213 protein-coding genes, 4 tRNA genes, 1 other RNA gene, 1 pseudogene, 1 riboswitch and 3 other annotated features (2 of these 223 only partly in view) are annotated in these 230,686 nt (G+C 38.1%); of the genes and pseudogenes, 36 read left to right on the forward strand and 183 right to left on the reverse strand.

Translation table 11 applies throughout. The annotated features are described in order from the left end of the window. The 18 genes from IGI58_RS01920 to IGI58_RS02005 all read right to left on the reverse strand — a co-directional run. Positions 1–161, reverse strand: the 5' end (the start) of a protein-coding gene (locus IGI58_RS01920; protein WP_429954742.1) for a dihydrolipoyllysine-residue acetyltransferase. The gene continues 1,480 nt to the left of window position 1, outside the view; 161 of the gene's 1,641 nt are visible here — the first part of the coding sequence; its start codon is at positions 159–161; the stop codon falls past the left edge of the window. A gap of 123 nt (positions 162–284) precedes the next feature. Further along, complete coding sequence (locus IGI58_RS01925; protein WP_069661883.1) at positions 285–1,262, reverse strand: alpha-ketoacid dehydrogenase subunit beta; 978 nt, start codon at positions 1,260–1,262, stop codon at positions 285–287. A gap of 2 nt (positions 1,263–1,264) precedes the next feature. Then, complete coding sequence (gene pdhA / locus IGI58_RS01930) at positions 1,265–2,380, reverse strand: pyruvate dehydrogenase (acetyl-transferring) E1 component subunit alpha (protein ID WP_087641323.1); 1,116 nt, start codon at positions 2,378–2,380, stop codon at positions 1,265–1,267. Positions 2,381–2,941: 561 nt separating this feature from the next. After that, the gene (mgtA, locus tag IGI58_RS01935; protein WP_429954740.1) at positions 2,942–5,554 is read right to left on the reverse strand and encodes a magnesium-translocating P-type ATPase; all 2,613 of its coding nucleotides are present in this window, start codon (positions 5,552–5,554) and stop codon (positions 2,942–2,944) included. Between the two features lie 477 nt (positions 5,555–6,031). After that, positions 6,032–6,199, reverse strand: a riboswitch (M-box (ykoK) riboswitch). Between the two features lie 77 nt (positions 6,200–6,276). After that, complete coding sequence (locus IGI58_RS01940) at positions 6,277–6,531, reverse strand: SemiSWEET family sugar transporter (RefSeq protein WP_225534346.1); 255 nt, start codon at positions 6,529–6,531, stop codon at positions 6,277–6,279. Then, positions 6,528–6,872 carry a PTS lactose/cellobiose transporter subunit IIA gene (locus IGI58_RS01945; RefSeq protein WP_429954738.1) on the reverse strand — a complete coding sequence of 115 codons (345 nt, stop codon included), beginning with the start codon at positions 6,870–6,872 and terminating at the stop codon, positions 6,528–6,530. The genes IGI58_RS01940 and IGI58_RS01945 overlap by 4 nt, the downstream gene beginning before the upstream one ends. Positions 6,873–6,887: 15 nt before the next feature. Beyond that, a complete protein-coding gene (locus IGI58_RS01950) occupies positions 6,888–8,900 on the reverse strand; it encodes an alpha-amylase family protein (RefSeq protein ID WP_429954736.1) in 2,013 nt (670 codons plus the stop codon). After that, complete coding sequence (locus tag IGI58_RS01955) at positions 8,893–9,993, reverse strand: DUF871 domain-containing protein (protein WP_429954734.1); 1,101 nt, start codon at positions 9,991–9,993, stop codon at positions 8,893–8,895. The genes IGI58_RS01950 and IGI58_RS01955 overlap by 8 nt, the downstream gene beginning before the upstream one ends. 20 nt (positions 9,994–10,013) lie before the next feature. Further along, complete coding sequence (locus IGI58_RS01960) at positions 10,014–11,354, reverse strand: PTS sugar transporter subunit IIC (protein WP_429954732.1); 1,341 nt, start codon at positions 11,352–11,354, stop codon at positions 10,014–10,016. 66 nt (positions 11,355–11,420) lie between these two features. Next, positions 11,421–11,735: a PTS sugar transporter subunit IIB gene (locus IGI58_RS01965; RefSeq protein WP_087641317.1), complete on the reverse strand. Its 315-nt coding sequence runs from the start codon at positions 11,733–11,735 to the stop codon at positions 11,421–11,423. 65 nt (positions 11,736–11,800) lie between these two features. Next, positions 11,801–12,811, reverse strand: coding sequence for a LacI family DNA-binding transcriptional regulator (locus IGI58_RS01970; RefSeq protein WP_429954729.1), 1,011 nt, complete (start codon positions 12,809–12,811; stop codon positions 11,801–11,803). Between the two features lie 273 nt (positions 12,812–13,084). Next, positions 13,085–14,017, reverse strand: coding sequence for a thioredoxin-disulfide reductase (gene trxB, locus IGI58_RS01975; RefSeq protein WP_087641315.1), 933 nt, complete (start codon positions 14,015–14,017; stop codon positions 13,085–13,087). A gap of 218 nt (positions 14,018–14,235) precedes the next feature. After that, positions 14,236–16,020: an ABC transporter ATP-binding protein gene (locus IGI58_RS01980; RefSeq protein WP_429954727.1), complete on the reverse strand. Its 1,785-nt coding sequence runs from the start codon at positions 16,018–16,020 to the stop codon at positions 14,236–14,238. Beyond that, positions 16,020–17,771 (reverse strand): ABC transporter ATP-binding protein, encoded by a 1,752-nt coding sequence (locus tag IGI58_RS01985; RefSeq protein ID WP_429954725.1) that lies wholly within the window; start codon positions 17,769–17,771, stop codon positions 16,020–16,022. Before IGI58_RS01985 ends, IGI58_RS01980 begins: the two co-directional genes overlap by 1 nt. Positions 17,772–17,934: 163 nt before the next feature. Beyond that, on the reverse strand, positions 17,935–18,156 hold the full coding sequence (locus tag IGI58_RS01990) for a YneF family protein (protein WP_010764461.1): 222 nt from the start codon (positions 18,154–18,156) through the stop codon (positions 17,935–17,937). Between the two features lie 256 nt (positions 18,157–18,412). Further along, positions 18,413–19,306 (reverse strand): deoxyribonuclease IV, encoded by an 894-nt coding sequence (locus IGI58_RS01995; protein WP_429954723.1) that lies wholly within the window; start codon positions 19,304–19,306, stop codon positions 18,413–18,415. A gap of 771 nt (positions 19,307–20,077) precedes the next feature. Next, positions 20,078–20,533 (reverse strand): DUF1801 domain-containing protein, encoded by a 456-nt coding sequence (locus IGI58_RS02000; protein WP_429954721.1) that lies wholly within the window; start codon positions 20,531–20,533, stop codon positions 20,078–20,080. Between the two features lie 16 nt (positions 20,534–20,549). After that, entirely contained in the window at positions 20,550–21,221 is a 672-nt protein-coding gene (locus tag IGI58_RS02005; protein ID WP_429954719.1) for a YdeI/OmpD-associated family protein, read from the reverse strand. A gap of 137 nt (positions 21,222–21,358) precedes the next feature. Between IGI58_RS02005 and IGI58_RS02010 the strand changes: the two genes are divergently transcribed. Together IGI58_RS02010 and IGI58_RS02015 are read left to right on the forward strand one after the other, a co-directional pair. Continuing rightward, positions 21,359–21,700, forward strand: coding sequence for an iron chaperone (locus IGI58_RS02010; protein ID WP_225534334.1), 342 nt, complete (start codon positions 21,359–21,361; stop codon positions 21,698–21,700). 182 nt (positions 21,701–21,882) lie between these two features. Next, on the forward strand, positions 21,883–24,327 hold the full coding sequence (locus tag IGI58_RS02015) for a transglycosylase domain-containing protein (protein ID WP_429954716.1): 2,445 nt from the start codon (positions 21,883–21,885) through the stop codon (positions 24,325–24,327). 79 nt (positions 24,328–24,406) lie between these two features. Here the strand turns inward: IGI58_RS02015 and IGI58_RS02020 are convergent, their stop codons facing one another. Both IGI58_RS02020 and ccpA read right to left on the reverse strand, forming a co-directional pair. Next, a complete protein-coding gene (locus IGI58_RS02020; protein WP_429954714.1) occupies positions 24,407–26,029 on the reverse strand; it encodes an NlpC/P60 family protein in 1,623 nt (540 codons plus the stop codon). A gap of 492 nt (positions 26,030–26,521) precedes the next feature. Beyond that, complete coding sequence (ccpA, locus tag IGI58_RS02025) at positions 26,522–27,523, reverse strand: catabolite control protein A (protein WP_087641307.1); 1,002 nt, start codon at positions 27,521–27,523, stop codon at positions 26,522–26,524. A gap of 213 nt (positions 27,524–27,736) precedes the next feature. Here ccpA and IGI58_RS02030 point away from each other — a divergent pair, with 213 nt between their 5' ends. Further along, a complete protein-coding gene (locus IGI58_RS02030) occupies positions 27,737–28,837 on the forward strand; it encodes an aminopeptidase P family protein (RefSeq protein WP_429954711.1) in 1,101 nt (366 codons plus the stop codon). Between the two features lie 107 nt (positions 28,838–28,944). Here IGI58_RS02030 and IGI58_RS02035 read toward each other — a convergent pair whose 3' ends face one another. The 6 genes from IGI58_RS02035 to hprK form a co-directional block, all read right to left on the reverse strand. Next, positions 28,945–29,532, reverse strand: coding sequence for a YtxH domain-containing protein (locus tag IGI58_RS02035; RefSeq protein ID WP_225534332.1), 588 nt, complete (start codon positions 29,530–29,532; stop codon positions 28,945–28,947). Between the two features lie 21 nt (positions 29,533–29,553). After that, on the reverse strand, positions 29,554–29,994 hold the full coding sequence (locus tag IGI58_RS02040; RefSeq protein WP_087641304.1) for a DUF948 domain-containing protein: 441 nt from the start codon (positions 29,992–29,994) through the stop codon (positions 29,554–29,556). A gap of 196 nt (positions 29,995–30,190) precedes the next feature. Further along, positions 30,191–31,087 (reverse strand): UTP--glucose-1-phosphate uridylyltransferase GalU, encoded by an 897-nt coding sequence (gene galU / locus IGI58_RS02045; protein ID WP_225534331.1) that lies wholly within the window; start codon positions 31,085–31,087, stop codon positions 30,191–30,193. 17 nt (positions 31,088–31,104) lie between these two features. Further along, the gene (locus tag IGI58_RS02050; protein WP_429954708.1) at positions 31,105–32,121 is read right to left on the reverse strand and encodes an NAD(P)H-dependent glycerol-3-phosphate dehydrogenase; all 1,017 of its coding nucleotides are present in this window, start codon (positions 32,119–32,121) and stop codon (positions 31,105–31,107) included. A 136-nt stretch (positions 32,122–32,257) separates the two neighbouring features. Further along, complete coding sequence (gene lgt, locus IGI58_RS02055; protein WP_429954706.1) at positions 32,258–33,088, reverse strand: prolipoprotein diacylglyceryl transferase; 831 nt, start codon at positions 33,086–33,088, stop codon at positions 32,258–32,260. 285 nt (positions 33,089–33,373) lie between these two features. Further along, positions 33,374–34,312, reverse strand: a complete 939-nt coding sequence (hprK, locus tag IGI58_RS02060; RefSeq protein WP_087641300.1) for an HPr(Ser) kinase/phosphatase — start codon at positions 34,310–34,312, stop codon at positions 33,374–33,376. A gap of 197 nt (positions 34,313–34,509) precedes the next feature. Between hprK and IGI58_RS02065 the strand changes: the two genes are divergently transcribed. Next, positions 34,510–35,478: a GIY-YIG nuclease family protein gene (locus IGI58_RS02065; RefSeq protein WP_429954703.1), complete on the forward strand. Its 969-nt coding sequence runs from the start codon at positions 34,510–34,512 to the stop codon at positions 35,476–35,478. A gap of 34 nt (positions 35,479–35,512) precedes the next feature. On the opposite strand, the gene IGI58_RS02070 is transcribed toward IGI58_RS02065, so the two are convergent. The 24 genes from IGI58_RS02070 to IGI58_RS02185 form a co-directional block, all read right to left on the reverse strand. After that, on the reverse strand, positions 35,513–35,878 hold the full coding sequence (locus IGI58_RS02070) for a phage holin family protein (protein WP_087641298.1): 366 nt from the start codon (positions 35,876–35,878) through the stop codon (positions 35,513–35,515). After that, entirely contained in the window at positions 35,878–36,201 is a 324-nt protein-coding gene (locus tag IGI58_RS02075; RefSeq protein WP_429954701.1) for a PspC domain-containing protein, read from the reverse strand. Before IGI58_RS02075 ends, IGI58_RS02070 begins: the two co-directional genes overlap by 1 nt. A 167-nt stretch (positions 36,202–36,368) precedes the next feature. Further along, on the reverse strand, positions 36,369–37,967 hold the full coding sequence (liaX, locus tag IGI58_RS02080) for a daptomycin-sensing surface protein LiaX (RefSeq protein WP_087641296.1): 1,599 nt from the start codon (positions 37,965–37,967) through the stop codon (positions 36,369–36,371). Positions 37,968–38,240: 273 nt separating this feature from the next. Next, positions 38,241–39,542: a pyrimidine-nucleoside phosphorylase gene (locus tag IGI58_RS02085; RefSeq protein WP_429954699.1), complete on the reverse strand. Its 1,302-nt coding sequence runs from the start codon at positions 39,540–39,542 to the stop codon at positions 38,241–38,243. Positions 39,543–39,578: 36 nt separating this feature from the next. After that, positions 39,579–40,250, reverse strand: a complete 672-nt coding sequence (gene deoC / locus IGI58_RS02090; RefSeq protein WP_429954697.1) for a deoxyribose-phosphate aldolase — start codon at positions 40,248–40,250, stop codon at positions 39,579–39,581. Positions 40,251–40,352: 102 nt separating this feature from the next. Further along, positions 40,353–41,297, reverse strand: a complete 945-nt coding sequence (locus IGI58_RS02095; RefSeq protein ID WP_429956309.1) for a sugar-binding transcriptional regulator — start codon at positions 41,295–41,297, stop codon at positions 40,353–40,355. A 61-nt stretch (positions 41,298–41,358) separates the two neighbouring features. Then, entirely contained in the window at positions 41,359–42,120 is a 762-nt protein-coding gene (locus tag IGI58_RS02100; RefSeq protein ID WP_429954693.1) for a tyrosine-protein phosphatase, read from the reverse strand. A 15-nt stretch (positions 42,121–42,135) separates the two neighbouring features. Further along, entirely contained in the window at positions 42,136–43,515 is a 1,380-nt protein-coding gene (gene uhpT, locus IGI58_RS02105) for a hexose-6-phosphate:phosphate antiporter (RefSeq protein ID WP_429954691.1), read from the reverse strand. A 204-nt stretch (positions 43,516–43,719) separates the two neighbouring features. Continuing rightward, a complete protein-coding gene (phoU, locus tag IGI58_RS02110) occupies positions 43,720–44,391 on the reverse strand; it encodes a phosphate signaling complex protein PhoU (RefSeq protein WP_087641291.1) in 672 nt (223 codons plus the stop codon). Positions 44,392–44,407: 16 nt separating this feature from the next. After that, positions 44,408–45,166, reverse strand: a complete 759-nt coding sequence (gene pstB, locus IGI58_RS02115) for a phosphate ABC transporter ATP-binding protein PstB (RefSeq protein WP_069661845.1) — start codon at positions 45,164–45,166, stop codon at positions 44,408–44,410. 10 nt (positions 45,167–45,176) lie between these two features. Beyond that, a complete protein-coding gene (gene pstB, locus IGI58_RS02120) occupies positions 45,177–45,977 on the reverse strand; it encodes a phosphate ABC transporter ATP-binding protein PstB (protein ID WP_087641290.1) in 801 nt (266 codons plus the stop codon). Positions 45,978–45,993: 16 nt separating this feature from the next. After that, positions 45,994–46,878, reverse strand: a complete 885-nt coding sequence (pstA, locus tag IGI58_RS02125; RefSeq protein ID WP_087641289.1) for a phosphate ABC transporter permease PstA — start codon at positions 46,876–46,878, stop codon at positions 45,994–45,996. After that, complete coding sequence (pstC, locus tag IGI58_RS02130; RefSeq protein WP_087641288.1) at positions 46,878–47,798, reverse strand: phosphate ABC transporter permease subunit PstC; 921 nt, start codon at positions 47,796–47,798, stop codon at positions 46,878–46,880. The genes pstA and pstC overlap by 1 nt, the downstream gene beginning before the upstream one ends. 324 nt (positions 47,799–48,122) lie before the next feature. Continuing rightward, entirely contained in the window at positions 48,123–48,977 is an 855-nt protein-coding gene (locus IGI58_RS02135; RefSeq protein ID WP_429954688.1) for a phosphate ABC transporter substrate-binding protein PstS, read from the reverse strand. 171 nt (positions 48,978–49,148) lie between these two features. Beyond that, positions 49,149–50,597 carry a cardiolipin synthase gene (gene cls / locus IGI58_RS02140; RefSeq protein ID WP_429954686.1) on the reverse strand — a complete coding sequence of 483 codons (1,449 nt, stop codon included), beginning with the start codon at positions 50,595–50,597 and terminating at the stop codon, positions 49,149–49,151. Positions 50,598–50,701: 104 nt separating this feature from the next. Beyond that, entirely contained in the window at positions 50,702–51,586 is an 885-nt protein-coding gene (gene ftsX / locus IGI58_RS02145; RefSeq protein WP_087641285.1) for a permease-like cell division protein FtsX, read from the reverse strand. Then, on the reverse strand, positions 51,579–52,265 hold the full coding sequence (gene ftsE, locus IGI58_RS02150; RefSeq protein WP_087641284.1) for a cell division ATP-binding protein FtsE: 687 nt from the start codon (positions 52,263–52,265) through the stop codon (positions 51,579–51,581). The genes ftsX and ftsE overlap by 8 nt, the downstream gene beginning before the upstream one ends. Before the next feature lie 107 nt (positions 52,266–52,372). Beyond that, positions 52,373–53,474, reverse strand: a protein-coding gene (gene prfB, locus IGI58_RS02155; protein ID WP_140405338.1) for a peptide chain release factor 2 whose coding sequence is annotated in 2 segments (ribosomal slippage) — positions 52,373–53,401 and positions 53,403–53,474 — 1,101 coding nt in all. Because the reading frame shifts where the segments join, the coding sequence is not laid out codon by codon here. 75 nt (positions 53,475–53,549) lie between these two features. Continuing rightward, positions 53,550–56,081 (reverse strand): preprotein translocase subunit SecA, encoded by a 2,532-nt coding sequence (secA, locus tag IGI58_RS02160; RefSeq protein ID WP_429954683.1) that lies wholly within the window; start codon positions 56,079–56,081, stop codon positions 53,550–53,552. A 245-nt stretch (positions 56,082–56,326) separates the two neighbouring features. Continuing rightward, entirely contained in the window at positions 56,327–56,878 is a 552-nt protein-coding gene (gene hpf, locus IGI58_RS02165) for a ribosome hibernation-promoting factor, HPF/YfiA family (protein WP_087641281.1), read from the reverse strand. Positions 56,879–57,015: 137 nt separating this feature from the next. Further along, a complete protein-coding gene (locus tag IGI58_RS02170) occupies positions 57,016–57,702 on the reverse strand; it encodes a ComF family protein (protein WP_429954681.1) in 687 nt (228 codons plus the stop codon). Continuing rightward, positions 57,692–59,011, reverse strand: coding sequence for a DEAD/DEAH box helicase (locus IGI58_RS02175; protein WP_429954679.1), 1,320 nt, complete (start codon positions 59,009–59,011; stop codon positions 57,692–57,694). The genes IGI58_RS02170 and IGI58_RS02175 overlap by 11 nt, the downstream gene beginning before the upstream one ends. 149 nt (positions 59,012–59,160) lie before the next feature. After that, positions 59,161–59,484, reverse strand: coding sequence for a PTS sugar transporter subunit IIB (locus tag IGI58_RS02180; RefSeq protein ID WP_429954677.1), 324 nt, complete (start codon positions 59,482–59,484; stop codon positions 59,161–59,163). Between the two features lie 118 nt (positions 59,485–59,602). After that, a complete protein-coding gene (locus IGI58_RS02185; RefSeq protein WP_087641555.1) occupies positions 59,603–59,893 on the reverse strand; it encodes a DUF7662 domain-containing protein in 291 nt (96 codons plus the stop codon). 162 nt (positions 59,894–60,055) lie between these two features. Between IGI58_RS02185 and IGI58_RS02190 the strand changes: the two genes are divergently transcribed. The 4 genes from IGI58_RS02190 to IGI58_RS02205 all read left to right on the forward strand — a co-directional run bounded on the left by IGI58_RS02190 (position 60,056) and on the right by IGI58_RS02205 (position 62,460). Beyond that, a complete protein-coding gene (locus IGI58_RS02190) occupies positions 60,056–60,715 on the forward strand; it encodes a YigZ family protein (RefSeq protein WP_429954675.1) in 660 nt (219 codons plus the stop codon). Further along, complete coding sequence (locus IGI58_RS02195; RefSeq protein WP_087641277.1) at positions 60,705–60,941, forward strand: DUF2829 domain-containing protein; 237 nt, start codon at positions 60,705–60,707, stop codon at positions 60,939–60,941. Before IGI58_RS02190 ends, IGI58_RS02195 begins: the two co-directional genes overlap by 11 nt. A gap of 73 nt (positions 60,942–61,014) precedes the next feature. Then, a complete protein-coding gene (locus IGI58_RS02200; RefSeq protein WP_429954673.1) occupies positions 61,015–61,779 on the forward strand; it encodes a 3-oxoacyl-ACP reductase in 765 nt (254 codons plus the stop codon). 174 nt (positions 61,780–61,953) lie between these two features. Next, the gene (locus IGI58_RS02205) at positions 61,954–62,460 is read left to right on the forward strand and encodes a QueT transporter family protein (RefSeq protein WP_429954671.1); all 507 of its coding nucleotides are present in this window, start codon (positions 61,954–61,956) and stop codon (positions 62,458–62,460) included. A 59-nt stretch (positions 62,461–62,519) separates the two neighbouring features. Here the strand turns inward: IGI58_RS02205 and IGI58_RS02210 are convergent, their stop codons facing one another. Both IGI58_RS02210 and IGI58_RS02215 read right to left on the reverse strand, forming a co-directional pair. After that, positions 62,520–63,227 carry a GntR family transcriptional regulator gene (locus tag IGI58_RS02210; protein ID WP_429954669.1) on the reverse strand — a complete coding sequence of 236 codons (708 nt, stop codon included), beginning with the start codon at positions 63,225–63,227 and terminating at the stop codon, positions 62,520–62,522. A gap of 328 nt (positions 63,228–63,555) precedes the next feature. Further along, complete coding sequence (locus tag IGI58_RS02215) at positions 63,556–67,803, reverse strand: acyl-CoA dehydratase activase-related protein (RefSeq protein WP_429954667.1); 4,248 nt, start codon at positions 67,801–67,803, stop codon at positions 63,556–63,558. A gap of 193 nt (positions 67,804–67,996) precedes the next feature. On the opposite strand from IGI58_RS02215, the gene IGI58_RS02220 reads away from it, so the two are divergent. Further along, positions 67,997–68,605 carry a TetR/AcrR family transcriptional regulator gene (locus tag IGI58_RS02220; RefSeq protein ID WP_087641272.1) on the forward strand — a complete coding sequence of 203 codons (609 nt, stop codon included), beginning with the start codon at positions 67,997–67,999 and terminating at the stop codon, positions 68,603–68,605. Positions 68,606–68,786: 181 nt separating this feature from the next. On the opposite strand, the gene IGI58_RS02225 is transcribed toward IGI58_RS02220, so the two are convergent. The 15 genes from IGI58_RS02225 to yidD all read right to left on the reverse strand — a co-directional run bounded on the left by IGI58_RS02225 (position 68,787) and on the right by yidD (position 78,839). Beyond that, the gene (locus IGI58_RS02225; protein ID WP_087641271.1) at positions 68,787–68,972 is read right to left on the reverse strand and encodes a hypothetical protein; all 186 of its coding nucleotides are present in this window, start codon (positions 68,970–68,972) and stop codon (positions 68,787–68,789) included. Positions 68,973–69,086: 114 nt separating this feature from the next. Beyond that, positions 69,087–69,158, reverse strand: a tRNA-Gln gene (locus IGI58_RS02230). Between the two features lie 9 nt (positions 69,159–69,167). Further along, positions 69,168–69,248: transfer RNA gene (locus IGI58_RS02235), tRNA-Tyr, on the reverse strand. A gap of 90 nt (positions 69,249–69,338) precedes the next feature. Then, the gene (locus tag IGI58_RS02240) at positions 69,339–69,572 is read right to left on the reverse strand and encodes a DUF2969 domain-containing protein (protein WP_087641270.1); all 234 of its coding nucleotides are present in this window, start codon (positions 69,570–69,572) and stop codon (positions 69,339–69,341) included. Positions 69,573–69,655: 83 nt separating this feature from the next. Next, on the reverse strand, positions 69,656–70,510 hold the full coding sequence (locus IGI58_RS02245; protein ID WP_429954664.1) for a hypothetical protein: 855 nt from the start codon (positions 70,508–70,510) through the stop codon (positions 69,656–69,658). An 18-nt stretch (positions 70,511–70,528) separates the two neighbouring features. Next, positions 70,529–71,281: a class D sortase gene (locus IGI58_RS02250; protein WP_429954662.1), complete on the reverse strand. Its 753-nt coding sequence runs from the start codon at positions 71,279–71,281 to the stop codon at positions 70,529–70,531. Position 71,282: 1 nt separating this feature from the next. Beyond that, positions 71,283–71,861 (reverse strand): hypothetical protein, encoded by a 579-nt coding sequence (locus IGI58_RS02255; protein ID WP_087641267.1) that lies wholly within the window; start codon positions 71,859–71,861, stop codon positions 71,283–71,285. Positions 71,862–72,100: 239 nt separating this feature from the next. Further along, a complete protein-coding gene (locus IGI58_RS02260; RefSeq protein ID WP_429954660.1) occupies positions 72,101–72,754 on the reverse strand; it encodes a CBS domain-containing protein in 654 nt (217 codons plus the stop codon). Between the two features lie 4 nt (positions 72,755–72,758). Continuing rightward, complete coding sequence (locus IGI58_RS02265; RefSeq protein WP_429954658.1) at positions 72,759–73,460, reverse strand: ABC transporter ATP-binding protein; 702 nt, start codon at positions 73,458–73,460, stop codon at positions 72,759–72,761. Continuing rightward, positions 73,460–74,236 carry an ABC transporter ATP-binding protein gene (locus IGI58_RS02270; RefSeq protein WP_087641264.1) on the reverse strand — a complete coding sequence of 259 codons (777 nt, stop codon included), beginning with the start codon at positions 74,234–74,236 and terminating at the stop codon, positions 73,460–73,462. The genes IGI58_RS02265 and IGI58_RS02270 overlap by 1 nt, the downstream gene beginning before the upstream one ends. Beyond that, positions 74,217–75,185, reverse strand: a complete 969-nt coding sequence (locus IGI58_RS02275; protein WP_225534305.1) for a branched-chain amino acid ABC transporter permease — start codon at positions 75,183–75,185, stop codon at positions 74,217–74,219. The genes IGI58_RS02270 and IGI58_RS02275 overlap by 20 nt, the downstream gene beginning before the upstream one ends. 10 nt (positions 75,186–75,195) lie before the next feature. Further along, positions 75,196–76,074 carry a branched-chain amino acid ABC transporter permease gene (locus IGI58_RS02280; RefSeq protein ID WP_429954655.1) on the reverse strand — a complete coding sequence of 293 codons (879 nt, stop codon included), beginning with the start codon at positions 76,072–76,074 and terminating at the stop codon, positions 75,196–75,198. A 108-nt stretch (positions 76,075–76,182) separates the two neighbouring features. Beyond that, complete coding sequence (locus tag IGI58_RS02285; RefSeq protein WP_429954653.1) at positions 76,183–77,349, reverse strand: ABC transporter substrate-binding protein; 1,167 nt, start codon at positions 77,347–77,349, stop codon at positions 76,183–76,185. A gap of 298 nt (positions 77,350–77,647) precedes the next feature. After that, entirely contained in the window at positions 77,648–78,532 is an 885-nt protein-coding gene (locus tag IGI58_RS02290; protein WP_429954651.1) for an ROK family protein, read from the reverse strand. 19 nt (positions 78,533–78,551) lie between these two features. Continuing rightward, entirely contained in the window at positions 78,552–78,839 is a 288-nt protein-coding gene (gene yidD / locus IGI58_RS02295) for a membrane protein insertion efficiency factor YidD (protein ID WP_088269418.1), read from the reverse strand. Between the two features lie 200 nt (positions 78,840–79,039). Between yidD and IGI58_RS02300 the strand changes: the two genes are divergently transcribed. Beyond that, entirely contained in the window at positions 79,040–79,189 is a 150-nt protein-coding gene (locus IGI58_RS02300; protein WP_225534301.1) for an SPJ_0845 family protein, read from the forward strand. Between the two features lie 41 nt (positions 79,190–79,230). Here the strand turns inward: IGI58_RS02300 and yihA are convergent, their stop codons facing one another. Both yihA and clpX read right to left on the reverse strand, forming a co-directional pair. After that, positions 79,231–79,812 carry a ribosome biogenesis GTP-binding protein YihA/YsxC gene (yihA, locus tag IGI58_RS02305; RefSeq protein WP_088269420.1) on the reverse strand — a complete coding sequence of 194 codons (582 nt, stop codon included), beginning with the start codon at positions 79,810–79,812 and terminating at the stop codon, positions 79,231–79,233. 116 nt (positions 79,813–79,928) lie between these two features. Continuing rightward, complete coding sequence (gene clpX, locus IGI58_RS02310; protein ID WP_087641256.1) at positions 79,929–81,179, reverse strand: ATP-dependent Clp protease ATP-binding subunit ClpX; 1,251 nt, start codon at positions 81,177–81,179, stop codon at positions 79,929–79,931. 189 nt (positions 81,180–81,368) lie between these two features. On the opposite strand from clpX, the gene IGI58_RS02315 reads away from it, so the two are divergent. Beyond that, the gene (locus IGI58_RS02315) at positions 81,369–82,397 is read left to right on the forward strand and encodes a lactonase family protein (RefSeq protein ID WP_429954648.1); all 1,029 of its coding nucleotides are present in this window, start codon (positions 81,369–81,371) and stop codon (positions 82,395–82,397) included. 48 nt (positions 82,398–82,445) lie between these two features. Here IGI58_RS02315 and IGI58_RS02320 read toward each other — a convergent pair whose 3' ends face one another. From IGI58_RS02320 to IGI58_RS02355, 8 genes are all read right to left on the reverse strand, one after another. Continuing rightward, positions 82,446–83,297 carry a MurR/RpiR family transcriptional regulator gene (locus IGI58_RS02320; RefSeq protein WP_429954646.1) on the reverse strand — a complete coding sequence of 284 codons (852 nt, stop codon included), beginning with the start codon at positions 83,295–83,297 and terminating at the stop codon, positions 82,446–82,448. A 56-nt stretch (positions 83,298–83,353) separates the two neighbouring features. Beyond that, a complete protein-coding gene (anmK, locus tag IGI58_RS02325; RefSeq protein WP_429954644.1) occupies positions 83,354–84,481 on the reverse strand; it encodes an anhydro-N-acetylmuramic acid kinase AnmK in 1,128 nt (375 codons plus the stop codon). Positions 84,482–84,530: 49 nt separating this feature from the next. Further along, positions 84,531–85,625: a DUF871 domain-containing protein gene (locus IGI58_RS02330; RefSeq protein ID WP_429954642.1), complete on the reverse strand. Its 1,095-nt coding sequence runs from the start codon at positions 85,623–85,625 to the stop codon at positions 84,531–84,533. Continuing rightward, positions 85,625–85,906, reverse strand: coding sequence for a hypothetical protein (locus IGI58_RS02335; RefSeq protein ID WP_429954640.1), 282 nt, complete (start codon positions 85,904–85,906; stop codon positions 85,625–85,627). The genes IGI58_RS02330 and IGI58_RS02335 overlap by 1 nt, the downstream gene beginning before the upstream one ends. Positions 85,907–85,983: 77 nt before the next feature. Continuing rightward, positions 85,984–87,288, reverse strand: a complete 1,305-nt coding sequence (locus IGI58_RS02340) for a PTS sugar transporter subunit IIC (protein WP_225534294.1) — start codon at positions 87,286–87,288, stop codon at positions 85,984–85,986. A 544-nt stretch (positions 87,289–87,832) separates the two neighbouring features. Next, positions 87,833–88,144 carry a hypothetical protein gene (locus IGI58_RS02345; protein WP_429954638.1) on the reverse strand — a complete coding sequence of 104 codons (312 nt, stop codon included), beginning with the start codon at positions 88,142–88,144 and terminating at the stop codon, positions 87,833–87,835. Then, positions 88,141–88,830 carry an enhanced serine sensitivity protein SseB C-terminal domain-containing protein gene (locus IGI58_RS02350; protein ID WP_429954636.1) on the reverse strand — a complete coding sequence of 230 codons (690 nt, stop codon included), beginning with the start codon at positions 88,828–88,830 and terminating at the stop codon, positions 88,141–88,143. Before IGI58_RS02350 ends, IGI58_RS02345 begins: the two co-directional genes overlap by 4 nt. 19 nt (positions 88,831–88,849) lie before the next feature. Then, positions 88,850–90,361 carry a hypothetical protein gene (locus IGI58_RS02355; protein WP_429954634.1) on the reverse strand — a complete coding sequence of 504 codons (1,512 nt, stop codon included), beginning with the start codon at positions 90,359–90,361 and terminating at the stop codon, positions 88,850–88,852. 172 nt (positions 90,362–90,533) lie between these two features. On the opposite strand from IGI58_RS02355, the gene galE reads away from it, so the two are divergent. Next, a complete protein-coding gene (galE, locus tag IGI58_RS02360) occupies positions 90,534–91,523 on the forward strand; it encodes a UDP-glucose 4-epimerase GalE (RefSeq protein WP_429954632.1) in 990 nt (329 codons plus the stop codon). 64 nt (positions 91,524–91,587) lie between these two features. Here galE and IGI58_RS02365 read toward each other — a convergent pair whose 3' ends face one another. From IGI58_RS02365 to IGI58_RS02495, 27 genes and pseudogenes are all read right to left on the reverse strand, one after another. Next, positions 91,588–91,944: a DUF2200 domain-containing protein gene (locus IGI58_RS02365; RefSeq protein ID WP_225534289.1), complete on the reverse strand. Its 357-nt coding sequence runs from the start codon at positions 91,942–91,944 to the stop codon at positions 91,588–91,590. Between the two features lie 42 nt (positions 91,945–91,986). Further along, positions 91,987–92,238 carry a hypothetical protein gene (locus IGI58_RS02370; protein WP_429954630.1) on the reverse strand — a complete coding sequence of 84 codons (252 nt, stop codon included), beginning with the start codon at positions 92,236–92,238 and terminating at the stop codon, positions 91,987–91,989. 218 nt (positions 92,239–92,456) lie between these two features. After that, positions 92,457–93,623 (reverse strand): amidohydrolase, encoded by a 1,167-nt coding sequence (locus tag IGI58_RS02375; RefSeq protein WP_429954628.1) that lies wholly within the window; start codon positions 93,621–93,623, stop codon positions 92,457–92,459. Positions 93,624–93,659: 36 nt separating this feature from the next. Continuing rightward, positions 93,660–94,859: an MFS transporter gene (locus tag IGI58_RS02380; protein ID WP_429954626.1), complete on the reverse strand. Its 1,200-nt coding sequence runs from the start codon at positions 94,857–94,859 to the stop codon at positions 93,660–93,662. A 337-nt stretch (positions 94,860–95,196) separates the two neighbouring features. Further along, entirely contained in the window at positions 95,197–95,484 is a 288-nt protein-coding gene (locus tag IGI58_RS02385) for a hypothetical protein (protein WP_429954624.1), read from the reverse strand. 84 nt (positions 95,485–95,568) lie between these two features. Continuing rightward, a complete protein-coding gene (locus tag IGI58_RS02390; protein ID WP_429954622.1) occupies positions 95,569–96,618 on the reverse strand; it encodes a hypothetical protein in 1,050 nt (349 codons plus the stop codon). 20 nt (positions 96,619–96,638) lie between these two features. Then, positions 96,639–97,340, reverse strand: coding sequence for a response regulator transcription factor (locus IGI58_RS02395; protein WP_429954620.1), 702 nt, complete (start codon positions 97,338–97,340; stop codon positions 96,639–96,641). Then, positions 97,333–98,817, reverse strand: a complete 1,485-nt coding sequence (locus IGI58_RS02400) for a sensor histidine kinase (RefSeq protein ID WP_429954618.1) — start codon at positions 98,815–98,817, stop codon at positions 97,333–97,335. The genes IGI58_RS02395 and IGI58_RS02400 overlap by 8 nt, the downstream gene beginning before the upstream one ends. A 53-nt stretch (positions 98,818–98,870) precedes the next feature. Then, the gene (locus IGI58_RS02405; protein ID WP_429954616.1) at positions 98,871–99,836 is read right to left on the reverse strand and encodes a DUF4822 domain-containing protein; all 966 of its coding nucleotides are present in this window, start codon (positions 99,834–99,836) and stop codon (positions 98,871–98,873) included. 163 nt (positions 99,837–99,999) lie between these two features. Further along, positions 100,000–100,431, reverse strand: coding sequence for a nucleoside 2-deoxyribosyltransferase (locus IGI58_RS02410; RefSeq protein WP_087641236.1), 432 nt, complete (start codon positions 100,429–100,431; stop codon positions 100,000–100,002). A 204-nt stretch (positions 100,432–100,635) separates the two neighbouring features. Next, positions 100,636–101,334, reverse strand: a complete 699-nt coding sequence (locus IGI58_RS02415; RefSeq protein ID WP_087641235.1) for a DUF975 family protein — start codon at positions 101,332–101,334, stop codon at positions 100,636–100,638. Between the two features lie 178 nt (positions 101,335–101,512). Then, on the reverse strand, positions 101,513–102,811 hold the full coding sequence (gene eno / locus IGI58_RS02420; RefSeq protein WP_069661790.1) for a phosphopyruvate hydratase: 1,299 nt from the start codon (positions 102,809–102,811) through the stop codon (positions 101,513–101,515). A 159-nt stretch (positions 102,812–102,970) separates the two neighbouring features. Further along, entirely contained in the window at positions 102,971–103,726 is a 756-nt protein-coding gene (gene tpiA / locus IGI58_RS02425) for a triose-phosphate isomerase (protein ID WP_088269443.1), read from the reverse strand. Positions 103,727–103,881: 155 nt separating this feature from the next. Continuing rightward, a complete protein-coding gene (locus tag IGI58_RS02430) occupies positions 103,882–105,072 on the reverse strand; it encodes a phosphoglycerate kinase (RefSeq protein WP_225534281.1) in 1,191 nt (396 codons plus the stop codon). A 117-nt stretch (positions 105,073–105,189) separates the two neighbouring features. Then, on the reverse strand, positions 105,190–106,191 hold the full coding sequence (gene gap, locus IGI58_RS02435) for a type I glyceraldehyde-3-phosphate dehydrogenase (protein ID WP_086329496.1): 1,002 nt from the start codon (positions 106,189–106,191) through the stop codon (positions 105,190–105,192). A gap of 40 nt (positions 106,192–106,231) precedes the next feature. Continuing rightward, a complete protein-coding gene (locus tag IGI58_RS02440; protein ID WP_429954612.1) occupies positions 106,232–107,269 on the reverse strand; it encodes a sugar-binding transcriptional regulator in 1,038 nt (345 codons plus the stop codon). Between the two features lie 305 nt (positions 107,270–107,574). Then, a complete protein-coding gene (locus tag IGI58_RS02445) occupies positions 107,575–108,450 on the reverse strand; it encodes a YitT family protein (RefSeq protein ID WP_429954610.1) in 876 nt (291 codons plus the stop codon). A gap of 107 nt (positions 108,451–108,557) precedes the next feature. After that, entirely contained in the window at positions 108,558–109,325 is a 768-nt protein-coding gene (locus IGI58_RS02450) for an ankyrin repeat domain-containing protein (protein WP_429954608.1), read from the reverse strand. A 150-nt stretch (positions 109,326–109,475) separates the two neighbouring features. After that, positions 109,476–111,245: an aspartate--tRNA ligase gene (gene aspS, locus IGI58_RS02455; protein WP_429954606.1), complete on the reverse strand. Its 1,770-nt coding sequence runs from the start codon at positions 111,243–111,245 to the stop codon at positions 109,476–109,478. 30 nt (positions 111,246–111,275) lie between these two features. Beyond that, on the reverse strand, positions 111,276–112,577 hold the full coding sequence (hisS, locus tag IGI58_RS02460; protein ID WP_429954604.1) for a histidine--tRNA ligase: 1,302 nt from the start codon (positions 112,575–112,577) through the stop codon (positions 111,276–111,278). A gap of 875 nt (positions 112,578–113,452) precedes the next feature. Further along, positions 113,453–113,660, reverse strand: a binding site (T-box leader). Positions 113,661–113,739: 79 nt separating this feature from the next. After that, positions 113,740–114,186, reverse strand: a complete 447-nt coding sequence (dtd, locus tag IGI58_RS02465; RefSeq protein ID WP_429954601.1) for a D-aminoacyl-tRNA deacylase — start codon at positions 114,184–114,186, stop codon at positions 113,740–113,742. Between the two features lie 11 nt (positions 114,187–114,197). Continuing rightward, on the reverse strand, positions 114,198–116,411 hold the full coding sequence (locus IGI58_RS02470; RefSeq protein WP_087641220.1) for a RelA/SpoT family protein: 2,214 nt from the start codon (positions 116,409–116,411) through the stop codon (positions 114,198–114,200). Positions 116,412–116,566: 155 nt separating this feature from the next. Next, on the reverse strand, positions 116,567–117,217 hold the full coding sequence (locus IGI58_RS02475) for a deoxyribose-phosphate aldolase (RefSeq protein ID WP_429954599.1): 651 nt from the start codon (positions 117,215–117,217) through the stop codon (positions 116,567–116,569). A 17-nt stretch (positions 117,218–117,234) separates the two neighbouring features. Beyond that, positions 117,235–117,984: a 16S rRNA (uracil(1498)-N(3))-methyltransferase gene (locus IGI58_RS02480; RefSeq protein WP_429954597.1), complete on the reverse strand. Its 750-nt coding sequence runs from the start codon at positions 117,982–117,984 to the stop codon at positions 117,235–117,237. A 1-nt stretch (position 117,985) separates the two neighbouring features. Continuing rightward, positions 117,986–118,933 carry a 50S ribosomal protein L11 methyltransferase gene (gene prmA / locus IGI58_RS02485; protein WP_087641217.1) on the reverse strand — a complete coding sequence of 316 codons (948 nt, stop codon included), beginning with the start codon at positions 118,931–118,933 and terminating at the stop codon, positions 117,986–117,988. Between the two features lie 12 nt (positions 118,934–118,945). Continuing rightward, a complete protein-coding gene (locus IGI58_RS02490) occupies positions 118,946–119,431 on the reverse strand; it encodes a DUF3013 family protein (protein WP_225534274.1) in 486 nt (161 codons plus the stop codon). Further along, positions 119,355–120,066: pseudogene (locus IGI58_RS02495) on the reverse strand (DNA-3-methyladenine glycosylase). Before IGI58_RS02495 ends, IGI58_RS02490 begins: the two are co-directional and overlap by 77 nt. 176 nt (positions 120,067–120,242) lie before the next feature. Between IGI58_RS02495 and IGI58_RS02500 the strand changes: the two are divergent. From IGI58_RS02500 to IGI58_RS02515, 4 genes are all read left to right on the forward strand, one after another. Continuing rightward, entirely contained in the window at positions 120,243–121,532 is a 1,290-nt protein-coding gene (locus IGI58_RS02500; RefSeq protein ID WP_429954595.1) for a replication-associated recombination protein A, read from the forward strand. Positions 121,533–121,594: 62 nt separating this feature from the next. Then, positions 121,595–121,788, forward strand: a non-coding RNA gene (gene ssrS / locus IGI58_RS02505) — 6S RNA. Positions 121,789–121,855: 67 nt separating this feature from the next. After that, positions 121,856–122,134 carry a hypothetical protein gene (locus IGI58_RS02510; protein WP_225534272.1) on the forward strand — a complete coding sequence of 93 codons (279 nt, stop codon included), beginning with the start codon at positions 121,856–121,858 and terminating at the stop codon, positions 122,132–122,134. A gap of 209 nt (positions 122,135–122,343) precedes the next feature. Further along, positions 122,344–122,820 carry a universal stress protein gene (locus tag IGI58_RS02515; RefSeq protein ID WP_087641213.1) on the forward strand — a complete coding sequence of 159 codons (477 nt, stop codon included), beginning with the start codon at positions 122,344–122,346 and terminating at the stop codon, positions 122,818–122,820. A gap of 65 nt (positions 122,821–122,885) precedes the next feature. Here the strand turns inward: IGI58_RS02515 and IGI58_RS02520 are convergent, their stop codons facing one another. The 17 genes from IGI58_RS02520 to ulaG form a co-directional block, all read right to left on the reverse strand. Next, the gene (locus IGI58_RS02520; protein ID WP_087641212.1) at positions 122,886–124,070 is read right to left on the reverse strand and encodes an acetate kinase; all 1,185 of its coding nucleotides are present in this window, start codon (positions 124,068–124,070) and stop codon (positions 122,886–122,888) included. Positions 124,071–124,096: 26 nt separating this feature from the next. Further along, complete coding sequence (locus tag IGI58_RS02525) at positions 124,097–125,104, reverse strand: class I SAM-dependent methyltransferase (protein WP_429954592.1); 1,008 nt, start codon at positions 125,102–125,104, stop codon at positions 124,097–124,099. A gap of 226 nt (positions 125,105–125,330) precedes the next feature. Then, the gene (gene comGG / locus IGI58_RS02530; protein WP_429954589.1) at positions 125,331–125,684 is read right to left on the reverse strand and encodes a competence type IV pilus minor pilin ComGG; all 354 of its coding nucleotides are present in this window, start codon (positions 125,682–125,684) and stop codon (positions 125,331–125,333) included. Beyond that, entirely contained in the window at positions 125,668–126,135 is a 468-nt protein-coding gene (comGF, locus tag IGI58_RS02535) for a competence type IV pilus minor pilin ComGF (protein WP_429954587.1), read from the reverse strand. The genes comGG and comGF overlap by 17 nt, the downstream gene beginning before the upstream one ends. Continuing rightward, positions 126,101–126,424, reverse strand: a complete 324-nt coding sequence (gene comGE, locus IGI58_RS02540; protein WP_429954585.1) for a competence type IV pilus minor pilin ComGE — start codon at positions 126,422–126,424, stop codon at positions 126,101–126,103. Before comGE ends, comGF begins: the two co-directional genes overlap by 35 nt. Further along, positions 126,399–126,830: a competence type IV pilus minor pilin ComGD gene (gene comGD / locus IGI58_RS02545; protein ID WP_429954583.1), complete on the reverse strand. Its 432-nt coding sequence runs from the start codon at positions 126,828–126,830 to the stop codon at positions 126,399–126,401. Before comGD ends, comGE begins: the two co-directional genes overlap by 26 nt. An 8-nt stretch (positions 126,831–126,838) precedes the next feature. Continuing rightward, positions 126,839–127,123, reverse strand: a complete 285-nt coding sequence (gene comGC, locus IGI58_RS02550) for a competence type IV pilus major pilin ComGC (RefSeq protein WP_429954581.1) — start codon at positions 127,121–127,123, stop codon at positions 126,839–126,841. Beyond that, positions 127,120–128,226, reverse strand: a complete 1,107-nt coding sequence (gene comGB / locus IGI58_RS02555; RefSeq protein WP_429956310.1) for a competence type IV pilus assembly protein ComGB — start codon at positions 128,224–128,226, stop codon at positions 127,120–127,122. Before comGB ends, comGC begins: the two co-directional genes overlap by 4 nt. Continuing rightward, positions 128,120–129,085: a competence type IV pilus ATPase ComGA gene (gene comGA, locus IGI58_RS02560; RefSeq protein ID WP_429954579.1), complete on the reverse strand. Its 966-nt coding sequence runs from the start codon at positions 129,083–129,085 to the stop codon at positions 128,120–128,122. Before comGA ends, comGB begins: the two co-directional genes overlap by 107 nt. Before the next feature lie 564 nt (positions 129,086–129,649). Continuing rightward, positions 129,650–130,978, reverse strand: a complete 1,329-nt coding sequence (locus tag IGI58_RS02565) for an APC family permease (protein ID WP_429954577.1) — start codon at positions 130,976–130,978, stop codon at positions 129,650–129,652. A 204-nt stretch (positions 130,979–131,182) separates the two neighbouring features. Continuing rightward, a complete protein-coding gene (locus IGI58_RS02570; RefSeq protein WP_429954575.1) occupies positions 131,183–131,890 on the reverse strand; it encodes an L-ribulose-5-phosphate 4-epimerase in 708 nt (235 codons plus the stop codon). 1 nt (position 131,891) lies between these two features. Continuing rightward, positions 131,892–132,743, reverse strand: coding sequence for an L-ribulose-5-phosphate 3-epimerase (locus tag IGI58_RS02575; RefSeq protein ID WP_429954573.1), 852 nt, complete (start codon positions 132,741–132,743; stop codon positions 131,892–131,894). 4 nt (positions 132,744–132,747) lie between these two features. Continuing rightward, complete coding sequence (locus IGI58_RS02580; protein ID WP_429954571.1) at positions 132,748–133,386, reverse strand: 3-keto-L-gulonate-6-phosphate decarboxylase UlaD; 639 nt, start codon at positions 133,384–133,386, stop codon at positions 132,748–132,750. Positions 133,387–133,488: 102 nt separating this feature from the next. Beyond that, positions 133,489–133,788: a PTS sugar transporter subunit IIB gene (locus IGI58_RS02585; protein ID WP_087641199.1), complete on the reverse strand. Its 300-nt coding sequence runs from the start codon at positions 133,786–133,788 to the stop codon at positions 133,489–133,491. A 21-nt stretch (positions 133,789–133,809) separates the two neighbouring features. Further along, positions 133,810–135,288 (reverse strand): PTS ascorbate transporter subunit IIC, encoded by a 1,479-nt coding sequence (locus tag IGI58_RS02590; RefSeq protein WP_429954569.1) that lies wholly within the window; start codon positions 135,286–135,288, stop codon positions 133,810–133,812. A gap of 15 nt (positions 135,289–135,303) precedes the next feature. Then, positions 135,304–135,762 (reverse strand): PTS sugar transporter subunit IIA, encoded by a 459-nt coding sequence (locus tag IGI58_RS02595; protein ID WP_429954567.1) that lies wholly within the window; start codon positions 135,760–135,762, stop codon positions 135,304–135,306. A gap of 21 nt (positions 135,763–135,783) precedes the next feature. Further along, positions 135,784–136,848, reverse strand: a complete 1,065-nt coding sequence (ulaG, locus tag IGI58_RS02600) for an L-ascorbate 6-phosphate lactonase (RefSeq protein ID WP_429954565.1) — start codon at positions 136,846–136,848, stop codon at positions 135,784–135,786. Positions 136,849–137,034: 186 nt separating this feature from the next. Here ulaG and IGI58_RS02605 point away from each other — a divergent pair, with 186 nt between their 5' ends. The 3 genes from IGI58_RS02605 (at position 137,035) to IGI58_RS02615 (ending at position 139,609) form a co-directional block, all read left to right on the forward strand. Beyond that, positions 137,035–137,799 carry a hypothetical protein gene (locus IGI58_RS02605; RefSeq protein WP_429954563.1) on the forward strand — a complete coding sequence of 255 codons (765 nt, stop codon included), beginning with the start codon at positions 137,035–137,037 and terminating at the stop codon, positions 137,797–137,799. Between the two features lie 15 nt (positions 137,800–137,814). Beyond that, positions 137,815–138,582 carry a DeoR/GlpR family DNA-binding transcription regulator gene (locus IGI58_RS02610; RefSeq protein WP_225534258.1) on the forward strand — a complete coding sequence of 256 codons (768 nt, stop codon included), beginning with the start codon at positions 137,815–137,817 and terminating at the stop codon, positions 138,580–138,582. A 103-nt stretch (positions 138,583–138,685) separates the two neighbouring features. After that, positions 138,686–139,609, forward strand: a complete 924-nt coding sequence (locus tag IGI58_RS02615; protein ID WP_225534257.1) for a LysR family transcriptional regulator — start codon at positions 138,686–138,688, stop codon at positions 139,607–139,609. 180 nt (positions 139,610–139,789) lie between these two features. Here the strand turns inward: IGI58_RS02615 and rlmN are convergent, their stop codons facing one another. From rlmN to IGI58_RS02650, 7 genes are all read right to left on the reverse strand, one after another. After that, positions 139,790–140,872, reverse strand: coding sequence for a 23S rRNA (adenine(2503)-C(2))-methyltransferase RlmN (gene rlmN / locus IGI58_RS02620; RefSeq protein WP_429954560.1), 1,083 nt, complete (start codon positions 140,870–140,872; stop codon positions 139,790–139,792). 280 nt (positions 140,873–141,152) lie between these two features. Continuing rightward, positions 141,153–142,979 (reverse strand): ABC transporter permease, encoded by a 1,827-nt coding sequence (locus IGI58_RS02625; RefSeq protein ID WP_429954558.1) that lies wholly within the window; start codon positions 142,977–142,979, stop codon positions 141,153–141,155. Then, complete coding sequence (locus tag IGI58_RS02630; protein WP_087641190.1) at positions 142,969–143,718, reverse strand: ABC transporter ATP-binding protein; 750 nt, start codon at positions 143,716–143,718, stop codon at positions 142,969–142,971. The genes IGI58_RS02625 and IGI58_RS02630 overlap by 11 nt, the downstream gene beginning before the upstream one ends. Positions 143,719–143,866: 148 nt before the next feature. Then, positions 143,867–144,568: a GntR family transcriptional regulator gene (locus IGI58_RS02635; protein ID WP_429954556.1), complete on the reverse strand. Its 702-nt coding sequence runs from the start codon at positions 144,566–144,568 to the stop codon at positions 143,867–143,869. Positions 144,569–144,792: 224 nt separating this feature from the next. Then, positions 144,793–147,168: a DNA translocase FtsK gene (locus IGI58_RS02640; protein ID WP_429954554.1), complete on the reverse strand. Its 2,376-nt coding sequence runs from the start codon at positions 147,166–147,168 to the stop codon at positions 144,793–144,795. A gap of 572 nt (positions 147,169–147,740) precedes the next feature. Continuing rightward, complete coding sequence (locus IGI58_RS02645) at positions 147,741–148,952, reverse strand: NAD(P)/FAD-dependent oxidoreductase (RefSeq protein WP_429954553.1); 1,212 nt, start codon at positions 148,950–148,952, stop codon at positions 147,741–147,743. Between the two features lie 33 nt (positions 148,953–148,985). Further along, positions 148,986–149,891, reverse strand: a complete 906-nt coding sequence (locus tag IGI58_RS02650) for a prenyltransferase (RefSeq protein ID WP_225534250.1) — start codon at positions 149,889–149,891, stop codon at positions 148,986–148,988. Positions 149,892–150,017: 126 nt separating this feature from the next. Here IGI58_RS02650 and IGI58_RS02655 point away from each other — a divergent pair, with 126 nt between their 5' ends. Then, the gene (locus tag IGI58_RS02655; RefSeq protein ID WP_429954552.1) at positions 150,018–150,998 is read left to right on the forward strand and encodes a polyprenyl synthetase family protein; all 981 of its coding nucleotides are present in this window, start codon (positions 150,018–150,020) and stop codon (positions 150,996–150,998) included. Positions 150,999–151,065: 67 nt separating this feature from the next. Here the strand turns inward: IGI58_RS02655 and cydC are convergent, their stop codons facing one another. The 10 genes from cydC to IGI58_RS02705 form a co-directional block, all read right to left on the reverse strand. Then, positions 151,066–152,823, reverse strand: coding sequence for a thiol reductant ABC exporter subunit CydC (cydC, locus tag IGI58_RS02660; protein ID WP_429956311.1), 1,758 nt, complete (start codon positions 152,821–152,823; stop codon positions 151,066–151,068). Next, positions 152,823–154,553, reverse strand: a complete 1,731-nt coding sequence (gene cydD / locus IGI58_RS02665; protein ID WP_429954551.1) for a thiol reductant ABC exporter subunit CydD — start codon at positions 154,551–154,553, stop codon at positions 152,823–152,825. The genes cydC and cydD overlap by 1 nt, the downstream gene beginning before the upstream one ends. Then, positions 154,550–155,575, reverse strand: a complete 1,026-nt coding sequence (gene cydB / locus IGI58_RS02670; protein WP_087641183.1) for a cytochrome d ubiquinol oxidase subunit II — start codon at positions 155,573–155,575, stop codon at positions 154,550–154,552. Before cydB ends, cydD begins: the two co-directional genes overlap by 4 nt. Next, the gene (locus tag IGI58_RS02675) at positions 155,572–156,987 is read right to left on the reverse strand and encodes a cytochrome ubiquinol oxidase subunit I (RefSeq protein WP_087641182.1); all 1,416 of its coding nucleotides are present in this window, start codon (positions 156,985–156,987) and stop codon (positions 155,572–155,574) included. The genes cydB and IGI58_RS02675 overlap by 4 nt, the downstream gene beginning before the upstream one ends. 389 nt (positions 156,988–157,376) lie before the next feature. Continuing rightward, entirely contained in the window at positions 157,377–157,664 is a 288-nt protein-coding gene (locus IGI58_RS02680) for a hypothetical protein (protein WP_087641180.1), read from the reverse strand. A gap of 15 nt (positions 157,665–157,679) precedes the next feature. Next, the gene (locus tag IGI58_RS02685) at positions 157,680–157,850 is read right to left on the reverse strand and encodes a hypothetical protein (RefSeq protein WP_429954550.1); all 171 of its coding nucleotides are present in this window, start codon (positions 157,848–157,850) and stop codon (positions 157,680–157,682) included. Positions 157,851–158,158: 308 nt separating this feature from the next. Then, positions 158,159–158,704, reverse strand: a complete 546-nt coding sequence (locus IGI58_RS02690) for an NADPH-dependent FMN reductase (RefSeq protein ID WP_087641179.1) — start codon at positions 158,702–158,704, stop codon at positions 158,159–158,161. 274 nt (positions 158,705–158,978) lie between these two features. Further along, positions 158,979–159,671 (reverse strand): aspartate/glutamate racemase family protein, encoded by a 693-nt coding sequence (locus IGI58_RS02695; protein WP_429954549.1) that lies wholly within the window; start codon positions 159,669–159,671, stop codon positions 158,979–158,981. 25 nt (positions 159,672–159,696) lie between these two features. Then, positions 159,697–160,119 carry a VOC family protein gene (locus tag IGI58_RS02700; protein WP_429954548.1) on the reverse strand — a complete coding sequence of 141 codons (423 nt, stop codon included), beginning with the start codon at positions 160,117–160,119 and terminating at the stop codon, positions 159,697–159,699. Positions 160,120–160,155: 36 nt separating this feature from the next. Next, positions 160,156–160,476 carry a hypothetical protein gene (locus IGI58_RS02705; RefSeq protein WP_429954547.1) on the reverse strand — a complete coding sequence of 107 codons (321 nt, stop codon included), beginning with the start codon at positions 160,474–160,476 and terminating at the stop codon, positions 160,156–160,158. Positions 160,477–160,698: 222 nt separating this feature from the next. Between IGI58_RS02705 and IGI58_RS02710 the strand changes: the two genes are divergently transcribed. Further along, complete coding sequence (locus IGI58_RS02710; RefSeq protein ID WP_429954546.1) at positions 160,699–163,422, forward strand: serine hydrolase; 2,724 nt, start codon at positions 160,699–160,701, stop codon at positions 163,420–163,422. A gap of 287 nt (positions 163,423–163,709) precedes the next feature. On the opposite strand, the gene IGI58_RS02715 is transcribed toward IGI58_RS02710, so the two are convergent. The 4 genes from IGI58_RS02715 to IGI58_RS02730 all read right to left on the reverse strand — a co-directional run bounded on the left by IGI58_RS02715 (position 163,710) and on the right by IGI58_RS02730 (position 168,271). After that, a complete protein-coding gene (locus tag IGI58_RS02715) occupies positions 163,710–165,704 on the reverse strand; it encodes an ABC transporter permease (RefSeq protein WP_429954545.1) in 1,995 nt (664 codons plus the stop codon). A gap of 2 nt (positions 165,705–165,706) precedes the next feature. Next, a complete protein-coding gene (locus tag IGI58_RS02720; protein WP_429954544.1) occupies positions 165,707–166,465 on the reverse strand; it encodes an ABC transporter ATP-binding protein in 759 nt (252 codons plus the stop codon). 107 nt (positions 166,466–166,572) lie between these two features. Beyond that, positions 166,573–167,592 carry a sensor histidine kinase gene (locus IGI58_RS02725; protein WP_429954543.1) on the reverse strand — a complete coding sequence of 340 codons (1,020 nt, stop codon included), beginning with the start codon at positions 167,590–167,592 and terminating at the stop codon, positions 166,573–166,575. Further along, positions 167,585–168,271: a response regulator transcription factor gene (locus IGI58_RS02730; protein WP_429954542.1), complete on the reverse strand. Its 687-nt coding sequence runs from the start codon at positions 168,269–168,271 to the stop codon at positions 167,585–167,587. Before IGI58_RS02730 ends, IGI58_RS02725 begins: the two co-directional genes overlap by 8 nt. Before the next feature lie 145 nt (positions 168,272–168,416). Here IGI58_RS02730 and IGI58_RS02735 point away from each other — a divergent pair, with 145 nt between their 5' ends. Then, a complete protein-coding gene (locus IGI58_RS02735) occupies positions 168,417–168,731 on the forward strand; it encodes a hypothetical protein (RefSeq protein ID WP_087641171.1) in 315 nt (104 codons plus the stop codon). Between the two features lie 63 nt (positions 168,732–168,794). Here IGI58_RS02735 and IGI58_RS02740 read toward each other — a convergent pair whose 3' ends face one another. Next, entirely contained in the window at positions 168,795–170,879 is a 2,085-nt protein-coding gene (locus IGI58_RS02740; protein WP_429954541.1) for a DNA topoisomerase III, read from the reverse strand. Positions 170,880–171,053: 174 nt separating this feature from the next. On the opposite strand from IGI58_RS02740, the gene IGI58_RS02745 reads away from it, so the two are divergent. Next, on the forward strand, positions 171,054–171,764 hold the full coding sequence (locus IGI58_RS02745; RefSeq protein ID WP_429954540.1) for a DsbA family oxidoreductase: 711 nt from the start codon (positions 171,054–171,056) through the stop codon (positions 171,762–171,764). 122 nt (positions 171,765–171,886) lie between these two features. Here IGI58_RS02745 and IGI58_RS02750 read toward each other — a convergent pair whose 3' ends face one another. Further along, positions 171,887–172,252, reverse strand: a complete 366-nt coding sequence (locus tag IGI58_RS02750; RefSeq protein WP_087641168.1) for a DUF1033 family protein — start codon at positions 172,250–172,252, stop codon at positions 171,887–171,889. A gap of 215 nt (positions 172,253–172,467) precedes the next feature. Between IGI58_RS02750 and IGI58_RS02755 the strand changes: the two genes are divergently transcribed. Then, positions 172,468–172,875, forward strand: coding sequence for a hypothetical protein (locus IGI58_RS02755; RefSeq protein ID WP_429954539.1), 408 nt, complete (start codon positions 172,468–172,470; stop codon positions 172,873–172,875). Between the two features lie 212 nt (positions 172,876–173,087). Here the strand turns inward: IGI58_RS02755 and mnmA are convergent, their stop codons facing one another. From mnmA to IGI58_RS02780, 5 genes are all read right to left on the reverse strand, one after another. After that, on the reverse strand, positions 173,088–174,212 hold the full coding sequence (gene mnmA / locus IGI58_RS02760; protein ID WP_225534234.1) for a tRNA 2-thiouridine(34) synthase MnmA: 1,125 nt from the start codon (positions 174,210–174,212) through the stop codon (positions 173,088–173,090). A 294-nt stretch (positions 174,213–174,506) separates the two neighbouring features. Beyond that, complete coding sequence (locus tag IGI58_RS02765; protein WP_087641165.1) at positions 174,507–174,848, reverse strand: DUF1831 domain-containing protein; 342 nt, start codon at positions 174,846–174,848, stop codon at positions 174,507–174,509. A gap of 79 nt (positions 174,849–174,927) precedes the next feature. After that, positions 174,928–176,076 carry a cysteine desulfurase family protein gene (locus IGI58_RS02770; protein ID WP_429954538.1) on the reverse strand — a complete coding sequence of 383 codons (1,149 nt, stop codon included), beginning with the start codon at positions 176,074–176,076 and terminating at the stop codon, positions 174,928–174,930. 84 nt (positions 176,077–176,160) lie between these two features. Continuing rightward, complete coding sequence (gene rarD, locus IGI58_RS02775) at positions 176,161–177,057, reverse strand: EamA family transporter RarD (RefSeq protein WP_429954537.1); 897 nt, start codon at positions 177,055–177,057, stop codon at positions 176,161–176,163. Between the two features lie 83 nt (positions 177,058–177,140). Beyond that, the gene (locus tag IGI58_RS02780; protein WP_087641162.1) at positions 177,141–178,106 is read right to left on the reverse strand and encodes a ribose-phosphate diphosphokinase; all 966 of its coding nucleotides are present in this window, start codon (positions 178,104–178,106) and stop codon (positions 177,141–177,143) included. Between the two features lie 244 nt (positions 178,107–178,350). Between IGI58_RS02780 and IGI58_RS02785 the strand changes: the two genes are divergently transcribed. The 4 genes from IGI58_RS02785 (at position 178,351) to IGI58_RS02800 (ending at position 182,501) form a co-directional block, all read left to right on the forward strand. Next, on the forward strand, positions 178,351–179,544 hold the full coding sequence (locus IGI58_RS02785) for a serine hydrolase domain-containing protein (RefSeq protein ID WP_429954536.1): 1,194 nt from the start codon (positions 178,351–178,353) through the stop codon (positions 179,542–179,544). A gap of 424 nt (positions 179,545–179,968) precedes the next feature. Further along, positions 179,969–180,724, forward strand: coding sequence for a metal ABC transporter ATP-binding protein (locus IGI58_RS02790; protein WP_429954535.1), 756 nt, complete (start codon positions 179,969–179,971; stop codon positions 180,722–180,724). Further along, on the forward strand, positions 180,721–181,575 hold the full coding sequence (locus IGI58_RS02795; RefSeq protein ID WP_087641159.1) for a metal ABC transporter permease: 855 nt from the start codon (positions 180,721–180,723) through the stop codon (positions 181,573–181,575). Before IGI58_RS02790 ends, IGI58_RS02795 begins: the two co-directional genes overlap by 4 nt. Beyond that, complete coding sequence (locus tag IGI58_RS02800) at positions 181,572–182,501, forward strand: metal ABC transporter substrate-binding protein (RefSeq protein ID WP_429954534.1); 930 nt, start codon at positions 181,572–181,574, stop codon at positions 182,499–182,501. The genes IGI58_RS02795 and IGI58_RS02800 overlap by 4 nt, the downstream gene beginning before the upstream one ends. 48 nt (positions 182,502–182,549) lie before the next feature. Here IGI58_RS02800 and IGI58_RS02805 read toward each other — a convergent pair whose 3' ends face one another. From IGI58_RS02805 to IGI58_RS02830, 6 genes are all read right to left on the reverse strand, one after another. After that, a complete protein-coding gene (locus IGI58_RS02805; RefSeq protein ID WP_429954533.1) occupies positions 182,550–184,088 on the reverse strand; it encodes an ABC-F family ATP-binding cassette domain-containing protein in 1,539 nt (512 codons plus the stop codon). 693 nt (positions 184,089–184,781) lie between these two features. Beyond that, entirely contained in the window at positions 184,782–185,981 is a 1,200-nt protein-coding gene (locus IGI58_RS02810) for an amidohydrolase (RefSeq protein ID WP_225534227.1), read from the reverse strand. 15 nt (positions 185,982–185,996) lie between these two features. Continuing rightward, complete coding sequence (locus IGI58_RS02815) at positions 185,997–186,830, reverse strand: MetQ/NlpA family ABC transporter substrate-binding protein (RefSeq protein WP_429954532.1); 834 nt, start codon at positions 186,828–186,830, stop codon at positions 185,997–185,999. A gap of 53 nt (positions 186,831–186,883) precedes the next feature. After that, complete coding sequence (locus IGI58_RS02820; RefSeq protein ID WP_429954531.1) at positions 186,884–187,564, reverse strand: methionine ABC transporter permease; 681 nt, start codon at positions 187,562–187,564, stop codon at positions 186,884–186,886. A gap of 16 nt (positions 187,565–187,580) precedes the next feature. Continuing rightward, positions 187,581–188,657, reverse strand: coding sequence for a methionine ABC transporter ATP-binding protein (locus IGI58_RS02825; protein ID WP_225534225.1), 1,077 nt, complete (start codon positions 188,655–188,657; stop codon positions 187,581–187,583). Positions 188,658–188,659: 2 nt separating this feature from the next. Further along, positions 188,660–189,493: a MetQ/NlpA family ABC transporter substrate-binding protein gene (locus IGI58_RS02830; RefSeq protein WP_429954530.1), complete on the reverse strand. Its 834-nt coding sequence runs from the start codon at positions 189,491–189,493 to the stop codon at positions 188,660–188,662. 68 nt (positions 189,494–189,561) lie between these two features. Further along, positions 189,562–189,811 (reverse strand) — a binding site (T-box leader). 70 nt (positions 189,812–189,881) lie between these two features. Next, positions 189,882–190,113, reverse strand: a binding site (T-box leader). Positions 190,114–190,370: 257 nt separating this feature from the next. On the opposite strand from IGI58_RS02830, the gene IGI58_RS02835 reads away from it, so the two are divergent. From IGI58_RS02835 to IGI58_RS02850, 4 genes are all read left to right on the forward strand, one after another. Next, positions 190,371–190,778: a DUF4234 domain-containing protein gene (locus IGI58_RS02835; protein ID WP_225534223.1), complete on the forward strand. Its 408-nt coding sequence runs from the start codon at positions 190,371–190,373 to the stop codon at positions 190,776–190,778. Further along, positions 190,750–191,127: a DUF2752 domain-containing protein gene (locus IGI58_RS02840; RefSeq protein WP_429954529.1), complete on the forward strand. Its 378-nt coding sequence runs from the start codon at positions 190,750–190,752 to the stop codon at positions 191,125–191,127. The genes IGI58_RS02835 and IGI58_RS02840 overlap by 29 nt, the downstream gene beginning before the upstream one ends. A gap of 199 nt (positions 191,128–191,326) precedes the next feature. Further along, a tRNA-Thr gene (locus IGI58_RS02845) sits at positions 191,327–191,399 on the forward strand. Between the two features lie 76 nt (positions 191,400–191,475). After that, the gene (locus tag IGI58_RS02850) at positions 191,476–191,964 is read left to right on the forward strand and encodes a GNAT family N-acetyltransferase (RefSeq protein ID WP_225534221.1); all 489 of its coding nucleotides are present in this window, start codon (positions 191,476–191,478) and stop codon (positions 191,962–191,964) included. 363 nt (positions 191,965–192,327) lie between these two features. Here the strand turns inward: IGI58_RS02850 and rpoN are convergent, their stop codons facing one another. Further along, positions 192,328–193,653 carry an RNA polymerase factor sigma-54 gene (rpoN, locus tag IGI58_RS02855; protein WP_225534220.1) on the reverse strand — a complete coding sequence of 442 codons (1,326 nt, stop codon included), beginning with the start codon at positions 193,651–193,653 and terminating at the stop codon, positions 192,328–192,330. 59 nt (positions 193,654–193,712) lie between these two features. Between rpoN and IGI58_RS02860 the strand changes: the two genes are divergently transcribed. Then, positions 193,713–193,784 (forward strand) — tRNA-Arg (locus tag IGI58_RS02860). Between the two features lie 584 nt (positions 193,785–194,368). Here the strand turns inward: IGI58_RS02860 and IGI58_RS02865 are convergent. The 5 genes from IGI58_RS02865 to IGI58_RS02885 all read right to left on the reverse strand — a co-directional run bounded on the left by IGI58_RS02865 (position 194,369) and on the right by IGI58_RS02885 (position 198,408). Then, complete coding sequence (locus IGI58_RS02865) at positions 194,369–195,343, reverse strand: tetratricopeptide repeat protein (RefSeq protein ID WP_225534504.1); 975 nt, start codon at positions 195,341–195,343, stop codon at positions 194,369–194,371. Positions 195,344–195,473: 130 nt separating this feature from the next. Further along, a complete protein-coding gene (locus IGI58_RS02870; RefSeq protein WP_087641147.1) occupies positions 195,474–195,764 on the reverse strand; it encodes a hypothetical protein in 291 nt (96 codons plus the stop codon). A 157-nt stretch (positions 195,765–195,921) separates the two neighbouring features. Continuing rightward, positions 195,922–196,593, reverse strand: a complete 672-nt coding sequence (locus tag IGI58_RS02875) for an ABC transporter ATP-binding protein (protein ID WP_087641146.1) — start codon at positions 196,591–196,593, stop codon at positions 195,922–195,924. Positions 196,594–196,597: 4 nt separating this feature from the next. Further along, positions 196,598–197,689: an ABC transporter permease gene (locus tag IGI58_RS02880; protein WP_429954528.1), complete on the reverse strand. Its 1,092-nt coding sequence runs from the start codon at positions 197,687–197,689 to the stop codon at positions 196,598–196,600. Positions 197,690–197,826: 137 nt separating this feature from the next. Further along, positions 197,827–198,408: a TetR/AcrR family transcriptional regulator gene (locus tag IGI58_RS02885; RefSeq protein ID WP_225534217.1), complete on the reverse strand. Its 582-nt coding sequence runs from the start codon at positions 198,406–198,408 to the stop codon at positions 197,827–197,829. A 365-nt stretch (positions 198,409–198,773) separates the two neighbouring features. On the opposite strand from IGI58_RS02885, the gene IGI58_RS02890 reads away from it, so the two are divergent. Continuing rightward, positions 198,774–199,676, forward strand: coding sequence for a C40 family peptidase (locus IGI58_RS02890; protein WP_429954527.1), 903 nt, complete (start codon positions 198,774–198,776; stop codon positions 199,674–199,676). Between the two features lie 267 nt (positions 199,677–199,943). On the opposite strand, the gene IGI58_RS02895 is transcribed toward IGI58_RS02890, so the two are convergent. Continuing rightward, positions 199,944–200,210, reverse strand: coding sequence for a hypothetical protein (locus tag IGI58_RS02895; RefSeq protein WP_429954526.1), 267 nt, complete (start codon positions 200,208–200,210; stop codon positions 199,944–199,946). 122 nt (positions 200,211–200,332) lie between these two features. On the opposite strand from IGI58_RS02895, the gene IGI58_RS02900 reads away from it, so the two are divergent. Both IGI58_RS02900 and IGI58_RS02905 read left to right on the forward strand, forming a co-directional pair. Further along, complete coding sequence (locus IGI58_RS02900) at positions 200,333–201,031, forward strand: response regulator transcription factor (RefSeq protein WP_429954525.1); 699 nt, start codon at positions 200,333–200,335, stop codon at positions 201,029–201,031. After that, positions 201,021–202,520 carry a sensor histidine kinase gene (locus IGI58_RS02905; protein WP_429954524.1) on the forward strand — a complete coding sequence of 500 codons (1,500 nt, stop codon included), beginning with the start codon at positions 201,021–201,023 and terminating at the stop codon, positions 202,518–202,520. Before IGI58_RS02900 ends, IGI58_RS02905 begins: the two co-directional genes overlap by 11 nt. Positions 202,521–202,749: 229 nt before the next feature. Here IGI58_RS02905 and glmS read toward each other — a convergent pair whose 3' ends face one another. The 21 genes from glmS to IGI58_RS03010 all read right to left on the reverse strand — a co-directional run. Further along, the gene (glmS, locus tag IGI58_RS02910) at positions 202,750–204,561 is read right to left on the reverse strand and encodes a glutamine--fructose-6-phosphate transaminase (isomerizing) (RefSeq protein ID WP_429954522.1); all 1,812 of its coding nucleotides are present in this window, start codon (positions 204,559–204,561) and stop codon (positions 202,750–202,752) included. Positions 204,562–205,003: 442 nt separating this feature from the next. Further along, positions 205,004–206,554, reverse strand: coding sequence for a glycosyl hydrolase family 28-related protein (locus tag IGI58_RS02915; protein WP_429954521.1), 1,551 nt, complete (start codon positions 206,552–206,554; stop codon positions 205,004–205,006). 33 nt (positions 206,555–206,587) lie between these two features. Beyond that, entirely contained in the window at positions 206,588–207,418 is an 831-nt protein-coding gene (locus IGI58_RS02920; protein ID WP_429954520.1) for an energy-coupling factor transporter transmembrane component T family protein, read from the reverse strand. Then, on the reverse strand, positions 207,415–209,124 hold the full coding sequence (locus IGI58_RS02925) for an ABC transporter ATP-binding protein (protein WP_429954519.1): 1,710 nt from the start codon (positions 209,122–209,124) through the stop codon (positions 207,415–207,417). Before IGI58_RS02925 ends, IGI58_RS02920 begins: the two co-directional genes overlap by 4 nt. Before the next feature lie 96 nt (positions 209,125–209,220). Continuing rightward, positions 209,221–209,772: an ECF-type riboflavin transporter substrate-binding protein gene (locus IGI58_RS02930; protein WP_087641134.1), complete on the reverse strand. Its 552-nt coding sequence runs from the start codon at positions 209,770–209,772 to the stop codon at positions 209,221–209,223. Positions 209,773–209,783: 11 nt separating this feature from the next. Then, a complete protein-coding gene (locus tag IGI58_RS02935; protein WP_225534208.1) occupies positions 209,784–210,641 on the reverse strand; it encodes an SAM hydrolase/SAM-dependent halogenase family protein in 858 nt (285 codons plus the stop codon). A 232-nt stretch (positions 210,642–210,873) separates the two neighbouring features. After that, positions 210,874–212,229 (reverse strand): phosphoglucosamine mutase, encoded by a 1,356-nt coding sequence (gene glmM, locus IGI58_RS02940; protein WP_429954518.1) that lies wholly within the window; start codon positions 212,227–212,229, stop codon positions 210,874–210,876. A 68-nt stretch (positions 212,230–212,297) separates the two neighbouring features. Then, a complete protein-coding gene (locus tag IGI58_RS02945; protein ID WP_087641131.1) occupies positions 212,298–213,443 on the reverse strand; it encodes a CdaR family protein in 1,146 nt (381 codons plus the stop codon). Beyond that, positions 213,440–214,327: a diadenylate cyclase CdaA gene (cdaA, locus tag IGI58_RS02950; protein ID WP_087641130.1), complete on the reverse strand. Its 888-nt coding sequence runs from the start codon at positions 214,325–214,327 to the stop codon at positions 213,440–213,442. Before cdaA ends, IGI58_RS02945 begins: the two co-directional genes overlap by 4 nt. A 141-nt stretch (positions 214,328–214,468) precedes the next feature. Next, positions 214,469–214,813 carry a YrdB family protein gene (locus IGI58_RS02955; protein ID WP_429954517.1) on the reverse strand — a complete coding sequence of 115 codons (345 nt, stop codon included), beginning with the start codon at positions 214,811–214,813 and terminating at the stop codon, positions 214,469–214,471. 97 nt (positions 214,814–214,910) lie between these two features. Next, the gene (nifJ, locus tag IGI58_RS02960) at positions 214,911–218,588 is read right to left on the reverse strand and encodes a pyruvate:ferredoxin (flavodoxin) oxidoreductase (RefSeq protein WP_429954516.1); all 3,678 of its coding nucleotides are present in this window, start codon (positions 218,586–218,588) and stop codon (positions 214,911–214,913) included. A 234-nt stretch (positions 218,589–218,822) separates the two neighbouring features. Then, positions 218,823–219,923: a DUF3114 domain-containing protein gene (locus IGI58_RS02965; protein ID WP_429954515.1), complete on the reverse strand. Its 1,101-nt coding sequence runs from the start codon at positions 219,921–219,923 to the stop codon at positions 218,823–218,825. 144 nt (positions 219,924–220,067) lie between these two features. After that, positions 220,068–224,096, reverse strand: coding sequence for a pectate lyase-like adhesive domain-containing protein (locus tag IGI58_RS02970; RefSeq protein ID WP_429954514.1), 4,029 nt, complete (start codon positions 224,094–224,096; stop codon positions 220,068–220,070). A 28-nt stretch (positions 224,097–224,124) separates the two neighbouring features. Then, on the reverse strand, positions 224,125–224,712 hold the full coding sequence (locus IGI58_RS02975) for a hypothetical protein (RefSeq protein WP_429954513.1): 588 nt from the start codon (positions 224,710–224,712) through the stop codon (positions 224,125–224,127). Beyond that, positions 224,709–225,341 (reverse strand): hypothetical protein, encoded by a 633-nt coding sequence (locus tag IGI58_RS02980; protein ID WP_429954512.1) that lies wholly within the window; start codon positions 225,339–225,341, stop codon positions 224,709–224,711. The genes IGI58_RS02975 and IGI58_RS02980 overlap by 4 nt, the downstream gene beginning before the upstream one ends. A 6-nt stretch (positions 225,342–225,347) precedes the next feature. Continuing rightward, complete coding sequence (gene pilM / locus IGI58_RS02985; protein ID WP_225534199.1) at positions 225,348–226,388, reverse strand: type IV pilus biogenesis protein PilM; 1,041 nt, start codon at positions 226,386–226,388, stop codon at positions 225,348–225,350. Positions 226,389–226,416: 28 nt separating this feature from the next. After that, the gene (locus IGI58_RS02990) at positions 226,417–227,199 is read right to left on the reverse strand and encodes a prepilin peptidase (protein ID WP_429954511.1); all 783 of its coding nucleotides are present in this window, start codon (positions 227,197–227,199) and stop codon (positions 226,417–226,419) included. Between the two features lie 61 nt (positions 227,200–227,260). Continuing rightward, positions 227,261–227,740 (reverse strand): pilus assembly FimT family protein, encoded by a 480-nt coding sequence (locus IGI58_RS02995; RefSeq protein WP_429954510.1) that lies wholly within the window; start codon positions 227,738–227,740, stop codon positions 227,261–227,263. Positions 227,741–227,835: 95 nt separating this feature from the next. Then, the gene (locus IGI58_RS03000) at positions 227,836–229,047 is read right to left on the reverse strand and encodes a type II secretion system F family protein (protein ID WP_429954509.1); all 1,212 of its coding nucleotides are present in this window, start codon (positions 229,045–229,047) and stop codon (positions 227,836–227,838) included. Positions 229,048–229,050: 3 nt separating this feature from the next. Continuing rightward, positions 229,051–230,181 (reverse strand): type IV pilus twitching motility protein PilT, encoded by a 1,131-nt coding sequence (locus IGI58_RS03005; RefSeq protein ID WP_207114622.1) that lies wholly within the window; start codon positions 230,179–230,181, stop codon positions 229,051–229,053. A gap of 23 nt (positions 230,182–230,204) precedes the next feature. Beyond that, on the reverse strand, positions 230,205–230,686 hold the final stretch of the coding sequence (locus tag IGI58_RS03010) for a GspE/PulE family protein (protein ID WP_429954508.1). Its footprint extends 1,264 nt past the window's final position; the window shows 482 of its 1,746 coding nt (coding positions 1,265–1,746); its start codon lies off the right edge, out of view — the gene reads right to left on this strand; it ends in the stop codon at positions 230,205–230,207.

Here is a 230,686-nt window from a genome sequence, read left to right on the forward strand (position 1 = left end):
CCTGTTACTGGTGATGGAATTTCTTCTACTGATTTATCGTTTTGAACTTCTAATAGTGTATCGTCTTCATTGATGGTATCTCCTGCTTTAACGAACCATTTTACGATTTCGCCTTCTGCAATACCTTCACCAATATCTGGTAATTTAAATTGATAAGCCATTTTTTAAGCCTTCCCTTCCTTTGATCGTATAAATTGAGAAAAACAACGCTGAATTTTCACATAATGAAGCCATTACGTGAAAATTCAGGTTTGCCGCTTAGAGCAGCTTTATACAGTTTCTAATTAAAATTCTGCGATTTCTCTCGCTTTCGCTTCGATATCTTTAGCATTTGGCAACCAAATGTTTTCAGCTTGTCCAAATGGGAAGATTGTATCTGGTGCAGATACACGGCCAATTGGCGCTTCCAATGATAAGACTGCACGTTCAGAAATTTCAGAAACAACCATAGCGCCAACGCCAGCTTGTTTTTGTGCTTCTTGAACAACAACCACGCGACCAGTTTTTTCAACTGATTTGATGATTGTTTCAACATCTAAAGGAGCCACAGTACGCAAGTCAATGATTTCAGCAGAAATATTGTCTTTTGCTAAGTTGTCAGCTGCTTTGATCGCTTCACGAACCATTGCACCGTAAGTGATGATCGATACGTCTGTACCTTCACGAGTGACAGCCGCTTTATCTAAAGGAACCTCATATGCTTCATCCGGCACTTCCTCACGGAATGAACGGTAAAGTTTCATGTGTTCTAAATAAACAACTGGATCGTTACTTCTAATAGAAGAAATCAATAATCCTTTTGCATCGTATGGATTTGATGGAATAACGACACGGATACCTGGAGATTGAGCGATCAATCCTTCTAAGTTATCTGAGTGAAGTTCTGGTGTATGAACGCCTCCACCAAATGGTGCACGGACAGTGATAGGCATGTTACGAGTACCACCCATACGGTAACGTGTACGAGCCATTTGACCAACGATTTCGTCAAATACTTCAAATACGAATCCAAAGAATTGGATTTCAGGAACTGGACGATAGCCTTCTAAAGCTAAACCAAATGCTAAACCGCCGATTCCAGATTCTGCTAAAGGAGTATCGAAAACACGGTCTTCGCCAAATTTTTCTTGTAATCCTTCAGTTGCACGGAAAACTCCGCCGTTTTTACCAACGTCTTCACCGAAGACTAGTACGTTTTCGTCTTTCTCTATTTCAAGAGCTAAGGCATCTGTAATTGCTTGGATCATTGTTTTTTGTGCCATGATTATTTCGACTCCTTCGCTTCGTAGAATGCAATTTGTTCTTTAATGTTTTGTGGTTGAACTTCAAACATATTTTTCAAGAAATCAGATACTTTTTGTTTTGGAACTTTATCTGCTTCTGCAATCGCTACTTTGATTTCTTCTTTTGTTTTTTCGATTACTTCGTTTTCTTTTTCTTCAGACCATAGACCTTTGTCTTCTAGATATTTACGGAAACGGATCAATGGATCTTTTTGTACCCATTCGTCATCCATGTCTTTTGAACGGTAACGTGTTGGATCGTCTCCTGATAATGTATGTGGACCATAACGGTAAGTTAATGTTTCGATCAGAACAGGACCATTACCTGCTGCAGACCATTCACGAGCCTCTTTAGCGATCGCATAAACTGCTAATGGGTCCATTCCGTCTACTTGAATACCAGGAATTCCTGCTGCAACTGCTTTTTGCGCTAATGTTTTAGCTGCTGTTTGTTTTTCACGCGGTGTTGAAATCGCAAAACCATTGTTTTGGATGATGAAAACGCCGTTTGCGTGATAAGCACCTGCAAAGTTGATTGCTTCATAGAAGTCACCTTGAGAAGAACCGCCGTCACCAGTATAAGTGAAGACAACGTTTTTCTTGCCGCGTTTTTTCATACCTAAAGCCACACCAGCTGCTTGGATGTATTGTGCGCCGATGATGATTTGCGGTGGTAAAGCGTTCAATTCAGGAGCGTAGTGGTTACCTGCTACGTGTCCACGAGACCAAAGGAAAGCTTCTGCCAATGGTAATCCATGTTGAACCAATTGAGGTACATCACGGTAACCTGGTAATAGGTAATCTTCTTTTTCCATTGCAAATTGACTTGCCAACTGACTTGCTTCTTGTCCAGCTGTTGGAGCGAAGAATCCTAAACGTCCCTGACGGTTCAATGCAGTTGAACGTTGGTCTAATACACGTGACCAAACCATGCGAGTCATTAATTCTACTAGTTCGTCATCTGATAAATCCGGTACAGCATCTTTGTTTACGATTTTCCCATCTTTATCTAAAACTTGAAATGTTGGGAAATCTGCGTCGACTTTTTCCATTAGTGCGTTAAAGTCAATAGGTTTTTGTTTCTTTGCCTTTGCCATTTTGTCACACAATCCTCTCTGTTACGTTTCTTTTTTTCGATTAAAAATAAAACAGCATCTGAAACTGTATTACTTTTTATCGACTACACTTACAAATTATCACTAATCGATCAAAAGCGCAAGTAAAAAGTTAGTATTTGTCAAAATTTCACAAAAATACCGAAAACCTTTCATATCAAAGGTTAGTGAGAAAAATCACAAACAAGAAACCGTTTTACAAAAAGCTCTTAGAATCATATCTTTTGACAAAGTGCTGTTATAGTCATCGGATATATTGTTATGCTACAGATAAAATGCACGTCAGAAATTATTCACCAAAATTTCCTTAAACGGAAAAAAAAGAAGCTTGGAGAAACAAAATCTGTTTCTCCGAGCTTCTTCAAAAAACGAATATTTTATATTTTTAACTCTTAATTCTGGAAATTTCACGAATATCTGGAATATCCTTCTTGAAATCCTTCGTTATTAGAGCACAAAATTTATTTATGAGCAACTTTGTACTTTGGATGAGTCCTTGTGTAAAATGTTCCACTCAAAAATAGAAACAAGCGCATTTATTTTTTAGATCCACTCTTTTGTCAAATGAATATAGATACGTTTGGCAATTTCTACAGTGATCAAATATAGTACAATGATCAAAATAAACCAGCCCCAGTAATTAGCTGGAAGTTTCACAAAGTCAAAAACGTCCCGAATCGGTGTCAAAACGATCACAAAGCCCATAAGAACTGCGCCTAAGCTTGAAAGGATCACAGCAGGTGATGCCATACTTTGAATAAATGGTAACTTTCTTGTCCGAACCATTTGAACGACAAGTGTTTGACTGACTAATCCAACAACAAACCATCCTGTTTGGAACAAGTGCTGTGTGCCAATGCTATTAGCACTAAAGACAAACCACATAACTACATACGTCATAATATCGAAAATACTGCTGACAGGGCCTATGCATAAGGTGAATTTCATCAAACCGTTTGTTTCCCATTTAACAGGTTTCAATAAATCTTCTTCATCTACGTTGTCCCATGGGATCGCAAGTTGCGCAATGTCATAGATCAAATTTTGAATCAATAGTTGAATAGATATCATTGGTAAAAATGGTAAAAAGGCGCTAGCGATCAAAATAGAAAAGACATTCCCAAAATTAGAACTGATCGTAATTTTGATATACTTCATCATATTACTGAAAACTTTTCGGCCTTCAATGACTCCATTTTCTAATACATTTAAACTTTTTTCTAATAAAATGATCGAACTTGCATCTTTGGTAATATCCGCAGCTGTATCAACAGAAATACCTACATCGGCTTTACGTAATGCTGGTGCATCATTAATGCCATCTCCCATAAATCCTACCGTATGACCATTTCCTTGCAGAGTTTCGATGATTCTTGATTTTTGCATCGGATTTAATTTAGCAAACAAATTCGTTTTTTCTACTTCTTCTTTCATTTGCTCATCAGACATATTGTCGATTTCAGAGCCGAGCACAACGTGAGAGACTTCGATCCCAACGTCCCGACAGACCTTTTTTGCAACGATATCATTGTCACCAGTCAATACTTTTACATTGACACCATGCTCATGTAAAGACTTGATGGCTGTGATCGCAGATTCTTTGGCAGGATCTAAAAAGCCCATGAATCCAATCAAAGTCATTCCTTGCTCATCCTCTACACTATAAACTGCTTCACTGTGAACATCCATTTTCACAGCAACGGCTAACGCACGCATTCCCTGTTCATTCATACGGATATTTACTTCACGCATTCTCTCTTGCAGTTCTGGTGTCAATGGAACGATTTCACCGTTGATTTCAGCGTGTGTACAAACAGATTCCATTTCTTCCACAGCGCCTTTAGTGATCATAAATTGATGCCCATCTGCATTTACTACAACAGTCAAACGACGGCGAGAAAAATCAAACGGAATCTCATCCAACTTCGTCACTTTTTTATAAGGACTTTCTACTTTATTTTCTTCGTAAAAATTGATTACCGCAATATCCATTAAATTTTTCCAGCCAGTTTGATAGTGAGAATTCAAAAAAGCCATATCCAACACTTGATTATTGATCTCGCCCAGCGGATCTAAATGCTGAACCAACACGACACGATCTTCTGTGATCGTCCCTGTCTTATCTGTACATAAAACATCCATGCTGCCTAGGTTTTGAATAGACGGTAGTTCTTTTACGATGACTTTATGTTTCGATAAGCTTAATGCACCTTTGGCTAAATTACTGGTGACGATCATCGGCAGCATTTCAGGAGTTAACCCCACGGCAACCGCGATAGCAAAGAAGAACGCATCGCCCCATTCGCCTTTAGTTAAACCATTGATCAAAAATACTACTGGAAATAAGACCATGACCATTCGTAATAAAAACTTGCTGACTTTTGTCAATCCAATATCAAAAGATGTTTTACCACGTTGTGTAGTCGCATTCTTAGCAATATCCCCAAAAAAGGTGTTTTGGCCTGTTTTTAAAATAATTGCTTTTCCTTGACCGCTCAACACATCGGTTCCCATAAATATCAAGTCCTGCATATCCAGCGCGGAAACAGTATCAGAGTTTTTATCGATTCCTGCATCAACAAATTTTTCCACCGGCATCGACTCACCTGTCAGTGAGGATTGATTGATAAATAGATCCTTTGTCCAAATCAACACAGCATCTGCTGGAATCATATCACCTGTTGCTAACGTCACGATATCTCCTGGTACTACTTCATCCATCGGAATTTCTTTCGTTTGTCCTTCACGTGTTACAGCGGTTGTATTCTCTATTAGTTCTTTTAAATTCAAGCTAGCTTTTTGAGAACGATATTCTTGAATAAATGCAATAATCACACTGGCTAAGATCATGATCCCCATAACGATTGCCGCTTCAAAATCCTTTGTTGCGGTTGAAACCACCATCAACAATGCCAATACATAAACAAATGGATCCTTAAACGCTTCTAAAAACATAATAATTGCCGGCGTTGGCTTTTGAGCAGAGACTTCGTTTGGTCCGTATTCTTCTAATCGATTTTTAGCATCTTCTTCAGATAAACCATTTTGTGATGTACGAAGCTCCATCATCAATTCCCGCTCGGATAACATAGCTAATTTTTTTAGTTCTTGATCTTTCGTTACTTTTTTCATTTCTGCTAATTTTTTGTTCATCATTTCCTTTTTCCTCCTCTGACGTAAGGGGTATTCTTTCTATTATTCTAAAATAGAAAATTTTGCCCGCTTCACCTTTTTAGAAAGTGGAAGGAATAGTTCTGCTTGATTCCATCGTTTCTAAGATGAAGGCTACACTTATTTTATTGCGCGAATGACTGGGGTCTTCCATGTGACTCTTCCTCTCTTTTAAGTTTTTTTAGATAAAACGATGGAACTTTTTAAATAATTGTTGAGGTGATTGATCAGTTCTGATTTTCTATTAGCTCGATTGGTTCTTTTTTGATGGAACCTTTTTGCTTTTATTTTCATCATCTATTTTGTCTGCTTCGCAGCCAATCATAGTGATTCGAACTTAGGTCACAACGCTCTTTCCAATCGCCTTGTATTGTTTTTACATCAGATTGCTTTGCAATCTGTGTAAAACAATAAAACGCACACTCAACAATAGAGTGTGCGTAAAAATAACAACTTTAATAAAAGTATCTCTATCGTTGAGCTTTAGCACTATAGGGCGTAGATAATTTCTTATCAGCTACGTTATGAATGACCTTCACGATCATTCCTGTTCAACCAACTAAGAGTCTCTCGATTCTTTCGCGGCAGCAGCCTGTGTCCATATAGGAGCCTCACCTAACAATTATTCAGTTTTTTTATCCGTAACTATCATAGTTCATATTTACGATATTGTCAAAAGAAAACAAAAATAAATTTTCAGAAAAAAATTATAGATCTAAAGACTTCAACTTCAAGCCTAAAATAACCGAACAAGGAACCAAGGTCACAACATTTGTCAGTAATACCGCCAAATCCCATTTCAATGCTCCATACACAACCCATGAAGAAACACCTATGAAAAATAGAATGTACGTAATCAATGAAATTCCTTCGGTATTCTTTGTCTTTATCGTTTGAATTGCTTGCGGAATAAACGATATACTCGTGCAGATTCCTGCGATCATACCTAACAGCGTGATCATTTCTTCTCTAGCTCTTCAACTTTTTGCTTCAATTCATAAAAGCTCTTATTCATTTCCAGCAATTCATTTGCCAGATCTCTTAACACAACGGTCGTCATCAACTGATCCTCAGCATGGATAAAAAGTAACGTTAGTTCACTTTTTTTATCCTTTGCTTCTTTTGTGATCACTGTGAAATGCTCCTTTTCTCCAGCCTGTAAAGCTTCATTTGCTTCATTGATCAATGTTTCAGCTTCGGCAAACTGACCGTTTCTAGAACAAGACATGCTTTCCATCAATTTTGACTTCGCTGTTCCAACTGTACTGATAATATTAAATGCGACTAATTCTAATCCATCCATTCCACTCACTTCTTTCTATTCATAATTCATCGTGATCACTTCATAGCCATCAATTTCTGGCACCGTGAAGATCACTTTGTCTTCTACTATTTCAAAAGATAAAGTCTGATTTGATTTTACTTGATTCACTTGTTTGATGATCAGATGATCTAGATTTGTTTTATTTCGAATTACACATAGATCCAATTCGATTTGTTGGTTATATAGCGGGATTTTATCTTCGATCGTATCTAAGGTCAACGCCCGACGTTCTGGAATATAATGCAGCAAATTCAAAATCAATCTTTTTTGTGATTCTTGATGATTCAAAATCACATCAGCTGATGTTGGTAAATCACTAATGATCATTTTTTTACTATTCAATAAATGATCGATCCCAGCTAAAATCAATTCTTTATACGCTTTTACTCCTTGAGTTTTATACATTTCAAATAACGGAAATGTGTAGTACATCGTTTGGTCATTCACTGTCACAACAGGATTCCCCGTTTTTTCTCCAACAGGGGCTTGAAAATGAGAATAGTAATGGTGATACTTTCGTTCTACTAAAGGTGCCGCTTCTTCTCCTTTAATAGCAGCGTCGATCGACTGAACGATCGTTCCTTTCCCATGCATAACAAGCTCACCTTTAGGTAATTTAGGAAATAAGAACGGATCAAAATAGCCATACATCGGTGCTGTCTCATGTTCTCCTGTAAAAATAAGCCCCAAACTTTGAATGAATCGATCTCCTTTGATCAATCCACTATGATAGCTTGCTAAAATTTTGCCGCCTTGTTCAACGTACTCTTCGAGTAGTTCAGCTAATTCATGTGTTAAAACAAGCTTATCAGGTAAGATCAACAGCTCATATCCAGTCCAATCCATCCACTGATCCACAATGTCAAATTGATAATGGGCTTCATTCAGCATATTGACTGCTCCAGCCAAAGACAAGTCCACTTTCTCCTTGCTGGCAGCAACAATTCCAGGATGTAGGATAGCTATTTCAGTGATTGCCTGACTATTTAAAGAGTAGCTCTCCAATTCTTTGACTTGATCGTAAACAGTTCCGATCAACGTGTAGGTTGCTTCCTGTAATGTGCCATCTGGATACATCTGATCCCCAATAGAGCACTTTGCACCATGAGCAAGAGCCAAAAATGTTTCATATTCTAACGCGGCTTGATTCTTATAGCTGCCAAAGTCAGCCCAAACTTTATGAAACTTCCCAGTCATCCCTAAATATTCTTTCCCTAAATTTTTAGCATAGCGGACAACCGTTGGAAAATGCTGATAGCCCCACTCTCCACTAGGTAATGATTCAATCTCTAAATGACTGTACTGCTCAAGATTGGGACGAATACTCGGTAAAATATTTCCCTCATTAAAAAAGATCGGACAATCAGGAGCTGAATTTCTGATCGTGCGATGAATTTCTTTCTTTAAATACTGTTCAGTTTCTTTCGCAAAAGCTAGACGATCGGATTCACTTTCTGGATCATAGCCTTGAGCCGACATTTTTTTGATACAGTCATTACAACAGCAATCATCCTGCCAAACAATATCAAAGAATAACCCATCTAATTTTTCACCAAAATGCTCTATCGTATCTCTGATTTGCTCTTTTAAATAGTCGAGGTATGGTGTATTAAAACATAGCGTTTTCCAACCTGGTTTTAACTGTCCATACTCTTCAAAACCATACATACGCCCATCGGGTTTTCTTTCCAGCCATTCAGGATGATGATCTGCAGCGTACGCATCCCATCCTACACTTAAATAAATAGGGGCATTGATCCCGATCTCATGACAAGCATCGACTTGTTCCATCAAAAAATCCTTTTTCATTTGAGGGTGTTGTGCTGGAAGCTTCGTTTGATAATAAATATGCCCATGATGACATCTCCCCGTCAACGTAACGGAATTTACTTCTGCTTTTAATAACGTCTGCTGAAATTGCTTTTTATCAAAATTCTTTCCTAGTTCAAAAGGCAAGACAGGTGTATGAAAATCTAAATGAATTTGCCGTGAAGCTAACTTACTCATTTTGACCTGCCTCCCTAAACTGAAATTTTGACCACGGCTTGATATAAGGTAGTAAAAAGAGTTCTTCGGGAACGATTTTAGCCACAACGTTTTTCTCTCCACCATGATTTGGCATTGCCTGTTTTACAATATTTAGTTCCCCTTTATACTGTCCAAACGAATTATTGCCGATCGTAATATCTCCTTTGATTACATTTTCCTTCAAATTATTTCTTGGAATATCTGCCGTTTGATACTCAAGCTTTACAAAAGTTGAGCGGATACTGTAACTATTGATATCGCCACGATTAAAATGCTGATGATTTAAAACAACTTCTTTTTCTAATTCCGTTGTTCCTTCAGCGAAAATCACATCAAATTGTACTTGATTCGTTAACAGCTGACTCAAAGCTTTTAGTTCTGCTTCTGAAGCAAACGCATTCGCTACGATGATATCATCGATCAAGCCTGTTGCGATCAAATGCTTTGCCTGTAGCGTAATCGCCAGATCACGATGCGATTCAAGTGTGCATAAGCCATCCGTATATGGATGCGGTCCGTGTTTTGCCTCATGAGAATTAACAAAAGCCGCCGTTCTCAGACCCAAAGCTTTATATTTTTCAGAACATTTGATGAAGTAATCATAATCTAACCCTGTAAAACGCTGCGGGTAAAAATTGTGGCAGCCGATGATCCTTTTTTTATTTGGCTGATAAGAAAGAACATTTTCTAAATAGTAAGTATCATTACTGATATTGATTTCTAGATCCAAGTCTGTCTGATCGAACGTGATCAATGATTCTACCAAACCATCAAACGTTGAATCCAAGCGAATGCCAGTTGCTCCCATTTCCTTGAAGAAAGAAAGATCATGATAGCTAATATTCAACTGATCGAATACCGCTGGATTTAAATCTAAAATCACTTCCATTTGGTGGCTTCGTGCATGATGTATCGCTTTTTTCAATGATTGGAGGACCATTTCTTCCTGTCCTTTTTCGATCATCAAAAGGTTGGTAAATACACGACCAAAACCATATTTTGCTGCCAAGTCGATATAGGCAAGTGTCTCTTCCTGTTTTTCTTTATATGGATAAATTGAAATTCCTAACATGATCATTCCCGCTTTCTTTACTATGCTTGTACGGCTGCTGTTTCCTTACTTGCCGCTTCATCTTGAGCTTTTGCTTCGATTTCTTTTTCCATCATGCTTTTATCAAAGGCTTTAAAGAATGGCAAATAAATGAATCCTGCAACTACGATATTGACGATTGCTAAAACGGCTGCTCGCCAATCTAGACCTGTCGCCATCATTGCGCCGATTGGTGCCGGCAATGTCCAAGGAGCAATCGCTATTGGATAATTCACTAGATGAAAAACGCCCATTGCTAAATAAGTGATGATTCCCATAACAACTGGTGCTGCAATAAAAGGAATGGCAAAGAAAGGATTCATCACGATCGGCACACCGAAGATCAATGGTTCATTGATATTGAAAATTCCAGGAACTAACGTGAATTTACCCATTTTTTTACAAAACTCAGATTTCCCGAAAAAGGCCATCAAAAAGGCTAACGATAACGTTGCTCCTGCTCCGCCGATCCAGATAAACCACTGGAAGAACTGCTCTGTCATAAAATGCGGAACCGCGGTACCAGCTGCTGCTGCATTGATATTGGTATTCAAATTTTCATACCAGAAAGGATATAAGATCGGCGTCGCAATGATCATCCCGTGGATCCCGAAGATCCAAACGATCGTGATCAACAAAATCGGTACGATCACAGAAAGAACATTGTCTCCTGCAAAGTAACGAATCGGTGAAAAGACCCACTGAAGTGCACTATTGATATCAAAATTCAAGCCGACTTTGATCACCCAAGCAGTGACGATCACGATCGCACCTGGAATCAATGCTGCAAAAGAGTTGATCACAGATGTGGGTACACCATGAGGCATTTTGATGACCATGTTTCTTTTCACGCAAAAACGTACGACCTCTACGGTAAATATCGAAATAATAATTGCTGTAAATAATCCCCCTGCGCCAAAATTTCCCATCGGCAATACCGTTCCGCTGATCGTCAAACCAGCTTTTTCAGCTACGTCAGCATCGATCGTGCCCGGTGTGATCGCCGCAATCAAAAAGGCTAGAACAGCTAAAACACTAGTAGAAACTTTATCCAGCTTGTAATCTTCACACAAACTAGATGCAATCCCGATACACACATAGACAGACATGAAATCCATCGTAAAGACCATTGGGATCTTTAGCTGCTCTGCAAATGGGGCAATAAACTCTTTCCAAGCATCGATCGGTAAATTCAGCATAATGATAAACACTGATCCGATGATCGTAACGGGAATGATTACGCTCATCCCATTTCTGACTGCTGTTAAATACCGATTATTTGCAATATTCCCCATCACTTCAACAACTTTGTTAAAGTTGAACTTACTTGCTTTTGTATTCATTTTGTTCTCCCTTCTTTTTTGAACCGTTTCAATTTTTGTGTAGGAAAATAAAAGATCTTGCTTCTTTTATTTTCCTACAGATTCTTTTACTAAACGATATAAATCTGGAATCCCCATTGGTGTATATAGAACGCCTTCAATTGGGATCAATGGGATTCCTTTCGCGTCTGCTTCCTTTTGTAGGTGAGCTTTTCTGAAACTGACTTGAGGTGCTAAAAGCAGCGCATCCCAGTCTTCCTGCTGCATTTTAAGTCCAACTGCTTCTGTTCCTGTTGCCTCCATGTAAAAATCCTCATCACCATTTTTCTTGGCTTCTGCTACTAAATTTTCTGCTAAGATCGAAGAACTCATCCCGCCACCGCATGCTAATAATACTTTCATAAAATTTCCTCCCTATTATTTTTGAACCGTTTCAATTTTACGATGTAATTATAATATGCAAACGCTTAATTTTCAAGTCCTTTTTTTATTTTTTTTGTTGAATCACGCCAAAGAAGGCTTGTAGGAAGCTCTATAACTGCATTTTGAGTACGATCAGAATCTTTTATTTTTTGAATAAGTAAGGCGCCGATCGTTTCACCGATTTGTTGAACAGGTTGCTCAATTACTGTTAATTTTGGCTGTAAAATATCACTCAGTTCAAAATGATCAAACCCCACAACAGAAACATCTTCTGGAATAATCAATTGCTGCTCATAAATTGCCTGTACAGCTCCAAGCGTCATATAGTAATTCGTGCTGTATAAAGCAGTGATCTCACCTTCAGCCAAAAGCTCTCCAGCTTTTACATAACCAGATTCTTTTTTATAATCACCGATTTTGACAAGTGAAGAATCATATAATTCCAATTTTTTCATTGCATCTACATAGCCATTCAAACGTTCTCTACCAATAAAACGATCTTGGCTTCCTGCTATGATACCAATTTTCTTGTGTCCTAACTTAGCCAATTTCTCAACTACAGTGTAAGAAGCGTGATAATTATCCACCAAAACTGTGTCTGTTTGAAAATCAGCGATCGGTGCATCTACTGCGATGATCGGCGTTCCTTCATTTTTAAATTTGTCCAATACAGCTAGCTTTTCTTCCAGATGAAAAATGACCACACCATCAACCGAACGGGAACGTAAAAATTCTAATTTTTTCTCTAACTTCTGTAGATCATTTTGGTAGTCACAAAGAATCAGACTATAATTATTTTCTTCTAAATAAGATTCCAGATAGGTAACGATCGACGTTGCAAATACGTCTGTCAGCGTATTGATGACCACACCAATAGAAAGGCTCTTATTATTTTTAAGTCCTTTGGCAATAATATTTTCTTCATAACCAAGCTTTTCGATTGCCGCACGAATATTATCCATATTCGTCTTTTTTAGCTGGTGTCCATTTAAATACCTAGAAACTGTGCCTAAAGAAACACCCGCTTCTTTTGCGACTTCTCTGATCGTTGCCACGTTATCCCATTCCTCCTCTTTACAACTTACTATCTACATACTAACGAAGGTTCAAAATTATTTCAATCATAAATAGCGTATTGTTAGATATTTTTATTCATTTACAGCTTAGAGAGCGGCTCACTCAAAAAAACATTTACTGTGTTCAATAGATTCCATTTTCATCAGCAGGAAGCCTTAACATTTTTTATCATTGACAAAAATAGACCTAAGTCAAAATCAAACTTTTGACTCAGGTCCTCGTTGAAGCAACAGTAAAGCTGAATCAGCGACTTATTTTACTTCCTCAACTTCTGCCATATCTTCAATATATTTGTATACTTGTTGTCCTGCGATTCCGCCTTCACCAACAGCAGTGGTGATTTGACGTAAAGTTTTCTCACGAACATCTCCGATTGCGTAAACACCCGGCATACTTGTCTTCATATCTTGATCTGTTTCTATCCAGCCTTCCGCATTCGTAAGACCAGCTTTTTTGAATGGTTCAGTCAATGGGTCAAGTCCAACATAAATGAACACACCGTCCGCGTCGATCGATTTTACTTCATCAGTAACGACATTTCTCAATTGCCCGCCAGTTACGACCATATCATTGCCGGTAATTTCTTCTAAAACGGTATTCCACTCAAATGAAATTTTTTCGTTGGCAAATGCGCGGTCTTGAATGATTTTTTGAGCACGTAGCTCGTCACGACGATGAACAATGACCACTTCTGAAGCAAACTGTGTTAAATAAATTGCTTCTTCTACAGCTGAATCTCCGCCGCCGATCACCAATAATTTTTTATTGCGGAAAAAAGCACCGTCACAGACAGCACAGTACGAAACACCGCGCCCAGCAAATTCTTCTTCGCCTTTCACACCTAATTTACGGTGCTCACAGCCCGTCGCAATAATGACAGTTTTTGCTTGGTAGGTTTTATCATCACAGATCACTTCTTTATAAGTTCCCTGATCTTTGATATCCATCACGATGCCATAAGCATTTTCTGTACCGAATTTTTCTACATTCTCATACATTTTATAGGCTAGTTCAGGTCCCATAATAGAATCAAAGCCTGGATAGTTTTCTACCTCTGCCGTATTATTCATTTGTCCACCTGGTGCTCCACGTTCAATCATCAATACAGAAAGATTAGAACGAGACGCATATAAAGCAGCAGTCATCCCCGCAGGACCTGCGCCGATTACGATCACATCATACATAAGTCTTTCAACCTCCGAATTTTCAAGTACATTTACTTTACTACTTAGATAGACGATTGTCTATCTTTCTGCCCGAGCCTATTTTTCTAGCCAGACGTTGCTTTTCTTTCATTAGCATCAACGTTGTCTATTATATCATGCTTCATTCTGTCTTTAAACACTAGATTGAACAATAAAAAAGAAACGGTCAAAATCGAGATATCTTGACCGTTTCCTTATTATCCCTCGCCATTTTGCAGTTGATACATATCTGCATACAATCCATTCTTTTCTAGTAACTGCGTATGATTCCCACGTTCTACAATTCGACCTTTATCTAAAACCAAAATAAGATCAGCATCCCGAATCGTCGACAAACGGTGAGCAATCGCGATCGTCGTTCGTCCTTGTCTCATATTAGCCAATCCTTCTTGGATCAAACCTTCAGTTTCTGTATCGATATTCGCCGTTGCTTCATCCAGTACAAGAATTTTCGGATCTGTGACCATCGTTCGCGCAAATGAAATCAATTGACGTTGGCCACTAGAATAACTTGCACCACGTTCAATCACTTTCGCATGATATTTCCCAGGCAACGTCTCAATAAATTTATCAGCTTGAACAAACGTTGCTGCATCCTTTATTTGTTCATCTGTAATATCAGGATTCAGCATCCGAATATTCCCAGCGATATCTCCGTAAAACATAAACGCATCCTGTAAAACCAAGCCCAATTTTTTACGCAATTCAGGCAATGGATACTCACGAATATCCCGATCATCGATCAAGATTTCACCTTCGTAAAATTCATAAAAGCGCATCAACACATTGATGATCGAACTTTTCCCACTACCAGTATGTCCGATCAAAGCTACTGTCTCTCCTGGGTAGGCAATAAAACTGATATGATCCAATACATTATTTTTCCCATCATAAGAAAAACTAACGTTTCGAAACTCGATCTTGCCTTCTGTGATCGTGGCATCAGCACTTGGGTTTTGCTGCGGTGTAACTTCCTGATTATCAAAGATTTTAAGAATCCGACTTCCCGCCACCATACCATCTGTAAAAACACTCAAAAAATCCATCATTTGCGTCATCGGATTAAAGAATGCCTGAACATAAGTCACAAAAGCATAAATCATCCCAACTTCTACTGGTGAATGCAGCGCATCATACCCAAATAAGGTCAAAGACAAAGCAATTGCCAGCGTATACAGAAAATTGATGATCGGTCCAAGTAACAATGAATTCGTGCGAATCATCGAAAAACGAGTTCGTAAGTATTCATCATTTGTTTCTTCAAATTCTTTTTCCAAACGTGTTTCTTGTCTAAACTGCTGAATGATCTGCATTCCTGAAATATATTCGTTTAATTTTGTATTCAGTTGACTCAATTTTTCCCGCATGCTTCGGTAAATCCTAGAACTAAATTTTTGATAATACCAAATAACGATCAATAAAATCGGTAAAAAGATCAAATTATATAAAGCAATTTTTCCATTGATCTGAAACATTGCGATAAACGAAGAAACAACTGCAAAAATGCCCGTCAAGACCATCAAAAAGACATACCAAAATTCAAACAATGTTTCTGTGTCATTTGTCACACGGGAAACGATCGAACCCGCCGGTGTTTGATCAAAGTAGCGCATTCCCAGAGTCTGAAGCTTTTCAAACAACTTCACTCGAATATATTGATAGGTTTTTAAGGACGCCATCGAATATAAAAACCATTGGAAAAACCAAATAATACTTTTCACGATGATCCCAAATAAATACAGTCCGGCAAAAAAGAAAATCACTTGATTCGTCGCTGTTTTGGGTGTTAAATAATCATCCATGAACAATTGAATGATTCGCGGCAAAATAATATTGATGACAGCAAGAACCAGTGCAAAGAAAATAGCTGATAAAAAGGTTCGGCGAAAAGGCTTAGCGAATTTAAGCAGCCGTTTTACGATCGTCACTTGTTCTTTTAGCGGTATCGATTTTGTCCATTCTGATTCATATTTTTCTTCCATTAGACGTCACTCCCTTCGATTTTAGCTTCCAGTTGCTGTTTGTCCCACATCCGTTTGTACCAGCCTGCTAAATGTAATAGCTCTTGATGCGTTCCCCGTTCAATGATCTTTCCTTCATCTAAGACGATGATTTCCTTCGCATGCATCACACTACTTAATCGGTGGGCTGCAATGATCGTTGTTTTTTCTTTACGTGCTTCTTTTAAATTAGACAAAATCGCTTCTTCCGTTTTTGCGTCCACAGCAGATAAAGCATCATCAAGAATCAGTAATTCAGGATCGACAATCAATGCTCTAGCAATCGAGATCCGTTGTTTTTGTCCACCCGATAATGACACACCACGTTCCCCAACTAAGGTATCATATCCTTTTGGAAACGCTTTGATCTCATTATTGATAAACGCCATTTCTGCTGCTGACTCTACTTGCTCTTCAGTAAAATCAGGGTTAGCAAAACGAATATTTTCCCGAATCGTCATTGAAAATAGAAAATGATCTTGCGGCACATAACCAATGGAATGCATCAAAGCATCCAATGAATAATCTTTGATGTTGTGTCCGCCAAAGGACACTTGTCCCTGGTAATTATCATATTCTCGCATCAATAATTTTAAGATCGTTGTCTTACCTGCTCCTGTTTTCCCAACGATCCCTAAAGTTTCCCCTTCATTTAAGACAAATTTGATTTGCTCTAACGTTGTCTCTTTATCCTTTGGATACTTAAATTCCGCAACTTCGATCGACAATTCTCCTTTAGCCGGTGTCTGAATCGCATCTTTTCGCTCGACAATATGGGATTTGGCATGAAGCAATTCATTGACACGATCATAACTCGCATTTCCACGCTCCAATACATTGAACAAACGTCCGATCGCAAACATTGGCCAAATCAGCATACCGATATAACTAATAAAAGAGATCAATTGACCGATCGTAATTGTACCATCCATGATAAAGCGTCCGCCAATGATGATCGTCAGCACATACGAAATACCAATAATCAGTGTGATGAACGGATCGAATAATGCATCTAAAAAATTTACCCGTTTGTTTTTGATGATCGCATCATCGATTTTTTCAGTAAAATCAGCAATGTCTTCCTTTTCTTGACCAAACGTTTTGATAACTTTCATTCCGGTGATGCTTTCCTGTGTTTTATCGTTGATCGTTGAAAAAGCGGCTTGTGAATCACGGAATGCATCGTGCAGCTTAGATCCTAGAATTCTCGAAGTCACTGCTAATAATGGCAATGGAATCAAGGCAATCAGCGTCAACCGCCAATCAACAAACAAAATCATCGCAATGATCGTGGCTCCTCCTGTGATCAATGAATCCGCAAAAGTTAAAATACCAGCACCCGCAACATTTTGAATTGCATTCAAATCATTCGTTGCATGCGCCATCAAGTCCCCTGTACGATAATTTTGATAAAAAACAGCATCCATTTTTGTAAAATGATGAAATAATTGCCGTCTTAAATTTTTCTCAAGTCGGGCAGCGCTTCCCCAAATATACAAACGCCAAATATAACGAAAAATATATTGTGCTAAAGCTGCTGCTAATAATACACCTACCCAAAACAAAATCGACTGAATCGCTATATTTTTAGCAGCGATTTCATCAACAACGATCCCAATGACCTTCGGCGGAACTAGCTGTACAAGGGCAACCATGATCAATGAAAAAACCCCAATAACATAACTTTTCTTTTCCTGCCTAAAAAACCAACCTAATTTTTTAAATATAGACATGTACATTCTCCTCTTCTAAACTTGCTACTTACCACTCACATCATTTCTCTGTTGTTTTCCCATTATCTATACAACTCCTTTCATTTACTAAAAATAAGTGCAAAAAAACGGGCTAAAAAATCAGCCCGTTGTGCTCTTGAAATCTGAATAGCTTCAAAAGAACCTATTTGTCTCCCTGGTTCTTCATTTGCTGCATCATTTGACGTATCTTCTTCTCAGAAGGTTTTTGTCCCATTGACATCATCATCATTCGTAACATATCCTCATTAACGGGAGGATTCTTTTTGAAATAATCTTGCATATATTTGCGCGCAAGGAAAAATCCGCCTGCTGCACCTGCTAATAAAGCGATAATCGCGATTAACACTACTAAACCTGTTGACATATAAATCTCTCCTTTCTCATAGAAAAGTCAAACAAAAGTTTCTGCACTTTAAACCATTTACGCAGTCAATGCTCTTGTTAGACTCATTATCTCTAATTTTATTGAGGAGCTTATCCTCTTTTTAATGAAATTGCTCTCAAGAAATCATTTTACTAGAAAGCAGGTGAAAAGAAAAGCTATTTTACTATATTATTCACAAGAAATTTATGAATAGTCTTTTCTCATATTTGTTGCAGATAAAAAGCCTGCAGCATTTTTATTTTTGTGCTTCTATTTTCTCTAATAAATCTGGATCGAATGTTTGCGATTTTAACATAGCAATCTCATAACCGTAAGGTGCTTTGCTTGTTTTTTTATCTGCACCAACATAAGGCGTTTCTAAAATTTTCGGTAGTTCTGTCAATGTTTCATGATGAACGACTTTGTTCAATGCATCAAACCCGATCGTTCCAAAACCGATATTTGCATGACGATCTTTATGGGAACCCATCGGATTTTTAGAATCATTCACATGAACGACTTTCAAGCGGTCTAATCCGATGATCTTGTCAAATTCTTCCAAGACACCATCAAAATCTTCTTTTACATTATAACCAGCATCATTGATATGGCATGTATCCATCGTTACCGATAATTTTTCATTTAATGTAACGCCTTCGATGATCGTCGCTAATTCTTCAAACGTCCGTCCTAGCTCAGTCCCTTTACCAGCCATTGTTTCTAATGCGATCTGCGGAATTTGCTCTTTCCAAAGCACTTCATCCAAGCCTTTGATAATTTGCTTTAGACCAGCATCGACACCAGCTCCAACGTGAGCTCCCGGATGCAAAGTAATTTGTGTGGCACCTAAAGCTTGTGCTCGTTCAATTTCCTGACGTAAAAATTCCGTCGCAAAACCAAAATTCTCTACTTTGATCGTATTACCTAAATTAATGATATATGGTGCATGAACAACGATATTGCTCAAATTATGCTCAGCCATAAATTTTTGACCAGTCTCAATATTCATCTCTTCGATCGGTTTACGGCGCGTATTTTGAGGCGCACCTGTATAGATCATAAAGGTTGTAGCATCATAACTAGCCGCTTCCTCAGCAGCTCCTAATAACATTTTTTTACCACTCATACTCACATGCGAACCTAATAACATAAAAATCCTCCTTAAAATAAAAGCGGAATGAGCCTGTTTAGTCTCGACTAGAAAATAGGAAAACATGACTGAGGTGCTTTTTGCCTCATTCAGGTTTTATCTTTTTCTCGAGAGACTGGCTCATGCAGCTAGATAACGATAAAAGCGGAACAAATCGCTTAATCCTGTAGAAAATTAGGGAATTGGTATTGAAACGCTTTTTGTTTCACTGGCAATTTATCTATTTTCCTAAGGATTGATTTGTGCAGCTGGATAATAATAAAAGCGGAACAGGTCGCTTAGCCTTGACCGGAAAATAGGAAAAATGAAATGTGGTGCTTTTTGCCACAATTCATTTTTATCTTTTTCCAGAAAGGCTGACCTGTACAGCTGGATAACAATAAAAGCGGAACAAGCCGCTTAGCCTTGACAGAAAAATAGGAAAAAGAAAAGGTGGTGCTCTTTACCACAATTTCTTTTTATCTTTTTTCCGAAAGGCTGACCTGTGCAGCTGGATAATATAAATGATCAACACTTTCTTACGAAAGTCTTGTACTGTTCATCATCAGCTCAATTTCTTTCGCTGTGATTCTCAGCAAATGATCAACACTTTCTTACGAAAGTCTTGTACTGTTTATCATCAACTCAATTTCTTTCGCTGTGATTCTCAGCAAATAATCAACACATTCTTACAAATGTCTTGTACGCCCTACATCAGCTCATCTCTTTCACAGTAAGACCATCCTCTAAAAGAGTACGTGAATCACTTAGAAAAGACAATCTTTTTGCTTCTTAATCTCTGTCCTTTTTTGCTTTGTATAGGTTATAACTGGCAATCCATTCATCCATTGAGATTTTACTCACCAATTCTCCAATCAACGCATAAGGAATCGTCTTCGTATTTGTAAATCGAATACAACTTTTTCCCATATTCAGTTTAGTAGGAACAACTTTTTTATACTCTTCTTGAAACCATTGCAGCAATTCTTTATTCCCCATGATTCCCATATGATAAAGAGCGAGGTGCTTTTTCTGTGCTCCAAGGCTGATGAAAGGCAATGGTTCATCTTTACGATTCAAATATCCTTCAGGAAAAACACTTAGCGGCACCACATAAGTCGGCATACCATACTGCATTTGTAAGACAAACCCCTCTGGTATATTTTCAGCAATAGTTTGAGCCAACGCTTTATATGCTGCCTGCCATTTCTCCTCTATCTCTACAATATATTCTTCTATTTGCTCCATAAACGCTCTCCACTTTTTATTTTGACAAAGATTGACGATATAACTCTTTTGATTTAAACCCTTTTTCTAAAATATCGATCATCTCTACTTTTCTCTTATCCTGTGTCGTTTGCTGTTTTGCACTAAAAATATATCTTGCCCAATCTCTTTTGTATCCTGGCGTCAAATTATCAAATAGTACTTTTGCTTTTGAATGTTTTTCTAGAAGTTTTTCTACTTGAGGGATAAACTGAACATAATCTTCCACCCTCGCACTAGTAGCCTTTTTATTAGGTGCTTTTCTTTCAGTATTTTTCAAACCAGTTACTGTAAACACTTCATCCAAACTGACCATCCGATTAAATTTCAATGTGCTTTTCCCTACGTACCCGTCACTATCGTCTACATCTAAGGCTGGAAAAATTTCATCCCGATGAACAAATGTTGGATACATTTTATTTCCTTTTTTTGGATAGGCAACAAAAAGGACGCCATCTTTATTCAGCAATTCTTTTTCTATCGTTACGTGTACAATTTTTTTAAACTCATCCATCGTCTTCACAAAAACAAACAAAAGATCTACAGGCTTAGTAGGAAAACCTAATTGTGCATCCTTTAATTCAGTCAGATAACTTTCATTGGGTCGATCGACGATTGCTTTTGTTGGATATGCCATTAATTTCAATTTTTCAGCGACCGATTTTGCCATGCTCTCACCCTTTTATTTCATTTGATCGTTATTGCTAGTGTAACATAAATGTGTAAAGCTTTTACAACTAAAAACAAACGATAACTGATTATTACGTGATATACTAAAAGAAACAAATTAGAAAGTAGGAAATAACGATGACCATCATTGAAACCTATATCTCTGAATGTCCACCAGAACGTCAAGAAAAGCTACAACAATTATACGATCAAATCAAGGAGCTAGTTCCCCAAGCAACAGAAAAAATAGCTTACGGTATGCCTACCTTCTATTTAGATGGAAATTTAGTTCACTTCGCTAATGCTAAAAACCACATTGGTTTCTACCCTGCTCCTTCTGCAATTAAAGCATTTAAAGAAGAATTATCAGCGTATAAGACAAGTAAAGGAGCAATCCAGTTTCCTTTAGATTCCCCTTTACCAATGGACTTGATCAAAAAAATCGTTTTGTTCCGTGTCGGTGAGAATACACAATCTTGATGCCAAAATGGACGAATACTACTCGTCCATTTTATTCTTTTTTTGAACTATGTGTAAAAATTTTGCGATGTCTACTCTTAAGTTTTTATTTTTAAATCGATAGAAACATTTGAACAACTGTTCATTATAGAATTTTTTTGCTATAATATCACGGAATGTAACATTTTATTGAGGTGAAGCTTTTGGATAATCAGAATAATTCCAATCAAACGGAACGACATTCTTATACAATACCTGAAAAGAAAAAGATCATCATGGGCTTTAACGTGGTTATTCGAGTTTTACAGTCCTTATTTGTCTTTTTAGTTGTCATGCTGTTATTAGGCGGTGCATTAGGTTTAGGAATCGGTATGGGCTATTTTGCCTTTCTTGTAGAAGACACTGAACCACCAACCAAAGAAGAGCTTCAAACAGATATCAGTGATATCACTGAAGTCTCTAAGATGACCTATGCTGACGGCACAAACATTGCCATGATCAAATCTGATTTGGTTCGAACAAGAGTTGACAGCGAGCATATTTCTCCTCTATTGAAAAAAGCGATCATCTCTACTGAGGATGAATATTTTGAAGAACACAAAGGAGTCGTACCGAAAGCTGTGATTCGTGCCCTTGTTTCTGATGCCACAGGTATCGGTGGTTCTTCCGGCGGTTCTACTTTGACACAGCAGTTAGTCAAACAGCAGATTTTAACTGACGAAACGACTTTCAAACGAAAAGCAAATGAAATCCTGTTGGCTTATCGTATTGAAAACTATTTTTCAAAAGATGAAATCGTCACAACTTATTTGAACGTTTCTCCTTTTGGGCGTAATAATAAAGGTGAAAACATCGCAGGTGTCGAAGAAGCAGCGAAGGGTCTTTTCGGAAAAAGTGCAAATGATCTCACGTTAGCCCAAGCAGCCTTTATTGCAGGTCTTCCGCAAAGCCCGATCATCTACACGCCTTACACAAACACAGGTGAGCTTAAAGATGATGAAAATCTTTCCTATGGTATGAAACGAAAAGATTTTGTATTGTTCAGCATGTATCGAGAAAAAGCGATCACTAAAGAAGAATACGAAGCAGCTAAAAGTTATGACCTGAAACAAGACTTCCAGCCACAACAAGCAGCGAATCAAAATACAGAAGGCTATCTGTATTATGCCGTTTTAGACAAAGCCGTTGAAGCGATCATGGACATCAATATCGAAAAAGCGGGTGTCAAAAAAGAAGACTTAGATGAAATAGGTCTCTCTCAATATGAAGAGCAAGCACGCAGAGAAATCCAAAATCGCGGCTACACGATTCAATCGACTATTGATCAAACGGTTTATGATACGATGCAAAATGCTGTTGCTGCCTATGGATATATGCTTGACGACGGTTACGGCACTGGTCTTGTTGAGACAGGAAATGTACTGATGGATAACCAAACTGGTAAGATCATCGGCTTTGTTGCTGGTCGTGATTATAATGTCAGTCAAAGTAATCATGCGCTGGACACTGTTCGACAAGTTGGTTCGACGATCAAGCCGATTTCAGTTTACGGTCCGGCAATCGACCAGGGAATGATCGGTTCTGAGAGCCGTTTAGCTAACTATCCCACTTCTTACAGAGGTGGTGGTGAATTAACAAATGCCACCAATTCCGGCACAAACACTTTCGATACCGTTCGTTATTCATTGGAATGGTCATACAATATTCCAGTGTATCACTTAAATGAAGCGATGAAGCAGCAAATGGGTGATGACAATTTTGCTTATAATCATTACCTAAGCAAGATGAATTATCCTGCATCTGAAGCTTGGGCTTATGAGTCTGCACCATTAGGAGCTGTTGAAGCAACCGTACTTACTCAAACAAATGGATTCCAAACCTTAGCAAACAAAGGGCAATACCAAAAAGGCTATATGATCGAAAAAATCACTGACAATAACGGTAAAGTTATTTATGAACATAAGAATGAACCTGTTCAGGTCTATTCTCCAGCAACGGCATCCATCATGAATGACATGATGCGCTCTGTCCTTGATTCAAAAATCACTACACCATTTAAACCTGTTGTTTCTGGACTTAATCCTGATCTAGCAAATGTTGACTGGATCGGTAAAACAGGAACCACTGATCTTTACAAAGATGCTTGGCTAGTCGTTTCTACGCCAACGATCACACTAGGTTCTTGGACAGGCTATGATATTCCTACAGCAATGAGCCCAAATAGCGGGGATCAAAATAGTAATTATCTTGCTAACCTAATCAATGCTGTTTATTCTGTTAGACCAGATTTATTCGGAGTAGGGCAAAAATTCACCCTTTCAGACGATGTCATTAAATCGACGGTCTCTAGTTTTACTGGTGAAAAACCTGGAACATTCACTTATAATGGTGGCACTTATACTGCTCCCGGACCAAATACAGTCTCTCTTTATGCCAAAGACGGTGCGCCAAAAAGCCAATATAAATTTGGTTATGGCGGCTCAGATGCTAATTATAGTGCTTACTGGGGACGTTATGCTACATCAGGTTCTAATAATTCTAGAACAACAACACCATCATCTTCAAACTCGAATAACACAACGCCTTCTTCTTCTGAGAAAAAAGAAGACGATAAAAAAGAGGATGACAAAAAGGATAATAATAACTAAAAAAGCGCTGAAACAAATCAAATTTTGTTTCAGCGCTTTTTACTTCACAAATATGCTATTTTAAAAGATATTCCTATCGTCAAAGATTAGGTAAAATTCGACGAGCAAAAGTCGGTCGATAAGAACTTATATTGATCTTTTCTACTACCTTACCTGGTACAGGAGCATGAATAAACTGATTATCACCAATATAAATCGCTACATGATATGTAGCTCCTTTTGCTCCCCAGAACAGTAAATCACCTTTTTGTAATGAATTCAGGCTTACTTCTCTGCCAGATGTTTCTTGTCCAGTAGTTACTCTTGGTAAATTGATATTTACAGCATTTTTATAAACATATTGTACTAATCCAGAGCAGTCAAAACCAGCAGGAGTATTTCCACCCGATAAATATGGTACACCTAAATATTTTAAAGCTAGATTCACAACTAAATCGTGTTGTGTACTTCTTGGTCCAAACGCCCTAGAATCTGTCCAATAGGTATTTCCATCCATTTGATAACGATAAAACGTCACATTATTTGATAGCAACTTGGCATAGGTTACTTTAACTTCTTTATTAATATGATTAGATGTATTTCCATAGGTAACTGTGCCTGCCAATCCATAAGGCTGATTATGGATTCCATGTCCTCCAACAGCAATTCTCATATCATAGTCTGTCTTCCATTCACTCGTTACATATGGATTTTTTGCACTCGTAAATGCTCTTGAGTCCGTCCAATAAGTATTCCCATCCATTTGATAACGATAAAATGTCACATTATTTGATAGTAATTTAGCATAGGTTACTTGAACGGCTCTGTTTATATGGTTCGATGTATTTCCATAGGTAACTGTGCCTGCTAATCCATAGGGTTGATTATGAATTCCGTGACCTCCTACTACTATCCTCATATCATAATCTGTTTTCCATTCACTTGTTACATATGGATTTTTTGCACTCGTAAATGCTCTTGAGTCCGTCCAATAAGTATTCCCATCCATTTGATAACGATAAAATGTCACATTATTTGATAGTAATTTAGCATAGGTTACTTGAACGGCTCTGTTTATATGGTTCGATGTATTTCCATAGGTAACTGTGCCTGCTAATCCATAGGGTTGATTATGAATTCCGTGACCTCCTACTACTATCCTCATATCATAATCTGTTTTCCATTCACTTGTTACATATGGATTTTTTGCACTCGTAAATGCTCTTGAGTCCGTCCAATAAGTATTCCCATCCATTTGATAACGATAGAATGTCACATTATTTGATAGTAATTTAGCATAAGTTACCTGAACGGCTCTGTTTATATGATTCGATGTATTTCCATAGGTAACTGTACCTGCTAATCCATAGGGTTGATTATGAATTCCATGACCTCCTACTACTATCCTCATATCATAATCTGTTTTCCATTCACTTGTTACATAGATTTCTTCCTGATTCCTTAATGCAGTTTTAGCTTTTTTAGAAAAAGTTGTTTCTTCTGAAATCGTTGACTCTTCAGTTGTTTCCTCTGTTTCTTCCGCAGACTCTTTTAAAGAATCTCTTTCAGTTTCATTAGTGATTACTGATTCCTCACTTACTTCTCTTATCTCTGTTGTAGACGCTTCGTTCGAAAATTTTTCTTCTTCTGCAAAAGTTAGTTTAGGTCCGAGCAGCAAAGAAAATACCAATAAAAAAACCAAACCATATTTTTTTAAATCCATCAAAAAACCTCCTAAATATATTTTTATAATATTCATAAAAATTATAAATCAAATTGTAAAAATAATCAATCTTTAAAAACTTTATATTTTTCTATATACAAATCATTTTTTGTAAAAGAGAATATTTTATTAGAGACTTAATAAAGATTTGATTTAACAGAAAGGTTACTTAACAAACAAAATAATAATAAAATTGAATAAAAAAATGTTTAACCAACTATGTTAACGTACTTAGGAGTCATGTTAACAAGTTCGTTATTTCTACAATTCCAAATAAAATTTTCTTATATTTTAGTGCATTTTTAAAATAAACAAAAAAAGACCTAGAGGAAATTTCCTCTAGGAATCACAATAATTGATTGTAAGACTTTCTTTATCAGTATTAACCATCAAAAGCTATCTTTTCGATGGTTATTTAGAGTTTGTCAGAATTTATATATTTAGTAATGACTTTATTATGCAAAAGAGTTTCTTTTCTCTATCTCTTCTTGCTTATTTAGTCGATCCTTTTTGATCCATACCGTAAGGTAAGATAACAGTTTTATCTTCGATTTCTTCTTTATTCATCAATTTTGTCAATAGACGCATAGAAACCGCACCGATATCATATAAAGGCTGTGTCACGCTTGAAAGACGCGGACGAGATACTTCTGTCAGTAGTGAATTATTGCTTGTGATGATTTCAAAATCTTCTGGTACTTTGATCCCAGCATCGATCATACCATCTAATAAACCGATCGCTAATTCATCATCTGTCACATAAGCAGCAGTTGCACCGCTATTGCGAACGCGCTCAGCTAAGGCGATTCCATCTTTAAATTTATATTCAGATTCAAAAATAAGCCCTTCACTATACGTTAAGCCATTATCTGCTAAAGCTTGTTTGTATCCTTTCATACGGTTTTGTCCGTTGATTGGATCGATCAGTGCACCACTAACAAATGCGATTTTTTTGTTGCCATTTTTTGCCAACATCGTTGTCGCATCTTTGGTCGCTTCTGTATAATCGATATTCACACTACCTACTTGCTCATCAGGATCGATCGAACCTGCTAAAACAACTGGTGTTTTAGAACGTGAAAATTCTCCACGGATCTCATCTGTGATATGATGTCCCATAAAAATGATTCCGTCGACTTGTTTCGCTAAAAGATTATTCAATACATTGACTTCTTTTTGATCGTTGCCGTCAGAATTTGCTAAAATGATGTTGTACTTGTACATCGTCGCTACGTCATCGATTCCTCGTGCTAACGAAGCAAAAAAGATATTACTCACATCTGGAATAATAACGCCAACAGTTGTCGTCTTTTTACTTGCTAAACCACGAGCAACTGCATTAGGACGATAGTCTAAACGGTCGATAACTTCCAAGACTTTTTTCCGAGTAGCTGGCTTCACATTCGGGTTACCATTCACTACACGCGATACGGTTGCCATAGATACATTTGCTTCACGAGCAACATCATAAATCGTAATTGTTTGTTTTTCCATGATTATTCTCCTAAATAATTATAATTTTTCTATTTTCTGAAAACGCTGTTTACATTTCTCACTAAGAATAGCAGACTTTTTTTGTTTTTGCAACCGTTTTAATCTCATTTTCATGAAAATTTACTATATATTTCAAAAAGCGCTTTACGTGTTTTCGTGGTATGATAAAGATACAATTTTCTTATTATCAGTTTTGTAGAAAGAAGGAGAGTTATGAATCAAGAAAAAATCAATGACTTAAAAAAATGGATGGAAAAAGAACAGATCGATCTGACCTATATCAGTGATCCTGGCCACATTGCATATTTTTCCGGCTATCACAGTGACCCTCACGAAAGAGTTTTAGCTTTATTTATTTCATTGAATAGCGGATCATTCTTATTCACCCCAGCATTAGAAGTTGAGGATGCTGAAAATAGTTCTTGGAGTGAACCAGTCTATGGCTACCTAGATAGTGAGGATCCATGGGAAAAAATCACTCAGCTGATCAAGAAAAATGGCAGTCCACGTAAAATAGCAACAGAAAAAGAAGCGTTGAGTGTTTCTCGTTTTGAACGTTTAAACCAAGCATTTCCTTCAAGTGATTTTTCAATCAGCGTCACTCCCGTCATCGAAAAACTACAGCTTTTAAAAACACCTGCTGAAGTGAACAAACTTATGGAAGCTGGAAATTGGGCCGATGTGGCATTAGAAATTGGATTCAAAGCAATTACCGAAGGTGCTAAAGAACAGGAGATCCTTGCTGAAATTGAATATCAATTAAAACGTCAGGGTATCCGTTCTATGAGTTTTGATACGTTAGTCTTAACTGGAAAAAATGCTGCAAGCCCACATGGAAACCCTGGAAATACAGCTGTTGCAAAACAGGATCTTGTTTTGTTTGATCTAGGTGTTGTTTATAATGGCTATTGTAGTGATGTAACCAGAACGGTCGCTTATAAGGAACCAACAGATTTCCAAAAGGAAATTTATTCCATTGTTTTAGAAGCGCAGTTAAAAGCTATGGATGCTGTAAAACCTGGTGTGACAGCTGGTGAATTAGACGATGTCGCTCGGGGTGTGATCAGCGGTTACGGTTATGGCGAATATTTTAATCATCGACTAGGACATGGAATTGGAACAACCGTTCATGAATACCCTTCTCTAGTTACAGGGAATGATTTAGTAATTGAAGAAGGCATGTGTTTTTCTATTGAACCTGGTATTTACATCCCAGGCAAAGTCGGCGTACGGATCGAAGATTGTCTTCATGTGACTAAAACAGGCTGTGAAGCCTTCACAAAAACAACAAAAGAATTACAAATCATCGATTAGTAAAAAGAGTGCGAAACAAAACTAAAAATAGTCTTGTTTCGCACTCTAAAATTTAATAAACGATGGAAATAAAAGCCACTGTTACGCTTCGATCCCATTCTATTTTCTTATGATTTAATATTGTCAGCCGTTTCTTTGGCAATTTTTTTCGTATCTTGTTTTGCTTCCTCTACTTTTTCAGGAACATCTTTTGTGACTTCTTTCGCTTCAGATACACCTTCTGACACCGTTTCTTTGGCTTTTTTCGCTGATTCTTTCACATCGATAAAAATATCATCTGAAGCATCTTCAGCGATATCACCTAATTCATCCACTGAATCATTCACATCTTTTGCTGTCTTTTTAAAACGATCAGATAGCTCTCCAGTTTGTTTTTTGAATGATTCTAAAACGTTATCTGATACTCCTTGTGCTTTATCGAAAGAACCTTTTGTTTTATCTTTGACATTGCCAGCTAGATCACCTGCTTGTTCTCCTAAAGCACTTGCTTTTTCTTTCGCAATCGAAGAAAGCTCAGCCCCTTTTTGAGCAGCATAGTCTGTGTAATCTGTTGCTTTGTCTTTTAAATCATCTGCTTGATTTGCCAAGTCCTCACGTAATTCTTTACCAGATTTCGGTGCTAATAATAGTGCTGCCACTGCTGCTGCAGTTCCACCGATGATTGCTCCCAAGAAAAATCCACCTTTTTTTGCCATAGTTATTCCTCCATTATTTTTTTATTTTGTTGGTTCAATTTTTGTTTTCTTTTTCGGACGAAATGCTTTGAATGCCGCTCCGCCTACTTTACTTACTACGCCAGCTTTCGCCGTTGTTTTGCCTACGGAGCCTACTTTCCCCAGCAAATTTCTACTAGAGTAATTCAAATCAGATACACTTTCACTCAATTCTGCCACTGCTGCAAATAATGGATCGATCGTTGCAACTTTCTTGTTGACATCTTCGATCAGCTCGTTACTTTTTACTAAGAGCCCCTCTACTTGTCTAGATAAAATATCCACATCTTTCGTCACAATTTCGATTGTTTTATTCGCTTCATCAACTGTTGTTGAAACCTTTTCTACAGTTTTTCCGATTTTTATCAGTACTAAAATAATAAAGACCACTAATACAGCAAATGCTACTGCTGCGATAACTGCTGCTACCTCTCCACCTGTCATATTTCTACTCCTCTCTGCAATTGTTATACACTTTTAGAATAACATCAACTAGCATTTTTCTCAAATTATTCAGTTGCTTTACTTCTTCAATTATAACAATTTAACCTAAAACTCTCTATCTTCCTTTGTGATTTTTCGTAAAATAATAAAAAAGACAGAACAATTGTCCTGTCTTTCATCATAATATTAATTTAATCTATTTCTCTTTTGATGCTTGTTCTTTCGAAAGCTCTTCACCTAGCTCAATAATATAATTACGAAGATTATCCTTCACTTCTGGGTGAACTAGACCATACTCGATACTGGTTTTCATAAAACCAAATTTATCTCCCACATCATAACGTTTGCCTGTGAATTCACGTGCGAATACACGCTGTGTTTTATTTAACGTATCGATTGCATCTGTTAGTTGAATTTCTCCACCTGCGCCAGGTTCTTGCGTTTCAAGAACATGGAAAATCTCTGGTGTTAGCAAGTAACGTCCAATAATCGCTAAATCACTCGGCGCTTCTTCTGGCGTTGGTTTTTCAACGAAGCTGTTAACATTATATAAACCACTTGAAACTTCTGCTTCCGGATTGATAATACCATATTTTGATGTTTCTTCGTGAGGCACTTTCATCACTGCTATCGTTGATGCATGAGTCGAATCATAATCGTTCATCAATTGCTTAGATAGAGGAATCTTATCTTCCATAATGTCATCGCCTAACATGACAACAAATGGTTCATTTCCAACAAAAGCCTTTGCTTGTAATACCGCATGACCTAATCCTTTTGGATGAGATTGGCGAATAAAATGAAGATTGACATCCGTCGTTTCTTCTACTAATTTTAATAATTCTGTTTTATTTTTCTCACGAAGATTGCTCTCTAATTCAAAGTTTGCATCAAAGTGGTCCTCGATTGGACGTTTTGCCTTGCCTGTAACGATCAAGATATCTTCGATACCAGAAGCCAATGCTTCTTCCACAATAAATTGAATCGTTGGTTTATCAACGATCGGCAGCATCTCTTTTGCCATAGCTTTGGTCGCTGGTAAAAACCTTGTACCCAGTCCAGCTGCCGGGATAACCGCTTTTCTTACTTTCATTTTATCTTTCCTCCTATTTATACAGAAAACTCATTTTCTGTTTTACCATCACGCAACATGATCTCTTTTGCTGCTTGTTTCACGTCTTTACCTTCATAAAGCACACTATAAATGGCCGCTGTTATCGGCATTTCAACATTTAATTGTTGTGACAGTTCATAAGCCGCTTTCGTTGTCGAAACTCCTTCAACGATCATGCCCATGTTTTCAAGAACTTCATCTAAACTATGGCCTTTTCCAAGTAGGTTTCCTGCTCGCCAGTTACGAGAGTGAATACTTGTACATGTCACGATCAAATCACCTACACCGCTCAAGCCGATAAACGTCAACGGCTTCGCTCCCATCGCTACACCCAAACGGCTGATTTCTGCCAAACCACGAGTCATGATCGCAGCTTTTGCATTATCACCAAAGCCTAAGCCATGGATCGCTCCCGCTCCTAAAGCAATGATATTCTTTAATGCAGCACCTGTTTCGACACCGATCACATCATCATTTGTATAAATTCTAAAATAGTCGTTCATGAATAATTGCTGAACATAGCAAGCCTGTTCTAAATCTTCACATGCAGCAGTAATTGTCGTGATATCGTGTACAGCAACTTCTTCTGCATGACTTGGTCCAGATAAAACAACAACACCACGGCGCTTTTCAGCCGGTATCTCTTCCATCAATACCTCTGAAATTCGTTTATGGCTGCCTTGCTCCAATCCTTTACTAGCATGAATGATCAATGGTTGATTTTTACATTTCGCTGTAAATTCCTGTGCAACAGAGCGAATTGCTTTAGTTGGAACCACGAATAAAACAGCATCTACGTTGTCGATACACTCTTCCAATGATAACGTTCCTTGAATAGATTCTGGAATCACTAGATCTGGAAGATAGTGTTGATTGGTATGATACCTATTGATTTCATCAATTTGTGCTTTATTATTGCCCCAAATGCGAACCTCATGGCCATCCTCTGCTAAAACTTGTGCCAATGCTGTTCCCCATGAACCGGGACCTAAGACAGCAACTTTTTGTTTCATTGGTGAAAATCTCCTTTACAGAAAAGCCGAACTAAATTTCATCAGCTTCTATTTATAATAACTTACTAAATTTACTACTTTTATTACTTTCATACCCAATCTATATTTTACCATAGCACAGCCATAATAGGCAGTTCTATTCTGCTTTTTTTATCGTTCCTTTTTTTCTGTCATAAAACTTGATCGCACCTTTTTTACGACGAAAAATCATTAAACCGATCGCACCGAAAAACAGCACAAGTGATACCAATTGAGAAACTCTGATACTGCCAAATGCATATAGACTATCTGTCCGCATACCTTCAATAAAGAAGCGGCCGAATGAATACCAGATGATGTATCCTAAAAATACTTCTCCTTCTTTCAAGAAATTTTTCTTTCTTCTCAAAAGAACTAGAACAATAAAACCTAAAACATTCCAAACAGACTCATACAAGAATGTCGGCTGATGATAGGTACCGTCAATATTCATATTGTCGATGATAAATTTAGGCAAATGCAGTCCTTCCAAAAAGCTGCGTGTTGTTGCTGGACCATATGCTTCATGATTCATGAAATTTCCCCAACGTCCGATAGCCTGAGCTAAAATCACACTAGGTGCTGCGATATCCAAAAATGTCCATGTTGAGATGAACCGATGTCTTGCAAAGAAGAATAACGCCAAACCTCCTCCAATCAAGCCACCGTAAATTGCTAAACCACCATTTCTAGTCAAAATGATTTCTATCGGATTATCTACATAATCCTGCCATTGAAAAATAACATAGTACAAACGAGCACCGACAATTGCACTCGGTAAGCCCCACAACATAAAATCGATCACATCATCTTCTTTTAAACCGACACGAACTGCTTCTCTACTACTTAGCCAAACAGCTAGTACTATTCCTGATACAATAATGATTGCATACCAGTAAACTGCTATTCCAAAAAGATTGAATGCAACTGGATTTACCTGACCTAACATTTGGCTACCTCCTTAAATTAAAAGCTGAACAGGCTGGTCAGCTCTGACTGAAAAATAGGAAAATAAGTTTGTGACGCTCTTTGGCACACACTTATTTTATCTTTTTTCCGAAGAGCTAGCCTGTGAAGCTAGATAAAATTAAAAGCTGAACAGGCCCGTATAGCTCTGACTGAAAAATAGGAAAATAAGTTTGTAATGCTTTTTGACACACACTTATCTTATCTTTTTTCCGAAGAGCTGGCCTGTGAAGCTAATCTATTTCTAAAATCCGAATATTTTTATCCGTTAAACGTTTCCTGAATTTTCTTCAATCAAACGTGTCAATCGTTCTTCAAATGCTTTTGTCGCATCATATCCCATTGTTTTCGCACGGAAATTCATCGCAGCTACTTCAATGATGATCGCAACATTTCGACCTGTTTTTACAGGGATACGAATCTGCGGTACATCTACATTAGCGATCTCGATCATTGCATCATCTGAACCTAAACGATCATATTTTTTATCCTTCTCCCACGCTTCAAGATACACGACCAGTTGAACCTGCATAAAGCCACGAACAGCACTAGCACCGAATAAGTTCATTACATCAATGATCCCAATGCCGCGGATCTCGATTAGATGCTGCAGTATTTTTGGCGGCTCACCGATCACTGTCAGCTCATCCTGCTGATAAACGTCGACCCGATCATCTGCGATTAAGCGATGACCTCGTTTAATCAATTCTAAGGCCGTTTCGCTCTTACCAATACCGCTATCGCCTTGGATCAATACACCTAAACCATACACATCGACTAATACACCATGGATGCTGCTTCTCACAGCCAAGCGCCCATCCAGATAGCTAGAAATCTCGCCTAATAATCGTGAAGTTGAGATCGGTGAACGTAATACAGCTAATCCTTTTTCTTTCGCTGCCTGCACCATTTCCTCCGGAGCTTCTAATCCTCTGGAAATAATGAATGCCGGTGTATCTTTCTCACATAAACGACGCATGACCATTAAGCGTTCTTCCGGTATCATCCGCTCAGCAAAGGTGATTTCTTTACTACCGAATAACTGTAAGCGATTATGGGGATAATAATTAAAATAACCAGTCAATTCTAAACCAGGACGTGAAATATCTCCTGTTGTGATCTCTCTATTTAAACTTTCTTCATCGCCATAAACGACTTCTAAAGAAAGCTTTTCTACCAGTTGATGAATTTTTACAACTTCTTCCATATTCGTCATCCCTTCTTGTTCTCTACTCGTTTCATTTTATCATTTCAAGCAGGAAGTTACTAGCCATTAACAAGATTGTCCCTATTTGTTTTAGACCATAAAGCAGCTTAGATCTGCTCATTGACTATCAACGATTAATTTGTATACTTAACTTGTATACCATCCATCAGTCAAAAAAATATGGGATGTGAGCCAGTATGAACGATACTTTGAAGAATCAGGCAAAGGAATTACCACTTACGCCTGGTGTTTATTTAATGCAGGATAAACATGGAGACATCATCTATGTTGGCAAAGCAAAAAAATTACGCGAACGAGTCAGCAGTTACTTTATCAAAAATAAACAGCATTCTAAAAAAACATTGCGGATGATCCAACAATTGACAAGCTTTTATACGATCGATGTTCCAACTGAACTTGATGCTCTCTTATTAGAATGCGAACTGATCCAAACCCATCGCCCCATTTATAACCGTCAAATGAACACATTCGAAAAATATAAATATTTTGAGATCAATATAGACGATAAGGAAATCAAACTCAATATCTTACCTGCTCCAACAGAAAAAAATTGCTTTGGTCCTTTCTCTATCCACAGAAAGCTTGATCAGGTGAAACAAATTTTAGAAGAACTATACGGATTAAATAAAAATAATTACTGGCATCAAACTTTTTCGGATCAGTCAACGATTACTTTAGATAGAGACGTGATCATTAAAGAGCTATTTGAAGCCTTTACTTTGAACGGCGAACAACCACAAAAGAGACTGGAAACAAACATGCTTTTAGCTTCTGAAAACTTCTCATTTGAACGCGCTGGAAAACTGCATGAAGAATGGCAGTTTCTTACTCGCTTTTTCAACCAAAATAAAAAGCTGATCCTTGCCAACCAAACAGACTGGCAGCTGCTTTGGCTGCCTTATGATTCAAAGATAAAATATTATTTAATCTATCAAGGCTTGGTCATCAATAGTCGGATTTATACAAAACAAACTTTTCATAAATATACTGCGGCAGAACTAGCTCAAAAAATACTGCCTAAATCAAAACCGACACACTTCAAACGATTTTCAAAAGACCAAGTTGATTTTATCAATATTTTATATAGCTACATCAATCAGCACGAAGAGTGCCGATTCGTTGATTTGAATGATCCATTTATATAAAAAAGGATAAAACCAAACGAAAGTCGTCTGAGTTTTATCCTTTTCTACTATATTTATCTAAGTTGCGTTCACTAACGATTGCATTGACTAATGACATGATTACCGCCATTAAAATCGCTGCACCAAAACTTGAAAAACCAAAGTTCATTTCTCCTACAAAAGAAGAGGTCATTTTTAACATCGCTGCATTTACAACAAAACTGAATAACCCAAAGGTGAGCAGTGTAAACGGCAATGATAAAATCGTCAGAACTGGTTTTACGAGCATATTCAAAACAGAAAGTACGAATGCGGCAACGATTGCCATACCAATGCTTCTTACAAAAATCATATTAGGAAACATCACTGAGAGTGACACAAAGGTCAACGTGTTAACAACTAAACGTTGAAAATATGTCATTAGAAGTCACTCCAGTCATCATCATCCACTTTTTCAGCATTTTTTCTTGGTTTTTGTCCGTTTGCATATGGATTTGGATTACGAGTATTACGATTATAAGGGTTTTGATGCCCATATCTGCCTTGATTATTGCATCTTCCAGAAGGAAGTAAGACAGCTAATGCAATATAAAGTAAAAAGCCAGGGAATCCTGCTGAGAATATTGCAAGAATCACATAAATCACACGAACGATCGTTGGATCTACACCGATCCATTCTGCAATCCCCGCCAAGCTTCCTGTTAATACTACGTTATTAGAAGATTTCGTCAATGGTCTTTTCATTATTTTCACCTCTCATCTTTATGATTTTACAATAGAATGGATGAAGAATCATCCTTTTTTTCTTTTTATTTGAATAATGGTCGAGAAGCAGCTAAGTTCTTTTGGCTTATCATCTCAACCATTACCCAAACCTATGGATTACTCACACTGGTCAATGATTCTACTATTTATTTATCTGTATCTTTTAAATAAATATTTCCTGTTGTTGTAGAAGCATTGATTTGTGCCATATTTTCATCGTTTAAGCGTCTGAATTGTAACAATTGATTGGTTCTTTCTTTTTTCTCACGAATAACGTCATATTCACTTAATCGGCTGTTGATGCTGCCTAAGCTTGTTTTGACCGTTCCTTCGATACCGAGTTCTTTTGGTAAAGCAATTTTTACGTTTCCGTTGACAGAGCTTGCTTCAACTTTTCTTAATGTGTTTTCTTTTGCAGTAATGCGCACATCTCCGTTGATCAATGAAACACCCACCGTTTGCGGAGTTGCAGCAATTGTTACTGTTCCGTTAACTGTTTCGATGATATTGTCTAGGATTTCTCCATCTAAAACCTTGATATCTCCGTTTACCCCTTCGATTTCAAGCATTGTCGCATCAATTTTGTTGAATGTGATCGAGCCATTTGTTGATTTGGCATAAACATCTTTTGCTTTCAACGATTCAACAAGAACGTTCCCATTCAATAATTTGATCGATACGTGATCAAAGGTGCGTTCTGGTAAGTAGAAAACTAAGTCTGCACGAACACGTTTATTCGGGATTTGGAAGGAAATCACTTCATCATCTACATCAATTTGGCTTCTTTCTAGGAATGCTTCTAATGGTGTTTCTGCATCCATTTTGCCATATAATTTGATTTTTCCTTCTACTTTGACATCTGGTTGATCCCAAGTTTTGAAAACGATATTTCCATTAGCTACTTTGACATCGATCAAGCTTGCAAGTGGTGATGGATAATTGAATTCATGTTCAAATTTTGTCGTTGCGACACCTGGAACTTTGAAGCTCACGTCTTTCCATTCCACGTTGTCATTCATCGTTTCACTAAAAGAAGTGAATGTCTTTTTAAGAAATGATCCTAATTGGGAGCCTGCTTCACTCATTTTTTCGCCAACTTGATTGATCGTGTCAGTGGCTTGCTCTTTCCAATCATCCGGAATATCAAATTTAGAAGCAACACGGTCTTTTGTTTCTGACCATTGTTCTTTGCGAATATTCTTTAATTCTGCTTCTAATCTAATTTTTTCTTGGTTTCTTTCATCTAATGAATCTTCAAGTTCTTTGATCTCAGTTTCTAATGACGTTCTTAATTCTAAATCTTCATTTGTTAATTCGCTAAGCTCTTCCTTGGTATTCAATTCCATCAATTTTTCTTGCGCTTCTTTGATTTCCTCTTTCACACCAGCGATTTCAGCGTTGATTTCGTCTAATTCTACAGAAGCACGATTAGCTTCTGTTGCAAGATCATCAAGAATTTTTTCTAAACGTTCACGATCTTCCGCTTCTTTTGCTTCTACATCTTCATCTGAAACTTCAGGTTCGATGCTTTCTTCCGCATTTTGTTCCAACTTATCTACTAAATCTACGACTTTATCATTTTCTTTTGAATCGACAGTTGCACCAGTTACGTTTACTTGATCGGCAGCTTTTTTGATTTGTTTCTCATCTTTTTCAGTTGCCATATTTTCTAATAAGACTAAAGCTTCTTCAGAAGACAGGATGCCTTTTTTAACTAAGTCTAATACTCTTTCTCTTTCTTTCATGGAAATTGCCTCCTTAGCAAATTTTTCACCCAAGGGTGTTTTCCTTATGTACCTATTATGCCCTCTTTTTAATTATTTGTCATAGGACTTAAGAATGAATTTTCGATAGTCCTCAAGTGCAACCATTTCTTTCTATTATTTATACGTGCCTTACTTATAAGTATATTATAGGTAGAAATTGAACGATAGGCATAAAAGAAAGCCTGAATCAATGTTGTATTGATTCAGGCTTTCTTTTTATAAACATGCGCGTTTTATTTGATCCCCTATAGACTAGGAATGGATCTCTCTATAAATCAATTTACTTTCTGGAATGTCATTACCGATGCGGATATTTTCTTTGATCATCATTTCAACATCCGTGACCTCTTTTTGATTGGCGAAAATAGTAACTAAAGATTCTCCTTTTTTAACTGGATCTCCTACTTTTTTACGTAAAACCAATCCAACAGCCAAATCAATATAATCCTCTTTTGTTTCTCTCCCGGCACCTAGCTTCATTGCTGCAACTCCAATATTGTCCGCCACGATTTCAGAAACAAACCCATCTTCATCAGCCAAGACTTCAAATTCATACTCTGCTTGCGGTAATCGCTCTGGATTTTCGATCCAAGTAGGATCTCCGCCTTGGTTTTTAATGAATTGTTTGAATTTGGTAAGTGCTGAGCCATCTTCGATGACTCCTTTCAGCATTTCTCTTGCTTCTGCTAAGGAATCTGTTTTGCCGGCAAGCACGACCATCTGACTACCTAAGGTCAATACTAGTTCTGTTAAATCCTCTGGGCCATGGCCTTCAAGCGTATCAATCGCTTCTTTAACTTCTAGTGAATTGCCGATCGCATTGCCTAAAGGTTGTGACATATCTGAAATGATCGCCATTGTATTTCGTCCAACGAGATTCCCAATACGAACCATTGCTGAGGCAAGTTCTGCCGCTTCTTCTTCTGTCTTCATGAAAGCACCTGCGCCAGTCTTTACATCCAAAACGATTGCATCTGCTCCTGCAGCGATTTTTTTACTCATGATTGAACTGGCGATCAAAGGGATCGAACTAACTGTTGCTGTAACATCTCTTAGAGCATATAGCTTTTTGTCTGCCGGTGTCAGATTTCCAGATTGTCCGATCACAGAAATCTTATCACGATTGACCATTTCGGTAAATTCTTCATCAGTCAATTCCACATGAAAACCAGTGAAGGCTTCTAATTTATCGATCGTACCACCTGTATGTCCGAGACCGCGACCTGACATTTTAGCAAAAGGAATATCTAAAGCAGCGACTAATGGTGCTAAGACCAAAGTTGTTGTGTCGCCAACCCCACCAGTGGAATGTTTATCTACTTTGATTCCATCGATATTCGATAAATCGATCACATCACCTGAAGCGACCATCGCCAAGGTCAAATTGGCCCGTTCTTCGTCTGACATGTTCTGGAAATAGATTGCCATCAGAAAAGCACTTGCCTGATAATCAGGAATCGTACCATTCGTATAACCATTAACAAAAAACTCGATTTCTTGCTTACTTAGTTCTTTGCCATTTCTTTTCTTTTCAATAATATCTACCATTCTCATAGTTGGCTGCCTCACTTTCGTGTTTATTTTCTTATCTTAATATCCGTCTGTTGTATTTTCGCTTGTTGCATCGACGATTGCAACACTGGAGCTGGCACCAATCCTTGACGCGCCAGCATGGATCATAGCTTTTGTATCTTCAGCTGTTCTAACTCCGCCGGAAGCTTTGACTCCGATATCAGGTCCTACAGTTTTACGCATTAAGGCAATATCTTTTACTGTTGCTCCGCCTGTTGAAAAACCAGTAGAAGTCTTGACAAAATCAGCGCCTGCCTGAACTGCCAAGTTCGAAGCAGTAACGATTTCTCTATCAGTCAAAAGGCATGTTTCTAAGATAACTTTAACAAGAGCTCTTCCTTTAGCTGCTTCAACAACACCTTGAATATCTTTCAAAACTGTCTCTTCATCACCTGATTTCAATGCACCTACATTGATCACCATATCAACTTCTGTCGCACCGTTTTTGATTGCATCCTCTGTTTCAAAAGCTTTGACACTAGTCGTATTCGCACCCAATGGAAATCCAATCACTGTACATACTTCAACTGATGTTCCAGCTAATTCTTTACTTGCTAACGCCACCCAATATGGATTAACACAGACAGAAGCAAATTCATATTTCTTTGCTTCTTCAATAATAGTAAGTAAGGCTGCTTCATTTGCCTCAGGTTTCAATAATGTGTGGTCGATCATTTTGTTTACGTTCATCGTCTTCTCCTTTTTAGAAATTCCGTTCTAATATATCGAAATTTCGTTCATACATAAAATTTATAAAAGAGTAGAAAAAATACTTCTACTCATCTATCTTACTTAATAATTCAATAATTTCAGAGCTGTGAATTTATCGATCAAAAGAACATTTGCATATCCGCCAACTAATGCCCCATGGATCGCTTTGACTTTTCGATCGCCGCCAGCAATCAAAATCGATTTTTCCTTTTTCTTCAGCTCTTCAAGTTCGATACCGATCGTTCTGCTATTGATCTCTTCATCGCTGATCTTGCCATTTTCATCAAAAAATCTAGAGCAAATATCTCCTACAGCATTTTCCTTCAATGCTTTTTCTTCAGATTCAGTAAAGTAACCTAAACGAAAATGGAGCGATTCACTTTGAACTGTTCCAACTGTAAATACAGCAATATTCGCCTGCTTTCCTAAGTTGATGACCTTACTGATGTGTCGATCTTCGACAACTAAATCTTTCGCGATCTTACTATCTAAAATAACTGGTAAAGGGAAGGTCTTCGCTTTAGTATTCAGCTTTTCTGCAAATAATGTCAATGTCTCAAATGCATAGTTATTGACATCAAAATAGGCGATACCACCTTTTAATTGGACAACCTCAACACCTTTGATATCTAAATGATTCATCTTAGATACTGTCTTGTGCATCGTTGTTCCCCAACTGATGCCAATAATATCTCCACTTTTGATGATTCCTTCCAGATACTCTGCAGCATAAGAAGTTAAATATTCAGAAATAGAGTTATATTCTGGATCTGGAGAGAATGCGACCTGAACATCAGTTAGATGATATTTCTCTTTTAGTTTTTGTTCGATCTCAAATAAATCTGAAAAAGGATCAAAAATCGTGATTTGAACATATCCTTTTTCCTTCGCGTAATTCAATAGCCTTGAAATCGTGGGACGCGATACATTCAATTTTTCTGCAATCTCCTGCTGACTAAGCGAAGATTGATAGTAAAGCCTTGCAACTTCGATACTTAGCTGTTGTTTTTCTTTATCCATACCCATTGTCCGTTCTTTTTTATTTGTTTTATTATATCAAGAACAAACTGGGAAAACAAATACCTACTTAATCTGTCAAATACATCGCTCTTAATTCATTTAATTTTTCCTGATCGATATTTAGACATTCTGCCGCATATTTTTCAGCTGTACCAAAGTTTTTCTCAATCAAATTGAATGCGTGATCCAGATATTCTTCTTTGACATACAGCGCTGTTGCTAGCGATGCCAACTGTTCTTCGTCAAAGCCTTGTTCTCTAAACTGTTGGATCAGCTGATCATTTGCTTGCTTTCTTTCTGTGTTGGTGATCAGAAAGTCTTTGTAGATTTCTTCCTTTTCTACATCTAAAAGTAATAATAATAATGCAGAGGCATATCCTGTCCGATCTTTACCGGCAAAGCAATGGAAAATCGTTGCTCCTGTTTTATTCGCTAATATATAGTCCATAAATTCGGTAAAGCCTTCCTGTGCTCCCGGGTTCAAAATCAAATCTTCGTAAACCCCTAACATATGCTGATCAACAGCATCGATCGATTTCAATTTAGCAAAATCTGCCAAACTCGAACTTTTAGCGTTCATTTTTCCTAATAAATCTAAATTGATATACTCAACATCTTCGATCGGTGTATCTGGCGACTCACTGATTTCAAAATCTCGTCTGAAATCGATGATCCTTGTCAAATTGAACGTATCAACAAGTAAGTCTTGTGTTGCTTGATCTAAATTCACCAGATGGCCCGAACGCAATAATTTTCTTGGTTTTACTTTTTTCCCGTTTTTATTTTTAATACCGCCTAAATCTCTAAAATTTGTGATTTGTACATTCATTCATTTATTCCACCTTTATACGTTTACTTGTTTTCTTTTTCTTTCTTCTGCAAATGCAACGATCCCCAAAAGAACTGCGATGATCACGATTGAAATGTAAAATATGATAAACGTATCATTCCAGCCATGCAGAACATGTCCAAAGAAGTTTACTCCATTTTTGGATGGATCCGAGATCTTAGCCAATAAAATTTTTGCCATCGAATCACCAAACAAGTAGGCAAATGCGCCAAGCAATCCGCCAGATACAACTGTCGCCTTTTTAGGTACGAAGCCCAACATCGAAAGGTTGATCAACAACTGTGGGCCAAAGATCATCATACCTAGAATAAATAATGCACTATTGATCACTACTTCTGTCGTACCGATCTGATACGCAATGATTCCGATCGGTAACAAAATAGTACTGATCGTTGCAACTAAAGCAGGTCTACCTTTTAATAAATCTGAGATGTAGCCCCAGCCAAGACAGCCGATCAAAGCACCCATTTCAAAGTAGAAAATAGTTTGAGCTGCAGCTTCTTGAGAAAAATTCAGATGCTCTGTTACATATAGTGGTGCCCAGTTATCGATACCAATACGAACAATATAAACAAATACATTGGCCACACACAGCACCCAAATGTATGGATTCGTTAAAAGATATTTCTTGAAAATCTGCCATTTCGTTAAGTTCTCAGCATCTACATTCGCTTCTTCAACCGGCTCACCAAAGATTTCTTCGCTTGAATTCCAGCCAAGATCTTCTGGTCTGTTTTTACCGATAAAGAATGTTACGATCGCAATGACTGCTGCAACTAATGCTGGAATGATAAACATACCTGCAACCTGACCCTTAAAAAAGGTTTGAGCACACCATACAGCAAAAATCCCTGCAAAACCGCCACCAATATTATGTGAAGCATTCCATAAGCCAATGTATCTGCCACGATTGCTTCTAGTTGTCCATTGCGTGATCACAGAAGCACAACTTGGTCCGCCTACACACTGGAAAAGTCCGTTCAACGACCACAAAACAACGATCCAGCCCATTGGGACATTATTCATTGTAAAAAGAATTCCCATACATAAAACGGTGATCGATGATAATAGCAGCAATATAGATAAGATTTTCTTTGTATTTTTTCCATCGACGATATAACCAACGATAAATTTACCAAAACCATAAACGATGGAAAAGACAAAACCAATATAACCTAGATCTGTTGTAGTCAGCCCTAACTGACTTTTTAACAACGGTTGTGCTGCTTTAAAATTATTTCGGATCATATACATCGTAATGTAAATGACAACAACGACCAAAAACGGTTTCATAAATTCTTTGAACCATTGTTTTCTTTGTTCAGTCAAGGTCAACTGAGCTTGTTTACCAACAACTTTACTCGTTTCTTCCAAATTATCTCACCTCGAAAAAATTGATTATAATGGTTAGCGCTTTCCAATATAGTTGTATCATACACGACGGAAGAACAAATGTAAATACTTGTTGAAATTTTGTTCAAATTATTTTTTTAGTAAAAAAGTATCTCAACTATGTCATTTTAGCTGAGATACTTTTGTTTTTATTCAAATAAATTTTTTTCTGCTGTTTGTCATAACTTATTCATCGTGATTGCTATTTAGTTCAGTGATTTTACCAGTCGCCAGATAAACGATCCATTCACAAATGTTTGTTACATAATCACCGATACGTTCTAAATAAGTCGCTACATGAAGATAGTCCGTTCCACTCACTACTGTTTCCGGATTAGACTGCATTGCTTCAATACAGTGGCTGTAGATACTATCAAAATATTCATTTACTCGAGTATCCATTTTAGCGATCATTCGAGCATCTTTTTGATCTGTTTTCACGTATGCGATCAACACATTATCGACCATTTTTTTTACATAATCGGACATGTCTGAGATTTCTTTTTCGATTTCAGGAATACGCGTTTCCCCTTTTAGACGAATCGTTGACTTGGCGATAGACACCGCATGATCTGCCATTCTTTCAAGGTCAGAGCTGGCTTTCATGACCGTGATGATCATTCTCAAGTCTGTAGTTACTGGTTGTTGTAACGCGATCATTTCAAAACTTTTCTTTTCAAGCTTGACTTCCATATCATTGATTTCAACATCATAATCGATGACTTCATTAGCGATCTTTTTATCATGGTTGATGTAAGAACGTACCGATTTATGTACAACATTACTCACCATCATTCCCATTTCATAAAACTGATTATGCAGATTTAATAATTCTTCTTCAAACTGACTACGCAACATGTGGTTTCCTCCTTTTTTATCCAAATTTCCCAGAAATATAGTCTTCTGTTTGTTGTTCCTTTGGATTTAAGAATATTTTCTTTGTGTCATTAAATTCTATCAATTCCCCTTGTAAAAAGAAAGCAGTTTTATCAGAAATTCGAGAAGCTTGTGACATATTGTGTGTCACCATGATCATCGTATATTTCTCTTTTAAGGTCAACAGCATATTTTCGATCTTCCCGCTTGAGACAGGATCGAGCGCGCTCGTCGGTTCATCCAATAAAATAATTTCCGGATCTACCGCTAAAACGCGAGCAATACAAACCCGTTGCTGCTGTCCACCAGATAAGGACAACGCACTTTTATGCAGTTTATCTTTTACATCGTCCCATACTGCAGCGGCTTTTAAACTGGTTTCAACCGCTTCATCCAATACCTGCTTATCCTTTTCACCTTTTAAGCGCAGCCCGTAAATAACATTCTCATAGACCGAAAATGGAAAAGGATTTGGCTGTTGGAAGACCATCCCGATTTCTTTACGTAAATCAACCGTATCTGTCTTCGGTCCATAAATATCTTTTCCTTTATAAACCACGCTTCCTGTGATCGTCACACCTGGAATCAAATCATTCATTCGGTTCAATGAACGAAGATACGTCGATTTACCACAGCCGGAAGGACCGATCATTGCAGTGATTTCACCCTGATTGATACTTAGATCGATCCCTTTGAGTGCTTCTTTTTTACCATAATATAGATGTAGATCCTTTGATGAAATAATCTCTTTTGTCATCTTGTTCCTCCTAACCAAAATGTCCAGAAACATAATCTTCTGTGGCTTGAATTTTTGGTCGTGTAAAGATTTTTCTGGTTTCATCGTACTCGATCACTTTACCAAGATAGAAAAAGGCAGTGTAATCACTGATACGGGCAGCCTGTTGCATATTATGTGTCACGATAATAATCGTATAGTCATCTTTCAAATTGACTAAAGTTTCTTCAACTTTACCAGTTGAGATCGGGTCTAAAGCACTTGCCGGCTCATCCAGCAATAAAATATCCGGTTTCATCGCGATTGCTCTGGCAATACACAAACGCTGTTGTTGTCCGCCGGATAATGCCAATGCACTCTTATCAAGATTATCTTTGACTTGATCCCAAAGAGCAGCTTGCTTTAAACTGGTTTCAACAATTTCGTCCAATTTTTTCTTATTTTTTTCACCGTGTTGTTTTAAAGCAAATGTGATATTTTCATAAATCGATTTACTGAATGGATTTGGTCGTTGAAATACCATACCGATCCGTTTACGCATTTCATAAACATCCACTTCTTTGGTATTGACATTCACACCTTTGTACATAATGTTTCCTGTTACTCTTGTATTAGCGATCCCGTCATTCATTCGATTCAACGAACGCAGGTAAGTTGATTTTCCGCAACCGGAAGGTCCGATAAGTGCAGTGATTTTATTTTTTTCAAAGGCTAAGTCGACACCTTTGATCGCTTCATTATCTCCATACCAGACATGTAGGTCATCTGTATGTAAAGCGACCGGCTCCGGCACCTTGATAATATTGGTTTCATTCAAATTATATTCTTTCATTCTGATTCCCCTAACCTTAGGCTGATGTCATTTTCTTATACAATCTGTTTCCAATAAAACGAGCTCCGAAGTTGAATAATAAAACAACTAAAATCAAGACTGCAGAAGCTCCAGCAGAAACAGCCGCACCATCAGGCATTGTTCCTTCTGTGTTGATTTTCCAAATATGAACAGCTAGCGTTTCAGCTTGTCGGAAAATACTGATTGGGCTAGATACGCTTAATGGGTTCCAGTTTGTGAAATCAAGTGCTGGTGCACTTTGACCCGCTGTATAGATCAATGCTGCCGCTTCACCAAAAATCCGTCCAGAGCTTAAGATCACTCCAGTCAAAATCCCAGGCAAAGCCTCTGGAACAACCACCTTAGTGACGGTTTCCCAACGAGATAGACCTAAAGACAACCCCGCCTCACGCTGTGTATAGTGTACGGCTTTTAACGATTCTTCAACGTTTCTAGTTAAGAGCGGTAAATTAAAGAATGTTAGAGCTAAGGCACCTGAAATAATTGAAAATCCATACCCCATTTGCACAACAAAAATCAAGAAACCGAATAAACCAACTACAACTGAAGGTAATGAACTTAAGATTTCAATAGATGTCCGAATGACATCTGTTACCCAGTTTTTCTTAGCATACTCAGACAAATAGATGCCTGCGCCTAAAGAAATCGGAAAGCTGATCAACATTGTGATCAATAATAAATAAAGAGAGTTAAAAAGCTGAATACCAATACCCCCGCCAGCCTGATAGGCTTTAGAAGGTTTTGTCAGAAAATCCCACGAGATATGAGGAATTCCTCGGACTAAAATATACAGGAGCAGCGCTGCCAAAATCAAAACGATCACGCCTGAAATAAAATACAGGACACCTGTTGCAAATTTATCTGCTTTTTTTGCATTCATTATTTCAAGGCTCCTTTCCTACCAATGATTCGGATAATAATATTGAAGAACAGTGACATCAGTAATAAGATCAATGCTAATGACCATAGGACATTGTTTTCGACTGTGCCCATGATCGTATTTCCAATCCCCATCGTTAAGATACTTGTCAAAGTTGATGCTGGTGTCGTTAAACTTGATGGCATGATAGCCGCATTTCCGATGACCATTTGAATTGCCAGTGCTTCACCAAATGCACGTGCCATCCCAAAAACAACAGCGGTCAAAATCCCAGGCACAGCAGCACGTAACACAACTTTATAAATCGTTTGCCAACGTGTGGCACCTAGAGCTAGTGAAGCTTCACGATAATGACGCGGTACTGATTTCAATGCGTCGACCGTCATTGTTGTAACTGTTGGTAGAATCATAACAAAAAGGACGAACGTTCCAGCCAAAATCCCGAAGCCGGTCCCACCAAAAATTGAACGAATAAACGGTACGATCACTGATAGTCCAATAAAACCATAGACAACTGAGGGAATCCCAACTAATAATTCAATTACAGGCTGTAAAATTTTCGAACCTTTTTTAGGAGAAATTTCTGTCATGAAAACCGCTGCTCCAATTGCAAACGGCGTCGCAATGATTGCAGACAAAAATGTAACGATAAATGACCCTGTGATCATTGGCAAAGCGCCAACCATTGGCTTTCCATCTGTTCCTGTCTCACTAGGATTCCAATTCTTTCCAAATAGAAAGTCTGAAACACCGATTTTATTTGTAAAGAAGGTTGCCAAGCCTTTACTTGCTACAAAATAAAAGATCGATAATACTACTAAAACAATCAAAGCGATGCAAAGGAAACTAATGAACTTTCCTCGTTGTTCCATCTTGGCACGTTTTGATTTAGTTAACAATTTTTTCTGCACATCTTCCAAGAAAATTCCTCCTTATTTTAAAAGCGTGATGAGCTTGGCCCACTCTGACAGAAAACTAGACAAAATCAAATGCGTCACTTTTATCTTTTTCCTAAAGACCATCCTTTGTAGCTAAAAAAACCAAAATCTGAATAAGCTTGCTTCGTCTTCAAAGATCATTAGACAATAATAATTCCTCTCATACCCAGCTCTTTTTTCAGTCAGCTACTTCAGCGCTTTTCAAAACATTTTCCATAACAAAACAAGTGTATCTTTTCAACATAAATTTGCGTTTAATAACATGTAAAGCTTGTGTTAAGTTTGTAAATTTTGTGTAAAGGCCACTTATTTAACTAAATTACCTTGCCAATCACGTTCAACTTCCATTCTGGAAACTGGAATATACCCTAATTGACCAATGATTTTTTCTTGTACTTCGTCTGATAGCATAAAGGCCAAAAACTCTTTTGTTAGCTCTTTAGGCTCACCCAATGTATACATATGTTCATAGGACCAAACAATCCACTGATTCGTTGTTACGTTTTCATCTGTCGGCTTCACACCGTCGATGCTTAACGTGCTTACTTCATCATTCACATATGAAAATGCAGTATAACTGATCGCTCCAGGTGTATCTGCAACGATCGAGCGAACCATACCGCTTGAGTCTTGCTCTTGTGCCTGAATCGCTGTTTTACCATCAAGCACCCACTTTTCAAACGTTGCTCTTGTTCCACTTCCAGCGGCTCTATTAAGCATAACGATCGGAAGGTCTTTTCCGCCAACTTCTTTCCAGTTTTTGATTTCTCCTAAAAATATCTTTCTCAGATTTTCTAAAGAAATATCTGATACACCAACATTTTTGTTAACAATCGGAGTAATACCAACCACGGCGACTCGATGATCTGTTAGTTTAGCAGCATCGATCCCATTCTTTTCTTCAGCAAATAAATCGGAATTTCCGATATCAACTGCTCCTGATTGAACTTGGCTCAATCCCGTTCCGCTTCCTCCACCCTGAACATTGATAAAGCGACCAGGATTTTGGCTTTGGAATTCTTCCGCAGCAGTTTCTACTAAAGGCTGCAATGCCGATGAGCCCACAGCTGTGATCGATTCTCCTCGGTCGATCCATTTTGCGCATCCTGATAATGTAACTAATCCAATTAAACTAAAAAATAATAGCATTTTCTTTTTCATTTAGCTTATATTCCTCCAAACTCAATTCATCAATTTATTTTAACATTAACTTTTTAACTTGAAAATTATAAGTTTCCAAATTAACTTATTTCAAGAATTAAATAACACTTAACAAAAAAAGACTGTACATAGCAACTCAATAAGTGCTCTGTCAGTCTCTTCAATAGATTCTTATAATAATGGCGAAATCAAGCGTGCTAACCCTTCTTTGAGCTTAATAATGACCCCTCGATTACGGTATTTCTCCTCTGTTAACAATTCCGATACTTTAGAATCTTCGTAAAATGCTGATCGAACTTCTTCTGCAAAAGATTGATCATAAATAATTGTATTTACTTCAAAATCTAAACGAAAAGAGCGTACATCGATATTAGCCGAGCCTACAGAAACAATACCACCGTCGATGATCATTGTCTTCGCATGAATAAACCCATGTTCATACGTTTCGATAATCGCACCATACTCTAATAGCTCTGCAGAAAATGAATACGTTGCCCAATACACCAACATATGATCTGGCTTATTAGGAATCTGGATACGTACCTTCACACCAGATAGCAATGCCAGCTTCAGTGCTTCATGAATCGAAGCATCTGGAATATAGTACGGTGTCTGGATCAGAATCTCTTTTTTGGCAATCGAAATCATTTTTAAATAAGTCATTTTGATTTGTTCATGCTCTGAATCCGGCCCGCTTGTTACGATCTGAGCTGCTTTTTTTCCTTCAGAATGAATTGGTGGAAAAAATGCTGAATCATAGCTTAATTCTTTTCTATGCTGTGAGTTCCAATCCATTAAAAAGCGATTTTGCAAACTGTAAACAGCTTCACCGTGAATTCTCAAATGATTGTCACGCCAATAACCGAATTTTTTTACATTGCCTAAATATTCATCACCAACATTAAAGCCCCCAGTATAACCAATTTTTCCATCGATCACAACGATTTTTCTATGGTTCCGGTAATTGATTCTAGGATTTAAATAAGGTACAAATAATGGAAAGAAGAAGGCAACTTCTCCTCCTAAATGGCGCAACTCTTCAAAAAATTTCATATTTACTTGAGTTGATCCCCAGGCATCCAATAGTAACCTGACTTTAACGCCTCGTTTCAGCGCATCAACTAATTCCTGCCGCAGTTCTTTCCCTAAATTATCTCCACGATAAATATAATATTCCATGTGGATGTGATGCTCTGCTTCTCGAATATCTTTAATTAAGCCGTCAAACTTTTCCCGTCCATCCGTATAAAGAAAAAGTTCATTATTTGTTGTATACAATGAACTTTCAAATACTGTCAGCATATAGATCAATTGCTTTGGATCGACATCACCTGTTGCCGGATGCGGAAACAGGCCTCTCAACAATGATTGTTTTTCCGATTCTATTTCAGCGTTCATCCCGATTTTAGGCTGCATTTTCATATCAAATATCTTATCTTTGGAGATTCCTCGACCTAAGAATATATATAAAATAAAACCTAACACAGGAATAAACATCAACACTAACAGCCAAGACCATGTTTGTGCTGTTTGCTTTCTTTCACGAAATACAATAATCAACGATAAAAGCATATTCGCAATAAAAATAATAACAAATAAATTTTCATATAAAAACTTCATCTATTCCCCCAATCCGCAAACCCATTGATCCCCCTTGTAAAGCATAACGAACTTATGAAAATAAGTAAAGAAAAAGCAGACAAAATTCGTCTGCTTTTTTTCTATTAAATTTTTAAGAAACGTCTCATTGAAATGATCGAACCTAACGAACCAATCGTCATCCCAATCACGACCATCAATAAATCTAATTGCCAAACAAATGATTCTGGTTTCAATAGTGAATAATTTGAGCGCAATAGTTGAGGGTTGAATAAATTGTAAAATTGTTGATATCCAAATGTTAATAACAGAATCGGGATGATTGCCCCGATCAATCCGATCCAAGCCCCTTCAATAAAGAATGGCCAGCGGATATATCCGTTTTTTGCACCAACTAATCGCATGATTTGGATTTCTCTTTGACGAGAAAGAATCGTAATACGAATCGTGTTAGAAATCAAGAACACAGCGACAAACAATAGTAAGATTGCTGCACCTAATCCCCATGTTCTAACCTTGCCGGCAATACTGAAGATCTTATCAGATGATACGCCACCGTAATCTGCTTTAAAGACATTTGGCAGTTTTGCTGCTTTTTGCGAAATTTTCTTCGTATCTGATGGCTCTTTCGCACTTACGTAGTAAACATCATATAATGGATTGCTATCCCCTTCAAATAGGTTCCATGCTTCACCCATTTGTTGTTGGATTTTTTTCAATTGTTGATCCTTATTTGAATAAGAAATCGTTTCAACATTATCGATTTTATTTAATTCTTTTTCTAATTTTTGCATTTCTTCTGGTGTCGTACCAATATCAACAAAAACCGAAACAGTTACGTTTTCTTCGATATCTTTTGCTAACTTGGTTGCATTGAAGATCACTGCCATAAAAATCCCAACAAGAACTAAAGTAATCGTAACTGCACTGGCAGAAGCAATCGTCATCCAGCCGTTACGTTTTAAACTTTTAATACTTTCTAGGACGTGAGTAAAGAACGTTCTAATCATCGTAGCCATACTCTCCTTCCGCTTGGTCTCGAATAATACGACCATTTTCAATGGCAATAACGCGATGACGAATCGTGTTTACAATCGTACTATTATGTGTCGCCATTACGACTGTTGTCCCTTGTGCATTGATCCGATCCAATAATTTCATGATCTCCCATGAATTTTCAGGGTCAAGGTTTCCTGTCGGTTCATCTGCAATTAGAACTTTAGGTGTATTTACAATTGCTCGAGCAATTGATACACGCTGTTGTTCCCCACCAGATAATTCACTTGGGAAAACACGAACTTTATGTTTTAGTCCAACTAAATCAAGAACTTCCATTACTCGTTTTTTGATATCTCTTGGCTTACGGCCAATAACCTGCATTGCATAGGCTACATTTTCATAAACTGTTTTTTTCGTCAATAGTTTATAATCCTGAAAGACAATCCCGATTTCTCTTCTAAGGTATGGGACTTCCGCATTTTTTATTTTCATTAAATCATGGCCGGCAACTTTCAAGCGCCCTTTTGTTGCTTTTTCTTCGCGGTACATCAATTTGATAAATGTTGATTTACCTGCACCTGAAGGACCAACCACATAAACGAATTCACCTTGGTTAATTTCTACTGAAATATTACGGATAGCTGTTGTACCATTCGAATATTTCTTCATTACATCTTTCATTTCAATCATGGCGTATTCTCTCCATCTCTGTTTTCTAGACTATCAATCATTATAACATGTCTTTGTTTCAAGGCTCTTTCAAGAGTTTACAATTTTGTTTCATTTATGTAAACAGCTCAATTTAATTGATGTTTTAAATAAGCATCGATAAAGCCATCTAAATCTCCATCCATTACAGCCTGTACATTTCCTGTTTCGAAATTGGTTCGGTGGTCTTTGACCATTGAATAAGGATGAAAAACATAAGAACGGATTTGTGAACCCCAACCGATTTCTAATTGCTCTCCACGTAAAGCAGCAGCTTCCTGTGCTTTTTTATCCATTTCCAATTGATAAAGCTTTGCTTTCAACATGCCCATTGCTTGTTCCCGGTTTTTTAATTGCGAACGCTGAGCTTGGCTGGCAACGACTGTGCCAGTAGGAATATGAGTGATTCGAACAGCTGACTCTGTTTTATTGATATGCTGCCCTCCAGCTCCACTCGCACGATAGGTATCGATTTTCAAGTCATCCGAATTGATATCAATTTCAACATTCTCATCTAATTCAGGCATAATATCAACAGAACAAAATGAAGTATGGCGGCGTTTAGCAGAATCAAAAGGAGAAATTCGAACTAAACGATGGACGCCCTTCTCGGATTTCAAATAGCCATAAGCATTATATCCTTTGATCAAAAGTGTCACACTTTTGATACCTGCTTCATCTCCAGCTTGATAATCAAGAGTTTCGACTTGGAAACCATGACTTTCCGCCCATCGAGTGTACATCCTAAGTAACATGCTTCCCCAATCCTGCGACTCTGTACCACCGGCTCCCGGATGCAATTCCATAATGACATTATTTTTATCATAAGGTTCGTTTAATAAAAGAGAAAGTTCATAGATACTGAGCTTTTCTTTCAACGCCAGTAACCGTTCTTCTAATTCTGTCTGAGTCTCAGCATCGAATTCTTCCTGCTGCATCTCGCTCATCAATTCTAGTTCTTCCAGTTCATCTGCAAATTGATGAAATTGCTGGAATTTTTCTTTATGGATATTTGTTTCATTGATTAACTGCTGAGCTGTTTCTGTGTCATCCCAAAATCCAGGTTCTGCCATTCTATTTTCAGCTTCTGCAATATCTTCTTCCAACTGATCTAAGTCAAAGAGACCCCCTGAAGCTTGTGATTGATTGGTTCATTTCATCTAAAAGTGTTCGAATTTCAGCATTTTCCATGATCATTTCTTCCTTTCGATTATGCTCATTAACATAATTAATGAAGGTGAGGGGCCACCTCACCTTCATTGATTATTACATATCTTTGCCGTGGCAATTTTTGTATTTTTTACCGCTACCGCAAGGACATGGATCGTTTCTTCCAATTTTCTCATCAACATGTACTGGTTTTTTCTTCGCACTTGTATTGCTTTGCGGTTCTTCACCGTCACCTTGATGACTAGCTTCGCCTTGTGCCACTTGTTCACGTTGAACATTTTGACGAATTTCTGATTTCATAAATAGACGAGTCACTTCGTATTCGATCGCACCGATCATTTCTTCAAACATGTTATAACCTTCTGTTTGATACTCAACCAATGGATTATTTTGTCCATACGCACGTAACCCAACAGATTGACGTAATTGATCCATTGCATCGATATGATCTGTCCATTTTGTATCTACGACTCTTAAAATAACGACTTTTTGGAATTCAAGCAGTTGTTCCGTGCCGTTCAATTGTTCAGCTTTCGTATCGTAAACTTCCTGAGCACGTTTCACCAAATACTCTTTGATTTCTTCTGGTGATTTTCCTTCAATGTCCGATTTTGAAATAGAATCTTCATGGACAAGTGTTGAAGAAGCAAAGTCAACGATTCCTTCTAAGTTCCAATTTTCTTTTTCAAGCTGTGTATGACTTTCTACAACACGTGAAATTGTACGTTTCACCATATTCAATAATGTTTCAGTCAATTCATTTTCTTCCATGATCACTTCTAAACGCTGAGCATAAATAACTTCACGCTGTTCACGCATAACATCATCGTATTGTAAAACATTTTTACGTGTATCATAGTTGTTTCCTTCTACACGTTTTTGCGCTGATTCTACTTGCTTACTTAACATTTTACTTTGGATCACAGCATCAGATTCTTCAATATTCATTCGATCTAAGAACGCTTTGATCCGTTCAGAACCGAAACGTTTCATCAAATCATCTTCAAGAGATAAGTAAAATTGTGAAACCCCAGGATCTCCTTGACGACCTGCACGTCCACGCAATTGATTATCGATACGACGTGATTCGTGGCGTTCTGTACCAATAACAGCTAAACCGCCAAGTTCAACGACACCTAAGCCAAGCTTGATATCTGTTCCACGTCCGGCCATATTGGTTGCGATCGTTACTGCGCCTTTTTGACCAGCATTCATAATGATCTCTGCTTCTTTGAAGTGATTTTTCGCATTCAGAACTTCATGCGGTACTTTTTCTTTATTCAGCAATTCTGATAATAATTCGGATGTTTCGACCGCAACTGTACCAACCAATACTGGCTGACCATTGTGGTAACGTTCTTTGATATCTTGAACGACTGCTTTAAATTTACTGTCCAATGTTGGGTAAAGTAAATCAGCACGGTCGTCACGGATGATCGGACGGTTTGTTGGAATTTGGAATACTTGGATATTATAGATTTCACGGAACTCTTCTTCTTCCGTTTTCGCTGTCCCTGTCATCCCCGCAAGTTTTTTGTACATACGGAAATAGTTTTGGAATGTGATTGTTGCCATTGTTTTTGTTTCATCTTCGATCTCTACGCCTTCTTTGGCTTCGATCGCTTGGTGCAGACCATCAGAATAACGACGACCATCCATGATACGTCCTGTGAATTGGTCAACGATCAGAACTTTACCTTCTTGTACCACATAATCAATGTCACGCAACATGATGTAATTGGCACGTAAAGCTTGATCCATATGGTGAGTCAAAGCTGTATTTTCAATGTCATATAAGTTGTCTAAGCCAAAGTTTTCTTCTGCTTTTTCAATCCCGGCTTCTGTTAAACCAATTGTTTTAGACTGTACATCGATTTTATAATCTTCTTCTTCTTTCAGACGTTTTACAAAATTGTCCGTACGAGTATATAGGGCAGTCGATTTTTCTGCTTGTCCTGAAATGATCAATGGTGTACGTGCTTCATCGATCAAAATTGAATCCACTTCATCCACGATTGCATAGTTTAACGGACGTTGTACCATTTGATTGCGATATACGACCATGTTATCACGTAAATAGTCAAAGCCTAATTCATTATTCGTACTGTAAGTGATGTCACAGTTATAAGCATCACGTTTTTCTTCTGATGTTTTTGAATTGATGTTTAGTCCTACTGTCAGACCTAAGAAATTGTAAAGCTCACCCATCTCGTCTGAGTCACGTGTTGCCAAGTATTCATTGACCGTTACAACGTGTACGCCTTCACCAGTTAAAGCATTCAAGTAAACTGGCATTGTCGCAGTCAAGGTTTTCCCTTCACCTGTTCTCATCTCAGGGATATTTCCATCATGCAATACGATCCCACCCATTAGCTGAACAGGGTATGGATATAAACCTAATACGCGTTTAGCTGCTTCACGAACAACAGCAAAAGCTTCTGGCAACAACTGATCCAACGTTTCGCCTTTTTGGTAACGTGCTTTGAATTCATCAGTTTTTGCTTTTAATTCTTCATCACTCAATGCTTCAGTGGAAGATGCAAAGCTTTCTATTTTAGCCGCAATGCCTTCCAAGCGTTTCAATTCTTTTTTATCATTTTCGATCATCTTTTTCAAAAAATTTGCCATGTTTTTAAGTGTTCCTTTCAATAAACTCTATTTATTTTTGCACCAAATGCACAATCATCCTTTCCATTTTATCATTAGTTGACCAGAAAGGAAATAACTTCTACCAATATTAACGATTTATTATAGCATTTTTATTATGTAAATAGTACTAAAATGAGCAAAGAGACTGCGGCAAAACGTCTGCCGTCTTGCTTCAGTCTCTTCAATATCTCAAAAATATCATCGATCAACGTTACTTTAATCGATCAGTCTGTTTCGATCAAGCCATACTTGCCATCTTTACGACGGTAAACTATGCTTGTTCCGTTTGTTTCTGAATCTTCAAAGATGAAAAAGTTATGTCCTAGCATGTTCATTTGTAAAACAGCTTCTTCGCTATCCATCGGTTTCAATGAAAGACGTTTTGTCCGAACAATATCTAGTTCTGGTGCTTCTTCTTGTGTTTCTTCACCATTAAGGAAAATCGCTGCTTTTGCAGTGTTTATTCCTGTTTCACGAGATTTACGATTGATTTTTGTTTTGAACTTACGGATTTGCCGTTCTAATTTATCTACAACCAAATCAACACTTGCATATAAATCTGGTGATGTTTCTTCTGCACGTAAAACTAAATAAGGTAGAGGGATCGTAACCTCAACTTTTGCAGTTTTTTCTGTATATACTTTTAAGTTTACATGAACAGTTGCTTCAGGTGAATCACTGAAGTAGCGTTCCAATTTCCCTACTTTTTTCTCTACATAGTCTCGGATAGCTTCAGTAACTTCGATGTTTTCTCCACGCACATTGTATCTAAACATAACAATTACCCCTTTCATCTGACACTAAAGAAGGAATAAAAGGACCACTCTGTTATCCTTCTTCTTAATTCTATTATAACGAACTATCCTTCTTTTGCCAACAAAATTGCGGTCGATTTTTGATTTTAATTTTACTGTCACCTCGCAAGAGAAAACGTATGCAGTTTTGCGGGTCTCTTTTCTAAAATAACTTCCGCGGCATGGAAAATCGTCCGACCTGTTGTATAGATATCATCAACAAGAAGTATCTCCTTGTTATTGATAGTCTGTTCAGCTATTTCAGTCAATTTGAAAGGCTGCTCTAAGCTCATACGCTCTTGCCTATTTTTTTGTACTTGAGATAAACCATTTGAAAAACGCGCTAAGTATGGTTCATGTGCGATTCCTGCAGCATCTAACAAACCAGCAACTTGATTGAAGCCTCTTGAAGCCATACGTTTTTTTGATACAGGCACAGCAACCACAATCATATTAGATTTTCTTTTGAAATAGGCTTTTAGATCTAAAGCAAAGCTATGACGAAGCTGATAATTTCCTTTAAATTTATATTCTTCCATCCACTCTTGCATCGCTTGATCGTAGGAAAAGAGGGCTTCATGATGGAACTCATAATTTGGAAATAACTTTTGCCATTTAATGCAGTCTGTACAGAACTCTTTGGTCTGTTGTTTTTGACAGCCTTTGCAACTGTCTTTTTGAGTTAAACGTCGGAATTTTTTACTGCATTGTGAGCATAACTGCTCAGTGATTATCCGCTTAGGTAAAAAAATTTCGGCCAATGTTAAATTTCTAGTGATATGTTGACGACAATAATTACAATTCATCGATCAACCCCCGCTCTCTTCCAATTCTATTCATTTTTTTGATTTGTTGAACAGCTTCCTTGATCGTTTGCGTACAGCCATCATGTAAAAACCAAACTTCTCCAGCAGTGTAGATCATTTTCCGGTCAACACGCCCAGCAATCTGAACCAGAGCAGCCACAGTAAATACTGGATGATTTGCACCTAATACAATGACAGAAACTCCATCAAAAGTTACGCCCCTTTCTAAAATCGTAGATGTGATCAGAATACGATACGCTTTTTGTCTCATATTCAATACCTTTTTGATTCTGTCTGTATCTTGAGAATGAACGCATGTTAGTGGTATATCTGAAAAAATCCCATTCAGAATTTTTTCTAATTGCTCCATCTGTACAATGCTGGGACAAAAAATCAATAGGTCATTGTCAACCAGCAGCTGGCGAATCAACGTGATCAATCCTTTGGGGGCTTTTCCATGTGTAATTTTCTTTTGCCAGTGGTTGCTCCATTTTATTTTAGGTACAGGCAGGCATCTGCGATGATAACGTGCCGGTAAAATACTTAATTTAAGCTGATTTTGGTTCGTTTTTTTCATTAATTCTTGGGTTGGGGTGGCTGTTAAATAAATAAGCGAACTATCTTTTTTGATTGCTTGTGCTACTCCATATTGTAATAACGGATTGCCAACAAAAGGAAAAGCATCCACTTCATCAATGATCAGTAAATCAAATGCTTGAAAAAATCGTAATAATTGATGCGTCGTACATACTAAAAGCTTGGTATATCGATAGTCTTCTTCCATTTTTCCGTGAAGTAGGATCATCTCTTCATTAGGGAAAACAGCTTGTATTCTAGGAAATAGTTCCAAACAAACATCCACTCGCGGCGAAGCGATCGCCACTCGTTTTCCTTTACCCAAACAATCATGGATCGTATTAAACAGCATTTCGGTCTTCCCTGCACCTGTGACAGCCCAAACCATTTTAGATTCTCCTTTATCTGCAGAAGTCAATAAACTATCAGAAACTTCCTGTTGTCCTTTAGTAAGTTCACCCTCCCAAGAAAAATCAACACTTCTTGGTATCAGTTCAGGTTCGGGAAGATGATAAAAACACTGCCCCGTATCCACACGTCCCAATTGAATGCACGCAGGGCAAAAATAAACGCCGTTAAAAAGCTTTACCGTTTGTTTTTCATGAAGTTGTCCGCAACGTAAACATTGGATCGATCTACTCGTCCGTTCTTTCATCGTTGGCAAACATTGATAGTGATTGGTTAGCTGCTTGATTTCTTTCAGTAAAACTTTTCTTCCCCATAATTCTTGCATATTCTCCCTCCTCTAGTAAACTACGCATTTTTTCATTATTATTTTTCAAAAAAAGATCTTAAACATAGCTCAAAGAGTTATGCTTAAGATCTTAAAATCTAGAGAAATAATTGTAAAGAAATAATTTTTTTTACTGACTCTAGTTTAACCTATCTATTTTCAATCAAATTCAACGCTTGTTGTAATACTTTTTCTCCGTTCATCATGCCGTAATCCGCCATATTGATGATATCGAGCGGAATGCCTTTTGGTTCAAGACGTTTTTCAAAATCACCTTTCATAAAACGGACTTGAGGTCCTAACAGTAGAACATCCACTGGTTTACTTTCTAAATTATTGTCTGCTTCAGATGCGGATACAGCGAAAATATCTGCTTCTAATCCTTGAGCATCTGCTGCTTTTTGCATTTTCGTTACAAGTAGGCTTGTACTCATTCCTGCTGAACAAACCAACATAATTGTTTTTTTAGCCATCTTCATTCATCCCTTCTTGTCTCTGTTAATATAACACAATCTACTCGATTCTTTACATCTATTATAGTAAAACCAGCTGTTTTGTCAACGCTTACTACTTATACACGGTCACACACTATTATTCAAAAAGCCAGTTGGACTTTAGTAGTTTATTAAAAACAACGTACTCCTTTAAAATGTTTACCTGCACCACCTGATACCCCGCATTCAGCCAGCCATATGCACCTTTTTCAGGATGCTTGTGGTCATTGGCCCACCAATCAATTTCTGTTCGAGCTGTTTTAGGAAGACCAGAATGAGGAAATAGCAACTCATCAAATTGAGTAAACGTTAAAGTAACCTGAGATCCGCCGTTGTTCATTAAATAATGGGTAACGCTGTCGTATTTCTTCTGCCGCTCTTTTGCCAAATTTTCCACTCCTTTATCTTCCAGTATTCTTTTCATTATTATCTCATAAATACCCCCAGAAGCAAACGAAGCTCATTTATTTTCACCTTTTTTTATAGATGGTTGCTTCTCTTTCTTATTTTTTTTATACTTAGGATACTATTTAAGTAAAGGAATGAGAAAATGCTTGAACGTTATTTTACCATTCACTCTGATGGCGAAAGTGAAATCGAGATCAAAAAATCGCGCTTTATTTGCGCGCTTAAGCGAGTTTACTCCGAAGAAGAGGCGAAAGCATTTATTGCCGAAAAGAAAAAAGAGCATTGGAAGGCGAACCATAATTGTAGCGCATTCATAATCGGTGATAACAGTGATATCCAAAGAAGCAGTGATGATGGCGAACCTAGCGGAACAGCTGGCGTTCCGATGCTTGAAGTCTTAAAGAAAAAGGAATTGATCAATGTAGTTGCTGTCGTTACTCGTTACTTCGGCGGAACGAAACTTGGTACTGGCGGCTTGATTCGTGCTTATAGTCACGCAGTTTCTCAGGCGCTGACTGATATTGGATTAGTTGAGGGGAAACTACAGCAAGAAATACGTCTACAGATCAGCTATCCTAATCTAGGCAAAGTTCAAAACTTTATGGAGCATAGCCTTTACACACTAAAAGAAACACTCTATGCAGAAGAAGTTGAAGTGATTTGTCTAATAGATGAAGCAAAAATAGAACAGTTTGAAGCAGAAATCATTGAACAATTGAATGGCCAAGTCACCTTTGTCAAAGGCGAATGTTCATACCACGAAATACCTATTACGAAAACGGAGGAAACAAATGACATTTGAAGAAGTATTACCACAGATTAAAAGAGGCGCAAAAGCGGTCAGAACAGGTTGGAGCGGGTTTGAATTATATATTGAGCTGAGGGATGAAATCGGTACATCTGATGGTTCATTTCTCCAGGTCACTCCCTATTTTTTGATCAAAACATCTGACGAGGGATACAGTATGTTTTCACCGACACCTTGTGATGTATTGGCTGATGATTGGAAGATCGTAACAGCAGAATAAATATGATGACTATGCTAGGAAACTTTAGAGAAGTTGCCTAGCTTTTTATACTGAATAGAAAAGAGGATGAATCATGCACTTCGACGAATATACAGGAAAAACTATTTTTGTGACAGGGGCTGCTTCCGGGATCGGTCAAGCGCAAGCTGTAGCATTTACCGCTCAAGGTGCAAATGTCCTAGGTTTTGATCTTGATCCAACAGGATTAACAGAAACCGAAAAAAAGAGTGCCAAAACAACAGGTACCTTTATCAGCTATATTGGCGATGTTACACAAAAGGATGAGATTCTTGCAGCAGTCAAATATGCGAATGAATGCTTTGGTTTTATCGATATTCTGCTAAATACAGCTGGTATCCTTGACGATTATACGCCTAGTCTGGATACGACGGAGGAAATGTGGGATCGCGTGTTAGACATCAACCTAAAAGGCATGTTTCTTGTTACTAACCTCATATTGCCCCAGATGATCGAGCAACAGTATGGCGTTATCATCAATATGGCATCTATTGCTGGGATGGTCGCTGGCGGAGGCGGCGCAGCATATACAGCTTCCAAACATGCGATCATCGGTTATACAAAACAATTGGACTATGACTATGTCAAAAAAGGAATCCGTACAAATGCGATTGCTCCAGGTGCGATCAAAACACCAATGAATGCAGCAGACTTTGCAGGTGATGGTCAAATGGCTGAATGGGTTGCTAGCGAAACACCTGCTGGACGATGGGCCAAACCTGAGGAAGTTGCTTCATTGAGTTTATTCTTAGCTAGCCATCAAGCAGATTATATTCACGGAACGGTGATGACGATCGACGGTGGTTGGCTTGTCAAATAAATAGATCATCTATTTCAATGCCTTATCTATTTACAAATATCCCTAGATTCGGTAACATGAATAACAGTGAAGAGATTCACACTATGACACTTCAGTTGGCAGAATATGCTGTCACTTCCTTTGGTCATAGTTATTACTAAAACGGGCCTGCCTGTTTTATAAAGGAGAATATATATGAATCAGTCAAACACCCAGACTAAGCCATGGTCTGCCGTTTCTATCGCAAAAATGGCATTAGTGACAGCACTTTATATTGCTGTGACCGTTTTTCTTGCACCTTTTAGCTTCGGAGTAGTTCAGTTGAGGTTTTCTGAACTGTTTAATTACCTGCCTCTATTCAATAAACGTTACATCTGGGCAGTCACTTTAGGTGTTGCTATCGCTAATCTCGCGTCGCCTTTAGGATTAGTGGATGTTGCGATCGGGAGTGTATCCACACTATTAATTTTACAGCTCTCCTATTATCTGACACGACGTCTTAAAAATCTGCGCAAAAAAATGATCATTACCGCCTTACTTTGTTCTTTATCGATGTTCACAGTTGCTGGTCAGCTTGCCTTTTTCTACCAGTTACCTTTTTTCTATACTTGGCTGACTGTCGCTTTAGGTGAACTTTTGTCGATGTCGATCGGTGGTATATTGATATACTGGATCAATGAAAAAATGGATTTAACAAAATAAAAAGCGGGATAGAAATCTCTGATACTTTCTTTTTGAAAGATCAACGATTCCTATCTCGCTTATTTTTCTAAATAAAATTCAAAACGGTTACCAACATATTGTGTACGAACATATTCAAATGGCGTACCATCTTCAAAGTAAGAAATCTGACGCAGGCGTAAAATAGCGTCGCCGCGCTTGATTTTTAAGTAGTCGGCAATTTGTTCAGAAGCCTGCATAGCAGAGATCGTTTGATTTGCATGACCGATTTTATTGCCGCCTTTTTCCTCTAATGTTTTATAAAAGGAATTCGTGATCTCTGTTTTGCTGTAACAATCTACTAGAGAGTATGGGACACTGGCGACTTCAAAGCAAATAGGCAGGTCATCAGCAAATCGAATCCGCTCCATACGAACGATTTGCTCATTTTCTGTCAGATTCAGTTTTTCCATTTCGCTAGAACTTGGCTTGGCTACGTAATAAGAAACGGTGCGGCTGGACGGTACTCGGTTTTGCGAAAGCATGATATCTGTAAAACTGGTTGTTCCAGTCATTTTTTCCTGTACTTTTTTTCGGGCTACATAGGTCCCTGAACCGATTTTTCTTTCTAAGATCCCTTCATCTGCCAACGTTTGAATCGCTTGTCTCAAGGTCATTCTGCTCACGCCAAATTGCGTGGCAAGTTCACGTTCTGATGGAAGCCTGTCCCCAATCTTCCAAACTCCGTGTTCTATGTCATTTTTGATTTTATCATGAATTTGTATATAAACTGGTAAACTCGACACCATCTGATTTCCTCCTCGTTATTCTCTTCCTTTCTATTATAACTGGTATATACCTTAGAAACAACTAAAAGTTCTAAAATCAAGGTATCCAGAGGTTTTATCAGGCAATTTGGTATGCTTCTTCCGTTTCATTCGTTGCGAAAAGAAAGAAATCTTTTGGCTGCGTATAACTATCGGTCAATACAGGCAAAAAAAGGCAAAACTATTTCTTTTTTAGCATTTTTTTCAAAATTGATAGGGAACCTAACTTACAGCTACCTTATATTAAGAATTAAAGAGAGCAAAACAAAACTGACTTTAGTTTTGCTCCGCTCTCTTTACTATCTTTTTGCTAGGAATGGATTTTTTCTTCATCCATCATTTTGTGTGCAGTAGCCATCATTAAACGAATTCGATTTAATTGATTGACTAAAGATACTCCTGGATCATAATCGATCGGTGCAATATTCGCTTTAGGATACTGCCGTCTTAATTCTTTCGTAACCCCTTTACCTACCACATGATTCGGCAGACAACCAAATGGCTGCATACAGACTATATTGTTTACATCTGATTTCAAAAGCTCGATCATTTCCCCAGTCAAGAACCAGCCTTCTCCTGTATGGTTTCCAATCGATAAAATTTTCCCAGCATCTTCAGCCAGCTCATGAATAGAGCTGATTCCATCAAAACGCTTCGAATTTCTCAATGCTTTGTCCATCGGTTTTTCAACATATTCAATCATTCGAATCGCAAATTTTGCTAAATTTTTGCTTTGCTTCGACATCCCAAGATTTTCGTATTTAAAAATTTGGTTGTATAAAGAATAGTTCATGAAACCAACGATATCCGGAACAACTGCTTCAGCACCTTCTGCTTCCAACAAACGGACGATATCATTATTTGCCGTTGGAGAATATTTGACTAGGATTTCCCCTACTACACCTACTTTTGGCTTTTGAATATCCAGCAGCGGAATTTCATCAAATTCTTTGATGATTTTTTTCATATTACGGTTAAATAAAGTTAAAGAACCATTGCGAACATTTTTTTCTACTTGCTTCAACCATTTTTCATGAAGTGCATCGATCATGCCTGTTTCAGTCTCGTAAGGGCGGGTCCGATAAACAACTCGTTCAAATAAATCACCATATAAGAAAGCGACTGCCAGACGCTTCAACATAGGTAAAGTAAATTTGAAGCCTGGGGTCGATTCTACCCCTTTATTGCCCATTGAAACAGAAACAACAGGTACTTGCGGGAATCCAGCATCATTCAATGCTTTTCTAAGCAGTGGGATATAATTCGTTGCTCGGCATCCTCCACCGGTTTGTGTCATCATCACACTCACATGATCTAAATCATATTCACCGCTCTCAAGTGCTTCAACAAGCTGCCCAATTGAAATGATCGCAGGATAACAAGCGTCATTGTTTACATATTTCAATCCAACGTTGACTGCTTCACGGTCATCAGCGGGCAAACAAACCACATTATACCCTGATGCTTTTAGCGCTTCATCAACTAGTCCTGATTGGTGGATTGGACTTAACATTGGTAAAAGTAATGTATGCGTTCGTTTCATTTCTTTTGTAAATACGATTTTTTCCGGTTCTTCATGCTGCAATTTTGGCTCAAAATTCATTTTTTCTCTTTCACCAACTGCAGCTTTGAGTGAACGTAAACGAATTCGAATTGCGCCCAGATTAGATCCTTCATCGATTTTCAATACTGTATAGATTTTGCCATATTGTTCCATGATTTCTTCTACTTGATCCGTTGTCACTGCATCCAGCCCGCAGCCAAATGAATTCAACTGAACAAGTTCTAGATTTTTAGACTTAGAAACGACACGAGCAGCAGCATATAGACGAGAATGATAGACCCACTGATTGACGACACGTAAATTGCCTACGTCACCTAAATGAGAAATGCTATCTTCCGTCAGTACATGAAATCCTTCTTGTGTGATCACATCTGCGATCCCATGATTGATTTCCGGGTCTAAATGATAAGGTCTACCAGATAGAACGATTCCTTTTTCACCTTTTTGGTTCAGCATCACAAGGGTTTCTTCCCCTTTATTGCGAATCGCTTCTTTAAATGCATCCAACTCTTCATAACCATGACGTAAAGCATCAGTCACCTGATCCAACGAAATCCCTAGATCGGCAAAAGTATCACTCAGCACTTTAGCAACAGACGCTTCATCAGCCAAATTGATATATGGATTACGGTAGTCGACCTTGCCATCTCTAATATCATCAACATTGTTTCGAATCACGTCTGGATAGCTTTGAACGATCGGACAGTTGAAATGATTGTCCGCTTCTGCCGATTCTTGACGTTCAAACACAACACCCGGATAAAAAATCATCGGGATCTCTGCATCGATCAATGCTTGAATATGCCCATGAGTAATTTTAGCTGGGTAACAAGCCGTATCACTAGGAATGGTTTCCATCCCTTGTTCATATAGCTCTTTATTTGAACGAGGGGATAATTCTACCCTAAAGCCCAAATCAGTAAAGAACGTATGCCATAGCGGATAATTTTCATACATATTCAATACACGAGGAATCCCGATCCGGCCATATTTCGCATCCTTTTCTTTTAATGGACGGTATTTAAAGAGCTTACGGTATTTGTAGTCGATCATATTGACTTTCCGGTCTTCTCTTTTGACTTTGATCCTGGCGCCTCTTTCACAACGATTTCCCGTTACAAACTGACGACCGTCTGAAAAAATAGTTACAGTCATCATGCAGTTGTTCTCACAAAGACCACAGTGAGTAAATTCTTTCTCTGCAGTAAATGTGTCCAATTCTTCTAAAGTAAGAGTCGTTGTCTCTTGCCCTAATTCATAGTTTTCCAAAGCGATCAATGCAGCACCATAAGCGCCCATCAAGCCAGCAATAGACGGACGGACCACTTCACGCTCACTGATCATTTCAAATGCCCGTAAAACAGCTTCATTATAAAAAGTACCACCCTGACAAACGATTTTCTTTCCTAGTTCCTCTGGTCGACGGACTTTGATTACTTTGTAGATCGCATTTTTTATAACTGAATAGGATAGCCCTGCTGAAATATCTCCAACGGAAGCTCCTTCTTTTTGAACTTGTTTTACTTTAGAATTCATGAATACGGTACAACGTGAACCCAAATCCACCGGTGCTTTTGAACTCAACGCTTCAATGGCAAAATCTTTCACATCATAATTCAACGATTTAGCAAACGTTTCGATAAATGAACCACACCCCGATGAACAAGCTTCATTCAGTTGAATCGAGGATAAAACGCCATCTTTGATCGTCATTGCTTTCATATCCTGACCGCCAATGTCTAAAATAAAATCTACACCCGGTTGAAAATGATCCGCCGCTTTATAATGCGCCATCGTTTCTACTTCACCGATATCGACCTTCAAAGCATTTTTGATCAAATGCTCGCCATAACCTGTCACTGCTGCCTTACCGATAAAGACATCCTTTGGCATTTGCTGATACAAGTCTTTCAAAACCTCCATCGTTGTTTCTAAAGGCTGTCCTTGGTTATTTCCATAGAATGAGAACAATAAATTACCATCTTCATCGATCAACGTGACTTTCGTGGTTGTAGACCCTGCATCGATCCCTAAAAATGCGACACCTTGATGTTCAGATAAAGGCTTTTCTTGTGCTTTAGCCTGATCGTGGCGGGCTCTAAAAACCTTTAACTCCTCTTCATTTTGGAATAACGGTTCCAAGGTATCGGTTGGCTTCAATTGTTCCTGATCTCCCTGAGTCAAGCGCTGGATCAGCTCTTCTAAGGTAGTCGAATTCGCACCTTCAGAATAAATAGCTGCTCCCATCGCAACAAATAACTGAGGGTTTTCCGGGAAGATGACATCTTCCGGCTGAACATCCAACGTTTCAATAAATCGTTTTCTAAGCTCTGACATAAAGAAAAGCGGTCCACCTAAAAAGGCGATCTTTCCTTTGATTTTTCTTCCTGCAGCTAACCCTGCAATCGTTTGATTGACAACTGCTTGAAAAATACTCGCAGCAATATCTTCTTTTGCTGCGCCTTCATTGATCAAGGGTTGAACATCAGTTTTAGCAAATACTCCGCATCTTGAAGCGATCGGGTAAATCGTTTCATAGTTTTTCGCCAGTTCATTGACCCCGTTTGCATCTGTTTTTAATAAGACGGCCATTTGATCGATAAAAGCCCCCGTCCCACCAGCACAGCTGCCATTCATCCGTTGCTCTAACGCACCATCGAAAAAGGTGATCTTTGCATCTTCTCCGCCTAGTTCGATCGCAACATCGGTTTCGGGAATAATTTCTTCTACTGTTCTTGTACAGGCGATCACTTCCTGAACAAAAGAAATGTTTAGGACATCTGCGAGCCCCATTCCTCCGGAACCCGTAATGGTCATCGTAAGAGGTGTTTTTTCACCAAGAACATTCATTGCTTCTATCAAAACTTTTTCTGTGGCTGCTTTCACATCTGAGTAATGTCGTTCATATTTTGCGAATTTGGTATGATTTTCTTCATCGATAATTACCAATTTCACAGTTGTCGAACCGACATCTATTCCTGCTCTTATTGTCATTTGTTTTATCTCCTTATTGTCCATACCTTTTTATTTCCCAACACTTTGTTGATTATCCTACAAGGTGTCTGATATAATACTTATGTATATTTTAGAAAGATTCTAATTTATTTGCAACAAGCAAAACACCCAAATTTGTGAGATAAGCAACAAACTTATCAAATCTGTTGATTATTTTGAAAGGAATTTTTATATGTCGAAGAAAACAGACCTGCGGGTAAAGCGAACACACAAAATGATCATCGAAGCTTTCTTTCATTTAGTTGAGGAAAAAGGATATGATTGTATCACGATCCAAGACATTGCAGATGAAGCGATGATCAATCGCGCGACTTTTTATGCTCATTTTAAAGATAAACAGGATCTTTATGAACAAATTTTTGATTTTGCCGTCAATGCTTTTACTTCTGTCATCGATACGGAACAAATCATTGTAAAAAATCGAATCAAAGTCAAACAAATTGAATTTCTTCTCACACATATTTATATCAATATCCAAAAAAATAAAAACTTTTTTTTAACGATCATGGATGGTAGTTCTAATGAATTGCTGCGAAAGAAATTAGCAGAGATCATTTATGATAAATATGCAGATATTTTCTCCAAGCTAAAAATCACCGAAAACGAGATCGAAGTTCCAATCGATTTCATTATTGAATACATGACATCGATTTTTACAGGAACGCTCCATTGGTGGATTACAAGTAACACAGACATGTCGCCAAATCATTTGGCCAGACTTGTTATTAAATTGGTTGGAAACGGACACCTGACCGTTCTAGGGATCGAGATCGATAAATAGCACAAAAAAAGTGTCTGAAGCAAAACTAAAAAAGTTTTGTTTCAGACACTAACTTTTAATAAATATGACCAAAAATCAGGTTACTCGGCCATTTCACAGCGAACGAGCGATACAAAAGCATGTTGCTCGTTCGTTACTATAATCGATCGAATCTAAGCAACCTTTATCTCATCTCGTGTTTCTAGCGGTTTTTAGCACGCCATTTTTTAGTATGTGCTGTATCTCTGGAAGAGATGACTTTCACGCCAGAAGCTTTCTCTCCATTTTTCTTTTTTGAAAAAAGATTTACCTTTACATCGTATTTTCCTTCGTTTGCTAAATCATATAATCTTTCAGCTGTTTCAGTTATTTTCTCTTTGATGTTCATTGATCTCACTCCTCATATGTTTCTTTCACTTTATCATATATTTTTGAAAAAGAGAACAAAAGCCTCTGTCCTTCGTAAATAAAAAAACAACTCCAATGAGTTGTTTTGCCAAGACTGGGGTAGCTGGATTCGAACCAACGCATGACAGAGTCAAAGTCTGTTGCCTTACCGCTTGGCGATACCCCAAAAATAAAATGGAGGAAAGTGGATTCGAACCACTGAACCCTAAGGAACGGATTTACAGTCCGTCGCGTTTAGCCACTTCGCTATTCCTCCAAAAGGTTTTAGTAAAAAACCTGACTTAGTTATAATACAAAATTTCTGAGTAAATTGCAAGCACTTTTCGAAAAAAAGTTGTTATTTATTTTAGTCGTTCAAATTCCATTGACGAATCACGTATTCGATCGCTTCATCCAGCGTTTTGACTGTCGCTTCATTTCGTCCGTCGATCAATACTGCGAATTTTTTTTCAGCTTGTGTAACAACTTGACCAATTTCTTTTTTGCCGATCATTAAAGTATTGATAGTCAACTGTTCACCATTGATCTTTTTTTGACTCTCTTCTATTCGTACTTCAATATCTTTATTCTTTTTAGACATTCTCATCCCTCCAAGCCTCTATGTTATCACGTTATACAAAAAAAAGCACCTACCATTTAAAGTAGATGCCAGATATTTTACATTTAGGTACTAAATAACTGTTTTCGTTTGATTTCACTCAGTAGTGCAAAGACAATACCCGCTACGATCGACACAATCCCAATAATGATAAACAGCCATAAAAAGCTTGATAAATAGGTTTGTATAAAATCATACATCGCTTTTGATTGGATCCCTAATTTTTTCAGAAATCCTTGTATCAAAATAGCAGCAGGCACAACAACCATCATCAATCCGCTGCCGATGGTGATATACGACCAATATCTCAATAAGCGATGAAAATAGCCTCGCAGTGATGAATAAAGAGAAAGACTCAGCAGTCCCCATAGAACGCCACAGATGACCATAAAAATGACTATTTTTGATTTATAATTCATCACTTTTCGTCCATAAGAAACTAAAAAGGGCAATTCGATATAGCCTTTGTATATCGTAACAGCATTATCTCCTAAGTCATTGACCGCTTTTTCTGATTCTGGCGTTATCTCTATATTCTTCTCTTTCATGTACGCTGTAATTGCCTCAGAAACAGAAGCCTGAATTTGCTTTTCATTAGAAATGGAATACTTGCTTCCTGTGTGATACATTGCCTTGAAATATGCATCCACATCTTTTTGAACAAATGATTTACTGACGGTTTGATTCAGCACACCTTCTGGGATGTTGCTTCCTAATGCACTATTTTCAATCTGTCGATTGATCTCCCCTGCTAGTTTGGTATAATAATCCGCATGAGAGGCCTGTTTTGTAATATAGTTTTCACTAAAAAGAGTCAATCTCAATGCAAGTAAAATCAAAAAAGCAAATAAGAAAACAGATGACAAAAACGCAATAAAAAAGCGCGAAAGCACCTTCAACAGATGACCCCGATTTCTCATTTCACTGTTTCTCCTTTTTTATGATTTTTCATCAATAATCGGTCCAGACACATAATCTGCAGAAACAAATACACGTTCTGGTGTTAAGCCAATCGCATCCAATGGATAGCAGGTGTATAAAATCAGTGAACGTTTCGTACGGTCACCTAGCTTCGTATTGATTGATGGATCTTTATAATTCGCAATTTTGACTTCCGTTACTTGATATGTATAATCCCCATAATGAGTATGAACCTTGACTTCATCTCCTGGCTCTAAATAATAGATTTTCCCGAAAGAAGGCATATTATGCCCGCCGATCAATGTTGTTCCTAAATCTCCTGGAATCATACTGCCAATATATTGACCTGCGCCTAAACGCAAAATTTCTTCACTATCTCCATAATATAGTGGTTCATTAATCCCAACTTTATCAATAACAACTTCTCCAAACTGATCTCCGCCTGTCGGATAGACGATGGTCGTGGATGCTAAAGCTTCTGTTCCAGAGGCTTGAGTCGTTCCTGTTCGGTCAGCTGCTTGTCCTGTTTCGGTCTGTGCAGAATCTGTCGACTGGTTGTTTGATGCTTGTTTTTTTTCTTGACTTCTTTCGGCAAACAGGTTGTTTCCTTTTTGTTCAAAAGAAGGGGCATCATTCAACGAAATCAATTCGACAGCAGAAGAAGCAAAATTAATGACAGGTGCACCAATAATATATATGGTTAAATAGCCAAAAAACATAAAGAGAAGAGGCACATAAATAAATGCCCCTACTCTTTTTAATTTTTTCATATTAAGCTAGTTTATTCTTTCTGCTCACAAATACTGCACCTGCTGCAGCAACGATTAGTGAACCAAAAGTAATACCGCTAAGTACGTAATTTGAGCCTGTATTTTTTACTGGTGTTCCAGTGCTATATACAGGTGCTCCTTTAGTGTCAGTGATAGTCACTGCTGAATAGCTTCCGCCAGCACCAAAAGTGATTTTCACACCTACTGCATTTCCAGCCGCAACAACATAGCTCTGCAACTGAGAAATCACGTTTGCTGGTAATAATCTAAGCGCATCTCCAAGTGTATTTGCACCAGAAGCATCTACAGAAACACCTTCGACTAGCGCACGCGCAGCTTGAATGTTTTTGATTGCTTCATCTGCTTGAGCTTGTGTCAAATCAACACGTTTCAAGTGGTTTTCTGCTGCATTGATCTCAGCTGCACCAAAAGCAAATTTCTTACCGCCGATTGTAGCGCCAGCATTCAATTCATTAAGTATTGGTTGTTCAACTGCTGAAATTGCACCATCCGCCAACGCAGGAGTTGCAAACCCCAATACGATCACTAAAGCAACGACAAATCCGATAACTTTTTTCATTTTCTTTCCTCCCATCTTATATATTTATAATCAGTTGCAGTAAAACTGCAACAATTATACCTTCAACAACACCTTATTTTTAAGGTCATAGAAGATCATATGTATTTGAAATAGTGCAACTAAATACACTATTTTTTCAAAATACAAAAGTCTTCACTATTAAAATTATCATATGCATTTGCAATAGTCAAACGGTTTTCTTAGAAAAAAACGTTACCACCACTTGACTTTACTACTTTTTATGTCTTTTTTGATACTAAAACTGCTTCAAAAACGTCATAGCCAGCGGTCTTTAGGATTTTTTCAATTTTGGTTGTTTCACGGCTTTCTATCTGGAGCTCAATGATCGTTTCTAATTCTTTTCGGTTGACCACAACTGTTAATATACTAAAATCATTTTCCGCCAATAATTTAGTGATATCTGCTAAGATCCCTTTATGATCTTCAGGGATTCGAAGCTGAATTCTTGTCCCGCCATCATTGTAGCCAGTGATTTTTAAGAAAGCGTCAAAGATATCATTATTTGTAATGATTCCAACTAGCTGTTCATTTGCATCAACTACCGGTAAAACACCAATATTGTTTTGACGCATTTGATAGATACCATCTTCCAAAGAAGCTTCTGGTTTGATCGTCTGAACTTCCTTTACCATCACATCAGCAACTGTTGTTTTGTTCAGCAAATAGTTTACTTCGTAAACACTTAAACTCGTTGCTTTAGACGGCATCGCAGATTGAATAGTTCCTTCTGTGATCAGCCCCACGATCCGTTCTTTTTCAACAACTGGTAAACGATGGATATTGTTTTTTTTCATTAGATCGACCGCATCAAAAATCTTCATTTCCGGCTGTGCTACAATTAATGTTTTGGTCATAAAATCACTAACGCTCATGTTTTTACCCTCCCAAATATGCTTTTTTGACTTCTTCACTTTCTAATAGCTCTTTACCTGGTCCACTCAACACTACTTCTCCCGTTTCCAATACATAGCCTCTATCAGCAATTGACAGCGCCATTTTTGCATTTTGTTCGATCAGCAGAACGGTCGTTCCTTGTTTATTGATTTCCTGAATAATATTGAATATCTCCTGAATAAAAATGGGTGCCAGTCCCATGGAAGGTTCATCTAATAATAATAATTTTGGCTTAGACATCAATGCTCTGCCCATCGCCAGCATTTGCTGTTCCCCACCCGATAAGGTAGAGGCATCTTGATTTTTACGTTCTTTCAAAATAGGAAACTTTTCAAAAATCATCTCATAATCTTCTTTCAATTGCTTATCTTTTCTAAGAAAAGCACCCATTTCCAAATTTTCCTGAACAGTTAGTCCTGAGAAGACATGCCGACCTTCCGGCACTTGACAAAGGCCAGATGCGACGATTTTTTGAGGAACTACTTTTTGGATTTCTTGCCCAACAAATGTGATCGTTCCGCTTGATGGACGATTCAAGCCTGAAATAGTTCTTAAAATCGTGGTCTTCCCTGCGCCGTTCGCTCCGATCAACGAAACGATTTCCCCTTCTTCTACTTTAAAATTCACATCACGTACCGCTTGGATCACACCATAATGCACGGATAGATTTTCAACAGTTAACATTATAGTTCACCTCCAAGATAAGCTTCGATCACTCGAGGATCATTTTTGATTGCTTCTGGATCCCCTTCAGCAATGATTCTTCCATACTCCAGCACATAGATTCTTTGACAAACTTCCATGACCAAGCTCATATCATGCTCGATCAGGACGATCGTGATCTGAAATTCTTTTTGGATTTTCCTGATCAGTTCAGTTAGGTCAGCAGTTTCTTGCGGATTCATTCCTGCAGCCGGTTCATCCAAAAACAATACCTTTGGCTGCGTAGCCAATGCACGAACGATTTCTAAGCGTCGCTGTTCGCCATAAGGCAAATTTTTTGCCAATGTATCGACTTTGTCTTCCAAACCGAAAATAGCCAGCAGCTCGTGTACTTTATCCGCCATCGCTTCTTCTTTTTTATAGAAAGTCGGTAAACGTAAAATACTGGATAGAATCCCTTCTTTATTTTTACTATTCATTGCGATCAGCACATTATCCATTACTGTTAAATCTTTGAAAAGACGAATATTTTGAAACGTTCTACTCAATCCCATATCAGCGATTTTATATGGTTTCATCCCATTCAATCGATGTTCTTTTCCAAGTACATCAAGAGTGACCGTTCCTTCACTAGGTTCATAAACACCTGTCAAAAGATTAAACAACGTTGTTTTACCTGCGCCATTTGGCCCAATCAGACCAATTAATTCGTTACTTTCTAAGGTCAAATTTACATTTGATACTGCTGCAAGACCGCCAAAATTTTTCGTTAAATTACTAACGTTCAGTAGAGGCATGTGATTTCTCCTCCTTTTGTTTGAATAATTTTTTAACAGAGAATTCCCACGTTCCTAAGAGTCCGCCTGGTTTAAAAATCATGATGATAATCAAAGCTAATGCGTAAATGATCATTCTTAGTGCACCGGCATCTTGTAAGAACATATTCAAGATCCCTAAAACGATCGCTGAAATAAAAGTACCCGTCACACTACCGATGCCACCGAATACAACAATGATCAAAATATCGATCGATTTCATAAAACCGAAATCTTTTGGCGCAATCGTTTGAACATAGCTTGAATAAATAGCACCCGCAACGCTTGCTGTAATAGCACCAATAATGAAAGCTGCTACTTTATATTTTGTCGTATTGACCCCCATGGATTCAGCAGCGATCTCATCTTCTCTGATCGCCATTGTCGCACGTCCTGGACCACTGTGGATGAAGTTGACAACAACTAATGTCACAACCACAACAAAGCCAAACACCATCGGCCAGCTGACCATTGGAGGGATCCCAAAGATCCCCGCTGGACCATTCGTCAACTCTTTCATGTTGATAATAATGATTCGGATGATCTCAGAAATCCCCAGTGTTGCGATCGCTAAGTAGTCTCCTTTTAATCTCAATGTAGGAATCCCAACAAGTAAAGCAACGATCCCGGAAAGCACGATCCCTACTAAAATACCGCTGAAAAAACCACCCATCGTCGGATATTTCACTGTCATGATCGCAGCACTATACGCACCGATCGCCATGAACCCCGCATGACCTAAGGAAAACTGTCCAGAAAAACCGATGATCAAGTTCAAACCTAACGCCAACATAATATTGATCCCAATCGTAATTAAAGTATACTCCGTAAACGGTGTAATCACACCCGTGATGTACAGCACATAAATAAAAGCATACGCACCAGCGGCAATTAAAAGCCAGATAAGATTATATTTTAAGTTCTTTTTCATGCACGCTCACCTACACTTTCTCTTTGATGTTCTTGCCTAAAATACCAGCAGGACGAATCAGTAAAATAATAATCAATAATGCATACACAACTGCATCTTTGTAATCAGAAAAACCAAGTGCAATGGTAATCGTTTCTAGTAGACCTATCACGAATCCGCCTAAAGCCGCTCCTGGGATAATACCAATACCACCTAAAACAGCTGCAACAAATGATTTAAGTCCTGGTACGACTCCCATCATCGGATCGATCGAATTATAATATAAACCGATCAGCATACCAGCTGCAGCTGCTAGCGCTGAGCCTAAAGCAAATGTGAATGAAATCGTACGATTGACATTGATTCCCATTAATTGTGCGGCATCTGCATCAACAGAAACTGCCCGCATCGCTTTCCCCATTTTTGTCTTTTTGACGATCAACTGCAAGGCAATCATCAAGGCTAAAGCAATCACTAAAATAAGTACTTGAATGTTTGAAATCTGAATAAAGCCTAGTTGATAGTTTTTAAATTCGATCGCTTGAGGAAATGATTTTTTTTCTGGGCCTAACCAATAAATCATCCCGTTTTGCAGTAAAAAGGAAACACCGATCGCTGTGATCAAGGCTGCGATCCTTGTTGATTTTCTCAAAGGACGGTAGGCTAAAAATTCAATCACGACACCGATCACAGCAGCACCAGCCATTGATAAGATCAATGCTGGGAAAAAGCCTAAGTTTAATTTGTTGATAAAGAAATACCCCATAAAACCGCCCAACATATAGATTTCTCCATGGGCAAAGTTGATCAATTTTATAATACCGTAAACCATTGTGTACCCTAACGCTAATAGAGCATAGATACTGCCTAGAAAAAGCCCATTTACTAATTGCTGGATCACGACTTCCATAGTTTTCACTTCCAATATTTTAGAATAATTGTTTGTTTAAAGAAAAAAGAGGATGGACAAAACGTAAAAACTTGTCTCACCCTCTTTAAATTTGCTATTGATATTTTACTAAGGATTTACTGCTTCAGCAGACGTTTCTTTTCCTTCTGTCAATCCTAATACAACAACTGATTTTTCTGGATTGTGGTCTTTATCCATCGACATTTTACCAGTTACCCCAACGAAATCTTTCAATGAAGCCAAGCCTTCTGTAATATCTTTTGAATCAGCAGAATCTTTGTCTTCCATTGCTTGTTTCAACATGTAAACTGAATCATAGCCTAATGCATTGAACGCAGATGGCTGTTTGCTGTATTTTTCTTTGAACGCTTTTACGAATGGTTCTACTTTATCCGTTGCAGGTGCTTTCTCTGAGAAGTGTCCTGTGTAATACACATCAGAAACATTTTTAGCTCCGGCGATCTCAACTAATTTTTCATCACCAAAACCATCTGCACCTAGGATCGGTTTATCGATGCCCATTTCACGCGCTTGCTTGATGATCAAGCCCGCTTCTGCATAGTAACCTGGGATATAAATCGCATCGTAATCAAGATCTTTGATCTTCGTCAAGATTGCTTGGAAGTCTTTGTCACCTGCAGTGAATGTTTCTTCTTTAGCGATTTTTCCTTTGTACGTATCTTTGAAGGATTTGGTCAATCCAATCGCATAATCACTTGAATTGTCCCCAATGATCACAACATTTTTGGCATCCAAATTATCTTGAGCAAATTTTGCTAAGATGACCCCTTGGAATGTATCTTGGAAGCAGGCTCTAAAGATATACTCCTGCACCTTGTCATTTGCAACTGTGATACTGTCATCTGTTCCTGATGGAGTAATGACTGGCACTGCTGCTTTTGTCATATTCGGAATCGTTGCTTTTGTCGCACCAGAAGTCGCTGGTCCCACAACAGCTACTACTTTATCTTTTGCAGTTAGGTTGGCTGCAACTGATGTTGCTTCACCATTTTCAGATTTGTTGTCCTTTTCGATCAATTCTAATTTTTTACCAAGTACACCGCCTGATTCGTTGATTTCTTCAACTGCAAGCTTGATACCTTCTTTTTCAGCATTCCCGTATGCTGAAACATCGCCAGACAGCTCCATATTCATCCCGATTTTGATGGTATCGCCTTCAACCTTATTTCCACCGCCGCTTGCACCTCCGCCAGCTGCTGGTCCACATGCTGCTAGTAAAAATAGACTGGCAAATAAAAAGCTAAATTTTTTCATCTTGTTTCCCCCTTGAGTTTAAAAGTTGAACGGGCGTTTTTACCATTGAAAAAAACAACACTCGTACGACTTGAGTCTGTATTTCCTCTGAATAATTCTCCGTGCATATATAATTATTAAAGAGTATGTATACAAATATAATCAAAAACGAAAGAAATGTCAATGAATTTTCAGAAAATTTCTATAATTCAAATTATTGGAAAAAATTTCTTGTTTTAGTCTTAACTGATTTGACAATACGTACATCAAAAAAAGGCAAAACGAGAAATCTCCTTTGCCTTTTTTGAGTGATCAACGTCTATTGATTTTCATTTTTTTGATGCATCGTTTGGAAATTTGCCGCTGCTCCAATCAAGTTTGCGTCATTATTGTATTGACAAGTCACGATCTGCGGAACAAAATCATTCAAACCAAACTGAGCAAGTTTTTTCTTCATTCGACGGTCGATTTCATCCAACAATCCCTCTTTAGCTGAAACACCGCCACCTAGAACGATCATCTCCGGATCAAATGAAAATTGAATACTAAACAGCCCTTGTGTTAAATAATCGTAAAAGTGATTGACCTCTTCAATCGCCAACTCATCTCCTGCTTTTGCAAACGAAAATACTTCTTCCCCCGAAAAAGTTTCTTTCGCTACACCTTTTCGTTTGCAGTAACGCCAAGCCATTTGAACTGCTGTTCCTAAATGACTGAAGGTTTTCCCCTGATCCAAGTACATCAGTCCAAACTCACCGCCGTAAAGATGCGCTCCTTTGGCGATTTGACCTTTATGGAAAATCGCACCGCCGATCCCTGTCCCGATCACAACAAAAGCGACTTCCTGTTTTCCCTTGGCAGCGCCCTCATAAATTTCCGCCATTCCTGCACAATTGGCATCATTTTCGATCGCTACAGGTAGTTTGAATAGCGCTTCCAATTCTTTAAAAATATTGAAGCCATGAATATAAGGTATCGCAGATATTCCGTTGATCATCTGTTTTTCTACATCCACTACCCCCGGTGCACTCAACGCAACGCCTTCAACCGTAGTCTTTGTCTCTGTAAAAACAGTTAATAAAGACGCTTTCATTTCTTCCCATGTTTTCGGTGTAGTAAACTTTCCTTTATCAGTGATCTCCTGGCCATTCCATACACCATGTTTTACTGCTGATCCGCCAAAGTCAAATGTCAAAATTGCCATCCTAAACACCCATCCTCATCTATTTTTTCTTATTCCTTCTATAATTATACGGACCATGATATTCCTGATCCGGATTTCTTTTTAGGCTAAATTTTAATGGGACATAGTCGATACCACCTTTAGTCAACGGATGACAACGTAAAAATCTGGCTGTTCCCATCGTCACACCCTTGATTGTTCCATGTGTTTGAATCGCATCGATCATATATTGGGAACACGTTGGATGATAACGGCAGCTAGCTGGCAGCCCAGGTGAAATAAAACGTTGATAAAAACGCACCATTCCTACAAAAACATTTTTTGCCATTTCGTCCCTCTTTTCTCTATCCGCAAAAACTATACCCTGTTTTAACGCCGAATGCAAGTTTGCTGGAACAAAATAAAAACATTTTTAGATTCCTTTTTGGTTCTGAAAAAGAAAACTATTCAAATCTCTAAAAGGGTGCTAAAATAGGGACAAGTAACTTTATTACATATCACTAATCAATGAAACGGAGAGAAGCAACGATGGGTTTAAAATTCGAACGAAAAGACGATTTAGATAAATTATTCGACGCTTTTGCGGTAGATCCTAAAAAAGTCGAAATGCCTAAAGAAGAACTAGAAAAGCAAGCAGCTAAAGCTGAGCAAAAAGAAGAACAGAAAAAAGAGCAATAAAAAAAAGCTTTGACAACTCTTTCGAGAAGTCAAAGCTTTTTTTATAAATATTTTTCAATCGCCTGCCAAGCTTCTTCCTTGCCTTCTTTCGTTTGGGAAGAAAAAAGAATGAAGTCGTCAGACTTATCGAAATTCAATGCTTTCTTGATGATACTTTCGTGTTTGTTCCATTTTCCACGAGGAATCTTGTCTTTTTTGGTTGCAACCACGATCACTGGAATTTCATAGTATTTTAAAAATTCATACATTTGAATATCTTCCTGCGTCGGTGCGTGACGTAGATCGACTAATGAAACAACAGCTTTTAATTGTTCCCTTGTTGTCATATACGTCTCGATCATCTCACCCCATTTGGCCCGCTCAGTCTTTGAAACTTTCGCATAGCCGTATCCGGGAACATCGACAAAATGCAATGCATCTTCAATCAAATAAAAATTAAGCGTTTGTGTTTTCCCCGGTTTACCGGAAGTTCTGGCTAAATTCTTTCGATTGATCAACGTATTGATGAATGAAGATTTGCCAACATTTGAACGGCCAGCTAGAGCAATCTCCGGCAATTCTGTTTCTGGATATTGTTTTGGTGAAACTGCGCTAATAATAATTTCAGCATTATGAACTTGCATGTATTGACCTCCTAACATAAAAGACTAAAACGGAAGTTCAGCTCCGTGTCTATCCGAATAAGCTGAACTTCCGTCTCGTCATGTACATAACAATCAATTTTTTGTCTTGTAAATGATTAGCCTGCTTTTTTATCTGTTTTATCGTAGATGATCGCAGGTTTTCCGGTCCCGTCTGCTGCCATTTCTGTAATGATCACTTTTTCGATCGTATCATCTGAAGGCACGTCAAACATGACATCCATCATGATCTCTTCAATGATCGAACGAAGTCCACGGGCACCAGTGTTTCGTTCAATTGCTTTATTAGCGATCGCACGAAGAGCATCCTCTTCAAATTCCAATTCTGTATCATCTAATGATAATAATTTTTGGTATTGTTTCACTAATGCATTCTTAGGCTCAGTTAAAATGCGGACCAAGTCATCTGTTGTTAATTTTTCTAATGCCGCAGTTACTGGTAAACGTCCAATAAATTCAGGGATCAAACCAAATTTCAATAAATCCTCTGGAATGATTTGCTGCATGATACTTTCATCTTCATTGACTTTACTATTATTTGTACCAAAACCGATCGTTTTTTCGCCTAAACGATTTTTTACGATTCCTTCGATACCGTCAAAAGCTCCGCCAACAATGAATAGTACATTCGTTGTATCGATTTGGATAAATTCTTGATGCGGGTGTTTACGTCCACCTTGAGGCGGCACACTTGCAACAGTTCCTTCCAAAATTTTAAGTAAGGCTTGTTGAACGCCTTCACCAGAAACATCACGTGTGATCGAAACGTTCTCACTCTTACGAGCGATTTTATCGATTTCATCGATGTAGATGATTCCTTTTTCTGCACGCTCCACATTGAAATCAGCAGATTGTAATAACTTCAAGAGAATGTTCTCGACATCTTCCCCTACATAACCTGCTTCTGTTAAACTCGTCGCGTCAGCAATCGCAAATGGTACATTCAATGTTTTAGCTAATGTTTGAGCCAAAAATGTTTTCCCAGAACCTGTTGGGCCAATTAAACAAATATTGCTCTTTTGTAGTTCGACATCCTCAGAGCTTGACTTTTCTGATTGATTTACACGTTTATAGTGATTATAGACAGCTACTGCCAATGAGCGCTTTGCCTGATCTTGTCCAATAACATATTCGTTTAAGACATCCAAAATTTCTTGAGGTTTTGGGACATCTGTTAGTTCACGTACGGCTTCATCGTAAAATTCTTCATCAATAATCTCTTTACATAAGTCGATACATTCATTACAAATATAGACACCTGGTCCAGCAACGATCTTCTTCACTTCTTCTTGTGTTTTACCACAGAATGAACAGCGGACTGCACCATTGTTATTTGTATTATCGTACATGCATGTCACCTCTCTAAATTAAAAATGACTGTCCATACAGTCTTAAAACATAATAGCACAAAACAAGTGAAAATGCGAACATTGGATTTGTAAAGTTTTTATAAATAAAGCAATACTTATGTTATACTAAAATAGAAAAAATGATTTGCTGTAGCTTTACTAGACAGCAGTAAAAATGGAGGGAATTTCATGCTGGAACAGATTTTATTAGGAACATATACTCGTCGAGTAAGTAAAGGGATCTATCAAATTGCACTTGATACAGATCAAGGAAAACTTTCGGAAGCTTCTTTATTAGTAGAAGAAACTAGTCCTACTTACTTAACCATAGATCAAAAGGGTGCTCTTTTCAACGTGACATCTGTTGATGGAGAAGGCGGCATGGCAGCCTACAAAGCAAAAGACGATCATTTTGACTTGATCAACAAAGTAACGGAAGCTGGTGCTCCCCCATGTTACGTTTCAGTTGATGAAGAAAAGCAATTGGTTTTCGGTGCCAATTATCATCAAGGAATCATTCACGTTTATCGTATTTTAGCTGACGGCAGCTTGGAAGATGCGGATAAGATCATCCATGATGAACCTACTGGCCCGCATGAAAATCAAGACAATGCTCACGTACATTATACGGATTTAACGCCAGATGGCCGCTTGGCTGTTTGTGATCTGGGAACAGATCGTGTCTATACGTATGACGTTAGTACTGAAGGTAAATTATCAGAAGTTGCACAATACATTGCAGAACCCGGCACTGGTCCTCGTCACTTGGTTTTCCATCCAACGAATCAAATCGCTTATCTTTTTGGTGAATTGGACAGTACAGTGACTGTTTTAGCCTACAATGCAGCAGACGGTTCGTTTGAACAAGTGCAAAAAGTATCTACTTTGCCTGAAGGGTTCAACGAATTTAACGGCGGTGCTGCGATTCGCATTTCTGCTGATGGACGTTTTGTTTATGCGTCAAACCGTGGACATGATTCGATTGCTGTTTTTGCTACTTCAGAAGATGGTCAAAAGATCGACCGTATTCAGCTAATTTCAACAGAAGGTGAAATTCCAAGAGATTTTGACTTAGATCCTTCTGGTAAATTTGCTGTGGCAGCAAATCAAAATACGGACAATTTAACTCTTTATCGTCGTGATGAAGAAACTGGACTTCTAGAAATGATCCAAAAAGATGTTTATGCACCTGAGTGTGTTTGTGTCTATTTTAAATAAGAAATAAAAAAGCAGCAGAATCACGAAACGATTGATTCTGCTGCTTTTTTATTTTTCATAAGTTCGTACTTCGGCTTTTGACTCTTGGATCATCTCCAACGTTCGGTCAAAATTACGAGAAGCATAAGCATAGAACAACACATCTACAACAATAAATTGATCATGTAACGAGGTTGTTGCCGCACTTCTAAGGACGGCTTCGTTTGAACGTACTGTCTGAAGTGAATAGGCTACCTTGTTGGTCAACGTGTTGTTGCCAAATTGAGAGAGCCCGATCGTTTTCAGCTGATGTTTTTTCGCTACATCAACTAAGCGCAGCACTTCCTTCGTTTCCCCCGAATGAGAAACACAGAAAAAGACTGCATCTTTTGGAGCTGAAACTAGAATCGTCACTAAAACATGAGAGTCTTGTACACAAACGACCGTTTTACCGATCCGATTCCATTTTTGAGCAATGTTTTCCGCCACTAAATAAGAAGCCCCTATGCCAAAAACATAAATGATCGGTGCAGCGACCAACAGATCGACGATCGTTTCTACTCGTTCTTCATTTAATAACGCGACTGTTTCCTGCATCGATTGATAGGCATTTCCCAATAATTTTGTCTTGATTTCATCGACCGATTCATTTGCTGTGATATCTGAATACCCTTCATACACAGGTGTTTCAATTTCAGCAGATAAACGAACTTTCAACTGAGTAAAACTAGACACATCGATTTTCTTACAAAAACGAATCACGGTTGCTGGACTCGTCCCTGCATAGTTGGCTAATTCTGCCGCTGTCATATCGATCACTTTTGTAGGATCTTCTAAAATCGCGTTTCCTATTTTTTGTTCAGATTTTGGCAGCACATCCAACAGACTGATAATTCTACCTTGAATATTTTCACCACTCATTTACTGCTCTCCTTTTTATGTACATTAGGGCGAATCATAGAAATTCGCCCCTGCATTCAATAATAAGTTATACTTCCCAATGGTACTGCTCGTTTTGCTCCAGTCGCATTTGGGACATTTCCGCTTCTATGCTGCAGTGTTTGATTTGCTAAAATAGCCATTGCAACAGCCTCTTTGGCTTCAGAAGAAAAACCGATCTCTTCTTGGATCAATACGCTAGCTTCCGGTAATTCTTCTTTGACCATCGTAACCAGTGTGGGATTATAACTTCCCCCGCCCCCGATAATAAGCTCTGTTTTACCCTTTATGAAAGGTCGAACCGCTTCTGTGATCGACTTTGCAGTGAACATCGTTGCCGTTGCTATCAAATCTACAGGATCTAATGGCCATTTCTCGATCAAAGCCATAGTGAACTGTTTACCAAAGTCTTCTCGTCCAGTTGTTTTTGGATATGCCTTTTGAATATAAGGATGTGCCATCAATTCGTCTAATAAAGCTTGATTCACTGCTCCTTGTTTTGCGTAAAAACCATCGTTGTCATACTCTTGACCGAAAAAGTGGACGCATAATTCATTCATGATCACATTCCCAGGCCCTGTATCAAATGCAATCATATCCGTCAATTTCCCAGATTCTGGCAGTACGGTAACATTTCCGATCCCACCAATATTTTGTAAAAGTCTTGTGGTGCCTCTTTTTTGGTACAATACATATTCTGAATACGGAACGATCGGTGCTCCTTGTCCGCCAACTGCCATATCTCTTTCTCTAAAGTTTGAAACGACTGTCGTCTTTGTTCGCTCACAAATAACAGCGGGATCTCCGATTTGCAAGGTAGATGCAACAAAATCCTCTCTCTCAAATGGAATGTGAAACAAGGTTTGTCCATGACTGCCGATAAATTCTAGCTCTTCACTTGAGATTCCTGCTTTTTCACACACTAATAGAGTCGCTTGTGCAAATCGTTCTCCTAATTCAACATTCAGTGAGCAGATCTTTTCAACATCAGAAGACTCTAACGATAGGGCCTCCCGAATTCTTTTCAATGTAGTTCTTTCAAACGGCAATGTGGAAAATGCTAGAAGCTCGACCATCGTCTCTTCATCTTTGCCGCTAATGTCAACTAAGGCTGCATCGATTCCGTCTAAAGAAGTTCCTGACATCAAACCAACTGCATATACCATTCTTTACACCTCTATTATACTGTTTTTAGTTTTAAATGTCTCCATTGCTTTAGTGACTCGTGACCTCGTGAAAAGCAAATTTCTGCCAAGGTCTAATATACGGCAGCAGAACTTGATCAGCAGTGGTAACTTTGCCAACAACGTTTGATTTACCCGAATTTTTCATAGGTAATAACGCTAATTGCAGTTCTCCTGCATAGTGTGCATACAATGATGTCTCTATGATGACATCACCAGTTTGCATATTCACCGTGTGAAACGGCGTAAAATCATGACCTTTGTACTTCACACGACTCTGTGTCGAACGAATAACATAGTCGGAAACATCTCCGCGATTAAAATGGAACTCGTTCAAAATAATATTTCTTTCCGTCTCAGGTGTTCTATTATCGATCTCACAATCAAACGTTAAACGATAGGGATCAAGCTCACTCAATGCTTTTAATTCGGCTTCTGAAGCAAAGGCATTAGCAATAATTACATCATCGATCAAATCTGTTGCCCACAAATGTTTAGCTTGTGTTGTGATTGGCCAGTTTCGATGCAGCTCCAAAGTACATAACCCCTCCTCAACTGGCCAAGGACCCACTTTGGCGGTAGGAGAATTGATAAAAGCAGCAGTTCGGATGCCTTGTTCTTTATAAACCTTTGTTGTTTCCAAAAAATGCTCATAACTTAAACCAGTATAACGATGAGGATAAAAATTATGGCAACCTAATAACTTATCTGCATTTGCTTGATAGCTTAAAATATTTTCTACATAACGCGTGCCTGAACTAATATTCAATTCGATCGATAGATCTTGCGGATTAAAACTCATAATCGATTCTTCGCTTCCAGTGAAGCCCATATCTAAACGAATCCCATCTGCTCCAAGTTCTTTAAAAAAAGATAAGTCATTATAACTGATCCCAAGTTCATTGAATACTTTTGGGCTAACATCTGCAATAACTTCCATGCCTAGATCTTTAGCATAAAAAATCGTTTCTTTAAATGCTGCAACAATTTTTTCTTTCCCTTCATCAACAGATAATAAACAAGTAAACACCCGTTTGAAATTATAAGTTGCTGCTAATGATAAATAGCTTTTGATTTCTTCTACGCTGCTATGATTTGGATAAATCGATAAGCCAAGTTTTCTCATTATTTTTGCTCCATTTCGTAAGTAACTCTCTTTTGTTCTGCTATTAGTCGACTGCTTTCAAAAAAAACTACTGCCAATATCCCGCTTACACCATAAATGATTTGCCGAACTCCATCTGACATATTCGGAAACAGTAAACTAGGAACCAAGGCGATCAAAAAAACGAGACAGCCAGTCAACCAACGATTCGGTAGCCAATTTTTCTTCTTTAAATAATGAGTCAGGAATAAACCAACGATAATAAAAACAACACTTGCTGTTAAAAATATGATCTTTGTCATTCTAATTTCCTCTCTTCTAAAACCAACTAAAATAAGAAACTGGAAATCCACCTAAGTCTATTTCCAGTATATCTATCTTAATTTGTTTCTCCCAAAGCATGCTCTTTTTCAAGTTCATTGTTATCATAGATCATCACAAATGGGTAATAAATCACCACAGAAATAACGATCAAAATAACATTCAATACAGCTGCCCGCCAGTCACCGCCTGTCGCCAAGTATGCACCGATCGGACCAGGCAACGTCCATGGTGCAGTGAAAATCACGCGATTCACTAAGCCTAGCTGTGTAGCAAACCAAGCAATCGTTGCTGTGACCATCGGTGTTAAGATAAACGGAATGATCAAAATAGGATTTAAAACGATCGGTGTTCCAAAAATCAACGGCTCATTGATATTGAAAATCGCTGGCGCTAAAGTAGCTTTACCCAATTTTGAAGCAAATTGCGATTTTGTCTTAAAAGCAAGTAATAAGGCTAACCCAATGGTACAGCCAGAACCGCCGATCCAAATGAACCATTGGTAAAAAGGTTCAGCTGCAATACTTGGCAGCTCTTTTCCAGCAGCCATCGCAGCAGTATTGCCATCTAATAATTGTAGCCACAATGGTCGAGCCAAGGAACCAACGATCGATACGCCATGAATCCCAAAAGACCAGAAAAAAGTGATCAAGAAAATCAAAAGTAACACACTAGGTAAGCTGTCAGCAGCACTCACTAAAGGGCTTACAATCTTTGAAATCGTTGAATGCCAGTCAAAGCCGATAAAGTAAGTCAATGTAGAAATTCCTAAAATTACGATCAAGGTCGGTGTCAATGTTTCAAATGATCTGGCAACTGCTGGAGGTACTTGTTCCGGCATCGTGATTTTAAATTTTGATTTATCTGTTAAACGATAAATTTCTACAGCTAAGATCGATGTAATGATCCCGACAAACATACCGCCACCGCCTAAATTAGCCATTGGCAATACAAAACCAGCAGTTCCTGCCGCATCCAGCGCCTCAGCTGGAATATTAACTGGAACAAATGTTAATAAAAATGCAATCGTAGATAAGATCCCGCCGGATATCACATCCAAATTATAAGTCTTAGATAAACTTGCACCAATACCAAAGGTAGCATACAACGTCATGATATACATCGTCATTCGATACGGTAACAGAATCGTTGCGGCATTAGCAGTTAAAAACTGTGTTACACCCCAACTGGCCGGTAGCGGCGGAAAGGCAATAATCAAGAAGAACGATCCGATAATGATCAAAGGTAATGTGGCAATGATTCCATCTCTTATCGCACGTAAATGACGTTGATTTGCCAGCTTAGCCATCGGTCCAGCTAAATGAACTTCAATAAACTCAGTAAACTTTTTCACTAAACTCATCTCCTAATTTACACTCATTTTATTTATAAAACCCTTACATAAAGCCCTTACAAAAAATCATAAAAAAACATAATTGCACAACCACTAATCATTTCCTGTCGTACGAAGAAATATAACCTTTTCTGTAAAACATGAACAAGTGCCTCTCTCTAATTCTCTGTTTTCTCCCTTCATTACTTTCGTTTTCCAGTTTTCGATATACATTCATGTTCTGTCAATCAATGCTTATTCCTCTCATCGACAAACCTATCATACAGCTAAAGAACTTTTTTTTCAATATTTTTTTATAAAAAAAGAAATAAAATTTCTTAATGATCAAAAAAAGAAAAAGAATAGTCTTTAATAGCTGTCATCTTCTCTCCTAAAAACTTCGTTTCAATACACTATATTGATCAGCAAATAACGAGGCTAACATAAAAAAGACTCCTTTTAAGACATAAGCCAGCAATTGAACATCACTTTTTTATCGAAAAAATAAATGATTCCTCTACTTATTACTTAGCATTAGCTCCTTTTTATTTAGCCTCGTTTGCACTTTATCTCGTCAAATCATAAAAAAATCAAATCCATCTTCTGGTTCTCCAACTTCAAACCCTAGTATAGCTGTTGCTTGTTTTTTAAACAGCGTAAACCAAGCATTCCAGTCATCATCGGATAATCTAGCATAAAATTGCAGCCCGCTTGGTTCTACAGACACCTCAATGATCTCTTCATTTTCATCATTGGCAAACCAAGTTGGAATCCCCTCATAGTATCCTTTCCACTGCGGCATTTCTGCATAAAGGAGTTGAAGACGTGTCCAGTAGATATCAGGCAATGTATAGTGAATATTCAAGTTATGATTGTGTACTTTCATTGATTAGCGGTTCCTTTTTCATAGATTTGGTACTGTTCTTCATTTAAAAAGTTATCATAGATAAAATCTACTGGATAAAGGGCTTTGCTAGACAAACAAATTTCTCCAATTTTCGGACCGATTTCAGGTACAATCTCTTTTGCTCTTTCACTATCAATAAAAACAGCGTAGCTAAATTCATCTTGTCTATTCATCAATCCAAAATAAATAGCACTGATCGAAGGGTCATTTTTGGCATAAGCAACTAAAAAATCAATGATTGCCTCAGGTCGTTCAGCAGGTAAACCAATATGAATCTTAGTATCTTGTTTAATGACATGATGAGAAGAAAAAACAGATCGATTCAACTGTACGCTATCTGTGTTCGGATTAAGCCATAAAAAATCAATTCCTAGATTCTCCTCAAAAAGCTTAACGATACCGTCGAAATCCAAAGCAATAAAGCGATCATTTTTTTTATAGGCCGGAACATGTTGACTGACATCTGTGTACGCATATAAAAATGTTTTCCCGTCCGGCATACTACCAACACTGATATGTCCATCCTCATTTATATCAAGGATCACATTTGAAGCTGTTTTGAGCCAAGCGATCACCTGCTTTATTCCTTCTTCATTTCTAGGATAATTAAATGCGTTTGACGGCGTAACCTTTTGCTTTTTTTTAAATAAGTTAAAAATAGTCATTTTCATTCTCCTTTTTCATTTACTTAGACTTAATAACAGTTAAAACGAGCGTCACTAGATTTTCTGAATAGTGCATATGATTCTTATTTAGCAAATAAGCCAGTTCAACTTTGTCTTTTAAACTGAATCGAAAAAAGAAACGTTGGTTCCAGCCTGAACACCAGTCTTTCAGTTGTTTTTCGATTTGATTTTTTACTTGCTGATCAGCAGCCTCTTTGTAAAGTAGTATTAGATCGAAGAAATAATCCCTTCTATTTTCAGCTGCTAAGATTTTAATGATCGACAATTGCGTAGATAGCTCTTTTCTTTCTTGAAACATCGGCAGTAGTTGCTCTTTGATTGCCAGCGAATAATTTTGGATCAGTCGCTCTATTGCTTTTTTACGCACTTCTCTAGAAGAATCAGAGACATAGTCGACAGCTAAAGACAACTGTTCTTCTAATGGTAAACAGTTGGACCAGTTCAACACTGACAATCTAATTTTCTTTTGCTTAGCATGGCGTAAAGACAACATCTGCTCTTGATCTCTGCAATCTTGTAAAAGTGCTAAGCCATGGACCGCACTGTTTAACTGGGTGTCCATTTTCGTAAGATAATAAGCTCTGCAGTCGATTTCTGGGAAATGCTTCCTCACGTATGCTAATGCCAATTCTTTGATTGCGGTTGTTCGATCTAAAAGTCTCGCTATCATGCGTCGATCCTTCAAGCGATTATTATAACACCATTCACAAGCTAACTTACGAATGATCATACTGTGATGGTTCAATAGTTCGTCTAGGTATTGTTCCTCCCATATCCTTTCTTTTTGAATTTCCCGAAATGTCCAGACTAAAATAACTCGATCTTTACTGACTAACCCATTTCTCATCGTTTGTTTTCGATCGTTCTCCTCTAGTAAAAAACTCCATTTAAAAGCTGTTCTGGCGCAATCATTATCAAAATTTCGTTGCCCGTTCAATAATAGCTGTGGGCGTTCTAAAACTGATTTCTGCAGTTGATTATAGATGATCCTATTTTCTTCATATGTCAGTTGCTTCAGCTGATCGATCAACGGTAAACAAAAAATCAATTCTTGTTCTGAAATGAATCGATTCTTTTCAGTGATCTCTTTGGACGCTCGTTCCCGCAAAATCTTAAGATGGTCATTCAACATCACTAATAAAAAACGAAGCGGTACTTCTTCGCTCTCTTCAATCAATTTTGACAAAGCAAATTCTCTGATATACCCATTGGGATGGCAGGTCAATCCACCCCAAAAGAATGCGGCATGTTTAAATGATAACTGCTGAAGATCGTCTTCACTGATCTCCAGCCAGCACCAATTGCTCCGACCATATGAAAAAGCGCGTAATTGTTTAAATGTATTCAAAAAACGTTTCGGTGTTTCTTCCTCGAATAGACGACTCAAATCCTCTAAATATCGTTCTCGACACTCTTGATTAATAATAATTTTTTGATAGCAATACTTGATTGCATCTGCTGTATTCTTTATTTCCTCATGTTCTGCTTGTAATACCAACAACTGACTCATTTGATTTCCTCATGATTCATTTATTTTCTTTATTGAAGATAGTTTCATTTTACCATATTAGAATTCTTAATATTTTTATAATCCAAGACATTGTACATGACCTGCAGAAATAGTTTCCCTATACTTGAGATAACACTTGTAATCAATCTATGTTTTATCAAGGAGGAAAAGAATGAATATTTTAGTCGTCGGTGGTGCCGGTTATATTGGTTCCCACGTGGTTAAGCAGTTAGCGGATACAGAGAATCAAATCGTAGTTTTAGATAATCTTCAAACAGGTCACGAAAAAGCAGTCACAAAGCCAGCGATATTTATTCATGGTGATGTAAGAGACAAGTCCTTACTTAGAAAATTGTTTGCTGAATATTCATTTGATGTTGTGTTTCATTTTGCAGCAAATTCTTCTGTTGAAGAATCAATGAAGGATCCTTTACTTTATTTCAACAACAATGTGTCTGGTCTTATTACCCTTTTAGAAGTTATGAATGAATTCGCAGTGAAAATGATCATCTTCTCTTCAACAGCAGCTGTTTATGGTGATACTTCTGAATCTGTGATTACGGAAAGTTCTGAGATCACACCAAAAAATCCTTATGGGGAAAGTAAATATATGATGGAAAAAATAATTCAATGGTGTCATACAGCATATGGTATAAACTATGTCGTCTTAAGATATTTCAATGTTGCTGGAGCGGACCTAACCGGGCTGATTGGGGAAGACCATCGTCCAGAAACACATTTGATCCCTATTGTCTTAGGAGTCCCGATGGGCAAAAGAGAGGCCATCACGATTTTCGGAAACGATTATGACACGAACGATGGAACAACAGTCAGAGATTATGTCCATGTGGTCGATTTAGCAGATGCACACTTATCAGCAATGGCTTATTTACTTGAGGGAAATGAAAGTACGATTTTTAATGTGGGTAGTTCTGTTGGTTTTTCTACACTGGAAATCATTCATAAAATTGAAGAGCAGACAGAAAAGACGATTCCAATCAAGTATAGCGAACGCCGAGAAGGTGATCCACATTCATTGATTGCTTCCAGTGAAAAAATCAAAGATGTCTTAGGCTGGACTCCTCTTCATACTGACTTAGATTCAATTATTGAGAGCGCTTGGTCTTGGCATTTAAATCATCCAAATGGCTACGAGGAATAAAAAAATAAACATCCATGTAACGCATCAAACCGCGTTACATGGATGTTTATTTTACTAGCTATGTCTATTTCCGCAAAATCTTTTCCATTGCTTTTCCTTTTGCTAATTCGTCTACTAATTTATCCAGATAACGGATTTTTTGCATCAGTTCATCTTCAATGTCTTCCACTCGATACCCACAAATAACCCCTTTGATCAGAGATACATTTGGATTAAGCTGCGGCGCTTCTTCGAAAAATGTTTCAAAATCATTCATTGAATCTATTTGACCTTGCAGCTCTTTTTCATCATAGCCTGTCAGCCAAAAAATAATTTCATCAACTTCTGCTTTCGTCCGTCCTTTTTTCTCTGCTTTTTGCACATAAAGCGGGTAAACGCTCGCAAAGGACATCCCAAAAATCCTCGGTTTCTTTTCAGTCATCTCTTCTCCAACCTTTCATTGATCAGATTTTCACTTTAGTATTCAGTCTTCAAAATCGTCTTTGTCCTTTTCTTGACGGAGTTGATTTATCACTGATAATAGTTCTTGAGTTTTTCTTTGTTCAACTTGCTTCAAACACCCTGCAATACGACTTAGATAATCTTTTTTCTCCAGCTCAAGTTTTTCATCCAAAGATATTTTTTGAGTCTTTTTTTGAATACTTGTATTGATAGAATGTTTATGTTCTTTCTCTTTACTCTTGCTTATTATAATTAACAGCAAGACAAAAATCAAAAATAGAATGAGCCACAACCCCATGATTTTTCACTACCTATCCTTTTTTATCACTAATAGCCGACTCTTTCAATTTTGTCGTTTTTTTGAAAAAGTTCTAAAAAAAGAGCGAGAAAAAGAAGTCTGCTCTATGATTTAAGACAAAACTACTTGCTTCTCGCTTTTTTTCGATTTAGTGTTTAAAATAAACCGAATGTTATCCTGATCCTCTCGATTTATTATTGACCTAAAATATCTAAGATGATTTGAGTATGCATTGCTGCACCTGTTTTGAAGCAGTCTTCCATGATTTTAAATTTTGGATGGTGATTCATATAGCCGCAGCCTTCAGCTGCTGTTCCTCCACCTAAAATAAAGAAAGATCCTGGCTTGACATCTGTATAAGCAGAAAAATCTTCACCGCCCATCATTTTAGGCGCTTCAAACATTTGCGCCTTTCCAACAACTTTTTCTGCCGCTGCCAGCACTAAATCTGTTGCAGCACTATCATTGTTGACCTCACTGTACCCTAAAAGATAATCCAGATCATACGTTGCATCGTACATCTTACAAACATGATCGATGATCGCTTCGATCCGTTGTTTGACATATTGGCGAATTTCTTTGTCATTCGTACGAACCGTTCCTTGAATCTGTGCAGTATCCGGAATGACATTTGCTGTTTTACCCGCATTGAATTCACCGATCGAAATCACTGCATTTGAAAATGGACTGATGTTACGTGAAACAATATTGTTCAAATTATTGATGATTTCAACACCGATCATGATCGGATCAACTGAAAGTTCTGGTGTCGAACCATGTGATCCTTTTCCTTGAATCTTCAATGTAAAGACATCAGAAGCGGCACTAGCAGCACCTTTTCTTGTACCGATCATACCTACAGGAATGTTTGGGGCAATATGCAGACCAAACACTAGATCCACATCATCCATTACTCCTGCTTCAACTAATAGCTTCGCGCCGCCTGGTGGTTCTTCTTCTGCCGGTTGAAAAATGAATTTCACAGTACCAGCAATTTTATCCTGCATCTCTGTCAGTGTTTTCACCGCGCCTAAAAGCATCGCTGTATGTGTATCGTGCCCACAAGCATGCATCACACCTGGATTTTCAGATGGAAATTCAACATCTGCCTCCTCAACAATAGGTAATGCATCGATATCCGCTCTTAATGCGATCGTCTTGCCTGGCTTGCTACCTTTTAAAATTGCGATCACACTATTTTCTGTCAACGAGCTGACTTCCAAATTAGGAAACTCAGCTAAGATCGATTGAATGTATTTAGCTGTCTCAACTTCGTGAAAGGATAACTCGGGGTGACGATGTAAATGTCTTCTCCATTTCACCATTTCTGCCTGCGGCATTTTCTCTTGGATATTTGTCATTCTGGTTCCTCCTTCAGGGTGTATCTATCATAGTATTTATTTTTGCTTCACAAATAAAATCGTAACTGCAGTCAATAATCCTGCTACTAAAAAGAAATAAAAAGTCGAAATATATTGCCCTCCAGATAATTCTACTAATTGACCGATCAATGTCGGCGCAACAAACCCGCCAAGAATTCCTCCTGTAGCAAGTGTACTATAACTCGGGGCAAATTTTGCTCCTTCAAATATTTTTAAAGGAATACTCATCATCGAAACAAAGGAAATGATCAAAAAGAAATTAGCTAATCCCATAACTAATGACAATAACACAAGATTTCCGATGAAGTATGATGAAAAGGTGGCTAAGGTTCCTAAAACAGCTGTAACTGCTACGACCGTTTTTTCCATATTCTGAAAGAAACGACCGACGATATAGCTGCCGCCAATAGAGCCGATCAACATAAATAGACCACCCACGCTGCTAACGATCGCTGCGCCATTTAGATCCAATCCACGCTCTCCCGTTAAAAAGCTCGGCAACCAATTTGACAATCCATATAAAATACAATTAAGGAAAAACGCACTGAAGAATATGATCCAAACACGGATATCCGACCAGATTTGCCAAATCGATAGCTTATCTGTCTTAGTAGCGACAGCGATTTCCTGTTCTTCTATTTTCTCTTTTCTTGGGATCACCAAAATAAGGAATATCGCAATCAAAACAGCGACCACAGTCAAAATCAGGTAAGCGTTTTTCCAACCAGCTTTGGTAATGATCGGTGATAAAACTAACGGACCAATGAACCCGGCGACTCCAGCAGAAGACAGCAGTATCCCTTGTGCAAAGGTTCGCTTTTCGGGTGCAAAATTCACCGTAACTTCCTTACTTGCCGAAGAGGCGTAACCGGAATGCGCAAGAAATCCTGTTAAAAAGCGAAGAGACATAAACATGATCAATGATGTCCCAAAACCAAATAGTAAAGAAAACAAGCCCATCCCAAATACAGAACCGATCAAAACAATTCTTGAACCAGCCTTATTGATCACTAGTCCCATTGGGATTTGCATCAACGCATAGCCCAGGAAAAAGGCGCTCATGATCATTCCTTTCGCCGCAGGCTCAAGTCCAAATTCTTCTGAAATCGGGATCAAAGAATACCCTACTGACATTTTATCGATATAGACCATCGTATACCCTAAAAATAGTGCAATTAATAACAACCCTGTCCTTTTTGATTCTTTTTTCTCCATAAAGACCTCCTCAAACGATAAAAACTGTGAGCTTATTCTCTAAATGAAAAAATAAATGTCGTTTTTGATGAACTTGATCGACAAATGTTTTTCTTCCCCACAATAATTGCTCATTCTTATAGTATAATCTATTACTTAACGAAAAAAAAGAATAACATGGCATTATTATTAAAAAAAAGTGAACGAAACATTATTTTAAGCTAAGTATATACACCATTTATTCTGATTTAAAATCAAGTAACAATTTAAGCTACCATAAAAAAAGTTCGAAAGTCAAGATATCCCCCAAAATGGGGATTTGACTTTCAAACTTTTTATATAACACGTTGATTTATTGTTATTGTTTTAGTAACTCTTTTTTGTGCAGGTATTCTTCTTCTGAGATCGTTCCTTTTACAAACTCTTCATCTAATAGATCAAGAGCAGATGAATGAGCACTAGCAGGGGCTGAATTTGAAGTATTTTTGATCATAGACTCATGAGATTGATTCCTTTGATTCTTCAAAAAGTAAATCACCGCAACAATCAGCACAGCGATCACTAACCACCAAATAAAGCCCATTCCTAATATATTTCCCCGCATCATCCCGCGGCTGCCATTAAAGTAAGTTGAACAATAGCCCATTTCGACATCTCCTATCTTGTTTTTACTTAGTATAAAGACAAAATATGGCAAAAGTGTGTCGAAATCATTTCTCATCTCAGCTTCTCAAAGAGAAATATGCTGGATCAATTTTTCATAAGAAGCAAAGGATGGATGCTTTGTGATTTCCCCTTCAGTGATCACCAATGACTGCTGATCGACGATCGCTTTTGTGAGGCGATCAGAAAACTCGGTAAAATCATTCGCTGTGTCTTCATTATAAGTCAATGAATAATACTTTGATTGACGATAGTACTTTTTCAATTGCTCAGATTTGATTGCTTGCGGCTGATCTGCAAAATATTCATCATAACGCGCTGAATCGATTTTCCCTTCTGTTACAGTCAATTGAAGTCTGCCGATCAGCCCATCACCAAAATCTTCTGCATAACCAATATATTTTGTGTCCGACGGCTGACGAATTTGGTCCGCCAACTCAGCAGCGATCACCATTAACCCTTCTCTAGCACTTGTAGATGAGCCTTTGACTGTATTAAAATGACCATCGACTCGATTTTCTTCACGCATTTGCTTTTCAACAAACGTAATACCATTCACTACTGTAACTAACGTCTCGTCTGTTCTTGGATTTTGTGCCTGAAAAAATGCATAATCGGACAATCGTTTGTTTGCTCCCGCGTATTTTGATTCATAATAGTTCTCAGCCCCATATTCATTGAATTCTACATTTACGATCGTATTTGCATCATCTGTAACGATTTCAACAATGCCTTTATTTCCGACATCAAAGTAACCTTCATTCGTGAAGTAATTTCCTTCCAATAATCCCAACGGCGGCTGATTTGACCAAAACATTTTTTTCAGCTTCTCTTCATAAGTATAGATAGGTTTAGGATTTGAGCCGAATGTTGTTTGTGTTGCTCCCGTCACGACATCATAATTATAAGACGTGTCTTCAAAGCTCAGCTTATTGACAATCTGCTCATTTGTTTCCGTCTGACTGGATGATGCTGGTTCTTTTTCAGTCGAATTGAATATGGCTTTCTTTTCTATCGTAGTTGATCTTTTTGTCTCTTTCCTTTGATCCGGCTTACAACCGACAAGAACGGTCAGAACGCATACAACCAAACCAGCCAGTACGTAATTTTTTCTCATTTAAACTTCCTTTCTATCGGTCATGTATTGAAGCGATAACCACTGCCCCAAATAGTTTCTATCGGTATTTCTGATAAATTCGCTTTCTTCAATTTTTCTCTGATACGTCCAACATGTACTACCACAGTATATATATCGCTGTCCAGCTCATCCATAGCCCAAACCTGACGAAAAAGCTGTTCTTTCATCCAAACCCGATTCGGATGTGTCATAAAGAAAAGTAATAAATCAAATTCTTTCGTTGTAAAAATGACCTCTTTCCCTAAAACATGGACTCTACGGGCACTTTTATCAATTACGATTTGGTTGCTTTCAATCGTTTCATTCGCTGAATCTGAACCTGTTAGTAGTTGGTAACGTTTGATATGCGCCTGTACTCTGGCTACTAATTCACTTGGACTAAATGGTTTGGTAAGGTAATCGTCCGCACCTAGACCTAACCCTCTGATTTTGTCGATATCCTCTTTTTTAGCAGAAACGATCATCAAGGGAATATTCTTTTTTTCTCTGATCCTTCTGCAAATTTCAAATCCATCCATCGATGGCAGCATGATATCTACGACGATCAAGTCAAAAGGCTCATTCAGTGCTCTGGTCAAGCCAACTTTTCCATCACTAGAGATTTCAGCTTCCATTTGATTGATTTCAAGATAATCTTTTTGTAATTCTGCAATGCTTGCATCATCTTCAATTAGTAATATCCTTGATTTTTTATCAGACATTCGACGATCCTCCATCAACTTTCTTCAATAAAATACTGACTGTTGTCCCTTTGTCCAGTTCACTTTCGATCATTACCTTTCCTTCATGCATATCGACGATTTGTTTAACGATCGCAAGTCCTAGCCCGCTACCGCCTGTCTGTGTCGGTCTAGCTTTTTCACCTCGATAAAAATGATCAAAAACGAAAGGCAGTTGCTCTTTAGCGATTCCTTGCCCATTATCTGTCACACGAATTTCTACGAACTGATCTTGATCAGAAATGTTGATGTCCACCGTAAGAGGACGTTCATTTTGCTTGAATTTCAGACTATTTTCAATTAAATTCGTAAAGACTCGATTTAACTGCATGCGATCACCGTATACCTTACTTGAAGAAGCTCTTTGATCAATAAGCTCCAGTGAAACCTGCTGCTTCCGTAACTGAAATTCTTCGATCAAATGTTTTAGGAACTCACTGATATTGATTGCTTCAAAATGAAAGGCTATGGCATCAGCATCTAATTTTGAATAAAGAAATAATTCTTCGATCAACTCGTTCAAAGCAATAGCTTTCGTATGGATCGTCCGCAAATACTTGTCTTGTTTTTCAGGTGAATCTGCTACACCATCAAGTAAGCCTTCCACATAACCGATGATCGATGTGATCGGTGTTTTCAAATCATGAGAGATACTGGCAACCAGCTCTTTCCGATTGATCTCAAGCTTTTCTTGTTCGTTCGTAGAGCTGATCAAAGCCGTCCGCATTTTTTCAAAATCATCTGTCAATTGCTTGACTTCCAAAGCAGTCTTTTCCGGCTGTTTGGTCATTGGCGCTTGTAAATGTCCTGTTCCTATCTCTGACATACCACTGCCTAAGTTTTCCAAAGGTTGAATGATCGTTTTCTTTAATAGTTGGTTTAAAAACAGCACTCCGCCAATAGACAATAATAAGATAAAAACAATGATCCAAATCCCCCACTTAGTCATAAAATCAAGGATGTTATTTTCTTTTTTTAATACTAATAGTGTTCCTGGAACCTGATTTTTAAAGTAGAAATCAAATTTCATATATCGATACAAACGTCCAGCATTGTCGATCGTTCCTCTGGTTTCAATATTATTGGCATCAAATTTAGGAAAATGAACGATCAATGATTTTTCTACCAGTTCTTGTGAATAGTAATTGATTTCTTCATTTTGACGTACAACGACGCCTAGAGATTCTCCTTCAAACTGCTGGATCATCTTTTTTACATCCTCTTCCGGATACAGTAATTGTTCCGGTTCTGTTTTTGCGATCCCCCGAAGTTTGACATACGCTAGTTCTTCCTCCGGGCTTAATGAACGTTGCTGCGTAAAGGTTCGGTATAACGTTCCTGGGCTAGGAATACGCCCAGTCGTAACGTACAAAACGATGCAAATAATAGATACCAAAGATAAACAAGCAATCGTTATTCCGCCAATATATGAAATGAGAAAACGCCTTTTGATCGTCATTTTTTTCTCCCTTTTCGCTATAAACCGGACCTTTACTAAGCTTTACTCAAGGATCAGAAACTAAATTCAGGAGCATAGTCTCCAGTATAAGGTTCATGCTCTACAAAAACAGTGATATCACTGCCGTTTTGATCTTTTCCAGTCCGTTTATAGGTGAATTTTTTATTGTTCAATTCCGTTAATTCCAATGCTGCCCCATATTTATTTTGTCCGATTGAGACATGTGCACGGATTTTATTGTTGTTCAATACATCAAAGTAACCAAAATCACCGCGACTGATCCCAGTTTCTAAATTGAAAAATTCATACTTATTCGTATCAGCATCAAATTTTGCCAAACTAATGAAATTTTTATTGTAGGCTGTAATATCATTTCCTGCTTCATCAAGAACTTTAGTGCCATTCCATAGTTGTTCGCCTAAAATTGCCGCACCGTTTCGTTTCGTCTCGATCGTGCCAGTCGTTGTGTTGAGTATTTTAGCTGGTTCTGTAAATGTCAGCTTTCCTTTATTATACGGGATATGTTCTACAAATACATCTACTTCATTTCCAGCCTGATCTTTGCCTTTTCGTGTATACGTAAATTTTTTATTCGTTAGTTCTGTAATACCAACAACTGCTTGATAGTTCATCGATTCTGAGATCAAGATTCTTTTCGTTCCATCATTAGTGATAAAGAAAGTACCGCGGTCTCCCCGACTTTCTCCTGTGTTTGCATCAAAAAATTCATATTGACCTGTTTTGCGATCATATTTTGCTAGACCAATAAAATTCGCATTTTCTTTTGTTAAATCGTTATGGTCTTTATCATATACTTTAGTTCCCTGCCAGTTCGTTTGTCCTAAAATTTTTGTCAGTTTATCGCCTTTGGTTTTATCCTTTGTTTGATTCAATTTTTCAACTTTGGGCTGATCACTGCTTTTGACACCTAAAGATTCTTGTGTCCCCACACTGCAACCTGCTAACAATATAGCCAAACTTGATACCCCAGCGATTATTTTTTTGCTATTTTTATTCATGATTCTTGCTCCTTCCAAAAATAAGATATTTTTATTTCCTACTCTTATTCTAGCGGGCGATTCTAAACTAGCTCTATCGAAAAAATAAACAAATTATAAACAATCACAGATATAAAAAAACCAGTCTAAACGATCATTCGTTTTAGACTGGCTTTTTAAGGGTTTAAAGCATCTTTCCTGAGTAAAATGACGCTGGTAATAAATCAAAATCATACGTTGCCAGCTCATCGAGAGTGATCGAAGCATGGGCTCCTTCATGCACCATCAAATTACTCAAGCCATTCGGATCGATATGAACCAAAATCACTGGTTTATCTGTGGCATAAGCATAACCTAATTCCCATGCTGTTCCACTATCAGAATAATTTCCATGATAGATCGCAACGACGATTTCTGCCCATTTTATATGTTTGATGTCATCTGTAAAGGTTTCGATCGACCATTGTCGTGAACCCACTTCGGCTCCATTATCTAGAGGATGACGCATCGGTGAAAAGACGGATAAGTTTTTTTGAGCTAAAATTTTTTCTACCTGCTCTACATACGCAATTTCTTCCTCATTAAAAAATGGACTAGCTAAATAAACTCGTTTCATTTTTATACTCCTTTTATTGATTTAATGAATTCAGTTGTTCTTACTTGTTAGTGTATCAAAGTTTAAATAAAACGCAAAGAACATTTGGGTCCTACAAAAAAAGCGACTGAGACATAACTCATCGAGCTACATTTCAGTCACTTACAGTTCAAATAAATATTGAAGAAAAAACAAATCATTCGAAGTTAAATGCTTCTATTCGGTTTATTTAGGTAAGTTTTCATAAAAAGCTGCTTTGGTAGCTGTTATATAAGGCGTCAACCATAAATAACCAATTCCAGCTGTAAGAATTGCCAAAATATGCCAGCCTAGGAAACTTAAATCTAATAGGAACAATTGCCCTTTATACCCTTTCATCAGCTTACGGCTGCGTGTGATACACTCTAAAAAGCCAGAACGTTCTCCTGTCTCTTCATACGTATCATAATAGACAAAATAAGCTTGTGAATAAGCATAGCCTTTAATGATCCCTGGGATGATAAATAATAACGACCATAAGAAAATGAAGATCGTCATTAATAGATAAACACAGATCACACCTAAAATCACTGGACCGGAAAAACCACGGAAGGCATCAGAAAATGGTCGGATTTCTTGTCTTTTTCCACGTAACAAATCAAGATACGTCCATGAAATCCCAGCACTAAATAATGCTGCCAATAGACCACCTACGAGTCCTCCTCCGCCGCCTCCACCGGAATTTCCATCATAGCTTGCTGTACCGCTTACGATATCCGGGTTGTTCTGAACGAATAAAATCACTGGTAAAACCAGTAAAATAAACAAAATAAGACCGATTGCAATTGAAATCAAGGTAGGGACCAATGACATCAACACACTATCCTTCCAGCGTCCACGAAGAACTGCTTTTGCTTCTGTTTTTAATTCAGCTCTTGTTTTCATAAAACTTCACTCCTTTCTTACATTAGTACAATTAGTATAACAAATATTTAGATTTTACAAAAAATATACGCCTTTTGAAGATGATCATTTTCATAAAAAAACACTCCTTTCTCCATTTAGACAGAGAAAAGAGTGTTCTTACTTATCATAACTATTAAGACTCTTTAGTAAAGATGTCTTATTTGTTTTTTAAGTTGTAGAAAGATTTCAAACCTTTGTATTCAGCAACTTCGCCTAATTGGTCTTCGATACGTAATAATTGGTTGTATTTCGCAATACGGTCAGTACGTGATAGAGAACCAGTTTTGATTTGTCCAGCGTTTGTTGCTACAGCGATATCAGAGATTGTTGAATCTTCTGTTTCACCAGAACGGTGAGAAACAACTGCAGTGTAGCCAGCTTCTTTCGCCATTTCGATTGCTTCAAATGTTTCAGTTAAAGTACCGATTTGGTTTACTTTGATCAGGATTGAGTTAGCGATACCTTTTTCGATACCTTCAGCTAATTTAGTTGTGTTTGTTACGAATAGATCGTCACCAACTAATTGAACTTTGTCACCTAAAGCAACAGTTAATTTTTTGAAACCATCCCAGTCATTTTCATCTAAACCATCTTCGATTGAGATGATTGGGTATTTCGCACATAATTCTTCGTAGAATGCGATCATTTCTTCAGTTGTTTTTTCGCCTTCGCCTGAATCAGCTAAAACGTAAACACCTTTTTCTTTGTCGTAGAATTCAGAAGAAGCAGCATCCATAGCAAGAACGATATCTTTACCAGGTACATAGCCAGCTTTTTCGATCGCTTCGATGATTACTTCGAAACCTTCTTCATTTGAACCAAGGTTAGGAGCGAAACCACCTTCGTCACCTACAGAAGTAGCTAAACCGCGAGCTTTTAAGATTCCTGCTAATGCATGGAATACTTCAGCACCATAACGTAACGCTTCTTTAAATGTAGGAGCGCCTACAGGCATGATCATGAACTCTTGGAAGTCGATACTGTTATCAGCATGAGATCCGCCGTTGATGATGTTCATCATTGGAGTTGGCAATACTTTTGTATTGAATCCGCCTAAGTAGTGGTATAAAGGCACTTCTAGGTAATCAGCAGCAGCACGAGCTACAGCGATAGAAACACCAAGAATAGCGTTAGCACCTAATTTACCTTTGTTAGGAGTTCCATCTAATTCGATCATTGCTTTATCAATTGCCATTTGGTCACGAACATCGTAGCCAATGATTGCTTCAGCGATGATGTTATTAACGTTGTCAACTGCTTTAACAACCCCTTTACCTAGGTAACGAGATTTGTCGCCATCACGTAATTCAACCGCTTCGTATTCACCAGTTGAAGCTCCAGATGGAACCATTCCACGGCCAAAAGCTCCGCTTTCAGTGTATACTTCTACTTCGATTGTTGGGTTACCGCGTGAGTCTAAGACTTCGCGTGCGTAAACATCAGTAATAATTGACATGTTTTGTCTCTCCTTTGAGTTTGTTTTATACTAAGGGGATTCGAGCTCCCTTAATTATGATTGTAGTGAATAATCCTAAGCTATGCAAACATTTTTTGCGTATTTCATAAATTATTCGATGAATCTTCGATTTATTGCGTATATTGTTATAAGCAGTGCCTATTTAACTGCATCCAACAAAGCTAAGAATGAGTCAGCTTCCAAGCTAGCTCCGCCGACTAAAGCACCGTCAACGTTTTCTTTTGCCATATATTCAGCAATGTTTTCTGGTTTTACAGAGCCGCCGTATTGGATACGAACTGCTTCTGATACTTCTTTACCGTATAATTTTTCTACAGTTGAACGAACAACACCACAGATTTCATCCGCAATGTTGGCATCTGCAGATTTACCAGTACCGATTGCCCAGATTGGTTCATACGCAATGACCATAGATGATACTTGATCGTTTGTTAAGCCCACTAAACCGTTAGTGATTTGTCCTTCGATCCATTCAGCTGTTTTTCCAGCTTCATAGGTTTCTAAAGATTCACCACAACAGAAGATCGGTGTCATATTGTTTGCAAAGATTGCTTTGGCTTTTTTGTTGATGTCTTCATCTGTTTCGTGGAAATACTCACGACGTTCTGAGTGACCGATGATCACATATTGAACACCTAGATCTGCGATTGCAGCTGGAGAATTTTCACCAGTGAACGCACCAGCATTTTCCCAATAGCAGTTTTGCGCAGATAATTGCACTTGTGAATCTTTAAGATTCCATGCTAATGGCGCTAAGAACAATGCAGGAGATCCGATTACTGAATCGACAACATCACTTGATGGAACAGCATTTTTTACTGCTTCAGCAAAGCTTTGTGCTTCTGCTAAAGTTTTATTCATTTTCCAGTTACCAGCGATAATTGGTTTACGCATGAAAAAACACTTCCTTTAATTTTATGGTGTAGATTGTTTAAACGGTGTTCAAAAGGCAAACGTTCAGTAATTTCCTTCACCTACTAAACTCCAATACTTGAAGTTCAGCAGGTTCAGTCCAACTACTCAAGCTTAAACGCCTTTTTATAACCTCTTTATTTATCGTTGATCGCTGCTAATCCAGGTAATTCTTTACCTTCTAATAATTCTAAGCTTGCGCCGCCACCTGTTGAGATGTGCGTGAATTTATCAGCAAAGCCTAATTGAATTGCTGCAGCAGCAGAGTCTCCTCCACCAATAATCGTTGTTGCATCAGCTAAATTAGCGATTGCTTCACAAACACCGATCGTTCCTTTAGCAAAGTTGCTCATTTCGAATACGCCCATAGGACCGTTCCAAACAACTGTTTTCGCACCATCTAAAGCTTGCGCGAATAAAGCAATTGTTTCAGGACCAACGTCAAGACCCATTTGACCTTCAGGAACATCACCAGTATGTTCTTCTGTTGGTACATCATTTGAGAATTCAGCTGCTGTGATCGAATCGATCGGCAAGATCAATTTGTCACCTGCTTTTTCGATTAATTCTTTCGCTAAAGCTACTTTATCTTCTTCTACTAAAGATTTACCGATATTCATCCCTTTAGCTTTGTAGAATGTATAAGTCATTCCGCCGCCGATCAAGATCTTATCTGCTTTTTCGATCAAGTTTTCGATAACACCGATCTTGTCAGAAACTTTTGCTCCGCCTAAAATCGCAACAAATGGACGTTTTGGTGCAGTAACAGCTTCACCAACGAATTTGATTTCTTTTTCCATTAAGAAGCCGGCAACTGTTGGAATACCAGTTGATGCAATACCAACGTTAGAAGCGTGCGCACGGTGAGCCGTACCAAATGCATCATTTACAAATACATCGCCTAAAGAAGCCCAATATTTGCCTAATTCAGCATCATTGCCGCTTTCTTTTTTGCCGTCGATATCTTCAAAACGAGTGTTTTCAAAGACTAAAACGTCGCCATCTTTCATATTGTTGACAGCCGTTTCTAATTCAGTCCCGCGTGTTTCAGGAACGAATGTTACTGGTTTGCCTAATAGCTCACCTAAACGTTCTGCAACTGGTTTTAAAGATTTACCTGCTTTATCTTCTTCTGTTTTTACACGACCTAAGTGAGAGAAAAGAATCGCTTTTCCGCCATTGTCGATAACATATTGAATTGTTGGCAAAGCTGCAACTATACGGTTGTCGTTAGTGATCACGCCATCTTTCAACGGTACATTGAAGTCAACACGGACAAGGACTTTTTTGTCTTTTAAATCAACATCTTTGATTGTTTTTTTAGCCATTATGGAGTACTCCTGTCTATAAAATTTTTAAACGAAACAATATAAGCGGAGAAGCGCGTTGCTTCCCCGCTTATTATTTCACAGTTCTTTAAATTTCACTAATAATAAGTATAGATCTTATAAGTTAGCGAAGTACTCTAAAGTACGAACTAATTGTGCAGTATAAGACATTTCGTTGTCATACCAAGCAACAGTTTTCACTAATTGTTTGTCGCCAACTGTCATTACTTTAGTTTGTGTAGCATCGAATAATGAACCGAAAGTCATACCTACGATATCAGAAGATACGATTTGATCTTCGTTGTATCCGTAAGATTCGTTAGCTGCTTTAGCCATTACTTCGTTTACTTCTTCAACAGTTACGTTTTTGTCAAGAACTGTTACTAATTCAGTTAATGAACCAGTAGCTACAGGAACACGTTGAGCAGCTCCGTCTAATTTACCGTTTAATTCAGGGATAACTAGACCGATTGCTTTAGCAGCACCAGTTGTGTTAGGAACGATGTTTTCTGCTGCAGCACGTGCACGACGGAAGTCTCCACCTGGGTGAGGTCCATCAAGAGTCATTTGGTCACCTGTGTAAGCGTGGATTGTAGTCATAAGACCTTCAACAACACCAAAGTTGTCTTGTAATGCTTTCGCCATAGGAGCTAAACAGTTAGTTGTACATGAAGCACCTGAGATAACTGTTTCTTTACCTGTTAAGATATCGTGGTTAGTGTTATAAACGATTGTTGGTACGTCATTTCCACCAGGAGCAGAGATAACAACACGTTTAGCACCAGCTTTTAAGTGTAATTCAGCTTTTTCTTTTGAAGTGAAGAATCCTGTACATTCAAGAACGATATCTACGCCTAATTCGCCCCATGGTAATTCTTCTGGGTTACGGTTAGCAAGAACTTTAACTTCTTTACCGTTTACGTTGAAAGAACCTTCGTGAACTTCAACAGTTCCGTTGAAACGTCCTTGAGTTGTGTCATATTTTAACAAGTGAGCCAACATTTTAGCATCTGTTAAGTCGTTGATTGCTACTACTTCGATTCCTGCTACATCTTGGATACGACGGAATGCTAAGCGTCCGATACGTCCAAATCCATTAATACCTACTTTAACTGTCATTAAAGATTTCCTCCTTATGAAAATCAAAAATTTTTTTATTTTAAAGGGTTGCCCCTTTTAAAATCTCATTTGCAGCAGCTTCATCTGTAATGAGCCACGTTTGTTTTGGTGCATTTTTCATATAAGCGCGGATTGCTTTGGCTTTTGTCTTTCCGCCTGCGATCGCCACGACATGTTGAATTCTTTGAAGATCTTTCAATTGAAGTCCGATACGGGGAATTTTATAAACGACTTCCCCTTCTTCATCGAAGAAGTAACCAAATGATTCTGCTACTGCATTATTTTGCTTTAACATGACCATTTCATCATCTGACATTTTACGTCTGGCTGCCATATGAAGTGCACGACCAATACTATGCACGACACAGTTGCTCTGTTCGATCAATGTCAATACTTCTTGGATCGATGGTTCTTGTAATAAAGATTTGTATGTTTCAGGACTTAATTGTTCCGGGACATATAATGCCCGATGATGACCACCAGTTTTGTTAGCCATAACTGCACTGACCGAATTCGCTTGAACACTCATTGCTTCACCAATTCCGCCTCTAGCTGGAACAAACAAATTGTGACGTTTCTCTGTTTCCAAAGAGCCCATATGTTCAGCCGTTAGAGCCATCGTTGTTCCGCCCATCACTGCAATCGTGTTATTGCCGTCAGGTAAAAGTAAATCAAGTGCGTCAGTTAAAATATCACCGAATTCATACAAGACTTTTTCTTGATTGTCACTATTGCCAGCAACGACTATACAGCGCTTGATGCCAAAATACTGACTGATCTCTTTTTCGATTTGATGCATGCCAAGAAGCTGATTCATCACTGTCTCTAACCCTTGATAAACATCTAATCCTTTTCCAGTCAATGTCATTCCACTTTTTGAAGTCTCGATCAGCTGCAGGTTCTTTAAAAAATCTGTCTCAGTTCTCAAGACTCGTTCTGTGATCCCCATACTATCCGATAGACTTCGACGTCCAATAGGCTGCATCCAGTATATATTACGAAGAATATGAAACCTTTCCTGCATTACATCGAGCAAATCTGGAGCAACAGCTTCAATCATTTTCAATTCATCCAGCATGATGCGCTCCTTCGTTGGTCTTAAAACGTCCAAGTGAGACTTAAAACGACCTATGAACTTTAAAAAAATAGGATTGATGTTCTTCTTTCTCATTGTTAAATTCTATCTAACAGTCTTAAAAGCGTCCCTCAATCTTACATACATAGTTTAACAGTTTTCATTTGGCTTTTCAAGAAAAAGCGATTATTTTTTTGAAATGTTCACAAACTTCTTTTTCTATAGGAAGTAATTCCAACGAAAAAGAATGAACAAAAAAAAGAACCCCATTTCTTTTAAAAAGAAATTTAGGTTCTTCGTTTCGTTTTCTATAGGTCCTCTTCATAAAATCGTCCAAGGATTTTGACATTATCTGAAATACTTACAAAAGCAGAGGGATCCGAGTCTTTCATTGCCGCTTCCAGCGCCGGCAGTTCAAATCGTGTCACAACTGTTAACAGTAAGGTTTGTTTATCATGACGATACGCCCCTTCTGCTTCATGGATGATCGTGATACCTCTTCTCATTTTTTGCTGGATCCCTTCGATCACTGCATCAGGATTTTTAGTGATGATCATGACTTGCATTTTCTTTTGCTTCGTATAGACAGCATCCGTCACTTTACCACTGACAAAAATCGATAAGGCACTGTAAAACATATACTGCCAGCCAAACAAATAGCCAGCGACAAAAATGATCAATCCATTGAAATACATGGAAATCGAGCCAACTGAACGCCCAGTTTTTTTGCGGATCGTAATACTAAAGATGTCTAATCCACCGGAAGACAAGCCATTTTTCAGTGCAAAACCAATACCTGAACCCATCACAGCTCCACCAAAGATCGCACAGATGATCGGATCATTAGAAAGGATCGTCTGCGGGACGATTTGCATAAATATGGAGGTCAAAGTAACCGTCAATACTGTAAAAATCGTAAATTTCTTTCCTATTTTGAGCCATGCTACAAAAAATAATGGGATATTCAATGCATACAGCGTGATTGAAACAGGAACATTAAATCCTACGACACGCGTTGATAGTGTAGTCAAAATTTGGGCTAAACCGGTGATACCACTAGAATAAATATTGCCCGGCTGATAAAAGAAGTTCATCGCCACAGATGCTAAAATCGCATAAACGATCGATACGGACAGTTTTGTTGTATAATCATGGATCGGCAAGCTGTCAAAAAATTTTTTCATGAAAAGGGCCTCTCTTTTTCTGATTGTTAGCTCTCATTATACGTGCTTTGCAATCAGAAAAAAAGCATAATTATTCAAATGAAAGAAAAGAAATTTCTGTTTCCATTTTAATTTACATTTAAGATAGACAACATTTCTGAGTAGCCTAAGCTTTTCGCGTAATCCTCTGCCGTACGCCCAGTATTGTCTCTCAACGTTTTATCTGCTCCTGCCTCCACTAAAACTTGAACGATTTGTTGATAAATTTCGGAACCATCTCTTAATGCAACAGCTTCAATTAGAGCAGTATAGCCATAATTATTTTGATGATCGATGTTTGAACGACCATCTTTCAATAGTAGCTTAACATTTTCCAAATGTCCTTTTTCTGCCGCTGGAATCAACGCGTTTCCGCCAAAACGATTGACTTTTTGTTGATCAGGAGTTGCTTTTTCCAGCATGTAAGCCAAGATTTCAGTTTTCCCCTGAGCGCCTGCATAGAGATAAGGACTATCAGAAATTTGATCTTGTTGATTGATATCAGCACCAGCATCGATCAGTTGTTTGGCGATCTCAATAAAATTTTGATGTGTCGCAATTAAAAGCGGGCTTTCTCCTTTTTCATTTACTTCGTTGATCCTATAATCCGTTGCAAGGACCTCTTGAACTGTTTTCATATCATTATCGCTCACTGCTTGAAGCAATGTTCCTTGTGGAAATGTTTGTTTACTTGATTCAGCAGCTTCATTATTTGAAGGTTCTGTTATTTCTTTTTTTGACATGATCGTCGACTCCTCTTCTATTTTTTGTTGAGTACTTACTTTTTGCTGGCAACCAGAAAAAATAAGCAGTCCTAAACTGGTTGATATCAATAAAGCTACTCTTGTTCTTTCCATGATTTTTTCCTCCTGCCAAATCATTGTAAATTCAGTATAAAGGATAAATATAAACAAATTATAAACGGAGTCGATCTAGTTTAAAAAGAAAAAGAGCTGAACACGATCTCGGCTAGTTTTCGCCTGAACCATGTTCAACTCATTTATTTTTTATTCGTCGATTGCTGTAACATCGATATTCAATTCAAATAGTTGTAAAGGTGATACAACACTTGGCGCACTTGTCATTGGATCAGCAGCTTTTCCGTTTTTAGGGAAAGCGATCACTTCACGAATATTGTTTTCACCAGCTAAAAGCATGACTAAACGATCTAACCCTAGAGCGATCCCGCCGTGTGGAGGGAAACCATAGTCTAGTGCATCCAGCAAGAAACCAAATTGTTCTTGTGCTGATTCTTTCGTGAAACCAAGCGTTTCGAACATTTTTTCTTGTAATTCACGTTTATGGATACGTAGAGAACCGCCACCTAATTCATAGCCATTCAACACGATATCATAAGCTTCTGCATAGACTTTCGCAGGATCTGTTGCAAGCAGCTCTACATCAGATTCTTTTGGCTGGGTAAACGGATGGTGAGCAGATACATAGCGACCAGCTTCTTCATCATATTCAAATAATGGCCAGTCAACGACCCACAAAAAGTTGAATTTAGACTCGTCGATCAAGCCCAACTCTTTGCCTAAACGAGAACGAATCGCTCCAAGAGCAGCAGCGACAACTTCTGGCTTATCTGCACCAAACATTAATATGTCGCCAACCTCAGCATTTGTCGCTTTGATCAAGTCATCAGAAACGTCTGTCAAGAATTTAGCAATCGGTCCTTTAAGTCCATCTTCTTCTACTTTTAGCCAAGCCAAGCCTTTTGCTCCAAATTGACTCACATACGTACCTAAGTTATCCATATCTTTTCTTGAGTATTTATCTGCGGCACCTTTGGCGTTTAGCGCTTTGACTTGTCCGCCGTTTTCTAAAGCCATTTGGAACACTTTAAAATCAACATCTTTCACAACATTTGCAATGTCGATCAACTCCATGTCAAAACGGGTATCTGGTTTATCGCTGCCGTAACGTGCCATTGCTTCATCATAGCTGATACGTGGGAATGGTAAAGTAACTTCGATTCCTTTTGTTTCACGCATTACTTTTGCCAGCATTTCTTCCGTCATCGTCTGGATCTCTTCTGGAGTCAAGAACGTCGTTTCAATATCCACTTGTGTAAATTCAGGCTGACGATCACCACGTAAATCTTCGTCACGGAAGCAACGAACGATTTGATAATAGCGGTCAAAACCAGCATTCATCAATAATTGTTTAAAAATTTGCGGTGATTGTGGTAAAGCGTAAAAATGTCCAGCGTGAACACGTGAAGGAACTAAGTAATCACGAGCGCCCTCTGGTGTAGATTTCCCTAAATAAGGTGTTTCGATATCCATAAAATCAGTATCATCTAAATAATGGCGAATCGTTTTAGTCACTTGATGACGTAATTTTAGGTTTGCTGTCATTTGTGGACGGCGCAAGTCTAAATAACGGTATTTCAAGCGTAATTCATCCCCAACGTTATTTTCATCTTCGATCAAAAATGGTGGTGTTTTAGCTGTATTTAAAATCGTGATATCTGTTGCCATGATTTCAAATTCGCCTGTTTTCATTTTTGGGTTGATCGCTTCTTTATCTCGATAAGTTAATTCTCCAGTAATTTCAATCACATATTCGCTACGGCATTTGTCAGCCTTTTCCCACGCTTCTTTTGAATGTGCTGGATTGAAAACAACTTGTGCAATGCCTTCGCGGTCACGTAGGTCGATAAAGATAACTCCACCTAAATCGCGGCGTTTTTGCACCCAGCCTTTTAATGTGATGATCTGTCCTACTAAATCTGCGGAAACTTCTCCGCAATATACTGTTCTTTTTGTCATTCGTTTTTGCTCCTCTTCATTTTTTACACGTTATTCATCAAACATTTTTGTCATCATTTCATCATAGACTTCATCAAATTTTTCATAAATATCTGATAAAGGAAATGCTTTTTCTTTCCGGCTTTCCATTGATTTAACATTGACAACACCTTCGGCTAATTCTGTTTCACCCAATGTCAATGCTAATTTGGCATTTAGCTTAGCTGCTGTTTTAAATTGTGCTTTTGCTTTACGATCCATAAAATCACGATCTGCTGAAAAACCAAAATTGCGGATCGCTTGAACTAATTTTAGTGTTTCAACATTCGTTTGTTCTCCGATGCCGACAACATAAGCGTCGATTTCGTTGATCACAGGAACAACTACCTGCTCTGCTTCCATTGTGATCAATACACGTTCGATCCCTAAAGCAAAACCAAAACCTGGTGTTGCAGGTCCGCCTAAATCCTCTACTAATCCGTCATAACGTCCACCCGCACAAATTGTCGATTGGGCGCCCATTCCTGGTGCTTCACTCATGATTTCAAAAATCGTGTTGGTGTAATAATCAAGTCCTCGAACCATATTACTATCAACTTCAAAAGGAATATTCAATTCCGTTAACATCGTTTTAACTGTTTCAAAATGTTGTTTAGACGATTCACTCAGATAATCTAAAATCGACGGCGCCTCTGCAACGATCACTTTATCTTTCTTATCTTTACTATCAAGGACACGCAGCGGATTTTCATGTAGGCGGCGTTTTGAATCTTCACTTAGTTCAGCAGACTTAGGTTCTAAATAATCGATCAACGCCTGACGGTACGCTGCTCTGGTTTCCTTATCGCCTAATGAATTGATCACTAATTTGATTTGTTGAATCCCTAATTGCTTGAAAAAGTCTAATGCCATCGCCATACTTTCTACATCTACAGCTGGGTTCTCACTGCCAAATGCTTCAGCCCCGATTTGGTGAAATTGTCTTAAGCGACCTGCCTGCGGACGCTCATAGCGAAACATCGGTCCCATATAATAGGTCTTATAAGGCTTAGAAAACTCAGGACCAAATAGTTTATTTTCCACGAACGACCGAACGATCGGTGCAGTTCCTTCTGGACGCAATGTAATGTGACGTTCCCCTTTATCGTAAAAATCATACATTTCCTTGGAAACGATATCTGTCGTATCTCCCACACTACGAGAAATCACTTCATAATGTTCAAAGATCGGCGTGCGGATTTCTTCATATTGATAATCACGAAAAATCAAGCGTGCTGTTTCTTCAACGAACAGCCACTTCTCGGAAGTTCCTGGTAATAGATCATTCGTTCCTTTTGGTTTTTGATAACTCATTCTTTCATCTCCAATTTATTATTCATCTTTTACCTCTAATGGTAAATGTGTGCTGCTGTAAAAAAGTTTACGCTAACGATCTCTTTTGAATCTTTACTAGAATACTCAGTGATACTTTATTGTTTTTACATTTTAGAAAATCTTGATCGTTCTATTTAGGTATTACCTAATGAGCTTAACATGCTTGTCTTATCGTTATTCGTCGTCAGTTTGGTTGGAACCAGTTGCACACTTTCAATTCTTAACGCTTTAACTATTTATTGTTTATCAACTGTTCTGGCAGAGCCAATCGTAAACCTTCAATTCTTAGTACTTTAGTCCTTTGTACTTTATCAAAGCTAGTATGCTTAAGCGTGATTCCTAGTATGGACACTTCGCTCACTTTGTTCGCCAAGTATTGTTCATCATCTACTCTGGCGGAGACGATTGTGGGCCTTCAATTCTTAGTACTTTAGTCCTTTGTGCTTGATCAAAGCTAGTATGCTTAAGTGTGATTCCTAGTATGGACACTTCGCTCACTTTGTTCGCCAAGTATTGTTCATCATCTACTCTGGCGGAGACGATTGTGGGCCTTCAATTCTTAGTACTTTAGTCCTTTGTGCTTGATCAAAGCTAGTATGCTTAAGCGTGATTCCTAGTATGGACACTTCGCTCACTTTGTTCGCCAAGTATTGTTCATCATCTACTCTGGCGGAGACGATTGTGGGCCTTCAATTCTTAGTACTTTAGTCCTTTGTGCTTGATCAAAGCTAGTATGCTTAAGCGTGATTCCTAGTATGGACACTTCGCTCACTTTGTTCGCCAAGTATTGTTCATCATCTACTCTGGCGGAGCCAGTCGTAGTGATTCACAACAAAAACTCGCCCTTGTATATATACAAGGGCGAGTGAATAGACACACGCGGTACCACCTAAGTTCGAAAGATTGCTCTTTCCTCTAACGATTAACGCTCGCGACGGAACGGCTTTTCTTCCGTTCTTCTCTAGAATGTCTTTCAATTTCGCTGATGAAGCTGCTTTCAGCCTAGGCAACTTTCTCTTATACAGTCAGAATGAAATTTACTCGTTCTTTCATCGAATTTTGATATTACATATAAACTACTAAAATTCTCTACTAAAGTCAAGGGGATTCAGTAAAAAATAGCCCGCTCATTTCACAAAGTCTATTTGTCGTTTGTATCAATAATAATAGTCACAGGTCCGTCATTGGTCAGTGTTACTTTCATATCTGCACCAAACTCTCCTGTTTCAGTCGGAATGCCGATTTCTTTCAGCTGTTTATTGAACATCTCATATAAAGGAATCGCTGTTTCAGGTCGAGCCGCTTCGATGAAACTTGGACGGTTGCCTTTTTTTGTATCTGCATACAATGTAAATTGTGAAATACTTAAAATACTGCCACCAATCTCCTGCAAACTAAGATTCATCTTACCTTGATCGTCTTCAAATACACGTAATTTGCTGATTTTCCGAACAAGATAGTCTACATCTTCTTTCGTATCCTTTGCATGAATCCCTAGTAAAATCATAAACCCTTGATCGATTTTACCAACAACCTTGCCTTCTATTTGCACCTGCGCCTCTGTTACTCGCTGAATGACTGCTTTCATCTGCTCGCCTCCTAGCCATTGGTTCGACGGACGTTGTACACATCCGGTATATTTTTGATTTTATCAACGATCGTTTTTAAATGAGACAAGTTTTGGATTTTAACTGTCACATGGATCATCGCCATTTTATTTTTGGTTGGTTTTGCCTCAACGCTAACAAGATTTTTAGTCATCGAACTGATTACCTGTAACACATCATTCAGTAACCCGCTGCGGTTGTACCCGTATATTTCTAAATCGGCATCATATTCTTTATTTAGATTTTCAGTATCTTCCCATTCTACTTCAATCAAACGTTGTGCCAATTCTTCTTGATGCTGTACGTTTGGACAGTCTGCACGATGGATAGAAACCCCACGACCTTTGGTAATATAGCCAACGATCTCATCTCCTGGAACGGGATTGCAGCAGCGGCTGATCCTGATCAACAGATTTTCTACCCCTTGGATCACGATGCCGCCTTCATGACGGACTTTCATTTTATCAGATTCTTTTTTGACAGGCTGGGTCATCAATTCTTCTGCTTCTTGCTTTTGGCGCTCCATTTCCTGCTCTTTACGTTCTTTTTCTGTTAGTCGGTTGAAAACGACTTGAGCACTGATTTCTCCATAGCCGACAGCAGCATATAAATCATCTTCTGTTTGAAAGTTAAAACGCTCCAAGGCTTCAGCCAGCTTCGTCTTACTCAAAAATTCTTTTGGAGCAAAGCCATGTTCTGTCAAATATTTACTAATCGCATCATGTCCTTTGATGATATTGACTTCTCTATCTTGGACTTTGAAAAATCGTTTGATTTTATTTCGCGCCTTACTTGTCGCTACCATTTTGAGCCAGTCACGGCTTGGTCCAAATGAATTTGGCGAGGTCAAAACTTCAATGATGTCACCATTTTTCAAGGTATAGTCCAGCTGAACCATTTTGCCATTGACCTTAGCACCTGTCGTTTTATTTCCGATTTCGGTATGCACGCTGTACGCAAAATCAAGCGGTCCTGAGCCTTTTGGCAGCTCTGTCACTTCTCCGGTCGGTGTAAATACATAGACCTTATCACTGAAAATATCTCCTTTGACACTTTCCATAAACTCAGATGCATCATAGCTTTCATCTTGAAGCTCCAAGATTTCACGGAACCAGCTCAATTGTTTTGAATCAGAATCTTCATCAACTTTTTCAGTTTTTCCTTCTTTATAAGCCCAGTGAGCAGCAACCCCGAATTCAGCGATTTGATGCATTTCGTGTGTTCTGATCTGCACCTCGACTGGATTACCTTTAGGTCCGATCACTGTTGTATGGATCGATTGATACATATTCGCTTTCGGCATAGCAATATAATCTTTAAAACGTCCCGGCATCGGTGTCCATTTGGTATGGATCGCTCCTAAAACAGCATAACAATCCTTGATCGAATCCACGATCACACGAATCGCCAGTAGATCATAAATCTCATTAAATTGTTTCTTTTGGTCTTTCATTTTGCGATAGATGGAATAAATGTGTTTTGGACGTCCATAAATTTCTGCGTAAATATCTAGATCCTCAGTGGCAAGACGAATATCTTCAACTGCCTCTTCAACATAAGCTTCCCGTTCTTCCCGCTTGCTTTGCATCAAATTGACGATTCGATAATATTGATTTGGGTTGATATAACGTAACGCAGTATCTTCTAATTCCCATTTGATCCTGCTGATCCCTAAGCGGTGAGCAAGTGGTGCATAGATTTCAATCGTTTCCTGAGCGATCCGGCGCTGCTTATCTTCTCTTAAATGTTTAAGTGTCCGCATATTATGCAGGCGGTCAGCTAATTTCACCATGATCACGCGTAGATCCTGAGCCATCGCCAAAAGCATCTTTCGATGGTTTTCAGCTAATTGTTCTTCGTGAGATTTGTATTTTATTTTCCCAAGTTTCGTCACGCCGTCGACTAACATCGCTACATCTGCACCGAATTCATCTTGTAAATCTTCTAGTGTTACGTCTGTATCTTCCACAACATCATGTAAAAAACCAGTAGCAACTGTATGTGGATCCATTCTAAGTTCAGCTAAAATACCTGCAACCTGAATTGGATGGATAAAGTAAGGTTCACCAGATTGCCTTACTTGACCTTCGTGCGCTTTTTCTGCATAGTCATGTGCTTTTTGCACAAACGCGACATGCTTTGGCGCCATATATTTTGATACAAGTTTGATGACTCCTGGTCCTGTCATAATTTCTTCTTTTGGCATGATTCTCACTCCTTGGGCTCTTACAGCCGTCTATTCCAGTACTTTATTTATGTAAATGACTAGCGATTAAAAAAAGAAAAGTACCACTTGAAACAGTAGCACTTCCAACACTTATTATTATACTAAAATTCTCTAAATTTTCAATTCCTCATATTCTAATCCCACTTAGAGATCAGCGGTAAAATCTCTCGACCATTACTAAGACCTATTCGAGAAGCTCCTGCTTGGAACAATAACTCCATCTCCAGCAATGTTGGTGCCTTTACATTGACTTGAAACACTCTTTGACTTTTGACTCCTGATCTGAAAATACTCATATCGTATAAGGCTTCTTTCATAGATAAATCCAGCCCAATAGACATAAATTTTACATCCTCCATTTTAGCAAGATCTATCGTCAATTGTTGTTTCTGGTACTCATTCAACTGACTGCTATCGATAAAAAAGCCTAAACCATCATGTCCAAATGCTAAAGGTGCCAATGTTTGGTAGCTTTGATGTCCGCCAAAAGTCAGTTGATCAGGTGTCATCGCCACAAAAACTTCGGATGCACCTTCTCGATAAAGTTTTCCAGTTTCAAAGGCCTTCTTAGCTAATGTTCCTCCACCCAAAGGAAAATCAGTAAAACTGCCGATCCGAATCCTTGTTCCTGTCAATAACTGCTTTGCACGAGCAACATTGCACGGTAAAACAAAGATTGAATGAATCGAAAAATCTTTTAGAAAAAGAAGTTCATCTGTTAATTGCTGATCCGTAAGTGTAGGGTCAAGCAACATAATTGATAGTTTTTCCAGTTCTAACTCCATAAATACCCCCTCAAACCTTACACTAATTCGAATTGATAACTGATTGCACTCAAAGCATATAAAGGTGCTGTTTCTGCACGTAAAATCCGCGGACCTAATCCGCATAAGATTCCGCCATTTTTTTCAAACGCTTCGATTTCTTCCGGAGCAAAACCGCCTTCCGGCCCGAAAACAAGCAAAATCGAATCCCCGATTTTCGTTTCAGCCAATGCTTGAGCGAAACGATTTTTTTCCCCTGTTTTTGCGGATTCTTCATAGGCGATCAAGATCTTATCATAGGCAGAAAAAGAGTCGATCAATTCTAGCTTATTTTCTAATAATACAATATCCGGCGCAAACTGGCGATGAGATTGCTCGGCAGCTTCTGTTGCGATCTTTTTAAATCGTTCAGCTTTTTTGACTAATTTTTTATGATCCCATTTGACAACAGAGGTTTTTGCGGGAAACGCTACGAATTTATGAACACCCAATTCTGTCGTCTTTTGGACAACCAGATCTAATTTATCTCCTTTAGGAAAACCACAAGCAATCGTCACATTGACAGGTAATTCTTTTCCGCCCTGTTCTTTGCTGACTTCTTTTAAACGAACAGCATCTTCCGTCACCTCTGTAATTTCTGCAATAAGTGCAATTCGATCACTGAACACAAGATAAACTTGCTGTGTCGGCTCCATACGCATCACTCGGATCATATGATGATAATTTTCCCCAGTGATTTCATAGTGTTCTCTTACTTCATAAGGCTCTGTCATGAAATAACGCTGCATCTTATTCTTCCTCTGTTTTCTTTAAAATAATCGCATACCAGTCACCTTGTTGGAATATCTGATCCACTAGAAAACCGACAGCTGTCATTCGTTCGATCACCATCGCTTTTTTATCTTGAATGATTCCTGAAACAATCAATGTTCCGTCATTTTTCAATAAACGAAAAGCATCTTCCACCATTAAAACAATAATATCCGCTAAAATATTTGCAACGATCACGTCTGCTTCGATCGTTACATTATTGAGTAAATCATTCGCTGAGACGTAAACATCATCAGCAACTGGATTAAGCGCCATATTTTCTTTAGCTGCAGTCACTGCAACATCATCTAAGTCAAATGCATGGACTTCTTTTGCGCCTAAATACTTACTAGCAATACTTAATACTCCAGAGCCTGTACCTACATCAAGCACTGTCTCTCCACCACGCAAAACTGTTTCCAATGCTTGCAAAGTCAAACGAGTGGTTGGATGGGTCCCTGTTCCAAAAGCCATTCCAGGATCTAACGTGATGATCTTTTCTGCAGTATCTGTTGTCTCGTATTTTTCCCAACTTGGGACGATCGTTAGAAAACGAGTCACACGTACAGGATGATAATATTTTTTCCACGCTGTAGCCCAGTCGCTTTCTGCTACCTCGCTGATCAGCATTTCATTCTTGCCGATACTCAAGCCAAATTCCGGTAAGCGTGCGATACTTTCTTTGATAAAGGGCAAAATTTCTGGTAAAAAAGTTGTTTCAGGAAAGTAAGCCATTACTAAAGCACCCTCTTTGATATGCGTAAACTGTTCTTTATCTAAAAGTTCACCATACAAATCGCTTTGAAAATTTTCAACATCCAATGCATCTTCGATCGCTACGCCGCTTGCACCAGCTTCCATCATGATATTTGAGATTGCCTCTACTGCTTCACTAGCTGTTTCTACTTTTACTTCCGTCCATTTCATAAACACACCTCTTTAATAGCTTGGATAAGCGATATATGTATCGCCATCAGCTGTTTGATAGTTTTGTACTGCTTCATTAAATGCTGTATCAGACCATTTCAATTCAAAAATCTCTTGTTCTTCATCTGTCAAAAAATCTAATAAGTCACTTTGACCTTCGTTTAAGACTTCATTTAAGTAATCAACAAGACCATCTAAAATAGATTGCTTGATTCCTTTTTTTCCTTCATATGGAATCACAGCTAGATAATCTTCTTCATCCACTACGCTCTTTTCAGGATTGAATAATAAAATACCATCTTCAAATTCAATGATCTCCTCTTCTGACAGGGTTCCTGAAGCATCATCGATTTGTTCATGTGCACTATTTTCAGCAAATAAACGGAAAACGACTTCGATTGAATGATTTTTAGTATTCCAGTCAAGAGCTACATCGTATTCTGTGATTTTCTTTGTTAATTGTTGATCCAAATAAGTCAATATTGTTGGTTTTTTCATTCTATTTCTTCCTTCCAGCCAAACGTTTTTTGATCGATATCACTTCTTTTTTGTTTAGAGATATAAGGATTTCCAGAAACTACATATCTCAAAGGTAATTCTGTCCAAATTCCTTTATTGGGAATGCCGATTCTAGGAAGGGCCATAATTTTTTTCGGCTGTTTTCTTTTTTCAGGAACGATCCGAAGTGTACTGTCAAAGATCGATTGTCCATATGAATCTTTGGTAATACCTAAGGCACTGACTAATTTTCCTGGACCGTTTGATAGCTCCGCACCTTTTCTACCATTACGATTCGCTTCCATTAGTTCAAGCCCTTCGACAGGTTCGATCGCCCGGATCATGACTCCTTGCGGTATGCCTTTATCTTTTGTGACCATATTCAAGATCAAATGGGTGTGCATCGTATATAAATAGATTGTTCCTGGTTTCTCATACATCGCCCTTAATCTAGGTGTTTTTCGTAGCCCAAAGCTGTGGGCTGCTTCGTCATCAGGCCCCAAATAAGCCTCTGTATCCACAATATAGCCGGCTAGTGTACCTGCTTCTGTTTTATGCTCTAAATACATGCCCAATAAAAACTGAGCGATCTCTTCTGTTGTTTTTGTATTAAAAAAATGGATCGTTTCATTCATTATTTTTCACCACTTTCTATCATACACGAAATAGCTGTCATTATCCATTGAACAACGAACAATTCGTGTGATAAATCAATAATTTCTCTCTATAAATCATCTGAATTCCAGCCGATAACAAACATACGTTCTTTATGGTATAATAGTAAGCATAGAACGAAAAAGGAGGTTCAACGATGCAGCAGCCTTTAGCTTATCGTATGCGTCCGCGCAACTTAGATGAAGTTGTAGGACAAGAACATCTTGTCGGTCCTGGAAAAATCATTCGTAGAATGGTTGAAGCAAAAATGCTATCATCAATGATTTTGTATGGTCCTCCTGGAACCGGAAAAACAAGTATCGCTAGTGCTATCGCCGGCTCTACAAACTATGCATTTCGCATGTTGAATGCCGCAACAGATACAAAAAAAGACTTGCAGATCGTCGCAGAAGAAGCAAAAATGAGCGGCACTGTGATTTTACTTTTAGATGAGGTACATCGCTTAGATAAAACAAAACAAGATTTCTTGTTGCCCCATTTAGAAAACGGCCGTATCATCATGATCGGCGCAACAACTGAAAATCCTTATATTACGATCAATCCGGCGATCAGAAGCAGAACACAAATTTTTGAAGTCAAGCCTTTAAACGAAACAGATATTCAAAAGGCAATCAACGATGCTTTAGCTGATAAAGAGCGCGGTTTAGGAGATTATCCTGTATTATTAGAAGACAAAGCCCTTCAGCATCTATCTCGTGCTACTAACGGCGACCTGCGCAGTGCTTTAAACGGCTTAGAGCTTGCTGTAAAATCGACACCTGAAACAAAGGAAAAAAAAATCGATATCACTCTTTCGATCATAGAAGAATGTGTTCAAAGAAAAGCTTTGACTCATGATAAAGATGGTGACGCACATTATGATGTTATTTCCGCTTTTCAAAAATCGATTCGCGGCAGTGATGTCGATGCTGCTCTCCATTATTTGGCCCGCTTAGTTGAGGCTGGTGACTTACCGATCATCTGCAGGCGTTTAATGGTCATCGCTTATGAAGACATCGGTCTTGGTAACCCGGCCGCGGCGGCACGAACAGTCACTGCAGTTCAAGCAGCTGAAAAGCTAGGCTTTCCGGAAGCACGGATCCCTTTGGCAAGTGTCGTTATCGATCTTTGTTTATCTCCTAAATCAAATTCAGGGATCAATGCGATCGATGCCGCACTGGCAGATATACGAGATGGAAAAGCAGGAGAAGTTCCTAACCATCTGCGGGATAGTCACTATTCTGGTGCAAAAGATTTACAACGCGGGCTTGGCTACAAGTACCCACACAATTTTGAACATGCTTGGGTCGATCAGCAATATTTGCCTGACAAAATAAAAAATGCTCATTATTATGAACCAATAGATACAGGAAAGTACGAACAGGCTTTACACCAGCAGTACCAACGGATCTTGGACTGGAAAAAAGCCGATAAAAAAACAAAATAAAACAGGCTGAAATTCAAGCTCTCTCGTTGCTGTTTAAATCATGTTGTGCTATTATAAAGATGGTAAATCTGTGATGTGCGCGTTGTCTTTTTTGTGTGTTGACCGAACATTTTATTGATATCTTGGGATCCTTCTGGTACCTAAGCTGGTAACATGCCTTATCATTTGGTAGTTCGAAGCTGTCAGTCGTGGAACCCACCTGCTTTGTTTGCGGGTTCAATACTATAGGACGAATAACGGCATCGACGGATTTTCCTTTTTTATTAGCTAGTTGAACAATTTGCTCTAGTGCAAATTGTTTTTTCTTTGATGGAGGTTATATAGTGATTCGCCTACTTATCTTTGCATCTGTTGTTTTACTCGTAGTCATCAGTGTTTTCTTATTAAAGAAATCCTCTGTATTTTTGCCCTTGATGCCAAACGATGATCCTGACGAAAATAGACAGTTTCTACACCAATTCGGCGTATTCTATTTGATACTGGCCGCCATTGGTCTTTTAGTAGGGATCGTCAATTTGACATTTTTTTCTTTATTTTACATATTCGGATTACTTGTTATTTCAACTGTATTCAGTGTGATGCTTGCCAAGAAGATTCTTTGATGATTCTTCTTTTTTTGTTTTCTTTTTTAACGATTTTGCTTTACAATTAAACTATAGAGACCGATAAATACATTTTTTAGTTTCACTACTACTGTCTACTATGAGAAGTATACAGCGTGCTTGTTGCTTGCTCATAAAAATATTCGCTGTTTTTTTACAGCACCGCTTATCTGCAGTAATTAAGTGCAGGAGCGAAAGGAGTGGTCAAAATGTTACAAAATTATCGTAAAATCATGGTCGCCGTAGATGGATCGACAGAAGCAGAACTAGCTTTTCAAAAGGCTATGAACGTCGCAATGAGAAATGATGCAGAATTGCTACTTGCTCATGTGATCGATACACGTGCTTTTCAATCTGTTTCATCTTTTGATGGTGTTTTAGCTGAGCAGGCAACTGAAATGGCAAAACAAACACTCGAAGGATATAAAAAACAAGCGAAAGAGCATGGCTGCGAAAAAGTTTCTAGTATTATCGAATATGGCTCACCAAAACCTTGGATCGCAAAACAAATTCCTGAAGACCAAGGCGTAGATTTAATCATGCTGGGTGCTACTGGACTTAATGCTGTGGAACGATTATTTATAGGTTCTGTTTCAGAATACGTTATACGTCACGCAGCATGCGATGTCTTAGTCGTAAGAACAGATTTAGAAAATAAAGTTCCTGTGGATCAGGATGACAAATAGTTTCTTCCTAAAAGAAAACCACCATTCGGCAAGCGAGTGGTGGTTTTTTATTTTTACTTATTTTATTATCTTAAACGTTCAACATCACGTGCGATCATCAATTCTTCATCCGTTGGAATCAATAGTACTTTCACTTTAGAATCGTCTGTTGAGATCACTGATTCTTTTCCACGAACGTTGTTCTTATCAGCATCTAACTCACAACCGAACCAAGTCATGCCTTTGATGACTTCACTACGGACATGTGCGTCATTTTCACCAATACCAGCAGTAAAGACAATCGCATCAACACCATTTAATACTGTGACATAGCTTCCGATATACTTACGGATGCGGTCAGTAAAGATATCATAAGCTACTTGAACTGCTTCTTTATCCATATTTGCTTCTAGATCACGCATGTCACTAGAGATACCTGTCAATCCTAAAAGTCCTGATTGTTTATTTAAAATATTGATCATATCTTTGATATCAGTCAATTCTAGTTTTTCCATCAAGTAAGCTAGTAATGAAGGATCGATATCTCCAGAACGAGTACCCATCGTTACTCCTGCAAGTGGTGTAAAGCCCATTGATGTATCAACAGATTTTCCGCCATCGACCGCTGTGATCGAAGCACCATTTCCTAAATGGCAAGTGATGATTTTTAGTTCTTCAATCGGACGACCAAGCATTTCGGCAGCACGGTGAGCAACATATTTGTGGCTTGTTCCATGCGCACCATATTTACGTGCTGAGAATTTTTCATAGTATTCAGTTGGAATACTGTATAAGAAATTATGTTTAGGCATCGTTGTATGGAAAGCTGTATCAAAAACCGCTACACTGATGATATCAGGTAAGATTTTTTTGAATGCTTTGATTCCCATAGCATTTGCAGGATTGTGTAATGGAGCAAGATCAGCTAATTTTTCGATTTTTGCTAAAACATCATCATCGATCACAACTGAATCTTTGAAGTCTTCTCCACCAGCAACCACACGGTGTCCAACACCAGTGATTTCATCATAAGAAGATAGAATGTTCAATTCAATCAATTTGTCCAATAACATTTTTACGGCAACATCATGATCATTGATATCCACGATTTCTTCATATTTTTCATCGTTTCCATATTTGATTGTAAAGATCGAATCATTCAAACCAATTCGTTCAACGATCCCTTTAGCAACGACTTCTTCCGTTGGCATTTGGTATAATTGCCATTTTAAACTTGAGCTTCCTGCATTGATTGCAATTGTTTTAGACATAATACTCTCCTCTTTTATCGGTTGTTTTATTTTAAATTTGAAGACTTCCAAGCCTCAAATTGTTGAAAAAATTGTGTCACTTTTGCTGGATCTTTCAATGAGCCTAATTTTGCTATCAGAACTTCTTTTGCCTGTTCACTATGCTCACCTTTATTTTGGACAACTAAGATACTTTTTCTAGACTGAGCAGATTTGAATAATTCATCTGGTAATTGAATCATTCCCTGCAGATAGACATTCTTTTGAATCCAGTTCTTAAAGAACACACTTTGTTCCGTTTCTAAAATATTCGTAGGAATCAAAAATAATCCGTATCCATCCGGCTTGACATATTTCATCGCCTGCTCCATCAATAGATGATGTGCATAGCTATGTCCTTCTTCTGCTGCGGAATCAAAACCAGCTGCTTTTTCATCATTCGGGTAAAAGCCCACGGGGAGATCACTCAAAGCAACATCAACTGGATCGATCAATAAATCCTGCAGTCCATCTTGGTGAAATAACTGGATCGCAGCTTGTGTCCACTCGTTATTTGTTGCAGAAACTGCCAACAATGTATCATCGATATCTACACCAAAGCCGGTGACATCATACTTAGCCAATGACAAATTAAGGACAACTGTCAATAAAAGATTCCCCATACCTGCGGCGATGTCCAGAGCCTTCAATGATTGATCCTGATCGTACAGTTGTTCGATCAAGTAGACGAATAAAAAGCCAATACCATCTGGTGTCAATTGATGATTTGCTTGTAAGGACTCTGTTTTATTCCCTTTTAGTAAAATCAACTGGGATAATCGTCTGATTTCTTCTGGAGTTAAATCGATCGCTTTTAATTGTTGATAAATGGTTTTTAGTTGTTGGACTGTCTGCTCATCCGGTACTCCATCGAGAATACGCACTTGGTAATCATCGATGATATTCTCACCATTTTCAATATACGCATCTAAAAAAGAAGTGTCTAAGGATCGTTGAAGTAATTGAATCGATTGTTCCATTAATTCGAAAGCCTTTTCTATTTTCTCAGAGAACAAAAATAACACCTCTATTTCCATCTATAGTATAACAATTTTCATACCTGTTCTATTTTAACGAAAAAAGATCTAATAATCAATCAATTTCCCAACAATATTTGTAAAAGCTTGTTTTATAACTGTTCTTTTTCTGTCGCTCTTGATTGGCTTTTTAAAATTGAAACTAAAGAACCTTTCTGTATCAGTCGATTTACACATAGTTTGATACACATTTCACAAAAAACATTCATTCACTGATATCTGTTTTTTCCTTCGACACTTGAGGTTGATATACTTCATTAAACGTGTAAGTCGTATGATTCATCTTAACAACGATAGTAAGTGTTTGCTGAGCGTAACTGTATGTTAAATGACCAGCTGAAAATTCCTGAGTTCCTTTCGGGTCATGGTGGTCGCTTTTTTGTTTTACTTCGGCGAGAAACATACTGACCATTGTTTTAGCAATATAATAGTCTTTAGTTTTTTGCGAAAATTGCTGTGCCAGTTTAAATTCTTCTAGTACTAGTAAAAATAGAAAACTGGACAAAAAAACCAAAAGCAATGACGTCAGTAATATCCCACCTTTATAGCCCTTTTTCATTTGTCTTGATCATTGACCATCTTGCACTATATTGCTGTCCATTTTTAAATACTGCACGAATAACCACAAAATCATCCTCCTCTTTGAAATCAGCCTCATGAACATCGATCAACAATGGCTGATAACCACCATTATCAACTTTGACGATTTTTCCTAATTTATATTCGATCCAAATGTCTCTTTCTTTTTTGGGATTTTCATAAATCATCTTATTCCCTTGAATTACTTTGAACGCACAGCCGGCTAGCTCATTTTCCAACTGAATGACAAAAATATGCCATTCTTTTTCTTTCTCACTTTTTAAGATTTCAGATACAACTTTCGCATGTTTTATTGCAGCAGAAAAAAGCAAGCAGATAATAGATAATAAAAACAACGCTAACAAACATTCAATTAAGGTGAAGCCCGCGTATTCTTTATTTCTGTTCAAGGGAAAACTGTTCTTTAGCATCTGTAATCACCACTTTGTCTATTTTGTTCTTCGTCTTATATATATAAAACGAGTATGTTCGACCATTAAGTTGAACTTTTTTTTGCATAGCTCCGCCATGATTTTCATAGCCCTTCATTTCTTCATAGAGTATTCGATGTAACGTTAGCTCATCGGTTGCTTTTGCTTTCTTAGATAATAAAAAGGTACTTGATGACATAAAAATCCCGACAATAATTCCCATGATCCCAAACGAAACTAGGCCTTCCAATAAGATGTATCCTTTATAATCGATTGATTTTTTTGACATAGCGACCACTTCCTAACTGAAATTGAAACTCGATCGATTGTTTTTTGTCCGGCCAATCATAAGTGAATTTTGCCAATTTCCCATTGTTTCCAGATATCGCTTTAAAGACGATTTTATTTGGTCCAGAAGCGTTTAAATCTGTTGGAACAGATAAATGAATTGGTTCATTTTCTGAAATGATAAAGTATAGCTGTTGTTGTTCTTCTTCAAAGACGATCTGTGTGTCCGTCATCTTAATAATTGCCATTTGCTGTGTAAACAGTAACTGTTTTTCAAAGGTCGATAGAAATTGTTCTATTTCTATCATATGCTGCCAGCGCTCAATTGAAAGTGTTGGCAGCAACATAAAAAATGTGCACACAAATACTACTACAAGTGATTCGATCAATGTAAATCCCTTTAACATTTTCTTCTTCATTTTTCACTTGTTTGGTATTTTTCATACTGTTCTTGAGTAATATATTCCTCTTTCAATAGTTGCTCGACAGTCGGCGTCTGATTCTTCTCCATCATATAAAGATCTATCTGTGTTTCAACGATTTTGACGATTGCTTCATTGCCTTTTTTATCCACACCTTCTTTATGTTTTGAAAGATTTGGAACAAATAGCAAAATTAAAATAGAAATAATCAACAGAACAACCAGCATCTCTAATAAAGTAAAACCACTGTAGTTGATTCGTTTCTTTTTTTTGGTCATAAATATTCCTCCATTCCACCGTAAATCGGTAATAACATTGCAGCATAGATACCCACTACCATCAAAGCAACAAGTAAAAAAATCACAGGTTGGATCAATTGGATCATTTTTTCAACTCGTCTAAAAAATTGCTGCCAACATAACTCACTGTATACGATCAATTCTTTACCTAAATTTCCTTTTACCTCTCCTTGCTGGATAATCAAAGCTAATTCAGATGAAAAAAACGGAAATGCTCTTAACTGATCGTAAAAAGTAGTACCAGCCAAAGCTTTTGTCTCAATTTCTTCTGCAAGCTCATACATCAGAGATCGCTGGCTTGTCGTTTTCATCAATCGAAGAACATTCTTGATCTCTAAACCTTGTGCGAATAATTTTCCCCACTCAAGTGCAAAGAAAGCTGAACAGTATTTTTTATACAAGCTTCCTATAAAAGGCAGTCTGGAAAAAAATAGCGCCTTTTCCAAAAATGTTTTCTTTCTAAAGTGAAGATAATATGTGCCTATGACAAAAAAGCTACATAACAGCAATCCAATGACATAATAGGGGCTTTGCTGAATGAATTGAATACCTGGATTTTTAGCTTGAACCGTCCCGTTGACTAATAGTTGCGGCAGTAAAATTTGTCTGATACTGATCAAGACTACAGATAAAAAAACTAAAAGCAGAACAGGATAACTCAATACCTTAAATAAATGTTGCTGCTGTTTATCTGCAACAAGAGTATGATCTTTGATTTTATCTAATGTTCCTGATAGATCTCCATGAGCTTGAGCAAATTCTATTTGAGTTATGATCGTCGTTTTGAATCCTAGATAAGCTAAGCCTGAGTAAAATTGATCTCCTCGTTCCATCGTAGCAGTCAAATAATTGAGTGCTTCTTCTGGAATAGAACGTGACTTCTTCATAAAAAGTAAACTCTCTTGTATAGTAAATCCATTTCTTAATAAATCTGCTAAAAGCTGAATAAAAAAATTTTGCCGTCTTTTCGACAACTTATTGCTCTTTTTCTTCTTCAAATGTTCGATCATCAATAAAGCCATACGCCCAAACCTTTCTAAGTTGTTTTTCCCAATTAGAAACATTTTTTTTAGAAAAATCATAATCTAACAATAGTCCGCTGATATCTTGTTGTTTCATTCCTTGAACAAACAACAAGCGTTGATAGATGATTCCTGTGATACATTCTGCTGCTTCTTTTTCCTTTACACCAAGCTCTTTTAACCGTTCATAAACACCCGTAGTACTTCTTGCATGGATCGTCGCAAAAACAGTATGTCCCGTCAACGCAGCTCTGATCGCTGCTTGAGCCGTAGAACGATCCCTGATTTCGCCAATGATCAAAATATCCGGCCGATGGCGCAAACAAGCTTTGATCAGCGCATCATAGGTTAGATCGATCTTATCGTTCGTCTGCAATTGAAGAAATGTTTGCTCCTCCAGTTCTACCGGATCTTCGATTGTGATGACTTGCTGAAAGCGATCCGTTTCTTTTGCTAATTTGTACATCAACGTAGTTTTACCTGAACCAACTGGACCACAAAAAAGATGCAGTCCGCGTCTGTGGACCTGTTTACGAATATCCGATAATTGCCTAGGTAAAAAATAATTCTCCTGACTATTACCAAATTGATGCAAAAAACGAATGACCAAACTTTCTCTTTGACAAAAATCTCCCACAGTCGATAAACGTAAACGCACAACTTTATCATTACTGATCCTGTATGTAACAGCTCCGACCTGAGCTTTACGTTTCTCACCAACATCCATACTTCCAATAAATTTAAAGTGAAAAATCAATTTTTCCCCTTCTTGTTCATCAAGCTCTTGAAACACCAGTTTGTTGTAGCCTTTTCTGGCAAATACTTGTATCTTCTGCTCAACTGGTAAAATATAAATATCCTGTAAATGTTCTGATACGCCCCATTCAATTAATTTTAGAGAAAGCTCCTTAATATCCATTTTTCCCCTCCTTACAGTAATATACGCAAAAAAGATAAATAGTATCGAAAAAAAACGAGTGCGAACAAAACTAAAAATCAGTTTTGTTCGCACTCTAAAACATAATAAACGCTGAAAAATGAAGCAATTACTCCACTTTGTTCCGATCATACTAATCCCTAAAAGAATTGAAGGATTTGGGTCTCAGAGCTTGACACTTCTATCCCTTTCTCCCCTCATCTTCATATCTCTATAATCACTAGTCATTAAAAAGCAAAAAAAACTGCAAATGTCGAAAATCAACATTTACAGCTTATCAAGAGTTCTGATGCACTATCTTCCCCAAAATAGTTTATCGTTTTGATATACTCATTATACTAAAAAAAATGGTCGAATAACTTTCAGAAATTATGAATTTTATTAAAATTTTTGAGAAAAATAAGCTCCTGCTTAAAAGGGATAAGCAGGAGCCATGCTTTATCATTTAAAATAAAGACTTAGATCATATCTATTATACCTGATAATCTTTGATATTTCTCTCGAATTTTTGATATAAAGAACTAAATTTTTGACAAAACTAGTGTTTTAATCCATTTTTCTAGATATTTTCTTATTAAAATAGTAAACGGGAATGCCTAACAATGTAATACCGATCCCAATACTTGCTAAAATCGTTTGGGTGAATAAAGTTGTAATCAAAATGAATAACCCACCGAGGATCGCAATCATTGGAACGATTGGATACAACGGTACTTTGTAGGGTCTCAACAGCTCTGGTTCTCTTTTTCTTAAGATCAAAACAGCAGCAAAAATCAAAATACTAAATAGCCACATAACAAAAACCAGAATGTCTGTCAGTAGATCGAAGCTTCCCAAAAACATCATAACAGCAGCAATACTAAATTGAAATAGACCTGCGACATAAGGAACCACAAACTGTTTAGATAACTTTTTAAAGTGTTTACTGAAAGGAATCAGCCCTTCCAACGCTAAAGCGTAAGGAACACGGATCCCTGTCATTGTATACCCATTCAATGCTCCATATACTGAAATCAAAATACCGATCGTAACTATTTTTCCGCCAACAGAACCAAAAATTTGATTCGCTACATCAGACGCCGCGTTCAAATTACCTGAAATTTGTTGAATTGGCAGTGTTTTTAGGAAAACAAAATTGATCAGGACATAAACAATCGTAATAAAGGTCAACCCTAAAAAGATTGCTTTAGGTAAATCTTTTTCTGGTCTTTTCATTTCTCCTGCAACTGCACCAACACCTAACCATCCATCGTAGGCAAACATTGTGGCTAATAAAGCGCCGCTTAAAGCTTGAATAAACCCAGTATTGCCACCCGAACGAATAGGAAATAGCGACACTTCAGTGACTGCCGGCATAAATAATCCAACGAGTACGATCAATGCGATGGGAACCATCTTGATTATTAATGTGAATGATTGCAAGTTTGATGCTATTCTAGTTCCTAACAAATTGACGATCGTCACGCTTAATCCTGTACCAATCGCTATTGGTAATAGTAGATTATCGGATAAATGAAATAAGTGAAGAAATTGTGTACTAAAAATAATCGAGAGTGCTGCTATATTGGCAGGAAAATAAATCACACTTTGTGCCCAGCCCAATAAAAAACCTGGTAATTTTCCATATGTATATTCAATATATTTAACTGCTCCACCGGTTTTAGGAATAGCTGTTGCTAGTTCTGCACTAGTCAATCCAGCACAAAGTGTCAAGAAGCCTCCTAATATCCAAGCAAAAATCGTCAAGCTTGACGATTGGGCAAAGCTTACCACGCTAGCTGTTTTAAAAAAAACACCCGCACCAATAACTGTTCCCATAACCGTTGAAAAAGCGCCAAATAATGAAATTTCCCGCTTTAATTGATTTTCTTCCATAACCATCCTCTTTCCATCTTGTATATTATCCTTTAGTATAGCTTTTCTTCATTTAATTTCAAGTATTTTAAAAAACAAAAAAGAGAGTGAAACAAAACTAAAAATCAGTTTTATTTCGCTCTCTAGTCCCAAATAATCGATGAGAAAAAAGCAGCCGTCCAGAGATAAACGCTTTTATCTCAGTCTCAACAAAAGATAGAGTATTTATCCTTGACCATAATATGCGTTCACACCATGTTTTCTAAAGTAGTGTTTATCCAGTAAATATTGCGGAATCGGAAGAATGTTTTTATTTACGATTTCTGTGACTTCCGCCATTTCTGCTATTTCATCTAAAACAATACTATTTTCGACAGCTTTTTGAGGTGTTTTTCCCCAAGTAAACGGTCCGTGTCCATAAACTAAAACACCAGGTACTGCCATTGGATCGATTCTTTCTTTTGTGAATGTTTCAATGATCACTTTACCTGTCTCGAGTTCATATGCGGATTCTACTTCTTTTGAAGTCAATTGCCGCGTGCAGGGAACAACACCATAAAATGTATCTGCGTGTGTCGTTCCATAGGCTGGTATTCCTCGCCCTGCCTGCGCCCACATAACCGCATTTTTTGAATGCGTATGTACAACTGAATTGATCTCTTTAAAGGCCTTATATAATTCAAGATGCGTCTCTAAATCTGAAGACGGCTTCAACGCACCTGCTAATACATGTCCTTCTAAATCTGTGACTACCATATCATCAGCTTCCATTTGTCCATACGGTACACCACTAGGTTTGATGACAACGATACCTGTTTCTCGATCGATCTCACTGACATTGCCCCAAGTCAGCTTAACTAATCCTGCATCGGGTAAAGCCAAATTTGCTACAAATACTCGTTCCTTCATTTCCTTGATCAATTGTTTGTTCATCTTAATACCCCGCCTCCTTCAAATAAGGAATAAGAAATTTTTTCGCCTGCTCAATCTCTTTTTCAGGCGTTTCGCTTGTTTCACTCCACATTTCGATCAAAAATGGACCATTATAATCTAATTGCTTCAGTGTTTTTAAACAGCCTAAGAAATCCACACATCCGCTGCCAAAAGGAACTTCTTTAAATTTACCTGAAAATGTTTCTGTCACAGCAAGTGTGTCCTTTAAATGGATACAAGTAATTTGGTCGATACCAAGCGCCAATTCATACCCAACATCATTTTCCGGCCAAGCTGACAAATTACCTAAATCTGGATACACTTGCAGATACGGTGAGCGAATTTGCTCCTTGATCTTTAGAAACTTAGTAATTGAATTGATAAACGGATCATCCATGATCTCAATAGATAAGACAACTTCTTTTGCAGCGGCGATCGCTACTGCTTTTTTCAAATTTTCAATAAAAAAAGCTCTTGAAGTTACTGTTTTTTCTTCATAGTAAACATCGTAGCCCGCTAATTGAATCGTACGGATCCCTAAGTCAGATGCCAAATCAACTGCTTTTTCCATCAAAATAAGTGCCTGTGAACGTTTTTCCTTATCCTGAGAACCAAAAGGAAAACGTCGATGACCGCTTAAGCAAATCGAAAGAATCTGAATACCAGTTTCTTCAATAGCTACTCTGATTTCTTGTCGCTCCTCTTTCGTCCAGTCCAATCGTTTCAGGCGTTCATCCGTCTCATCGATCGACATTTCAACAAAATCAAAACCTAATTTTTTAGCGAGCTGTAATCGTTCTAACCAGCTGATATTTTTGGGAAGTGCTTTTTCATAAATACCTAGCGTCGTCATTCGTTCACCCCCAAATACGTTCGATTTCAGCTTGAAATTCTTGAGCCGCCTGCTTCGGTTTTTCAGCTCCTGTAATTCCCCGTCCTGTAATAAAAGTATATACATCAAGCCCTTCAAATAATTGCAGTGTTTCAACAGTTAAGCCTCCTGTGACGGAAACACGAAATCCCATTTCAATTAATCGTTTGACTTTTACTAAGTCTTTTTCACCCCAAGTTTCGCCCGCTAAAAGAGCGTCTCGACTTTGGTGATAAATTGCTTGTGAAATGCCCGCGTCAAGCCATTTTTGTGCTTGTTCATATGTCCAATCACCATACAGCTCAACCTGAACTTCCTCTATCTCTTTTGCAGCAGCTGACATGGTAGGCACTGTAGCACAACAAATCACCGTCATCCAGTCTGCACCAGCAGTGCGACAGTTAGCAGCAACGGTTCCACCAGCATCGGCACATTTGGTATCCGCCACAACTTTTTTATCCGGATATAATGCACGAATACAACGAATGGCTTCTTCTCCTACCTGTAAACATAGAATCGTTCCTACCTCTAAGATATCTACAATATCTCCTACTTCTTTTACATCTTTTAATGCATTTGGTAAATCAGAATGATCCAAAGCAATTTGCAAATTTGGTCTCGTCATATCGTTTCTCCTTACTTCGTAATAGTTGGAGCAACATCAAATATTCATGTTCCATTTTCAGTTGCTCCAACTTCTTATGTCAAAATTTTTTATCTTAATCAGTTATTTGAATTTAGCTGCTAAATCTGTTTCCTGAACACGTTCACTGATTTCTTTTGCTGACATTACATTTTTTACTCCTACAACAGTGATTCCTTTTTTCTTAGCATCTTCAAACATATTTAAAAAATTCATTGGACAAAACACGACATCATATTGACCAGCAGTACTTTTCCCTTCTGAGATTGCACAGTGATGAATGTTTGTGATCGTAAATCCTAGCTCTTTTAATGCTTTTTCCACGCTTTTTTTCATCATCAAACTTGTTCCAGATCCATTTGCACACGATACTAATACTCTCATTATTATTTCCTCCTCATGTTGTTACGCATTTTTTGTACCCATTTCTTTTACATATTCGTCATAATCTTCCGCAATCAAGAAATAGCCTTTGGGATTTGCCCGATATTGAAGCTGCGGGATAGCTAGCAGTGCAACAACGACTAAAGCAATACCAAAATAGCCGAGATACTTCATTACGACCGTCATGATCGGCCAAACTGTTGCCCAGTCAAACATGCCAATATATCCGCCATATTGGGAAAGTCCAATAAATGTAGCGATCAGTGCAGATCCCAGAACTTGGATCACACCTGAGATAAACGGAAACAGGCAAGCTGCTTTAAACCCACCGCGATTATTTGCATAAACTGCAATTACTGCATTATCAAAGAACAGTGGAATAAAACCAGCAATAACAACAGTCGGTGACTTGAATAAAATCAATAGACCGATCGTGATAAACTGACCTAAGGCGCCAAATAAAAAGCCAATCGTTACTGCATTCGGCGAACCAAATCCAAATGTTGCTGCAACATCGATCCCTGGAACCGCGCCCGGAAGTAACGTGTTGGAAATGCCTTGGAAAGATTCTGTCAGTTCCGAAACAAACGTCCGCACACCTAGTTGCAAGATAGCTAAATAAACAGCAAAGTACAGTGCAGTTTGTAAAATATAGAAAAGAAAACTTTGTCCTTCAACCATAAAACCAGCTTCTATCAAATAGGCAGGTCCCAATACAATCAAAATAACTCCGAAGAAAAATAGCATCAAAATAGATGTTGCAACCATGTTTTCATTGAAAATAGACAGGAAGCCCGGCAATTGGACATCTTCCAACTTACGATTATTTTTATCCTTCTTCATTTTTTCAGCAAGTCGAGCAAAAATATAAACACCAAACATCTGTTGATGCGCGATCGCAAAACCTGCTCCTTCTGTTAGATCTTGTGTGATATCTACTGTCAAATTAGAACCGACTGCCCAATAACAGCCTAATATAAGACCCATGATCAATAGAATCGGCAGTTGTCCTAAACTCGGAAAACAGAATAATAAAATCCAAAATGCGGTAGCTGCTTGTTGAATCTGAACATTTCCAGTCGTAAAAACGGCACGTAATTTGGTATATTTCTTAAAGCGGACTAATAAAATATTCATGACAAAAGCAATCAGCAGCAAAATCATCGTGTCACTAAAGGTTCGCCCGAATGTTTCTTCAATCCCTGCAGTCACTGCGTTTTGTCCAAAGTATGGATCGATGACCATGGCATCTAGATCAAAACGTTCCTTTAAACCTACAAGGATCGGGCGGAAGTTATTAACGAGCCCTCCAGAACCGACAGTTAGAATCAGGTATCCTACGGTGGCTTTTAAAAACCCTGCAATACTTTCATAGATCGGTTTTTTCAATAAGATATAGCCTAAAAGAACAATAAATCCAATCAAAAAGGCTGGCTGAGTCAAAATATTCGCTGCAAAATAGTCCCAAATCCCTAATAGAAAATCCAACACCTGTTTCATTCATTTCCCTTCTTTCTACATATCGAACGTCATCATTACCTTCTCATAATCTGCAATCGTCTCAATCTCCATCAGTGCTTCAATCAATCCATCCGTCATCAACATCTCAGAAAGATTAGAGATATTTTCTACATGCTCATCACTATTTTTGGCAGCTAATGTAAAAAATAGAGACGCATTTTTTTCTGGATTTCCCTCTTCGAACACAACTTCATCTTTCATTTTTGTAAATGATATTGCTGTTCCCAAAACACCTTGACTATCTTCTGAAGAATGAGGCATCGCCACTCCTGGAACAATGACAATATATGGACCATATTTTTTCACGCAATCCACGATTTCATCTACATATTGCTGAGTGATCATTTTTTTTTCTAGCAGTGTCTGACAGCTAAGGACGACCGCTTCCTCCCAATTTGAAGGGCTTTCTTCGCAAAAACGAATGAGGTCATTATCATAAAAATACTTTAACATTTAGATTCTCCTTTCTTATTTTTATAAAAATGATGGAAACGGAGTATCATTCTCTGTCGTAAATACATCATCAAAGCCACGATAGAAATTAAATTCTAGTTTGTCTTTATCATTTGGATAAGTAAACTTTCCTCCAACCTGCCAAATAAATGGCTTAAACTGATAATTCAAGCGATCTTTCTTGAACTTCCATATCTCAGTGATTTCCTTTGGATCAGCCATAAAGTTTGCCCAGATATCATAATGTACCGGAATCACAACCTTTGCATTCAATGACTCAGCCATTCGCAGCATATCCACAGAAGTTACTTTATCTGTAATACCGCGGGGATTTTCTCCATACGCGCCTAAACAAACATCGATTTTATGTTCATTGCCATGTTTGGCAAATAAATTAGAATAATGAGAGTCACCGGCATGATAGATATTTCCACCGCTAGTTTCAAATAAGTAGTTAACAGCGATCAAGTCCATATCCTGCGGCATTTTTCCCTTCAATATCTCTTCTGGATCTTCACATGTCACTAACGCTGTACGGTCAAATGCCTCCAACGCAACAATTTCTATTTCATTGACTGTTACTCGGTCGCCCGGCTTTACGATCGTTGTCTTCTCTTCTGGAATGCCCCATTTCAACCAAGTATTCACAACTTCCTGCGGTCCAATAAAACGCGCTTCAGGACAGTTTTGATGAACAGCCGCAGCGGTATTGATATCTAAATGATCTGAATGGATATGTGTCACGACTAATGCATCTACGTCTTTAACTGCAAATGGATCAATCACAAATGGTTGTGTTCTTAAGTTAGGCTGCATATTTTCACAGCCGCTCATGCGCATCATTTGATGTCCTTTCTTCATTTTTCCGTTTCCATGTGATCGTTTGCCTGTTCCACACCATAAATCACATAAAATATTTGTTCCTTCATGAGACTTTAACCAAATTCCCGTACAGCCCAACCACCACATAGAAACACTACCGGGCGCAACTTGTTCTTGCTCGATCTCCTCATTCAAATATGTGCCCCATTCTGGGAACGTACTCAAAATCCAGCTTTCTTTTGTTACATCATGAATTGTTGCCATAAAATCCCTCCACCTTATCTCAATCTCGATTACACTTTTCATTCTACAATATTTTAAACCGTTTTCAATCTATTTTTAAGACCGTTTTTGATTTTTAAGATCGTTTATACATAAAAATAAGAAATTACTTCTTTTTTTATGTTCATATATTCTTTTATATGATATAGTGACGTAGAGGTGATGGAGATGAAATATTTCGTTTGGAAAAGTTTTTATTATGGAAAAAAGATGTTTATTTGGTCTATTTATCTGCTATTTGCATTCTATATTTATTCTTTGGTCTATTCTTCTGAAACACTCGGAGCTCAACTTTTCTTCGGTAGTATCGGTTTTGTCGTATTGTGTATCGTTGGACTCTTCGAACATCTAAAGATCGTATATGAAAAAATGATTTATGCATTGAATGTTCACTGTGATCTGGAAGAAGCAGCCCGCTTAAAAGAACAATTAAAGAGAAAAGATTTGTTTAATGGTTTCAAACAGTCTATTATTATTTTTGACAGCCTACTCTTATTAGATGCGGGAAAATATACAGATTGCTTGGCGCATTTGAATAAACATCAAAATTTTTTTCATGGAACGTTAGATTACCTCTTCATTTATTATCATACGCAAATGTACTGCTATTCTTTTTTAAAAGATGAAAAAAATTTGACGATCGCTTTTGAAAAGCTTTTTCAATTGAAAGACAAACAAAAAAAGAAAATGCGCGGATTATTTTCATGGCATGAAATTTCGGGTCTTCAGTATTTTCATCAGCAAAGAAATCAAAAGTGTTTGCAAGAACTAGCACTGATCGATACTGCACGTTTAAATAATCGTGAACTAAGCTATCTTTTGTATCTTCAAGGTCACTGTCTTCTAAAATTAAATAAACCAAATGAAGGCAATCGTTTATTAAAAAAGGCAAGAACAATCGGAAATACGTTAGCGATTGTTCAAGTGATATAGAATGGAGGAATTTGAATGAAAAGTTCACATACAATGATCAAAGAGCGTCGCGATGCATTACTCGATCTACTACATAAACATACTAGCTTACAAGTAAAAGAAATCAGTCAGTCCCTTGACGTATCAGAAATCACTGTCCGCCGTGATCTTACCGCCCTAGAAAAAATGGGCCTTGTAAAACGAGCGCATGGAAAAGCTGAAATTGTTAACAAAATCGGAACAGAGGATCATAATGAAGAGATCGAAATTTTAAAAAATGCGATCGCTAAAAAGGCAGCTGAATTTGTAGCTGAAGGCAATACATTGTTCATAAACACTGGTTCCACTGCTTTATCCGCTTTAAAACATTTGGAAGATAAACGGGTGACGATCGTTAGTAATAATGTCAAGGTAGCAAACCTTGATCACAATCCAAATTCAACTGTGATTTTATCCGGTGGTGAAATCCGATTTCCTAAAGAAGCTTTAGTCGGAGACATCGCGATCGAGTCGTTTTCAAAAATGTCCTCTGATATTTCGATCATTGGCTGTTCTGGTTTAAGCATCGAAAATGGTATCACTACTCCTGTCTTACATGAAGCTAAAATCAATTCTTTGATCATCGAACGCACGAATGGTTTAGTCATCGTTGTTGCAGATTATCGAAAAATCGGTGTTTCCTCAAACTTTACCAGTGGACACATCAAAGATATCAATTATTTGATCACAGATACCTTTGCCTCCCCAGCAGTCATTCGTGAAATCGAAAAGCAAGGGGTACAAGTCATTCAGGTCGAAGTCTGAGACTATTTACTTTTTCCTAAACATCGACATCCATCCATGCTATAATCTAGTTAGAAATAAATGACTGTCGTTGTTTCTTTATTCTTACTTAGGAGGGATGCTCATGCGGATCAAACAATTAGATTACATCGTCAAAATCGTTGAGTTAGGCTCAGTCAATGAAGCAGCAAAACATCTCTTCATTACGCAACCCAGCCTATCAAATGCCGTCAAGGAATTAGAACAGGAAATGGGCATCCAAATTTTTCAGCGAACACAAAAAGGCATGGTGCTTACAACAGAAGGTACAGAGTTTCTAGCTTACGCTAGACAAATTCTAGAACAGGTAGACCTTCTCGAAGAAAAATACAAAGGAACAGACAAACGGCGACGATTATTTTCTGTTTCTGCCCAGCATTATGCTTTTGCAGTTCATGCATTCGTTCAGTTGATCCGCTCCTATGAAGAAAACGAATATGAATTTACGTTTAGAGAGACACAGACGAATAACATTATTGAAGATGTCAGTACATTCCATAGCGAACTGGGCATTTTGTATCTCAATGCATTCAATGAAAAAGTGATCCGCAAACTTTTAAAAGAAAAGCAATTGGTTTTTCATCCATTATTTATTGCAGCACCTCATGTTTTCGTTAGTAAGAAGAATCCCTTGGTAGGAAAAAAATCAGTGACTTTAGCTGATTTAGAAGATTTTCCTTACTTGTCTTTTGAACAAGGCCGTGTCAATTCATTCCATTTTTCTGAAGAGATATTAAGTACGTTGTACCATAAAAAAAGTATACGAGTCAGTGATCGAGCAACCTTATTCAATTTTTTGATCGGACTTGATGGCTATACGATCAGCTCTGGTGTTCTAAGTCGAGAATTGAATGATGAGAACATTGTGGCATTACCTTTAGAAGTAAATGAAACAATGGAACTAGGATGGATACATCCGATCCAAAAACCTTTGTCCCCGATGGCTGAAGAGTATCTACGCTATTTGAAAGAGCATATCATCGATTATGGTTTTACGATTATTGAATAAAAATAGAAAAGCTCAAAAAAATCAAGTTGATTTTTTTGAGCTTTTCTATTTCTTTCATGCATTTAGACGCTTTTCTCAGCCTTTTTAGGCTAGCTTTTAAAAGCAGCTCTTAGTAAAGTAGACAATTCCAAACATGAAACAAGTTGCATTTCATGTTGGAATTCCTAACTTTCTGCAGAGCTAAACGCTTTTCTCAGCTTTTTTTTCGGCTTTTTTTATTTGCTTGCTTCTTAATTGTCCACAGGCAGCATCAATATCTGTCCCATGTTCTTTTCTGATCACACAGTTGATACCATTTTTCTTAAGGACATCGTAAAACTTCAGCACATCTGCTTTGTCACTTCTACTATATTGATCATGTTCACTAACTGGATTATATGGAATCAGATTCACATATGTTAGTTTCTTTTTGTTTTTCAGTAAGTCAGCTAATTGTTGGGCATGCTCTGGTCGATCATTGACATGACTTAACATAATATATTCAAACGTGATTCGCCGATTTGTCTTCTCGATATATTCGTCAACTGCCTCCATCAATTTTTCGATTGGGAAGCTGCGGTTGATTCGCATGATCGATGTCCGAACATCATTATTTGGTGCATGTAAAGAAATCGCCAGATTGACTTGTAATCCATTATCTGCAAATTCCTTGATCTTCGGTACTAGACCACTTGTTGAAACAGTGATATGGCGTGCACCTATCGCTAATCCTTTCGCATCATTGATCGTATGTAAAAAGTTCATCAAATTATCGTAATTATCAAATGGCTCACCGATTCCCATAACCACAACATGACTTACTCGCTCACCTTGTCCACGTTGGTCAAAATAGTGCTGAACCAGCATGATTTGCGCAACGATTTCTCCTGCTGTTAAATCCCGCTGTTTCTTTAATAACCCACTTGCACAAAATGTACAGCCAATATTGCAGCCAACTTGAGTCGTTACACAAACAGATAATCCATATTCTTGGCGCATCAAAACCGTTTCGATCATATTTTTATCCGGCAATTCAAATAGGTATTTCACCGTACCGTCTTTTGCTTCTTGGATGATCACTTGACGCAATGGATTGATGATAAAATTTTCTTCTAAAAGACCGATCAATTCTTTTGATAGATTCGTCATTTCTTTGAAAGCTGTCACGCGCTTGATATACAGCCATTCCCATACTTGAGTCGCTCGGAATTTTTTCTCGCCATGATCGATGAACCACGCGATCAATTCCTCTTTCGTTAAACCATAAATGGATGCTTTTTCCATTGATTTTCTGCCTCATTTCTTCTAAACATTCGCTTCATACTATAACTTATTGTCCTCGTTTTGTCTATAAGCGCTTAAAACAATTAGAAGCAAATAAAAACAAGTGTCTGGGACAAAACTCTGCGAGTCAAATCCTAGACACCTGTCATTCAGATAAACGGTGAGAACAGAAGCAATCGCTTCGGAAATAAGCTAGAATTCACAAAAATTTGGAAAATAATTTTCGTGAATTCTTTCATATTTCACGGGGTTAAGCACTTCTGTTTCAACCTTCTTAGTTTTATGACGCTTGAACCAAATGATAAACTTTTTTGAAATAAAAAATTCGTGCAATCAAGTAATATACGATCTGAATCAAAATGAAGACTCCTAAAACTTTCCAGCCCGCCATCTGCATCCCTTGATCAAATATATGATACATTGCTGTCAGTGCAACAGCTCCATGGATCACTGAAATAATGATCGGTGTGAAAAAGAGAATACCAACTTGCTGGTAAATCATCTTCTTCAATTCTTTTTTCGCTAATCCCATCTTGTAGATCATTTTGAATTTTTCTACATCTACATCCATATCACTATACAATCTAAAATATAAGAAACTTCCAGCTGAAACGAAAAAGACGATTCCGATAAAGATACCAACAAATAGAAATGGCGCATATTGGTCAGTGATCATTTGTTTAGAATAGCTTTTAGCCATAAACGGCATGTTCTTATTTTGGAATTTTCCAATTGAAACTAATTCTTCATAACTGGTGTTTTTGGGCTGCCAAACAGTCATTGTCTGCTGTTCAAGAGCTTCCAAGTCTGTATTGTCAGGGACAACGATTTTTGTTCCATAAGCAGAAACCACCGCTGTTTTTTCTTGTCTTTCAACAGCTATTGTTGAGCCGTCTGGTAAGTTTGCTTCATGCACAGCAGCGTTTTCCATCCCCACAGCGTTCTGTGGTAATAATTGAACAGCTTGTCCATTTGTTTCAATAGCTGGTTTCTTGACTATTTTTGCTAATTGATTATAATTTGATTCTTTGACAAAACTAACATTGTCGGCATTCACATATTCTGTTAATTCTCCCTCATCAACGCTGATTCCCTTCTCTGATAGAAGTTTAGAAAAGTCTTGTTTGATGTGAGCAGTCTCTTCATCAGAACCAACAATTTGAAACTCAAAAGGCTCCTGATTCATCGCATCTAAAATCATGTTTTGAAAACCATATAATGTCCCGATTGCTGCAAACGCAACCGTCGAAATGATCGAAACCAAGAAAAAGGAACGTGCATTGTCCTTCATTCGAAATGCTAGATCGGAAAAAACCACCATATTTGTTTTCTTCCAAAAAATAGATTGTTTCTTTTTCAATCGTTCAATGACTGACACACTCAGTTGATTGAATAAAAAACGTGTACCAGCAACCACTAAGAAAATCACTGGAATCATCACAACTGGCACCAGCATTCCTTTGACTAAAAGAGCCACGGCATAACCTGTACCGATCAATAAAACAGCCAGCAATGCTTTTATACGAGAGTTTTTGATCGTCCCCTTACCTAGATCTCCTGCTTTCAATAATTCTTGTAAGCTTAATTTTGGTAAACGGAACTGAATGAAAAATGAAATCGCTAAAAACAAAATACTAAATGAAATGATCGTCAACCCAAGCGCCTGTATCGGAAAGTAAAAACCAAAATTCAAATGCATCATTTTATTGCTCAACCACAAAATCAGTTGAGAAAAACCAATACCAGCAAGACTACCAATGATCGTTGCAAAAAAACCGATAACGAGATTTTCAATAAAGATCATTTTCTTCAATTGTTTGGGACTCATCCCTTGAATCATCAGAAGACCAAATTCTTTTTTTCTGGATTGAATAAACACATCCATCGAGTACAATACGAAAAAGAAAGCAAATCCGTAAATAATGATAGCTGCAGATAACATGCCAATTTTTGCTTGCTTATTCAAGCCATCAGATAATGATGGATGAAAAGCAAAAACTGTAAATGTGAAAAAGACCATCACTGAAAAGAGAGTACTTAAGAAATAGGCCATGTATAAATGTTTATTTCTTACCGTATTTCGAATAACAAATTGACTAAAATTCACTATCGACACCTTCAATCTCAGCTAATTTCATCATGATTTCATCATAAAACATTTTTTGATTTCCTAGATGATGAATTTCATCGACCAATTGACCGTCTTTGATGAAAACAATTCGTTTACAATAACTAGCTGCCAGTGGATCATGGGTAACCATCAAAATCGTTGCCTGTTCATTTTCATTCAACTGCTGTAATAGCTGCATAACATCTTTCGACGATTTCGTATCAAGGTTCCCTGTGGGCTCATCTGCTAACAGTAATTGCGGCTGATGGATCATTGCTCTGGCAACTGCGACACGTTGTGCTTGTCCACCGGATATTTCTGCGATTCTTTTCTTCAGCAAGCCAGCTATTCCTAAACGATCAGCTAAAAGATTCAATTGTCTTTTCATCACAGAGATTTTTTCCCCATCTAAAGTCAAAGGCAATACGATATTTTCTTCGACCGTCAGTGTTGGCATCAAGTTGAAACTTTGGAAAATGAATCCTAATTCTCTACGTCGAAATTTAGCAATTTGTTCTTGATTCAACTGATTTGGATTTTTACCGTTTAGTAAAATCTGTCCAGATGTCGGTTGGTCGATCGTTGCCAAAAGGTTCAAAAAGGTACTTTTCCCACTTCCGGACGGTCCCATGATTCCGATAAACTCACTATCATTTACAGTTAAGTTCAGACCTTTTAAAGCTTCATATTTGATTTCTTCTCCATATGTTTTAGATAGATTTTCTACTTGTAACATTCTTATCGCTCCTCTATGTGTGGCTGTTCATCTCACAAATGAACCAGCTCTTACTTCTCTACTTTGCTAGTCTAATCCAATTATGACGAACACACCATAGAAAAAAATAACAGATCACTTACACTTTTGTAAGCGATCTGTTATTTGTTTATGCTTCATATTCGATCACATATGGATAAAGAGCGGTATTGTAGATAGCCTCTGAAAATTCAACGACTTTTCCGGAAGGATTCATAGACTTTCGAATTCTTTTTAGCCCATTTTTTTCTTTTGTTTCTAAAATACGCTGCTGCTCTTCCGTCAATTCAACCGTTTGAAAACTATCTTCAAATGTTAAAATCTCGATGCCATGTTGATCCATCAAGCGATACAGTGACTCATTTTCAAAATCTTCCATTGGAACATCAACTAATGTGATAGGTAAATAATAATTAAAGTAGATATATGGCTTTCCATCCAGCGTATATAAACGGGAAAATTTTACTACATTTGCTCCCATATTTTCATAGACTGGTGAATCCTCTGACAATTTTACTTGGTCCAAACTTAATATTTTCTTTGCCACTTTTTGTCCTGAATCATTCAAATACTCCGTAAATGTACCCGCTTTCGATAATTTGTTATACGGTCGATTGCTTAAGACCGTAGTCCCTTTGCCGCTTTTTTTCTCCACCAATTCTTCTGATGAAAGAAGCTCGATTGCTCGGCGTACAGTGATTTTGCTGACATCAAATAGTTGTTCAAGCTCTGTTTCAGTTGGTAAAAGAGAACCCACTGGATATGTACCGTTCATAATATTGGCTTTTATTTCTTCTGCGACGTCTAAGTATAGTACACTTTTTCTTCTCATTTCATCCATCCTTATTCGTTTATTGGGTTTATCCTCATGATTTATTTAGTCATAATATACGATTATCCTCATTTTAATCGCAAATATAAATTAATTCAACTTTCCTTCAATTCCATTGTCATTATTTCTTACATTGTACCAAACATTATTACTATATGAAACTCATTTAGATGAAATACAGCTGCAGTAAAAAAAGAGTGGCCAAAGTGGTCCACTCTTTTTGACTACTCTAATTCATGATCGGCAAGTCCTTCTTCCGGCATAGGTTCAATAAATACTTTTCTTGGTTTGCTGCCTTCTGACGGCCCGATCACCCCATGTTCTTCCAGCTCATCTACTAAACGAGCTGCACGATTATAACCGATTCTAAAGCGTCTTTGAAGCAACGATATACTTGCTGTCTGCATTTCTACGACTAAAGCTTTCGCGTCTTCATATAATTCATCTTGTGAAGCTTCACTGCTTGTGCTAGTCGTATCTTCTTCTGTCGGCATCATACTTTCTTGATACTCTGCCTCTTGCTGTTCAGTCACAAAAGCGACAACTCGTTCAACTTCCTGATCAGATATGAAAGCACCCTGTACCCGGATCGGTTTATTTTCGCCCATTGGTAAGAACAGCATGTCGCCTCGTCCCAATAATTTTTCTGCACCATTACTATCGATGATCGTGCGAGAATCTGTTCCGCTGGAAACAGCAAATGCCATTCTTGACGGCACGTTGGCTTTGATGATTCCTGTAATGACATCCACACTTGGACGTTGTGTTGCTAAGATCATATGGATTCCAGCTGCACGAGCCATTTGTGCTAAACGGATGATTGCATCTTCGACTTCATTACTGGCAACCATCATCAAGTCAGCTAACTCATCTACGATCACAACAATAAATGGTAAAATCGGCCGGTTTTCACCATCCTCTAAATTCTTTTGAATGACCAAATCATTGTACCCGGAGATATTTCGAACACCCGTCGCCGCAAATTTTTCATAACGAAATTCCATTTCCTGAACAACTTTTTGAAGTGCTTGCGCTGCTTTTCTAGGATTTGTCACAACTGGTGTCAAGAGATGTGGAATTCCATTATAAACATTTAACTCGACCATTTTTGGGTCGATCATCATCAATTTCACTTCATGAGGTTTTGCCCGCATCAAGATACTTGAAATGATACCGTTGATCGCAACAGACTTCCCGCTCCCTGTCGATCCTGCGATCAGTAAATGGGGCATTTTGGTTAAATCTGCTGACTGGACCATCCCTGAAATATCTCTGCCTAAAGGAACCTCCAGCAGCTTGTCTGGATGACTTGGCTGTGCTTCGATGATATCTCTAAAGGAAACTGTGCTGACCGTACTATTAGGAACCTCGATCCCTATCAGTGATTTCCCTGGAATCGGTGCTTCCATCCGCACATCTTTCGCCGCTAATGCTAAAGCAATGTCATCTGTCAAACTGACAACTTTGCTCACTTTAACCCCTACAGCAGGTTGAATTTCGAATTTTGTCACCGCAGGACCCAGGCTAGCTTTCACTACTTTAGCATCGACTCCAAAGCTTTTGAAGGTCTGCTCCAATACACCAATGTTTTTTTCGATTTTTTGGTATTCACCGCTTTGATCAGCAGAAGGAATCGAGTCTAATAATGTGGATGGCGGTAGTTCGTAATCGCGGTCCTCTGCTTCTTCTGAAATTTCAAAATCCAGATCGCCGCCTTCATCGATCTCCGGCTCAGCAATTGGTTGTTCTGAATGTACAGGCTGCATTTCAGCTTGACTTTGAAAACTATCGATCGGTACTAACGTCAGCTGTTCTGGTTCTTGTACTTCTTTTTCTTCTTGTTCCCAAGATTCTTGTGCCAATTTCTCACCAGGAGTCAGCTCACGCACATCATTTTTTAAACGTTCCTGCGCTAGTCTTTCGATTTCAGCTTGTTTAGCTGCACGTTTTTCTGCGCGCTTCGCTTCTCTCTCTGACTGTTTTGCTTCGCTTTTAGCAAAGAAATGCCCGATTTTTTCGCGAATGATCTGCAGACCGCCCATTACTTGTTGTACTTCAAGCATACTTACAAGAAAAATTCCTAGCAGAATCAATAATGTAGCAACCAAATAACTGCCAAACTGTGCAATCAGGAAATAGGTCATACTGTAAAGCGCAGCACCTATCATTCCACCACCGACATTTTGAGCAACGACATTTCCTTTAAGATCGATTTTTAGAAAATCCCATGTCGTACCTAAGATATCAGGTGTCTGCGTTCCAACATTGCGAAACATATACGCATGGAAAAACAGCAATACCCCTAAATAGATCACAACGCCGCCAATGATCGGACGTGTTTTTTTGATGGGAAACTCACGACCAAAGATCACCAAAGATAGCCCATAAAGCATCAATAAGCAAGCTGCGGCAGGAAATGTATTACCAATCGCAACACGCAAGCCATTTGCAATCAAGGTTCCTAAAAAGCCCAGTTTTAATAGGCCGAATAAGCCAAAGAAAATAAAAAAGATTCCAAGAAAAATGAAATTCAGATGCTCTTGCTGCTGTTGCTGTTTTTTCGTTTTTTTCTTTTTTGCACGTTTTCTTTTTTGTGCCATGTAACATCCCTCTTTTCACTCAGTATCCATTATACCTAAAAAGTGAGCCGAACAAAAGTACCCCCATTGTTTCTCTTACAATTTTAATTTTTTGATCGCAAAACGTTTAGAGTCAGAGCAGGATGGGACAGAAGTGTTCAACTCTGAGAACCAAGTAGGTACTGTGCAACATCAACTCATTCTTCGTTGTGTTTTACAGCAAGTTCAGCTTATTTCCGAAGCCTTCAAATCTTAGTGCTTTAGCACTTAGAATTTTGCTAGCTTCACTTTGTTCTTTGAACAATAGTGAAACTGTATGCGTTAGCTGATGTGATCGAAGCGAAGGCCTTTAACTCTAGCATGTTTCATGCGTAGAAGTTAATGAGATCGAAACGAAGTGTAGAGTAGTAGTTACTTCTCCTTCCACCGTTTATTCGTTTTAAAAAGGACTGAGTCGTAACTCGTAGAGTTATGTCCCAATCCCTTCAGGTCCTAAATCTGCATAAACGGCGAGAAAAAAAGCAACTCCTTCTTATTTTTCGGAGCTAAACGCTTTTTGTCTCAACCGCTTTAACTGGTAATCATTCTATTGTTTAACGATAAAAGTCAAAACGTCCTTTAGCCAGCATTTCTTTGATGCCGCCTGTTTCAAATAGTGAACGGTCCATGATCGCTTTTTTGATCACAGAAGCCGGATAACCTTTGACTTCCATTTTACCGACTTCACCGAACGCATGGCTATTGCCGATAGAAGCCACAGATCCTAATGATTTGAACGTAAATTCTTTTGTTGGTTCACCTTTTAATTGCGCTTTGATGTTTTTTCCTGCGTGTTCTCCCATTTTAAGAGAAATTTGTGCAGTTGTTGGATACGGACGATTTGATTCTTTGTCCATAACAGCAGAACAGTCACCAATAATGTATACATTACTATGCTCAGCATCTGTCAAATCTGGTTGAACCATCACACGACCGCGTTTTGCCGCAAAGCCAGAATCACCGACCACATGACTGCCGCTGACACCAGTTGTCCAAATGATCGTTTTTGCTGCTAACTCTTTTAATTCATTGGTTTCCTGATCATCTAAATAAACTACTGTATCTTGTTTGATTTCTTTGATTGGTTTGCCAACTAAGAAATTGACGCCCCATTTTTTTAGATGGTCGATCCCGTATCCGCCTAGTTTTTCACTAAACATCGGTAACAGACGTGTAACTGCCTCGACACAGTATAATTGAATTTTGTCAGGTTCAACTCCAGCCATTGCCGCAAGTTTCTTTTTCCCTTCAACTAGAGAACCTAGTAGCTCGATCCCAGTAAAACCAGCACCGCAGACAACAATCTTCAAGCAATTCTCATCTTTTGTTTCTTTATAAGCCTTCATTTGCTCTGTTAAATGTTGGTAAACTTTTTCTGAAGTAGGAATATCTACCATTTTTAATGAAAATTCTTCCACACCAGGAATTCCAAAAGACTCTGATTCGTAGCCCAATGCTACGACTAAATAATCATAAGAAAGTGGTGCTTGATCTTTTAGGTGAACCTCTTGATTTTCACTATCGATCTTTTCTACTGTTCCTTGTACAAAAGTGGTGCAAGCTGATTTAACTACATCCTTAATTGGATAAGTGATCCGCTCAGAAGTTTGGATCCCAGCTGCAACTTCGTGAATATCTGTTGCCTCAAAGTGGTAATCATTTTGATCCACTAATGTGATCTTGATGTCATCATTCCCTTTTTGTAATTCATGCAGCGCTCTTAAGCCAGCATAGCCAGCGCCTAAAATAACAACGTGTTTGCTCATGTTAAAACTCTCCTTTTGACCTGTTTGATTTTATTATTTAAACCACAATCCTATGGCAAAAAAAACAACTTGTGAAAAAGCGCCGACAGCTAAAATTTTGACTGCGCAGATAAATGTCTTCGTTTTGATTTGTTCTTTTAAAAACAGTTTCGTTTGCTTCCAGGTAAACGGGACCGTGACGATCATCAATAGCATCGTGATCGGTGTCAAACCTAAAAATACACTTAAAATGATCGAACTGAAAGCTACAATGATCAGGCCAACGAATAAACGAAGCGAAACCTTTTTCCCTAAATAATGAACCAGAGTAAAACGGTGATTCATCTCATCTTCTTCCAGATCACAAATATTATTGGCTAGCATCAGATTAGCGATCAAGCATGTATTTGGCAATGCCACTAAGAAGATACTCCCTAGATTCGTCAGTGTCCATTGAAACGAGTCAAAGGTATTGATGTAGACACAAATCAACATGATCATAAAGCCCATCGTAAAACCGGAAAATACTTCACCCAAAGGTAAACTAGACAGTGGCTTAGGTCCCGAAGAATAAAAAATTCCGATCAAGTAACAGTATAAGCCCAGCCACAACAAAGGCCAGCCCACGATCACAGATAAACCAATGCCCATCAATGCAGAAATGACGATCATCCAAATGATCCAACTGCGAATCATCGATAATGATAAGTTTTCCCGTCCGATGATATTGGTTTTTTCCTTATAGTCGTGTCCTTCTTTTGCATGATGATAGTCGTTATAATTATCTAAAATATCAACAGCCATATTGAAAATGAACATCGCAATAAAATAGATCAATACATAAAATAAATGCAAATTCTGATAATGATACCAACTAAAACAAATGCCTAAAAGAAAAGGTAACACACTAGCTGTTTTTGCTTTAAGTTCAACAAGCTCAAAAAATACTTCTTTATTCAAATTATACTACTCTCCTCTTTTAATATTTAGTTTTATGCTCATGAAATAATTTACTGTATTTCTTAGCCAACTTCGTATACAATCAATAGTATTGAACAATTGAACGACCGAAAGGATTATTATGCTATGAATGAGTTTTGGAAAGATTTCCCTGTGATCCAACAACAATTGAATGAAACCTGTGACTTGATCAAACACCAAGTGAAAGTACGCAACAAAGATATCGAACAAGCATTGATCGACCTGACTTGTTCCGGCGGTAAATTATTACGCCCCGCTTTCTTTTTCTTGTTTGCCCAAATTGGTGATAAACAAAAACAAGATCATCAACAACTACTCAAGATCGCCGCATCGATCGAAATTTTGCATATGGCCACTCTTGTCCATGACGACATCATTGACGATTCACCACTAAGACGCGGTGCTGCAACGATTCAATCTCGTTATGGTAAAGATATCGCCGTTTATACAGGTGATTTACTATTCACTGAATTTTTTGAATTACTAGCAGATACAATGAATGGTTCTGATTTCTTACATACAAATGCTGCTGCAATGAAACGACTATTGCTTGGCGAATTGGATCAAATGCACACACGCTATAAAAAAAATATCACTGTCTTTGATTATCTACGTAGTGTCAACGGCAAAACTGCTGAGCTATTTTCTCTAAGCTGCTTAGAGGGGGCTCATTTCGGCTATGCCAATAAAGAAATCCAGCGTTTAGCTGCACGTATCGGCCGAAATATCGGCATCGCTTTTCAAGTTTATGATGATATTTTAGACTACTCGGCTGATAGCAAAACATTGAAAAAACCTGTTTTAGAAGATCTAGCCCAAGGTGTCTATACTTTGCCTTTGATTTTTGCTATACAAAAAGCACCTGAACATTTCTATCCTTATTTAGAGAAAAAGTCAGACATTTCAATAGAAGAAGCTATCGAATTAGGTCAACTGGTCCACAAATATGATGGCGTGACAGATGCCAAAAATTTTGCAAAAAAAGTGACTGAAAAGGCGCTGATCGATATTCAAAAATTACCTGATTGTTTAGGTAAAAACCAACTAGAACTGCTAACACAACTGCTGCTTCAACGTTCGTTTTAAGCAACTACAAAAAAAGAAAAGTTCGAGGCAAAGCTCAGAGAGTTTTGCCTCATCTTTTTGTAAAAAATCAATCGGTGGTCATCCCTCGATCGATGGCATACAGTTGTTGATAATGTTGATTCGTTGCCAATAATTCTTCCGGTGTCCCACTCATTTCCAAACGTCCGTCCTCAATAAATATCACTCGATCCATCATGTGTACCCCTTGTAAGTGATGCGTAATCCAAATGATCGTTTTATCTTTCAGAGTTTCAAAAAAGGTATTCAGCAATTGCTGTTCAGTGATTGGATCTAGACCTGTCGTTGGTTCATCCAACAAAACGATCGGTGTATCTTGTAATAAAATCCTTGCCAAAGCTAATCGATGACGCTCTCCACCTGAAAAACGCAATCCAGCTTCGTCAACCATCGTTTGTAAGCCTTCCGGCAATTCTTGAATCATTTCTTTCAGTCCCACACTATCCAGAACCTGCCAAACCTCTTCTTCAGAAGCTTCTTCTCGACCAAGGCGAATATTGTTTAAAATAGATGTTCTAAATAGATATGGTGCTTGATGAATCACACCGATCGATTGCGTGATTTGATCGCCAAAATCGGTCGTTGGAACATCTCCCAAAGTGATCGTTCCTTTACTTGGACGCAAATCTCCGCGAATCAAGCTAGCCAATGTGCTTTTTCCAGAACCGCTTCGTCCTAAAATAGCTAATTTTTCTTTTGGCTCGATCTTCAACGTTAGATGTTCTAAAACAGTATGTTCTGCTTGATTATACGAAAAAGAGATATCGTCGATGACTATTTCCGTACTTTTAACTTCTAGGTCTGTGACCTTTACTGTTTCAGTAATTTCAGGCAGATCATTCAGACGTTTGATCGAATCTTTGTAAATATTGGTCTCTTGTGCAGCATCTGGCAACGGCGCAAAGGCATCGATCAATGGAAAGACCGTCAATACAAACGCTGCGATCCAATTTGCCGCTCCGCCATGATTTCCTGGAAAACGCATGCTCGCCCATGCTAAAACAGCGATCGTGATGCCCCCAAAGATTACTTGAAGAACAAAATCACGGAACCGATTAAATCGTTTGATCTGTTCATCTAATTCACGCAGCTTTGCTTCATCTTTTTCATATGAATGAACGAATTCATGTCCTCTTTGACTAAATACCCAATCTGAGACACCCAAGATATTATCCGTCAATTTCTTATACAATTCATTTTTAGATACTTTTTGCTTTTCCTGTTTCGCGCCATTTACCAACACAGAAACCAAAGGCAGCAAGAACACAACTACGCCAAGCATCAACAACATGCATAGCCCGAACCACCAGGAAAAAAGACCTAAACCGATAATAATAAAAATGTATAACACCCAGGCGATCACTGTGGGAAAAATCGTCCGCAAGTATAAATTTTGCAAATGATTGATATCTTCTGAAAGCAAGCCAAGAATATCTCCCGTTTGATATTTTGATTTAAAGAAAATCGCATCTTTCTCTAAAACCAAATACAGCTTCAAACGTAAATCAGACGTCATCTTTAAGACCCAGTTATGACTGACCAGACGTTCAATGTATCGAAATACTGGACGACTGATCCCGAAAGCCCGCGTCAAAACGATCGGAATATAGATCATCAAAATATTTTCAGGAAGCGAAGCCGCCCGACTGATCAAATAACCTGAATTGAACATCAAGGCACCCGCACTGAAAAATGTTAAAAAGCCTAGGAATAAAGCAAGATACAACAGTCCTTTGTACTTTTTCAAAAACGGTTTGACCCATTGATCTTTCCTATATAATTCTTTATTCGTTGGGGTATTTTCCATTATTCTGTCCCCCTCATTTGATTCATTAATCGTACATAATAGCCATTTTTTTCTGTTAATTCAGTCAATGTTCCTGCTTCTACAAGCTGCCCTTTATCCATGACCAAAATATAATCCATTTCAGCCATCCAATGTAGACGGTGAGTAGCAAAGAATACCAAATGATCTTCCATCAACGGTAACATTCTTTCTTTTAATTCAACTTCTGTTTCAATATCTAAATGAGCTGTCGGCTCGTCAAACAGCAAAACACGGCGTTCCTGATCTAAAAAGGCTCTCGCTAAGGCGATTCTTTGTGCTTGACCGCCACTTAAAACTCTGCCGCTTTCACCGATCGTTGTATGAATCCCCTGAGCCAAGCTCGAAACTAGTGCTTGCAGTCCAACTAATTCAATTGCGGCTGCAACTTGCTCATCCGAAGCATCCGGAGTATAAAAGCGGACATTGTTTGCCAGCGTATCCTGAAAAATATACGGTGTTTGAGGAATATAAACCACTTGTTTTTGCCATTCTTTTTGCTGAAAATGAGGGAGTTTCTGTCCATCGATCTGAATTTCCGTTGTCGCCATGTCAGGCTCTAAAAAACCACTTAAAACATTGATCAATGTTGATTTGCCCGAACCACTAGCACCAATGATCCCAATTTTTTGATACCCTTTTGCACTAAAATTCAGGGCTTTTAAGGCTGCTTGAGGCGCTTCTTCATAGCTATAAGTCAATTGTTCAACCGATAGTTCGCTTAACGCCGTCCAGTCCTCTAAGGACAAAGTATCTGTTTCTTCGACTTCTTTTAAGTCCAACACTGCCTGGATTGCTTGGAAAGAATTTTTTCCATCTAATGTTGCATGATAATCACTGGCAAAGTCACGGACAGGTAAAAAGAATTCCGGTGCTAAAATCAAGGTCGTCAAGGCAGGAAAAAGTAGAATACCGCCTTCCAACAAACTTAAACCTAAAAAAACCGCAACAACTGCAACGGACAATGTAGTGAAAAAGTCCAAAGCAAAGGTAGATAAAATGGCAATTTTAAGTGTACTCATCGTCGCACGTCTAAAACGCTCACTCGTATTGTAAATGCTGCCGGCGTATTTTTCACTCAACCCGAATAATTTTAAAGTATCAATCCCTCTCAATGAGTCGATAAAATGATTCGACAATAATTGAAAGGCTTTATACTGTTTATCAGCTTTGCTTTTTGCCGCATACCCTAAAATGATCATAAAAATGATGATCATTGGAAAAACGACCAGCAAAACCACTCCAGAACGAATATCCAGAGTAAAAATAAAAATCAAGATCAACCAGGGAATGATCATCATATTCATGATCTTCATCAAAATCAAATGAAGATAATTTTCTGCCTGACTGATTCCTTCAAGTGCCATAGTGACCATATTACCAGTCCCATTTTTTTGAACGACTGTTGGTCCTAAACGAAAGATTTTTTGCAGCAACTGTTCTCTCAATTCACGTGAACGATCATAGCTGAAATGATCCAGCATTTTTTCTCGTACATAGGTTATAACATGTCTGCCCGTATAAAATAAAAAGAAAAGAAGGATCGCGGTCAGCTGATCATGAAGCTTGCCGCCTTCCCAAAGTCCAACAGCTGCTTTAGCTAAGTAAAATGCCTGCCCGATTATAAAGACTGCTTGCAGGAAAGAAAAACCTGCAAGCAAAATCATCGTCTGTTTAATTTTAGGCATCTTTAAGATGGCTTTATCGATCATCCTTCATACCCCAAAGCAGCGATTGCCGGATGTTTGATTCGTTTTCTAAAGATATAGTATGACCAAGCGGTATAAGCCAATACGAATGGTAAAATCGTCAATGACAACCAAGTCATTGTTTTTAACGTATACGGGCTGCTTGATGCGTCTTTGATCAAGATATCGTAATAACCTTCACTGCCGATCATCACACGTGGGAATAAACCGCTAAACAATAAAGCAACCAACACAACAAGTGTTAATCCGCTGGCAATAAATGCTGCCATTTCTTTTTTCTTAAAGACACTTACATTCGCAACTACTGTCAAAATAACGATTGCTAGAACAAGTACTAGCGTCACAGCAAAATGATTGTCAAAGAAATCTGTTTTGAAGTACAACAATGCTGCAAATACAACTAGTCCAACATATAGTACCCAGTAAAAGAATGAGGCATAATTACGTGCACGTTCTCTAACCGGTCCTTCTGTTTTCAAGGTAATATAGTTTAATCCATGCAAGTAGCATAATAGTGTCAACGCAACACCACCGACTACAGAAAAGACATTGATATAGTCAGTAAAAGTTGCAGACATATTGCCATCGACATCTAAAGGCATTCCTTGGACTAAACTGATAAATAAAATCCCAAAGAAAAACGGTACTATGAAGCTTCCAATCGAAAGTGTCCAGTTCCACATTCTACGTCGTTTCCCATCAGGCATCCGATGACGGAATTCAAATGACACGCCACGAATGATCAAACCAACTAAAATAATGAATAAAATCAAGTAAAAACCGCTAAATAGTGATGCATACCAGTATGGAAATGAGGCAAACATCGCACCACCTGCTGTTAATAACCAAACTTCATTACCATCCCAAACAGGTCCGATCGTTTGGATGATTTGTTCTTTTTCTTCTTCATCATGTGCTAATGTTTGAACGGACATTCCGACACCAAAGTCAAACCCTTCAAGGAAGAAGAAGCCTGAAAATAGAATACCGATCAATACAAACCATAGTAACTGCAACGTACTCATCCTTCAAAGACCTCCTTATCGAATGGATCTACTTCAGTCGCATTCGCTTGTGCTAATTTCTTTTCTTCATAATCAGGCCCTTTTTTCAGTTCAACAGTGATCAAGTAAACCATCACAGAACCAAGGCCTGCAAAAAGAATAAAGTAAATAATATTTGAAGTTAATAACGAAGCGACAGAAACATTTGGTGAAACACTGTCTTCGATCGTAAACAATCCATAAACAGTCCAAGGATAACGACCCAACTCTGTGATCAACCAACCTGTCGTATTTGCTAAGAATGGTGCAAATGTACATAAAGCAACGATCCAAACCATCCAGCGTTTTTCATAAAGCGATGGTTTTTTCTTGCGGGTAAAGAAAAGCCCTAATGCTGAAACCAAAAGCATCAATACACCGAAACCGGCCATTACTCTAAAGCTCCAAAATAGTGTATTGACTGGCGGGAAGTAATCTCTATCGCCATATTTTTCAATTAAATCTTTGTTCGCTGTTTCCATTCCATCAACAGAACCAGACAGACTATTATAAGATAAAATACTTAATACATATGGAATTTGGATTCCGAATACTTGTTTATGCTCTGCTTCGTCAGCCCAAGCAATCAACGTCCAGGCCGCAGGATCTCCAGAATCTTCATATGCACCTTCCATTGCTGCAAATTTCATTGGCTGTCCTTCGATCAAAGCTTTCATTTGTAAATCCCCAGCTAATAATACGCCTAAAGACCCAAACAATGCGATCCACATACCGATACGCATAGATACTTTGTGGAAGCTGACATCACGTTTTTTCAAGATTTGGAATGCTGCTAAACCGGCAACGATCATTCCGCCCATTACGACAGCACCAGCCAATACGTGGCTAAATTCATACCAAACTTTTGGATTGGCGATCACCGCACCAAAATCGATCAATTCTGCCCGGCCATTGTTCAGCGTATATCCCACTGGATGCTGCATGAAACTATTTGCCGCTAAGATCCAGAATGCTGACATCATTGACCCAAATACAACCAACCAAATAAATGTCAAATGTAGTTTTGGATTTACTTTATCCCAAGTAAAGATCCACAATCCTAAGAATGTTGATTCTAAAAAGAATGCAAGCAGTGCTTCGATCGCTAAAGGAGCGCCAAAAATATCTCCTACAAATCGTGAATAATCAGACCAGTTCATACCAAACTGGAACTCTTGAATAATACCTGTGACCACACCTACTGCAAAACTCAATAGAAAAATGTTGCCCCAAAACTTCGCCATTTTACGATAACGCTCATCTTTTTTCACTACATACATCGTTTCCATCACTGCAACAACAAGTGCTAATCCTATCGAAAACGGCACGAAGAAAAAGTGAAAGACTGTGGTCATCGCAAATTGGAACCTTGCTAATGATACAATATCAAACATCAATAATCCCCCTTGTTTTTACTGTCTACACACAAAGAAAGAAGCCGATTCTACTCGAACGAAGAGTCATTTGTACAGTTGGTTGGTGCTGCAAAATGAGATTCAGACCGCGAATAAAATAAACTTACTTATTACTAAATGTGAAAACTGTTTTTATTAAATTTAGAATGATTTCAATTTAGAGTATACTCTTTTATTTAGAAAATTCAAATGTTTCCGTTCATTTCTCATCAAAAGATGTATACTTTTCTTGAAAAAATCAGAAAACGAATGAAACTTCTCATAATCGGAAAAAATATCGTGCTAAAAATGACGATTTCGACCGATAAAAAAACGAATTCAGCTGAGCTGATTGTCAAAATTATTCTCGTCTATCTTAAGATTCCTTCTCATTCCTGCTTTGGATAATCCATGTACTTATATACTTTTTTTATTTTATCTTGCTTTATTTTAGTGATTTTTTCTTCCGAGAAACACTTGATCGCTCCTTGCTTTTCCAGCTCTTCGATCATTGCAGTCAGCTGGTAAAATTCAGTCAACATTTGCTCTTCGTTCGATTCATCCACTCTAGAAGGATGGTGGTCTTTAAAACCAAAACGAATTGCTTTTGATAACGCTTGTTGAACTTCGGCACATTCTTCCATTGCAACTAAAGCTAAGTACTCATTTTTTTTCATTTACTCACCTCTTTCTTAAGTCTTGTTTCGAAAATAGTCTTGATACATCTGTACAGCTTCTTCTTTGAACACACCACTCACCACTTGTGGACGATTTGGGCTCTTTAAAAAAAGTTCTTCACTACCGATCATGATATTAAAACCTGCTATCGTCGCCAACTCATCATGAGAGAAACGATATACCATCCGACCTAAACGACTCCAAACGTAACTTTTTCTACCCAACCAAAGTATAACATGTCTAACAAAAAAAGTGTGAAACAAAACGAAAAATCCGCTTTGTTTCACACTTTAAAATCAATAAACACTGGAAGCAGAGGCAACCACTACATTGTGCTTCGATCACCTCAGCTAACACTTACAGTTTCACTGCTGTTCAAGGAACAAAGTGAAGCTAGTAAAATTCTAAGTACCAAAGTGTCAAGAATTTAAGGCTTCTGTCCCAACCTCTTCAAACTGATTACTGCAATTTCTGGGATGCAGAGAATCATTCCCTAAGCAAACTTAGCAGCAAATTCACTGAATTGTTTACCCACACTTGCCAAGAAATCTTTTGTTCCTTCATTATTAGGTTCAAGATTTTCATCAAATAATTTATCTGATTGACCGATGTACACTTCTGGTTGCTGCATTGTCGGCATATCTAAGAAGACCAATGATTGACGTAAAACGTGGTTAGCTAACACTCCAGAAATTCCTGAAATCGATTGTGATGCTACTAACGCTGGTTTACCACCCCAAACGCTTTGACCCCAAGGTCTTGAAGCAACATCCAGCGCATTTTTCAATGCTGCTGTAATACTTCTATTGTGTTCTGGCGTTACAAAGATAAATGCATCTTGAGCCGCTACAGCATTTCTAAATGTTGTATATGCTTCTGGAGAATTTTCATCATAATCTTGGTTGTATAATGGTAAATCTTTGATGTTCAAAAATGTTACTTCTGCATCTGCGGGAAGTCCTTTCACAATCGCTTTAGCCACTGCTTCTGAGTATGAATTCTTTCTAGTTGATCCTACAATTACACCATATTTTGTCATAAGTCTATTCCTCCAAATACTTACTAAAAGTAAGTTTATTTTATATACTGAGTATACCCCCAGTTTCAAAAAAATTCAAGCATAAAAATTTAAATAACGAAATTATTTTTAACTTTTAGATCAAGTATACTCATTAGCAGTTTATATAGCGTATGATCACCTATATAAATAACAACAGTTATTTTTTGATTTATTTTTTTATCTACCTACTTAAGAAAAAAAGACAACAAACATCCATTTTTGAATGTCTGTTGTCTATTCTATTACCTACCATTTAATCAGCTAAGGAATAAAGAGCCGCACTTTCAGCATGGATCTTTGTAGTATCGAATAGCTTGACCTTGGTATCTTCCTGCTTGATCAGCAAGCCTATCTCTGTGCAGCCTAAAATAACTCCTTGGGCTCCTTGCTCTGCTAACTGATCGATGATCGTCACATAACGTTCTTTAGACTCTTTTCTGATTTTTCCTAAGCATAATTCTTCATAAATCACTTGATTAACAAATTCAACATCATCCTTAGTAGGAACCATGACTTCTATCCCATGTTCGATCAATTTTTCCTTATAGAAATCCTGTGTCATCGTATATTTAGTTCCCAATAAAGCAATCTTGCTGATTTTATCCTTTTCGATCACTTTTCTTGTTTCCTCTGCAATATGTAAAAGTGGGATCGAAATGACTTGTTCGATCATTGGAGCAACTTTATGCATTGTATTCGTACAAATGACGATACAATCTGCTCCGGCATTTTCCAGCCTTTTAGCTTCACGAGCCAAAAGATTTCCACTTGTCTGCCAATCTCCTATTGCCTGAAGATGCTCGATCTCCGCAAAATCTACACTAGATATCAGACACTTTGCTGAATGCAGTCCACCTAATTTTTTTGAGATGATTTGATTGATTGCTTCATAATAGCTGACCGTACTCTCCCAGCTCATTCCACCTAATAAACCAATGATTTTCATTCTCTATTCTCCATTCTTTTTAGAATCAATCGATCCTTCCATTCATTGGATGATCTTCATTAAATTGAACTAAGTCCCATAAATTGCCATATAAATCCTTGAATACTGCCACAGTTCCATAATCTGCTTGCTTAGGTTCTCGAACAAATTCGATTCCTTTTTCAAGCATCTTTTGATAATCTCTTAAAAAATCATCCGTGCCTAAAAATAGAAAAACTCTACCACCTGACTGATTTCCGATAAACTCCTTTTGAATTGGCTTTGAGGCTTTTGCTAATAAAATAGTCGTCCCTCTTGAGCCTTTTGGTGACACAACGACCCATCTTTTGTCTTGTTCGGACTGATAGGTATCTTCGATTAAAATAAAATCTAGATGCTTTGTATAAAAATCGATCGCTGCATCATAATCCTCGACAACTAATGCAATATGTACAATCGCTTGTTTCATTTTTCTACTCCAATCTACTCTTTTGAGTCTAGCTGTTTAATAATCACCTAGCAAAAAAATCAAAAATAGACACCCAGCAAGCATTAGCGCAACTAATAAAAAATTCACTAATTGTTGTTTTTTTCCACCGACATAATCTGGTGATTCATGTTTATAGGTTGGGTTAACACTTTTGATATTGTAATCTAAGCTACTTCTAGAAAAAACATCCGATGGCAGCATGAACAAGAGCATGACTGCATATACACCACCTATGATATATAATGCGTGAACCTTTATAAAAAAACTAATAACAAAACCAATCAACACCGGTATCGCTATCAACAAAAAAGAAAACAATACTCTTTTCCTATTCATAAAAAAACCCCTTTTCATTTATGACATTCTTTCTCAACATTTTAAATCCTTTTAATAATCCATTATATCATTAAATTTTTCTCCACGTAATATTCGTTTTCTCTAATTTATAGCTATTACCGTAACAAACTGATTTTTGTATTTTACTTCTAACTTACCCTAGTTAAAAAAAGCAAAATAAATTATAATTATGATATAAAAAAAAAGGATGGTTATTAAAAAATGAAAAAGTTTGTTTGTCTTCTTTTAACATGCTTCATCTTTCTTGCTGGAAGTCCTAAAGTAGAAGCCACGACAGTGGAATCAAGTGAATCTTCCAGTGAACCAAGCTTTACTGCTGAGCAGTCAACTACAATAGAAAGTACGACGCAAGAATCAGATACAACTGCTACTACAGAAAAAGAGGCTATCCAGTTGCATTTTTCAATGCTTTTTGGGGAAAGCTGGACGACCTCAATTGATGAACAACAGCCGCTTTTAGGAATAAAAGCAAGCCTTTCCGATCAACATTTGCAAACGATACCAAACGGAATCACTTATGCACTCGAAACGACTGATGGAAAACAACTGAAAGCAGCTAATGGAGAGACACTGCATTTCAAAGAACATACACTTAAAAATATCTCCTTCACTCTTTCCAATGAACTAGCAGAGAATTATACGATCAAGTATCGTGTTTATTCTGATGAAGAACAATGGTCAGAATGGAAAAACGACGGTCAGCTGGCTGAAAAAAGCGACCAAGCAACGCATATAAAAACGATCGATGCTCTTTTAGAAAAAAAACAAGAGAACCAAACCCAGACGTCCACTTCAGAAACAGAAGAAACACCGGTCGAACCAGAAAGAGTTCCTTCCATCTTCTATGAAAGCCATATCAAAGATCTCGGCTGGCAAGCACCTGTAAAAGATGGCGCCATTTCTGGTACAACAGGAAAAAAACTACGACTAGAAGGGATAAAAATCACTCTTGAACCCTCAGAACTTTCTGGTGGAATTTCTTATAGAACACATGTAAAAGACATCGGCTGGCAAAATTATGTGACAGATGGAGTTATGGCGGGAACAACAGGAAAAAAACTGCAAATAGAGGCTATCCAAATGAAGTTAACTGGTGAATATGCTGAAAAATTCGATGTGTACTATCAAGCTCATTCAGCTCAATTCGGTTGGCTGGACTGGGCAAAAAATGATCAAATCGCTGGAACTACAGGCTTTTCATTTGATATGCAGGCCATTCGAATCAAACTTGTTCCTAAAGATGGAACAGCTCCTGGGGCCACGGATCATCCAGTTATGGTTGCACCCAAGCTCAATTATCAAACACATGTCCAAAAAATTGGTTGGCAAAACTATGTAAAAAATGGCACTACTTCAGGGACAACAGGTCAGAATTTATCAATCGAAGCATTGAGAGTCAAACTTGAGCAACCTGCGTTAAGCGGCGGAGTTTCTTATAGAGCGCACGTGAAAGACATCGGCTGGCAAAGCTATGTGAATAATGGACTGACTGCAGGGACAACGGGAAAAAAATTACAAGTGGAAGCCGTTCAATTGAAACTGACTGGTGAGTATGCTGAAAAATTTGATATCTATTATCAAGTTCATGCAGCAAATTTTGGATGGCTGGATTGGGCAAAAAATAATCAAATTGCTGGCACTACAGGCTTTTCATTTGGTATCCAAGCCATTCGAATCAAACTTGTTGTCAAAGGTCAGGCAGCGCCTGGAGCAGTGAAGAAACCTGTAATCAAAACGCCTAAATTAATGACCCAAGCTCATGTAGGAGGCATTGGTTGGCAGCCTGCTGATACCAGCGGAAAAATTGTTGGTACAACAGGGAAAAAACGCCAATTGGAAGCTCTTAAGTTTAGTATCCCAAACTCCGATTTAAGCGGATCGATCCAATATAACAGTCATATTAAAAATATTGGCTGGCAAGGATTCGTTGCTAATGGTGCTCTTTCTGGAACTACAGGTAGAAACCTTCAGGTCGAGGCTGTTCAACTTCGTCTAACTGGTGACTTAAAAAAATATTATGATATTTATTACCGAGCCCATGTGCAATCGTTTGGTTGGCTAGGCTGGACGAAAAATGGTGAAAAAGCCGGCACTTCTGCTTACGGTTATCGCATGGAAGCACTTGAAGTGAAACTTATCCAAAAGGGAAAATACACTCCTCCACTTTCAAAAAGCTACCAGCAAAATGATTATGCAGATAAACTAAAAAAAGTACAGCATTTATTGAATACAAAATACAACAGCAGCAGCTTAGGTATTTATGTTATGCCGGCTAACGGAACAGGTTCTGCTTCCATCAATCCCAACACTGAGTTTGTTGCAGCAAGCACAGGAAAACTCCCAGGCATTTACTATACACAGAAAAAATTGAATTCTGGTGCAATGAAATTATCACAGCCGCTACTTTACACCCCACAAGTGAATTCATTCAGCGGTGCTTATTCTCCTGCCGGAGCCGGTATCATGCCTAAATATGCTGACTACCAATTCTATACTGTTCAAACAGTACTTAGAAATACAATAAAATATTCCGATAATGTTGGTGCTAATTTCTTAGGTTATTATTCAGCGAATCAATATGATAAACCTTTCCTGAACGAAATAAACGCCCTTACCGGTAGAAACTGGACTAGCTGGACATTAAGGGCTAGCGCTAAACAAAACGCGCAACTGATCCAAGCCATTTACAAACTCGGCGGGGTTGCCAACCAATATTTACAAGATACTGTCTATGATGATCAAAGAATCCCTAAATATTTACCTGTGAAAGTCGGACATAAAATTGGTGATGTAGATGACTATCGCCACGATGTTGCGATCGTCTATGCAAAGAAACCGTATATTCTTAGTGTAATGACAAAAAACTATGTCTCTTATGAAACGATCTCGATTCTCTCAAAAGACATTTATGACATCATGAAATAACTCTCAGCGATGTAAAATCAGCAACTATAAGAAGAAACTAAGGCAAAAGTATTTAGCTCTGAGAACCAAGTGAAGTACGCATGTGCAACATTGTTTATCTGAGATGAGTCTCTGATGAAAAAGCATCAACTCATTCCTCGTCATATTTTATGGCATTTTCAATTTGTTTCCGAAAGAGCTATTTTCTTCTCGCTGTATATTCAGGATCAGAGCCCAACACAAAACTAATTTGTAGTTTTGTGTTGGGCTCTTCTTTTTTTATTCTACAAAACAAATGCAGCAGTTGCCTACCCTGTTACTTTTCGCTCAACGATTTGATAATACACTTTAGACGTTTGCCAATACATCAGCAAATAAAGAAAGAAAAAGCTAAATACTGTGAGGAAGCAAACCAGCATGAAGAACTTCCAGTCAGTCAATCCAAATAGAACTAATAATTTTCGCATCAGCGGGAAAGCAAAAGCTAAGTGCAGCGCCGCTAAACCAATCGGGAAAAAGAAAACCATCAATATCTGACTACGAATCGTCTGCTGCACCTCTTGATGACTCATCCCCACACGCTGCATGATATCGTAACGACCTTGATCCTCTGTTCCTTCTGACACTTGCTTATAGTAGATGATGACTCCTGCTGCCAATGTAAAGGTTAGACCAAAAATGATCCCCATAAAAAGAAAGCCGCCAACGAACGAAAGAGAATCTTCTCTGTCTAAGTCGATTGAAGAAAAATCAAGCTCTGTTGATTGCTGATTTAATAATTCTCGTGCAGCAGTTCCGAATGCTAAACGATTTTCTTTACTTCCTTCAAGATTTGCATAAAGAGAATAGCTTACACCTTTTGCACTTTTTTCAGGTAACGAACTGATCAATGCTGCGATCTGTTCTTTGTCTTTGAAAATCATAAAAAACGTATCGACCAACCCATAATCACTTTGCTGTAAAAAATCGATCTTATCGATCTGTTTCTTGATCTTATATGTGTGATCTGCAATAGAGATCGATGCTTTTTTATAGGTTCCTGTCAACATATAGACAGCAATTTCATTATCTGATAAAGCTATTTGTTCCCCCGTTAATCGATTATATTCTTCCTCAGTGATGAAGGTGAACATGGCCGAATCAACGAATGCTGTCTCCCCCATTTCACCAACAAATCCTTCATAGATGCCTGTTGCTTTCTTAGACAATAGTACACTATTATCTACCTGCAATAATTTATTGTCATGCAATTTAACATCCTGTTCCTCTGCTAGATGGACAAGTTCATTATTGATACTTTCCATCTGTTCTTTAGTGAATTGTTGACCACTTGCCCCTATCGTCATATCAAATGGATTACGATTTTGCAATACATTTTCCATACCAAAATATAAGCTTGCTGTCGTCGCTATCGTCACCAGCACCATCGTACAAAGAATACAAATACTTGCTAGACCAGCCGCATTTTGTTTCATTCGGTAAATCATACTTGAGACGGAAATGAAATGATTCGGTCGATAATAGTAGCGTTTGTTTTTTTTCAAGCTTTTCAAAATTGCAATACTGCTTGCCGTAAATAATGCATAAGTTCCAATAATGACAAGAACCACTGCAATAAAAAAGAGATAGATCGCACTGATCGGAGATTGGATCGTTACAGATATATAGTAACCACTTCCTACACATAGGAGTCCGATGATAGCTGTTAACACTTTCGTTTTAGGTTCTTTTTCCCCAGATTTTGAGCCTTGAAGCAGTTCAATTGGATTAGCTAAACGCAGCTGTATGACATTCCACGAGAAAAGCAGAATATAAATGATAAAAAACAACCCAATGACATAGAGGATACTTTGGAACGAAAAATCATAGATAAACTGCTCGCCGAGTTGGGTCATTTTTTTTAATGCCAAAAAACAGAATTTAGCAAATATAGACCCAATGATCGTACCACAGACAATAGTAATAAAATAAGATAAAACCGTTTCACAAAATAGCATATGTCGTAACTCTTTTTTGCCCATACCTAAAATATTATACAGTCCGAGTTCTTTTTTCCGTTGCTTCAGCAAGAAACTATTCGTGTATAGAGAAAAAATGATCGTAAAAATCAAAATCACATACTGCCCAAAGCCAAAAAGCTGTTTCGCTGATTCAGTTGATGGTAAAGTATTCATCCCTTTGTTTTTTACTAAAACCTGTAAAATCACATTAATTACAACTAAAAAAACCATTGAGAGTAAAAAAGGGAGATAGATTTTTCGATTTTTTTTCAAATTGGTCAACGCTAGATCAACATAGAACATCCTCAGACCTCCTTCGTTAATAATGCCGTCATCGTTTCCGAGATCATCGTTAAAAATTGATCATTCGTTTGATGCCCACGGTGCAGCTGGTTGAATACCTGACCATCTTTAATAAACAAAATTCGATTGGCATGACTTGCTGCGACAGAACTATGAGTAACCATCAAAATGGTTTGCCCATCATCATTCAGCTGCTGAAACATCGCTAATAATTGAGCGGAAGTTTTCGAATCTAGTGCGCCGGTCGGTTCATCCGCTAAAATAATATCTGGACTGGTAATGATCGCTCTAGCCGCTGCAACTCGCTGTTTTTGCCCGCCTGACAGTTCATAAGGATATTTATCCAGTAAACCAACCAGGCCTAGCTTAGCTGCTAAAGGCGCTATCCGCTTTTCCATCTCAGCAACCGAGACCTTTGCCAAAACTAAAGGTAAAAAGATATTGTCCCGTGCTATAAAAGTATCCAGCAAATTGAAATCTTGAAAGACAAAACCTAGGTGATCTCTACGAAAGGCCGCTGAATCCTTCTCTTTAATAGCTGAAAGACTACTTCCATTCAATAATATTTCTCCAGAGGTCGGTTTGTCTAAGGTGGCTAGGAGATTTAAAAGCGTACTTTTCCCAGAGCCAGATTCGCCCATGATCGCTACGTATTCTCCTTTCTCAACAGAAAAATTGATCTGCTTCAACGCTTCCACCTGATTACCGCCAAACCTTGTCTGGTAGGTCTTTTTTATATTTTTGACATCCAATAACTTCATTCGCCATTTCCTCCTGTTCATTACTTATATCTATCATAATGCAGGGCAAAAAAAGATACTACTTACAGATAAAAAACCAAACTTACGATATGGTAAGTTTGGTTTTATTATTCAACTTGAAACTGCTCCTGTGGAAAACGGATAAAAACTTTCGTTCCATTACCGATCTCAGATTCGATCGTTAAGACTAATCCAATTTTTTGAGCGATCTGTTCACTCATATAAAGTCCTAGCCCTGTCGCTTTTTGATGTTCCCGTCCATTAAATCCTGTATATCCTTGTTCAAAAACACGGGGTAGATCTTCTGCTAAGATGCCAATACCAGTGTCTTCAATCACTAAAGACTCACCTTCAAAATAAATTCTGATTTCTCCTTGATTTGGAGTATACTTGATCGCGTTGAACAAAATTTGCTCAAGGATAAAGGTAAACCACTTTTCATCACTGATCACCTTTTTTAGGTTTGAAGCTATCGTGATCGTTAAGTTTTTTTGAATAAAAAAGCTGGCATATTTCTTTACAGTCAAATGGATCAAGTGATCTAGATCAAGTGTTTTTATAACTAAATCATTATTTACATGATTCATTCTTAAATACTGCAACATCATATTCAAATATTCTTCGATCTTAAACAGTTCAGCCTTCATTGTTGAAGAAGGCTCAGGTTGAGCCTGAACAAGAAGATCCAATGCGGCAAGCGGTGTTTTGATTTGATGGCTCCACATACTATAATAATCGATCAATTGGTTGTTTAATTCTTCACTAGTTACTTCCACTTTTTCCTTTTGTGCAACAGCGGTCAAAAAAAGGTCACGATAATCGGCTTCAAGTAAGGACCGACTGCCTTTAGGCAATAAAGAAAGTTGACTGGAATGGAAGTTTGGATTTTTTTTCATACGTAATAATTCTCTATGCACACGACGATAATGAAAAAAACGGCCGATGGAAACAAGAACTAAACAAACAAAGGTAAACGCCGCTCCGTCAAAAAATGGTTCTAAAGGAATTTCCCAAAGATAAAACGTGCATAAAAAAATCAGACATAAGAGTAGATACCCGCCATAAAGTAAAATACGCTCTTTTAGAAAAGATCGAAACAACTGAAGTTCGTCGAAAAATTTACTCATCGGTATCCTCCAATAAATAGCCTTTGTTTTTTACCGTTTGGATCGCTTTATCCAAGCCGATAGCTGATAATTTCTTTCTTAAGCGAGTCATATTGACAGCTAATGTATTGCTATCGACAAACTCATCGCCCTCCCAGAGCTTTTCCATGATGTCTTCACGAGGAACGATTTTACCGACATGCTGAAATAACAATAATAATATTTTACTTTCGTTTGGTGTGAGTAAAACGGACTCATTGCGCCGTTTGACAACATTTTCCTGCGGATTTAGTTCATATTCTGTATAGTGATACTCCTGTTGATGTTGACCAAACTGATAGCTACGACGGAGTAAAGCCTGGATTTTCGCCACTAAAACAGAAAGATCAAATGGCTTAGGAATAAAATCATCTCCACCAAGATTCATTGCCATGACCATATTCATATTATCATTAGCAGATGAAAGAAAAACAATTGGGACCTCTGAATCTTTACGAATTTCCTGACACCAATAAAAACCATTATAAAACGGCAATGAAATATCAAGCAAAACAAGATCTGCTTCAAACGCTTGAATCTCTTGATCGACATGCTGAAAATCCACTACACTGCAACAACTAAAGCCCCATTGAGTCAAATGCTCTTCCAGCACTTTTGTGATCACTGGATCATCTTCAACAATGAATATTTTCTGATTCATACCTATCCTCCATAATTCTTCTATCCATTTCTATTCCCTATTTTAGCATTATTTCCTATTAATAAAAAATCAGTCTCAGGCCGGGGGCTTTTCCTTGCTCTTTCTGTCATACTTAAGATATCAAATGAAATTCAGGAGGTATATAATGAAAATAAATGGGGCTGCACTTGTTGGGTTATTATTTTTAGATTTGATTTTAGTTGGATTTGGTATTGCGTTGATTGCACTTATTTTCTCTTTGTGGGTCGTCGTCTACTCTTTTATCGCTTCACCGTTTTTAGTCATTGGTGCACATTTCCTGCAGTTACAGGAATTCACGCTTTGGCGCATCGTTTTAGGAGCGATCCTTGCAGCGCTTAGCTTTACTGTGATTTTACCTTTTGCAAAAACTGCTACCAGCAAAGTGAAAGCATTGTTTATCCAGTATTTTGCTTTTCATCAACAAAGTTTGTATAAATAAGCTTTTAAAAAAATAGGCCTAGAGATCGTTCTTAGAACTTTTCTCTAGGTCTATTTTTATTGGTTAATCATTATTTTGCATCGCAGCTTTTAGCGCTTGAGCTAATGCACTTTCTTCTGGTTCTTCTTTTTGAGCATATTTTTTCATTAGTTTTCGTTCTTCATGTTTGCTCAATTTTTTACTGCGTTCTTTTTTGTCTTGCATTTTTTCAGTGATCGAGCAATATTTGCATTTGAAATAGGCACCATTTTTTCCTTCGATGATCTCCATTTTACGATGACATTGAGAGCAACGATGATTCGATACCTTAGGATCTTTTCTTCTGCGGTAGTTACACTCTTGATTGGTACACACATAAATTTTTCCATCTTTGGTGTTTTTCTCGCGTAAATTTGAACCACAGTCTGGACATTTCTTTTGTGTGATCGAAAAGTCCTGATATTTGCTTTCACTTTGTTTGATTTCACTGACAAGCTTTTTCGTATCTTGCTCGATTTCTTTTAAGAAAGCGGTACTGCTTTGCTTGCCTTTAGCGATCGCTTCAAGTTCTTTTTCCCATTTTTCTGTTAGCTCAGGCGTTACCAACGATGGATTGACTAGCTCAAGTAGTTGTTTTCCTTTTGAAGAAACCATCAAGCCGCTTGTTGTACGCTCCATCAATTCAGATTTGATCAGCTTTTCAATGATTTCAGCGCGAGTCGCTGGTGTTCCCAAGCTATGTTTTTCCATCAATCCTAGTAAGGTTCCTTCTGTCAACGGTTTTGGCGGACTCGTTAATTCTTTATTGATCGTAAAATTCGGCGGAATGACCATATCCAGCTTCCAATCAACAGATGGTACAGTTTCTTCTTTTTCTTGCTTCCAGCCTGCTTCTTCTACTTTGTTTTGACGGAAAATAAATTGTTCTTTGCCAAAACTCACGGTTATTTTTGTTTGTTTTGTTCGGTGCGGTTCTGCGAACATTCCTAGAAAGCGTGTAACGATCATGTTGTAGATTTTTTGTTCATCGCCACTCAACTTCTCATAGCGCGGCCGTTGCTCTGTCGGGATCAAAGCATGGTGATCTGTAACTTTCTCATTTTGAAAGACTTTCGTCAATTTGACCTGAGCGCCATTTTTGATATATGTTTTCACTTCTGGTGCAAAATCGCTGACTGCCTGCAGTCGTTCTTTCATCGTCGCTTTCATATCTGTGGTCAAGTATTTACTGTCTGTTCTTGGATAAGTGACGATTTTATGAAATTCATATAGGCTTTGAACAAGGGACAATGTTTTTTTGGCTGAAAATTGATAACGTTGGTTCGCTTCTCGTTGGATTTCTGTTAAATCATAAGGCAATGGCGCTTGTTCTATCTTACTTTTTTCTTGGATATCTGTTACTTTCCCTTTGGTTTCACTAAGCTTTTTAACAAATGCTTCTACGTCATTTCGCTCTTTGAAACTGTAAGGATTACTTTGTACTAATTTTGCTTTTTCTTTTTGCACATGTAGGTCTACAGAAAAATAAGCTTGCGGACGGAAACTTTCGATTTTCTTTTCTTGTTGCCGTACTAACGATAATGTTGGTGTTTGAACACGTCCTGCTGACAAACTGTCCTGATATTTAACAGTCAATGCTCTTGTCACATTTAAACCGACTAACCAGTCTGCTTTGGCACGAGCTAGTGCAGAGTAATATAAATTGTCATACTCTTTAGCAGGCCGCAATTTCTTGAAACCGTCTTTGATCGCTTTGTCTGTTTGAGAAGAGATCCATAGTCTTTTGACTGGTTTATTGAAATGAACATACTCCAAGATCCAGCGTGCAACAAGTTCTCCTTCACGTCCAGCATCCGTTGCGATCACGGCTTCAGATACATCTTTGCGATTCGCTAATTGTTTGATCGCTTTTAATTGATGGCCTGTTTTAGGCAAAGGCTTGATCCCTAGATTTTTTGGCACCATCGGCAAAGTTTCCATTTGCCAGCTTTGCCATTCTTTATTGATATCTTCCGGCATTTTTAATCCTAATAAATGACCTAACGCCCAAGTCACGATGACAGTCGGTCCTTCATAATAGCTTTTATTTTTTTGATTTGCTCCTAGAACTTTACTCAAATCTTTGGCAACACTAGGTTTTTCAGCAATGATCAGTTGTTTATTCGCCATTTTTTTCACTCACTTTTCTTTGACTTTTATATAGATGTCCGTTTAATTTTAAATTTCGATGCCTTCATTTTAACATATTCTTTTCCACCATTGCGATCTTCGGAAATCTTTTTATTGAAATGTTACGAATAAAGCTCTATACTTACTATTAGTAAGTATAAAAAAGGAGAAACTATGATCACAATTGAATTTTTTCACGACGTTATTTGCAGTTTTTGTTTTCCCATGTCTTATCGAATGAGACAAGTTCAAAAGAGCCTTCCCGATATAAAAATCATTCACCGTTCCTTTGCCCTCGCTTGGGAGCCTGAACATCTTGCTCAAATGTTTGGTTCTAGAGAGCAAGCGAAGCAGGAAATCCTCTCACATTGGACCCATGCTAATCAAAATGACGAGCTGCACCGCTTTAATATTAAAGGAATGGAGCAAAAAGACTTTCTTTTCCCAACTTCAAAAAACGGGTTGATCGCTGCTAAAGCTGCGGGCGTGATTGCAGGTCAGGAAGGCTACTGGGAACTTTTCGATGCGTTACAACATGCGCTATTTGTTGAAAATCAAAATATTGAAGATCTGTCCGTCATTTCTGCTCTCGTTCAAGCAAGCTCTTTAGATTTTGAACAATGGCAAAAAGCATTTGATGATCCTGCCACACTCGCTTTAGTTGACGCTGATTTTCAATTAGCCGATCAGTATCAACTATCGGGTGTTCCGGCATTGATCGTTAATGGAAAGTATCTGATAAATGGTGCTCAGCCGCTTGAGCAGATCATTCAGGCGATCCAAACGATCAAAGAAAAAGAAAGTCCTATCATTGAGCTCGTAGACACTGACCAGTCCGCTGGTGCTTCTTGTAATATGGAAGATGGTAAATGGGTCTGCGATTGATCAAAAAAAGAGCCCAAAACAAAACTAGTTTTTAGTTTTGTTTTGGGCTCTACTTCTGAATAAAAGACGAGAGAAAGCGACTTATTTCCTAGAATTAAACGCTTTTTATCTCAGCTTCACTTTTAGACTAAACTTGTTTTACAGCACTTTGGTTTTGCACAATCATTATGACGTTCATGAAAATCATCGCCGCTTTCAAACGTAACAGCCTGATGATCTTTTAACAAAGCTAATCCTCTGTACTGCTGTAAATCTTCATCACACTCTTCACACCAACGCTCATCACCGTCATTCCAAAACGCCGCCAAATAATTTACTTTAGTATTTATGTATTCATGAGTTGATGAAAGTTCTTGCCATTTTTTTATGTAGTAACGTTCTGCGTCTTCAAGACAGTCAAAGCTTTTCTCTTCTTCAATATCTTCCTGCCAGTCTTCAAAAAACCACCACGGTTCATTATCACCGTACATGGTAATTACTTGGTACATCCGTTAATCACTCCAATTCTTTCTACAAGTGCTATTCTAGTCACTTAAAAGAAATCTTTCAACTTAAGTGCTTGTGAAATGTTTTTTGTTTAAACGCTCATTTTTCATTTTACCATAAGTCAAAGGAGAATAACGTCAAATTTTTCCTTTTTATCTAATTGCAGACGGAAAAGGCTTTTGCTAAAATAGGAATACTATGGAAAGGATCGTTTATCATGAAAAAACCTGTATTTTGGAATTCAATTGGCCTCTATCTACTTCTTTACAATAATATTTTGATCATTATTAGTCTGATCATGGCGTTGAAAGCTGTTGTTGAAGGGGATGGAACCTTTGGAGCAGATGTTTGGTATCAAATTTTAGTGTTCATCGTTTATATCATCGTGATCGCTGGTCTTTTGACTGGCGGAAAAAAAGGGTATATCTTGGCTTGCTTATTTATTCCTTTTATCTTTTTGATTTATTTTTATCCGCCGATCATGGTGCGGATTTTCCCAAAAATGGTTATGTTAGCTTTTCGTGTAGCTGAATTCGGTTCAATTGTTTATTTGATCGTATCCCCGGAATCTAGAGCCTATTTTCGTAATAGCAACAGTCAGGATGGGACAAACTCCAAGAAATAAGCGGAAATTATTTCTGCTTCCACCGTTTATTCGTTTTAAAAAGAACTGGGTCGTAACTCTACGAGTTACGACCCAGTTTCGCTCTAAAACTTGATAAAAGTGGTCAAAAGTCTGGTTCTTCGACAATTTTTCAAAAGGCAATCATTACAAAAAACGTATTATTTTTCTTTTGCTTCAATTGCTCAAACCTTAACGACTTTTGTCTCAACCTACTATATATATTGTAGAACTTTTTCTTCTTGATACGCTTGGTCGATCAGACCGCCGCCAAGGCATTCCATACCATCATAAAAGACAACGGCTTGTCCAGGTGTGATTGCACGAACTGGCTCTGAAAAAATGACTTTCGCTGTGGTCCCATCACCAGTTAAAACAACTTTGACTGGTACATCTTGTTGACGATAACGGAATTTCGCTGTACATTCAAATTCTTTCGGCATATCCGTATCAACGGTAAAATGAATTTCACTTGCATCTAAATGAGTCGCGTACAAGCGTTCATGATGGAAGCCTTGACCAACATACAATGTATTCGTTTCAAGATCTTTACCGATCACAAACCATGGTTCTTGTGAGCCTTTACCCCCACCGATTCCTAGCCCTTGGCGTTGACCGATCGTATAATACATCAAACCATCGTGTTGGCCTTTGATCTCACCATCTAATGTAACCATGTTTCCTTTTTTAGCTGGCAGATAGTTACTTAAAAATTGTTTGAAGTTTTTTTCTCCGATAAAGCATACACCGGTTGAATCTTTTTTCTTGGCTGTAGCAAGATCAGCTCTTTCAGCGATCGCACGGACTTCTGATTTTTCCATGCCGCCTAACGGAAACATTGTTTTAGAAAGTTGTGCTTGAGACAGTTGACTCAAGAAATAGGTTTGATCTTTATTATTATCGACACCACGAAGCATACGTACCGTGCCGTCTTCTTTACGTTCGACTTGAGCATAGTGACCTGTTGCCACATAATCTGCTCCTAATTGCATTGCATAATCCAAAAATGCTTTGAATTTGATTTCTTTATTGCACATCACATCCGGATTCGGTGTGCGGCCGCGGCGATATTCCGCTAAAAAGTATTCAAACACTCGATCCCAATATTCCTTTTCAAAGTTGACTGAATAATAAGGAATACCAATTTGATCGGCAACTTTTGCTACATCTTTGTAGTCTTCTGTTGCTGTACATACACCATTTTCGTCTGTGTCATCCCAATTTTTCATAAAGATGCCCACGACATCATAGCCCTGCTCTTTTAAAAGCAACGCTGTAACAGATGAATCTACACCGCCGCTCATGCCTACAACAACACGAGTTTTGCTGTTATCTGTCATTTGATCACCATCATTTCAATTTAGATTCTGAAATCATCCACGATTTGAAGGTCGTAACTTTTCAGTGATACTTATTATACTAGGATTTTGAAAGATGTAAAGGTATTGAGCGATTCTTCTCATTTAATTAAGAAATCATCGGATAGCAAAAAAACAGAGCCCTGAACAAAACTGTTTTCTAGTTTTGTCCAAAACTCTGTTTTTTAATACACGGTGACCAATAGTCAGATTCTCCAGTAATTTCGCAACCACCAACAGAAGCTAAGCGACTTTTGACTCATCCTCTACTATAATCTACGCTTTTTCAAATACTCCACGGCTGATCATGCCATCCATCAAGAAATAGAATTTCTCTTGACTCATCGCATGAGCATCACCTTTGAAAATGTTCATTGATTTTAAGCCGTTAGCTGTTGTAACAGACATTTTCAATGTTTTTAAGTCGCTAGCGATCGTAATTTTTAATTTGAAACCTTCTTTACTTTGGGGTGTTGCATCCAATGGACGAACCAATTGAAAATTACCAGAATTTGTTTCAACAAATCCATTATCTTTTAATGTATATTTTTTTGCTTGTTCATTAACTTTGTAATAGACTTCACAGCCTTCTACTGTTGCTTTATCAGCAAATGCCATTTTTCCACCTCATTTATTCATTGTTTCTTCTATTATAATTGTTATAGTCATTTTTTTCTACCACTAATCAGCTTTTCTTTCAGCTCGCTTTAAGTCTTTGGATCGTTTGAATCAAAATATCTGTAAATTCTTCGATTTGTTCTGTATTCGTACCTAAACCAAAACTGATCCTTACTGATTCTTTGATAGCTGGATGGTCTTTCCCATACATTGCTTCCAATACATGAGAAGGTTCGACCGTCCCTGCAGTACAGGCCGATCCAGTAGAAATCGCCACTCCTTGAAGGTCTAAATGCATCAATAATAAGTCACTTGACACTTCAGGAAAGCGTACATTCAAAATGTGCGCTAATTTATTTTCAGGTGCACCATTGATTTGATAAGCTACAGCTGCCTGATCTAGTTTCGTTAAAATCAATTTTTGATAGTCAACATACGCTTCATGACGCCGTTTTTTCTCGTCATCAGTCAAAAGCTCTACAGCTTTACCCAAACCAACGATCCCCGCAACATTTTCTGTCCCTGCTCTACGTTTTTCTTCTTGTTCTCCACCATGTAAAAAAGAAGGAAGGGAAAGAGCATCATTTTTATACAGAAATCCTACCCCTTTAGGTCCATTGATTTTATGTGCTGAAATACTAAGTAGATCGATCCCAAGTTCATGAGGAGCTATTTGTTCTGATCCATATGCTTGAACCGCATCTGTATGAAAAACAGCTGGATGCTCTTTCAATAGAAGACCTATTTCTTTGATTGGTAAGAGATTGCCGATTTCATTGTTGCCGTACATCACAGAAACAAGCGTTGTGTCTTCTCGCAATTCTTGCTTGAGCTTTTCTACAGATAATTGCCCCGTTTCATCGACAGGAAGATATGTCACTTCAAATCCTAGCGTTTCTAGATATTTCATTGTTTCTAATACTGCTGGATGTTCAATTGCTGTTGTGATCAGATGCATTCCCTGCTCTTTTTTAGATAAAGCTGTTTCAATGATTGCTGTATTATCGCCTTCAGTGCCGCCGCTGTTAAAAATAATTTCATGCGGTTTGACGTGAAGGCTTTCTGCAACCACTTGACGTACATTTTCAATCTTGCGGTGTGCTTGACGGCCGAATGTATGGATACTGGATGGATTGCCGAATGTGTTTGCCATTTCAGCTGCCATTACTTCAATGACACTAGGATGCATCGGAGTTGTTGCCGCATGGTCTAAATAGATCGAAGTCATTGAACTCTTCCTTTCTGAACCACTTTTTATTGGCATTAGTTTAACATAAGTGTTCCCATTCCTCAAAATTTACTGTCATATCGTTTATTTTACAAATCGTTTTTCTTTGCGGTACGTATAAATATTTCCATAAGTGAATACTGCAATGCCTAGCCAAATAAAGCCAAAAGCCATAAATTGCTCTAACGAATACGGCTCGTGGTATATGAACAATGCTGATAAAAGCATCAAGGTCGGTCCTACATATTGGATGAAGCCAAGTATGATATAGGAAATCTTTTTTGCAGCTTCCGCAAAAAGAAGTAGCGGGATCGCTGTGACCACACCTGCACCGACCAATAGCAGATTTGTTGATAGTTCATAATTCATGAAGCCTTGCTTCGAGAAAAAGATCAGATAGACCAACGCAAGCGGCAAAATAACGAAGGTCTCGATCGTCAAGCCTGTATACGAACTGACAGAAACTCCCTTTTTGATCAGCCCATAAAAACTGAATGTTACCGCCATGATCAACGGAGCCAGCGGCAGTTGACCTGTTTGGATCGTTAATAACACAACTCCAGTCAAAGCCAATCCACAAGCGCTCAAGCCCGAACGGCTGAGTTTTTCTTTTAAAATCAAGGTTGCCAGCAGCACGTTGACTAAAGGGTTCATATAATACCCCAAGCTAGCCTGTGTAACATGTCCTTGACTCACCGTATAAATAAATGTAAACCAGTTTAATGAAATCAAAATAGCCGCACAAATAATAGCAAATAATTTTTTCTTGTCTTTTAAAACACTTTTGACTTCAGCTAAAAATAGTGTCCATTTTTTTGTCACAAAAATATAGATCAGCATAAATAAAAACGACCAGACAATTCGATAGCATAAGATATCAAGTGGATCGACCATCGGCATCAACTTCCAATAAATTGGAATAACGCCCCAAAATATATAAGCAATAAATCCCAATAAAACACCTTTTCTTTGTTCTTTCAATCAAACAACTCCCTTTCTTATTCAATAAAAAGAAGCTCAGTATAAACACACAGCTGAACTTCTTTCGTAAAAACAGATAATGATTATTTTTCTTCTAAACGAAACAGCGGACTCATCGGTGTATTTTCATGGATACGCTTCACTGCTTCTCCCATCAATTCCGCACAAGATACAATATTTAAACCTTCAGGACGACGATCCTCTGAGATAAAGACAGAATCTGTCACACAGATCTGTTCGATCGGTGAGTTATCTAATGTCTGTTTTGCACCTTTTGAAAGTAATCCGTGAGAAGCACAGGCATAAATACATTTTGCTCCGTTTTCCTTTAATATCTCAGCTGCCGTTGTCAACGTTTCTCCTGTATTTAAGATATCATCAACGAGAATACAGGTTTTTCCTTTGACTTCACCGATGACATAACCTGAACGCACGCCATCGACTTCATCCTGATCGATGATCGCTAATGTTGCATCAAGATATTCAGATAAGCTTCTTGCTCGCTGAACGCCGCTGTTTTTAGGAGAAACTACGACAATATCTTCACCGGTCTTCCCTTGTTTTCGATAGTTATGCGCAAATAACGGCATCGTGAAAAGATTATCTACAGGAATATCAAAGAATCCCTGCACCTGAACTGTATGTAAATCAAGCGTCAGCACTCGTGTTGCTCCTGCTTCTTCTAACAAATTCGCTACTAATTTTGCAGTGATCGGTTCTCTTGGTTTTGCTGTGCGGTCCTGTCTAGCATAGCCATAATAAGGTAAAACAACATTGATTGTTTTCGCACTAGCACGTTTTAATGCATCGATCATGATCAATAACTCCATCAAATGATCATTTACCGGTAAATTAGTTGATTGAATCAGAAAGACATGATCCCCACGAATACTCTCTTCAATATTGATTTGAATCTCTCCATCACTAAATTGACGAACCGTACTCTTTCCTAATTCAGTCCCGACAACCTCAGCTATTTTCTCAGCTAAAGGACGATTGGCATTCAAACTAAAGATCCGTAATGTTTTATCCTTGTATTTTTGGGTCATGATTTCCTCCGCACTTTCGATATTTTTACTCTGTATTTTTACTCAAAGCTTCATTTCCCATTCTACCATTGATTCGATAAAAAATCATGAATCTTTTTCTTTCTTACTAGAAAATAAGTGTTTTTATATTGTCTCTTTTTTTATTACAGTATACTTACAAAATTGTTCGTTGATTCACACAGAATCAAATTGCGTTTCTTTTCCTCATCAGTAAAATAAGAACTATATTGGAGGTGATTCGCTTATGCGGCATTCAAAACATCACAAAGGATCAAACTCATGGCTGCCTATGCTCGTTATTTTACTACTTTTTGTAGTTGTAGGCTTGGAAATATATTTGCTATTTTTTCAGCATCAATCTCATTCTATTTCCAAAAGTGCTACAAGCGAAACAACACTTCCGTCTACACGATCCTCTGCTTCTCTAACCACAGATGCAAAAAGAAAAGAAAACTTCGATCAGACGGTCGAACCGACTTCAGAACTTGCTGATCGATTAAATCAACAATTGATCGATAAACGTTTTGTTGGTACGGCTCTTGTTGTCCATAAGGGGCAGATCATTTTGCAAAAAGGATTTGGTTATGCAAACGTATCTGAAAATACTCCGAATACCTATCAGTCAACCTTTCAAATTGGTTCTATCCAAAAAGCAATGACTTGTGTGTTGATTTTACAGCAAGTCCAATCTGGTCATTTATCCTTAGAGCAAACCTTAGATCAGTTTTATCCTACTGTGCCTGGAAGTCATAAAATAACGATTCGACAGCTATTAGCTATGCGTTCTGGTTTGTACCAAAATGAATACCCTACAGAGATGATGTCTGAAGATGACTTTCTCCGTTTTTCGATCAACCATGCACGAATGGGGGATTACGACAAATATAAATATGACGGCGTCAATTATCGAATCTTAGCAGGTGTTTTAGAGCGTGTGACCAATCAAACCTATCGTGAATTGTTTGAGCAAGCCTTCGTTCAAAAAATACAACTGACCCACACTTCTTTTTATGATGATTTCCTAAATTCTTTCAATCGTACTTATGCGTATGAAAAAATCGACGGCAACGATTTGGGAAATGAAATCACGGACAATCAGCTAACCTTTGATCAAGAAGTTGGTACAGGCAATGTAGCAATGACTGTCGGTGATCTTTATCGCTTTTATGCAAACTTATTCGAAGGTCATTTGATTGACCAAACACTCAGCGATAACGTGTGGACACCCGAAACTGAAACAAAGTATATGGGCGGTCTATATAATTTTCCTACCTATATCAAAGGACACGGCTCAGAGGCTGGCTTTGAATCGAATGCATTATTTTCTAAAGATCAACAAGATGCGGTGATCCTTCTATCGAATCAGCATCCAAAAGATAAAACAAATTCAGATTTAGCTAATGCGATGTTCAATTTACTTGGTCCTTACAAAGCTTAACTATTTTACTTCCTTTGAGAAACTGTGACGCATTTAAAGAGAGGTTGAGACAGAAGTGTCTAATCCCGAGAAATAAGAAAGAATTCACGAAAATTGTTTTCCAAATTTTTGTGAATTCTTTCTTATTTCCGACCTTCAAAGCTTAGGGCTTTAGCCCTTAGCATTTGATGAGATCGGAGTGCAACGTAGTGGGATTGCTTCTGTTCTCACCGTTTATCCGGATTCCAGGTGTCTGGGATTTGACTCACAGAGTTTTGTCCCAGACCCTTTCATCCTAAATATATGGCGAGACAAAAGCAGCTCCTTCTATTTTTCTGAGCTAGATACTTTTGTCTCGTTTTTTAGGTTCGCCTAAAAAAACTTGATTTCATTTTAGCTTTGTCTTATACTAATTTTAAGGCAAACCTAAAAAGGAGGTTTTTTTATGTCTATAACTAACAATAATATTACAGTCCAGCATTTGACTGTCAGCTATCAAGGTCAAAAAGCATTACAAGATATTTCATTACAGCTCTCTTCTGGGAGTATTACCGGTATCATTGGGCCAAATGGCGCTGGTAAATCGACTTTTTTGAAAGGATTGCTCGGTCTGATCAAAACGGAGTCCCGAAACGTTTTGATCGGTGACACACCGATCGACACTCAGAAGAAGCGAATCGCTTATGTAGAGCAACGCAGTGCATTAGATTTATCATTCCCGATCAATGTTCTAGAAGTTGTCCTTTTAGGAACCTACCCTAAATTAGGCTTATTCCACCGTCCTGGTAAGCTGGAAAAAGAAAAAGCCTTAGCTGCTTTAAAAACTGTTCAACTGGAAGCTTTTGCCAAACGACAAATCGGCGAGTTGTCCGGCGGTCAGCTGCAACGTGTCTTTATTGCCCGGGTACTGGCTCAAGATGCAGATATCATCGTTTTAGATGAACCTTTCGTCGGGATCGATATGACTAGTGAAAAGGTCATTATGGATATCCTCAAAGCATTGAAAGACGTTGGCAAGACGATCATTATTGTCCATCATGATCTGCATAAAGTTGCTCATTATTTCGATGAAGTGGTCATTTTAAAGAAAAAATTGATTGCTTTCGGACCTGTAGCAACGACTTTTACCAACAGAAATATTCAACTCGCTTATGGCGAATCTATGGGCGATATTATCATCAAAGGAGTGGCTGATGCATGATCACAAATTTTATTGACGGTTTGATCCGTTACCAGTTTTTACAAAACGCACTGATAACCTCGATCATTGTCGGGCTTATCTCAGGAATCATCGGTTCATTTATCGTTTTAAGAGGCATGTCATTGATGGGAGATGCCATTTCTCATGCGGTGTTACCAGGTGTCGCAGCTTCTTATATGTTTGGTGCAAATTATATTTTCGGTGCATCTATCTTTGGTATTTTAGCAGCGTTATTGATTGGCTTTATCACACAAAAAAGCCAATTGAAAAATGATACTGCGATCGGTGTAGTCTTCAGCTCCTTTTTCGCACTAGGGATCATCATGATTTCTTTTGCAAAAAGCTCCACTGACCTTTACCATATTCTTTTTGGAAATGTGTTGGCTGTTCGTGATTCAGATATTTTGATCACTGCAGTCGTAGGTATTCTCGTATTGTTATTTGTAGGCGTGTTTTATAAAGAGCTGCAAATTACATCATTTGATCCTACAATGGCGCAAGCATATGGATTAAATGTTCAATTTTTCCACTATGCGTTGATGTTTCTATTAACATTAGTGGCCGTTTCTTCATTACAAACTGTTGGAACGATTTTAGTGATCGCGATGCTGATCACACCCGCAGCTACAGCCTATCTTTTGACGAATCATTTACCGACAATGATCGGGCTTGCTTCTTTGTTCGGCATTTTAAGTTCAATTATCGGCTTGTTCTTTAGTTATTCTTATAACCTAGCATCAGGAGCAACCATCGTTTTAACTGCTGCCGGATTCTTTATTCTAGCTTTTCTATTTTCACCAAAAAAGGGATTATTTTTTGCAAACAAACCGAAGGAGGACCTCTCACTATGAAAAAAATAGTCATAACTATCGCTGCATGTGCAAGTTTATTTTTATTAGCTGCCTGTCAATCGAAACCAGAGACATCATTAGATGAAAAGAAACTAAATATCGTAGCAACTAACTCGATTCTTGCTGACATGGTAGAAAATGTTGGCGGCGATTTAGTGAATATCCACAGCATTGTCCCCGTTGGAACTGATCCACATGAATACGAACCGCTACCTGAGGACATTGCTAAAGCATCAGAAGCTGATATTCTATTTTTCAATGGATTAAACTTAGAAACTGGCGGAAACGGCTGGTTCAGTAAATTGATGGAAACAGCTCATAAAAAAGAAAATGAAGATTATTTCTCTGTCAGTCAGAATGTCACTCCCATGTATTTAACAAGTGCTGGCCAAGAAAATGAGCAAGATCCTCATGCTTGGTTAGACATCCAAAACAGTATTTCATATGTAGAAACGATTCGAAATACGTTGATCGATAAGGACCCAGAAAATGAAGCAAGTTACAATAAAAAGGCAGACGACTATATCAAAAAGCTTGAGACTTTGGATCAAGAAGCAAAAGAGAAATTCGCTGATATACCAAAAGATCAAAAACTATTGGTAACTAGTGAAGGGGCGTTTAAATATTTTTCTAAAGCCTATGGGTTGACGGCTGCCTATATTTGGGAGATCAACACCGAAAGCCAAGGCACACCTGATCAAATGAAGCAGATCATCGATCAAATCCGGCAAACCAAGGTGCCCGTGCTTTTCGTCGAAACAAGTGTTGATAAACGTAGTATGGAACGCGTATCAAAAGAGACTAAATTACCAATCTACAGTACCATTTTCACAGATTCTCTTGCCAAAAAGGGAGAAGATGGAGATAGTTACTACACAATGATGAAATGGAATCTGGATAAGATCCATGAAGGCTTGACGCAATAAAAGATAGAAAGTAGCCGCACCTTTGATGAACGAAGGTACGGCTATTTTTTATCTGATCATCTCCTCAATATTGATGATTCGATCAGTGATATCAGCATAAAATTCTTCTTCATGTGAAACGATGATGATCGTTCCTTGATAGTCTTGAATTGCTTCACGCAGACTTTCCTTTGCAGCTGCATCGATGTGATTCGTTGGCTCATCTAGAAAAATCAGATTGCTCGTTTCCATCGTCAATTCACATAATTTTACTTTTGTTTGCTCCCCTCCGCTCAATAAGCGCAGCTGTTGATTTACCAATTTATCCGGCAATCCGCATTTAGCTAAAAATGTCCGAATTTCTTTGACCGTCTTTTTAGGAAAACGATCGCTTAAATAAGCTAATGGAGTCAAATAATCATTTTCCCATGTTAAGTCTTGAGAAAAATAGGCTATTTTGGTATTGGCTGGGTATTGAAATTCGCCGCTAAGTGATTTGATTTTTCCTGTCAGTGTCTTGATCAACGTTGATTTTCCGATTCCATTGAATCCTTTGATCGCAACCTTTTCACCGCTATGAACAGATAAATCGATTGGGGCTAGCAATGACTTTTCATACCCAATCACTAATTGATCTGTGATCAACGCTAAACTGGCAACGATCGACAGATAAGGGAAAACGATATGTGGTGTCATTAGACTTCCAGGTGGTGTCAGTCTTTCTAGACGATCTAATTGCTTTTGGCGGCTTTTTGCCATGGTTGCACGATTTCCTGCTTTGTATTTACGAATATATGCTTCTGCTTTTTCTATTTTTGCCTGCTGGGCGTGATATTGTTTCAAGTAGCTTTCTTTATTCAGCTCTTTTTGGGCAAAGGATTTTTCGACATTTCCGGTATATTTTGTCAGCTTGCCGAATTCAATATCACAAATACAGTTTGTTACAGCATTCAAAAAATGATAATCATGCGACACCAGAATAAACGTACCGTCAAAATTAGTTAAATAGCTGATCAGCCACTGAATATGAGTATCATCCAAATAGTTCGTCGGTTCATCTAAAAGTAGTACATCAGGCTCTTCCAGTAACAGCTTCGCCAAAATCACTTTGGAACGCTGTCCGCCGCTCAGCTCCTTCATCGAACGATCCAACCCGATCGCTTCGATTCCTAATCCGTTCGCAAAATCATTGATGATTGGATCTATTTGATAAAAATCACTTTCATCCAGTTGCGTTTGCAGGCTGCCTGCCCGCTCTAATAATTTATCTTCGCCAGTCTCACCATAGATCGAATACAGTTCATTGATTTTGGACTCGATCTCATATAGCGGTTGGTACGCTTGATGTAAAAATTCACTGATCGTACTTTCACCGATCACCTCCATATACTGATCCAAGTAACCGATTTTGATATTGTTTTGCCAAGTAATTGCTCCCTCGTCTGCAAGTATTTCTCCTGTTAATATTTTTATCAGCGTTGATTTTCCTACACCATTTTGACCAGTAAGTCCCAGATGGTCTCCTTTATTCACACGTAAAGAGGCATATTCATAAAGTATTTTTTCCCCGAAACGCTGGGTCAGATGTTCGATCGTTAATAAACTCATGTAGTTCATTCCTTTTCCATTTTATTTTGTAAATCACGTGACACGTCCATTCGTTCAGTTTCTGCTATCGAACACCAATGCTCCGCACGTAAGATCTTAGGTAAACAAAAAACAAGCGATCAAAAATAAGTCTCCCTTATCTCATCCCTTGTTTATAATCAACAAAGAGAGTGAGCCAAACGAAACATCCGTTTTGCGCCACTCTCTAAGTCCGAATAAACGGCAAGAAAAAAGCAGCTCCTTCGGAAATAAGCCGAAATTTTCAAAAATTTGAAGAACAATTTTCATAAATTCCTTCTTATTTCTCGGAGCTTAACGCTTTTGTCTTAGCCTCTCATTCGCTTTTATTAAAAGTCATGGTCATCGTTTAAAATACAACACGAAATAAGACTAAAGCTTAGTCTAAATTTGCTAGTATTCTAACGATGAAGATTTCTTCTATTAAGCTCCGCAACAATGCTTCATCACATTCATTTGTTGGGAGCTGCTTCTTTTGACAAATTTATCTGAAAGAACAAACATTCTTGATCACCTTTCTTTACAGAACATATTTTAGCATATTCATTTTAAAAAGCAAAATAATCATTTGTTTATTCTTTTTAGTAAAAAACGAGCTTGACACCTAACCGAATAAACAACTGGAGCAGAAGCAATCCTCGTAGAAATAAATGCTTCTGCCAGCCGTTTTTCATTTTATTCAGCGGCACCTAAGTATGATAAAGCATAGCTCACATGAAATTCAGTCGCTAAAGCTAAGCCCGCTTCATCGATATCAAATTTTTCATGATGGTGCCCATATTGAGTATCCGTATTTTCTAAATTGCGTGTACCTACACGTCCATAAACACCGGGAGCTTTGAGCAAGAAGTCCGCAAAATCATCTGCACCCAAGCTCTTTGTATGATCTGTCACGACATTTTCGATGCCCACGATTCCAGCAGCTACCTTTTGAGCCAACTCCGTTGCTGTATCATCATTGATCAACGGACCTGCCGCGTCATGAATCTGAAAAGAAGAAATTTTCGTGCGATGTGCTTCTGCGATTTGATTTGCGATTTCTTCCACACGTTTCAAGACAAATGCACGCGTTTCATGACTAAAGGCTCTCACCGTTCCTTCGATCGTTGCGTGATTTGCAACAATGTTATATCTTGTCCCTGCATCCAATACACCGATTCCGATAACGACTGGATCTAAAGGGCTAACTTCTCTAGCTGCGATTTTTTGTAATTCTACGACGATGCTTGCTGCAGATAAAACAGCATCACGACCAACGTTTGGTTGTGCCACATGGCTGCTCAAGCCCTCTACTTCGATTTTAAAAATATCACAAGAAGCATTTGTTGCTCCTTTCGTTGCGACTAATTTACCGACAGGAACACTCGAATCTAAATGGATACCAAAAACCTGATCGACATTCTCAACAAATCCTCCTTCTACAAACTGACAAGCACCTGCTCCGATTTCTTCTGCTGGCTGGAACGCAAGCTTGATCGTTCCGGCAAAGTCTTCTTCACGATTCTTTAAAATTTTTGCGGCGCCTAATAATGCTGCTGCATGGCCGTCGTGACCGCAGGCATGATTTAAGCCAGGATTCTTAGACTGATAAGGTTTTCCAGTGGCGTCTTCCAATTCCAAAGCATCGATATCTGCACGCAGGATAATCGTCTTCCCTTGGCCTTTTTTTCCTTCGATCGTTCCTAATGCACCTGTTTCACCCACTGCTTCAAAAGGAATTCCTAACTTGGTCAGCTCTTCTTTGATTCGTTTGATCGTTTCATATTCTTTTAAACTTGCTTCAGGATATTGATGGAAATGGCGTCTTAAGGCAATGACTTCCTCTGCATTTTGCTTTATTTCTTCTTGGATCGTTTGTTTTGTTGTGACTGTCATAGTGATTTCCTCCTCTTATTTTCTTCCGAATGTTTCCCAAGCTGGGATACTTGAGCCTTTTGATGTTTCTTCGATCACTTTTTTAGTTTCTTCTTGTTGGTAAGTGTCCACTACTTTATTGTATGTTTCGTTGTCTTCATCTTCCTTACGGGCAACGATGATATTTACATATGGTTTTGATGTTTCATCTACTGGTTCTAGGAAAATTGCATCTTTTGCTGGTACAAAACCAGCATCGACAGCCATTCCACTATTGATGACAGAAGCATCGATGTCTTGAAGTGCTCTAGCCGTCTGAGAGGCATCTAGTTCAGTGATTTTTAAATTCAATTTGTTTTCAGTGATGTCATTGACCGTAGGTGTTTGTTTTTTCGCCGGATCTACTTTGATCAAGCCAGCGCTTTGTAAAAGCAGTAAGGCACGTCCGCCATTCGTTGCATCATTTGGAATAGCGATTTCTGCCCCATCTTTCAATTCTTTCACGTCTTTGATTTTTGATGAATAGATCCCCAACGGTGCGCTGACCGTATTTCCGATCGACACTAAATTTGTTTTATGTTCTTCGTTATAGTTATCCAGAAAAATTTGGTGTTGGAATGAGTTCAGGTCGATTTCTTTTTCAGCTAAGGCTGCATTAGGTTGTGTATAATCAGAAAACTCGATCAATTGAAGGTCGATCCCATCTTTTTTTAGTCGCTCTTTAACTGATTCTAAGACTTCATTGTTGGCGCCTACCACGCCTAATTTTACGACTTCAGTTTTTTCACTTTTGGCAGTACCGGAAGAACATCCTGCTATGACAACCCCAACTGTTAATGCTAAACCAATGATTTTTACAAATTTTTTCATGCTATTTCCTCTTTTCAAGTAGTTTTTTATTTGCGGTTTTATTAAATAAATGATCAATGAGATGTTTTTCGAATCAACGTATTACTGATAAATTGACTGGCAAATACTAAAACCAAAATAATCAATGTTGCTACGATCGTCACATCCGTTTGAAATCGATTGTATCCTCTAGTAATAGCTAGATTGCCCAAGCCTCCAGCTCCGATTGCACCTGCCATCGCAGTCAAACCGATCAAATTGATAATCGTTACAGAAGAAACACGAATAATACTTGGCAAGCCTTCAATGAGATACACTCTAAAAATGATCCCTAAAGGACTTGTCCCCATTGATTCAGCCGCTTCGATAACCCCAGGGTCGACCTCAAGCAAAGCATTTTCGATTTGTCTGGCAAAAAATGGAATCACTCCTATCACCAGCGGCACTAAAGCAGCCGTTGTACCAATCGTTGTTCCTGTTAAAAAACGAGTGATCGGCTGGATCAGCGCCAGCATAATGATAAAAGGGATGGATCTACATACATTGATAAATTTTTCTAAAATACTGTAAAGAACTGGACTTTTTAAAATACCTTTTGGACCAGTTGCTACTAAAATGACCCCAAGTAGAGTCCCTAAAACTCCTGCAATTATTGCCGTCCAAAAAACCATATATAATGTTTCTATTGTACTGCTAATAAATTCTTGCTTTAGTTCGATAACATTTGGAAAATACTGTTGGAAAAACTTCTGCATAACTTTCGCTCCTTCATTATTGCGATACCGCTGGTAATGGTATGACGTTATTTGTTGAACCTGCTTCTTTTAAAATTTTGACTTTTACTTCTTGTTCCTGTAAGAAGTTCAGAGCCTTCTCTCTTTGTGTTTCTTCTCCCGAAAGAATCACGATCAAATTGCCGATCGGAACATTTTGTAAAATCTCGACATTCCCGTAAAGAATATTTGTAACCACATGGTATTGACTGTACAGTTGTGCAATCAACGGCTCACTTGTTTGCTCTCCCACATACGAAAATTCTACCAATACTTCATTTCCACCTAAATTTGTCAAGCTAGGATGCTGAACGATCGTCTCTAATGCTTGATCGATATGAGTTGCTGTTCGAATGAAATCCTTCGTCAAGGCTTCTTTTGGCTGGCTGAATACTGAAACAATGTCGTTTTGTTCAATGACTTGCCCAGCCTCCATCACAGCAACTTTATTACAAATTTCTTTAACAACTTGCATTTCATGTGTGATCAAAACGATCGTCAATCCTAGTTCTTTATTCAATTTTTTTAGTAGATCAAGAATTTGAATCGTCGTCTTAGGATCGAGCGCACTAGTTGCTTCATCACAAAGTAAAATCTCAGGATCATTGGCTAATGCTCTGGCAATCGCTACCCGCTGTTTTTGGCCACCAGAGAGTTGACTCGGATAGGCATCTTTCTTGTCTGCCAACCCAACCAGATCCAGTAATTTTTCAATTTTTTCTTTTCGCTGCATTTTATTTAGACCAGAATATTTCAATGAAAAATCAATGTTCCCAAAAATCGTTCGTTCCTTCATTAAGTTAAAATGTTGGAAGATCATCCCAATTTTCTTGCGTTGTGCTCGTAATTCCTTCGGTGAAAAGGAAAGTATATTTTTTTCATTGATGATCACTTCCCCAGCCGTTGGCCGCTGCAATAGATTGATTACTCGGACCAATGTACTTTTTCCTGCGCCTGAATAACCTACGATTCCAAAAACATCCTCTTTTTCAATAGTTAATGTGACATCTTTTACTGCCTCTATCGCTTTTTTCTTTTGATAAAACGTTACATCAATATGTTTTAATTCGATCATCTTTAATCCTCCTGCAATTCTTTTGGAACAAACCAATAATTTTCTTGGTTATGTTCATTTAAATAGGTTTTAAATTCTTTGGAGTGATAGGCATCAACAACTGCTTTTGCCCAATCGCTCTCTTTATTTTTTTCATCGATCGTTGCGACTAGTTCATATTCTTTTAACACATCTTCTGAAAGTAGGCTTTCTTTTGGATCAAGTTTTGCACTGTAGACGATACTTCCTGGAATAACCGCAAAATCTAGATCTTCTAAACTTCTCGGAATTTGTGCAGAAGTCATTTCTACAAATTCTAGTTCTTTCGGATTGCTTACAATGTCATTTTTTGTTGCTTTGACGGAATCTATACCTTCTTTCAATTCGATCCAACCTGCCTTTTGCAGAAGATTGAACGCTCGAGCTGTGTTAGATGGATCATCTGGGATTCCAACCTTATCTTTCTTCTGAACATCCTCTAACTGACTTTTTCGACCTGGAAATAGACCTGCTGCTACTGTTGGAATCGGTGTGATGCCGATCAGATGAGCATCCTTGTTTTCATTGAAGTTATTGAGATAAGCGGTATGCTGATCTACATTCAAATCGATCGTCCCTTCCGCCAACGCGATGTCTGCCTGAATCAATTCTGTAAACTCATTTTGCTTTATTTGATACCCTTGTTTTTCTAATATTGGTTTCACAGCTTCTAAAAATAATTCACTATATGGACCAGGTGAGGTACCCACTCTAATGATTTTATCTTTCGTTTCAGTAGAGCTACGATTGCTACTACAAGCGGAAACAGTGGCTACACCTATTAGAATCAATAGTGTCATCAACATCCTTTTTTTCATTTAACGTTCCTCCTTTTACTTTTTAGCTAAAAATAGAAAAAGCGTCCTCAAATGCATAAAATTATACATTTGAGGACGCTTTTGCGTGTTACCACCTCTATTTAGTATCCATTCACATAGATACCCTCATCAAGTACGTCAAAATTTTTGAGTATACTTTAGCACTATAACGGGTGCTCCCGTCGCTGTCTTATGAACTATTCACTCGAAGCGCTGCTCAATGGCCATTTTCCAGATTTCATTTATCGCTTGTTTTCAGCTACCCAAGCTCTCTGTTAGATAAAATTCCAGCTGTACTTTCCATCTCATTGCGTTGTCTATAAAATTGTCTTACTGATTCTGCCTTCTCCGCCAAAGAACAAAAAAAGCCCTTTACCAGCCTGTGCTAGTAAAGGGCGAATAATCGCGGTACCACCTTTGTTTTAAAGTAATCTTCATTACTTTTCTTTAATCAAGTCAATCAACTTGCTGCTAGGATAACGGGTGCTGCCCGAAGCTGCTTACTTATCAACAACTTATCCTCAGAGGCCATCTTCAATCCTTCTGCATCTATCTCTTTTCACCAACCGAGACTCTCTATGAAATGCGCCCAAATTTACTCTTCTCTTCAACGGACTGTCTATTTTCTTTTTGTTACATCGTATTCTACTTGAAAAAATTTGAGCTGTCAAATACTTTTTTTCTTCATAGTGAAGGCTATTAGAAAATAGAGTAAAAAATAATGAATCACTTTCAAAAATCCCTAGTCATACTACTCTTACTTTGTTATACTTTTCTCAAAGGGAGGCAACAGGTTGAGGTATGGTCATTTAACGTGCAGTTATTTTTTGATACTCGACCAAATAAAGAAAAAAACTACAAATATGGAGGTTATTAAATGAATTATTCGTATCAAGCGAACAAAAAATCAGTCCCATTAATTATTTTATTATCTTTTATCACATGTGGCATTTATTCACTATTTTGGATGTATGATGTAACGCGTCAGCTTTGTGAAGTCAATGAAGATCAAACAACAAATCCAGGATTAGTTGTATTACTTTCCATCATTACTTGCGGTATTTACACTCTTTACTGGTGGTATAAGATCGGTAGTATGTTTGTAGAAAGTCAAGCTAGAGAAAATGTTCGACCAATTGTTGATAACAAAATCGTCTTACTTGTTCTTTCAATCTTTGGCTTTTCAATTATTTCTATGGGCATTTTGCAAGCTGACCTAAACCGTTTCTGGGAAAAACTTGAAACTGGTGATCGTGATGGCTACAGTACTGGAATGGACGAATAATATAGAACTGTGTATTTTCAAACATTTGTTTGGTGTTCCTTGTCCTGGTTGTGGTATGACAAGAGCATTCATTCATTTTTTTCAGCTAGATTTAAAAGGGGCTTTTTATTATCATCCATTGTTTTGGCTAATACCAATAATTTTTGTGATCATCGTTTTTAGAAAAAAAGTTCCCTTATTTAATCGAATTTGTCTTAATCATAACGTTATTTTTAGTGTTATAGGATTGTTTTTTCTTGTGTATATTATCCGGCTGACCTTATTTTTTCCAACTACAGCACCAATGGATTTCAATGCGCAGTCGTTAAGTGCCACAGTGCTTCGCTGGATAACAACCTATATACACTAATTAGATGTTACAACCCGTACAATTTTGAGGTACGATATCAAAAAGTAAAAATATCTAAACATCTTTTGTATCGTACTTCTTTCTGATCTTTTTGCTCTTTCCCTAAATAACTTATCTGCGACTAAATTTTACTCTATTGAAAAACCGTTGACAAACATTCTAATCTACGGTAATCTGTTATCTGTATTCCAGTAATATTGCCGCCTTAGCTCAGCTGGTAGAGCACCACCATGGTAAGGTGGGGGTCGCCGGTTCAAGCCCGGCAGGTGGCTTTTTTATTTAGTAGTACTCTTTTTTTAGAGTGATTACTTTTTTTATTTATTTCTATATTATGGGAGGCTGTAATCTATGGAAAAGGATCTCACGCTCAGTTTTTATGAAACGAGTGATCTACAATTATATAAACAGCTTTGTCAAGATATTCGTGTGATGCGTTATATCACAGAAAAAGCCGAGACAGATAATGAAGCCGCAGAAAATTTTCAAAAAATACTTGCTTACAACGCTTTGCACAGTGATCACACTGGCTATTATAAAGTCTATGATCGATCCACTTATATCGGTTTTGCTAAATTATCTTGGGATAAAGAAAAGAAAATCGAAATCGGCTATATGCTTCTGCCTGAGTATTGGGGAATGGGCTATGCGCACCAGATCATTACCGATTTGCTTACCAAAATCACGCATTCAGACAGACTTTCTAAAGCTACGGTTTATGCTATTATCGATCCAAATAATGGTGCATCAAAACACCTGCTCCAAAAACATCATTTTGACTCTGTTTGGCTGGGAATTGAAGAAGGACTCCCTTCAGAACATTTGATTTGGAAACCATGATTCCTAAATAAAAAAAAGGATACAATGTAAGAATTCATATCCGAGAAATAAGAGGGCGTTACCTCTGCTTCCACCGTTTATTCGTTTTAAAAAGGGACTGGATCGTAACTCGCAGAGTTATGTTCCAGTCCCTTTAATTTTTAATAAATGGCGATACAAAAGCAGCTCCTTCTTATTGCTGTAAAACACAACGACGAATGTGCTGATGCTTTCTCGTCAAAAACACGTCGCAGATAAACAGTATTGCACAGTACCTACTTCATTTTGTTCCGATCTAATCAGCTAGCAAATCTCTAAGTATCAAAGATACTAAGGATTGAAGGACTTGTTTTTCTCATTTAAATGCTTTTGTCTAAGCCTCTTCTATTTATCATACCTTTTTCTCTTAGAGGAGGCAGGAATACCCAGTGCTTCGCGGTATTTAGTCACTGTTCTTCGCGATATGTCAATGTCCTGCTCTTTTAACAAGTCGACGATCTTTTGATCTGACAGCGGTTTTGCTTTATTTTCATTATCTACAAGACGCTGTAATTGCCTTTTTACACTGCTCGTTGACGTCTCTTCTCCAGTGCTTTCATTGGCTAGACCATGAGAAAAAAAGGAACGTAATTCAAAAACACCAAAAGATGTTTCCAGATATTTTCCATTTACTGCACGGCTGACCGTTGATTCATGAATATCAAGAGTTTCTGCGATTTCTCTGAGCGTCATTGGCACCAACGGGCGATCTTCATTGAAAAAGAAAGCCTGCTGACGTTCGACAATTTCTTTTCCTACTCTTAAAATCGTATCTCCCCGTTGAATAATTGTTTTTTCAAGCCATTCAAATTCATTTTTCTTTTCTTGAATGTATGCCTGGACTTCTTTATCTTCAACTGCCTGCATGCGTTCAAAATATGCTTGTTGAAACTGCAGCTTAGGGGCTCCCTTTTTATTAGAAAGTACCGTTATCTGTCTGTCCTTGGTTCTAATCGTTAAGTCAGGTCGAATATAAATTCCGGAGGTTGATTCAAAAATACTACCGGGTGATGGTGTCAAGGTTTGGATATAATCGAAAATTTTCTGAATATCAGACAAATCGACCTTAAATTTTTTAGCGATCGACGGCCATTTACGATTGGCTAGTTGATCGAACTCCTCTTCGATCACAATGTATGCTAAAGATGGCGCTGCATCATCCCGTTCAATTTGCAGCATCAAACATTCTTGCAAATTTCGTGCACCAACGCCTGCTGGGTCTAATTGCTGGATCAAGGTCAAGGCATCCAACATCTCAATAGCAGTAGCTCCCGTTTGTCGTGCTGCTTCCTCTAAATCAATGGTCAAATAACCATTTAAGTCAATAAATTCCACTAAAAACAATACTAACGTTCTCAAATAAGTATCTCGATAATTCAAATGAATCTGATCGATCAGGAATTCAAAAAGAGAGGTTTGATCGTCAGGAATTTGATTTAAGTAATTATGCTCTTCATTTGTATAAGTTCGACTGCCAGAGTTCGTAAAATCACTATGGCTAGTATTCGCTTGTAAATCGATCAATGGATTTTCCAGAGACTTGGTTTCTATATAAGCGTTGAGTTCTTCTGAGTTATACTGTAGGATTTGGATCGACTGCTGCAATTGTTGGGTCATAGCAAGTTTTTGGACTTGCTTTTGCTGTTGGGACAAATGCTGTTCAAATTTCATTAATTTCGTCATCCCCCTTGTAATTTATTAAAATATCAGCTAAACTAATACTCGTGCTTGCGCCCTTAGTGTAGTGGATATCACGTAAGATTCCGGTTCTTGAGACGGGGGTTCGATTCCCTCAGGGCGCGTCTGCTCAACCAAGATTTTCTGCTACAAATAGCATTATAGCACAGTTTATTCTTAGATGACGTCTCTTCTTTTCATCTTTTAGAATATGACTGCACCTAAGCATCATCATGAAGATGATGCTTTTTTTATCCCCTACAAATAATTCTACACTATTTTTCCCATTTTTTTCTCATATTTCTGATGAATATAGCCAAAATTTGATAAAACGTCCGTTTATTTTTATGTTATGATAAATCTTCAAAATATATTTGTTAGGGTAGGGGTTATATTGGGGAGGCTTCACACACGGTTATTCGTTCTTTCTCTTTTTTTAGTGTTCACAGAATTTATTATTCAACGTTATTTTACTCAAAGCACCATTTTTGATACAGAATCAGTGTATTTAGTGATTACCTTTATTCAAGGAGGAATTTTTTTCCACTTTCTTCTTTCATTTTTATTACTGATCTACTTAAAATTAACTTCAAAAAAAATAGGTGCTTTTTACCAAAAAAGGGCTGGGACATAACTCTACGAGTTACGACTCAGTCCTTTAAAAAATGAATAAAAGGTGGAAGCAGAAGTGTCCGACCTCGATATTTTATCACTGAACCATCGTTTCTAGATCTAAACGAATTTCATGTTGTATTTTTTGAATCTTTTTGATTTCTTCTTTTTCTTCTATGTGATATTTTTGACCGATCGATTGATTGTAAGAGATGATATAGCTTATCGCCCACAATCTGGGATTTTTGATGATTTGATCTGCCAGCGGGTATAATAATGTAAAGTGCAAACGAATTTCTTCAGTGATATCTACTAATAAAATTGGAGCAACATTGATCAATTCTTTTTCTAAAAAGAGCAAGATTCTCTGATATGCTGCACAATCCAGTGGCGTTCCTACCGTTGCAGGAATAACTGTATAAGTTTGATCATCTCTCCACAAAAATTTTACTTCTTCTTTGACATGCAGTTTGACAAGTTCCTCTAAAATCCATGACCGAACTAAAATATGTACCCGTCCATCAAGTAATAAGTTTTTCCCAAGCCTAATAAAATCATCCTGAGGTAAATTCAGTGATTTTTTGATTACAGACAACTGCTCATAATAATCATATAAATTCAGCTGATTTAGTTCTTTTTTTACTTCCGAGATCTTTACGGATTCAAATTGCTGATACTTCAACTCAACATGCTTGACCTTCTTTTTCAGAGAAATAAGTTTTCTCATCTCACCGCTTTGTTCCATCAAAATCCGCTCGTTGATGATACTATGCGCTTGAAGGAATAGCTGATTCTTCGTCAGCACATGAATATAGATCTCTAGATAGTCCAGATATTCAAAATAGGACTCACGCATTTCCGAAACCACATACAAGGCTTTCTCATAGTTCTCTGTGTCCAAATACGTATTTACCAAAACCAGATTCAAAGGGAAATCCTGTTTAATTGCATATGCTTTTTCAAAATAAGAGAGTGCAGCTTCTTTATTTCCGAGTTGGAGTGCTTCTTGCCCCATCTCAATATATCGTTCATAATTTTTTGGAAATGGAATTTTATTCGACAAAAATAACACCACCTTCCTAGTGCTCATTCTTCATGTAGCTATTTCTTTATGCCTAAATAATATCAAAAAATAAATACCATGTACATTTAAAACCAAATATCGTACTCTAAGACATTTATACATGAAAAAAACGGTGATTTTAATATAGATTTCGGATGATGATCGCTGTTTCTGCCGTTCCTTCAGCATTCATTCGTTCAGCTTTTTCAAGCAAAGAATAGCCCACATAAAATTCCTTTGTCAATTCATCCTGAACTTTGAATTCTACGACCTCTTCCACATGAAGTGCATTCGGCTCAACCTCTTGTACACTATCCCAGCCCGTATCGATAAATACCTTCGTATCATCAGTGACCGTTTTATTTGATTCTAGCTCTTCCACCAGTTTTTTCAACTGTGAAAATGTCATTACTTCAACTCTATTATCCATTATTTTACCTCGCTTTCAACTTTTGATTGACTATTTTTCCAAACAACTCCTGTTTTACTTCTCTCCCCCATCATAACCTAAAAACAAGTTTTATTATACTTAAAATTAAAAAGAAGGAAAATAAACATTTCGTTTACTTCCTTCTTTTAAACAATCCTTATTCTTTTGTCAGTTCACCATCTTCAATTCGGTAAACATTGTCGCTCCATTCGATCATCCTTGGATCATGAGTCACCATGATCGTGGCTTTCTTTTTCTCATGTGCTTCTTTCGCTAGAAGTTTAACAACTTCATATGCATGTTCTGTATCCAAACTTGCAGTTGGTTCATCAGCTAAAATCAAACTAGGCTCATTGAACAGTGCTCTGGCGATCGCAACACGTTGCCGTTCCCCGCCGGATAAATCTCTAGGAAATTTTTTCATCAGATCTGCAATGTCCAGTGAGGCCAATAACTCTTCGACACGAGCTTTTTCAGGCTTTTTCTTTTCAATTTTATCTACCAGCGTAAATTGCTTTTCCACAGTCAAAAATGGAATCAAATTGGATGCTTGTAAAATAAAACCGATCTCTTCAAAGCGCAATCTAGAACGTTTCTTTTCATTTAGATGGGTAAAATCTTTGCCATTGATTTGAATGGTTCCGGTACTTGGTGTTTGCAAGCCGCCGGCAATCGTTAAAAAGGTGCTTTTACCAGAACCTGAAGGTCCAATAATGCTAACAAATTCCCCTGCCTCAACATTCAGATTGACTCCTTTTAATGCTTCTACTGCAGCATGACCTTTTCCAAAGGTTTTTCTAATATCATTCATCACTAAAATATCAGCCATTTTTTTATCCTCCTATCGCCTTCATCGGGTCAACTTTCGTAACGGTTCGAATCGAAAAGACGCCGCCAAACACAGCAACAATTACTAATACTACACTGTATATGAGCAAGTTCATCGTATCTAATTCAAATGGCATTGCTGCAGGTAATATCAAATTGGTCAATAGCGTCAAGATCACCCCAATTGCTACGCCGATAACACCCAAAATAAACGTTTGAGCAATGATCGATTGAATAATATAACCATTAGAAATCCCTTGTGCTTTCATCACACCGAACAAACTCGTTTTTTGAAGAGTCATCACATAAATAAAAATACCAATAATGGCTGCAGTAATGACAAACAGAAAATAGATCATTGCGTTCAAAGTCAAATTCTGTTCACTATAACCAGGTAATTTTTCAATAAAATCTTCCATTTTATATTTTGCCAAATGATCATCACTTGCGTGTAACTCGATTTTACTCGTAGGCGTTGATTTTACGACAATTCCATTGATCGGTGTCTGATCTCCCTCGATGATTCTGCCAAATTTGATTTCTTGCCATTGATCGATCGATGTATAGATCAATGGAACAATACTAAAGGTATTTTGTTTTGTTATTCCTACAACTTTTAATGGTTTGTCCAGTTTTCCTATTTTTACGGTATCGCCTAAGTGGATACCTTTATCTACTAAATTTTGTGGAACGATGATTTCCCCAGCCTTATCAAAATAGCGGCCTTCAGTCAATTCTGGCTTGATCGCACTTTTCTCAGTCACGCCAAAAAGAGAAATATTGATTTTGTCTGCTTCTTTATTTTGCCCTGTCTTATTCAACGCTCCAGCATATTGCCCTAAAGGCTCTTTGATTTTTGCATCTACCTGGTCAAGATCAGCGATTACTAAACTGGATGCATTTAAACTCTTATTTGCATCGTCCGATAAAATGATACTTGTAGCTCCCCAATTATCTACACCTTTTCTAACGCCTTGAGCCAATCCATTCGCTAATCCAGATAGCATAAAAGCGACATAGGCTACCAGCACAATGACTCCGACAACCAATGTGTAACGTAATTTGAAATACTTCATTTCTTCTAATCCTAAAAACATCCGATCCACCTCTTTTTTATCACTTGATAAAAAATCAATTAAAAAAACAAACCAATTTTTTATCGGTTGATAAAAATATTATCATAAAAAAAGGAATAGCACAACTTTTTTATCATATGATAAAAAAATACTATTCCTTACGCAACAACTCCATGCAAGACCATCTGCATCAATTCAGCGATTTGCTCTGAGCGTTCATTCTCTGTTCTCAGTTGATGGACTGTTGAAAATAATAACGATAAGCTCATCAGATAAAATTGGGCTGCCTTTTGAGCAGAAACATGACTATTCAACGTTTCTTTACTCGTTTCAAAAACTTTTTGAAGTGGTTCTAAGTAATACTCATTCAAAATATGAAACAATTGCTGTTTGTTCTCCGGCTCCATCTCTGCAGCACTTTGATGGATAAAAGAAAAAATATCTCGATGGTATACATTCAATAATGCGTTAGTGCAATCGATCAATTGATTTTCAAGTGAATCATTCTTTTGAATGATTTGTTCGATCGCTGTTTTTAGCTGGCTGCCGATCTGCTTGTTGATCTCAACAAACAAAAGTTCCTTCGTTGAGAAGTGGTAGTAAAGAGCAGGTTGTGTGATATTCGCAGCTTTAGCAATATCACGAGTGGATGTATTTTTGTATCCGTTCGTTAAAAAAAGCTCTTTTGCCGTTTCTAGGATCGACTGATGTGTAACATCAAATACTGTTTCTTTTTTCATCCTCATCCCTCCATTTCATCCTGCTTTGACCCTTTTTTCTTTCTAAACTATTTTAAATCAATTTAAAGAAAAAAGATAGTAAGGAAAAACGAACCACTAAAACGGACTACCAAGCAGCCATCTTTGTTTTTTTGTGACAGCCTACCATCAAATGATTTAAGTAGATTTGTTTTTGACATCTTAGAGCGGTTACATTACATAAAAGAAAAAAAGTGCAATAAAAGTGCATTTTTTGTAAAAAAAGCAACAAACATTTAACCTCCCTTTTACAGACTATTTTTCTAGAGTGTGTTTAAATACTAGTGGCCTTTGATTAGGCGAGTCATCAACTACATACGAAAACATCATGCTAAAGGAGAATTTTTTTGAAAAAAACCACTACCTTGACCAAATTATTGATTGCAGGCATAGCGCTATCTACTAGCTTATTTCTTAGTGATCAAGCACAGGCAGAAACCACTGACCAAAACAAAGCTGCCGCTGAAAAGCTTATTAGTGAATCCTCACAAAAATTGACACAATTAAAAGCAGTAAAGCTAAAATCTGTAGAACAAAAAACTGAAGCGGCGGATCAATTATCGTACATAGGAATGAAAATCCAAAAAACACAAACAGCTATTAAACAATTGCAAGATATCCAAACAATTGGATCAGTTACTGAACCTGCAAAAGCCAAAACCACTGATGCTTTGACATTGGATTTTGCTTCTGTGACAGCTCCAAAAGAAGAGACTAATGATCCATTAGATGAAAAAAAAGAACGTCTAGCTGAATTAAACCAGCAACAAAAAAAATTGCAAACAGAGATCAGAGAGCTTACTGAAGAACAATCAGATCTAGCTGATCAGGAAAAACAGCTCTCTAAAAAAATCGATCAAGCAAAACAACAACAAGCCGAACAAAATAAGCAAACCGATACACGATCAGCAGTCATAGCAGCAGCTAAAACACATTTAGGTAAACCATATGTTTATGGTGCTGCTGGCCCTGATGCATTTGATTGCTCTGGTCTAGTCCAAGTTGCCTTTGCTTCAATCGGTCACACTTTAGGCCGAACAACTGTTGACCAAGAAACAGCAGGTACTACGATCGCTGTTTCTGAAGCCCAAGCAGGAGACTTAGTTTTTTGGGGCAGTCATGGCGAAACTTATCATGTTGGTATTTCAACAGGAGACGGTTCCTATATTCATGCACCGGTTCCCGGTGATGTGGTTCAGATCGCGACCGTTGCTTCTTATTCACCAGATTTTGCTGTTCGAGTATTATAATTAGCTACTCGATCATTGAAGTGAGCCCCAAAAATTAGATCTGAGAAATCTAATTTTTGGGGCTCAAATTCATACTAAGCACTTTTTTATATGTTTTTCCAAAAAATTCTAATTTAAATAATAAAAGACACAATCGTCCAGCTTTTCCTCTCATTTTTTTATACGAAATGCTAAATTCTTGAGAATTATGAGAAAGTATGCTATTTTATGGTTGTGTGTAATTTGATTTGTGTTCCCTCCATCGATCTCGTTGGGGGAATCTTTTTTTTATTCAGCTGACCAGCAAGGGTGAGTTGAATATCGATGCGCTTTTTGCCTCATTTGATTTCTTCGCTCACTCCTTTCCCAATGGGAGCCTTCAGTATTTCGCTGCTTTCCTTGCTCTTTATTTTCTTGATTCCACATATGTCTTTCTCTCATCTCATTTGAATACATAGCGTCCTCATCAAAACGCCCAATCGCTTCAACTGTCGTTGCAAAACTAAACGTCCCCAAAATCACCATACCCAATAATAATAGACTGCTTTTTTTCATTGTTTGATCCCTCCTATTTTTATTCAGTCTAACTAGTAATTGTGTCGAATATGTGTCGAAAAAAATTCCCCCAATTCCTTGATTATTGACTATAATAGAAAGAAGAAGCAGGAGGAAACATTATGAAAAAAATTTTGATCGTAGATGATCATCAGCAAATCACTGAAGTGTTAAAAGCATATGTTTTAAAAGAGGGGTTCACGCCAGTGGTAGTTTCTAATGGACAAGAAGCACTAAATGCCTTTTATGAACATACGATCGAGTTGATTTTACTGGACGTGATGCTTCCAGTTCTCGATGGATTTGAGGTCTGTAAAAAAATCCGTGAAACGTCTAATGTCCCGATCATCATGATCACTGCCAAAGGAGAGGACTATCACCGTATCATGGGGTTGGATATCGGTGCGGATGATTACATCGTCAAACCATTTTCTCCAAGTGAAGTCATGGCTAGGATACGAGCAATTTTACGTCGTATCGAACGAACAGAAGAAAACCAACAATCGATGGCCTATTTGACCTATGATAACCTCGCTCTTTATCTAGATGAAAAGAAAGTCACTATTGAGCAAAAGGAAATTCTGTTGACCAAAAGAGAATTAGAACTGCTCTGGCTGCTTTTATCTCACCGGGAAAAAGTTTTCTCACGGGATAATTTGTTGGATAGCCTTTGGGGCATCGATTATTATGGTGACGCTAGAACAGTCGATACACATATCAAACGTTTGAGAGCAAAACTGGATGAAGTGCCCCATCCACAGTGGGAAATTGCAACAGTTTGGGGCCAAGGCTATAAATTCGAGGGAAAAAATGAAAAATAAACTAACAAAAAAGCTTGTTCTATATTTCTCGTTGACACTACTACTGTTTTCTCTTGTGATCGGTTTTGCCTTTCGTTTCTTGTTCTCAAAGCAGACCATTACGATCCATACAGAAGAAATGACTCGCCGTGCTGCGGTGATCGCAGACAATTTAAGTGACTATTTTTCTGAGCAAGTCTATGCAGAGAATGACAATAATTCATCTATGCACGGGATGATGGGATCTGGTTCTTCCATGAAAATGGATATGCATTACGCTTCTTTTATCAAATTCATGGATCAATTGGCCATGGATGATCTTTGGATCGTAGATGAACATGCCCAAACGATCACAGTGGGACATGGGATGCATCAAAAAGAATACAGTGCGCTGCCTGAAGACGCACAAAAAGTCATTCAGCAGGTCTATGCAGGAAAAACGGCAACTAGTAATGCTTTTAGTAATTTTATTGGAGAACCAACTGTAACAGTGGGCGAACCAATCAAAGATACAAACGGTAATGTGCTGGCCGTCGTCCTACTCCATTCTGCTGTATCAAGCGTGCATAAAGAAGAAAGAAAAGGCTATATGCTGCTTTTAGCCAGTATCTTGATCGCATGGATCATCGGTCTCTCGCTTTCTGTCATCCTTTCAAAAAAATTCATCGCACCGATCAACAAGATGAGTGCTTTTACAGATGAGTTAGTGATCGAAACATATCAAAAGCCATTGATAATCTCAGAAAAAGATGAAATCGGTCAGCTTGGAGAAAAATTGAACATCTTACGAGAACGCCTCTTAACTGCTAAAAATCAGCGGGAAAACAGGGAGCAGGCTCAAAAAGATTTTTTATCTACTGTTTCACATGAATTACGCACACCTGTAACCGTTATTCGCGGCTCACTTGAATCATTAGCCGATGGTCTTGTCACACAGCCAGAAAAAGTAAACGAGTATCATCAGCAATTATTGAACGAAGCCATTGTCTTAGAGCGATTGATCAACGATCTACTCGAGTTGTCCCGTTTAGAAAATCCTGAATTCTCGATCACGATGGAAGCTGTACCGATCAATGATGTATTATCAGACAGCTTACGCAGCCTACGAATGAAAGCGGCTGAGAAAGAACAAACTCTGACACTTAAAACAATCTTAGATCAACCCGTGATCATTCAAGGAGACTATGGCCGTATTCGCCAGCTCTTGATCATTTTAATTGAAAACGCTCTTAAGTTTGCACCTGCTCAAACAACGATCACCGTCGACACCGAACGCAAAAAAGATTCATTGATGCTCAGTATCCATAATTTTGGCCCAGTGATTTCTCAAAAAGAACAGGAACAGATTTTCACCCGTTTTCATCGTTCGCAATCGAAACAGCAGTTTGATGGAACTGGGTTAGGTTTAGCTATCGCCAAAGAAATCGCGGACCGTCACCAATTTAAACTAAGTGTTCACAGCACAACAGAAGCAGGAACAACATTTTATTTAAAGATTCCATTAAAATAAAGTAGCTGGGGCAAAACTCTGCGAGTCAAATCCCAGACACCTGTAATCCGGATAAACGGTGAGAACAGAAGCAATCCCACTACGTTGCACTCCGATCTCATCAAATGCTAAGGGCTAAAGCCCTAAGCTTTGAAGGTCGGAAATAAGAAAGAATTCACAAAAATTTGGAAAACAATTTTCGTGAATTCTTTCTTATTTCTCGGGATTAAACACTTCTGTCTCAGACCACTTATTCCACAGTTACGCTCTTTGCTAAATTACGCGGTTTATCAACATCATATCCTCTTTGTAACGTAGCAAAATAGGCAATCAATTGCGTCGGAACAATGCTGACTAAAGAAGTCAGTAATGGATGGACATCCGGTAAAATCACTTGATCTGTCTCCTTAGCTAACGAAGCTAAAGAGATCACAAAATTATGTGCTCCGCGGCTTTCGACTTCTTTCAAATTCCCTCTCGTATGAGCAGCTGTTTTCTCGTCTGTAATCACACCAAAAACAGGGGTTCCTTCTTCAATCAATGCGATCGTCCCATGCTTTAATTCACCCGCAGCAAAGCCTTCTGCCTGAATATAAGAAATTTCTTTTAATTTTAGTGCCGCTTCCATTGAAACATAATAGTCCGTACCGCGACCAATATAAAAAGCATTTCTTGTAACAGCTAAATAGTCTTCTACTAACTGGCTGATCGTAATTTTATCATCGATGATCGTTTCCATCACGGACGCAATCACACTTAGCTCATGCGCGACATCAAAAGCTTTTGAAACGGGACTTGCTTTCTTATCGCCGATCGCTTTAGCAAGTACCGCTAAAACTGCGATTTGAGCTGTATAAGCTTTAGTAGATGCAACAGCGATCTCAGGACCTGCATGTAGCAGTAAGGTATACATAGCCTCTCTAGACAGCGTAGACCCTGGAACATTTGTGAGTGTTAAGGATGGAAAACCTAAATCATTGATTTGAACCAATACTTGCCGACTATCAGCTGTTTCCCCACTTTGACTTAAAAAGATAAAGAACGGCTTGTCTGAAAGCAATGGCATATTGTAACTAAATTCGCTCGACAAATGAACTTCTACTGGGATGCCCGCAACCTTTTCAATGATCGTTTTCCCGATCCAACCAGCATGATAACTAGTCCCGCAAGCAACGATATAGACACGGTCGCTTTCCGTGATTTTTTCAATGATCGTTTGATCGATCGTTGTTCTGCCGACTTGATCAGTATACTCCAGAATGATCCTGCGCATAACAGCCGGTTGATCATCAATTTCTTTTAACATGTAATAAGGATAGGTTCCTTTTTCAATATCACTTAAATCCAATTGAGCTTCATAAGAATCACGACAAACGATCGTTCCTGTTTCATCTTCGATCTCGATTTTATCTGCTTTGACCGTGACTAACTCGCCATCAGCAATTTCTACAAAGCGATTGGTTTGGCTAAGCATCGCCATAGCATCACTGCAGATTACGTTGAAGTCTTCTCCTAAACCGATCAATAGCGGGCTTTTATTCTTTGCGACATAAATCGTCTCTGGGTCATTTTTGTTGATCAACGCAAAAGCATAAGAGCCTTTAATAACAGCCAATGCCTTTTTAAACGCTTCTTTTGTATTTGGTGTTTCTTTTGAAAAATGAGCGATTAAATGGACAACGATTTCTGTGTCTGTTTCACCAGCCAGTTGTTCTCCTTGAAGAAATTCCTGTTTGATTTCTTCAAAATTTTCGATCACACCATTATGCACCAAAATAAATTGATGATCCCCAGCTGTATGAGGATGAGCATTCCGCTCACTTGGCTTACCATGAGTCGCCCAGCGCGTATGACCGATTCCAACGGTGCCTTGAACTTCCTGGCCGATTCGAGCACGAAGATCAGCGATTCGACCAAGTGATTTCACTAGGTGATCCTGCTCATTTACTCCTGTGACAAAAATCCCAGCTGAATCATATCCTCTATATTCTAACTTCTCTAGTCCTTGAACTAAAATATCCGTTGCATTTTCTTTTCCGACAATTCCCACAATTCCACACATAATGTCTATTTCCTACTTTCTCATTTGTCTTAGGTCATGATCAAAAAACAGTCGATAGGACATCAATGAGTTCCTGTTTGTCTCATTTTCTGTGATGATTAGACTATTTTTGATCGATCATTATATGTTTCTATTCTGCTTAGCTGAATCTTTGTTATAATTTTGCAATTATTTTTTATTTCCAGCTTGTAGAGTGCAGCCCCTAGAGCTATCCGCCGAATGTTTCGATAAGCTCTCTCCTCGTCACCTGAAACAACAGGCCTGGCGCTATTCCTATATTGGTCTAACTATCCTCCTTAAATATATTCCAATAGAAACTGCATTAATAATATATCTAAACGAATGTCCCTGTCAACTTTTAATTATAAAAAGAAAATTGGTATACACAAAAACCTTTACGAAAAAGGAATCTATGTATACCAATCATATACAAAATTATGATTTATTCACTGGTCCCAACGGTCAAAATATCTTGGATCGGTATCGGAACAGATTGTTTTCTTAAATAATAATCATAGGCCTCAGCTGTCGTCATTTCCCGCCAATCCGTTGGCATCTTTTCATAATCTTCTGGTGTCCAGTATTGAACACCTAACACTTGATCCTCAGTGTCATCTCGTGTGTTTCGAATATAGGTACTTTCCGCTGGAAAACCATCACCCATAACTTTTGTGAAGCCGATTCGACGATTAGCTGGGATATTATTAAAGTGAATATAAGCATTATCGATGAAAACCAAATCATGCATAAGCGGATCTGCAACATTTTCACTATGATACTCTACACCATATGAGTAATAACCGTCCCATTTTTTCCAATCAAAAATATTATTTGCTACAAAAATATGAGAAAGCTCAGAGATTTTTCCATCAGAAAGAGTTTCTCCTAACCCATATTCTGCTGTTGCGTAAAAAATCATTCCTGTATTTCTTAAATAATTATTGACGATCGTAATGTTTCGACCAGACTTAAATTTGATTCCTCCAGCGGGACCATTATGCCAGCCTCTCAAATGGTTATTTGCAAAGTAAATATCTTGTGCTCCTCTTAAATAAATGGCGTGGTCTTGTCCTATGACATCTAAGCCATAGTCATCGTGGCATGAGTAAAATAAATTATTCTCAATCGCCGTCTTCTTCAAATTATTAAATGAATTGATTCCGGTAACGATAAAATATTGTTCATTAGCCAAAACAACTTCTTTTTTAAGAATGGCACTTTGTAATCGTTGAATCGTTTGATTCGTTGATTTTGGACTGAATTCTTTTACTGCATCCAGCTCATTCAACTTTACTCCAAATAGATTATTATTGATCTCGACATTTTCCGTCCATTGATAGCGACTAGCTGTCGCATAACCGCCTATATAGATTGTTCGACCCCAATCTCTTGCGGTTCCAATATGGTTTTGATCTCTCAAAAAAATATTGTTGTTGATTTTAGCACCATTAGTTTTGTTGACACTTACCATAAATTTGCTTGAAGGATGATAAAAAACATTATTTTCGATACGTAGTTGGTCTACTAATTGAGTATAAATAGAAATATCATCTAAAAATAAATTTGTAATAGCTATATTTTGTCGATTCGGGTACTGATTTTTCGGACATTCAAATCCAACTTCTGTATTCGTTTCATTTTTGAGGATTGTTGTACCAGCAGGGTCACCACTAATTCTGACATCGCTGTACAAAGGAATCGTTTTATTGATGATATACTCACCTTCAGGCAAGTACAGCCAGCGATTCTTTGCAGTCGCCACTTCTAAACACTTGTTCAATTTTTCAGATTGATCTACTGGAGTATCCGCACTCAATGCATCCTCGCCAAAAATAGCACTGTCTGTAGCATCTAAACTCTCTTCTTGAACAAATTCTAAACTACTCTCCTGTGCCCACACTGGACGGCTTAAACAAACACTACTTAAAAAAACAAAGCTCCCAACAAAAAAATAAATGAACAACCAATCTTTCATTTTGAACTTATTAGACAAAAAAATACGTCCTTTCTCCCATTAGCAATTTTATTAAAAAGGGTTATAAAATCTTCCCCCATTAACCTTAAATAAAGCAAAACTTAAAGCTGTCAGGATCAGCGCCAACCCGATTACAACAATATCAGCGAAATGAAACGGTTGTTGCGCATACCAAGTTCTTTTTTTCTTTTCACCAAAGCGGCGTAATTCCATCGCTGTACTAATGGTTTCAATTCGATCTAAACTGGATAAGATCAAAGGGAAAACGATTTGTGCTGTCCCTTTCAACCGTTGGCTCAATTTGCCTTTTTTAGACATCTCAAAACCACGCGCCTGCTGCGCTAATGAAATATTGATAAAATCTTCCTGGATATCTGGAATGTAGCGAATCGCTAAGGCAACTGCGTAACTGATTTTATAACTAACTCCGATTCGATTTAAACTAGAGGCAAATTCACTCGGATTTGTCGTCAAAAGAAAAATCAGAACAAGCGGAATCGTACAAAAATATTTTAAGACTAAATTGAACTCATAAAATAATTGCTCCTGCGTGATCGTAAAGCGTCCAAATCCTTTCCAAATCAATGTTTTAGAGCCATAAAGCTCAACACCATATTCTGGAGAAAATAGATACACCGCAATAATATTGAGTAATGAAAAAACAAAAATAAACTTAACGACAAAGGAAATTTGATGCCATTTGATATGCGAAAATTTGAATAAAATGAGTGAAAATACCGTCATCCCAAGTAAAAAACGCGTATCATAGGTTGTCATGCACGCTACGGACAACAAAATCAAGAAAATCAATTTTGCCGTACCGTTTATTTTATGAACCACTGTATCATCAGGAATATACCCTAGCATTTGATGTTCATTCATGTAAAACGGACCTCCTGATCATATGTCATAAAATTTTTGGTAAATAAAAATGGATCAGCTAACTTTAGATGCTTAGCAAAGGTAAACAAACTCGTCTCTTTCAACGAGGCCTGCTCTACTAATTGAACATTTGTCAATACGTTGATAGGGGTCGTATCTGCAAGTATCTTCCCATCAGACAACACCAATGTACGTTCGGTATATTCTAACATCAGATGCATATCATGCGTAATCATCGCGATAGTCATGCCCATGTGGTTCAGCTTTTTCAAGAAGCTCATCATTTCTGTATAATGCTTAAAATCTTGCCCTGCTGTTGGTTCATCTAAAATGATCATTTCTGGTTCTAAAACTAAAATCGATGCGATCGTCACTCGTTTTTTCTGACCAAAGCTAAGTGCTGATATCGGCCATTTTCGAAATGAATATAGTCCACAGATTTTTAAAACTTTTTCAACCTGCTGATTGATTTCAGCTTCTGGCAACCCTTTTAATACTAATCCTAACGCAACTTCTTCAAAAACCATCTTTTTAGAAATCATCTGATTTGGATTTTGCATGACAAAACCAATTTTATCTGCCCGTTCTTTGATCGAAAATTGCATAAAGTCTTCATTCTGCCAATGCATCTTTCCAGTTTGAGGTGTAATAAAACCGCAAATAGCTTTACTCAATGTGGATTTCCCAGCACCATTTTTCCCAACGATACTAAACATTTCCCCTTTATTGATCGTCACCGAAACATCGTCTAGCACTAAACGGCCATTTTTTTGATATTGATACGTTATATTTTCTAACGTCAACAGCGGTTCTGTTTTCTTTTGTTCAGATTCCTGTGATTGCTCTTTCATCCAATTTTCCATTTGTTCTTTTAATTGAGGGGCTTGAACCTTCTCATTATCTGATAAATGTTCGACAGTGGTCAGATCTACACCAGCATATTTCATTGCTGTTACATACAGCGGCTCACGAATTCCTTTTTCTATAAGGATATTTGTTTTCAGAAGTTCATCTGCCGGCAAATCAGCGACGATCCGTCCATCATCAAAAACGATCACACGATCTACTGAACGATATAGGACATCTTCTAATCGATGCTCAATGATAACGACCGTGGTCTTGACTTTTTTATGAAGATCATCGATCAATGCAATCGTCTCTTTTCCAGCTTTGGGATCAAGATTTGCCAAAGGCTCATCAAATAATAAGATCGGCGCTTCATTGATCAAAACCCCTGCCATCGATACCCGCTGCTTTTGTCCGCCGGATAAATCCTGTGGTCGATGATGTAAAAAATCACTGATTTCAACCACTTCTGTCCATTTCTTGACTTCTTGTTTCATCGTTTCTTGCGAGACTGCATCATTTTCTAGTGCAAAAGCCACATCTTCGCCCACAGTCAACCCGATAAATTGACCATCTGTATCCTGAAGGACAGTTCCGACATCAAATGATAACTCAAATAAACTTGTTTGAGTCAATTCTTTCTCATTGATCTTCACACTTCCAGTAATTTCTCCTTCATAGCTGTATGGAATCAAGCCATTGATACACTGGGCAAATGTCGATTTCCCGCTACCGCTGGGCCCTAAGATCAAGACTTTTTCTCCCTCATAAATTGTTAAATCGATAGTATGTAATGTAGGTTCAGCTTGGCTATGATACTGGAAGCTGAAGTTATCAAACGTGATCAGTGGTTTTTTCATGGATGCCGCTCCTTTTTTCTATGTAAAAAAGACAAGAAAAGACGATTAGCTAAATAGCCGTTTTTTCTTGTCCTTCATTTCTATTTTACTACATAACTAATCTTTTGTTAAACTCCCTTTTTTTGTTCGAGTTGCAGCATAAGCTGCCATCAACAATGTACCGATAATTCCAACAGCAATGATATTTAGGACTACTGCAATAACACCTTGTGTATAAACTTTACTAGCAGGCTCACTGTAGATCAAAACATCTAATGTCGGAGCGATTAATCCCCAAACTACAGCATTTCCAACTACTTGATATATATTAAAATGAATAATGTCTCTTTTCGTGAATTCGCCATGCTGTAGATCGATCTTTCTTCCTGCAAAACCATAGATAACACCAATGATCCCTGAGCAAACGATCCAGCTCCACCAAGCACTGCCGTAAGTTGTGAAATCCTTCAATGTGTGTCCGATCAATCCGATCAGCCCACCTGCTACTGGTCCAAAAATAGCTGAAATCAATGCTAAAAACGGATAGGCAGTCTCAAGGTTCGTATTTGGAAAACCTGTTGGAATCACTACAAAACGTCCCAAAATAACAAAAACAGCTGAACCGATACCAATTGCTACGATCGTTTTTACTGAAAAATCTTTTTTCATTTTGTTCACTCCTATTCAAAAATAATCTTTGGTGCTTTTCTCAATTGGATCGTCCAGTCTGTCCCAGTTCCAATATGATATAACTTCGAAAATGAATCTTGGTTAACAGCTACTCCGATATTGACCAATGAGTTGACATACACCAAAGGCTCCCCGATATTGACATCTGCAAATGATTTTGCAAATTTCATAATATTTTGATACACTTTTTTCTTTTTATGATAGATCGTCACTTGCAGCTGATCTCCATGACTGATTGTTGCTTCCTTTAGAAATGCTAAAGGAATATTCGTCCACAGCGATCCAAAACGAATGTCCAGTACATCGATACTGCCTTCTAATATATGCTCATTTTGTGTTGCTTCGATCAATGGCAACGTGGTGATCGAAGCTGTATCAACAACACTGCCTAATTCTTCAAAAGAGATCTCACTACTAGCGAGACGCGCACCATTATACGCATAGATATCTCTACCATGAAATGTATGACTTTCTTCTGAGTGTGGTAAGCGACTAGTTACTTCATCGATTGCACGAATTTCTTCGATTCCTTGATAGTGTAAAATGTGTGTTAACGAGCCATTATCCGGTGTGATGATGTAATGTCCTGAACTTGTTTTCGCAACGATACTTCTGCGGGCGCTGCCGACACCTGGATCGACCACCGAAACAAAAACAGTTCCTTTCGGCCAGTATTTGACTGTTTGATACAACCGATAAGAAGCTGCCCAAATATCATATGGGGGAATCTCGTGGGTCAAATCTTCAATGGTGATTTCATCGCTGACCATATGTGCCACACCATACATCGCACTAACTGCACCATCACCAAGACCAAAATCTGTTTGTAAAACTAAATATTTCCCCATCTCATTACCCCTTTCATGTCTAAAATCACAAATAACTGTTGCATTGAAAAAATAGATCTAATCAGTCTATCAATTCTCAAATAATACTACCTTTTTATCCCAAATCTGTCAACGAAATTATCGAACGATCTGCCTGAAATCTAAATAATCATTCGTTTTTTAAGTCATAAAAAAGACAAAATAATAACTTGAGTTGTTATCACTTTGCCTCTTTTTTATTGTTTCTATCTAACTATTCTACACCGATTTCAGCTTTCACAACGTCAGCGATCTGATCCACATAATAATCTACTTTTTCTTGTGTTGGTGCTTCAGCCATCACACGTAGTAGTGGTTCAGTTCCAGATGGCCGAACTAAAATACGTCCGTCACCATTCATTTCTTGTTCCATCTGTTCAACGATTGCTTTGATTGCAGGTACATCCATCGCGCCATGTTTATCTGTCACACGGATATTTACTAATTTTTGTGGATAAACAGTCACTTCTGCTGCTAGTTCAGATAATTTTTTCCCTGTTTGTTTCATGACGTTCAATAATTGAATCCCAGAAAGCATTCCATCTCCTGTTGTATTGTAATCTAAGAAGATCATATGTCCTGATTGTTCGCCGCCAAAATTATAGTCGTTTTTACGCATTTCTTCTACAACATAGCGGTCACCAACTTGTGTGATGACATCTTTCATTCCGGCAGCCTCAACGGCTTTACGGAAACCTAAATTACTCATCACAGTGGTTACGATCGTATCTTTTTTCAAACGATTTTTTTCTGCCAAATATTTTGCACAGATAAACATGATCTTGTCTCCATCAATGATGTTCCCAAGCTCATCCACTGCAATAATGCGGTCACCATCACCATCAAATGCTAAACCTACATCCGCATTTTTTTCAACAACCATTTCCGCTAGTTTTTCGGGATGTGTTGAACCAACACCATCATTGATATTCAAGCCATTTGGACTAGTCCCCATAGTAAAGAACTCTGTTTCTAAATCTGCAAATAAACGGTTAACTGAAGTTACAGTCGCTCCATTGGCAGCATCGATACAAACAGTGATTCCTGATAAATCGCCCGGAATCGTTTGAACTAGAAATTGTGAATATTTCAATAAGCCTTCTGGAAATTCATCTAACGAACCCAGACCTTCTGCAGAAGGTCGAGGCAATGTATCTTCTTGTGCATCAAGTAATGCTTCGATTTCCAACTCTTGATCATCGACTAACTTAAAGCCATCTGAACCAAAGAACTTGATTCCATTATCCTCAGCAGGATTATGAGAAGCAGAAATCATGACTCCAGCAGATGCTTTTTGCAGTCTTGTTAGATAAGCAACACCTGGTGTTGAGATGACGCCTAATTGGAATACTTCAATTCCTACTGACAACAATCCAGCAATCAGCGCTTGTTCCAATAATTGTCCGGAAATACGTGTATCGCGACCAACCAATACTCTTGGACGACGTGTAGAATCTTCATGCTGACTAAGTACATATCCGCCAAAGCGGCCCAATTTAAACGCTAATTCTGGTGTCAATTCTTTATTTGCAATTCCTCGAACACCATCTGTTCCAAAATATTTACCCATCTTAACTCTCCTTCTACTCTATAAAGGTCTGTTTATTCTTTTGATACAAGCCCAAACAAATCCTTTTATCATGTTGATTCAGTAGTATCATTTTCTTTTGGTGCATCATTCGTTGTCGTTTCTGTGACTGGCTCACTGGATGACGATGAAGAACTAGACGAACTGACAGATCCGCTTGAAGGCGTAGAGTCAGGTACTTGCTGACTTTGATATCCTCCCGCTGACCCTTGACTGCCATTCGTTTCCGAATAGCTGACACTGCTGTCTGTAAAAATCGGATTGATCGTTACTTCTACTTCCTCCGGTGAAACAATATACTCTGAACTTGTAGGTATCTTAACTTTCTTCTTAGTAGAAGATCTTATATTGCTGATATCTACAGGAACTTCAATTGCATCGATCGAATCTAAAACAGAATTAGATCCTCTGATCTCCGCTTTCAACTTTGAAAGACTAAACGTATAATTCGCTACTCCTGACGGCGGTGATCCCGTTGGAGCCACTGACAAGCCTACCTCTTTTGAAGGCAAGGACAATTCAACTACTACTCTGACCTGCGGCGCTGGATTTTCAATACTCAATACTTGTCCTTTATTGTCGAGAGCCTGAACATTCACCGTTTGTTTGATCGTATCAACAGATTGCTTCACATTCGATAATGGAGCAACCACTCGTTCGATTGCTTTTGCCGTTTCTTCACCTGTCGTAATATCGACTTTTTTAGGACTGATCGTCGTTTTTTCTACAGTATACCCTTCTGCTTCGATGGACTCAGGCAACTGTACCTGTACATCAAATGATTGAGTCACTTTTTTCTCCACAGTCACAGTGATTGTTTTAGGCTCGATCTCAGCAGTGACGGCTGTGCTCAATCCTTTGACTCTCAACTGGATCTCAGAAGTTCCGAGTGAGGTCTTGGTCAAATCAGCAACTACTTGAAAATTCCGAGTATCTTCATTTGATTCACGGTTTAACTGGATTCTATTGGCACTGCTTAAATGAACATTGACTGTTTCTTCATACCCCGAAACAAAGTACTTGTCTTGATCATATTCCAGCTGAACGGGAATATTGTAGAGCATTTCATCATATACTTGATTCGTATTGACTAAAACAGAGGAATTGTTTGACGCATTTGCATTGAAAAATAGTAGTAATGCAAATAATAATGCGAGTAATGCAGAAAACCAATTGCTTTGAGAGGGTCGTTTCATTTCTTTTTCGCCCCTTTCGTTACACCATCGATAAAGTGCTGCAAAAGATTCTTTTTATCTTTGTTTCCTTCTTCTGGTACTAATTCTGCTCGAAGAATTTTAAGATATTCTTCCTGAGTCAAACGCGGAATCAGATCATTGTTCAACGTCAAGCTAACATCGCCTGTTTCTTCTGACACGATGATCGTTACCGCATCGCTGACTTCGCTGATTCCGACGGCCGCTCTGTGACGTGTCCCAAATTCCTTAGGGATCAAGTTACTTTCTGACAACGGCAAGTAGGCACTTGCAACAGCAATTTTGCCCTGCTTTACAATCACCGCACCATCATGTAACGGTGTATTAGGAATAAAAATGTTGATCAGCAATTCTCCTGAGATATCTGCATCTAGATCGATCCCTGTTTCGATATATTCGTCTAATCCTGTATTTCGCTCGACGGTGATCAGCGCACCGATTTTCCGTTTTGACATATACTGGATCGCTTTGTCAAAAGCCAAGATCATTTTCTCGTCTTCTTGCTGCTCAGATTTTGTTGCTCTAAAAAAAGAACTCCGACCTAAATGCTCCAGCCCACGCCGGACTTCTGGTTGAAAAATAACGACAGCAGCAATCACACCATACATGATTACTTGATTCATCAACCATGATAATGTATGTAGTCCAATGATCTCACTTAGTATCCGAATGACTATAAAGACAGCGACTCCTTTAAGCAGCTGAACAGCTTTGGTTCCGCGAACGAGCATAATCAGCTTATAGACAAGATACCATACAACTAAGATATCAATAATATTGATGATATAATCACGGGATAAGAAATCAGATGATATCAATTGCTGCCAATAATTTAAATCGACTAATCGACTAAGTTGAAAAGACATCATAAACCTCACTTCTCTCTGAAGATTTCTTTATTAGTATACCACACTCTTTTATTCGGTTACAGAATGGAGAATAAAAGATAGAAAAAAATTATGAAATGAAATGTAAAATAACACGTTAATAAATATCTATGTCCTTCGTTAACTCAGATTTTTTACATAGGCACTGACAACTAAATGACTCGTTGATAAACCTGCAAAAATACTGGCAGCTAAAAGATTAGTCACATTAGCTAAAGAAAACGTAACTAAAATAAAAATAGAACTTTTCAGCAAAAATAGTGCTGCGCCTTCTAAACATTTGTCAGAACTTGGTGCACACCACCTGCTCCAAATCAAACAAACCAAAACAGGAGCTGCTAGTCCTAACAAAACTTGCACCATTTCTCCTGCTTGAAATGTAAATCCCCAGTATCCCAAAACAAAAACTGAAAACACTTCAAGAAAGAAAGCAAACACCGCGTTCATCACTTGAAAGGATTTCATCTATTCACTTCTTCTTTTGACCAATAGCAGCAGTCGATTATGTATAGAGTGCGAAACAAAACTGATTTTTAGTTTTGCTCCGCACTCGCTCCATTGATTATTCTTCTGATTTAGTTCGCTTTGCTGCCCGTTCTGCTCGTCTAGCAGCACGTCTGGCTTCCGCTTCTGGATCAACAACACGTTCTTTTTTGACCCGCGAAGCCTTTTCAGCAACTACGTCTATATCTGTCTTTTCTAGTTTTGCCCTGATTTTTTCTTCTTGCCCAGCCATTCGCGCATAATTATAAAACCGATTCTTCGCATCATCTACTGTCTTATCGAATAGCTTACCAGCAAATTCCGGCTGAGTGGATTCTAAAGAAGAGAAACGAACTTGTTTACGCATAAAGTCTTTCATTTCAGCAAAATTCGGCTTTTTATAATCTAGCGTCATTGGATTTTTTCCAGCTTCTCTAAGTTCAGGATTATAACGATAAAGTGACCAATAGCCGGAGTTGACTGCTTCTTTCGCTTCTTGTAAGGTCTTGCTCATACCGCCCGCTAAGCCATGAGTGATACAAGGCGTGTAGGCAATGATGATCGAAGGTCCAGGGAAGCGTTCAGCTTCTTCAAACGCTTTGATCGTCTGCATTTGGTTTGCTCCTGATGCGATCTGCGCCACATAGACATTGCCGTAGGTCATCGCCATCATCCCTAAATCTTTTTTAGAAACGTATTTCCCGCTGGCTGAAAACTTAGCAATCGCAGATGCCGGTGTGGCTTTTGAGGTTTGTCCACCAGTATTGGAATATACCTCATTATCTAAAACCAGCATATTTACATCTGCTCCACTAGCTAATACATGATCGATCCCGCCGTAACCAATGTCGTAGGCCCAGCCGTCGCCGCCGATCATCCACTGACTATTTTTCACAAATAGATCCTGATCCACGTACACTGCTTCTAAAGCAGGCTGGTTCGTTTTTTCATCCAGCAATGCTGCTTTCAGTTTCGCTGCACGCTGCTGAGTTCCTTCACCAGTATGCATATGTTCGATCCAGTCTTCCATCAACAGTTTTAATTCAGGAGAAGCAAAAGGCATCGCTTCTGTCATCTTCAAGGCTAAATGTTCACGGCGTGTTTGATTCGCCAATAGCATTCCATAGCCAAATTCCGCATTATCTTCCAACAAAGAGTTAGACCAAGCAGGCCCTTGTCCTTCATCATTTGTCGTATAAGGTGACACAGGAGCTGCACCGCCCCAAATGGAAGAGCAGCCTGTTGCATTTGCGATCATCATCCGGTCGCCAAACATTTGTGTTAATAATTTTACGTATGGCGTTTCACCACAGCCTGAACAAGCACCTGAAAATTCTAATAATGGTTTATTGAATTGAGTCCCTAACACTGTATTTGGTTTAGCAGGATTTTCTTTTTGTTTCAAGGTCATCGAAAACGCCCAGTTCATCGCTTGTTCTTTTTGCTCTTCGTATGGTTTCATAACCAAAGCTTTTCCTTTAGCAGGACAAGCATCTACACACAAACCACAACCAGTACAGTCCTCTACTGAAACTTGGATTCGGTACTTCAAGCCGTCTTTACCGCGCATTTCTCTTACGATATATCCTTCTGGCGCTTCGTCCATCTCTTCATCATCTGCCAAAAATGGACGAATCGCTGCATGTGGACACACGAATGCACATTCATTACACATCGTGCAACGATCACTGATCCATTCAGGAACTTCAACCGCAATGCCGCGTTTTTCAACAGCCGTTGTTCCAAGCGGCATCCGGCCATCAGTCATATCGTTTTTGATAAACGCTCCAACTGGTAGCTCATTTCCTTCTTGACGATTGATCGGCTCAACAATTTCATGAACATAATCCGTCACATTCGCTTTACGGACTTTCGGTTTCACTTCTACTGTTTTCCATGCCTCCGGTACTTCAACTTTATGCAATAGTTCTACTGTACGTTCGATCGCCTGCACATTTTTTTCAACGACAGCCATTGATTTTCTAGCATAACTTTTGTGGGCTTCTTCTTTTAAAATCGGCAGCACTTCGTCAAACGGCATAATGTCAGCAAGTTTGAAAAAAGCTGTCTCCATCGCCGTATTGATACGGCCGCCTAAACCTACTTCGCTCGCTAATTTAACCGCATTGATCGTGTAGAAATTGATTTCATTTTCAGCGAGATATTTTTTTAGCTTGTTAGGTAAAAAGCGTTCTAATTGTTCATCATTCCAAACGGTATTCAGTAAAAACGTACCGCCTTTTTTCAATCCTTTGACTAGATCGTACGTATGCAAATAAGCCGCTGTATGACAAGCCACAAAATCAGCATGTTCGATCAAGTAAGTCGAACGGATCGGCGTTTCACCAAAACGTAAATGTGAGACGGTCAGCCCGCCGGATTTTTTAGAATCGTAGTAAAAGAAGCCTTGCGCATATTTATCAGTATGATCACCGATGATCTTGATTGCAGATTTATTAGCTCCAACAGTACCGTCTGAACCAAAGCCCCAGAATTTTGCTTGATATGTTTTCGGGTTCGTTAAATCAAGTGCTTCACCACAATCCAAAGAAGTATACGTTACATCATCAACGATCCCGATCGTAAAGCGTGATTTTGCTGCTTTCTTTTCTTTTTTAAGCTCATCATAAATCGCGACGATTTGGTTGGGCAAGACATCTTTTGATCCTAACCCGTAACGTCCCCCGATGATCATTGGACGTAACTCTGATTCATACATTGCACTTTGAACATCTAACAATAATGGTTCTCCGCCAGCACCTGGTTCTTTCGTACGGTCCATCACTGCAATAGCTTTAACGGTTTTGGGTATTTTTTCTAAAAAGTTCTCAACTGGAAACGGACGATATAAATGAATATTTAAAAAGCCGACTTTTCGTCCTTGCTTGGCTAAGTAGTCGATCGTCTGTTCAATTGCTTGAGCAGCAGAACCCATCGATACAATGACTTCTTCAGCGTCTTCTGCGCCATAATAAGTGACTAAATCATAGTCTGTTCCTCTTAAAGTATTGATTTCATCCATATAGCGCTTCACGATCGTTGGAATTTCTTCATAGTAACGGTTGATCGTTTCACGTTGTTGGAAATGGATATCTGGATTTTGATTTGTTCCGCTGACAGAAGGATGATTTGGGTTCATGCTTCTACTGCGGAATTCTTTGACTTTTTCCTGATTTAATAAAGGCGCCAGCTCATCATATTCCAGCACTTCGATTTTTTGAATTTCATGACTTGTTCTGAAACCATCGAAAAAATTAATAAACGGTACGCTTGATTCGACTGAAGCCAAATGAGCAACGGCCGATAAATCCATCACTTCCTGCACACTACTCTCACACAACATGGCAAATCCAGTTTGCCGGGCAGCCATCACATCCCCATGATCGCCAAAAATATTCAATGCATTCGTTGTTACAGCTCGACTGGCAACGTGAAATACTGAAGGCAGTAATTCTCCAGCGATTTTGTACATATTCGGGATCATCAATAATAAGCCTTGTGAAGCTGTATATGTCGTTGTCAAAGCACCTGTCTTCAATGAGCCGTGTACGACTCCTGCTGCTCCAGCTTCTGACTGCATTTCAACAATTTTGACCGGTTGACCAAAGATATTTTCTTTGCCTTCTGCTGACCATTGATCAACTAATTCAGCCATTGTTGAGCTAGGTGTGATCGGATAAATGGCTGCTAGTTCTGTAAAAGCATACGATATGTAAGCAGCTGCTGTATTTCCATCCATCGTCTTCATTTTTCGCATTATGATCGTCATCATCCTTCTATTATATAAGTAGAATAGTTGCACGCATATTCTTGTTTATTATAACGGAAACGAAATGATTTTGAAACGGTTTGTCGAACTTTTTCACAAACTTTTACACATTTCTTACTTTTCACATGGAAAGATTTGACTATTTTTAGTTAAAAATAGAAAAAGGACTTCACAAACTCTACTTTTGGCGTAAGTAAAATTTGGGAATATCCTTTAAAATGATTACTTTACTTTTTTCTTAAATCGACAACCTTTTTCAGCTAAGCGGCGAATCACTTGATAAAACCAGTCATCTTTTGGCGAAATCCAATTCTTTTTGATCTGCATCCGTTGAGTTGGATCAAAATAATGAGGCGGCATACCATCTAATCGATTATGACTCTGGGTCGGATCATACCGAGGGCGTTCACCGTAATTGAAAGATTCACCGTTGGCGATCGGCATTTGCTGGTAAGCTGTTTCTTGTGTTTTCGTCGTCCACTGGCTGATCAGCTCTCCTGCTTCATCAATGATAAATTCACTATGATAATCAGCAGATAAAATTTTCCGATAGAAGCCGCGCTTTCTGATTTTTTTGAGTAATCCTCTTTTTGTTAAGACTCGTTGCCCGCTACGAATATCATCTGCTGCCACATCTATACCTAAAAGTGCCCGATTATGATACTGCGGATCTGCGTAAAACCATCCATCCTTTAGAATCATTTTGATTGCTGCTTCATCGGTGGGTAGATGATGCTTCTGACGATATTCTTTTACATATAACACGTTGTGTTTGTCTAATCGATGGCGAAATTGATGCAGCATGGTCTCATCAGGATAGTTTTTTTTGATAGTTGATCGGGCTATCTTTTTATCTGAGTCTTTGATTTCCAATCCATTCGGATACGCTCTTTGAACAGTTTTTGCAAAAATATCTAAAAAAGAAGAACCTGGTGCTAGATCTGGATCAACTGAATACTCTGTCAGAGAAAATGCCAAATCATTGTTATCATTCAGAAAACCACCCAATTGTTTTATAACCAAATGAACTTTTTCTTTATTAGATAAGTTACTATGAATAAATAATTGTTCGTATAAAGGGGACCCAATAAGAAAAAGTTGCTTCTCACTCTCTTCAAGTAAGTGTTCAAATACTATCGGTTTTTCATCTATTCTTTTTTTTAGATATTCTGCATAGCAATTTAGTGCGTCCCTATCCCAACCATGATCGACTTGTTTATTACATTGGATTTTGAGCGTAAGAGTATAGACAGTTCTTTCAGTCAGTGAAAGAGTTTTAGGGATGTGATCATCAGGGATAGTTGTTAATAATTCCTTTTTCACCTTCACCTATCTCCCTTCTTTCTGATTAGTATACCATTCGTCTGATCAAAATGACGGTCTTATAGTTTCCGATTCATAAAACAACCTTATCATAGCTCCCCTTTAGGCAACGATCGATAAGGTTGTTTTTTATTTCTCTCTTATTTATTGGTCCGTTTTCTTATCCAACGCATCATTTACTGCATCATTCCACTTATCTTTATTCCAGCTGGCAATTTTTTTAACAACATTCCCTGCATTATTTGGATCAGGGTAATAATATTCTGCTGTGATATTTCTTCGGTGCTGATCGATCGGAATATCCAATAAAATAGATTTTTCTGCAGTCGCGAGTTGTGGGGTATATGTTTTATACTTGTCCCCATCTATTTTGATGATGATCTTATTGACATTGCGGTAATAAGCTGTCAGTCGTTTGTTCACTACTGAAAGTCGAACATAGGCATTACCGTCTTCGATAATAGGATCAGGATCTGTCGGCTTCGTGTTTTCCGGCATCGGGCTGACCATTACCACTTCTGCAGCTAATACACGCTGATTTTCAGGAATAAAGTCTCCCGGCACAAAAGGAATTTCCTCTGGAGAGCGGCCTTGTGCTTTGACCGATAAGCTAAAGGACGGAGAACCTTCTGGAATCCTCGTCACGATGCTGCTAAATGAAAAAAGAATTTCGTCTTCTATCGATAGATTGACTTTATCCGTCTCCGTCGTGAGCATTCTAGTTACCGGATCATATGTTGCGCTGACTTCTACTGCTTTATCTTCTGAATCTGAGATTTTCTTTTTCTTGAAGGTAAAATTTAGTTCCTCCTCAGCTAGATCTTCTGGTATCACTATTTGGGCAAAAACATTCTGAACAACCTTTCTAGAATTTGACAGATTGTCTTCACTTCTAATTTTCCCTGTATAAGTCAAACGACTGCCAACTCTAGTAATATCGATCTCTTGATTGGTTACAGAATCTTTCACTTTCGTGCTTGATTTTACAGAATCAGGAAAAATAACCAAACCTTCCGGAATAATATCTTCCACAGTCAAAAGTGTCGCCGGCTTAAAGCGCTCGTCCTTCTTACTGGTTTTCACTGCATCATGATACCCTTTGTAGCTTTCATATCCACGTGCTGTCGGCATCACATTCCCCCACAAATCATTTGGCTCTTTAGTATGAGTCAAAAGTTTTTCTTTGTCTTGCAGCTCACCAATGTCACTGCGGTCTTTTGCATAGATTTCAATTTGGCTTCCAGCTGGTAAATAGCTCGGTAAATTTATCGTCCAGTCAACGATCGAATCACCTTTTGGTTTCCCTTCACTGGTGATTTTTGTGATACTTTCTTTTGCGAACTGATCATTGATTTTTGGAAAAAGATAAATTTCATCCATTATTTTTTCTTCCCGCTCGTCATACAGATCGATCGTGCCTTTGATTTGTTTCGTTGCATTCGTGATTTTGCTCGAACTTTCTGCTAATGGATCCTTTGTAACTGTTAATTTTTGAGGTGGAGTTACATCGACTGTTGTGACCGGTTTAACCAAAATCGTCTCTTTTTCTTCACTGGCTTCACCAACCTGATTTTTTCTCCCACGATGGGCACCGACCACTTCAACGGTATCTCCTGTACGTAAAAATTCGTCGCGGTCCATCACAAAAATACCGCCTCTAGCTTCGTCTTCGTCCCATTGCTTGACACCTGGCAAATCGTTGTTGATTCCTTTCGTAGACAAAACTTCTTCTGAGAGGATCTTTCCGTCCCTTTTCACCTGCACTGTGACCCAAACTTCATCTTCCCAAGCATCACGCATCTCATCCCCATAGCCTACTTTGACACTCACATGACCATAGATTGTTTTATCTGCATTTGTCGGAACTCTAAGTTCATCCACTGTTGGAGCTGAGCCGTTCCCACTCATCCGACTATAGCGATTCGCTCCTTTATAAGTCGATGTATTAAACTCATTAGGATAATCCGTACTCACGATTCTTTCAAAATGTGAGCCGGTCAATTTATAGGAGATCGGCGCCCAGTAGGCATCTGGGTCTTTATCTAAATCAACGTTATTTTTGATTTCCCACACTGAAAGATAAGATTTATTTGCTTCAAAAGTTCCTGAATTTGAGCCGCTGGAAAATACTTGTCCTCCATTTGGCCGGTTGTTTCTTAAATCATAAAAGCGTGGCTGATCGATCTCAAAGCTCGCTGTACCTGCTGATTGAACGATTCCGCTCGTTTGACTATTCGTAGTGCCTTCTGCTCTAAAAATCGTGTCCTTGCCAATCAAAAAACGTAAATTTCCATATTGTGTCCATAGTGCTGGACCTAAATCTGCTTTGATATATACCTCACTGCCCTTTCCTTCCATCGCAAAAACTGAGGTTTTTCTACTTCCGTCTACAGGAAATTGTACGCCTTGTTTCCCTGATAGGTCACCGCCATTTGTCGGACGTCCGCCACTAGATTTATCCGCTTGATTATTGATCGATAAATTCCCTCCAGATTGCACTAAAAATTGATTATTCTGTCCATATAGTCGAACACCTGAAGCTTCACCATACCTTTTATTGATTGTTACTTTTCCTTTATTCTTGATTAGAAACGTTTGGCCGCCGACCAGACGAAAACGTAGAACAGCACCAATGTTGTTCCCTTCTCCTTCTGAGATCAAATTTAATTCCGAGCTTTCTCCATCTACATGAAAATTACTATCTGTGACTTGATTGATCATTGCCGGCTGAGCTTTTTGTTTGTTGTTAGTCAGCCCTAAACTATGAACATTGATCTTGGCACCAGCGGTTACTTGAGTAAGTGATTTTGTAGTAGCAGAGCTATTATTAGAGGCACCACACAAGGAAATCGTTGCACCGATTGCACCCGTTTCATTTCCATTAGAGGTTGCGTTGACGACAGTTCCTTGATCTCGCGCTTCAAAATAGACTCGATTACGACTACCTTCTACATTGACATAAATCGCCTGACGCTTTCTGCTATGGATATTTAAAACTGACCCTTTTTCAGCGACAAATGTTGTGTTGATACTATTATTTTGAGGATAGAGGCGAATCGTTGTTCGTTCACCTGTAAGATCGACCTTTGCACCATCTGTGATCAGGATTTCCGTTGCATTGATCACATCATCCGTTCTTGTTCCTGATACCCAATTTACTGTACCTTTCATGACCAAAGACGCTCTCGGAATGTTGATAAAAGAACCGATTTCTCCTCGATAAGTATTTGAGACATTTTCAATCAACACTATCCATTCATTATCATTTGAAAGTAAACTATCACTTCGTATCAGTCCACTTGAATTTCGAATGTCAACTTTCATATTCACGAAAGCAAATGTTTGCGGTGTTTTTGTTCGTTCCAATCGGAAGGTTCTGTTAGCATTGGAAGTTGCTGTAGAAGAAAACGTAAAGTTTTTACCATCGATTCGTAATGACCGATTGATTTTAGGCAGTTCAGCAGTACCGGATATATTTGCGCCAAATTCAATATCATCGATCGAAGAGTCCTTTAGCGCATCGATCAACTCTTGATAATTATAGACGATCTTTTTTTTACTTGGATTGAAATTTTGAAGCTGTGTCATTAACGGCAAGTGAAACATATCATAGTTGGTATTCGTTTTTGCAACAGCGCCGGTTGTTGCATAAAGGGTATCTCTAGATGCTAACGCTGTATTTCGGCTCTTTTTTTGCTTTTCTTTTGGCAAAGAATAGTTGATTTTCGTCGATTTTATTTTGCGACCTTCTCGATAAATTTCAATGGTATCTTGGCTATCTTGAGCAATTGGGATCGGCAGTTTAAAGGTTCTTGTTTTATCAGACTTCTCAATCTCAATCTTTACACCATCAGATGCGGCGTTTTCTCCTGAGAGTATCTTTAGCCCCTCGATATCCAGCCCTTCCAGTGATTCTGGTGAAATCACTTGATCCTGTTTTGATTTGAGCACTATCGTTTCTTTCTTTGGCTCTTTTATCTCTACTTCCAGCAGCACTCCGATTTGCTCTTTTAGTTCCGGCTGGATATATTTTTCAACCGTTAAATGATAATTATTTTTCCCAAAATCTCGAATAAACCAATAGCCCTGATACACTAAAAAAGAAATAAGCATCAGAAAAATGATACTTCCAATACCGTATATTCGTTTCTTTTTTCTTACTCCTTTTTTCATAGATCGAGTCCTCCTTGAACGTTCTAGATCATTCCTTTTCTTCTTCGACATTCAGATAATATAAATTAAACAATAACGTCGATTCAAAAGTGCTTTGCTCCCCTTCTCCTGAACCAAACGTGTAACTATAATCTGTTACTTTGATGAATCGTTGATCATTTTCTAATGCTTGGATAAATTGAAAGAGCTCATTTTTCCCTGCTGCACTATAATCCAAAACGATTTTACTGGAATAAACTTTTTTCGTTGGATCACTTGGTGAAGAAAACAATAGGGTATCTTCTGCGGTGATTTGTTTCAGCTGAATCTTATTCTTTGCCACCTTTTGTTCGAGTCCGCTTAAGTATTCTTGAATTTGGATGCCTTTAGAAAAACGCGGAAGCTCATTAACGATAGCTGAATCAAGTAGATTTTTCTTGCCGGATAATGTTTGACTAGTTTGTCTAAGTGCGGCAACTTCACTTTCCAACCCCTGAATATCTTTTTGAATCTTACCTACTTCAGCTTGTTTGGCTGAAATACCAGTAAACCAAACAGTTATGATCATGAGCGCTAGAAGAAAAAACAAAACAATAGTGATTACAATATGCTTTTTAGTAAAAATGATTGTTTTCATTCCTGCTCTCCTCCACGTTTGATTGCCGGTAACTTTTCCTTCAAGGCTTGAATCTGAATCACTGATTTATATTCTTGAGATGCCTCTTCCTCAGCAGATGAAGAAATAAAAATCGCTTGATGTACCCAATCGATTTTATTTAATGCTTCTGTCAATGCACCAATATTCGCTAATTTTTGACCTTTGATCGATAAATCAATTTGAATCACTTCTTGTCCATCATCTGTTTTCAAGGCATTTGCTTGAGTTGTTTCCTCTTCTTCCATGCCTTCATTGAGCGGAACAATGATTTGATAGTTTTCGATCACTTGTTGATGCTTGATAACAGTTTCATCCAAGCGTTTGGCCATTTCAGCAAATTGAACCTGTGCTCCTTTTAGTTCTGTCAAATACGTCTGTACCTCTTCTGATTGTTCCTTCTTTTGCTTAGAGATCATCCCCGTCAGCTTCGCTTTTTCTACCTGTTTACTTTGAGCGGCCTGCTGCAGCGTCTTTACTTGCTGTTGAGAAACGAGATACACCGTCGTCAACCCACCTCCAGCAACTAAGAGCAATAAAAGAAAAACAAAGAGTATCAGTAATGTTGCTTGATTTTTATAAAATTTATCAGGCAATAGATTAATATTCATCGCTTCTTAAACTCCTTTCATCGCAAGTCCGGCAGCCAATAAATAAGGTGAAGGAATGCTAAATCTTTTTTCTGTGTTGACTGCGATCACAGGAATTTCCACTCTCTTTTCGATAGAAGAAAGTACATTTTTAAATAAAAGCGGATTTTCTCCTACTAGGTAAATTTTGTCTAATTTTTTACCGTTGGATAGGGTACTTGTGTAGTAGTACAAAATATTTTTTGTGATGTCTGCCAACTCCCCAAGTTCCTCAATTTCCTTCGGCTTATTAAACTCAGCTTGGTAAGTGTCATCGTCATTTGCAATGTACTTCCAGTTTGCACTATTGTACTCTTCGTATTGACTATAAATCGGGATATGGTTTTCAAAAATAGTAAATGTTGCCACACCACAATCTACCTCTATCAAAAGTAAAACATCTGTCCACTTGATATTTCGATTGATTGCTCTAGTATAAGCAACGGAATTTAGATCTACAGCACTTGGAATACCACCGGCACGCTGGATCTCGTCACCGACCTCAGTCAATGTTTTCTCTGATGTTGCAACAAAATAAATTTCACCATCAACGACCATTCGATCACGTTTTACCGTCTTAGTGTTCTTTTTAGCAGCCTTCTTTTTCACTTGCTTCTTTTGTCTAGCATTTTGCTTTTCAAATATCAATAGATCAAAGATCGGCTGTTCAAAGGGGACAGAGATTGATTCACCTAGTTCCAGGAACAAAAATTGTTTGACCTCTTTTTCATTACGCATCCCATTATCGGGAATGCTGCGAATCAACAGCTCATGATTGAACGCTGAAAATATCACATGAGGATTTTTGATATGATGCTCTTTAAATAGTTGCTTCAACCCTTCATATAACAAGTGCTTATTCGCAAATTTTCCATTTTTGAAGATACTGGCTTTTAATACCAACTCTCCTTTTTTATGGATCACAACTGGATTTGTACTTTTTAATATTACAAAACGGATCACATTTTTTTTAATATCTAAGCCGACAATCGTTTTTAACCCTTTTTTTAAAATGATTTTTCCCTCCATTTCAAGCTATTTATCATACTCCTAAAATCTAACCAAAAAGTATTGACCAGAGATATTGAAGCTGTCCCGTTGCATAGGAGTAGACAACCCACGTTCCTAAAGCGATAAACGGACCAAACGGGATATGTCTTCTTAATTTTTTTCGAACGATCATCTCACCGATTGCATAGATCAACGCGAATACACTCGCTAAAACCAAAGTGATCATGACATAGATCGGACCAATGAATATCCCTAAAACAGCGAACAATTTAATGTCTCCGCCAGCCATCCCGCCTTTACTTAAAAGAGCAAGCAGATATAAGCAGCCAAAACCAGCAACAAAGCCAGCAATCGGAAACCACCAAGGATTCAACTGCTGCAGAAATACTCGTTCAATAATGGCAAGAATAAAAAAAGGTAATAACACTTTGTTTGGTATTTTCTGAGCTGTGATATCTGTAACAGTAATGATCAGCAATAACGATAGTAAGGTCCACGCAACTAATGTCTCATTCGTCGTCCGCAGTAAAAAGGCAGATAGAGAAAATAGGGTTCCTGAAAGCAACTCAAACCCAAGATAGACAGCACCGATTTTCTGGTGGCAATGGCGGCATTTTCCTCGTAAAAAGACATAAGAAAAGATGGGGATCAATTCTAAAAAAGTCAACGAATGATCGCAATTCTCACAGTGTGAACGTTTTTTGATGATATCTTCTCCTCGCGGAAGCCGTTGACCGATCAGTAGAAAAAAAGATCCCAAACAAGACCCTAGGATGAAGATGAATATGTAAAAGAATAGGTATTCGTATGTGGATGGTGTAATGTTCATAATATTCTCCTTTATTTATCAAGCAAAGCCAAAGCTTTGCTTGATATATATTACTATTGAATTATGGTGCTGCTGTTTCTGTTCCTGTAAGACCATCTTTCCAAAGTTGATCCCTTGTCAGCTCAGCAACTTCTTTTTCATTCACATGATCAAGTAGTTTACTCCCTTTTGAACCCGCAGTTAGCGTATCCGCTGCTACAGTGATCAATATATTACCTTTGCTAGTTGTATGGAATGTTACGGCAGTTCCTGCCTTCAAAAAACCAATCTGAGTAATATAGTTCTTAGTTTCAAGATCAGCCGCTGTTACTGCAGGGGTCTTTTTACCAATGGCATCAGCTCCTGTTTCAGACATTTGATATAAATTAGCAGAACTCATTAATGACTGCACATTTGAAATTCCTGCATCCTCTCTATTTTTTTGAATAACATTGGAAATCGCTACTGCACCAATCCCCGCAATAATCGCCATGATTACCACAACTGCAAGTAACTCTACTAACGAAAGTCCTCGCTCATCCTTCATTACATTTTTTAACATTTTTGTTTCTCCTTTCTGTGTACATTCCATATGTACGGTTGTTTTTTTATATGATCAACATAGATTACCGGTATTATCTATGTGTAATCCTTTGATTAGCCTTGAACGGCGTCATACATCGAGAACATCGGTAGCATGATGGCTGCAACGATCAATCCAACGATCACACAAATAATGATGATCGTGATCGGCTCCATGATCAGCTTGATCCGTTCTCCCAGCATTTCTACTTCTTCTTCAAACATATTACTCAGCTTTTTCAGCATGCTTTCTAAAGAACCTGTTGATTCTCCGACAATCGTCATTTGCGTAACTAACGGCGGAATGATTTTATCTTGGCTGAATACACCACTCATCGAGCCGCCTCGTTCAACCTCTGCCTGACATCTGAAAATCAACTGTTTGATATATAAGTTATCCACCGCATCCGCTGACATTTCTAATGCTTTAGAAATAGAAACGGAACTTTCTAATAAGGTCGATAATGTACTTAACATCACATTCAAATTACTCTTTTGAACAAGCTCACCAAAAATCGGCATCCGTAAAAGAAAGCTATGCCATTTGAACTTTATTTCATTATTTCTCATCGCTAGCTTAAAGCCGATAAAACCTGATACGATCATGACTAGTAGCAGCCAGCCTTTACTTGTTAAAAAATTACTTAAGCCAATCGTTACTTTGGTGATTGCCGGTAGTTCTGCATCCAAACTTTCAAAAACAGTCACAAACATCGGCACGATACTTACGATCAGAAAAATCCCCACACATAAGGAAAGGACCAGCATGATAATTGGATAGATCATCGCCGTGATCACTCCACCTCTTGCTTTCGCTTTCTTCTCATAATAAGTACTCATCCGAACGAGTGTTGCATCTAAAGTTCCCGACATTTCAGCTGCTCGTACAATACTGATCAGCATAGAAGGAAAGGCATTTGGATGCTTGCTATAACAATTAGAAAGAGAATCTCCGCCACGAATGTCTTCACAAATCTGCAGCAAAATCTTTTTTAGGTTTTTATTTTGTTCTTGCTCAGCTAACATTTCACAAGCAGCTGTGATCGAAATACCACAATCGATCAGCGTCGCAAATTTTTGCAAATATTCCGCCAGCAGCTTTACGCTGACTCGATTAAATAGCTCAATTTCTTTTGTCGCAAAGGTTTCTTCCTGCTCCACTAAAATCGTAGAGCGCAGACCTTTTTTCTTTAATGCCTGACTCGCTTCATAGGAACTTTCCGCTCTTAAGCGTCCTTTTTTGATACCGCCATACATTGTTTGTGCTTCGTAGGAAAAAATCGCCATTGCCTATTCCTCCTCGCCTAGTAACGCTTCAGCCGCATCAACATCGACTTTGCCGGCAGAAACCAAACGGTTGATACAACTTTCCATCGTATACATGCCGTCACTTTTACCGATCTGCAGCATATTGCCGATTTGGTGTGTTTTATTTCCACGGATCAAATTAGCGATCGATTTATTATTTACAAGCATTTCCGTTGCCGCTACCCGACCATCGTTAGCTCGTGTGGGCAATAGTCGTTGAGCCAAGATCCCAACTAAAGCTCCGGCTAGCTGTGTCCGAATTTGTGACTGCTGTTCAGGTGAAAATACGTCAACGATCCGTTCAATGGTTGCTGCAGCACTAGTCGTATGAAGAGTGCCTAAAACCAAGTGTCCTGTTTCAGCAGCTGTCAATGCGATCGAAATCGTATCAAAATCACGCAACTCACCAACGAGAATAATATCTGGATCTTGCCGTAAGGATGCTCTCAACCCGTTTGAAAAGGACTCTGTATCTACACCGACTTCACGTTGATCGATAACACTCATATTATGATTGTGAACATACTCGATCGGATCTTCTAACGTGATGATATGGGTTTTCTTCGTTCGATTCAGATAGTCGATCATTGAAGCAAGAGTCGTTGATTTTCCCGAACCAGTCGGCCCCGTCACTAAGAATAATCCTTGTTTTTTTTGGATCATGCTTTTTAAAACGGAAGGAACACCTAAAGAACTTAATTCTGGGATCTTGGTAGCAATGATCCGTAAAGCAATCGAAACATTCCCTTTTTGCTTGAAGATATTGACACGAAAACGACTGGCATTTTTCACTTCATAAGCTAAATCGACTTCGCCATTTTCTTTAAATTCGGTCCATTGATCTGAATTACACATCACACGTCCGTACATAGAGATTGTTTTATTCGTTAAAACTTCTTCCGAAGCTACTTCATTCAATTCACCATTCAATCTAAAAATCGGAGGCAGCCCAACCGTTAAATGAATATCAGATACTTTCTGACGAACAGATTCACGTAACAACTCATCGAACTGCTCTTTAAATGGTCTCAACTTAGGATTTATTCCCCGTCCGCCTTTTTCTTTTTTCATCGCTGAATGCAGCGGCAACTCTATTTCCACTTCCTGACTCATCATTTCCTCCTTATGCTACTCATTTATTCACTAGATGTTGCTTTCAAGACTTCTGCAATTGTTGTATACCCTCTAACGACTTTATCCAGACCATCGTCTAAAAGCTTTTTCATACCGTTTTTCTTTGCTACTTTTTCTAACTCATTAGCTTCTCCATTTCTAGAAATCACCAATCGAGCATCCGGCGTTACAATAAATAATTCCTGAATAGCCATACGGCCTTTAAATCCTGTCATGTTGCACTTTTTACATCCTGTACTGCTGTACAGTGTATCTGTGTACAGATGATGCTTCTCTAAAAATTCGATTTCCTCTAAACTGGCTGGTTCAGCTACTTTACAGCTTGAGCAGAGCGTCCGCACAAGCCGCTGAGACAAAACACCTGTCAATGCATTCGCTACTAGAAAAGAGTCCACACCCATATCGATCAGACGACTAACTGTAGCGATCGAATCATTCGTATGCAATGTACTTAAAACTAGGTGCCCTGTCATCGATGCCCGAA

The sequence above is a fragment of the Enterococcus sp. AZ020 genome (assembly GCF_050499205.1).
Lineage (GTDB): Bacteria > Bacillota > Bacilli > Lactobacillales > Enterococcaceae > Enterococcus_L > Enterococcus_L dunnyi.

Excerpts from the sequence above, each read along its gene's own strand:
- IGI58_RS02700 (WP_429954548.1), bottom strand. The coding sequence starts at position 160,119 with ATGAAACAAGCGATTGTACATATTGCATTAGTTGTCGAGGATTATGAT.
- IGI58_RS02880 (WP_429954528.1), bottom strand. The coding sequence starts at position 197,689 with ATGTTTTTAGGATTAGAAGAAATGAAGTATTTCAAATTACGTTACACA.
- IGI58_RS01955 (WP_429954734.1), bottom strand. The coding sequence starts at position 9,993 with ATGTTAGGAATTTCAATTTATCCATATAAAGAAAAACAGGAAGAGACA.
- IGI58_RS02635 (WP_429954556.1), bottom strand. The coding sequence starts at position 144,568 with ATGAGAAGAAAAAGTGTACTATACTTAGACGTCGCAGAAGAAATAAAA.
- IGI58_RS02480 (WP_429954597.1), bottom strand. The coding sequence starts at position 117,984 with ATGCAGCGTTATTTCATGACAGAGCCTTATGAAGTAAGAGAACACTAT.
- IGI58_RS02630 (WP_087641190.1), bottom strand. The coding sequence starts at position 143,718 with ATGTTACAAGTAGAAAATCTATCTAAAACATATGGAGAAGAAATCAAA.
- IGI58_RS02605 (WP_429954563.1), top strand. The coding sequence starts at position 137,035 with ATGAAATATTTCGTTTGGAAAAGTTTTTATTATGGAAAAAAGATGTTT.
- IGI58_RS02085 (WP_429954699.1), bottom strand. The coding sequence starts at position 39,542 with ATGAGAATGGTAGATATTATTGAAAAGAAAAGAAATGGCAAAGAACTA.
- IGI58_RS02925 (WP_429954519.1), bottom strand. The coding sequence starts at position 209,124 with ATGAAAAAACCACTGATCACGTTTGATAACTTCAGCTTCCAGTATCAT.
- IGI58_RS02385 (WP_429954624.1), bottom strand. The coding sequence starts at position 95,484 with ATGGGCTATTGTTCAACTTACTTTAATGGCAGCCGCGGGATGATGCGG.
- IGI58_RS02440 (WP_429954612.1), bottom strand. The coding sequence starts at position 107,269 with ATGCTGGATGAATTGAAAATGATTGAAGCTGTTGCTCCAGATTTGCTC.
- IGI58_RS02320 (WP_429954646.1), bottom strand. The coding sequence starts at position 83,297 with ATGAGTGGTGAAAATATTCAAGGTAGAATTATCAGTCTGTTGGATGTG.
- mgtA (WP_429954740.1), bottom strand. The coding sequence starts at position 5,554 with ATGATGAACAAAAAATTAGCAGAAATGAAAAAAGTAACGAAAGATCAA.
- IGI58_RS02170 (WP_429954681.1), bottom strand. The coding sequence starts at position 57,702 with ATGAATTGTAATTATTGTCGTCAACATATCACTAGAAATTTAACATTG.
- IGI58_RS02355 (WP_429954634.1), bottom strand. The coding sequence starts at position 90,361 with ATGAGTCAGTTGTTGGTATTACAAGCAGAACATGAGGAAATAAAGAAT.
- secA (WP_429954683.1), bottom strand. The coding sequence starts at position 56,081 with ATGGCAAATTTTTTGAAAAAGATGATCGAAAATGATAAAAAAGAATTG.
- IGI58_RS02475 (WP_429954599.1), bottom strand. The coding sequence starts at position 117,217 with ATGGAGTTAGAACTGGAAAAACTATCAATTATGTTGCTTGACCCTACA.
- IGI58_RS02250 (WP_429954662.1), bottom strand. The coding sequence starts at position 71,281 with ATGAAAAAATTAAAAAGAGTAGGGGCATTTATTTATGTGCCTCTTCTC.
- ccpA (WP_087641307.1), bottom strand. The coding sequence starts at position 27,523 with ATGGAAAAACAAACAATTACGATTTATGATGTTGCTCGTGAAGCAAAT.
- nifJ (WP_429954516.1), bottom strand. The coding sequence starts at position 218,588 with ATGCGAAAAATGAAGACGATGGATGGAAATACAGCAGCTGCTTACATA.
- IGI58_RS02410 (WP_087641236.1), bottom strand. The coding sequence starts at position 100,431 with ATGAAACGAGTTTATTTAGCTAGTCCATTTTTTAATGAGGAAGAAATT.
- IGI58_RS02265 (WP_429954658.1), bottom strand. The coding sequence starts at position 73,460 with ATGTTAACTGTTGAAAATCTATCCGTGCATTATGGTGTGATCCAAGCG.
- liaX (WP_087641296.1), bottom strand. The coding sequence starts at position 37,967 with ATGAAAGAAAGAGAAAGAGTATTAGACTTAGTTAAAAAAGGCATCCTG.
- IGI58_RS02340 (WP_225534294.1), bottom strand. The coding sequence starts at position 87,288 with ATGAGTTTAGTGAAAAAGTTTACTGAGTTTATTGAAGTTCATTTAGCT.
- IGI58_RS02470 (WP_087641220.1), bottom strand. The coding sequence starts at position 116,411 with ATGCCAAAAGAAGAAATTATGACAGGACCAGGAGTCATCAAACTTGTA.
- IGI58_RS02900 (WP_429954525.1), top strand. The coding sequence starts at position 200,333 with ATGAAAAAAATTTTGATCGTAGATGATCATCAGCAAATCACTGAAGTG.
- IGI58_RS02020 (WP_429954714.1), bottom strand. The coding sequence starts at position 26,029 with ATGGATTTAAAAAAATATGGTTTGGTTTTTTTATTGGTATTTTCTTTG.
- IGI58_RS02935 (WP_225534208.1), bottom strand. The coding sequence starts at position 210,641 with ATGGGGAAATATTTAGTTTTACAAACAGATTTTGGTCTTGGTGATGGT.
- ulaG (WP_429954565.1), bottom strand. The coding sequence starts at position 136,848 with ATGGCAACAATTCATGATGTAACAAAAGAAAGCTGGATTTTGAGTACG.
- IGI58_RS02520 (WP_087641212.1), bottom strand. The coding sequence starts at position 124,070 with ATGTCTAAAACAATTGCAATCAATGCAGGAAGCTCAAGTTTAAAATGG.
- IGI58_RS02270 (WP_087641264.1), bottom strand. The coding sequence starts at position 74,236 with ATGCCTCTACTGAACGTTAGTAATTTAACGAAAAATTTTGGCGGTCTT.
- IGI58_RS02810 (WP_225534227.1), bottom strand. The coding sequence starts at position 185,981 with ATGACAGTCACAACAAAACAAACGATCCAAGAAGAAATAAAGCAAAAT.
- IGI58_RS02075 (WP_429954701.1), bottom strand. The coding sequence starts at position 36,201 with ATGAAAAGACCATTGACGAAATCTTCTAATAACGTAGTATTAACAGGA.
- pstA (WP_087641289.1), bottom strand. The coding sequence starts at position 46,878 with ATGAATGCAAAAAAAGCAGATAAATTTGCAACAGGTGTCCTGTATTTT.
- comGE (WP_429954585.1), bottom strand. The coding sequence starts at position 126,424 with ATGTCAAAAAAATCAATCGATTATAAAGGATACATCTTATTGGAAGGC.
- IGI58_RS02260 (WP_429954660.1), bottom strand. The coding sequence starts at position 72,754 with ATGAGCGTTAGTGATTTTATGACCAAAACATTAATTGTAGCACAGCCG.
- IGI58_RS02030 (WP_429954711.1), top strand. The coding sequence starts at position 27,737 with ATGAATCAAGAAAAAATCAATGACTTAAAAAAATGGATGGAAAAAGAA.
- hisS (WP_429954604.1), bottom strand. The coding sequence starts at position 112,577 with ATGAGTTATCAAAAACCAAAAGGAACGAATGATCTATTACCAGGAACT.
- IGI58_RS02945 (WP_087641131.1), bottom strand. The coding sequence starts at position 213,443 with ATGAAACGACCCTCTCAAAGCAATTGGTTTTCTGCATTACTCGCATTA.
- aspS (WP_429954606.1), bottom strand. The coding sequence starts at position 111,245 with ATGACAAAAAGAACAGTATATTGCGGAGAAGTTTCCGCAGATTTAGTA.
- IGI58_RS02395 (WP_429954620.1), bottom strand. The coding sequence starts at position 97,340 with ATGTCTGATAAAAAATCAAGGATATTACTAATTGAAGATGATGCAAGC.
- IGI58_RS02380 (WP_429954626.1), bottom strand. The coding sequence starts at position 94,859 with ATGGAGAAAAAAGAATCAAAAAGGACAGGGTTGTTATTAATTGCACTA.
- rlmN (WP_429954560.1), bottom strand. The coding sequence starts at position 140,872 with ATGGAAAAAGCATCCATTTATGGTTTAACGAAAGAGGAATTGATCGCG.
- pstB (WP_069661845.1), bottom strand. The coding sequence starts at position 45,166 with ATGACAAAAGAGATTATTTCATCAAAGGATCTACATCTATATTATGGT.
- IGI58_RS02720 (WP_429954544.1), bottom strand. The coding sequence starts at position 166,465 with ATGAAGTTATTGGATGTCAAAAATATAAAAAAGACCTACCAGACAAGG.
- IGI58_RS02710 (WP_429954546.1), top strand. The coding sequence starts at position 160,699 with ATGAAAAAGTTTGTTTGTCTTCTTTTAACATGCTTCATCTTTCTTGCT.
- IGI58_RS02765 (WP_087641165.1), bottom strand. The coding sequence starts at position 174,848 with ATGGCATTTGCTGATAAAGCAACAGTAGAAGGCTGTGAAGTCTATTAC.
- IGI58_RS02770 (WP_429954538.1), bottom strand. The coding sequence starts at position 176,076 with ATGACTTCGATCTATTTAGACCATGCGGCAACAACTCCGATGCATCCT.
- IGI58_RS02175 (WP_429954679.1), bottom strand. The coding sequence starts at position 59,011 with ATGCAAGAATTATGGGGAAGAAAAGTTTTACTGAAAGAAATCAAGCAG.
- IGI58_RS01995 (WP_429954723.1), bottom strand. The coding sequence starts at position 19,306 with ATGTTATTAGGTTCGCATGTGAGTATGAGTGGTAAAAAAATGTTATTA.
- IGI58_RS02580 (WP_429954571.1), bottom strand. The coding sequence starts at position 133,386 with ATGACGAGACCAAATTTGCAAATTGCTTTGGATCATTCTGATTTACCA.
- IGI58_RS02365 (WP_225534289.1), bottom strand. The coding sequence starts at position 91,944 with ATGACTGAAAAGAAACCGAGGATTTTTGGGATGTCCTTTGCGAGCGTT.
- IGI58_RS02095 (WP_429956309.1), bottom strand. The coding sequence starts at position 41,297 with ATGGGTATGGATAAAGAAAAACAACAGCTAAGTATCGAAGTTGCAAGG.
- IGI58_RS02735 (WP_087641171.1), top strand. The coding sequence starts at position 168,417 with ATGAAAATAAATGGGGCTGCACTTGTTGGGTTATTATTTTTAGATTTG.
- galU (WP_225534331.1), bottom strand. The coding sequence starts at position 31,087 with ATGAAAGTAAGAAAAGCGGTTATCCCGGCAGCTGGACTGGGTACAAGG.
- comGG (WP_429954589.1), bottom strand. The coding sequence starts at position 125,684 with ATGAAAAAGGGCTATAAAGGTGGGATATTACTGACGTCATTGCTTTTG.
- trxB (WP_087641315.1), bottom strand. The coding sequence starts at position 14,017 with ATGTATGATGTGATCGTAATCGGCGCAGGTCCTGCGGGGATGACTGCT.
- IGI58_RS02515 (WP_087641213.1), top strand. The coding sequence starts at position 122,344 with ATGTTACAAAATTATCGTAAAATCATGGTCGCCGTAGATGGATCGACA.
- ftsE (WP_087641284.1), bottom strand. The coding sequence starts at position 52,265 with ATGATTGAAATGAAAGATGTAATGAAGAAATATTCGAATGGTACAACA.
- IGI58_RS02690 (WP_087641179.1), bottom strand. The coding sequence starts at position 158,704 with ATGACAAAATATGGTGTAATTGTAGGATCAACTAGAAAGAATTCATAC.
- pstB (WP_087641290.1), bottom strand. The coding sequence starts at position 45,977 with ATGAAAGAATATAATTTGAATGAAACCAATATTATCAAGGTGCCGGAG.
- IGI58_RS02405 (WP_429954616.1), bottom strand. The coding sequence starts at position 99,836 with ATGAATAAAAATAGCAAAAAAATAATCGCTGGGGTATCAAGTTTGGCT.
- gap (WP_086329496.1), bottom strand. The coding sequence starts at position 106,191 with ATGACAGTTAAAGTAGGTATTAATGGATTTGGACGTATCGGACGCTTA.
- mnmA (WP_225534234.1), bottom strand. The coding sequence starts at position 174,212 with ATGACAGATAACAGCAAAACTCGTGTTGTTGTAGGCATGAGCGGCGGT.
- IGI58_RS02220 (WP_087641272.1), top strand. The coding sequence starts at position 67,997 with ATGTCGAAGAAAACAGACCTGCGGGTAAAGCGAACACACAAAATGATC.
- IGI58_RS02755 (WP_429954539.1), top strand. The coding sequence starts at position 172,468 with ATGAAAAAACCTGTATTTTGGAATTCAATTGGCCTCTATCTACTTCTT.
- IGI58_RS02895 (WP_429954526.1), bottom strand. The coding sequence starts at position 200,210 with ATGAAAAAAAGCAGTCTATTATTATTGGGTATGGTGATTTTGGGGACG.
- IGI58_RS02815 (WP_429954532.1), bottom strand. The coding sequence starts at position 186,830 with ATGAAAAAATTTGTAAAAATCATTGGTTTAGCATTAACAGTTGGGGTT.
- comGA (WP_429954579.1), bottom strand. The coding sequence starts at position 129,085 with ATGGATATTAAGGAGCTTTCTCTAAAATTAATTGAATGGGGCGTATCA.
- cydD (WP_429954551.1), bottom strand. The coding sequence starts at position 154,553 with ATGATCGATAAAGCCATCTTAAAGATGCCTAAAATTAAACAGACGATG.
- IGI58_RS02780 (WP_087641162.1), bottom strand. The coding sequence starts at position 178,106 with ATGACCCAAAAATACAAGGATAAAACATTACGGATCTTTAGTTTGAAT.
- IGI58_RS02595 (WP_429954567.1), bottom strand. The coding sequence starts at position 135,762 with ATGTTAAAGTATTTTTATGATAATGACCTCATTCGTTTTTGCGAAGAA.
- IGI58_RS02680 (WP_087641180.1), bottom strand. The coding sequence starts at position 157,664 with ATGAAAAAAAATGAGTACTTAGCTTTAGTTGCAATGGAAGAATGTGCC.
- IGI58_RS02350 (WP_429954636.1), bottom strand. The coding sequence starts at position 88,830 with ATGACTATTTTTAACTTATTTAAAAAAAAGCAAAAGGTTACGCCGTCA.
- anmK (WP_429954644.1), bottom strand. The coding sequence starts at position 84,481 with ATGGTATATGCAGTTGGTTTGATGTCAGGAACTTCTTTAGACGGAATC.
- IGI58_RS02210 (WP_429954669.1), bottom strand. The coding sequence starts at position 63,227 with ATGGTGTCGAGTTTACCAGTTTATATACAAATTCATGATAAAATCAAA.
- IGI58_RS02300 (WP_225534301.1), top strand. The coding sequence starts at position 79,040 with ATGGGTTTAAAATTCGAACGAAAAGACGATTTAGATAAATTATTCGAC.
- IGI58_RS02240 (WP_087641270.1), bottom strand. The coding sequence starts at position 69,572 with ATGTCTAAAAAGAATAAAGATATTGAAGTACGAATAGAAGAGAGTCAA.
- IGI58_RS01960 (WP_429954732.1), bottom strand. The coding sequence starts at position 11,354 with ATGAATACAAAAGCAAGTAAGTTCAACTTTAACAAAGTTGTTGAAGTG.
- IGI58_RS02445 (WP_429954610.1), bottom strand. The coding sequence starts at position 108,450 with ATGAAAAAATTTTTTGACAGCTTGCCGATCCATGATTATACAACAAAA.
- IGI58_RS02725 (WP_429954543.1), bottom strand. The coding sequence starts at position 167,592 with ATGAGTAAATTTTTCGACGAACTTCAGTTGTTTCGATCTTTTCTAAAA.
- comGC (WP_429954581.1), bottom strand. The coding sequence starts at position 127,123 with ATGACCAAAAAAAAGAAACGAATCAACTACAGTGGTTTTACTTTATTA.
- IGI58_RS02400 (WP_429954618.1), bottom strand. The coding sequence starts at position 98,817 with ATGACGATCAAAAGGCGTTTTCTCATTTCATATATTGGCGGAATAACG.
- IGI58_RS02920 (WP_429954520.1), bottom strand. The coding sequence starts at position 207,418 with ATGAATGAACATCAAATGCTAGGGTATATTCCTGATGATACAGTGGTT.
- hprK (WP_087641300.1), bottom strand. The coding sequence starts at position 34,312 with ATGGAAGAAGTTGTAAAAATTCATCAACTGGTAGAAAAGCTTTCTTTA.
- IGI58_RS02330 (WP_429954642.1), bottom strand. The coding sequence starts at position 85,625 with ATGAGAAAACTTGGCTTATCGATTTATCCAAATCATAGCAGCGTAGAA.
- IGI58_RS01945 (WP_429954738.1), bottom strand. The coding sequence starts at position 6,872 with ATGGATGGATTAGAATTAGTCGCATTTAATATTATCAGTACAGTTGGA.
- IGI58_RS02290 (WP_429954651.1), bottom strand. The coding sequence starts at position 78,532 with ATGGCAATTTTGACATTTGACTTTGGCGGATCAGCAGTAAAACATGGT.
- IGI58_RS02035 (WP_225534332.1), bottom strand. The coding sequence starts at position 29,532 with ATGGCAAAAAAAGGTGGATTTTTCTTGGGAGCAATCATCGGTGGAACT.
- comGB (WP_429956310.1), bottom strand. The coding sequence starts at position 128,226 with ATGATTTTTCTAAAAAAAATGTTTCTAATTGGGAAAAACAACTTAGAA.
- IGI58_RS02345 (WP_429954638.1), bottom strand. The coding sequence starts at position 88,144 with ATGAAAGTACACAATCATAACTTGAATATTCACTATACATTGCCTGAT.
- IGI58_RS02190 (WP_429954675.1), top strand. The coding sequence starts at position 60,056 with ATGCTTGAACGTTATTTTACCATTCACTCTGATGGCGAAAGTGAAATC.
- IGI58_RS02885 (WP_225534217.1), bottom strand. The coding sequence starts at position 198,408 with ATGAAAAAAGAAACAGTATTTGATGTTACACATCAGTCGATCCTAGAA.
- IGI58_RS02100 (WP_429954693.1), bottom strand. The coding sequence starts at position 42,120 with ATGAATGTACAAATCACAAATTTTAGAGATTTAGGCGGTATTAAAAAT.
- yidD (WP_088269418.1), bottom strand. The coding sequence starts at position 78,839 with ATGGCAAAAAATGTTTTTGTAGGAATGGTGCGTTTTTATCAACGTTTT.
- IGI58_RS02135 (WP_429954688.1), bottom strand. The coding sequence starts at position 48,977 with ATGAAAAAGAAAATGCTATTATTTTTTAGTTTAATTGGATTAGTTACA.
- IGI58_RS02215 (WP_429954667.1), bottom strand. The coding sequence starts at position 67,803 with ATGACAATAAGAGCAGGAATAGATGTCGGTTCGACAACTGTGAAATTG.
- phoU (WP_087641291.1), bottom strand. The coding sequence starts at position 44,391 with ATGTTGCGTAGTCAGTTTGAAGAAGAATTATTAAATCTGCATAATCAG.
- IGI58_RS02285 (WP_429954653.1), bottom strand. The coding sequence starts at position 77,349 with ATGAAAAAATTTAGCTTTTTATTTGCCAGTCTATTTTTACTAGCAGCA.
- IGI58_RS02840 (WP_429954529.1), top strand. The coding sequence starts at position 190,750 with ATGGCTACAGTACTGGAATGGACGAATAATATAGAACTGTGTATTTTC.
- IGI58_RS02715 (WP_429954545.1), bottom strand. The coding sequence starts at position 165,704 with ATGTTCTATGTTGATCTAGCGTTGACCAATTTGAAAAAAAATCGAAAA.
- IGI58_RS02200 (WP_429954673.1), top strand. The coding sequence starts at position 61,015 with ATGCACTTCGACGAATATACAGGAAAAACTATTTTTGTGACAGGGGCT.
- IGI58_RS02180 (WP_429954677.1), bottom strand. The coding sequence starts at position 59,484 with ATGGCTAAAAAAACAATTATGTTGGTTTGTTCAGCAGGAATGAGTACA.
- IGI58_RS02585 (WP_087641199.1), bottom strand. The coding sequence starts at position 133,788 with ATGAGAGTATTAGTATCGTGTGCAAATGGATCTGGAACAAGTTTGATG.
- galE (WP_429954632.1), top strand. The coding sequence starts at position 90,534 with ATGAATATTTTAGTCGTCGGTGGTGCCGGTTATATTGGTTCCCACGTG.
- clpX (WP_087641256.1), bottom strand. The coding sequence starts at position 81,179 with ATGTACGATAATACAAATAACAATGGTGCAGTCCGCTGTTCATTCTGT.
- yihA (WP_088269420.1), bottom strand. The coding sequence starts at position 79,812 with ATGCAAGTTCATAATGCTGAAATTATTATTAGCGCAGTTTCACCAAAA.
- IGI58_RS02875 (WP_087641146.1), bottom strand. The coding sequence starts at position 196,593 with ATGGCTGATATTTTAGTGATGAATGATATTAGAAAAACCTTTGGAAAA.
- IGI58_RS02790 (WP_429954535.1), top strand. The coding sequence starts at position 179,969 with ATGTCTATAACTAACAATAATATTACAGTCCAGCATTTGACTGTCAGC.
- IGI58_RS02590 (WP_429954569.1), bottom strand. The coding sequence starts at position 135,288 with ATGAAACAGGTGTTGGATTTTCTATTAGGGATTTGGGACTATTTTGCA.
- IGI58_RS02695 (WP_429954549.1), bottom strand. The coding sequence starts at position 159,671 with ATGAAAATCATTGGTTTATTAGGTGGAATGAGCTGGGAGAGTACGGTC.
- IGI58_RS02205 (WP_429954671.1), top strand. The coding sequence starts at position 61,954 with ATGAATCAGTCAAACACCCAGACTAAGCCATGGTCTGCCGTTTCTATC.
- IGI58_RS01990 (WP_010764461.1), bottom strand. The coding sequence starts at position 18,156 with ATGTCAACAGGTTTAGTAGTGTTAATCGCGATTATCGCTTTATTAGCA.
- IGI58_RS02955 (WP_429954517.1), bottom strand. The coding sequence starts at position 214,813 with ATGAAATCCTTTCAAGTGATGAACGCGGTGTTTGCTTTCTTTCTTGAA.
- IGI58_RS02570 (WP_429954575.1), bottom strand. The coding sequence starts at position 131,890 with ATGAACAAACAATTGATCAAGGAAATGAAGGAACGAGTATTTGTAGCA.
- IGI58_RS02800 (WP_429954534.1), top strand. The coding sequence starts at position 181,572 with ATGAAAAAAATAGTCATAACTATCGCTGCATGTGCAAGTTTATTTTTA.
- IGI58_RS02450 (WP_429954608.1), bottom strand. The coding sequence starts at position 109,325 with ATGGAAAGAACAAGAGTAGCTTTATTGATATCAACCAGTTTAGGACTG.
- IGI58_RS02835 (WP_225534223.1), top strand. The coding sequence starts at position 190,371 with ATGAATTATTCGTATCAAGCGAACAAAAAATCAGTCCCATTAATTATT.
- prmA (WP_087641217.1), bottom strand. The coding sequence starts at position 118,933 with ATGAAATGGACGGAAGTAAAAGTAGAAACAGCTAGTGAAGCAGTAGAG.
- glmM (WP_429954518.1), bottom strand. The coding sequence starts at position 212,229 with ATGGGTAAATATTTTGGAACAGATGGTGTTCGAGGAATTGCAAATAAA.
- IGI58_RS02640 (WP_429954554.1), bottom strand. The coding sequence starts at position 147,168 with ATGGCACAAAAAAGAAAACGTGCAAAAAAGAAAAAAACGAAAAAACAG.
- IGI58_RS02065 (WP_429954703.1), top strand. The coding sequence starts at position 34,510 with ATGAACGATACTTTGAAGAATCAGGCAAAGGAATTACCACTTACGCCT.
- IGI58_RS02040 (WP_087641304.1), bottom strand. The coding sequence starts at position 29,994 with ATGACAGGTGGAGAGGTAGCAGCAGTTATCGCAGCAGTAGCATTTGCT.
- IGI58_RS02730 (WP_429954542.1), bottom strand. The coding sequence starts at position 168,271 with ATGAATCAGAAAATATTCATTGTTGAAGATGATCCAGTGATCACAAAA.
- IGI58_RS02375 (WP_429954628.1), bottom strand. The coding sequence starts at position 93,623 with ATGACAAATATCCAAGAGAAAATGCCGCAGGCAGAAATGGTGAAATGG.
- IGI58_RS02930 (WP_087641134.1), bottom strand. The coding sequence starts at position 209,772 with ATGAAAAAAGATTTTTCAGTAAAAACGATCGTAGCAATTGGTATCGGT.
- IGI58_RS02740 (WP_429954541.1), bottom strand. The coding sequence starts at position 170,879 with ATGGCGAATAAACAACTGATCATTGCTGAAAAACCTAGTGTTGCCAAA.
- lgt (WP_429954706.1), bottom strand. The coding sequence starts at position 33,088 with ATGTTAGGTCAGGTAAATCCAGTTGCATTCAATCTTTTTGGAATAGCA.
- pilM (WP_225534199.1), bottom strand. The coding sequence starts at position 226,388 with ATGGAGGGAAAAATCATTTTAAAAAAAGGGTTAAAAACGATTGTCGGC.
- IGI58_RS02275 (WP_225534305.1), bottom strand. The coding sequence starts at position 75,185 with ATGAAAAAGAACTTAAAATATAATCTTATCTGGCTTTTAATTGCCGCT.
- comGD (WP_429954583.1), bottom strand. The coding sequence starts at position 126,830 with ATGTTAAAGGGATTTACATTGATCGAATCACTTGTAGTAGTATTTGTG.
- IGI58_RS02655 (WP_429954552.1), top strand. The coding sequence starts at position 150,018 with ATGAATGAGTTTTGGAAAGATTTCCCTGTGATCCAACAACAATTGAAT.
- IGI58_RS03005 (WP_207114622.1), bottom strand. The coding sequence starts at position 230,181 with ATGAGTCAGGAAGTGGAAATAGAGTTGCCGCTGCATTCAGCGATGAAA.
- IGI58_RS02000 (WP_429954721.1), bottom strand. The coding sequence starts at position 20,533 with ATGGAGCAAATAGAAGAATATATTGTAGAGATAGAGGAGAAATGGCAG.
- IGI58_RS02615 (WP_225534257.1), top strand. The coding sequence starts at position 138,686 with ATGCGGATCAAACAATTAGATTACATCGTCAAAATCGTTGAGTTAGGC.
- IGI58_RS02565 (WP_429954577.1), bottom strand. The coding sequence starts at position 130,978 with ATGGAAGAAAATCAATTAAAGCGGGAAATTTCATTATTTGGCGCTTTT.
- IGI58_RS02825 (WP_225534225.1), bottom strand. The coding sequence starts at position 188,657 with ATGATCGAATTAAAACATATTGATGTAACGTTTTATCAAAAGAAAAAA.
- glmS (WP_429954522.1), bottom strand. The coding sequence starts at position 204,561 with ATGTGTGGAATTGTGGGAATTGTCGGAAAAGAAAATGCAACGGATATT.
- IGI58_RS02245 (WP_429954664.1), bottom strand. The coding sequence starts at position 70,510 with ATGAGAAATCGGGGTCATCTGTTGAAGGTGCTTTCGCGCTTTTTTATT.
- IGI58_RS02980 (WP_429954512.1), bottom strand. The coding sequence starts at position 225,341 with ATGAATATTAATCTATTGCCTGATAAATTTTATAAAAATCAAGCAACA.
- IGI58_RS02005 (WP_429954719.1), bottom strand. The coding sequence starts at position 21,221 with ATGGCAAAATCGGTCGCTGAAAAATTGAAATTAATGGCATATCCAACA.
- IGI58_RS02850 (WP_225534221.1), top strand. The coding sequence starts at position 191,476 with ATGGAAAAGGATCTCACGCTCAGTTTTTATGAAACGAGTGATCTACAA.
- IGI58_RS02255 (WP_087641267.1), bottom strand. The coding sequence starts at position 71,861 with ATGAAAAAAGTTATCGGATTTGTCGTTGCTTTAGTGATCGTATTGGGG.
- IGI58_RS02645 (WP_429954553.1), bottom strand. The coding sequence starts at position 148,952 with ATGAGCAAACACGTTGTTATTTTAGGCGCTGGCTATGCTGGCTTAAGA.
- IGI58_RS02685 (WP_429954550.1), bottom strand. The coding sequence starts at position 157,850 with ATGGTATATCGTTTCTCTCATGATGAGTTGGCGACGATAGCAGGTTTT.
- IGI58_RS02315 (WP_429954648.1), top strand. The coding sequence starts at position 81,369 with ATGCTGGAACAGATTTTATTAGGAACATATACTCGTCGAGTAAGTAAA.
- ftsX (WP_087641285.1), bottom strand. The coding sequence starts at position 51,586 with ATGATTAGAACGTTCTTTACTCACGTCCTAGAAAGTATTAAAAGTTTA.
- cydB (WP_087641183.1), bottom strand. The coding sequence starts at position 155,575 with ATGAGTACGTTGCAGTTACTATGGTTTGTATTGATCGGTATTCTATTT.
- IGI58_RS03000 (WP_429954509.1), bottom strand. The coding sequence starts at position 229,047 with ATGGCGATTTTTTCCTACGAAGCACAAACAATGTATGGCGGTATCAAA.
- IGI58_RS02995 (WP_429954510.1), bottom strand. The coding sequence starts at position 227,740 with ATGTTAAAAAATGTAATGAAGGATGAGCGAGGACTTTCGTTAGTAGAG.
- eno (WP_069661790.1), bottom strand. The coding sequence starts at position 102,811 with ATGTCAATTATTACTGATGTTTACGCACGCGAAGTCTTAGACTCACGC.
- IGI58_RS01980 (WP_429954727.1), bottom strand. The coding sequence starts at position 16,020 with ATGGAAGAAAAATATGAATCAGAATGGACAAAATCGATACCGCTAAAA.
- IGI58_RS02970 (WP_429954514.1), bottom strand. The coding sequence starts at position 224,096 with ATGAAAAAAGGAGTAAGAAAAAAGAAACGAATATACGGTATTGGAAGT.
- IGI58_RS02870 (WP_087641147.1), bottom strand. The coding sequence starts at position 195,764 with ATGGATAATAGAGTTGAAGTAATGACATTTTCACAGTTGAAAAAACTG.
- dtd (WP_429954601.1), bottom strand. The coding sequence starts at position 114,186 with ATGAAAGCAGTCATTCAGCGAGTAACAGAGGCGCAGGTGCAAATAGAA.
- cydC (WP_429956311.1), bottom strand. The coding sequence starts at position 152,823 with ATGGAAAATACCCCAACGAATAAAGAATTATATAGGAAAGATCAATGG.
- rpoN (WP_225534220.1), bottom strand. The coding sequence starts at position 193,653 with ATGAAATTTGAACAGCATTTGTCCCAACAGCAAAAGCAAGTCCAAAAA.
- IGI58_RS02430 (WP_225534281.1), bottom strand. The coding sequence starts at position 105,072 with ATGGCTAAAAAAACAATCAAAGATGTTGATTTAAAAGACAAAAAAGTC.
- IGI58_RS02195 (WP_087641277.1), top strand. The coding sequence starts at position 60,705 with ATGACATTTGAAGAAGTATTACCACAGATTAAAAGAGGCGCAAAAGCG.
- cls (WP_429954686.1), bottom strand. The coding sequence starts at position 50,597 with ATGAAGTTTTTATATGAAAATTTATTTGTTATTATTTTTATTGCGAAT.
- IGI58_RS02795 (WP_087641159.1), top strand. The coding sequence starts at position 180,721 with ATGATCACAAATTTTATTGACGGTTTGATCCGTTACCAGTTTTTACAA.
- IGI58_RS02335 (WP_429954640.1), bottom strand. The coding sequence starts at position 85,906 with ATGACAAAGATCATATTTTTAACAGCAAGTGTTGTTTTTATTATCGTT.
- pdhA (WP_087641323.1), bottom strand. The coding sequence starts at position 2,380 with ATGGCAAAGGCAAAGAAACAAAAACCTATTGACTTTAACGCACTAATG.
- IGI58_RS01950 (WP_429954736.1), bottom strand. The coding sequence starts at position 8,900 with ATGAGTAAGTTAGCTTCACGGCAAATTCATTTAGATTTTCATACACCT.
- IGI58_RS02820 (WP_429954531.1), bottom strand. The coding sequence starts at position 187,564 with ATGCAGAAGTTTTTCCAACAGTATTTTCCAAATGTTATCGAACTAAAG.
- IGI58_RS02610 (WP_225534258.1), top strand. The coding sequence starts at position 137,815 with ATGAAAAGTTCACATACAATGATCAAAGAGCGTCGCGATGCATTACTC.
- IGI58_RS02010 (WP_225534334.1), top strand. The coding sequence starts at position 21,359 with ATGACCATCATTGAAACCTATATCTCTGAATGTCCACCAGAACGTCAA.
- IGI58_RS01940 (WP_225534346.1), bottom strand. The coding sequence starts at position 6,531 with ATGATCACGCTGTTAGGTATGATCGCAGGAATCTGCACGAGTATATCG.
- IGI58_RS02490 (WP_225534274.1), bottom strand. The coding sequence starts at position 119,431 with ATGAAAAAACCAACAATATTGACTTATTTGGATCAACAATTAACAAAG.
- IGI58_RS02705 (WP_429954547.1), bottom strand. The coding sequence starts at position 160,476 with ATGAATAGGAAAAGAGTATTGTTTTCTTTTTTGTTGATAGCGATACCG.
- IGI58_RS02050 (WP_429954708.1), bottom strand. The coding sequence starts at position 32,121 with ATGAAACAAAAAGTTGCTGTCTTAGGTCCCGGTTCATGGGGAACAGCA.
- deoC (WP_429954697.1), bottom strand. The coding sequence starts at position 40,250 with ATGAACGTAAACAAAATGATCGACCACACATTATTGAAACCTGAGGCA.
- IGI58_RS02500 (WP_429954595.1), top strand. The coding sequence starts at position 120,243 with ATGCAGCAGCCTTTAGCTTATCGTATGCGTCCGCGCAACTTAGATGAA.
- IGI58_RS02675 (WP_087641182.1), bottom strand. The coding sequence starts at position 156,987 with ATGTTTGATATTGTATCATTAGCAAGGTTCCAATTTGCGATGACCACA.
- IGI58_RS02805 (WP_429954533.1), bottom strand. The coding sequence starts at position 184,088 with ATGAGTTTATTAACGATCGAACATCTGACCCAGCGTTTCGGGGAAAAA.
- IGI58_RS01985 (WP_429954725.1), bottom strand. The coding sequence starts at position 17,771 with ATGTCTATATTTAAAAAATTAGGTTGGTTTTTTAGGCAGGAAAAGAAA.
- IGI58_RS02745 (WP_429954540.1), top strand. The coding sequence starts at position 171,054 with ATGATCACAATTGAATTTTTTCACGACGTTATTTGCAGTTTTTGTTTT.
- hpf (WP_087641281.1), bottom strand. The coding sequence starts at position 56,878 with ATGTTTAGATACAATGTGCGTGGAGAAAACATCGAAGTTACTGAAGCT.
- IGI58_RS02575 (WP_429954573.1), bottom strand. The coding sequence starts at position 132,743 with ATGACGACGCTAGGTATTTATGAAAAAGCACTTCCCAAAAATATCAGC.
- IGI58_RS02070 (WP_087641298.1), bottom strand. The coding sequence starts at position 35,878 with ATGACATATTTTCAACGTTTAGTTGTTAACACGTTGACCTTTGTGTCA.
- comGF (WP_429954587.1), bottom strand. The coding sequence starts at position 126,135 with ATGCTAAAGAACAGTTTTCCCTTGAACAGAAATAAAGAATACGCGGGC.
- cdaA (WP_087641130.1), bottom strand. The coding sequence starts at position 214,327 with ATGTCTTTTCAACTTAGTCGATTAGTCGATTTAAATTATTGGCAGCAA.
- IGI58_RS02390 (WP_429954622.1), bottom strand. The coding sequence starts at position 96,618 with ATGAGAAAAAATTACGTACTGGCTGGTTTGGTTGTATGCGTTCTGACC.
- IGI58_RS01965 (WP_087641317.1), bottom strand. The coding sequence starts at position 11,735 with ATGAAAGTATTATTAGCATGCGGTGGCGGGATGAGTTCTTCGATCTTA.
- tpiA (WP_088269443.1), bottom strand. The coding sequence starts at position 103,726 with ATGCGTAAACCAATTATCGCTGGTAACTGGAAAATGAATAAAACTTTA.
- IGI58_RS02225 (WP_087641271.1), bottom strand. The coding sequence starts at position 68,972 with ATGAACATCAAAGAGAAAATAACTGAAACAGCTGAAAGATTATATGAT.
- IGI58_RS02750 (WP_087641168.1), bottom strand. The coding sequence starts at position 172,252 with ATGTACCAAGTAATTACCATGTACGGTGATAATGAACCGTGGTGGTTT.
- IGI58_RS02905 (WP_429954524.1), top strand. The coding sequence starts at position 201,021 with ATGAAAAATAAACTAACAAAAAAGCTTGTTCTATATTTCTCGTTGACA.
- IGI58_RS02280 (WP_429954655.1), bottom strand. The coding sequence starts at position 76,074 with ATGGAAGTCGTGATCCAGCAATTAGTAAATGGGCTTTTTCTAGGCAGT.
- IGI58_RS01925 (WP_069661883.1), bottom strand. The coding sequence starts at position 1,262 with ATGGCACAAAAAACAATGATCCAAGCAATTACAGATGCCTTAGCTCTT.
- IGI58_RS02975 (WP_429954513.1), bottom strand. The coding sequence starts at position 224,712 with ATGAAAACAATCATTTTTACTAAAAAGCATATTGTAATCACTATTGTT.
- IGI58_RS02990 (WP_429954511.1), bottom strand. The coding sequence starts at position 227,199 with ATGAACATTACACCATCCACATACGAATACCTATTCTTTTACATATTC.
- IGI58_RS02415 (WP_087641235.1), bottom strand. The coding sequence starts at position 101,334 with ATGAAAACAAGAGCTGAATTAAAAACAGAAGCAAAAGCAGTTCTTCGT.
- IGI58_RS02785 (WP_429954536.1), top strand. The coding sequence starts at position 178,351 with ATGCGGCATTCAAAACATCACAAAGGATCAAACTCATGGCTGCCTATG.
- IGI58_RS02830 (WP_429954530.1), bottom strand. The coding sequence starts at position 189,493 with ATGAAAAAAAGGATGTTGATGACACTATTGATTCTAATAGGTGTAGCC.